We start from the raw sequence: 229,202 nt of genomic DNA on the forward strand, positions 1-229,202 counted from the left end.
GAGGGGCCTTCGTTGGCGACAACGACGGCTTCGCGGACTTCAGGCTGCGCCTGCAGCTGCGCCTCGATCTCCCCCAGCTCGATGCGCAAGCCCCGCACCTTCACCTGGTGGTCGATGCGCCCCAGGTACTCCAGCTGGCCCTCGTTGCTCCAGCGCACCAGGTCACCGGTGCGGTACAGCCTGCTGCCGTTGTCGGTGGCAATGAAGCGCTCGGCGGTCAGGCCGGCGCGCTTGAGGTAGCCGCGTGCGAGGTGCATGCCGCCCAGGTACAGCTCGCCGGCCACGCCCACCGGGACTTCGTTCAGGCTCCCATCCAGCACATGCGCCAGCGTGTCGCTGATCGGACGGCCGATCGGCACCTGCGTGCTGCCGTCGTCGCGGCATGTCCACTGGGTGACGTGGATGGTGGTCTCGGTCGGGCCGTACAGGTTCTGCAGCGTGGCGCCGCCCAGGCGTTGCAGCGCTTCCTTCTGCGTGGCCGCGGGCATCGCTTCGCCACCGCAGATGATGTGCTTCAACTTTGTCGTTGCCTCGATGCCTTCGTACGCCAGGAAGGCCTGCAGCATCGAGGGCACGAAGTTCAGCGTCGTGATCTGGTGCTTCCGGATCAGTTCGACCAGGCGCACCGGGTCGCGATGATCGCCGGGGTTGGCGATGACCAGCCGGGCACCGGAGGTCAGCGGCCAGAACATCTCCCACACCGACACATCGAAGCCGAACGGGGCCTTGTGCAGCACGGTGTCGGCACCTGCGAGTGTGTAGAACGCCTGCATCCAGGCCATGCAACTGAAGAGTGCCGCGTGGCGGATGGCTGCACCCTTGGGGCGGCCGGTGGAGCCAGAGGTGTAGATGACGTAGGCGAGGTGTTCGCCGTGCAGGGGGACCTGAGGATCGGCTTCGGACTCCGAAGAGGTATCGAGCGTGTCGAGTTCGAGCACCTGGAGGGCTTCGGTGCCGGGGACCAACNCGCCGTGCAGGGGGACCTGAGGATCGGCTTCGGACTCCGAAGAGGTATCGAGCGTGTCGAGTTCGAGCACCTGGAGGGCTTCGGTGCCGGGGACCAACAAACGCAGGTGGCTCTGAGTGAGCAGCAAGGAGATGCCGCTGTCTTCGACCATGTAGGCGAGGCGGTCTGCCGGGTACTCGGGGTCCAGGGGCACGTAGGCGCCACCGGCCTTGAGCACGGCAAGGATGCCCACCAGCATCTCGGTGGAGCGCTCTGCGCAGATGCCGACCAACACGTCGGGCGCCACGCCCAGCGAGATCAGGCGATGCGCCAACCGGTTCGCGCGCGCATTGAGTTCGGCATAGCTCAGCGCCTCGTCACCGAAGACCAGCGCGGGTGCCGAAGGCTTCGACTTCGCATGCGCCTCGATCTGCCGGTACACGGGCTGTGCGCCTTCGTGGCGATGCGTGTTCTCGCCCCAGGCCGCCAGCTGTGCGCGCTCCGCAGCACCCACCAGTGCCACGTCACCCACCGCCAGTTCGGGCTGCCAGGCCAGCGCCTGCAGCACCGCCACATAGTGCCCCGCCATCCGCTCGACCGTCTCACGGTCGAACAACTCCGCCGCGTAGACGAAGCCCAGTGTCAACTTGCTATCGGGCGTCTCGCGCGCTTCGAGCACCAGCTCGAATTGCGCCTCTCCATCGGGCAGCGCGTAGTGCGCCACTTCGAGCCCCGGCAATTGCGCCAGCGCCCGGTAGTCTTCCACCAGGTGATTGAACATCACCTGGAACAGCGGACTCTGGCCCAGGCTGCGCTGCGGTTGCAGCGCCTCGACCAGCTGCTCGAACGGCAGGTCCTGGTGCGTCTGCGCGCCCAGCACCGCCTCCCGGGCCTGCGCGACGACCTGCGACAGGCGCATGCGCGCGCCGACCGGGTTGCGCAGCACCAGCGTGTTGACGAAAAAGCCGATGACGCTATCGGCCTCGACCCGGCTGCGGTTGGCCACCGGCGCGCCGACGCGGATGTCTTCCAGTCCGGTATAGCGATGCAGCAGCGCCTGGAACCCGGCCAGCAGCACCATGAAGAGCGTCGCACCTTCGGACGCCGCGGATTGGCGCAGGCCGGCCAGCAGCGCGGCGGGCACATCGACGCTGTGCCGCGCCGCGCTGTAGCCGATCTGCGCGGTGCGAGGACGGTCGGTCGGCACTGCAAGCACAGGGGGCTCGTCGCCGAGCTGCTCGCGCCACCAAGCCAACTGCCGTTCGGCTTCACCAGCGGCCAGCCAGCCGCGCTGCCACACGGCATGGTCCACGTACTGGACGCGCGCGCCGGCACGGCGCTGCGTGTCGCCCTGCAGCCGCGCGGCATAGCCGGCCGCGAATTCGTCGAGCAGCACCTGCATCGACGCGCTGTCCGAAATGATGTGGTGCATCACCACCACGAGCAGGTGCGACGTGTCCGACAGGCGCACCAGCGCCACGCGCAGCAGCGGCCCTTTCATCAGGTCGAAGGGCGTGGCGTGAAGGCGCCGCGCTTCCTCGGCCGCGCGTGCTTCGCGTTCGCCGGGCGGGAGGTGGCTCAAGTCGACGAGGTTCAGCAATGGCGTCCACGTCGGGCTGATCAGCTGTTCGGCTGTGCCGTCCGCACCGCCGAGGAACACCGTGCGCAGCGACTCGTGGCGCGCAGCAATGTCTTCGAATGCGGCGTGCATCGCAGCGGTGTCCAGCACGCCCGACAGGCGAAGCGCACCGCTCATGTGATACGCGGTGCTTTGCGGCGAGAGCCTCCACAGGAACCACTGGCGTTCCTGCGCATGCGACAGCGGCAACGGCTGCAGCCGGCGCTCGGCGGACAGCGGCTCGATGGCCGCGCTGGACGCAGCAGAGACCGGGTTCGCATTGCGGCTGCGCACTGCATCCGCGCAGGCGTTCAGCCGGGGCTGTTCGAACAGGTCGCGGATGCCGAACTCGATATTCCAGCGCCGCGCGATGCGTGCAGCTGCCTGCACCGCCGCGAGCGAATTGCCGCCCGAGGTGAAGAAGTGAGCGTCGTGCGCCGGCGTGCGCCCTTCGGGCCACCTGAGCACTTCGCGCCAGATGCCCGCCACCGCCTGCGCGACATCGTCGAGCACCGGCGCGTCGGCCGGGAGCGGCGCACCACCGCCGAGCGTGAAGGCCCCGTGCTCGTGAATCGCGTAGGCATCGAGGCTGCGCGCCGCGAGCCCCACGCGGCACGCCTGGCGCTGGAGCTTGCCGCTGGAGGTCTTGGGCAGCGCGCCGGGGTTCAGCAGCGCCACAACGGCCGGCGCTTCGCCGAACACCTCGCTCACGGCAGCGCCGAGCACCTCGACGAGCACGTGCGGCGCCACCAGCTTCTGCATGCTGCGCGACACCTCGGCCGCCACGCCGATGCCCTCGCCTTGCGGCCCCGCCACCGCGAACGCGGCGACGCGGCCCTTGCGCACGGCCTCGACCTCGGCTTCGATGGTGCGCTCGATGTCCTGCGGATAGATGTTGTGGCCGCGGACGATGATCAAGTCCTTGATGCGGCCCGTGACGTAGAGCTGCCCGTCGTGCTGGAAGCCGAGATCGCCGGTGCGCAGCCAGCGCCGGCCTTCATGCTCGGCAAAGGTCTCGCGGGTTTCGGCGGGCTTGTTCCAGTAGCCGGCGCAGATGCTCGGGCCGCTGGCCCAGATCTCGCCGACGCGGCCCGTGCCGAGCGCGGCCAGCGAGGCAGTGTCGGCGATGCGCACTTCGTGGCCCTCGGGCACGGCGCCGCAGCCTACCAGCATGGTGCCGCCCGCGCCTTCAACACCCTCGCCTCTTGCGAGCGCTTCGGTCGAGAAGCTGCGCGCGACCAACCCGCCGCCGCGTTGTCCACCGGTGACGAACAGGGTCGCCTCGGCCAGGCCGTAGCAGGGGTACGCCGCGCGGGGGTCGAAGCCCACGGGCGCGAACCGCTCGATAAATTCGGTTTCGGTGTCGGCGCGCACGGGCTCGGCGCCGGTGTAGGCCACGCGCCAGCTCGACAAGTCGAGCCCCGCGAGCCGCGATCCCTTCACGCGGTCGAGGCACAGGCGGTAGGCGAAGTCGGGGCCGCCGCTCAGCGTGGCGCGGTGGCGCGAGATGAGTTCGAGCCAGCGCACCGGGCTTTCGAGGAAGTAGCGCGGCGAAGTCAGCACCAGCGGAATGCCGCTGTAGAGCGGCTGCATGAGGCCGCCGATCAGGCCCATGTCGTGATACAGCGGCGCCCACGACACGAACTTGTCATCCGGCCCGATGCCCATGCCCTCGCGGATGGCACGCTCGTTGGCCATGAGGTTGCCGTGCGTCACGATCACGCCCTTGGGCGCGGAGGTCGAGCCTGAGGTGTATTGCAGGAATGCGGGGTCGTCCTGCGCGGGCGAGAACGGGGTCCATGCGTCGGCGAGAGCGTTGTCCACCGCATCCACGGCGATCGTCGACGCCTGCGCGAACGACTCTGCGGCACTCTTCATTGCAGCCTGCATCGCCGATGAGGTGAGGATGCAGCGGGCCTGCGAGTCGCCTGCGATGCCCGTCAGGCGCGCGAGATGCTGGGGCCGCATGGATTCAGGCGGAAACACGGGCACGGCGATCACGCCGGCATAGAAGCACGCCAGCATGCTCACGGCGTAGTGGTCGTCGTTGTCCAGCATGACGAGGGCGCGGTCGCCTTTCGCAAACTGCTGTTGCAGGCGCGCCGCCAGCGCACGTACGCGCGACTCGAAGGCGGCGTAGCTGACGGGCTTCTCGAAGTGGGCGCCGTTCGCTTCGCCGACCACCGTGAGCCAGACATCGTCGGGCCGCGCCTGCGCCAATGCCCGCAGGTGTTCCACGAAGTTCGCGGATTCGGGGTGTCCCTGGTTCAGCGCCGCCATTGCGGTTTTCGTTGTGCGTGCCATCTCGCTCACTTCAGATAGGTGGAAAGGGCGCAGCCGGCGTCGGGCCGGCCGCGTTCGGGCAAGGCGTCATGCAACCGCATGGGGTGCATGCCGTCCCCCGGCCACGGCCTGGCCCACGCGCCGCGTCAATGCATCGAGGAACGCGGCTTCGCGCTGGCGGATGAAGAAGTGGCCACCATCGAACCAGTCGAGCGTGAACGCGTCGCCGGCATGCGCCGACCAGGCGTCGATGCGCTGCGCGTCGATGTCGTCCTGACGGCCCGCGAAGACGTGCAGGGGCATGGGCAATGGCGCATCCACCGCATAGGTGAAGCTTTTGCAAACGCGGTAGTCGGCACCCAGCGTGTCGAGGGTGATGCGCATCAGCTCGGCGCTGGCGAACACCTCTTCGGGAGTGCCGCCCTGCTTGCGCAGCTCGGCGGTCAGCGCGGCGTCGTCATGCGTGCCAGGCAAGCGGCCGGGATCGCGCTGCGATGGCGCCGAACTGCCCGATGCGAGCAAGCCCCGCGGCAACGGGCGGCCCAGCGCGCGAAGCCGCCGCGCAACGCCATAGGCCAGCAATGCACCCATGCTGTGGCCGAAGAGCATGAAGCTGCCCTGCATCGCATCGGCCTGTTCGGCGCAGATGCGCGCGACCTGGGCGTCGAAGCTTTCGACGAAGCGCTCGCCCATGCGCATGCCGCGGCCCGGCAGCTCGACGGGCACGATCTCGATCCAGCGCGGCAGCAGGGGCCGCCAGCGCAGGTACATCGTTGCGCTGGCGCCCGCGCACGGCAGGCACAGCAGCGACACCCTCGCCGGCACGGCCATCAGAGCGCGGCAGCCTGCGCGGAAGGCACACCTTCCTGCGCCGCCATCCAGTCGCGCAGCGACTTCGGACGCATGTCGGTCCAGTTCTTCTCGACGTAGTCGAGCGCAGTCTTCTTGTCGCCCTTGACGCCGTCGACGGCCACCCAGCCGCTGGGCACAGCCTTCCAATGCGGCCAGATGGAGTATTGGTCTTCGTGGTTGACCAGGACGATGAAGGTTTCGTCTTCGCGGTCGAAGCAGCTGGTAGACATGGTGCGTCCTTGTGCGGTTATCGGGGAAGCGGCAGGAAAGCGGGCGGGCAACCGGACCGGCGGGCGGTCGATTGCTGCGCTTCTGATCAACATGACGGTTCGGGAGCGAATCTGTTCACTCCCCCGGGGCGTCGCGCGCGTCAATCGTTGATCAGGTAGCGCATGGCGCCGACGGCTTCGTCAGCCTCGGCGATGAGGCGGTTCACGAGCCCGAGCGCGCAGCCCAGCTGCGCCGCGATGCCGCGCTGCGTGAGGCCTTCGAGGCGGTAGAGCTGGAACGCCGCGCGCGTTCTCGCGGGAAGCCGCGACAGCGCCTGCTCGATCAGGCCGACGGCCTGGCGGTCGCGCATCAGGCAATCCGGCGAAGGTGGCCCGGGCACGTCCAGTGTCTCGACGTCGATGTCGAAGGTGCGGTAGGTGGCCTCGAGCGACTGGCGGCGGCAATGGTCGAGCGCCAGGTTGCGCACCACCTGGCAGCAGTAGCCCATGGGCTTGTCGATCTTGCGGCAGACGCCGTCGGCGATACGGAGGTAGGCATCCTGCACCACGTCGTCCGCGAGGTCGGTGGTGCGCACGATCCTGCGGGCAACGTGCCAGAGCTGGGCCCGGTTGGCGACGAAAACATCTCCCAGCGATGACTCGGGCGAAGACATGGGCTGCATATTTAAATAAGAATCATTACTGTTTACGAAAGGATGACACCCCAGATTTGCGATGTGCCCTCACTTCCATAGACGTTTGGGCGCACCAAACAGAGACATCGGAAATGCCTCGACGACGTTCCGACGGGTATCCCGAGGCACCCCGGCCCGGGCATCTAAAATCTCGCCCCTTTTCCCCGTCCTACCCGCCCTTCCCGCCGCGCCCTCTGCCTCATGAATATCGTCGTCAACGAAGACCTCAAAGCCTATATCGACCCCCTGACGCCGGAGGAATACGAAGCACTCGAACGCAGCATCCTCGCCGAGGGCTGCCGCGACGCGCTGGTGCTGTGGGGCGATGTGCTGGTGGATGGCCACAACCGCTACGGCATCTGCCAGAAGCACGATCTCCCGTTCCAGACGGTGCAGAACACGCGCTTCAAGACCATCGACGACGTGCACCTCTGGATGATCGACCAGCACCTGGGCCGGCGCAGCATCTCCGACTTCCTGCGCGGCGTGCTCGCGCTGCGCAAGAAGGACATCGTCGATCAGCAGCGCACCCGCGCGGTGGCGCAGCCGGCGTCGTCGCCGGACGCCGCGCACGATGCGTCCGACCCGCCGTTCGACGTCGATCCGCCCGCCGATGGCACCGCCATGCCACCGCCCGCCCCGCTGAACAGCCGCGAAGCCATCGCCCGCGCCGCGCGGCTGAGCAGCAGCCAGGTGGGCATGATCGAAAAGATCCAGAAGCAGGCCGCGCCGGAATTGGTGGCTGCCGTGAAGTCGGGCGTGATCTCGATCAACACCGCGGCCGCGGTCGCCACGCTGCCGGCCGAGGAGCAGGTCTCGGCCGCGAACGCCGGCAAGGACGAACTCAAGCAGGCCGCCAAGCGCGTGCGCGAGTCGAAGAAGAAGCCGCGCGAAGAGTCCGCCGAAGCGGATGCGCATGACGCGCCAGACACGATGCAGGCGCTGGAACAGCGCGTGGCCGAACTCACGGCCGAGAACGAAACCCTGCGCCGGCAAGTGGCCGAACTGCGGGCGCAACTCGGCCATTGAGCGCATCGGCCTGCACAGGCAGGCCGATGCGTTTTCCTACAGCTGGATTTCGCTGATCTTCGCGCCCGACAGCGAGACGCCGGCCTCCAGCCCCACGTTCGTCATCACGAAGCCCACCACCGGCTGGCGCAGCGTGTTCGTGTCGATGCTGCCATTGGCCCCGATGGTCGCGAGCGCGACCGTGGCGTCGGCACCTGCCGTCCAGCCCTTGCTGCTGCGGAACTTGTCCAGCGCCGCCTGCGTGGTGAACACGTAGATCACGGCCTTCGACTGCGCACCTGCCTGGAAGCCCACCGACCCTGCGGTGGTGCTGTAGTAGGACTGCGTGCGACCGTTCACGCGCAACGCGCCGCGGCCATACTCGGCGCCCACGCCCATGCTGGCACCCACCACGGCGGGAAACACCAGCACCCCGCTCGACCTGGCGACCAGATCGCGCGACCCCTTCACGGAGTCGTACAGCTTCGACAACGAAGCATCGACCTGGGCGTCGATGGAAGTGCGCGAAGACGCGCCGCTGGCTTGATCCTGCGGCCGCGTGGTGGTGCACCCGACAAAAGCCAGGCTGCACGCCGCCACGGCGGACGAAAGCGCCAGCGTGCGGAGATTCATGGTTTTCATGACGGATTCCTTTGCAAAAAACATGGATCGGCAAACAAAGCTCTGCCGTCGGCGGCAGACGAGTTCGATGCTAAATCCGCCGAAGAGGGGCAAATCCGGCTTGCGACATCGGCCTACGCGAAGTCACGGCGTCGGCGAACGCTGGATGGAGCCTCTGACGGCCGTCCCACCTACACGGGTCGCCGCGCCGCGATGACCCCGAACAGCGCCAGATTCGATACGCTCGAGTTCCGCCTTCCATATTCCCCAATACCCCGAGGAACGAACCCATGCCAGCTAACGCGAAAGTCACAGGAAATGTCGAATACCGGGCCGGCGACGGTCCCTTGATCCTCATTCCCCAAGGACCGATCGAGGTCGAGCTGGCACCCGACAGCGCCGTGCTCAGTTGGGGCGATGCCGGCAACATGCAGACGACGGCCATTCCGCTTGACGAGTACCAGCGCTATCTGAGCGAGGGCGTGATCCAGACCGACTGAAGCGCTGTGCATCTGCACCGCCCATGAAAAAACGGCCCCGAGGGGCCGTTCTTCATTGTTCTGCGTCCGCAGCACGAGGCCGTGGTGCATCACTGCCGGTTCTTACTTCTTCTTTGCAGCCACGGCCTTCTTGGCGGCTGCGGCAGCCTTCTTTGCGGGTGCAGCCTTCTTGGCGGCGGGCTTTGCAACCACGGCCTTGTCGGCCTTGCGCTTCGCGGCCTTCGGATCAACGGCAGCCTTGAAGGCGGCGCCCGGCACGAACTTCGGCACCTTCTGTGCGGCGATCTTGATCTTGGTGCCGGCGCTGGGGTTGAAGCCCGAGCGTGCGGCGCGCGCCACTTGCTTGAAAGTGCCGAAGCCGACGATCTGGACGGGGTCACCCTTCTTCACTGCGGCGACGATCGAGCCCGTGACGGTCTCGAGGATACGCGCGGCTTCTGCCTTGCTGACGTTGTGGGCGGTGACGATTTTTTCGACGAGTTCGATGCGGTTCAACTGAGTTCCTAGTAGGTTTGATTTCGCCATGTTGCCTATGGCGGCGCAGCACGAATACAAGCTGCAAGCGGGCCGGAGTTTATTCGACTGCGAGAGGCCGGATGTAACGCGGTCGCTTCAGGCCTTCTCGCCGGCCTGAGCCCGGCAGTACCGGCACGAAGTTGCGCCCTCTACCGATGAAATATCCGCGCTCACCACCAGCAGTGCGCTATGGACGATACGGCGCGTCCTGTCCCACGCGCAGCATGCCAGCCAGCACGCGATGCTTGGACTGCTCGATGTGCGACATCATGTGTGCGAGCGCCGCGTCGGCGTCTCGCGCTGCAAGCGCGTGGAGAAACTCCAGGTGCTCGCGCATCGCCGGCACCACCTGCACCGGGCGCATCGAATCGGCGTCGTAGCGGATCAGGCGCACGTGCAGGCTGTTGACACGGTAGATTTCCGACAGGATCTCGTTGCCGATGGCGTCCACCATCTGGTCGTGCAGGCCCCAGTCGACTGCTTGCGCGTCGCGCTCCAACGCCTCGTCGGGCCGAGGCTTGATCGCCCGTTCCAGAATGGCCTCGTGGCTCTCAATCAATCGCTCGATGGTTTCGGCACTGGCTACGCGCGCGAAGTTCACAACGGCCTCTCGCTCGACCATCGCACGCACCTGCCAGGCATTGCGGATCAGCTTCATGTCGACCGAGGCGATCTGAAGGCCCCGTTTGGGCACCGTCTTGATCAGGCCAGCCGCCTCCAGCCGCGGCACCAGTTCCCGCACCGCAGCCAACGGCATCTCCAGCAGTTCCATCAGTTCGCGCTGGGACACGAACTGCCCCGGCCGGATCCTGGCATCGATGATTTGCTGGCGAAAGCCCTGGTAGGCGCGGCTGCGCTGGTTCACCGGCTCCCCTTCCACGGGGGGTTTGGATGACTCGGTCGAAGCGGCGACGGGGAAATTCATGGCAATCGTGGGTAGTGGCGCAATGCCCTGGAAAGGCATTGTCCCCGATCTAGGGTTAATACTGACATTCATCTAACATGTTAGTTGGAGTATAGTTTGATCTCAGCGCGACACTGTCGCGTGCCAGTCCTTCCTCATCGTTCAACGGAGCAGTTCTCATGGGTCTTGATCTCACCGGCGTCATCCCGCCTCTCGTCACGCCTTTCACCGCCGATGGCAGCATCGATGAAGCGGCTTTCCGCAAGGTGATCCGGTTCAACCTGGACAAGAAGGTGCACGGCGTGTGCCCCGGCGGCAGCACCGGCGAAGGCCACACTTTCACCGTCGAGGAATTCAAGCGGGTGATGGAGATCACGGCCGCCGAAGTGGCCGGCCAGGTGCCGATCGTCGCGGGCATCATCTCGAACAGCACCCGTGACGCGATCAACCGCGCCAAGGCGGTCTCGCACCTGCCCATCGCGGCCCTCCAGGTGACTCCGGTGCACTACCTCTTCAAACCGGACGAGGAAGCCACCCACAACCACTTCAAGGCGCTGACCGAAGCGGTGGACATTCCCGTGGTGATCTACAACGTGGTGCCATGGAACTACCTGAACCCTGCACAGATGATCCGCCTGATGAAGGACCTGCCCGGCGTGCAGGGCATCAAGCAGAGCCAGGGCGACCTGAAGCTCATGGCCGATCTGCTGCTGGGCGTGCCCGAGGGCTGCAAGGTGTTCTCCGCCGTCGATGCGCTGCTGTACTCGTCGTTCGCGCTCGGCGCGCACGGCACGATCGCGGCAACGCCGGCCGCGCTGCCCGGCGTATGCGTCAATCTCTGGAACACCGTGCAGGCCGGCGATCACGTGAAAGCTCTCGAGATGCACAAGTCGATGCTCGCCTTCTGGAACGCGTTGATCGGCGACAACCTGCCGGCGAACATCAAGACCTCGATCGCACTTCAGGGCTGCGACGCCGGCCTGCCGCGCGCGCCGATGCCCGCCACCACCGCGGCGCAGCGCAAGAAGATCGAGGCGGCCATGGAAGACGTCCTGCGTTTCAACGTGTGAGCTGAGCCCCATTTCCAATAATGACAGGAGACATGACCATGCAGATCCAGCGTCGACAGATTCTCGGCATGGGCGCGGCCGCGGCCCTGAGCGCCCCGTTCGCCCGCCAGGCCTGGGCCCAAGGTTTTCCGAACAAGCCCCTCACCCTCGTGGTGCCCTTCTCGCCCGGCGGCAACACTGACATCGTGGCCCGCACCGTGGCAGTGGCCCTGGGCAAGGTCTTGGGTCAATCGGTGATCGTGGACAACCGTGCCGGTGCCGGCGGCTCGATCGGCGCGATGCAGGTCGCGCGTGCCGCGCCCGACGGCTACACCCTGCTGTTGTGCGGTGCGGGTGTCGTGGTCACGGTCCCGGAGATGGTCAAGACCAGCTACAGCCGCACGAGCTTCGCACCCCTCGGGTTGGTGAACAAGAGTTCGATGGTGCTGCTCGCGCGCAAGAACGAAACGCGGTTCAAGAACTTCAAGGAGCTGGCTGCTTACGCACGTTCCGGCGAAGGCAAGCTGATCGCGGCGCATTCCGGACCTGGCACGCCCAACCACCTGGCGCTGCTGCAACTCGAGAGCCTGCTCAAGGCCAAGTTCACGACCGTCAGCTACAAGGGATCCGGCCCTGCACTGATCGACCTCATCGGCGGCCAGGTTGACGTGCACTTCGACCAGGTGACCAGTTCGCAGCAACACATCAAGGGCGGGGCGCTGCAGGCGCTGGCCGTGCTGGGCCCGGCGCGCGATCCTTTGCTGCCCGGCGTGCAGACCGTCGCGGAACTCGGCTTCGGAGAGATCGACGGTACCACCTACGTCGGCGTACTCGCGCCCAGTGGTACGCCCAAGGACGTGCAGGACAAGCTCGCCGCCGCCCTCGCGCAAGCCGTGAAGGACCCGCAGACGGTCAACAGCGCTCGCGAACTTGGCAGCGTTGCGCTGTCCAGCACGCCGCAGGAGTTCGCGCGCATCCTCGACGCCGAGTACGCGCTGGCTACCCAGGCCACCAAGGACGGCCGGCTCAAGGCCGACTGAGTCTCCTTTGCCGGGTGAGCCGCGCCGCTAGCGCGCGGCGCCGCAAAGGCCCATCGAGTCATCGCAAGGCACCGTGGCACCGCCATCGGCGGCGCCGCGTGGCCGCGCGCATTCCGTTTTCATTGAGCAGGCAGAAACCACCGTGAAGAAGATCCTCAACGACCCCCATGCCTACGTCGACCAGATGCTGGACGGGCTTTGCCTGGCGCATCCCGAGCTGCAGCGCCGCGGTGAAGGTGGACGCGTCGTCGTCCGCAGCGGCGGCGCGGTGCCGGGCAAGGTCGGCATCGCGACCGGCGGCGGCTCGGGCCACCTGCCCGTGTTCCTCGGCTATGTCGGCGAAGGCCTTCTCGACAGCTGCGCCGTGGGCAACGTGTTCGCCGGGCCGCGCATGGACGACTGCATCGAGGCCATGCGTGCGGCCGATGGTGGAGCCGGGGTATTGCAGCTGTACGGCAACTACGGCGGCGACCGCATGAACTTCGAGATGGCGGCAGAGATGCTGGAGCTCGAAGGCATGGCCACGGCTTCGGTGCGGGTCGCGGACGACGTGGCGAGCGCGCCAGCCGAGCAGCGCGACAAGCGCCGGGGCGTCGCGGGCCTGGTGTTGGTCTACAAGGCAGCGGGCGCGAAGGCCGCCGCGGGCGCGACGCTCGATGAAGTCGCCGCACTGGCGCGCAAGGCGAATGACGCCTGCCGCTCGATCGGCGTGGCACTCACGCCGTGCGTGGTGCCGGAATCCGGCCAGGCGTCGTTCACGATCGGCGAGAACGAAGTGGAGTTCGGCATGGGCATCCATGGCGAGCCCGGCATCTGGCGCGGGCCGCTCAAGACGGCGGACGCGCTGGCCGACGAGATGCTTGCGCACGTGTTGCCGGAACTCGCCCTGGCACGCGGTGATCGCGTGGCTGTGCTCGTCAACAGCCTCGGCGCCACGCCGGCCGAGGAGCTCTACATCCTGTACCGTCGCATCGCGCAGATCCTCTCGGAACGCGGCATCGCGATCGTCCGTCCGCTCGTGGGCCGGTATGCCACGTCGATGGAAATGGCCGGCGCCTCGCTGAGCGTGATGAAGCTCGATGCCGAACTCGAGGCACTGCTGGCCGCGCCGGCCGATTGCCCCTTCTGGAGCGTGCGCTGATGCTCGACGCCGCCATCCTCGCCGCTGCCGTGCCGCGCTGGTGTGCCGCCATGCACGCCGCGGCCCCCGAACTCAACGCGCTCGATGGCCGCCTGGGCGATGCCGACCTGGGCGCGACGCTGGACAAATGCGCCACGTTGATGGCGCAGGCCGTCCCGGAACGCCCCGATGCGCTCGAGGGCATCTTCAAGCGCTGCGCCCAGGCGTCGGCCAAGGCGTCCGGATCGAGCTTCGGCACGCTGCTGACGGTCGCGCTCATGACCGCGGCGAAGCGCAGCGCCGGCGTGCACTCGCTGGGCCGCGTGGAGATGGCCGCACTGCTGTCGGAAGTGGTCAGTGTGCTGTCGGCGCGGGGCGGTGCGAGCCTTGGCGACAAGACCGTGCTCGACAGCCTGCACGCGATCCATCTCGCGCTGGAGTCGGCGCCCGAGGGCTCCGATACACGCCAGCTCGCTCGCCAGGCCGTGCGCGACGCGCTGGAAGCCTTCCGCGACAAGCCCAACCGTATCGGCCGCGCCCGCATGTTCGCCGACAAGACCATCGGCATGGACGACCCCGGCATGGTGGCCCTGCAACGCATGGTCGACGCACTCTGACGCCGGCTCGCGCCGCCCGCATCCATTTCCCCGGAGACAACGACATGCTCGGACAAGTGATCGTCAGCGGCCTCGCCATGGGCTGCATCTATGCCCTGATCGCCCTCGGCTACGCCTACGTTTGGAACACGATGGCGATCGTCAATTTCGCCGCTGGCGAGTTCCTGACCTTCTCCGCCTTCGTCTTCGTTGCCACCTTCACGACCAGCATGCACCTGCCCTTCTGGCTGGCCGCTTTGCTGACCGCGGCGGTGATGGCCCTGCTTGGCGCGGTGTTCTCGCGGCTGGTGTTTGCGCGCCTGCAGCGGCAGAAGGCACTGGTCGCGATCATCGCCACCGTGGGCTTCGGCATCTTCCTCAAGGAGATGGCCCGCATCATCTACGGCCCCGAGCCGCTGCTCTACGCCAGCCCGTTCGGCGACGGCGTGGTCGACGTGGGCGGCCTGCGCATTCCGGTGCAGCAACTGGTGATCATGGTCATCGTGGTGCTGGTGATGGTGCTGCAGTACCTCGTGCTGCGCTACACCACCATCGGCAAAGTCATGCGCGCCACGGCGCTGGACCGCGAGACCGCCCAGCTCATGGGCATCCCGGTCAACCGCGTGCTGGCGGGCACCTTCGCGTTCTCGTCGGTGCTGGCCGCACTCGCGGGCATCCTGCTGGCGCCGCTGTTCTACGTGACGACGGAGATGGGCACGCTGGTGGGCCTGAAGGGTTTCGTCGCGATGATCATCGGCGGCTTCGGCAGCGTGCCGGGCGCCATCCTCGGGGGGGTGCTGCTGGGCGTGATCGAGAACGTGGGCGCCTTCACGATCTCCTCGACCTACAAGGACGCCATCGCGTTCGGCGTCCTGCTGATCTTCCTGCTCGTGCGGCCACAGGGGCTGCTGCCCGAACGCAACGCGGACCGCGCCTGAGGAGCCACGCACCATGACCAAGACCTGGATGCGCCCCCTGGCGTGGATCGCCGTGCTGGCCGCCCTTGCGCTGCCGATCGCGCTGGACCTCAACATCTACTACCTGCACGTGCTCAACCTGGCGTGGATCTTCGCGATCGCGGCGCTGGGCCTGCAGGTCGCGACCGGCATCACCGGCCAGATCGTGCTCGGGCAGGCCGCGCTCGTGGGCTTCGGCGCGTATGCGACCGCGCTGTTCATGATGCGCCTGGCGCTGCCGTGGTTCGTGGCGCTGCCGGCCGCGATGCTGCTGACGGGGGCGGTGGGCGTGCTGCTGGGCGCGGTGAGCACGCGCATCAAGGGCCACTACCTGGCCATCGTCACGCTCGCTCTCAACGAGATCTTCCGGATGGTGGCGCTCAACGAGGAGTCCCTCACCGGCGGACCGATGGGCATGCGCGACATTCCGACGCTGAACATCCCCGCGCTGGGCGACCATATCGACAAGCAGATGTACTTTCCACTGCTGGCGGTGTGCCTGCTGGTCTACGGCATCACCATCTTCTTCTATCGCACGCGCATCGGCCGGAACATGCGCGCGGTGCGCGACGACGAGATCGCCGCGGAGGCCATGGGCGTGGACTCGCGCCGCGTGAAGACCATCGCCTTCGTGGTGTGCAGCGTGTGGGCCGCGCTGGCCGGCGGCCTCTACGTGCTGCTCGTCGGATTCGCCGCGCCGACCAACTTCACCGTCTTCGAGAGCATCAAGATGATGCTGATGGTGGTGCTCGGCGGCCTCGGCTCGATCGCCGGCACCTTCCTCGGCGCGCTGGTGATCACCGTGCTGCCTGAGGCCCTGCGCGGCTTGCAGACCTATTACCTGGCCGCCTTCGGCATCGGCGTGGTCGTCATCCTGCTGCTGGCGCCGCGCGGCCTCGGCGTGGTGGGCGACTGGCTGCTCGGCGCGTTCCTGGCAGGCAAGCGAGAACCCGTGGGCGATGCGCCCGCCACGCCGCTGAACCTGACGGCCGCTGCAACAGCCGCGGCATCGGCCCTGGCCGGCCGTGCGCCTTCGGCAGCGACCGGCGAAGCGCTTCTCAAGGTGCAAGGCGTCACCCGCAGCTTCGGCGGCGTCAAAGCCCTGAACCACGTCAGCTTCGAGGTGCGGCGTGGCGAGATCCTCGGACTCATCGGCCCGAACGGCTCGGGCAAATCGACCATGATCAACGCCTGCTCGGGCACCGTGGGCGTCGAGGGCCGCATCGAACTGGGCAGTGACCGGATCGACAACCAGGCGCCGTGGACGATCCACGGCCAGGGCGTGGCCCGCATCTTCCAGAACGTGCGGCTCTGGGAGTCGATGACCGTGCTCGAGAACGTGATGGTGGCCTGGCGTGCGCCGCTCGGGCAGATCGGCGCCCGTGAAGCGCTGAGCCGCGCTGCAGCGCTCGAGGCGCTGACGAGCATGGGCGTGGCGCACCTCGCGTACCGCCGCGGCGGCGACCTGTCCTTCGGCCAGAGCCGGCTGGTCGAGATGGCCCGCGCCATCGTCAACAAGCCGCGCCTGCTGCTGCTCGACGAACCGGCCGCCGGCCTGCGCGGCGGCCTGATCCTGGAGCTCGCGCAGATCCTGCAGCACCTGCGTGCGCAGGGCATGTCGATCCTCGTCGTCGAGCACCGCATCAAGCTGGTCATGAACATGTGCGACCGCGTGGTTGTGCTCAACCTGGGCGACAAGATCGCGGACGGCACGCCCGCCGAGGTCATGAACCTGCCCGCGGTCATCGAAGCCTACCTGGGCGAACGCGTTCCGGAGGAGGCAGCGCCGCAATTGGTGAACCAACCCACCACCGCCTGACATCGAAACGCCTCGCGCATTTTCACTTTCCATTCGTTCGACAAGAAGCGCTCTGCGCACTCACCCGGAGACAACACCATGAAGAAGATCGCCACCCCCTGCGCCCGTTCCGGCTGGCTGGCCGCCGCCGCGCTGGCACTGTCCATGCCGGCGATGGCCGATGCGCTGATCGGCGTGTCGCTGCCGCAGACCGGTCCGAAGGCGCTGGTCGGGCGCAATTTCAAGCAGGGCGTCGAGCTCGCCGTGAGCGAGATCAATGCGGCGGGCGGCGTGCTGGGCAAGCCGCTCGAGGTGGTGTTCGAGGACGACCAGGGCGACAACCCGAACGGCGCCATCAATGCCGTCAACAAGCTGATGCAGGTCAGCAAGGTGCCGGTGATGATCGGGCCGCACTACTCGGTCACGCAGATGGCCACGCAGAAGACCTACTGCAACGGCAAGGTGGTGTCGATCACCGGCGGCACCTCGGTGGCCATCACGCGCAGCGGCTGCAACTACGTGATCCGCACGCGCTCCGACGACGACGTGCAGGCCAAGGCGCTGATCGCCTATGCCCAGAAGGAGCTCAAGGCCGGCGAGAAGACGGCCATCTTCTACGCCAACGACGATTTCGGAAAGTCCGGGCAGGCGCGCGTGGTGGCACAGATGGCCACACTGGGCCTGAAGCCGGTGGCGGTGGAGAGCCACAACCCGAGCGACAAGGACTATTCGGCCCAACTCGCCAAGCTGCAGAAGTCCGGCGCCGAACTGGTCATCCTGTGGGCCCACGACACCGATGCCGCGCTGATCCTTCGCCAGGCCAAGCAGTTCGGCCTGCCCTTCAAGTTCGCCGGCGCGGTGCTGTCGGAAGAGGCGTTCCTCAAGCTGGCCGGCAACGCCGCCGAGGGCTCGATGAGCGCTTCGTACTTCGTGCCCACCGATCCGAATCCGGCCGTCCAGGCCTTCGTGAAGAAGTACGAGACACGATTCAAGATGGCACCGGACGTCTGGTCGGCCACCTACTACGACGCCACGATCCTGGCAGCACGCGCGATCAACGAAGCCAAGTCGGCCGATGTGGAGAAGGTGCGCGCCGCCTTCTCCACCGTGGGCTACAACGGCCTGCTGGCGGACTACAAGTGCGACAAGGCCGGCGACTGCAACAGGCAGGTCAACATCGTGGAGATCAAGGCCGGCCAGCCCGTCGTGCGTTCGGCCGTGAAGTTCTGACGCCGCGACGCGCCGGAGGATGTAAACGATGCAAGCGGACCTTCCCTCTTCGGTGATCGCCGAGCAGCCCGAGCTGGAGCTCTCGCACGTCGACGTGTTCTACGGCAAGGTGCAGATCCTGTTCGACCTCTCGATCCGTGCCTACCCGGGACAGATCGTCGCGGTGATCGGCGCCAACGGCGCCGGCAAGTCGACCACGCTGAACCTGATCGTCGGACGCCTGAAACCGAGCGCCGGCCGCGTCGACTTCCGCGGTGAGAGCATCGGTGAGCGCTCCATCGAACAGATCGTCGCCTCGGGCATCGCCTGCGTACCGCAGCGCCGCCGCATCTTCTCGACCCTGAGCGTCAAGGAGAACCTGGAGGTCGGCGCCTATGTGCGCAGGCACGACAAGGGCGCGGTGAGCGCCACGCTGGACGAGGTCTACGAGCTGTTCCCGGTGCTCAAGCGCAAGACCGGCGAGATGGGCGGCGTGCTGTCCGGCGGGGAGCAGCAGATGCTCGCGATCGCGCGCGGCCTGATGGCCGGTCCCCGCATCCTGCTGCTCGACGAACCATCGATGGGCCTGTCGCCCAAGCTGACCACGGAAATGTTCGTGGACATCCGGCGCATCGCGCGCGGCGGCCGCACGGTGGTCATCGTCGAGCAGAACGCCTTTGCCGCGCTCAGCGTCGCCGACTACGGCTACGTGCTGGAGGGCGGGCGCATCGCGCTCGAAGGCTCAGCCGCCCGGCTGCTGCACAACGACCACGTGCGCGATGCCTACCTGGGCGCCTGATTCAACAACAACTCACGCTTGCGCCATGGCCTTCCACCAGACCCTCGAGCAGACCGCGGCCGCGGTCGAGCTGCTGCTGCCCGAATTCCGGGCGATCTTCGGCGATCGCGCCGTCACCTCGGCCGCGGTGCGCGCGCATCACAGCCACGGCGAAGGCCTGCCCGACCCGGGCCAGCCCGACGTGGTGCTGTTTGCGCTGACCAACGAAGAGGTGGCCGCGGCTGTGCGGCTGTGCCATCGCGCCGCAGTGCCGATCATCGCGTTCGGAAGCGGCACGTCGATGGAGGGACACGTCGCCGCAATCCATGGCGGCGTGTGCATCGACCTCTCGCGCATGGACCATGTGCTGGAAGTCTCGAGCGACTCGATGGACTGCCGCGTGCAGGCCGGCGTGACGCGCGAACAGCTCAACGAGCACCTCCGTGCCAGCGGGCTATTCTTTGCCGTGGACCCTGGTGCGAACGCTTCGCTCGGCGGCATGGCAGCCACGCGCGCCTCCGGCACCGCGGCTGTGCGCTACGGGACCATGCGCGAAACCGTGATGGGTCTGACCGTCGTCACGCCCGATGGGCGGATCGTGCGTACCGGCACGCGTGCGCGCAAGTCGGCCTCGGGCTTCGACCTCACGCGGCTCTACGTCGGCAGCGAGGGCTTGCTGGGGATCATCACAGAAGTGCAACTGCGCTTGTTCGGCCTGCCCGAGCACGTGGTAGCGGCCGTGTGTCAGTTCGACAACCTCCGTGCCGCCATGGACACGGTGATCGCCACCTTGCAACTCGGCATTCCGGTCGCGCGGATCGAACTGCTCAACGACGTTCAGATGGATGCTTGCATCCGTTACTCCAAGTTGGACGAATTTGAGGCACGGCCCACCCTTTTCATCGAATTCCATGGCAGTGAGACCGGCGTGGCAGAGCAGGTGTCGATGGTGGAATCACTGGCCCTCGATAACGCAGGCAGCGGCTTTCGCTACGCGCACCGGCCCGAGGAACGCTCGCGCCTGTGGAAGGCGCGGCATTCCTGCTATCACGCGAATCTTGCGATGCGACCCGGTTGGAGTTCGATGGGCACCGATGCCTGTGTGCCGATTTCCGCATTGGTGGAGTGCATTACCGAGACCGAGGAAGCGATCCGCGAGAGCGGCCTCTACGCGCCCATCGTCGGCCACGTGGGCGATGGCAACTTCCATCTGGGCATCATCTACGACAACGCGGATCCGGTTGCGCGCCGAAAGGCGGAGGCGCTGGCCGAGGACGTGGCCTTGCGCGCGATCCGGCTCGGTGGGACCTGCACCGGCGAGCACGGCGTCGGTCTGCACCGCATCGCCCAGATCGAGGTGGAGCACGGCGAAGCGATCAACCTGATGCGCGACATCAAGCGCGCGCTAGACCCTCTGGGCATCATGAACCCGGGGAAGATGCTTCGGATGTAGTTCTTCGAGCGGCCAACGCCCCGAGAGGCCGATGCCCAAGAAGGTGCGGCTGCGCGCAAAGGCTTGCCGCTGCGCCGGCGGACCGCTCGCCTCTTGCGCTCAGATCGGACCCCACGTGAAGATGTCCGCCGAACGCTCCATCGGTACAAAGGCCAGGCAAAAGGCGCGATGCAGCTGGAGCGCACGTTGAACTTCTGCATGTCCAGCGCAATGCTCTTGGAGAGCGCGGCAATGCCCATCTTTGCGGCGTCGGAGTCGGCTTGGCCCAGGTTGCCGATGAGGTCCGAGGTCGAGGTCATGTGAACGAAGGCGCCGCCGCCTGTTCCTTGAAGTGGGTGCCGAGACATGACCGACTCAATCGGTAACGTCTCAATCTGAGCGCAGGTCAATCGCCGGCGTTCCTCAGGGCACGGCGGTCGAGCTTGCCAGTGAGCCCGGTGGGCAAAGCGTCGAGGATGTGAATGGCTTTCGGAACCTTGTAGCTGCTCATCTGGCAGTGCTCCTTCAAATGCACTTTGAGATCGTCCGGAGTCACCCCAGCGGCCTTCAAGACGACATACGCGACAACCCGCTGCCCGAAATGCACATCGCGGTGCCCGACGACCGCGCACGCGGAAACTCCCGGATGGGTCAAGACTTGAGCTTCAATCTCTTCTGCGTGAACCTTGATGCCACCCGTATTGATGACGTTGTCTACTCGTCCATTGATCCACAAGTAGCCGTCCTCATCGAGGTGACCCAGATCGCCGCTGCGCCACCAGCCGTCGACAAACTTCTTTGCCGTCAGCTCCGGCTCTCTCCAGTAGCCCAATCCGACAGATGAGCCGGTGACGACGATTTCTCCTGTTTGCCCTGACTGCAGGAGATCGTCGATCGACCCTTCAGGGTCCACGATGCGCACGTCGGCCCCTGCAACCGGCTGGCCGGTGCAACCAATTTTCTTGGCGTCTGCCAAGTCTTCGGCGTAAACCATGACCGCACAGCCATTGGCCGACTCACTGGCCATGTAGCCCCCGGCGAGACGCTTGCAAAATTGCGTTGTCATTCGTGTCACGTCGTCAGCGGTGAGAGTTTCGCCCCCGACCCCAATAAGTCGCAGGCTCGTCAAATCGCGATCCTTGGTGTCAACGGCGAATGCCATGCGCCACATCGTCGGGACCGATGGAAAAACTGTGACGCGCTCGCGTTCGATCAGCTCAATCACCGTGGCGGGCTCGTATCGGCGGACGAAGAAAAGGCGTGACCTGCCGGCAGTCGCGGCCAACACGAACATCAGCCAGGCAGCGAAGGATGGATTCATGGCCAGCATTACCGTGTCCTTCTTGTGCAGGCCCTCCAGCATGCCTTGGCCCGACAAAGCCGCGGCCAACAGTGTCGCCTGGCTGTGCATCACCCCCTTGGGCTGGCCCGTGCTGCCGGAGGACAAGACGATGGATGCCAGGGACGAAGGCTCGGGCCGCTCGCCTCGATAGTCCAAAGGCTCCGCGGTGTTGACGAACGCCGCCCAGCCATCCACTCCATCGTCGAGCGGCAGGGTCCGGATGCCAAGCCCCGACTTCTGGACGGCAGCTTGAATGAGCTCTGCAAACGCGACATCGTGCACAACGAATTTTGCGTCCAGCCATTCAAGCGTCTGCGCCACTTGATCTACGGAGTCGATCCTGACATGCAAGTTCGAGGTCACGTAGCCACCCATGATGGCGCCAAACCAGGCAACTGCATGCGGCGCCGAGCCCAGGCACAGGAATGCGACCACGTCGCCCCGCTCTGCTCCGGCGGCCCGCAATGCTGATGCGAAGCGAGAAGCTCGATCCAGCGCGACATCGCCGCTGAACTGCCGATCCTGGTCGTCGGCAAAGATCGTGTGGCGCCCCTTCCAGCCGCAGGTGCGCACGAACAGATCAGCAAGAGAGCCGCATTTTCCGAAGCGGTTTGTCATGGGAATCCTTTTGCACCGCGGGTGCTCACAATAGAAACGCGTATAGAGCTTCTTGCACGCGAACTCCGCGCCAAGGGCGCCTGAATCATTCGGCCGAGATGACCGGCACGAGCAGATGCGAGTCGTACTTGCCGCCTGTGTGTATGAGGTGCATGCCCCGATTCACGGACCGAACGGCATTGTGCTTCCAGGCTTCATGGGCGTGCAGGTCGCTTCCAAGCACCGTCACGCGCAGCGTCTCGCCCGGTTCGAACTGAACACTGAAAGGCCAGATCTCGATCTCCACCGGAACGATCTCGCCCGCTTGCAGCTTCAGTTCTCGCTGATGCCTGAGTACCGGCTGGTGCGGGGTTGACCGCTCGTTGTCGAGTTCGCGATGGGACACCCGCAGCCAGCCATAGGCAACCGGGCCATGGTCAAAGCCGCTTTGGGATGGGAATGGAACTCGATCGCCCGTCCGGTCGAATTTGTCCAGTACCACATAGAGGTCCATGTCGTCACTGCCCACGGCTGCGACCCACAGCTTTAGCTTGCTGTAGCCCGTAAGTTCCGTGCGCTCCTTGAAGTTGATCTCGAAGATCGCGTTCTGGCCCTTGTCTTTCAGATCGTCAACGCTGTAGCCAGCTTGCTCCGCCTCTTTCACTGGCGTGGTACTGAGCTCGCTCCTGGAAGCTCCGAGATACAGCTTGGTGTAGTTCGTTCGCGAAAGCGGCCACTCATTCTCTGCGCGGTAATTGCCGACGTGTGACCTCTCCCGGATTTCAAGGTTGACCTTGGGCCAATGGCTCACTTCGTTGTCAATGCCTTTGAGGTACCGATCGAAGAACTGCCGTTGCATTTCCACGTAGGTGTAGTAGTCCATCCACTTCTTGCGGCCGTGCACCCTGAGCCATTTCTCCTTGGACGCAATCTTCTTGAAGCCCTCGAACGACCCGCGTGAATGCAGTGCATGGTCGGACCAGCTTGCAACCACGAATGCCGGCACGGTGATCTTTGACAGATCCGCGTTCTTGCTGGCCCAGTAATCATCGAACAGCGGGTGCTCCTTGGCCATTGCCAGAAGATCTTCCGCCCGCGTTGAGGCGCGGCACATCGTGCCAGGGAACATCGCCGTGAAATTGCTGCGGATCCCGCCGTGGAAGCAAAGCTCTCGGTAGAAATCGCTCACGCCCTCCCACGGATTGATGGCGGCAAGATGCGGCGGGTTCGTGGCGGCGATCTTCCATTGGCTCCAGCCAAGGTAGGAAACGCCGTTCATGCCTACCTTGCCGCTGCTCCAGGCCTGGGTGCCCGCCCATTCCACCACGTCATAACCGTCCTGCGTCTCTTGCGGGCTCATGAAGGTCAGGTCGCCCTCCGAGCCCCAGGCTCCCCGCGGATCGACGTACACGATGGCGTAGCCGTGCGGAACCCAATCGGCAGGATCAGGCCCTTCGAACCGCGCATATTCCGAGTGCAGGTCCATGGATTGGCCACAGCCCGGGAGCTTGGCGTAGTAGTCTTCTTTGCCGTCATGCTTGCCGTAGGGCGCCCAGGCCAGCACGACGGGGTGTTTGCCTTCAGCCGTCGGACGAAAGACATTCACATAGATCTTGGTCCCGTCACGCAAAACGACCGGCACGTCGTATTCGCAGACCATGCCCAAGGCTTGATCGATGCGCGATCCGGGCCTGAGTCCCGGATAGCCGTTACCCACAGGCAGCTTGCCGCGGGTGAAACGCAATTCATAAGTCTCTGTATTCATTTTTTTCTCCATGGTGGAAATTTGACAGCTGAGTTGTGAACCTCACGCAGCCCACTCAGCCTCTGAGTCCAATGGCCCGGGAAATCACCTCTTTCATGATTTCGTTGGTGCCGCCGTAGATGCGCTGCACGCGCGCATCGGCGTAGGCGCGGGTGACCGGACAATCCCACATGTAGCCGTACCCGCCGTGCAGCTGAAGGCATTCGTCCATCACCTTGCACTGAAGGTCGGTGGTCCAGTACTTCGCCATGCTGGCGGTCGCCGTGTCCAGCTTGTTCTGAAGCACCAGCTCCAGGCACTTGTCCACGAAGACCCGCGCGATCTGCACTTCCGTCTGCAGCTCGGCCAGCTTGTAGCGCGTGTTCTGAAAGTCGGCGACGGTCCGGCCGAAAACCTTTCGATCCTTGACGTACTGCAGCGTTTCGTCGATCGCGGCTTGCGCGGCCGCCACTGCTGTCACCGCGATCTGAGTCCGCTCCCAGGGCAGTTGCTCCATCAGACAGCCGAAGCCTTTGTTCTCGAAGGCTTCGCCACCCAGCAGATTGCCCGCTGGAACAGGAACATTGTCGAAGAACAGTTCGCCGGTGTCCTGCGCTTTCAGGCCGAGCGTTCTGAGCCGCTGGCCGTACTGCAGACCCTTCATCCCACGCTCGATCAATAGCAGGCTGGTGCCCTTGGCGCCGGCGCCCGGCGTGGTCATGGCGACGACGATCACCACGTCCGCGTGCCAGCCATTCGTGATGTACGTCTTGCTGCCGTTCAACAGGTAGCTGCCGTCTGCCTGCTTGATGGCGGTGCTCTTGATGCCCTGCAAGTCGCTGCCGGCATCTGGCTCGCTCATCGCAATGGCGCCTACCAGCTCTCCGCTGGCGAGCTTGGGCAGCAGCCTTTTCTTCTGCGCCTCGGTGCCGTAGCGCAGGATGTACGGGGCCACGATTTCGCTGTGCAGATTGAAGCCGATGCCGGTGAAGCCGCCACGCGCCAGTTCTTCCATCTGCACCACCGCATGGAGCTTGTCGGCACCCGAGCCGCCGTACTCTGGGGGCAGCGAAGCGCAAAGGAAGGCGTTGGCTCCGGCTTTCTTCCACACGTCGCGGTCCACATACCCTTGCTCTTCCCAGGCAGCGTGATAAGGCGCGACCTCCTTGGAAAGGAAACGCCGATAACTTTCTCGAAAGGCCTCATGGTCTGGGCCAAAGAGAGTACGTTCGATCATGAGAGCTCCATAGATAAAGTATTACGCGCGGCCACTGGCCCTGCACGAGAAAAAATCCGGCCCGTGCTGCTCAGGCGGGCAGGCTGAACGTCGCGACTGCGGACGCCAGTTCTTTGCCCGACTCGGCAAGGACCATCGACACTTTGCAGAACGACAAGGAGCGGCCCGACTTCACAATCTCGGCATGGGCCAGCAAGTCCTCGGCGCCGCCTCCGCGCAGGAACGTCACGTGCAGATCCACCGTGGCCACGGGCCGGTAGCCACGCCCATCGGTCCAGATGGCGAAGCACATGGCCGTATCGGCCAACCCCGCGATCGCCTGGCCGGCGAAGATGCCGCCTTCGCGGCAGCTCATGCGCGTGGCCGACATGCGAAGCGTGGCGGTACCGTCTCCCAGGCTCTCCACGGTCACGCCGAGCTCGCTTACGCAACCAGGCATGGCCTCGACGAGCACCTGCGCGGCCTCCTCGATGGTGAACTTCTCGCTCATGGCCGTACCTTCGCCTCAGTGGGCGTGAAACGTCTCGCCCGTCTCCGCACGACGGCGCAACGATGCGGGGCTGAGAAAGCGGCGACCGTGCCGCTCCGCCAGCGCGTCGCATTGGCGAACGAATTCCTGAAGGCCCGTGTCGTCCACATGCGCGAGCACGCCACCGCGCCAAGCCGGAAAGCTCCAACCCAGCACCGAGGCCAAGTCGATTTCCAACGCGTCCTCGGCAATGCCTTCGTCGATTGCATGGATCGTTTCAAGCGACTGGACGTGCAGCAAGCGCTGCACCACTTCCTGGACATCCGGCTGCTGCGCCAGCGGGGGGAATACCTCGCTCAGCCCCGCCCACAGCACCTTGGCGCCGTCTTGATAGTCGTAGACGCCGCCCTTCCCCTTGCGTCCCACGCGTTCAAACTCGACGAGTCTCTTTGCCGCCGACAACGCCATGCCGGACTCGCACGCAGTGCCGCGAGCCGCGGTTGCCAGGCTGCTCAAGATGTCGGTCAACAAATCGTAGGACGTCAGGTCGGCCATGGCCAGCGGGCCGATCGGCATTCCCGCGATGAAGGCAGCGTTGTCGATGAGCGCCGGCGACACCCCTTCGCCAAGCATCGCGAGCGCTTCGCGCGTGTAGGCGGCAACCACGCGAGAGGTGTAGAAGCCAGGCCCGTCATTGACGACGACGGCGGTCTTTCCGAGCAGCTTGACGAAGTCCAAGGCATGCGCATGGGTGGTGGCGGATGTGCGGCTTCCCAGGATCACCTCGACCAGTTGCATCCGATCGACTGGCGCGAAGAAATGCAGGCCAATGAAATTGGCCGGCTGATCCACTCGCTCGGCCAGCTCGGTGATGGAAAGGGACGAGGTGTTGGATGCGATGAGCACCTGCTGCCCCGCCGCCTGGGCGATCTTGCGAAAGACCTGAGACTTCACTTCAGGGGACTCGACCACCGCCTCCACCACAAGATCGCAACCCGCGAGGGCGTCCATGTCGCTGCCGGCCTCGATACGAGCGATTGCGGCATCACGCGCCTCGGGCGTCATCAGCTTCCGCTCGACTGCACCGTCGAAGGTCTTGGCGATGCGAGACCTGCCGCGTTGTGCAGCCTCGTCCGTCACGTCGACGAGCACCGTCTGCAAACCGGCGCGGGCGCAAGCGAGCGCGACGCCCGCCCCCATGAGCCCCGCGCCGACAACGCCGACGCGACGGGGCGCGAAGGTGGTCTCGTCCGACGGACGGCGTGCGAGCTTGCGCGCCGCAGCCGCGGCCTTGAAGCTCGTGCGGATCCGGTTCTTCGCCGATGGCGAAGCCGCCACCATGCCGAAGTAGCGCGCTTCGATTTCAAGGCCTGCGTCGATGCCGCGCTCCAGGCCTTGCGCCAGTACATGCATCAGGGCGCCGGGCGCAAGATCTCCTTCCGGCGACTTGCCTCGCAGCTTGGGCCACGCGTAGAAGAAGAACCAGCGACCTTCACGGGACTGGGGCTCGAAGTCGCGGTAGCGGAAGTTCCTGGTGTCCCACGGCTGCACGGCCTGCGGGTTCGCCAACACCCAGTCGCGCGCATTTTCCAGGAGCTGATCGGCAGGGACGACCGCATCGACGATGCCAAGGGCCTTCGCCTCCTTCACGCCCACCGCCTTGCCATCCAGGAGCAACTTCGATGCGGGCGCAATCCCGATCAGGCGCGGCAAGCGCTGGGTGCCGCCCGCACCGGGGATGAGACCCAGGGTGGCTTCGGGCAAGCCGATACGCAGACGCGAGTCGTCGGCCGCGACACGGTAGTGACAAGCGAGCGCCAGCTCGAGCCCACCGCCAAGCGCCGAACCGTTCAGGGCTGCAGCCACGGGCTTTCCAGAGCGCTCCATGCGCCGCAGGCAGGCTCCGATGTCGCGGACATTGCCAATGATTGCCTCTGGCGTCCGCGCCTCGTAGATCTCGTCGATGTCGCCACCTGCGAGGAAGTCCCGCTTGGCCGAGCCGATGACGATGCCCACGACGGCTGTGTCCGCCAACGCAGCATCGACGGCCCGCACGAAAGCGGCCCTTGCCTCCGCGTTCTTGACGTTCACGGGGCCGTTGGGGTTGTTCCAAATGATCTGGGCGACGCCGTCGCCATTCACCGAATAGTCAATCACCTGTTGTTTCCTCTGTTGGGTTGTTCAGACGCGCTCGACAATGGTCGCGACGGCCATGCCCAGCCCCGTGCACATCACCACCAGCGCACGCTTGGCATTGCGACGCTCCAGTTCATCCACCACGGTTCCCACCAGCATCCCGCCCGTGGCGCCCACCGGATGGCCGAGCGCGATGGCACCGCCCACCACGTTGACCTTGTCGTGAGGCAAGTTCATGTGGCGCATGAAATGAAGCACGACGGATGCGAAGGCCTCGTTCACTTCGAAGATGTCGATGTCGTCGACCGTCAACTGCGCACGCTCGAGGCATTTGCGTGCGGCCGGTACGGGGGCGGTGAGCATGATGCAGGGGTCGCTCGCAGCGCTCGCGGTGGCCACGATCCGCGCGCGCGGTGAGAGCCCCAACTTGCGTCCGACCCGTTCGTTGCCAATGAGCACGGCGGACGCACCATCGGCAATGCCGGACGAATTGCCCGCATGGTGCACATGATCGATGCGGTCCACTTGCGGATAGCGGTAGCGGACCGTTGCATCGAAGCCCAATTTTTGCCCGCTCTCTGCGAAGGATGCCTTGAGCTTCCCGAGGCTTTCGAGAGTCACGTCGTTTCGCACGAGCTCGTCTTCGGTCAGCAGCACGCGGCCCAGCCGGTCGTGCACCGGTACCAGCGCGCGCTGGAAGGCGCCGCTGCGCCGGGCTTCGAACGCACGCTGGTGCGAGGCAGCCGAGAACGCGTCGACATCGGTGCGCGAGAAGCCCTCGAGCGTGGCGATCAGGTCGGCGGCCACGCCCTGGGGTGTCTGCATGACGCGGTCGTTGAAGAAAACGTCGCTGACCGAAGGACCGCCGGTTCCCACCAGCATGGGCACCAGCGAGTTCATCTCGACGCCGCCGGCAACAATGCAGTCGGCCTGGCCTGACATCACCTTTGCCGCCCCGCTGTTCACGGCATCCAGTGCCGAACCGCAGAATCTTGCGACCATGAATCCCGGAACCGTGTCGCCCCAGCCGGCTTCAAGTACCGCCGACCGTGCCAGATTGGCACCTTGGTCGTCCACCGCTTCCACGCAGCCGAAGATAACCTCGTCCACCACGTCCGGTGAAAACGCTCCGCGATGCTCGAGCCCCTTCAGAACGGTGGCACCGAGTTCCAGCGGTGAGACCGTGTGCAATGCGCCGGTTGCCTTGCCGCGGCCGCGCGGAGTCCGCACGGCGTCATAGATGAATGCTTCCAAGGTACTTCCTTCTTTCAATCGACAGTGGACTGCTTTTGGCACCGCTGCTACTGCGAGCGCGCGGCGATTTCTTTCATGATTTCGGGCAACGCAATCTCGTGATCCACGTTTCGCCCCCGGGCCTGGGCGCCCGCGAGCATCTGCTCGATTTCGGAGGCCGTGAATCCGAGGCTTTGCAGGACTTCCCTTCCGTCCGCTCCTGGCTTCGGAGGGGTCGAACGCAGCCTTCCGGGCGTGCGTGAGAAACGGGGTGCGACCGCGGGCTGCGCCACTCCGTCCAGCTGTGTGAAGGTGCCGCGCGCAACGTTGTGGGGATGCTGCGGCGCCTCGCTCAAGGACAGCACAGGAGTGACGCAAGCGTCGCCCTCCGAGAACACCAGTTCCCATTCGGCGCGGGTCTTCTGGCGAAAAGCCACCCTGACCAAGTGGCCTTGCTTTGCCCAGTTCACCCGATTCATGCGGTCGGCGAACTCGGACGCGGGAAGATCGAGGCGCCGAAGGAACTCGGCGAAGAACGCCGGCTCGATGGGACCGACGGCCATGAACTTTCCATCGCGTGTTTCGTGCACGCCGTAGAACGACGCACCTCCGTCCAGCAGATTCGAGCCGCGCTGGTCCTCCCACAGCTGCGCGTTGTGCAGGCCGTGTATGGCGGTCATCAAGCTCGCTACCGCATCGGTCATTGCAACGTCGATGACCTGTCCCTGGCCCGATGCCTTTGCCTCCAGCAAACCGCACACAAGCCCATATGCGAGGAACATGGCACCGCCGCCGTAATCGGCCACGAGATTCAAGGGCGGGACCGGAGCGCCATCGCGCGGGCCGATGGCATGCAACGCTCCGGTAAGGCCAAGGAAGTTGATGTCATGACCTGCCCGAAGAGCAAGCGGACCCGTCTGGCCCCAGCCTGTAACGCGTCCGTACACCAGGCGGCGATTGGCACGGAGGCAGTCGGCAGGACCGAGCGCAAGCCGTTCCATCACCCCGGGCCGGAATCCCTCGATCAACGCGTCACTCGTCGCGACCATTCGCAGCATGGCGGAACGCGCGAGTGGCTGTTTGAGGTCGAGGGTCACCGAACGTCGATTCCGGTTGATGACGCTGGATGCCTCTCGACTTGCCTTGACGTCGGCCTGGGTGCCAGGCCGCTCCACCCGGATCACCTCCGCGCCCATGTCGGCGAGCAGCATGCCGCACAAAGGTCCTGGGCCTTTGCTGGCCATCTCGATGATGCGATAGCCCTGGAGTGGACCGGAACTGTTCATGCACCGAATTACACACGCGCCAGCTTTAAAAGTAAATGATGATTTACTTATGGTAAACCCCAGGCAGAGGTGTCTCTAGATTGGGCGTCCAGAGCGAGTTCAAGCCGACCTACTCCCCGTGCACACATCTGTGTCGTGAGGGCAAGCCATCACGGCAGTCATGAAGTGAATTGATGTTTATTTAAATGATCGAGTGCGCATCACATTGCCCGGTGCGAGTGATTCAGTTGCCTCTGCGGCAGGCCGCAGAGGCTTCATCTACTTCGAACGCGACAAGACGCCACGGGACATGGCGGCTGCATCGAACAAGCCCCATGGGGGCCGTGGTGCACGGCTCTGCCATCTCAGGCTGGCCAGCATCCAAGGCAAGCCTTGGGTACGGCGAGCCTCCTGCGCTCTGCTACCTGAGAATGCTCAGGAACTCGGTTGCCGGGGCCCGGTCGCTGCGCCACAAATTGATCGGATGTTCACTGTCGGCGAAGCCCATGGACATCCCTGCGAACACCATGAGTTCTTCTGGAAGATTGGTGAACTCCCGGACTGTCTTGTGCCACAGGGCCCACGCCTCTTGCGGGCAGGTGCTCAGTCCGTGCTCTTGGGCAAGAAGCATCACGGATTGCATGTACATGCCGAGATCAGCCCACTGGCCCGGTTCCATGTTCCGATCGATCGCGAAGATGAGGCCCACCGGTGCACCAAAGAACTGGAAGTTTTTTGCGAACTGCCCCAAGCGTGAAGCCTTGTCCTCTCGACCGATGCCCAGGGAGCGATAGAGGTCCTCCCCGTTCTTGAAGCGGCGCGTTCTGTAGGGCTCGCCGAGGGTGTCGGGATAGATCTTGTACTCGGTGCCCTCTCCCATTGGTTTGTCCTTCGCTCTTTCGGCAACCACGGCTTTGAATCGATGCAGGGAATCGCCGGTGAGCGCCAACACATGCCAGGGCTGCAAGTTACCGCCCGAGGGGGCGCGAGCCGCAGTCACAAGAATTTTTTCAAGCAGTTCTGCAGGAACTGGCTTTTCCAGATACGCGCGTACGGCAGTACGCGACTCCAGCGCTTCAGAAACTTTCACATGCACTCCTTTGATAATTGAAAACGATGTGCGCAGTTAAGGGGCCGCTGCCCGCGCCGGCGAATGAACATCTCTGCTGGCTCGCATGCAACGGCAACACCCACCTGCGCGTGAATGTCGGCGCGGCGCAACTCGGAGATACGCGCTTCGGGCCGTGTTGCAGCCTCATGGTTCTTTGAACTGGCAAGTCCCGTTGTCGATCACGGTCACACCCGTCGCCAACGAGATTGCGCGAAACGCTGCCCTTCCCTCGCCCAGCCGCCACACCTCGATCCTGAGGGTGTCTCCTGGAAGGACTGGCGCGGTGAAACGTGCGTCCATGGCAAGCAAACGATCGCCGTCGTACTCGCCCAATATCGCCACCAACGCGTGTGCCGTGACGCCGAGGCTGCATCCACCTTGCAAGAGCGGTCGCTCGAAGCCGGCCTGCCTTGCGAGGGCCGGGCTCGCGTGAAGGTCGGTGCGGTCTTGCGCCGCCAGACGGTACAGCAAGGCCGACTGCGGCAGCGTTCCAAGCTCCATCCAGTGATCGCACGGGACCGTTGGGACTTCGGCGGGCGCCGTCGCCGAACTGGCCGCCGGGCCCCCCACCGAGAAGCCGCCGTTCGCACGCAGCAGGTACACGCCGGTCTCGGTCACCAGCAGCTCGCCGTCCTTTCGGTCGTGCAACGTGCGTGTGAACCGCAGCACGGCGCCCTTGCTCTTGCCGCGGTCGGTGACGCTTTCGATGGAAAATCGGCTCGTCAACTCGCCGGCGAGAGGCAAGGGCTTGTGCCAGCGAAGACCAGTCTGCCCGTGCAGCATTCGCGAGAAGTCAATTCCGATGCGTTCGTCGTGCAGGTAATCGGTGTCTTCCGTCAGCCCAAGCACGAGCGCGAGCGTTGGAAACGCCTTCAAGCCAGGCTCGGCAACGTAGCTCAGCTGACGCTCGTCATTGGGATCGCCGCCCAGACCAATGCTGAGGGCATAGAGCTTCGCACGCTCCTCGTCGTAGGCCACGTGCACGTTGCGAAATGGCCATCTGAGAAGGGCCTCAACATCAAGCGTTGTCATACCGGCTCTAGGCAGATCGCGAGGCATACTTGTTCAATTCCAGCTTCGCAACCGCGTTGCGATGCACCTCGTCGGGGCCATCTGCAATTCGCACCGAGCGTGCCGTGGCGTAGCTTTGTGCAAGCGGAAAATCCTGGCTAAGACCGGCGCTGCCGTGCAATTGAAGTGCCCAGTCGATGACCTCGCATGCCATCTGCGGTGCAACGACCTTGATCATTGCAATCTCGGCTTGCGCTGCCTTGTTGCCGGCAACATCCATCATCCATGCAGCCTTGAGCGTCAGCAGGCGCGCCATGTCGATCTTGCAGCGCGCCTCGGCGATGCGCTCCCGTGTCACGCCTTGGTCCGAGAGTGGCCGGCCAAAGGCGACCCGGGTTGTAGCGCGCCGGCACATCAGCTCGAGCGCGCGTTCCGCGAGGCCGATCAGGCGCATGCAGTGATGAATGCGCCCAGGCCCAAGGCGCCCCTGCGCAATCTCGAAGCCCCGCCCCTCGCCGAGCAACATATTCGACGCCGGAACCCGGACATTCTCGAAGACCATTTCCACGTGTCCATGCGGTGCGTCGTCGTAGCCGAATACTTCCAGCGCTCGCACCACCTTGACGCCCGGGGCATCTGCCGGAACGAAGATCATCGACTGCTGGGCATGACGCGGCGCGTCCGGGTCGGACTTGCCCATGAAGATAAAAACTGCACAGCGCGGGTCGGCCGCGCCTGAGGTGAACCACTTGCGCCCATTCAAGACGTAATGGTCGCCCTCGCGCATGATGCGCGACTCGATGTTCGTGGCGTCCGATGACGCAACGCCGGGTTCGGTCATAGCGAACGCGCTTCGGATCTCGCCCGCGAGCAGGGGCTCGAGCCACTGCTTCTTCTGCTCTGCCGTACCGTAGCGAACGATGATTTCCATGTTGCCGGTGTCGGGCGCCGAGCAATTGAAGACTTCACTCGCCCACACGACGCGGCCCATCGTTTCGGCCAGCGGCGCGTATTCCTGGTTCGTGAGTCCCGCGCCGTATTCGCTCTCGGGGAGGAACAAATTCCACAGCCCGGCCTCACGCGCCTTCGACTTGAGCGTCTCGATCACCTGCAGCGGCGTCCAACGCTTGCCGGCTACCGTGTTCGCTTTCAATTCTTCTAGCACGGCATTTTCGGCGGGATAGATGTGCTCATCCATAAAGGCGAGCAGCCGATTTTGTAGCTCGGTGGTTCGCGATGAGTAGTTGAAGTCCACGTATTTCTCCTTCAGATTCTGCAGATGGATGAGTCGCGGCCCACGTCAGCTTGCTTGGGCGAACTGCCAACCGAGTGCGGCAATCCGGCTCGCGCCTGGCCCCGACGCCTGCGCAGCGTGCGCGCTCGCCGCCGTGCCATCGAGTGATCGTTTGGTAATTCCTTGCACGATCGCGGCGATCCGAAACAGGTTGTAGGCGAGATAGAAGTTCCAATCCGCAATCACCGCGTCTACGTTGTCGCGCCGCGTGCGTTCGCAATAGCGGCGCACGTATTCGCGCTCTGACGGAATGCCAAGAGCGGCAATGTCGACGGCATCGATGCCCGGCCCCGTGCCATTCGCAATGTGCCATCCGACGCAGTGATAGCTGAAGTCGGCGAGGGGATGACCGAGCGTCGAAAGCTCCCAGTCGAGCACGGCAAGAACGCGGGGCTCGGTCGGATGGAAGATGACGTTGTCGATTCGAAAGTCGCCATGCACAACAGAGGTCTGCGATTCGTCGCGCGCGGCGGACGGAATGCGCTCGGGCAGCCACTGCATCAGTTTGTTCATCGCGTCGATCGGTTCGGTGACCGAAGCGATGTATTGCTTGCTCCAGCGCCCGATCTGGCGTTCGAAATAATTTCCGGGCTTGCCGAAGCTGGCGAGGCCGACGTCGGCGACGTTGATGCAATGCAACGCCGCCATGACGCGGTTCATTTCGTCGTAGATTGCGCTGCGTTCCGCGTTAGTCATCCCCGGGAGGGACTGATCCCAGAACACGCGGCCCTCGACGAACTCCATGACGTAAAAGGCACGGCCTACAACTGCCTCGTCTTCGCAAAGGAGATAGGTTTGCGGCACGGGCACATCGGTGCCCCAAAGTGCGCTCAGGACGCGGAACTCACGTTCAATCGCATGTGCCGAGGGAAGCAATTTTGCCGCTGCCGCCGGCTTGGCGCGCATCACATACGCCTTCCCGGGCGTTTCGAGCTTGTAGGTGGGATTCGACTGCCCGCCTCTGAACTGCGCAACGGTCAACGGGCCAGCGAAGCCCGTCAGACGCGCACTGAGATAACGCTCCAGCGCGGCGACGTCGAACGAATGCCGCTCGGAGACGGCCTTGGTGCCGGTAAAGGGACCCATGATATTTCTATTCCCCACTTGCTCACTCGTTCAAGTTGATGAACTTCGCGAACGCCGACACCGGTGCACGCTCGGTCAGGAGAGAGTTCACAGACGCAGAAGCGTCTTCATAGCCAAGAGCCATGCCGCAGATGAGCGCTTCACCAGGCGGCGCGTCGATGTGCTCGAGAACAATTCGATGAAATCGCTGGAATGCACCCTGCGGGCAGGTGTGCAGCCCGCGTGCGCGCGCTGCCACCATCACGTTCTGCAAGAACGTACCGTAATCGAGCCAACTGCTACCGTGGGACATGACGCGGTCGATCGTGAACATCAGGGCCACCGGTGCATCGAAGAACTCGTAGTTGCGCCCGCGCTGCGCGTGCATCTTTTCGTCTTCACCCTTGCCGATGCCAAGAATGCCGTACATGTCCCAACCGACCTTGCGGCGCCGGTCGATGTAGGGCGAGACCCATTCAGTCGGATGACTGTCGAACTCACCGCGGTGCTGTGCCAGCGCGGTCGGATTGTTGTAAACCTCGAGGATCTTGCGCGACAGATCGGTCTTCGCTTCACCACCCAGCACATAGACCTTCCACGGCTGAACGTTCGTGCCCGACGGCGCGCGCGACGCAACTTCCAGAATATCTTCCACCGTCTTGCGCGGTACCTGGGTCGGCAGGAACGCGCGCACTGCGCGGCGCGAGGTGATCGCCGCATCGACGGTGGCGATCGATTCGAGTGTGGACAACATGGGGGATCCTTCAGAGGGCGCCGGGACAAGGAGCACCGGCGATCGATTGCGCATGCAACAGCAATCATGGGCGGTGCCGGCGTCAGTCCAGATGCAGATTGGCAGCCTTGATCAGGTCACGGTAGTAATCAGAATCTTGCTTGACGATCAGGGCGAAATCTTCCGGCGTGCCGCCGGCCGGACTGGAGCCCCATTGCAAGAAAAAAGCCCTGAGCGCGGGCTTGGCCAGCGCAGTATTCACATCTCTGGCGATCTTCTCGACGACGGATCTGGGCGTCTTCGATGGTGCAAACAGACCCATCCATTGGCCCCGCGCAAAGCCTTGCAGCCCCTGCTCCTCCAGCGTGGGAACTTGAGGCAAAACGGTAGAGCGCGTCGGACCGGCCGCGCCGAGAAGCACAATCTTGCCGGTCTCCAATCCGATGCGGGCCGTCGCATAAGGGAACATGCCAGAGTCGAGGTTTCCGGAGATCATCGCCTGCACGACGGCAGCCGTTCCCTTGAACGGAATGTGGATGACGTCGATCTGGGCCCTGCGCTGCAAGGTGGTCAAGAGCAAATGGGCTGTGGAGGCGTTTCCCCACGATCCGAAGGAAAGCACTCCGGGCTTGCGACGCGCCAGTTCAATGAATTCCGCCGGTGTGGACACGCCCAAGCTCTTGGTGACGCCAAAGTACAAGGGCTCGGTGTTGACTCTCACGACTGGCGCCAAGTCAGCCATCGTGTCGAAAGGCATTTTCTGGCGAAGGTGAGGATTCTGGACCAGTGACAGGATGTTCAAGAGGAGCGTATAGCCGTCGGGCTTGGCACGCACGACCTCACCGGTCCCGATGATCGAGTCTGCCCCCGGCTTGTTGTCGATGATCACCGGCTGACCCCACAACTCGGAAAGTTCTCGTGCAAGAGGACGCGCAGCGGCGTCGACGCCTCCCCCCGCGTCGTAAGGCACGACGATTCGCACAGGGCGATTCGGAAACTCCGGCTCGGCCCCCATCGCATGACGAGAGAGCATGGGAACGGAAACAAGTGCGAGGCTTACCTGCCGACGATTCAATGACATTTGCTTGCTCCTAAAGTGGCGGCAGACGCCGCAAGACTGGTCGCGCTTCCGAAAACAGGCGAAGGCACCGCATCACCGGAGGGTGCTCGACCTGTTCCGAAACTTTTTTGTGCCCAGATGGTGTGACCGATCAAACTGGCTTGGGAAGAATGCTTGCCGCTCGGCGCAGCGCTGCCGTTGACATCCGAAGTTGTTCCCACACCACCAAACAAAGGGGGATGGCCCACTTGTGCCCCGAACTCCGATGAATTAAACGCTTCGGCCGGGTTAAAGTAAATGGTAATTTACTTGTGGAAAACCCTGAGGAAACGGGGCCGCTTGGCCGAGCAACTGAAGACGAGTGCCTGTGGAGCTACTGCACGATCATTGGGAACCACATCACCGCCTGGGTGGCGATCGAAGGATCGCGGGGCGATGTGACGCTATATTCACAAACATGCAAGCTGAAGATCTTCCCCCCAAACCCAAACGCGCGACTCCAAAAGGGGACGCGACCCGAGAAGCGATCAAACAGGCCGCCAAACGCGCCATTGCGGTCGACGGTTTTGTTGCGGCCACGATTGCAGACATCATGGCGCAAGCTGATCGCTCGCCGGGTGCGTTCTACAGGTACTTCGACACCAAGGAGCAGTTGCTGAGGGAACTGTTGGAAGACTTTCGGCAGCGGCTGAAGGGCGAAGTGAACAGGCCCATTAGCGATGCAGAGGGCCCCCTCGAGAATCTCACTGTCCGCCTGACCGCGTTCTGGAAAATCTATAGGGAGTACTGGCCTATTGCGACAGCCGCCTTCCAGTTGGCAATGGTCGACCAGCAGTTCTCGCGCGCTTGGCGCCGTGTCCGTCAGCAAGGCATCCGCGGGCTTTCGGTGATGATCCAAGTCGCGCAAAAGGAGGGCTACAGCCCGGGCATCGACGCCGAACTCGCAGCTTCTGCGCTCTGTTCCATGCTTGAGTACACCTGCTACAACTGGACTTCTAAGGCCGGCGACTTTCCCGATCGCTTCATTGACGACAAGACGGCCATTGACGTTCTCACGCAGCTGTTTGTGCACGCAGTTGGCTGGCGATTGCCGGACCGGACGGCTACTTCAGAAGTTTGACGAGGCGTTTCTCGCCGGTCGACCCCGGGTGTTTTCGCGGTTACCTGAGTATGGCTGGGCAGCGAGGTCGAGCCGCGCGCGCCTGGGCCGGGTCACCTCCATCGGACCGACTCCCTCTGCCAGCCAGGGATCGGCCAGTGCCCGCAGCCGCTCTTCCAAGCACTCCCTACGTCTTCCTGTGAGGCGCGGCCAACGCATGACGGGTTTGGTCTGGCCCGGTGACACGGCGGACGTTGTGGCACTTCCAAGCAAGTGGTGGCGCCACGCTGCAATCGGCAACGGCTTTGTTCCGAGAGACTGGGGGCCTCAATAGCCCACCTTCCACGGAGACACAAAATGCCCGTCATTGTTTGCGAATGCAAGGCCGGAATCCCAGCTGGCGTCAAGGCCAAGATGGCCGCCGAGTTCACGAGCGCGATCAGGGAAATCATCCTCTCGCCGCTCGACCTGATCAGCGTCGTCTTCCATGAAGCCACTCCCGAGAACACCTACCGTTCGGGAGAGGCCACTTCCGAAAGCTGTCTCTGGCCAAAAGGGTGAGCTCGATCTGGAGCGCGTGCACCGGAGCGTCAGAGGACGAAGTCGAGGTTCTCGTCGCACTTTATCCCGCCAAATATGTCGTGCGTGGCGGTGAACGCCTGCCCGAAGCCCCTCGCGTTTGAGGGTGGGGCAGCCTGCGCTGCATCCTGAACCTCGTACTGACAAATAAAAGGAGACAAGCCAATGAAGCGAACCCGCCCTCTAGATGTTCACAAGCTGGCCGACGAGGCCAGGTTCAGCAGCTTTCACTGGTTCGTGCTGCTTTGGTGTTTCGTGGTCCTGGTGCTCGACGGCTATGACCTGGCGGTCGCCGGCATCGCGCTTCCGGCGATCATGAAAGCGATGAATGTCGAAGCCGCGACCGCGGGATTCATGGCCAGTTCGGCGCTGTTCGGCATGATGTTCGGTGCGATCGCGCTCGGCGCGCTGGCCGACAGGATCGGCCGCCGCTGGGCGATCTCGATCTGTGTGTTGTTCTTCAGCGTCTTCACCGCGGCCGCCGGGTTCACCAACGACCCGATCACTTTCAGCGCGATGCGCTTCCTCGCCGGGCTCGGCATCGGCGGCGCGATCCCGAATGCGGCCGCACAGATGAGCGAATACTCACCTAAAAAGGTGCGCAGCGTGATGGTCACGCTGATGTGCTGCGGCTACGCGGTCGGCAGTATCCTCGCCGCGCTGCTCGGCAAGCAGCTCATCGAAACCTACGGCTGGCAATCGGTGTTCATCGCCGCAGGCGCCCCAGTGGTACTGATCCCGTTCATCCTGAAGTACATGCCCGAGTCGCTGCCGTTCCTGGTCAAGCAGCACGACGACACGCGTCTGCGCGAAGTGGTCCGGAAGATGCGACCCGACATGCGGCTCGAGCCGAACGAGGAGTTTCTCGTTCCGGCTGAGGACAAAGCCGAAGCTCCGGCCGTAGGCAGGTTGTTCCTGGACGGCCGCGGCCTTAGCACGTTGATGTTCTGGCTCGCTTTCATGACCTGCCTGTTCATGCTCTATGCGCTCAGTTCGTGGCTGGTCAAGCTGATGGGCATGGCCGGATACAGCCTCGGTTCCGCGCTGAACTTCCTGCTCGCCTACAACGCCGGTGCAGTCGTGGGCGCCGTCGGTGGCGGATGGCTCGCCGACAAGCTCAACATCAAGTGGGTGACGAGCGGGTTCTTCGCGGTCGCCGCCGTCTCGCTGACGCTGCTCGGCTACGGCGCTCAGCCGCTGTTCCTGATCATTGCCATCGTCGGCGCGTCGACGCTGGGCACACAGATCCTGCTGTACGCGTATGCCGGGCAGTTTTACCCGACGTCGATCCGCTCGACGGGACTCGGCTTTGCTTCGGGGGTCGGGCGCATCGGCGCAATCGCGGCGCCGATCATGATTGGACTGCTGGTCTCGATGAAGCTGCCGCTGGTGCAGAACTTCCTCGCCATTGCAATTGCCGCGGTCATCGGCGGTGTCGCGGTAGCTCTGATCAAGCAAAGGCCGTCGATCTCTTCACACAGCCACGACACGAGCGCCGTCGGCCAGCGGCCTTGATGCTCGATGAGCGATGCGGTGCCTGCGACCAAGGGCACCACACCTGCCCTGCAGTTCGTCCCTGTCGGCGCTTGGAGCGGACATAGCGTGTCGTACTGCCGGGCATCGATAAGAGGCCATGAGCCGCGGGAATGGGGCCGCGCGGCCCAAAGCAGGCGCAACACACGCTGCGCTTGCTTCTGACCCCTGATATCTGGCGGATGTTGCTATCCCTTGCCATGCGACGACGGACTGCTGGCGCCCGCGAGCCGCGCGATCTGGAAAACATTCTCTGGCGAAACCTGAACATAGTCATTCAGCCCCCCGGAACGCATGATCGGATACGCCTCTGCCGTCTGATAAACGCCGTCTTTCAGAAGTGCCATGTCTATGTAGACGCCTACCACTTCGCCCAGCACCAGCCAGCCACCTACCTTTTCGCCTGCGGTGTTTCGGAATTGCACGATATCGATCACTTTGCATTCCATGGCTGCGCGGCTTTCGCCTACCCGCGGGACGTTGACCATGCGGCCCGCCACCGCTGTGAGGCCGGCGAATGGGAATTCGTCCTCTCCATGCGGAAGCGGTGCCGATGTCTGGTTCATCTGATTGCCTAGTTCCCGCGTGACCAGGTTCCAGGTGAACTCGCCCGTTTCCGATGCGTTTTGAACGCTATCTTTCCAGGCGATCGAAGAAAATCCGATGATCGGTGGATCGTAGTTGAACGCGTTGAAGAAACTGTAGGGTGCGAGATTGACCCGCCCCTGGGCGTCGCGTGACGAGATCCAGCCGATAGGCCGCGGCGCCACCAGCGCATTGAGCGGGTTGTGGCTCAGCCCGTGACCCTTGGCGGGCTCGTAGTAGTGAAAGTCTCGAATGGTCATCTAAGGGGCCTTTTCCGTGGCAACGTTATTGCGCCACCAGATGAAGAGTCTTGGCGATGTTGATGAACTTTTCGTTCTCTGCACGCAAGAAGGTCGCTGCCTGCGGGAGTGTCATTGAGTCCAGTTTGCGCAAACCCTGCGCGGTGGCGAGCGCCAGGAATTCCGGACTGTCATTCCATTCTCGAAAAGCCGTGCTCAGGCGTGCGGCGATGGAATCGGGTGTGCGTGCGGGCGCGAACAGGCCGGTCCAGATGCCGAACTCGAAGTTCTTGAACCGAGCGTCCTCGCTCAGCGTCGCCAGGTTCGGCAGGAGCGGATGCCGCTTGGGGCTCGCGATGGCAATGGCCTTGATGCGCCCGGTCTGAATCATTCCCAGAATTGGCCCCGCAAGAGGGACAAAGGCAAGGTCCACCTCGCCGCCGCCGACGGCCGTGGCGATTGGAGCGATGCCTTTGTACGGCACCTCCAGCAACTTGGCGCCGACACGCCCCTGGAATTCAGCGGCCGCGAGATGAGCGAGCGTGCCTTGACCCCAATGCGCAACGGAAAGCTCCTTCGCGCCAGGCTTTTGCAACTGTTCGACGAGTGCGTTGAGGGTGTTGAAAGGTCGGTCGGGATGGCTGACGAGGACCATGTCCGCAATCCCGAACGAACCAATGAGCTTGAAGCTGTCGAACGTGTACTTGGCCGAAGCGACCGTGAGCGGCGCCACCACGAAGTCTGGACCGGCGGTCGCGAGCAAGGTGTATCCGTCGGGGGACGCGTTCAGCACATTCATCGCCGCGATGGAGCCGTTTGCGCCAGGCATGTTGTCAACCAGAAGAGACTGTCCAAGGGCGCGCTGCAGCACGGGTACGGAGGGCCGCACCGAGGCGTCAACGCCGAAACCGGCAGGATAGGCAACCTTGATCAGGATGGGCTTGTTTGGATAGGACTGCGCGTTGGCGGTGCCTGCGGCACCACAAAGCGCGACCGCAACAAGGGCGGAATCAAAGAGTCTGCGAATCAGTGTTTTCATGTTTGTCTCCGTGCGCCAGTCGAGAAGGCCGGCAAAGTGTTGTGACTAGCCATACCATGGATGTCAAAGAATAACGATCGTTTACCAAACGAAGGCTATGTCATCACCGAGTTTGCGTCAACAAGGATTTACTCCATGGGATCGGCGGAGCGCTGAGCGCATGCACGGGGCACTGCATCGGCGCGCACACCCGTGTCGGTGGGGTACCCGATTCGTGGCACTTCCAAGCAAGTGATGGCGCCACGCTGCAATCGGCAACGGCTTTGTTCCGAGAGACTGGGGGCCTCAATAGCCCACCTTCCACGGAGACACAAAATGCCCGTCATTGTTTGCGGTGGCGCCACGCTGCAATCGGCAACGGCTTTGTTCCGAGAGACTGGGGGCCTCAATAGCCCACCTTCCACGGAGACACAAAATGCCCGTCATTGTTTGCGAATGCAAGGCCGGAATCCCAGCTGGCGTCAAGGCCAAGATGGCCGCCGAGTTCACGAGTGCAATCAGGGAAATCATCCTCTCGCCGCTCGACCTGATCAGCGTCGTCTTCCATGAAGCCACTCCCGAGAACACCTACCGTTCGGGAGAGGCCACTTCCGAAACGCTGATCTTCTGCCACATACGTGATGGACGCAGCGATGGCGCCGTGCTGTCTCTGGCCAAAAGGGTGAGCTCGATCTGGAGCGCGTGCACCGGAGCGTCAGAGGACGAAGTCGAGGTTCTCGTCGCACTTTATCCCGCCAAATANGCTGTCTCTGGCCAAAAGGGTGAGCTCGATCTGGAGCGCGTGCACCGGAGCGTCAGAGGACGAAGTCGAGGTTCTCGTCGCACTTTATCCCGCCAAATACGTCGTGCGTGGCGGTGAACGCCTGCCCGAAGCCCCTCGCGTTTGAGGGTGCGCAGCATTCGCGCATCAGCACACAGCCGATCTTCGCAGCCTCCGGGCCAACTCCGACTCACAAACAATCAAGGAAACTTTCATGCCACGCAAACTCGACGGCAAGATCGCAGTCGTTACCGGTGGATCTACGGGAATCGGGCTTGCCACCGCCAAGCGGTTCGCCAGCGAAGGAGCGCATGTCATTGTCACCGGCCGTCGGCAGGCCGAGCTCGACGCCGCGGCGTCCGAGATCGGCAACGCTACCGGCATCCGGATCGACTCATCGAACATGGCCGAGTTGGACGCGCTCTTTGATCGGGTGAAATCGGAAAAGGGCCGGATCGACGTATTGTTCGTCAACGCGGGCGGCGGCTCGCTACTGCCGCTCGGGAATATCACCGAGGAACAGTATGACGACACCTTTGGCCGTAACGTCAAAGGCGTACTGTTTACCGTACAGAAGGCGCTGCCGTTGCTGGCGGATGGCGCATCAGTCATCTTGACTGGCTCCACCGCTGCCAGTGGTGGCGCCAAGGCATTCAGTGTCTATGCCGCCTCAAAGGCCGCCGTACGCTCATTCGCCCGCAATTGGATTCTGGATCTCAAGGGCCGCGGCATCCGGATCAACACGCTCAGCCCCGGACCCACCAAGACGCCAGGCTTGTTTAATCTAGCCGGCCCCGATGCGGAACGGCAGCAGGGAGTACTGGACGCCCTCGCCTCGCAGATCCCAATGGGCCGCGTCGGCGATCCGGACGAAATTGCCAAGGCGGCGGTCTTCCTTGCTTCCGATGATTCAAGCTTCGTCAACGGTATTGAACTATTCGTCGACGGTGGCAAGGCCCAGATCTGAAGATGGCGACGGTAGGACGAACCTGGCCATCTAACGCGGGTTTCCCTTTCGCAATATGAGCAAAGTCATCATCACATGTGCTGTCACCGGCGCGATCCACACACCCTCGATGTCAAGGCATCTACCGGTTACACCGGAAGAGATCATCGAAGCCTCGGTCGGCGCGGCCCAAGCTGGCGCCGCAATCATTCACCTGCATGCGCGTGATCCTGTCACGGGCAAGCCGGATCAAAGCCCCGATGCATTCGCCCAATTCTTGCCGCAGATCAAGGCACGCACCGATGCAGTGTTGAATGTCACCAGCGGTGGCTCGCCCTACATGACGATCGAGGAGCGCATCCAGCCGTCAATGCGCTTTGCGCCCGAGGTGGCCTCGCTCAACATGGGTTCCATGAACTTCGCGCTGTTCCCGATGCTGGCGCGTTTCAAGGAGTTCAAACATGCCTGGGAGCGCGAGGCACTCGAAGCCAGTCGTGACCTGATCTTCCGCAACACCTTCAGGGACATCGAATACGCCCTGGCGCAATGTGCTTCCAACGACACGCGCTTCGAATTCGAGTGCTACGACGTGAGCCATCTTTACAACCTGGCGCACTTCGTCGAGCGTGGTCTGGTCAAGGCGCCGTTCTTTGTTCAGACTGTATTCGGGATCCTGGGCGGTATCGGATCGCATCCTGAAGACGTGTTGCACATGAAGCGGACTGCCGATCGACTGTTCGGCGATGACTATCGCTGGTCGGTGCTGGGGACAGGCAAGGATCAGCTTCGCCTTGCAGCAATGTCTGCCAGCATGGGCGGCAATGTGCGCGTCGGATTGGAAGACAGCCTATGGCTCGGACGCGGCACTCTGGCCGAGAGCAATGCGGCGCAGGTGCTGCAGGCGCGCCAAATAATCGAAGGGCTCGGTCTCGAGATCGCCAGCCCAGACGAAGCTCGGGAAATGCTCCAATTGAAGGGAATCGGGAAAGTCAAGTTCTGAGAGGGAACAGGGCTGACGTGTTTGCCAAAGCAAACGGCGGGGCATTGCCCTGGGCTCATCGCATCGCCGTTGCTGCAGAGCAGCACAAGGAGCCAAGGTGTAGGATAGAGACGCAAGCAATACGGTTGATTTGACGTCTGTCTATCTGTCGGCGGCTCTCCCTTCAAGGGGAACTCACCAGCAACTGATTCGCTTGCGAGGTCAAGGGAGAGGACGCGCCGCACAATGACGGACGCAAGGCCAAAGCGGAGGCAAGCAATGCATGGCCACCTAGACGCACAAACTGAATATCGCGAGGTTGGGGGCGAATTCGTATCCGGCACCATTGTTGATTCGCGCACCACGCACCTTGAAGTCCTCGCACGCCGAGCGACCGGCCCAATTTCCTGGCGCTTTCGCCAACCGCGGCTCGCGCTGTTCTGGTTTCGCAACGGCCTCAAAGAGTTGAATCTGGAGCTCGACGGCCGCCGCATCCACTCCGGAATAAAACAAGGAACAAGCCTTGCGCTGTTCCCAGCCTCGACTTCGGTCGAAGGCGAGTTCGACGTCGCCCCGCACTTCGACTACACGGTGGTCTTCCTCGACCCGACCGTTGCGTCCGGCGCCGGCTGCCACTTCGATAGGCCGCTGATTGCCTTCGGCAACGAAGATCTGCAACGTGGCCTTTCGGTTCTATGCCGTGAGGCGCGCAATGCAGACAGCCTTTACGGGCTGTTCGCCGAGGGTTGGGCAATGCAGGCACTCGCCCTGCTCGGGCGCGTCAACGGCAACCCGGCAGCCACCGTTCGCCCGTCCGGGGGCCTCGCACCTGGCAGCTTGCGGCGCGTCATCGACTACATCGAGGCCGACTTGTCGAGACCGTTCACGATCGATGGCCTGGCGGAAATCGCCGGCGTCAGTCCCCGGCATTTCATGCGGGCTTTTCGGGACAGTTCCGGGCAGACGCCATTGCGCTTTGTGTACGGCCTGCGTCTCCAGCGGGCCAAGGAATTCCTTTTGGATCCCCGCCGCACCGCAACTGAAGTCGCGCTGGAATGCGGCTTCAGCCATGCTCAGCACTTCAGCACTGCATTCAAGAAGGCGACCGGCGTGACGCCGTCCGATTTCCGCAGGGCTGCAATCCGCTGATGCGTCGCACGGACTGACCAGGGCCGTTTCGGGAAACCGCGCCAGTTGGCCAGCTCGGGAGCCGGCGCGCCCGCGAACGATGCTTCGATTCTTGGCGGCGGAGGAGCGGAGAGCTCAGGCTCGAAATTCGCTGAGGTTGTCGGTCAACCACTCGGTCAACGAGCGAGGAACCTTTCCGGTCAGTTCCTCGACGGTCGACGTTGTTTCGGCGATCGTTGACTCGCGGAACATCTGGTCGAGGCCGACCAGAAGATCGGCTACCAATGGAGAAAGTCCGGCGCCGAGCAGCGCCTCTCGCTGCTCGGCAGGTGAGCGGTCGACATAGGTAACCGACTGCCCGAGCAGGCGGGCCAACTCCTCTGCCACCTGCTTCATGGTCCATGCGCGTGGACCAGATAGGTGGTACGCACGTTGCGACGTTGGCTCGATCTCCTCAAGCAATGCGATACGGGCCACCTCGGCAACATCGCGGGTATCGATGAAGTTCACCCGGCCGTTCCCTGCTGCGCCAGCCCAGGAACCGGTGGCGATGTGTGGCCCCGCACGCTTGAGCACATCGGTGAACGTCGTCGGCCGCAAGACCGTAGACGCGATCGGCTGCTGTGCCAGATGCGCCTCGATCTGCATATGCCAAGCGAGGGGAAGAAGTCGGGTCGCAGGACCGAGGGCAGACAGCTTGACGATGTGCCGAACGCCTGCTGCGACTGCTGCATCGATCAACGCGATTTCGTTGGCGACCTGTTCGAGGGAGGTGCCATGCGCGATGAAGAGCCGGTCGACGCCGCGCAGGGCCCTGTCGAGCGTCTCCGCGCGTTTGAAGTCAACCTTGAACGTGGCCACCCCTTCAGGCAGTTGCGCCGGGCCGGATTGGCGCGTTAGTACGAGGAGATCGATCGGATCGTCGGCGAGCAATGCCGTCAATCTGACGCCAACGCGTCCTGTTGCACCCGCAATGGCAATCCGGGGTCTTTTGGGATTGGAGTTCAAGTGGTCGAGCATGTCTGCGCCTGCTAGAAGTATCATGGAACGAACGGTCCACATATCTTGGAACGATTATTCCAGCTTGTCAAAGGTTTTTTCAAATGAGCGGAAAGCCACAGTACGACGAAGGTGCCGTCATCGATGCCGCCGTGGATGCCTTCTGGCGTCACGGATACGCGGCCACGACGATCAATGTGCTGACGGAAGCGACCGGACTGTCGCGTTCAAGCCTTTACCAACGTTTTCAGGACAAGGATGGCCTGTTCCAGATCGCACTTGCAACCTATACGGATCGGGTGCTGCGCAGGATGAAGTCGTACGAGAGCGGCAGTGCGCGTGCGCGGCTCGAGGCACTGCTGCGCGGGCTGCTGCCCATGGGGTCCCGTCGGCCGCCGGGTTGCCTGCTCGCAAGAAGTTGTGCCGAGCTGGTCGATCTGCCGCCGGAAGGACGGAAAGCAGCAATCTCGGGTATGAGCCAGCAGCGCAATCTGCTCGAAGGTCTGCTTCGAGAAGCAATTGCAGTTGGAGAACTGCCCCGTGGGGCAGATGTCGCCGCGCTGGCTTGGTATTTTCTCGGGGTGATGCAAGCGATCTTGGATTTACCGCAGGCGGGTGCTACCAGGAGCGAATTGGACCGGATGATCGCTGTTGCAATGTTGGCGTGGCCGGCGGCTACGCACTCGTAGAACTCGCCTTTGCCGTCGCCTTAAAGCTCAGGCAACTGACCAGCGCGCCAGGCGGCGCCCATGGCATCGCTGTAGGCAACGGTTTGCTGGCGCTGCGTGCCGAGCAGCTCACTGCCCAAGGTCATCACATCACCGGCCTTCAGGAACACAGGCGGCTTCTGGCCGAGACCGACACCCGGCGGCGTACCGGTTGGAATCACGTCGCCGGGCTGAAGCGCCATGAAGCGGCTGAGATAAGACACGATGGTTGCAACGCCGAAAATCTGCGTACGGGTGTTGCCGGTCTGCCGGCGAGTTCCGTTCACGTCGAGCCAGAGGTCGATGTTCTGCGGGTCCGGCACTTCATCGGCCGTCAGCAGCCAGGGGCCGATCGGCGCATAGCCGAGGTAGCTTTTGCCTTTGGTCCACTGGCCTTCCATTTCGATTTGCCAGGCACGTTCCGACACATCGTTGCAAAGGCAGTAGCCGGCCACATATTGCAACGCTTCTGCTTCGCTGACATGCCAGGCCGGACGACCGATCACGATAGCGAGTTCGACTTCCCAATCAAGCTTGCCTGAGCCGGGTGCGACGATGACCGGGTCGTTGGGGCCAGCCAGCGCGCTGGTGTGCTTGTTAAAGACAATCGGCTGTGTGGGAATCGGCGTGTTGGTTTCTGCCGCATGGTCGGAATAGTTGAGGCCGATGCAAACCACATTCGGAACCTGGCCCACGCAGGGGCCGAGCCGTGTATCGGAGGGCATGGCGGGCAAGCTCGACGTATCGAGGGCGCGCAGCCTTGCAAGGCTCTCGGGCGAAAGCGTTGGCCCGTGAATGTCGCTTACTACGGAAGACAAATCGCGCAAGATGCCTTGTGCATCAACGAGGCCGGGTTTTTCAGAGCCACGGGGGCCGAATCGAACGAGACGCATGGGGAATCCTTTTGGGTTTTAAGAATATGTATTCAGGTTTGAGGCCGCGTTGTCAAAGCTGCTCGAGCGTCAGCGCAAGCTCACCGAAGTTGCCATAGCGAAGCACGGCGGGACGCTTGAACGGTAGGTCAATCGCCCCCGCAAATGAGCCGGTGATGACTGCCTGCCCGACCTCCAGACCCGTGCCCTGGCTGCGCAGGAACTCGGCAAGCCAGTAAAGAGGCAAGCGCGCGTCGCCGTTGGGATGGCTGGCTGCAAATGTGATGTCGTCATGGCCCTGTACCGAGAGTGCAATCTCGAAGGGGCCAGGAAAGGGCTCCTGCGCAAAGTCCATGACGACAGTCGGCCCTAGCACCACGCTTTGGTGCCACAGGCTGTCGGCCATCAGTTCAGGGCCGCTGGCATCTGCAGCATCGTCATAGCGACAACCGAGCACCTCGACCGCCAGCCGCACGCTGCCGATGGCGGCGTTGACATCGGCAGGGGTGTAGGGGGTGGCCCGTGGCGGCAGGCTTTGCTTGAGCTCGAATGCCAGTTCGGGTTCGATGCGCGCTGCGCCTGTCGGTCCGGCAGGTGCGGCAGCCATGCCGCCCGATGGCCTTGCATCATGCAGCGCGGCGGCGACCCAGCGATCGCCCGGGGGCAACCCGCATTTCCAGCCGATGACGGGGCTGCCACGCAGTTCGCTGATTCGCCGCTGGATGCGCCAACCGTCTTCCGGCGTCGCAGGACGCAAGCCGGCTTCCAGCCTTGCACCGAGGCGACCCGACGACTGAAGTGCGTGCAGGTAGCGCGCGGCGGCCTCGATGGCGATCGGCTCCATGCTGAACTCGTCGCAAGTCGAAAAAGCGCCGGTCGCGCTTTTGGCGCTCTCGATCTGGATACCGTTCATCTGTCTGTTTCCTTGTGTCGACTGAAATTGCCTGTCGGGTCTGTAAGCCTCATGCGGCGTTTTTCCGCCGGGCTGTCACCCCTGGGGCCAGACCAAGCCCAGCGTGCCGCTCGCCTGTTGCAGCAGGGCGTGAAACTCCGCGTCGCGCTCGGCGCCCATGCGCAGCAGAGGGCCGGCGATGCTGATCGTGCCCAGCACGCGCTGGCTTTCGGGCTCGCGCACTGCTGTCGCAATCGCTTTCACGCCGGGCTCTGCCTCTTCAACTGCCAGCCCGTAACCGCGGGCGCGGGTCACGTCCAGTTCGCGCAGCAGTTCATCAATGGTGTGCATCGCACGCGGACCGGCGAGTTTGCCGGGAGCGGCCGGCTGGCCCAAGCCGTTTTGCAATGCCAGCCGGGTCGCCGCTTCGTTGCTCATCGTGGCCAGCCACGCCTTGCCATTGGCGGTGGTGTGCAGCACTGGCCGGCCATTGAGTGCCGGCTGGTACATCAGGCCGGGCGGCGCACCCTGGGCCGATGCGAACCAGTGCAGCGCGTCGCCCTGCACAACGGTCAGCCGCACCAGCTCGCCGCAGCGCCTGGCCGCCTCATCGAGCACGGGCTGCACGATGCCAGGCAAGCCAGTGCCGCGCAGATATTGCTGGCCCAGCAACGCAAGCTTCAGCGTCAGGCGATAGCGGTCGGTTTCGGCATCCTGCTCAATCCATCCGAGCGTGGCCATTTCCGCCAGCAGCCGATGCGCCGGGCCTTTTTGCAGGTCCAGTGCAGTCGCAATGTCAGACAGGCGCCGCCATTGGCCCTCTACCGCCAGCAGTTCGATGACTTCGAGGCACCTCTCCAATAAACCCTTGACAAGCCGCATTTGAAGAAACAGAATTCTTGTTGGAACAAAGTTACTTTAACGTCACGCAAGACAAGTGTCAATCCTTTCGCAAAAGACATCGGCCTGAAAACCGAAGCCAATCATCGAAGGGAACAACACCCGTGCCGATCACCCGCGCATTGCTTTTCGCGGCCCATTGAAGGTGCGGTGTACCTGGTGCATGCCGGCCAGCCCCAACTCACGAAAAAATAAGGCAGAGAGTTTCCATGTCACTCGATCTTTCCTGCACCCTGCCGGACGACGCCGCCGATGCGCTGCTGATTGGCAGACTCTGGCAGCCCGGCATCGGCCCGACGGTGGTCGCTTGCCATGACGGCATGCTGCTCGATCTGTCGGGGCTGGGCGCCACCGTCAGTCAATTGCTGGAAATGCCCCATGTGGCGGGCGCCGTGCGCGCCGCCTTGCCGACGGCAACCCCGCTGGCACCGCTCGCCAGGGTGCTGGCCAACTCCGACGAGGCCCTGCGGGACGAATCGCATCCGTGGCTGCTGGCTCCGTGCGACCTGCAAGTCGTCAAGGCCAGCGGCGTGACCTTTGTCGCCAGCCTGCTGGAACGCGTGATCGAAGAGCAGGCGCGCGGCGATGCTTCGCGTGCCCAGGCGATCCGCACGGCGCTGTCGAGCATCCTGGGCGACAACCTGACCGGCATCGTGCCCGGCTCGGACGAGGCTGCGCGTGTCAAACAGGTCTTGATCGAGCAGGGTGTCTGGTCGCAATACCTCGAAGTCGGCATCGGCCCGGATGCCGAAATCTTCACCAAAGCGCCGGTGCTGTCGGCGGTGGGCACCGGCGCGCAGGTCGGCATTCATGCGGAGTCGAAGTGGAATAACCCCGAGCCCGAGGTGGTGCTTGCAATCAACAGCAGCGGCGCGGCCGTCGGCGCGGCGCTGGGCAACGATGTGAATCTGCGCGATTTTGAAGGGCGCAGCGCCCTGCTGCTCGGCAAGGCCAAGGACAACAACGCGTCGTGCGCGATCGGCCCCTTCATCCGGTTGTTCGATGCGGGGTTCACGATCGACGATGTGCGCCGCGCCGATCTCGCGATGCGGGTCGACGGCCCCGAAGGCTTCACCATGCACGGTGCCAGTTCGCTGGCCAAGATCAGCCGCGATCCGCTCGACATCGTGGCGCAGGTGATCGGCCCGAATCACCAGTACCCCGACGGCTTCATGCTGTTTCTGGGCACGATGTTTGCGCCGACGCAAGACCGCCACGGGCCCGGCCTTGGCTTTACCCATGAAGTGGGCGACGTGGTGCGCGTGGCCACACCCCGGCTCGGCACGCTGGTCAACCGCGTCAACCACTGCAGCAGCATCGCGCCCTGGAGCTTCGGCATCACTGCGCTGATGGGCAATCTGGCGCAGCGCGGGCTGCTCTGATCAACACCAAGGCGATACCAAGGTTCCATGAAACAACCAACTGTTGTATCCAAAGCTGCGAATGAGGTGGCACCGCTGATCAGGCTGGCTGCGCGAGACGACGTCGGTATTGCCAGGCGCGACCTGGCTGCTGGTGAATCGCTCGCGCTTGGGCCAGCATGTGCCGGCCCCGTCCCCGCCGGCCACAAGGTTGCCCTGCATGACATCGCAAAAGGTGCGGCTGTGCGCCGTTATGGCCAGGTCATCGGCATGGCGACGCAGCCCATCAGCGCCGGCGAGCATGTGCATGTGCACAACCTCGGCATGGGCGAGTTCACGCGCAGCTCCAGCGTGGGCGAGGCCTATCGGCCAACAAGTTTCATCGATCCCGCCGCAACCTTCATGGGCATAGTCCGTGCCGACGGCCGAATCGCAACGCGCAACTACATCGGGATTCTGTCAACGGTCAATTGCTCCGCCAATGTGTCGCACGCGATTGCCGAGCGCTTCAAGGGGGCGGCCCTCGACGCCTATCCGAATGTCGATGGCGTTGTACCGCTCACACACGGCAGCGGCTGTGCGATGGACCCCGATGGCGAAGGACTGGCCTTGCTGCGCCGCACGCTGGCAGGCTATGCACGGCACGCCAACTTTGCTGGAGTGCTGATCGTTGGATTGGGCTGCGAGTCCAACCAGCTTGATGCTTTGAAAGTGGCCGGTGAACTTTCTGAAGGCCCGATGCTGCGCACCCTGGGCATTCAGTCCACCGGTGGCACGCGCGCGGCGATCGATGCCGGAGTGGCGGCCATCGAGTCGATGTTGCCTGAGGCGAACAAAGTGCAGCGGCAGCCGGTGGCTGCCAAACATCTGGTTGTCGGCCTGCAATGCGGCGGCTCTGACGGCTATTCGGGCATCTCGGCCAATCCGGTGCTGGGCGCCGCGGTGGACTTGCTGGTGCGTCATGGCGGAACCGCGATCCTGTCGGAAACACCAGAGATCTATGGTGCGGAACATTTGCTGACGGCCCGCGCCGCCCTGCCGGCAGTGGCCGAAAAGCTTGAAGAGCGCCTGCGCTGGTGGGAGGACTACACCTCGCGCAACCACGGCGAGATGAACAACAACCCATCGCCGGGCAACAAGGCGGGCGGCTTGACGACCATTCTTGAAAAGTCTCTCGGTGCGGTGGCCAAGGGTGGCAGCAGCGGCTTGATGGCGGTTGTCGAATATGCCAGGCCTGTTCAAGCCCATGGGCTGGTGTTCATGGACACGCCCGGCTATGACCCGGTCTCTGCAACCGGCCAGGTTGCCGGCGGCGCCACCCTGCTCTGCTTTACCACCGGACGAGGCTCGGTCTATGGCTGCAAGCCTTCGCCTTCGCTGAAGATCGCCACCCATTCAGGCCTCTACCGGCGCATGAATGAAGACATGGATTTCAACGCTGGCGAAGTGCTCGACGGTACGGCCAGCGTTGAGGATGCCGGTGCGCGGCTGTTCGCGCTGATGCTGGAGACGGCCTCCGGCGGCAAGACCAAAAGCGAAGCACTCGGCATAGGCACCGATGAATTCGTGCCGTGGCAACTTGGTGCGGTGATGTAGTCTTTGCCTTGGCCGCGCATTGCCTCAAGTGCGCCGCCGCTGCGATGCCGTATTCGGCACGCTTGCCCCGTTTCCGGTCACCGAATGATCCCCGAACCCTAGGATCACCAACTTTTTCGGCACTGCAAGCCACCTACGTCAGCACACAGAGAGACGCGCTGCGGCACGAGACACGACCACGAGAAGATCTGCGGACGCAACCGGGACCTCAGTCAACGTACGTGCCAACCTGCAACCCGCTTTTTCAGCACCCGACCCCAGTAGCTGGTCAGGCTGGCTTAGTCCTTCGGGCTAGGTAGCGATGCGGCGGGCATCGATTCCGCATCGACCAACGCCTGTGCGTTGGGCTTGGTGCACGGGCCCGCGCATTGCGGCCCTCGCCCTTGTTCAACCTTCGTGTCGGCCCGGAACTCGCCCAATACTGAGCGCGCCGGACGCGGTGCACCGAGGTGCAAATAACGTAGTTCATCCATCAAGGCATTCCAAAGTGAAGGGCCGCCCTTTTCCAGCAGTTCCGAGCGCAAAGACGCCTCCGGATGCGTATGCCGAAGGCCCCAGGCAGCCATATATGCGAGCAGAGGTACAAGCTGTATGGCCGCTTCCGTGAGGCTGTAGATGCCTTTCTGCTGATGATTCGGATCCGGAGATCGTGTCAGCAGGCCAGACGCGGTCAAGTGCTTCAGCCGGCTTGCGAGGATGTTCGAGGCGATGCCTTCCTTGTTTTGCTCCAGCAGAGCGCCATAGCTGCGCCTGTTCTCGAACATGACATCGCGGATAACGATCAGGCTCCAGCGGTCGCCGATCTGCTCAAGCGTCAGGTTGATCGGGCAGCCCGATCGTCTTATTTGCGACAAAGTTCTCTCCTAAATTTCCACTTGCATTATGCAAGTTGTAGGCATATCATTCAACCACTTGCACAATGCAAGTGCCGTAGAGATCTTGGCAGATCGTTAGGAAACACTATGAAATTCTCCACCATCACTTCGCGTGCCGTGCTCGCGGTATCGCTGGCATTCGCTGGCACCTTCGTTGCGGTAGCACCGGCCCAAGCTGCAGCGCCGATGCAGCACAAGCAGGTTCCGGGCTTCTATCGCGCGATGATTGGCGACTATGAAGTCACCGCGCTCCATGACGGCAGCGCCGGCATTGACTCCAGCCTCCTGCATGGCGATCCGGCGCTCATCCAGTCTCTCCTGGCGCGCTCCTTCCAAAACGATCCCAAGAATGTCTCGGCCACCGTCCAAGGCTTCCTCGTCAACACCGGCTCCAAGCTCGTTCTCATCGATACGGGTGCAGGCGGCCACTGGGGCCCACCCGCGCTGGGCAAGCTCGTGCAGAACTTGAAAGCCTCCGGCTACAAGCCGGAGCAGGTTGACCTGGTGCTGCTGACCCATCTTCACGCCGACCATGCTGGCGGAATCTACAAAAACGGGAAACGCGTCTTCCCGAATGCGACCGTGATGATGAAGAAGGCCGACGCCGACTTCTGGCTGTCGAAGGAAATCATGGCCAAGGCCCCGGAAGACGCAAAAATCTTCTTCAAGGTGGCACAGGATGCCGCCGCGCCTTACATCGCTGCCGGCAAGTGGAAGCCGTACGAAGGCATGGACGAAATCGTCCCCGGCATCGCACCGTATGCCATTCCCGGCCATACGCCCGGTCACACCGGCTACATGATTTCCTCAAAGGGTCAGTCGCTGCTGGTCTGGGGTGACACCGCTCACGTCCTCGCCGTCCAGATGCCGCACCCGGAAATCGGCATCGCCTTCGACTCAGACGGCCCGACGGCCATCAAAACGCGTGAAGACCTTCTTGTGAAACTCGCCGCGGACAAGACGATGATTGCCGCCGCCCACATGCCGTTCCCGGGCTTGGGCCGTCTTCGCAAAGCCGACGCCGGCGCTGGCTACGACTGGGTACCGGCGACCTTCCTCGACGTGAAGTGAGCTGACCCATGACCTACGATTCATCTTCCATCCGCAAGCTCCGGGATGCGATGTTCGCCTTCGCCGTTGCGACTCCCGTAGGCACCATCGAAGCGCTCCGCGCTGGCATGGAGGCAATTTCACAAGCAAACCCGCCGGCGGCTGACCTAGCCGTCGAGCCGATCGAACTCGGTGGCGTAGCCGCGGTGGCGATTACGGCCCCCGGAGCATCCAAAGACCGAGTCATCTACCATTTCCACGGTGGTGGCTGGGTGGCTGGCTCTCCTGCCTCGCATCTGGGCATGCTCGGAGAGTTGTCTCGAGCGGCAAAGTCCCAGGTCATCGTCCTGGACCACTCCAAGGCACCTGAGCACCCATTTCCGGCGTCCTACGACGAGTCCATCCGCGGCTACGAAGCAGTGCGTGCGCTTGGCAAGCCGTTCGCCGTGGCAGGAGACTCCAGTGGCGGTGGCATGGTTCTCAACGTTCTTGCCTATGCATCCTCGAAGGGCCACAAGGACGCGCGAGCAGCGCTACTGATCAGCCCATGGGCAGACTTAACGCTGACGCTGCCCTCGTTGACGCAGTTGGCCGACCGCGACCCAATGGTCAACGCGAGTGCGATGCGGGAGATGGTCGGGGCTTACGCTGGCAACCACGATTTGAAGAATCCGCGCATCTCACCCGTGTTCGCCGACATGCACGGTTTTCCTCCACTGCTCATCCATGTCGGAAGCGACGAAGTACTTCTCGACGACGCCATTGAAATTGACCGAAAGGTGCGCGCGGCCGGCGGCGAGTCGCACCTTGAGGTCTGGCCGGAGATGCTGCACGTTTGGCACATTCAGACAGGCTCTTTGCCTCAGGCCCACGACGCGCTGCAGCGAGCCGGCGAGTTTCTCGTCGGGCACCTCGAGAAATAGAGGTCGTAGACATGCGATGGGAATATCGCAACGACTACCGAGATCAACCTAGGAGATGGCAATGACTACTGACACCAACGCGCCGGGAACGGCATGGATGCAAATCGTCAAGAAGAAAGGAACGAGCGACTTCGCGGCGTCGTTCACCGCTGACGCCAGCCTTCAGACCTCAGCCCTCAGCAAGGCCGTGGTCGGCCCGGCACTCATCGGGGCGTTCTTTACCGCGACGAGCACGATGTACGAAGACTTCGTGTTCACTGCGGAGACGGTCGACGGTGCGAAGACTTACCTTGAGTGGGATGCCACCCACGGTGGTAAGCCGGTCGCCGGCACCACCATCATCACTCGGAATGAGTCTGGCCTCATCAACAACATCAAGCTCTTTCAGAGCCCGTTTCCCGTCGTTCGTGAATTCTCATCTGGCCTCGAGGAGCGGCTCGCAGGAACACTCGGTCAGGACTTCTTTAGCTAAGCCGGGAAAACATCCAACTTCATCGCCTCATTTAACCTGAACAACACAACCGAGGAAACACTCGTGCCAACATTTCACGCCCACATTCCGGCTCAAAAGTTCTCCAGCGAAGAGAAGCGGTCCCTGGCGGATGCCTTGAATCTCGCTCTTCATGAAGCCTTGGATACGCCTATGGATGACCGTTTCGTCATCATCAGTGAGCACAAGGACGATGAATTCTTCATCCATCCGACCTTTCCTGCCATGGAGAGATCCGACAAGCGCATGGTCATAACGGTGACGTTCGGTACGAGCAGGACGGTAGAGCAGAAACGCAAGCTCGCGGAGTTGGTTACCCGATACGCAGTAGAAAAGGTTGGCGTCAGCAAAGACGATATCAGCCTGATGATGTATGCCATTCCGTTGGAGAACATGAGCTTCGGCGGTGGAAAGCTGGTCTCTGACATCGACCTCTCTATGCCTTGGGTAAACAAGTAAGAAGGACGAAGCTGCCCTGTTCCTTGGAAACGGGACAGCGAAATTGACTTGAAACGGATGTCTCGTTCGTTTCTCAGGCGTGGGCCTTATCTGGCTTTGATCCGACACCATTCTCTGGACGGGTATCGAAATGAATACAGCCACCACCCCCGCCCTGGTGCCGCGGACGCGCACCGAGCCCGAAGCGTTGGAGGCTGCATTCCTTGCTCCCGCCCCAAAAGAAGTAAAGCTATGACCGACTGGCATTTCTACGAACCGGCGCAAGGGCATTCCCTGCGTCACGATCCGCTCAACGCCATCGTCGCTCCGCGACCGATTGGCTGGATCAGCACAGTCTCTAACGACGGCGTGCGCAACCTTGCGCCCTACAGCTTCTTCAACCTGTTCAGCTACAAGCCGCCGATCGTCGGCTTTTGCTCGCTTGGTGCGAAGGACTCGCTCGCCAACGCGCGTGACACCGGCGAGTTCGTATGGAATCTGGCGACGCGAGAGCTCGCCGAGGCGATGAACGCCTCCGCGGTAATGGCGCCCGCGCACGTCGATGAGTTCGAGTTGGCCAAGCTGGAGACGCTGCCCTCCGCCAAGGTGCGGCCAGCGCGCGTTGCGGCTAGCCCGGTGCAGTTCGAGTGCGTGGTCACCCAGATCGTGCAGCTTGAGGCGCAGGGCGGCGCGGCGCTCCCGGCGTGGCTGGTGTTAGGCGAAGCAGTAGCGATCCACATTGACCGGCAGCTGATCACGAACGGCGTTTACCAGACTGCGCAGGCGCGCCCGATCCTGCGCGGCGGTGGGCCGGCCGACTACTTCGAAATCTGCGCGGGACAGCTCTTCACGCTTGAGCGACCGGGTGATTGACTTGGCGTCGAGCGAGATCGTGCACGCAGCGATTCATCGCCGGCCGCTTGATGGCGGCCGGAAATTTTCCGCGGAACTCGGTCGCCGCCTGCAAGGCAAGGTCGATGCGAGTCACTTTTACGGCGTCGCCTGACATCTTTCTACAAGGAGAACTCCCATGTTTCAACGTACCGATATCGCATTCGAAGCCGAGGGCGGCGTCACGCTGCGCGGCTGGCTCTATGTGCCCACCGGCGGCACCGGGCCCCATCCCACCATCACCATGGCGCATGGCTACGCAGGCGTGAAGGAGCACGGCTTGGAGCGATTCGCCGAGAAATTCGCCTCCAACGGCTTTGTCGTCCTCCTGCACGATCACCGCAACTTCGGCGCCAGCGACGGCACGCCGCGCCAGGATATCGACCCATGGCGTCAGATCGCCGATTGGCGGCGCGCGATCAGCTTCCTCGAACACCAGGACGTCGTCGATGCGAAGCGCATCGGCTTGTGGGGCACGAGCTATTCCGGCGGCCACGCACTCGTGCTTGGCGCAACCGAACGCCGCTTGCGCGCGGTCGTCACGCAGGTGCCGACGATCAGCGGCTTCGAGCAAGGACTGCGCCGCATTCCGCCCGACGCCGTCGCCGCCATCGAGGAGGCCTTCTCGGCGGACGAACGCGCGCAGGCGCGCGGCGAGCCGCCGCGCCGGCAGACGATCGTCAGCGCCGATCCGGCCGTCCCTGCTTCGTACCGCGCCAAGGACGCCATCGAGTTCTATCTGCAGCCCGTGCCCGACGGCGCCTGGGAGAACAGCGTCACGGTGCGCTCGACGCGCGCCGCGCGCATGTACGAACCGGGCGCGTGGATTGCACGCGTGTCTCCCACGCCGTTGCTGATGATCGTCGCGCTGCAGGACACGATCACGCTGACCGATCTCGAGCTGGCCGCCTACGAGCGCGCCCTTCAGCCGAAGCGCCTTGTGACGATCCCCGGCGGCCACTTCGATCCGTACATCACCAGATTCGATCAATCCAGTGCTGCCGCGCTGGACTGGTTCAAGGAACACCTCGCGTAACCCCAACTTGCGACAACGCAGGAGCCCGACATGTCTCATCTCACCCATACCATCGAGCACGGCATTGCCACGATCATTCTCGATCGCCCACCGCAAAATCGCATCGGCGACCAGATGGTTGACGAACTGGCCACGGCGATCAACGCGATTGAACGCAGTGACGCGCGCGTCGTGCTGGTGCGCGCCGAAGGCGAGAACTTCAGCTTTGGCGGCGACATCATGCCGTGGCCCGACGCTCCCCCCCGCCAGCTGCGTGCGCGCTTCGAGGGTTACATGGACGTCTTCAATCGCTTCGAACGCCTGCCCTTGCCTGTCATCGCGGTGGTGCACGGCTTGTGCGCCGGCGGTGGTTTCGAGCTGGCGTTGCGCGCCGATGTCATCTTTGCCGCCGAAAGCGCAACGTTCTGCCATCCGGAACAGTCGCTTGCTTTGGTGACCCTGCTGGGCGGCATCTACCGCGTCGCCGAACGCGCAGGACGCGCACGTGCCATGGAATGGGCACTGACTTCCGAGCGCGTCCCCGCCGCGACGATGGAGCGCTTCGGCGTGATCAACCGCACCGTCGCCGATGCCGGGCTGCTTGCAGAGGCGCACGCGTTCGCCGCGAAGTTCGTGCACGGCCCTACACGCGCCCACGCCGTCCACAAGGCCTTGCTGCGCGCCTGGGCCAACGGCGGTGTCCAGGCGGCCGACGACGTGATGTTCAACGTTGCCATGCCCTTGTTCGAGACAGAAGACGTGAAGGACGGGCTTGCTTCGGCCATCAAGGCCCTGAAGGCCGGCACACCGCGCCCGCCGCTCGAATTCAAGGGCCGTTGATCCGCCACGCAAGCCCTGCAAGGAGCGGCACATGCACGAGTTGCTGGAGCGGGTGGTCGAGGCGCACGGGGGATTGGCGCGCTAGAAGCGGGATGAAGCGCTCAGCGCCACGAGCGTGACGGGTTGACCTGCCCCAGTACCTCACTTGATTAACAGAAGGAATTCACATGCCTCATCCATTCCCCGATTTTCGCCTTACTGGCCAGGTCACCGTCGTTACTGGTGGCGGTAGCGGTATTGGCAGGGCCCTGGCACACACGTTTGCTGGCGCGGGTGCCCGGGTCGTTGTACTAGATACAAACGGCGCGGCGGCAGAACAGGTGGCCAACGAGATAGGCTCGATGGCACAACATGCGGTTGCGGACGTGTCCAATGAAGACGCGATCGAAAGCGTCATGGAGGACGTCGCCCGCCAACACGGTCGAATCGACGTGCTATTCAACAACGCAGGTATCAATCGGCGCAACACCTCGTTTGATTTGACGATCGCGGATTGGAATGCGGTTGTAGCAGTAAACATGACCGGCATGTTTCTTTGCGCCAGGGCCGCAGCGCGGCACATGCGCGATGGCGGGGGCGGGCGAATCGTCAACACCGCATCGATACTTGGTATTTCCGGCGGTTGGTATCCGAATATTGTCTACCAGGCTACTAAAGGCGCGGTGGTCAATATGACCCGTTCGTGGGCTGTCGAATGGGCGCCCTATAACATCCGCGTCAACGCTGTAGCGCCGAGCATTATTCGCACTCCAATGACCGAAGCGCTCACAAGTCAACCGGATGCGGTTGCGAAATTCGAAGCGCTGACACCGCTAGGACGACTGTGCGAACCTGCGGACATGACCGGGCCAGTATTGTTTCTTGCTACTGCCGCATCGAGCATGGTTACTGGCCATATCCTTCCCGTCGATGGCGGCGTGTTGGCGCAATAACAGTTGAACCCAACCGGCCCCAACAGATCGTCGATCCAGATTTGGGCCACGGGCTTCCTGTTCAGTACGCCACACATTTGCCGGCCCTGCCCTGCAATTTCTGAATTAATTAAACTGAAACATGGAGAAAACACTATGAATTACAAGGGGTTTGACCTTGCCGGAAGAGTCGCAATAGTAACCGGCTCAACTTCCGGAATTGGGCTGGCCATTGCTCGTGGCTTCGCCCAATGCGGGGCGCAAGTCATTGTATCAAGCCACCTCCAGTCGGACACCGATGCGGCAGCGTCGTTATTGGCAAGCGAGGGCTTCGACGTCAAAGGTATCCGCTGCGACATCACCGATCTTGACGACGTCAAAAGCTTTGCCGAAGAATCCAAACGCGCTTTCGGCCGCGTCGATATTGTCGTTTGCCACGCGGCCGGCCCGGTCCCGGTCGGGCCGATTGCCGACACCGACATTGATCTGCTGGACGCTTTGCTCCTCACAACGGTGCGAAATAACCTGGTGTTGATCCGTCAGTTCTTGGCGGAGATGGTCGAACGCCGCTACGGGAGCATTCTCATGACGTCCAGTATCGCATCGGAACGCGCCAGTCCGGCTCTCGGCGCCTATGGTGCCGCCAAGGCTGCGCTGAACGGCGTGGTACGCAGCATCGCGGCCGAATGGGGGCAATGGAACATTCGCGCCAACGCCTTGGCCCCGTCGATGGTGCGCACGGCGTTCTCGCAAATCATGTTGAACACCCCAGACGCTGTAAAAGCGATGGCCGCAAAATCGCCCTCTAATCGCATCGCCGAACCAGACGATATCGTCGGCGCCGCGATTTTGCTGGCGTCGCCAGCCGGATCGTACATATCTGGCCAAACCCTGCTCATCGACGGCGGTCGTTCAATTATTTAGCCTGTACTACAGCGCGATTCGCGCTGCACTCACACAAAAAAATACGGAGACAACCATGCCGGAGAATCAAAAAATTAATGTCCGTTCGTTTATCGATGAGCGGCCGGTCGGGCGCTATCAAATCTTTATTATTATCTTGGTTTTTCTGGTCGTTGCATTTGATGGCATGGATGTCGCGATCATGGGTTTCGCTGCGCCGGAAATCATTCGGACCTGGGGCATTACAAAGTCGCAAATGGGCTCGATCTTGGGTGCAGTTTTCTTCGGCGTAGCAGTCGGCGCCCTCATTGCAGGCCCCATCGGCGACCGCTACGGTCGCAAGCTTATTCTGACCGCGAGCGTGTTCTGGTTCGGCGTGCTGACCTTGATTTCCTCTCAGGCGGCAGACGTCAATACGTTGATCACGCTGCGGATCTTGACAGGCCTCGGCCTCGGCGCGGCATTGCCGAACGCTGTTACGCTGATTTCCGAGTATGCACCAATGAGAAAACGCTCGCTAATCGTCACGATCGTCTACAGCGGCTTTACTGGCGGGGCTGCCATTGCCGGTCTGGTTGCGGCATGGCTACTTCCAGCATTTGGATGGCGAGTCATGATCGCAATCGGGGGGCTGCTCCCGATCGCATTGGCCCTCGTCCTAGCCATGTGGCTACCTGAATCGGTCGCATTTCTCACGCTGAAAGGAAAACGACTTGCGGCCATCCCTAAAATTCTCCGCAAAATCGACAAAGGCTCCGGCGTCCCCTCGGATGCCACGTTTTGGATTCCGACGCCCGTTGATCAATCAAAGGGAGCTGTCGCCATCCTGTTCACTAAAGCCTATGCCATGGGGACTTTTTTGTTGTGCTTGGCGTATTTCATGGGCGTGTGCGCCACGTACGTCATGGTCAACTGGCTGCCAGTCATTGCCAAGGACGCCGGTTTCACCCTCGGGCAGGGCGTCGTCATTACGTCCCTGATCACGCTCGGCGGTCCGATCGGATCGATCTGTATCGGTGCGATCATGGATCGCGTACGTCCGCACTGGGTACTGGTACCGACGTTTCTGATCGCTGGCGCATTCCTCGCCTCCCTCAGCGTCGCACCAAGAAATTTTGGTGCCTTGTGCGTATTGATGTTTGCCTTGGGGTGCTTCTTCCACGGATCAATGACTGGCTTGCAGGCGCTCTCGGCCATGTCATTCCCAACTGCGGCTCGCTCGACAGGAATCAGCTGGATGCATGGCTTCGGCCGCTTGGGCGCTATTGCCAGCGGCTTTATCGGCGCAACCATGATGGGCTGGGGATGGGGACTCGGACAGATTTTCCTGGCGCTGGCGGTGCCGATGGTCGTCGCAGCCTGCGCCGTCGCCCTTTTGGGCATGCGCAATGAGCGTACGCGTATTGAGCATAGTGAAATAGGTAGCTCACAGGCATTCAGTTTGCAAACCTGACCCTCGAATGGTCCTTCTGGTCGTTCGGTATGGTTGGGGAGTCTTATTACGACCAGCGGCTCGTGCAGCATTGCGATGCGGCCGTACGGGCCGTACGACGTCAGCATCGGATGACGGCCAGCGCCGTTTGGTCGAAAAGCATCGGCTCTGACGCGTTGAGGTCGACAGGGGAAGCGTTGCCAGTCGACGTAGCACGGCCGCGCGGGCCGAGGGGCGGTGTCGCCTTCGCGATCATTCCGTCGTCCGTGGGGATCTCGACATCCCAATCGTGGCAGCATTGATCTCGCGCACGCCCCCTTGAACGCCGGTCATCCGAAGTTTCTCGCTGCCGCGAGCACTGAATCGGACGAGCGGCATTCCTCTTGTGATCCTTGCAGGGATCAGTGCAACGGCTCGAGCCGTTCGCCGGAGTCCGCGCGGAAAAGATGAACATGCGCGCTGTCCGCCCCCAGGCGCACCTGGTCGCCGGGGCGCACACTGACCCGTTCGCGCAGCACGCAGGTGAGCTTGGTGCCGCCCGCATCGACGATGAGGTGCGTCTCCGAGCCGGTGGACTCCACCACCAGCACACGCGCCTCCACGCCCTCGGCGTCCAGCCGCAGGTGCTCGGGCCGCACGCCCAGCGTGAGGGCCTGCCCGCTTGTGGCCGGCACGCCGGGCACGGTCCAGTGGTTGCCCGCGTTGTCCACAACGCCCTTGCCGTTCACCTTCACAGGCAGCAGGTTCATCGACGGCGAGCCGATGAAGGCCGCGACGAAGACGTTTCGCGGCCGGTCGAACAAGTCGAGCGGCGTGCCTACCTGCTCCACGATGCCATCGTGCATGGCCACGATCTTGTCTGCCATCGTCATGGCCTCGATCTGGTCGTGCGTGACATAGACGGTGGTGGCCTTCAGGCGCTGGTGCAGCTCGCGAATCTCGGCGCGCATTGCCACACGCAGCTTGGCGTCCAGGTTGGACAGCGGCTCGTCGAACAGGAAGACCTGCGGGTCGCGCACGATGGCCCGGCCCATTGCGACGCGCTGGCGCTGGCCGCCGGAGAGCTGCTTGGGCAACCGCGTGAGCAGTGGCTCCAGCCCCAGGATCTTGGCGGCCCGGGCCACGCGCTCTTCGGTCTCCTGCTGCGGCGCATGGCGCAGCTTCAGCGAGAACGCGAGGTTGTCCGCCACCGTGAGATGCGGGTACAGCGCATAGTTCTGAAACACCATGGCGATGTCGCGATCCTTGGGCAGCAGGCCGTTCACACGGCGCCCGCCGATGCGGATCTCGCCGCCGTCGATGCCTTCCAGGCCTGCGACCATGCGCAATAGCGTGGACTTGCCGCAGCCCGACGGGCCGACCAGCACGACGAATTCACCGTCGCGGATGTCGATGCTCACGCCGCGGATGATCTGCGTGCTGCCGAAGGACTTGGCTACGTCCTGGATCTCAACTGTTGCCATGATAAGAAACTCCTCGTTCAAAAGGGATGGTGTCGTCGCGCGAAGTCGGCCGCCCGCTGCAATGCCGCCGCAGCCGCACGCACACGGCTTTGCATCTTCATGAAGCCGTGCGGCACGCCCGGCACCTCTAGGTATTCGCTGGGCACGCGCGCATCGGCCAGACGCTCCGCCAGAGCGCGGCTGTCGTCGCGCAGGCAGTCGAGTGCCGCGCCCAGAACGAAGGTGGGCGGCAGCCCCCGCAGGTCCGCCCGCAATGGGCAGACCAGCGGATCGTTGCGCGATGCTCCAGGCGCGTAAGCGTCCCAGTAACCGCGCATCTCCTCAGTGGTGAGGCCCCAGCTGCCGTCGCCGTTCTCCCGGTGCGAAGCGGTAGCCAAGCTTGCATCGAATGCGCCGTAGAACAGCAACAGGAGTTCTGGCTGGGCCACCGCCTGGCCGCGGAGGCTCAACGCCGCTGCCAGCGCCAGGGTGGCGCCGGCCGAGTCGCCCGCAAGCCACAGCGGCCCGGGGAAAGCGAGGCTCTTGCAGGCGGCAACGATCTCGTTCAGTGCGCGCGGAAAGGGATGCTCCGGCGCAAGAGCGTAGTCGATGGTCAGCACTTCTCGCTTGCAGGCCAACGCCAGCGCCCCTGCAAGGCCTTCATTGGTCTCGTGATCGCCTATGCACCATCCGCCGCCGTGGCAATACAGCACGGTGCCGGGCTGCGCGGCGGCGGGCACAAAACGCCGCATGCTCACCATGCGCCCGAGCAGCTGCTTCGATTGCAGTTCGCTCGGGACGCCGAGCGTGCCGGGCTGGCTCCAGAAACGGTTTTCGGCCGCGAAGTGCTCGCGCAGCTGCGCAAGGTTCAGGCGGCTGCGCTCTGGAAGGCCCAGTCGAGCCAGCTCGGACCAAGCCGCACGCACCTCTGGGTCCAAAGGGGAGTTGAGCTCGCTCATCCCGCTTGCCAAGCGGTCTTCAGCCGCGTGTGTTCGTGCAGGTAGCGGCCCACTGACGCGTCTCGCAGTTCGGTCGACTGTTGCAACAGCGCAAGGGCCGCGTCAAAGGCGCCGGGATCACAGGCTTCCAGCAACAGCACCCAGCGAGCCGGGGCCTGCAAATCCTTGCGGTCCTTGCTTTCGGCGGTGCGCTGGCCCGACATGCCGACGTCCGAGCCCAGCAGGTGCGCACCGCTGATGCGCGGCAGCCGCGCAACGGCTTCCAGCGCCGAGCTCAGACGCGGCACAACGTCGCGCACCGTGTCGTCCGCGATGTCGAAGCGCACGGTCAGCATCGCGCCACCCGAGCCCACGCCGTGGCTGGCCACCACGCGCGTGAGTGATCGCGTGGTCGTCTGGAAATGTGCGGTGGTCGCACGCGTCCACTCCGTAGGCTCGTTCAAGCGCGACAGATAGTCGCTGCCCTGGATGACCTGGAAGCTCGCGGTTTCATACAGGGTGAAGAACTCCGGCTGCGTCGCTGCATCGGCAGCGCGATAGCGGCGCCCCCGCACAAAGCCGGGAATGCCCACGCGCTCGGGCATGTGCTCGTGCAGATGCCAAGCGTAAAACTCCGCACGCCCGGCCTCGGCGATGTCGTTCCAGATAGCCACTGCACCTTCACCTGCCAGCATGGTTTTGCTCCTTGAATGTGGTGGGCACGGCCTCGCGCAGGCTGAGCGCGACTTGGCCGACCCTTCGGAAACACAGCGCGGCCGCTCGTTCGGCCGCGCACGATGGACGCCTGTGAATGAAAACGACGCCTGGAGCGGCGGACGCGCAGGACGCCTCGGCTCCGGCGAGCTTCCGATGGGGAAGGCCTTTATCCATTGGAGACTTTCAGCGGCGTAATCCCCATCATGGCTTCCATCACCTTGCGGCTGGGCCACAGGTCGGCGATCTCAGCCGCGGTGGCCTGCACGTCGGGTGCGATGGCGGCGATGCGCTCCGGTGGGAGTCGCGCCACCGGGCCGGCCACGCTGACGGTGCCGATGGCGCGGCGGCTTTGCGGATCCACGATGGCGCAGCCCACCGCGCACGTGCCTGGCTCCCCCTCCTCGATGGACGTGCCGTAGCCGCGCTCGCGCGTCAGCGCAAGTTCGGCAAGCAGGCTGGCCTCGTCGCGCACGACTGGCCGGCCGAACCGGGAAGGCACGACGAAGCCGCGCGCCTTCACCAGGGCCACGGCCTGCGCGTCGTCCAGGGTTGCGAGCCAGGCCTTGCCGGTCGACGTGGCGTGCAGCACCACGGGCTGGCCCATGTCGGGGTCGTAACGCAGGCCGGAGAGCGAACCCTGGGCCTTGGCGATCCAGATCAGCGCATCGTCTTCCACCAACGCGAGGCGCACCAGTTCGCCGGTGCGCGCGGCCAGCCGGTCCAGGGAGGGCTGGCAAATGTCCGTGATTCCGGAGGCCGCGAGGAAGCGAAAGCCGATGGCTGCCAGTTTCACCGTCATGCGATAGCGCTGGCTGTACTCATCCTGCACCGCCAGCCCCCGCCTCACCAAGATGGAAAGCAGCCGGTGCACGGCGCTCTTTGGCAGGTCCAGTCGCCGCGCGACCTCGCTGATCGGCAGCCCTTGGGGGTAGTCGGCCAGCAGCGTGAGGATGTCCAGCACGCGCTCGATCATGTCGCCAGTGGCCACGAAAATCTCCATGTATTTAGAACAGGGTTCCAATGTAGCACCAGCACCAGGCCCATTATCGAGGGATATCCCGCATGACGAAGCATATTCAAGCAACTACATTGGAACAATGTTCTATGAGAGGTAGTTTTTATGAATGCCGTTCCCTACGCGGAGGCCGCGACTGTGGCGCAGGCGGATCCCCGACCGCCGGGCTTCTGGGCGCGTTTCGCCTGGTTTGCGCCAGCTGTCGCCGTGCTGCTCGCCGTCACGCTCTATCCCACGGCCGTGGTGCTGTGGCTGAGCGTCCACCGCACGCGCCTCTATGAAGTGGTGGAAGGCGTGGGCTTGGCGAACTATGTCTCGGTGATCACTTCTCCGGCCTTCCTCGAACTCAGCCTCAACTCCCTGCTGTACGTGTTCGGCGCGCTGGCAGTGGTGCTGCCTCTGGGGCTGGCCAGCGCCCTTGCACTGCAGAACATTGCGCGCGGCGCTGCGTATGTGCGCACCCTGCTGTTGCTGCCCTGGACGCTGTCCATGGGCGTGGTGGGCTGCTTCTGGCTGTGGCTGCTCAATCCCTCGTACGGGCCCATGAGCTATCTGATGCGGTCCCTGGGCATGGAGCCCGGCCTGATGCTGGGCGAACCATCGCTGGCGCTGGTTCTCGTCATCCTGGTCACCGCGTGGTGGTCCTTCCCCTACGTGATGGTGATGATGAGCGCCTCGCTGCAAAGCATCCCGGCGGAGCTGTATGAGGCGATCGACATTGATGGGGGCGGCCTGCGCGCGCGCCTGCGCCACGCGGTGTGGCCGCACATCGCGCCGACGCTGGGCAGCACCGCGCTGGCGCTGGGCATCCTCTATCTCACGCTCATCACGCTGATCCTCGTGCTCACCGGCGGCGGGCCGCTGGGCTCGACCGCCACCTGGAGCTTCGAGGTGTTCTCCAGCGCCTTCCGCTCGGTGGACCTCTCACCCTCGTCGGTCATCTCCGTCGTGGTGCTAGGGGTCAACCTTTTCCTTGGCTATCTTTATACGCGGCTCACCGGCCGCGTCTCGGGCTGAACATCATGCATATCCGCCGTTCCGAAAAAATGCTGTCCTGGGCCGTGCTGGCGGCCCTGGTACTGGTCGTGCTGATCCCGCTGTCCTGGGCGGTGTTCACCTCGCTCAAGAGCGAGGCCAACGTCATGGCCTACCCGCCTACCTTCTTGCCTACCGAGCCGAGCCTCTCGGCGTACAAGGCGGTGTTCCGGAACGAGACCTTCGGTTCCGACCTGTTCAACTCGGTGCTGTACGCGGTCGGCGCGGTTGCGCTCGCAGTACTGCTGTCCGCGCCCGCCGGCTACGCCGCTTCACGCTTCGAGTTCCGCGGCAAGCGCACCGTGATGCTGCTGATCCTGTCCACGTCCATGATCCCCGGCGTTGCCCTGCTGGTGCCAACCTACTTCCTGCTGGACGCGCTGGGCCTCTTGAACAATGCTGCAGTCATCATCGTGGTGCAGGCCGCGCGCCTGGTGCCACAGACGGTGTGGTTCATGCAGAACTTCGTGGATGCCGTGCCGCGCGAACTGGACGAGGCGACCCAGGTGGACGGCGCCAATCACTGGCAAACCTTCACGAAGGTCATCTTGCCGCTGGTGCGACCCGGTATCGCCGCAAGCGCCGTCATCGGCATGGTCACGACCTGGAACGACTACATCACCGTGGCCGCGTTCGCGCCCGAGGTAGCGCACCGCACGCTGCAAGTGGCCCTGGTCAATCAGGTGTTCGACAGCATCGGCATCACCTGGTCGTACGTCATGGCCTACGCCGTGGTGTCCTCCCTTCCCATCGTCGCCATCTTCGTGCTCGCACAGCGATGGTTCATCAGCGGCCTGACCGCCGGCGCCGTCAAAGGCTAGTCCACAACATGCGCACTTAAACCAGGAGACAAACATGAACGAGCAAAAACCAGCAAGCACGAACGAACAGAATCCAGCGCCGCGTACGAGCCGGCGCATCTTCCTGGGTGGCATGGCTGCCATGCTGGGCGCACCCGCGGGCCGGGCCTTTGCGCAGACCACGGAGACCATCGCCTACAACACCTTTCTCGACCCGGCCAACACCAAAGACCCGCGCGCGTCGGCTCAGACGCAGATGATCGCGGCCTTCGAGGCCAGCCAGCCGCGTGTGAAGGTGCGCGTGGTGGTGGACCCCGCAGGGCAAAACGGCGTACGCGCCGCACGCGCCAAGTCGGACAGCCCTGACGTCATCCGCGTGTCCACTCTCCAGATGCCCGAGTTCGTGTCCACCGGCTCGGTGCTGGCCATCGACGAGCTGATCGCGCGCGACAAGGTGGACACCACGGACTGGCTGATCGGCCTGGACCAGACCCGCGTCGCCGGCAAGATCTGGGGCTTGCAGCAGGACTATCGCATCCCGATCTACGTCTACCGCAAGAGCAAGTTCGACGAGGGGAAAATTGCCACGCCGCCGCGCACGTACGCAGAAGTGAGCGCGCTCGGCCCGCTGCTGACCAGGCAGAACCAGATGGCCTACGGCGTGCCCATTGGCCTGAGCGGCGGGATCGGCGGCGCGCAGGCCTTCGTGGAGTTCATCGTGAGCTCCATCGTTGCGGGCAACAGCGACCCGTTCTTCGCGCCCAACGGCCGGGAGATCGGCTTCAGCGACAAGCGGCTGCTGCTGGCAGCCAGCATCGTCAAGGACCTGTTCCAGAAGAAGGCTGCGACTCCCGTCAGCCTGCAGTTCGCCTATAACGAATTGCAGGATGGGATGCGTGCCGGCACGGTCGCATCCGCCACCTTCGGGTTGTACCGCTACCGTGGCCTGAAGGCCGCCGTGGCCGACGACCTGGCCTGGGCGCCGGCCCCTTCGGTGGAGCCCGACGACAAGCACGCGGTGTACGGCTTCCAGATGTGCATCAACCGCAATTCGCCACGCCAGGGCGGCGCGTGGGAGTTCGTCAAGTTCATGGCCAGCCCGGCAGCCCAGGCGATCGCCGCGCGAGGCGGCGAAGTGGTGGCGCGCGCCAGCGCTTACAAGGACCCCTACTTCAAGACGCCGGAAGCCGAAGACCAGTTGGGCTGGAAAGCGCTGGTGGAAAAACGCGGCCGCATGGTGAACTACTCCATCATCCAGTCAACCTTCAACCAGATCTGCGGCGAAGCCTTCCAGCGCATGATCCTCAAGGACCTCGCGCCTGCAGCCGTGGCGCTCGAGGTGCGCACCCGCTACACCGAAGCGCTGGCCAAAGCATGATGCCGCATGTCACAGGAACAACCCGACTCTATGGGTTGGTGGGCGATCCGCTGACGACAGCCAAGTCGCCCGAACTATTGAACCGGCTCTTTTTCGAACAGCGCGCAGACGCGGTGTGCATCCCATTTGTGGTCAAGGACGATGACCTCCCCGCATTCGTCACCGGTGCACGGGCCTTGGGGAATCTCTCCGGCGTGCTGGTCACGATGCCCCATAAGCAACGGATGCTGGCCTTTGTCGACGAACTGGATCCGACGGCCCGGCAGGTCGGCGCACTCAACGTCATCCGTTGCGATAAGGATGGGCGCTGGGTCGGTGCCATCTTCGATGGGCTCGGTTGTGTGCTTGGCATGCAGTGGGAAGGCAATGACCCGGCGAACAAGTCCGTTCTTCTCGTCGGCGCCGGAGGTGCGGGAAGAGCCATCGCATTTGCAGTCGCTTCCGCGGGCGCCCGGACGTTGACCATCTTCGATGTCGACGAGCGCCGCGCCGCCGACCTCGCCGCCTCCGTCGCCGCCGCAACCGGTTGCATCACACGTGCGGGCTCATCCGATCCGCACGGGTTCGAGATCGTCATCAATGCCACGCCGCTGGGTATGCGCGCGAACGATCCCATGCCGGTGGATCCCGAGCGGCTGGATCCCGGCAGTATCGTCGTAGACATCATCAATGCGCCCGAGCCGACGCCGCTTTGCCGCGCCGCCGATGCACGCGGTTGCCGTACCCAAGGCGGACGCCCGATGCATGAAGGGCAGGCACTGCATGCCCTTCGTTTTCTTGGATTCGATTACCGCCCCGATGGGAAGTCAATGCCAGGCGATGGCTTGCAATTTGCGAGAGGAGAACACCCATGAAAGTTGCATTGCTGGAGGCCAGTCATTGGCATGTCCCACTCTATCTCGATGCGCTCGAGGCGCCTGGGATCGAGGTGGTTGCCGTTTCTGATTCGGAGCAAGTGAAAGGGCAAGCGATCGCAACGCGATTCGGGAGTACGCTGTACTCGTCGCCCTATGAGCTGCTCGAGCGCGAGGAAGTCGATTTCGCGTTTGTGTTCGGTCGGCATTCCGAAATGCCGAAGCTCGCGGAAGCGGTGATCGCGCGGCGAATTCCATTTGCGCTGGAGAAGCCCTGCGGCGTCAACATGTCGCAGGTTACCCGGCTGCGGAAACTGACCGAGGAAGCCGATCTCTATTGCGCGGTACCGCTCATCTTTCGCATGAGCGATCTGCTGAACGCACTCCACGGTGCCGAGGGCTGTGTCCCGTCGGACTTCAACTACATGTCCTTCCGGTTCATCGTAGGTCCGCCCGGTCGTTATGAAGCAGCGGGCGCGGGCTGGGCGCTCGATCCCGCGTTTTCAGGTGGCGGGTCCACGATCAATGTCGCGACGCACTTCATAGACTTCTTCAGATTGCTGACCGGCAAGGAGATCACGCGCGTCTCTGCCACCATGAACTCCCGGACGCACCGGGGGGCGGTTGAGGACTACTCGTTGCTGACGATGCAAACCGAGGATGGCGTGATCGGACTCGTGGAGACCGGATACAGCTTTCCCAGCACTTCAGATGAACAGCGCGAATTCTCGTTCACCCTTTCGTCCGATCGCATGTACGCGAAATCGGGCCCCGATCGGATCGAGATCCGCGACCGAACCAATCTTGCCGCCGGCACCCGAAGCTTACGTCTCGGGCTGGAAACCGACGCCTACTACCCGCTGTTCGTCAAGCGGGTGCTTTCTGAATGCCGCACGGGTGCAAAACCGATCGCGTCATTGCGCGATGCCGAGGCAATGATGCAGGTCATGGACGCGGCCTACGCTTCGGCTCGGCAAGGGGGTGCGCTCCAGACTCTTGCGCCGATTGCTGTGTGATCCGACCAACCGCCCATCGCCACCTACGCCAGCGCCGCGCATCTCGATAGCACTCGCTGACCAATCAACTGAAAGAATCCGATGAACAAGACTGCGCGATACCAAGGCCCATTGCCGCTTGACCAGGCGAAATCCAAATTTTCTCTCACCCCTCTCGAAGACAACCGCTTTCATCGGGATGGTCCCCGCGCCAATGTTGAGTACCGGGATCTCGGAATGGCGGATGCTTCGGGGGGCCGCATCAGCGCCAAGCACATCCGCGCTGTCCAGCCGTTCGGCAAGGAGACCGGTTGGCATTGGCACGACATGACGGCGCACTTCGTGTACGTGCTGAAAGGCTGGGTCGAATTCAGGTTCGACGGCATGCCGGAACCGGTGACCGTCGTTGCCGGCTCCTGCCTCAGTCAGCCCGCCGGAGTGGCGCACAACGTCATTCGCCAGTCTGACGACCTCGAGCTGATAGAGATCAACACGCCGGCGGACTATGTGACGGTCGAATGTTCTCCCTGAGCGGCCGCGGCGCGTCCTCGCCTCCACTCTCGGAGTTCGGAAAGATCAGCTGCGTCGCAAGTCTTCGTGGCGCTCGAAGAGCGTCACCGCCCAGTCGATGAAGACACGCACCTTCGCACTGAGGTAGCGGTTTGGCGCGTAGATGACCGAGCCGGGGCAACACGAGTGCTCACGCACTCAGCGCAAGGTTGCTCCAACCATGCCGGACGACTATGGAGCCGTGCACGTGAAACTTGATTCGGCGTCCGGATCGCCGCTTCCGTTGTACTTTGCGTATTGCGGGTACTTGCAAAGCGGGCGTTGCATGGCTTTGGTCCCCGGGGCTGCCAAGCTATTGGTCGCCACGATTTTCTTGCTCGAAGGCTTAACGTCCTTTTCGATCCAGTCGAACATGGGCCCGACCAGGTCGACCTTGTCAGCGCCTTGTCCAACACCGAGCCCGTTGGCGCAGTGATCCACGCCAGGCGCCTGGTAGTACTCGACAAACTGGTCCGCCGTGGCTTGGCCGCCGGCTGACGCGATCACCTTGTTGTAGTAGTCCGTGGTGTTATGCGGCGTGATCAACCAATCCGTCAGGCCATGCCAAAGCAGGAGCTTGCCCCCGTGCGCCCTGAACTGCGAGAGGTCCGGGTTCACCGCATCGATCAAGCCGACGAGATAGTCGAGACGCGATGTGTACTGCGCCGGGTCGATCTGCAGGGGATCCGCGGTCGCGCTCTGCGCAACGAAGTACTTCATGAAGTCGCCGCCAAGCAGCGTCGGACCGAGTCCACCCCAGGCTTGCAGAAGCGCCGGGTCGGCCGTTTCTCCTCCAAAGGGAAATCCCGGCCATGTGTAGCGGCCCCCTGCCACGCTGGTGGGCTCGTACATCGTCCTGGCCGATTCCAGCTGGGCATCCGTCAGGCACGAATCCGACTCGGCGCCAGTGCACTTGAGCGCGGACAGGTTGAACGTGCAAAGGTCGGGCCGACCGATGACCTTGTCTTTGAGCCCGTCGAGTCCGTCGCACTGGTCCATCACGGCATTGGCAATGGTCTGAACCTTCGCCTTGCTCAAGGCTGCGCCGGGCTTGGCCAATTGCTTCAGCTGCTTCTGGTAGTAGAGGAACTGCGGCGTGTAGGCATTCGCAGGTGCGCGCGAAATGACACCGTCGAATGCGTCTGGATATCGCTGCGCCTGGATCAGGCCTTGGCGTCCACCGCCGGAGCAACCTTCGTACACCATCTTCGCGCTGGCGACTTCTGCGCTGCCCAGCCGGGCCTTCATGATCGCCTTTGCCGGAGGAAGCACCCGTGCCACCGCCATGTACGCGTAGTCGTTGAGCATGTCGGCATCCAGGGCGAAACTTCCCCCAAGGCTCGACCCGGTGTGCCCGTGGTTCGTCGCGATCGTGGCATAACCCCCTTCGGCCACGCCCGGGCTCAACGCGCTGGCGGTTATCACGCCATCGAATCCGCCGCCACCCATGAAGACGGTTCGATGGTTCCACACCGTTGGCATCCTGACTTCGAAGGCCAGATCCTTGGGCATCTCGCCGCGTACGAGGCAGTTCTCGGGAACTGCTCCCGCGGTCGGAAAAAATTGCGCCTTGGCAACGACAGCGCCTTCGAAAGTCTGGCCCTGCAATTCCATGCATGCAGCTTCGGCCGACTTGGCCGCCACTGGCGCTGCGAACACCGCGGGCGCTGCTCCCGAAGAACCGCCGCCGCAACCAACCAACAAAAGGGATGCCGCCAGCAAGAGCGCGGCTGCCTTCTTCAGAGGGCGTCCAGGGTCCGATTTGCTTGCACGACTTGCTGCTGCGGCGGCGGTCCCTGGCCAACCGCGAGAGGGCCTATCTAGATTGATCATTTCTGTCTCCAATAGCTCGTTTTAGGAATGGGCAGGCGCCTGCTTGCCCGAGCGAAACGGGTCACCCCTCGGGGCGTGACCTCGACTTAGAGTTCCGGACCGAACAAGACCCTGCCGTACGCGAGGACGCTGACCCGCCCATTCGCGTCCTTCATCGAACCCTCCAGTTCGAGAACGCTTCCGTTCTTCCGGCGGGCAGCGGCCGATGTGGATGTCACGACCCACGCCAGGGTCACCGTCTCGGTCGCCAATACGGGATACAGCAGATCGACCGAAAAGCTCGTGCCCAGGACGTGGCCCCGCTTGGCGAAGTGCGACCCGACCAGGCCCATCAGAAGTGACGTCGTGTGCGCCCCGCTCGCAATCAGCCCGCCGAATCGCGTGCTGCGTGCGAACTCCGCATCGTGATGCAGCGGGTTCTCGTCCCCTGCGACCCGTGCGAACGTGCGAACCTGCTCGTCATCGAAGCGATGGACGCGCGAGAAGCAGTACCCAGCCTGGATCGCGGGGCCCACCGCCGGCATGCACTCAACCATGAGTTGCCAACCTGGTGATGGCTTCCGTGCTTCCCGCTTCCTGGCGCAACCGGAACTTCTGGATTTTTCCGGTGGCGGTCTTGGGAAGGCTTGTGAACACCACACGGCGCGGACATTTGAAATGGGCCAGGCGTTCCCGGCAGAACTTCAATATCTCCCCTTCGGTCGGTGCTGCAACGCCAGCTCGCAGTTCAATGAAGACGCAAGGGACTTCGCCCCACTTCGGGTCTGGCTGAGCGACCACGGCGGCGTGCAGCACCGCCGGATGTCCGTGAATCACGTCCTCGACTTCGACGGACGAGATGTTCTCTCCGCCCGAAATGATCACGTCCTTTGAACGGTCGGTGATCTGGGCATAGCCGTTCTCATGAAGCACGGCGACATCGCCGGTACGGAACCAGCCGCCCGCGAGTGCCTTGCGCGTGGCCGCTTCGTTCTTGAAGTAGCCCATCATCACCGTGTTTCCGCGCAACATCAGTTCACCGACGGTCTTGCCGTCCCGAGGAACAGGATCGAGCGTGTCCGCGTCGCCGACCATGAGGCCTTCGAACATGGCGGCCCTCGCGCCCTGCCTCACCCTGAGCTTGCCTTGATCGGTCGGCGAGAGGTCGTCCCACCCGTCCTGCCAGACGCAGCTCACCGGCGTGCCGGACACCTCGGTGATGCCGAAGACATGCTCCACGTCGAAGCCCATGGCCAACACCGCGTCCAGCACGGCGATCGGCGGAGGCGATCCGGCGGTCAGTACGCGCACCGGCCGGCTCAACCTGGTGTGCCGCGCAGAGTCCGCCAGCATGGCCATGACGATCGGCGCAGCACAGAGATGATCGACCTGGTGCACGTCGATCGCCTGCAGCACCGCTTCGGCGGACACCCGGCGCAGGCAGACATGCGTACCGGCTGCTGCCGTGATCGCCCATGTGAAGCACCACCCGTTCGCATGGAACATGGGCAGCGTCCACAGATATCGCGGCGCCCGCGGAACGGCCCAGTTCGTGTTCTGGAGCAGGCTCATCAGGTAAGTGCCACGGTGGCTGACGACCACACCCTTGGGATCGCCCGTCGTGCCCGAGGTGTAGTTCAGGGCGATGGGCTGCCACTCGTCAGACGGCCAGCGGCCCGCGAAATCCGGATCGCCACTTGCGAGCAGCGATTCGTAGTCGGCCTCGCCGATGCGCTCGCCTGGCGGCGCCAGATGATCTTCGATATCGATCACCGAAGGCGGATGGTCGAGCTTCTTCAGCGCCGCGGCCACGACTGCGGAGAACTCGCGATCGACCAGCAGCAGCCTGCACTCGCCGTGCCGCAGGATGAACGCGATTCCCTCCGCGTCCAATCGGTGATTGATGGCGTTGAGAACTGCACCTGCCAGCGGCACGCCGAAATGCGCTTCCAGCATGGCCGGTGTATTGGGCGCGAGGACGGAGACGGTGTCGCCCGGCTCGATGCCTCGCGCGACGAGTGCCGACGCAAGGCGATAGCAGCGCTCGCGTGTCTGCTCCCACGTTCGCGTCAGATCGCCATGCACTACCGCCACGCGCTTCGGATGCACGAGGGCGGCCCGATCCAGGAAGCCAAGCGGCGTCAGTGGCACATGGTTCGCTTCGCAGCGGTCAAGGCCCGTTCCGTAGGATTTCGCGCTCATGGTCTTGTCTCCTTGGCAGTGTGGTGAAACGTCGTGAAGGTCGACACGGGCTCGCGCTCGGTGACGAGCGAGTTCTCGATGGAAGCAGGGTCGGCATAGCCAAGGCTCATGCCGCACACGAGCATCTGCCCCACGGGAATCTCCAGGAAGTCGGCGATCTGGCGGTGAAACTTGAGGAAGGCTGCCTGGGGGCAGGTGTGAAAATTCCGCGCCCTCGCAGCGATCATCACGCTCTGCAGGAACATGCCGTAGTCCAGCAGGCTTCCTTCCGCGAGTTCACGATTCACGGTGAAGAAGAGCCCGACGGGAGCGTCAAAGAAACGATAGTTGCGTCCATGCTGCTTGTGCATGCGCTCCTTGTCGCCCTTGCCTATCCCCAACAGGCCATACAGGTCCCACCCAACTTTTCGGCGCCGTTCGAGATACGGGGAAAACCATTCGCGCGGGTAGTAGTCGTAGGGCTCCTGAAGGTCCTGCGAACCTTCCGGGTCGTCATCGAGCTCGGCCAGTGCCGCGGACAGCTTCGCCTTCGCCTCGCCGGTCAACACATGCACGCGCCACGGCTGCATGTTCATGCCGGAGGCGCTGTAGCGCGCCGTCGAAAGAATGGCTTCGACTTCCTCGGAAGGCACGGGCGTGGGCAAGAAAGCTCGCACGCTGCGTCGGCTGGAGATGGCCCAATCCACGGCTTCTCGCAGGACTTCTGCGCTCAATGCGGGCGCGGTCACTCGGTTCATTCGAAAAATCCTTCTCTTCTCATATCTTCTATGCCGCGCGTCAGGGGCAAGGCGTACTCGGTGATTACTTGGGAGCCATCCGGATCGCACCGTCAAGTCGAATCACTTCGCCGTTGAGGTACTGGTTTTCAATGATGTGCAGCACCAGGCTCGCGAACTCGTCCGGACGACCCAATCGCGGAGGAAAAGGCACCATCTGTCCCAGCGCTTGCTGCACCTCGGCCGGCATGGCCGAAAGCATCGGCGTTTCCATGATTCCCGGTGCCACGGCCACGACCCGAATGCCCACGCGCGAGAGTTCTCTTGCAACAGGCAAGGTCATGGCGGCGATGCCTCCTTTGGAGGCGGCGTATCCCGCCTGGCCAATCTGGCCATCGAAGGCGGCAACCGACGCCGTGTTGACGATCACACCGCGCTCGCCGTCTTCTGCGGCGCGGTTTTTCGCGATCTCCGCGGCCGCCAGCCGCAGAACATTGAAGGTGCCGACAAGATTGATCTGGATCGTGCGCGCGAAGGCATCCAGATCATGCGGACGTTCGCGCCCCAACACCTTCTCTGCGGGCGCAACCCCGGCACAGTTGACGGCGCCGTGGAGGTCGCCGAAGGCTTCGCGGAAAAGCCGCAGCGCATTCTCGACATCGGCCGCGGACGTGACGTCGGCCCGGACTGCAATGGACCGGTCTCCCAGCTCATCGCAAAGGGCTTGCGCTGCGGCAATGTCCCGGTCCAAAAGAAGGACGGAAGCTCCCGCCCTCACCAGGCGCCGAGCCGTCGCGGCGCCCAGGCCGGAACCTGCACCCGTGATGACGAAACCACGATCTCTTGCTTGCATTCTTGTCTCCTTCGCGCTCGCCCACCTGGAACGCGCCATGTTGCTTCACTCTATCCACCGTGCGCCTTCGCGGCCATGTCCGATCACGTCAGTACCGTGGGGCGTACGGACACCCGTCGGGGCCAGGCGATACCGCCCTCCTTCGATGCGGGCTTTTGCCTGCTAGCTGGCCAGCGCGTTCACGGCTCTGGTGCGCGTCGAATCGGCTCGCGATTGGTTCACGAACGTGACGGCGACAGCCCCGAGAAGCCCGGCAACCGCGATCGCCATGAAGTTCTGCTCCATGGGAAGCTTCAAGGAGACAAGCCAACCGATCAGAACCGGCGCGACGATTGCGCCGATTCGGCCAACACCAGATGCGAAGCCGACACCCGTTGACCGTGTCGCAGGTGAATAGAAATCGCCAGCGTATGCATAGGCCAGGAGTTGCGTGCCCAACGTGGAAGCACCAACGATGAACACGGCCAGGAACAGCAGTTCAGTCGACTTCGTATACGCGAGTGCTGTCAGGGATATCGCACCTGCTGCATAGAAACCGATCAGAACGTGTTTGATGTTGAACTTGTCGCTCAGCAAGCCTCCGCCGATCGCACCAACAATGGCACCGACGTTGAAGACGATCACGAAGTTCAGGGCGGACCCGAGGCTGTACCCCGCCATGGCCATCAGTTTGGTGAGCCACGAGTTCAGCGCGTAGACCATGAAAAGGCCCGTCATGAATGCGACCCAGATCATCACGGTGCTGAACCCGCGGCCTTCCTCGAACAGGCTGCGTATGGGGGCTGCGCGCACCTTGTCGGTGGGCGATCCTCCGTAGACGGCGTCCATTGCATGCACCTGCTCGGGCGCAATCCTTGCCGCCATCGCCCGGAGCTGCCGTTGGTCACCCTTCTTGACGAGGAACGACAGCGACTCCGGCATCGTCTTGAGGATGAGCGGAATCAGAAGCACGGGAAGTCCCGCCACGTAGAACACCCACTGCCACCCATAGCCTTCGATCAGTTGCTTGGCGGTCAGGGCAACGAGAATGCCTCCCACTGAATAGCCGGCAAACACCAGGGTCACCAAGCGTGTGCGCAGATTCGATGGAGCGAACTCGCCCATCTGCGCTGTCACGATGGGCAGCACACCTCCGATGCCCAGGCCGGCGATGAAGCGGGCGACGCTGAAGCTGATCGGGTCATGGGTCAAACCGGCCGCAGCGGTGAAAAGGCTGAAGAACGCAACGCACACCGCGATCATGCGCGGACGACCGATTCGATCCGCCAAGGTGCCAAGAAAGATGGCCCCCAGCATCGTGCCGAGCAGCGCGGACCCGGCCATGACGCCGGCGCTTGTCGCATCAACCCCCATGTCTTTCATGATCGACGGGAGCGCTGCCCCGACGACGGCCAGGTCGTAGCCGTCGATGACGAGGATCAGCACGCACCAGAAAAGGACGAGGCCGTGGAATCCGTTGAAACGCGATTGGCCCGCCAAGGCGTGCACATCGACTTGTTGCATGTTGTCTCCTGTCGTTGATGTTCGCCGCTTTGTGCGGCGTCGACCGGAGGTTATTTCTGCAACTGTTCGGTGCCCATGCCCGAAGGCCTCGATATGGGCGGGGCGTCAGGACACGGGAGCTACGGGCGCGATGAGCGCTCCTGCGTCGGGTTGCTGGAGGAGCGATAGGTGCCGGGGCTGACGCCGGTCCACTTCTTGAAGGCGCGATGGAACGCACTCGTTTCCTGGAATCCAGTCTGAGCGGCAACCTCCGCCACGGTCAGCGACGCGCTCGAGAGCAGGTCAATGGCGATGTCCCGGCGCAGGTCGTCCTTCAACCGTTGATAGCTCAACCCTTCTTGCTGCAACCTGCGCTGGAGCGTGGTGCTGGAAAGGCGTAACTCCCGAGCGATTTTTTCCAGCTCCGGCCACTCGTCCGGCATCTGGCTGCGCAAACTCTTTCGAATCTGAGCGCTTGTACTGGCGTCGTTGTGATACTTGACAAGCAAGTTCGCGGGAGCCGCGCGGAGAAAGCTGTCGACCGTTTCGGGCGTTTCAGCGATCTTGAGATCAAGCAGTTCACTCGCAAACACAATATGCGTGGTCTTGGCATTGAAGGTCACGTTGTCGCAGAACCGTGTGCGGTAGTGACTGTCGTCGACGGGCGGCGCACACCGAAACTGCATCTCGCTCAAGGGAATGCGCCGATGCACCAGCCAGCATGCCAGGCCATGCACGAGGATGAACCAGGTGCCGTAACCGAATAGCCGGCGCAGCACGCCGCCGTCGTGCAGGATCACGCGAGCTTCGCTTTCCGTACGGATCAACTCGCCACGAAAATCGTCCAGCGTCGATCGAAGGAACCTGAGAATGCGGCGCAGGGCATGCTCGAGGTTGTCCGAGCTGACAGCGGCACGGGTCATGAGCGCATAGCTTCCGCGCCGAAGCCCATGGCTGTCCAGACCGAAGAACTCGTCGTCCATCAGATCCGCAAGCGCGACCCACATGCGCGAATACGCCGCTGCGGAGATGCGCGCGCGAGGAGAGTTCAGCAACTCACGATCGAGCTTGGCGAGCTCAAGGACATGGGTGATGTCCATGTTGCGAAGCTGCGCGGCATGAAGCGCTTCATGCACGAGTTCGATCGCGATGGTTCCCTTCAGTCCAGCGGACTTCATGCTCGTCTCCGGCGGTTGTCGCAACTCCGCCTTGCGAAGCATGAGGCGTGCAACTCGGTTGCTCTCGTGGTCCCCATCCTGTCTCTACGCCTCGAGCCGCACATCGAAGGCTTTCCGTGCCTCCTCGACCTGCGTGATATTGGCCAGCGTCCAGCCGTGCAGCGCCTTGAACGGCTGCTCGAGCGTGCGGCCGAGCGGCGTGACTGCGTACTCCACGGCTATTGGCGACACCGGAATCACGCGACGCGAGATGAGCCCGTTGCGTTCGAGCCGCCGCAGGCACTGGGTGAGCGCTTTCTGCGTGATGCCTTCCAGCTGCCGCTTGATCACGTTGAAGCGCAGCGGGCCGTCTGCGAGCACGTGCAGCACCATCATCGACCACTTGTCCGCAATCTGATCGAACAACGCACGGCTGGGGCAATCGGCGGCGAAGCATTGAAGTGGGCGATCGATCATGGTCGGTTTCCTCGGATATACCTGGGCACTTTAAAGTGCCTAATTGACACTAGGTTTACGTTGTATACCATTCGCCGGGTCTTTACAACTGAGAATTTACCCATGTCATCCATCGACACCAGCGCGCTGTTCCAGCCACTCACCATCAAGAACCTCCAGCTCAAGAATCGGCTTGTCATGGCGCCGATGACCCGCACCTTCTCGCCCAACGGTGTCCCCGTCGAGGCCAATGCGGCCTACTACCGGCGCCGTGCAGAAGGCCAGGTCGGGCTGATTCTTTCGGAGGGTACGGTCGTCAATCGCCCCGCCTCGCGCAACGATCCCAACATCCCGTTCTTCCACGGCGAACCTGCGCTGGCCGGCTGGAAAGGGGTGATCGATGCGGTGCACGCAGCCGGCGGCCGCATGGGCCCGCAGCTCTGGCATACCGGTTCGGCGCGCTACACCGAATGGGAACCCGATTCGCCGGTGGAAAGCCCGTCGGGCCTGGACGCACCGGACAAGCCGCGCGGTGAGGCCATGACCGAGGAAGCGATCGCGGACACCGTGGCGGCGTTCGCCGCAGCCGCGGCAGATGCCAAGCGCCTGGGCTTCGATACCGTGGAGATTCATGGTGCACACGGCTATCTCATCGATCAGTTCTTCTGGTCGGGCACCAACAAGCGCACCGATCGGTATGGCGGCGCCACGCTCAAGGAGCGCTCGCGGTTCGCCAGCGAGATCGTGGCGGCCACACGCAAGGCGGTGGGTCCCGACTTTCCGATCATCATGCGCGTCAGCCAATGGAAGCAGCAGGACCTGACCGTGCGTCTCGCACCCACGCTCAAGGAAATGACGGATTGGCTGCTGCCGCTCGTGGAAGCTGGCGTGGACGTGCTGCATTGTTCGCAACGGCGTTTCTGGGAACCGGAATTTCCGGAGCTCGACGGCGAGAACGGCCTGAACTGCGCGGGCTGGGCCAAGAAGCTGACCGGCGCGACCACGATCAGCGTGGGCTCCGTGGGCCTGGACGGCGACGTCCTGAACGCCTTTGCCGGCAAGGGATCGAAGGCGGCGAGCGTGCAGCGATTGGTCGAGCGCATGGAACGCAACGAGTTCGACCTGATTGCCGTCGGCCGTGCATTGCTCGGCGACCCGCACTGGGTTTCGAAAATTCAATCGGGGGATCACGAAAACCTGAAGGGCTTTGATGCCGCCGCACTGGGTGCGCTCGTCTGATGCCACTGCGACGCTGATCACAGATCGCTAGTGTCGTGAGTTAGAAGTTCGCAGACAAAGCCTCTCGACACTGGCAAGGATGTCTTCGGCAGTTTTCGACCATACGAAAGGCTTCGGCTTGGCAAGGTCGGGATTCCATGGAAATCAACACCCGGCAGTCGGCGCGAACGCTGCCGGCTTGGCGCAGCGCATCCGTGCCAAGGTTGCAGGTCGTCCATCATCGGTCGGTCGTGCATCTACGCGCAACGCCCCGTCTAGACTGGTTGGGGTCCTGCGACACCTTCAGTCCTCAGGACGCATCGCGCTGGATTCGGATGAAACGTTCGCCTTTTGGTTCGCCGGACCACAACAGTCATGCCCTCGATTCGCGAAACTCAGCCTCCAGCCAATCGGCGAAGGCGCGAATATCCGCGCGTGTGCGAACGTTCGGCGCAAGCCAGAGCACCACCTGCCGCAGGCCCTCAACGAATCCGAAGGGGGCGATGAGACGCCCGCTCTGAAGGTCGTCCTCCACTAGGAAACGCGGAGCGATCGCGACACCCAAGCCGCATGCGGCGGCGTGCAGCACCAAGTAGAAATGCTCGAAGGATTCGGAGGGCACCACCGCTTGCTGAGTGCTGCCCACAGCTTCGCGCCAGTCGTTCCAGGCCTGCGGCCGCGAGCCCGTGCCCAACAGGTTGGCGCGCGACAGGTCCTGGGGCGTGGCCAGGCCGATCTTCTGCGCATATTCGGGCGAACATACCGGTCCAAACCATTCGCGCATCATCGGCCGCACGATCACGTCCTGGGGGGGCTTGACCACGTCGTTGCGGATCGCCACGCCGATTCCGTCGCGCAGCAGGTCAAGCGGACCATGGTCGGCCGAGATGGTGAGTTCCACCGTGGGATGCCGTGCCTTGAACTGCGCCAGCCGGGGAATGAGCCAGCGCATCATGATGCTGGCCGAGCACGATACGGCGAGCGGCCCGGGCCGGATCTGCTCGATGCCCGCGGAGATGAGGCCAAAGGCCGCGCTGAGTGTCGCGGCCAGCCGTGCGCCCTCGGGCGTGGGCTCAACCGAGCGCGCGAGGCGTCGCAGAAGCGGCTGGCCGAACTCTTCCTCCAGCAATTGCACCTGCTTGCTGATCGCGCTGTGGGTAACGCACAGCTCTTCCGCCGCCCGCGTCATGCTGCCAAAACGCACCACAGCCTCGTAGGCGCGCAGCGCGGTCAGAGACGGGATGCGCGTGCTTGGGGACATGACGGGATCGTTGAGCGAAGACGCATAGAGCCTGGAATTTTATTCACAACCCTGCGGCCCGCCGCATGTGAGCCCAGGGCACACAAGAACGCGCACAACTCGTTTGTGGCCTGCAAGACGCTTGCGCAGAATCACATGGTGCCAAATCTGGCGCATTTCCCGTGCAATCCTTTTCTCCCGATCCCACGTCATGACGCAACGCTTCTCGGCCACTTACTTGATCGAAACCACTTCCGAGCCGATGCGCGCGGCCCTGGAGATGGCCGGCGAGCAATCGACCGCCACCACCATGCGCATCGCCGGCGAATCGGATGCCGTGGTGGAGCGGCACGGTGCGCACATCGAATCCCTGGACGAACTGGAATCCGTGTCGACCCTGTCGCTGCCCGACGGCCGCGCAAGCGCCGAGCCTGTGCGGCGTGCGCGCGTGACGCTCTCCTGGCCGACCCACAACGTGGGCGCGTCGCTGCCCATCCTGTCGACCACGCTGCTGGGCAACCAGACCGGCATGCGCCGGCTGAGTGGCATCCGGCTGGAACATCTGGAACTGCCGGCAGCGTTTGCGGGGCAGTTTCCGAGGCCGCACTTCGGCGTGGCCGGTACGCGCGAACTGGTCGGCGTGCATGGCCGGCCGCTCATCGGATCGATCGTCAAGCCCAACATTGGCCTGTCGCCCGGCGAAACCGCGCAGGTGGCACGCTCGCTGATCGAAGGCGGCGTCGATTTCATCAAGGATGACGAGCTGATGGCCAATCCGCCCTACTGCCCGCTCTCAGAGCGCGTGCCGGCCGTCATGCGCGTGATCCGCGATTACACCGAGCGCACGGGTCGCAAGGTGATTTACGCCTTCAACATCAGCGACGAAACCGACGAGATGAAGAGGCATCACGACCTGGTGCTCGCCGAGGGGGGCAACTGCATCATGGTCAACCTCAACAGCGTGGGGCTCGCGGCCGTGCAGAGCTTGCGGCGACACAGCCAGTTGCCGATCCACGGCCATCGCGCGGGCTGGGCCATGCTCACGCGGCATGCGCTGCTGGGCATGAATTTCCAGCCCTATCAGGCACTGTTCCGGCTTGCGGGCGTGGACCAGCTGCATGTGTCTGGCCTGGGCGGAAAATTCTGGGAGAGCGCGGACGACATCCTGCAGTCGGCGCGCGATTGCCTGACGCCGCTGGTGCGGAGTCTGCAGGGCACGCCGGAACCGCGGGACGCGCAAAACGACGACCGCACCATGCCGGTCTTCTCTGGTGGCTCGACCATCCACGAGGCCGCACCGACCTTCGTTGGCGCGGGCACCACCGACCTCATCTACGCCTGCGGCGGCGCGATCTTCGGCCATCCGGACGGGATCGCGGCCGGTTGCCGGAGCATCCGTGAAGCCTGGGAGGCCGCTATCGCAGGCGTGGCGCTCCCGGACTACGCCGCCCAGGAAGGCCATGGCGCGCTGGCCGCGGCGCTTGCGCACCGACCGGTGCGCAAGGTCGCGGCCTGAGAGTCACAAAAACTACGGCCGCCAGGCGCTGGCTGATGCCGCCGTTACCAGCGCATCCGGCCCGCCCACCTGCCCGCCCTTGAGCATCACTTCGACCCCGTCGATGGCAGGATTGCGCGAGCGCAGCCGGCACAGCCGTCCGCCGCCGACGCCCTTGGCTGCGATCTCCAACGCGTAGGCGTCGAAGTTGCGCATGGCGTGGCTGGAGGTGTCGCCGCCAGCAAGCACCAGCCGCCGCAAGCCGTGCACCCGCAACGCCTCGCTCGCCAGGCGCGCAAAGAGAATGCCGATCGACTCCGACATGTCCTCGGCGCTCACCCCGAGCGCTTCGCGGCTGACAGTGGCTTGACCAATGGCCGCGTCGTCCGGTCCCTCGGCCGTGAATACAAGCACTTGGCCGTTGGTGCGCAGCGCGTCGTCGACCGCAGCCTGCATCGGCGCGAGCAGCGCGTCGATGCCATGTTCCAGCAGGCGCGGCACATCCACCCGCAGGCAGGTCCAGCCCGCGGCACGTGCCCGGCGCACCTGCTCGGCATTCTGGGCCGCGGCGCTGCCGGACAGCACGAGCATGCGGTCGACATCGCCGGGCACCTGTCGCGTCGCAGCCAGCCCCGACGCTTCGCCATCGCGGCGAGCGGCCATCCATCGCCCAGTCGATTCCGCGAGACCCTGCGCGGCGATGCTGTAGACCGGCTTGCCGGCTGTCTCGGCATGGGTGCAGAGAAAGGCGGCGATGCGGTCGAGGTCGCTGTCTTCCAGCGTATCGAACACCACGCCCGCGCACCCCGCCCGTGCAAGCCGGTCCCAGGCGGCGGCCAGCGACGAATCGCCGGCTCGCAACGCAAAAATGTCGATCAGCTCCAGCGGCGACGCGGTCTGTGCAGCCAGATGGCGGCGCAGATCGGCTTCGCGCATTGGAGTGGACGGATGACGCGCCATGGGGTGGCGGTCCAGCCGCACCACCTCGGCCCCGGCGCGTGCGAAGTGATTGCCGAACATCGTGTAGCGCCCAAAGCCCGGGCAGCCCACGACGATCGGTACCGGCCCGCATGCATAGATCTCGCGGCCGAATTCGAGCGCCAGGCCGATGCTGCCGACGTCAGGTGCGGAATCGAAGGTAGAGCACACTTTGTAGTGCACCTGCCGTGCACCCAGTTCGGCAAAGAGCTCGAGCGCCGGGCGCACTTCGCGCGCCTGCGCGTCCGGAGCCAATGCCCGCGCAATGCCAGCCACGCCGAGCACGTCGATGCAGCCCAGATGCGGCGCGAGGTCGTCGGGCCTGGGCGTGTCCAGGAACATCAGCGTGCGCAGGCCCGCATCGTGGAAACCTGCGAGGTGCGCAGTGGCGCCGGTGAAATCGTCGCCGTAGAAGCAAAGCGGCGCGTGGGACTGCGATGCGACAACCATCGCGTCAGGCCTTGTTGCCGTCGACGCCAGCCATCTGACGCCATTGGCGCGCACCCATCGCCGCGAAGTCGTTGAGGTGCGTGTACAGCATGGTCACCCCCTTGGTACGCCAGGCGGCGATGTCATGTTCCTTGACCATGATGCCGACACTGCGCTTGCGCGCGCGGATTCGCTGGATGGTTCGATCCAGCGCATCGAGCACGGCCGGATCCGCATAGTTGCCGGCGAAACCCATGCTCTTGGCCAGGTCGATCACGCCGATGAAGAAGCAATCGATCTCGGGGATGTCGAGGAAGGCGTCGAGGTCGGCCACGGCTGCGGCCGATTCGATCTGCACGATCACCGCTTTCTGGTCGAAGTCCTTGGGCACGCAGTAGCGCATGTCGTCGACTACGCGGCGTGCCTGCGCGCCGCTGTCCAGACGAGGCACCACCAGGCCGTCGATGCCGCGCATCATGTAGCGCTCGATGGTCCAGGGCTCGGGCGAAGGAATACGCACCGTGGCGCTCACGCCGCACAGCCGTGCCGCGCGGGCCATGTCTTCGACATTCTCGAAGCTGGGACTGCCTTGCTCGCAGTCGAGCATGAATGCATCGATGCCCAGTGTGCCCATGAAGTGCACGAGGCTGGATGACGGGTGGTCGGGATTGACGAGCGAGCAGGTCTCGAGATTGCGGAGCTTGGCTTTGAAGGCAGCGGTCATGGTGAGGACGTGAACGGTAAGGCGGATGAAGGGCGCGCACGGATGGCGTCGGAATCGAGGCCAGCGTGCGAACAGGAAAAGGAATGGCTCAGTCCAGCATTGCCCAACGCGTGAGCAGTTCGTTGGCGCGCTGGCCGGCCTGCGCTCCGAGTCGCAGTGCGGTCTCGTTGGCGGCCGAGACCACGCCGTCGTGGAAGATCGAACCGGCCTCGCCGATGCGTGCGGACGATGCGGCCACGGTGATGGCCGCGATGCCGCGCATGTCGAGTGCCGGCAGGCGCGTAAATCCCGCGCCTTCGGCACCGCCGCCTGCGTCGTTGAAGACGCCGGCGAAACCATCGACCTGCAGCGCCATGGCCGGATTGCCGCCGACCAGGGCGCCGTGCGAGCCCGTGACCACGATCTGGCCCACGTCCTGCGGGCGCACGAGCGCGGCCGAATCGAGCAGCATGATGCGGCGCTTGCCGTCAGGCACCACGACCTCGGTGCGCGACTCGCCGAGCGTGGGCGGCTGTGCGACAACACAGGGCGCGTCGCGAAGCAGTTCGGCCGCGTGTGCGCAGGCCATGCCGGGCAAGACGCCGGCCGCGCGCGCGATGGCATTGGCATGGCTGATGTGGCCGCGCGCCATCATGTCGGCCGCGTCGCCGATACGGCAGGACGCATGGGACACGGTCGCGGCGGCGATGCCCAGCGCCTCGAGGTAAGGAAGCGAGCCGATGCCCGCCTCGTCCTTCCCCACGCCCGCGTCGTTGAGGACCACGGCGCGCACACGCGCCTTCGCCGCCGCATAGCCCGGGTAGCGACCGCCATGCGAACCAGAGACAATCACCGCGCCTTCGGCCTGCGCGTTGAGTTTCGTGGTGGTGGGCTCGAGAAGGATAGGGACGGGCATCAGGAAACTTTCGCATGCGCGGCAGCAACGGCGGCGACGTCGACAGCGCCCATCCGTTCGTACACACGCAGCACGTTGGTGTCGCTCTGCCGCGCGAAGCCGGCGCCCGCGGCCATGGTAAAGACCTGGTGTGCGGCGGAAGCGAGCGGTACGGGGAACTGCAACGACCGGGCGGCGTCGAGGGCGATACCCAGGTCCTTGAGGAAGATGTTCACGGTCGATTGAGGCTCATGATCGCCGCCCGCCATGCGAGGCGCGCGCTTCTGGAACTGCACCGAATTGCCCGCGCTGGCGGTGATGACCTCGATCAACATCGCCGGATCGACATCGGCGCGTGCGCCCAGCGCGAGCGCCTCGGCCGTGAGCGCGATGTGGGAGGCCACGAGCAACTGGTTCACCAGCTTCACGGTGGAGCCTGCACCCACTGGGCCGACCGGGAACACGCGCGTCGCGCAGGCAGCGAAGACAGGCGCGAGCGTGTCGATCGCGCGAGCGCTGCCGCCGGCCATCACCGTGAGCGAGCCGCCCTGCGCGCCCGTGACGCCGCCGCTCACCGGGCCATCGACCAGATCCAGATCCAGATCCAGGCCCTGCGCTGCGAGCTCGTTGCCGATGGCGCGCGCGTCGTCGGGCGCCACGGTGCAGGCGAGCCACACCACTGCGCCCCTGCGCAGCGCCGATGCCGCGCCCTGCGCGCCGAAAAGCACCTCGCGCGCCTGCCGCGCGTCGTGCACCATCACGACCAATGCGGCTGCGTCAGCTGCGGCATCCGCCGGGCTTTCGGCCGCCATGCCGCCCGCAGCGACCAGGCGATCGCGCGCGGCGGGCGCGATGTCGAAGCCCCGCACACGGTGGCCGGCCTCTGCCAGTCTGGCCGCCATGGCCCCGCCCATGGCACCGAGGCCGACGCAGGCGATGAGGAGTGAAGTGGAAGGTTCGCCGGAAGTAGCCATCGGATGGATTTCGGAAGCAGAAAGGGTTGTCAGAGCGGTGTGAGCCTACGCGCCTCACGGCACGGCTGGCAAACGACCTTTGCGCCGGGATTTGTGAGTTTTATTCCGACGGTTCACCCCGACATGACCTGGCACCACAGCGACGCCGGACCACAAAGCCCGCACGCGGCGCGGTCCGCGAGGTGTGAGCCATTTTCAAGAGTGCCTGCCAAGAAGTCGTTTGTCCGGGCCCCGTGGCTGCTGCACGATCCAGACTGGAAACGTCGGCAGACAGTCGAAACGTCGGCAGACAGTCGGCAGGCGCATGCGCACATCTTCGCCTGCTGCGCCCTTTTTATAAGCATCGGAGACACACTTTGAGCCCTAAGCCTCTCTTCACCCTCGCCGCGATCGCGGTCGCCGCGGCCCTCCTGGCGCCGGCGGCAGCAAACGCCCAGTCCTCGACCTGGCCGGCACGCCCGGTTACCGTCGTGGTGCCATTTCCGCCCGGCGGCGTGACCGACATCACGGCGCGCGTAATCGCGCACCAGCTTGAGAAGAAATTTGGCGTGGCCTTCGTCATTGACAACCGTGGCGGCGCGGGGGGCAACATCGGCGCCGCCGCGGTGGCGCGCGCCCCAGCGGACGGGTACACGGTGCTCTACGCCACGCAGGGCGTGCTCACGGCCAACCCCTTTCTCTACAAGAAACCGGGCTTCGACGTGAAGGCGGATTTCGTACCAGTTGGCCTGACCTACGAAAACGCGCACGTCCTCACCGTCAATCCCGAAGTGCCGGCCAAGACGGCGCCCGAGTTGGTGGGGTTGGCCAAATCCAAACCCGGCAAGCTCAACTACGGGTCCTCTGGCGTGGGCGGCGGCAGCCATCTTTTCATGGCCTATTTTCAGTACGTGACAGGAACGGAAATGCTGCACGTGCCCTACAAGGGCGGTGGCGCGGCCATGACCGACTTGATGGCGGGCCGCGTCGATGCGATGCTCGATTCCATTCCGTCGGCCGCCGGCCAGATCAAGGCCGGCTCGCTGCGTGCCTTGGGAGTGTCGGGGAGCAAGCGCGATCCGCAATTGCCCGATGTGCCGACATTGGCCGAGGCCGGCATCAAGGGCTTCGAGGCCGTGTCCTGGGGCGCGATCATGGTGCCGGCCAAGACGCCTCCGGACATCTTGGTGAAGTTTTCGCAGGGCCTGAAGGAAGTCATGGCCAGCGCCGAGACGCAGAAGATGCTAGCCGATAAGGGCGCTACCGGCGTGCCGAGCACGGCGGCGCAGGCGCAGGCGAGGATCGATTCGGAAACCGCGCGCTGGTCGGCGGTGATCAAGTCGGCGAACATCACCGCGGATTGAACCGACGAGGTGGCCCCAAGGCCGCCTCCTCGGAACGTGGCGGGCATTGCCCGCTACATCTCATTGGGGCTGCAACCCGATCTTCTTCGCGACGCCACCCCACAGTTGCGTATCGCGCACGATCATCGCGGCGTAGTCGGCGCTTTCGATACCACCTGGCTGGGCGCCGAGTTCGTCAATGCGCCGACGCACGTCGGGCTCGGCGAGCGCGGCCTGGATGGCCTTGCGCAGCTTGGCGACGATTTCGGGCGAGGTGCCCTGCGGCGCCGACATACCGAACCAGCTGGTCACCTTGTAGTCGGGCATGCCACTTTGCGCGAAGGTGGGGACATCGGGCAAGAGCGGCAGTCGCTGCGTGCTCGAGATCGCAAGTGCCCGTACCTTGCCGCCGGCAATTTGTCCCACTGCCGTGGCGGGCACCTCCATCAGCATGTCGATCTGGCCGGAGACTAGTGCGGCCATCGCGTCGCCACCGCCCTTGTAGGGCACGTGTGTCATGCTCACTTTGGCTTGGCTATTCATGAGTTCGGCAGCGAGGTGGATAGAGCTTCCGCTGCCCCCTGATCCAAAATTAAGTTTGCCTGGATTCGCGCGCGCATAGTCGAGCAGGTCCGCCAGGGTCTTGAAGCGCGAGTTGGCCGGTACCAGCGCCAACATGGGCGTGGTCATGAGCGTGGTGATAGGCACCAAGCCCTTGGCATGGTCCCAAGGCAGCTGCGTAAAAAGGCTCGGCAGCATGGCATACGTGGTGTCGTTGGCCAGCAGCGTGTAGCCATCGGGTTCCGAACGCACAACCATGTTGGTACCGATGGTGCCCGTGGCACCGGCGCGGTTGTCCACCACGAAGGATTGGCCGAGGATGCCGTTGAGCTTGTTGCTGACCAACCGTGCAGCCACGTCGGTTGCACCACCCGGCGAATAGGGCACCACCACGCGCACGGGACGCGTCGGATAGTCGGCGCTGTGTGCAGCCAGTGGCACGCACAGTGCCGCGGTGATGGCGGCGATGCGGGTGGCCGCGCGACGGCGGGAAAACGAGGAAGGCTGGCTCATGCGGTTGATCTCCTTTGTTTGTAAGGGCTCGACAAGCGATGCGGGCCACGTCCGGCACCGGCCCATGAGAAGGCCAGGCCGGGGTCATGGTCGAGCGCAAGGATGGCGGCGCACCGCGCAAAGAACAAAGGAGTTCTTTGCGCTCAGGTGTGCGGCCGGCTCACAGCGTATGAGCCGTGCAGGCCGCTATGCTCCCTTTGTATGTTCCTGCCCGACACACAGCCAATCATCCGCCAGGCCGACGTCTTCACGCGTCTCCCCGACCGCTTTCGCCGCGACCGGCCTAGCACCTGGTCCGAGGCCAACCGCCACGGCGTGCCGGCCCACTCCTTTCTGGAGGGACCGGTGTTCGACGCGCAGGGAATGCTCTATGTAACCGACATCCCGTGGGGCCGCATCTTTCGCGTCGACCCTCGCGGCGAGTGGGAGCTGGTCGTGGAATACGACGGTGAACCCAACGGCATGAAGTTCCAGGACGAGACCACCCTCGTCATCGCCGACTACAAGAACGGGCTGATGGCGCTGGATGTCCGAAGCCGCGAGGTGAGCCCCTTCCTCGAACGGCGCAACACCGAGCGCTTTCTCGGCGTGAACGATCTCGTTTTCGACAGCCGCGGCAACCTCTACTTCACAGACCAAGGGCAGACGGGCCTGCACGATCCAACGGGTCGCGTATTCCGCCTTGGCACCGATGGCCGGCTCGACCTGCTGCTGCGCAACGTGCCCAGCCCCAATGGTCTCGTGCTCTCCCCCGACGAGCAGGTGCTTTATGTCGCGGCCACGCGCGGCAACTGCGTGTGGCGCGCACCGCTCATGCGCGACGGCTCGGCGTCGAAGGTGGGGCTCTTCTTCACGTCGAACGGACCTTCGGGGCCGGACGGTTTGGCAATGAGCGAGCAAGGCGAGTTGCTTGTGGCAAATCCGGGCTTGGGACTGGTCTGGGTTCTGGACCGTCTGGCCCAGCCGATCGAAGTTCTTCGCAGTCCCGTCGGCAGCACACTCACGAACATTGCGTTCGGCGGCCCCGCGCGCCGCACGCTCTATTGCACCGAGTCGGACACGGGCAGCATCCTGCGGGTCGAGACGGGCGTGACCGGTGCAGTGCTGCATCCGGGACGACGCTAACGGACTTCGCGACCGCGCGCTGCCTGCAGATCGCGCGGCATCGGCATGGCTTTAGTCAGTCCGGCATGAATTAACCTAATCAGGCGGCATACCGGACCGGTTCGTGTCTGCTGAAATGCGCATCAAGCACTCCCCGATGAGCGCATGCAATGCGCTGACATTTCGGCTCCCGATCAATTGGTGCACTTTGGCTTGGGCCTCGCTCCAGTAAGGCGTGCCCTCGGCACACTTGCCGCGGCCCGCAGCGGTGATACGCACGCTCCGAGTGCGCCCGTCAGTACCCGGTCCAAGATCCACCCAACCTGTCGAGATGAGGGGCTTGAGAGTGCGTGTCAGCGTTGATGGAGAGAGCGACATCGTCTCGGCCAGATCGCAGGGGCGCACCGGCCCGTGTGCCAGGACTTCCATCAACAGCCGGTACTGCGTGATTCTGAGACCGACCTTGCTGAGTTCCGCGTCATAGTGCTGCCTGATCCGGCGGGCGAACTGATGCGCCTTGGTATCGGTACAGGCTGACCGCTGAAGGCCCGCGGCAGCGATCGCGTGCGTCTGCGGCGCAGAGAGCGTTTGCATTGGCGCACGTGCGGGAGTGGCGCGCCTGGACAACATCGGGTTCGGCTGTCAGGACGCCTTGGACGGCTTTGCGGGAGCCTCATCCAGCGCATGCGTCTGGTCGATGAAGCGGCGGCTGGAAGCCAGGATTTCCTTGCGGGTGCGCTCCGACTCGACCGCACGGGACAGAACCAGTGCGCCGACGCACTGGGCAATCAGCGCCCATGCCGCATCCGGGTCGCCGATGCGCGAACTCCAGCTCTTCTGCAGGCGCTTGAGGCCGTCCTCGACGGCCGCACGCACTTCGGGTCCGGCCCGGGCGATCTCGGGCCCGAGGGCCGGCAGGACGCAGCCGGTTTCGGGATGCAGCGCGTGGTACGAACTCAGGTAACTGCGCAACCGCTTGGCGACGTGGTCGGGCGGCGAATCGCGGTCCCCGGCCAGCATGTCGGTGCTGTTTGAGATCTCGTGCTCGAGGAGTTCGGCGAACAGCGCCTCCTTGGACGGGAAATGGCCATAGAACGCCCCCCCGCTCAAGCCGATGCTCGCCATCAGTTCATCGACGCCGGTTGTACCGAAGCCGCCCTTCTTCGCGATGGCACGGGCATTCGCGAGCAGTTTCTTGCGGGTTTCCTCTTTGTGGTTTGCCGGATAGCGCATGAATGAGCCTCTACAGATCGTGGAGTAACCATCATAACATGCCGATCGTTTGTTAAACGTTCGTAGCTCCATCACTTCATCGATCTTCCGGGCGAGGGTTTCTCCCTGCTGCAAACCCACTCCAGCGTGTTGACGCTGCAGTGATTGCAAATCTATAGTTCACCACCGTTTACCAAACGATCGTTATTCAAATCCAAGCGGATGATCCGATGACTCAATTGACCCAGCTGATCGTGCAAGGCATCTCCAGCGGTGCCATCTACGGACTCGTCGCGCTCGGCCTCGTTCTGCGCCTGAACCGCAGCGTCGTGGCCAGCCGCTACGCCAACTTTTTCACCGAACCCCTTGGAGTCTGATTCATGAGAGAAGCCGTCATTGTTTCCACCGCGCGCACCGGCATCGGCCGCGCGTTCCGCGGCGCATTGAACAACATCAAGTCGCCCACGCTGATGGGCCACGCGATCCAGCATGCCGTGCAGCGCGCGGGCATCAACCCCGGGGAAGTGGAGGACGTGGTCATCGGCAGCGCAATGGCCGCCGGCACCGCGGGCATGAACATCGGACGCCTCGCAGCGCTCGCGGCGGGACTGCCGCAGTCGGTGCCGGGACAGACGATGGACCGGCAATGCGCCTCGGGGCTGATGGCCATCGCGACGGCGGCCAAGCAGATCATCGTCGACGGCATGGACGTGACCGTGGGCGGGGGCCAGGAGAACATCTCCGCCGTGCAGAATCCGTTCGTCAAGTGGGTGGGCGAAGAGGCCGACCCGCTGCTCGTTGCGCGCGTGCAGCACGCCTACATCCCGATGCTGAACACGGCCGAGATCGTGGCGAAGAAGTACGGCATCTCACGCCAGGCGCAGGACGAATATTCCGCGGAGGCCCAACGCCGCACCGCGCTGGCGCAGGAGCGCCACCTGTTCGACGACGAGATCGTGCCGATCACCGCGCGCATGGCCGTGGCCGACAAGGAAACAGGCGCAGTCAGCTTGCGCGACGTGACCCTGGACCGCGACGAAGGCAACCGCCCCGATACGACGCTCGAAGGCCTCTCCAAGCTCAAGCCGGTCATCGAAGGCGGTGTCATCACGGCCGGCAACTCGAGCCAGCTGTCGGATGGCGCATCGGCCTGCGTGCTGGTGGAGCGCGCGGTGGCCGAGCGCCGCGGGCTCAAGCCGCTGGGCATCTACCGCGGCATCGCGGTCGCCGGCCTCGCGCCCGAGGAAATGGGCATCGGCCCCGTTCTGGCGGTGCCCAAGCTGCTGAAGACCCATGGGCTCAAGGTGAGCGACATCGGGCTGTGGGAACTGAACGAGGCCTTTGCCTGCCAGGTGCTGTACTCGCGCGACCGGCTGGGCATTGATCCGGAAAAGCTGAACGTCAACGGCGGCGGCATCACGATCGGCCACCCCTACGGCATGACCGGCTCGCGGCTGGTGGGGCATGCGCTGATCGAAGGCAAGCGGCGCGGCGCGCGCTTCGTCGTGGTGACGATGTGCGTCGGCGGCGGCATGGGCGCCGCGGGCCTGTTCGAAGTGGCTTGAGTCAAGGAACATCACCATGGCCTACCAGATCCCGCTGCGTGACATTCAATTCGTCTTGCACGAGCTGCTCCAGGTGCCGGCCATGCTGGAAGCCTGCGGCCAGCCGGAGCTGGATGGCGAGACCATCGACCAGGTGCTCACCGCGGCCGGCCAGTTCGCGTCCGAGGTGATCGCGCCACTCAACGCGCCGGGCGACGCGCACGGTTGCAGCATGCCCTCGCCCGGCGTGGTGCAGACGCCGCCGGGCTTCAAGAAGGCCTATGACGAGTTCACGAAGAACGGCTGGGCCGGACTGGCGTGCAGCCCCGAGTTCGGCGGCCAGGGCTTTCCTTCGGTCGTGGCCAACGCGGTCTACGAAGTCTTCGGCGGCGCGAACATGGCGTGGGCCTCCTACCCCGGTATGTCGCATGCCACCTATGTGAACGTGTCGGCCAACGGATCGGAGGAACAGAAGGCGCTCTACCTGCCGAAGATCGCCTCGGGCGAGTGGGCCGGCACCATGTGCCTCACCGAGCCCAATGCGGGCACCGACCTGGGCCTGATGCGCACCCGCGCCGTGGCGCAGCCCGACGGCAGCTACAGCGTCACCGGCAGCAAGATCTTCATCTCGGGCGGCGAGCAGGACCTGACCGGCAACATCATGCACCTGGTGCTCGCGCGCATCGCTGATGCGCCGCCCGGCGTGAAGGGCATCTCTCTTTTCATCGTGCCGAAATTCATTCCCGATGCGAACGGCGCGGCCGGCGCACGCAACGGAGTGGTCTGCGGCTCCATCGAGCACAAGCTGGGCATCCACGGAAACTCGACCTGCACTATCAACTTCGACGGCGCGGCCGGCTGGCTGCTGGGCGCGCCCAACAAGGGGCTGGCGGGCATGTTCGTGCAGATGAACCACATGCGCGTGCTCGTCGGCATGATCGCCATCGGCCTGATGGAAGCGGCCTACCAGAAGGCCCTGGCCTATGCGAAGGATCGCCTGCAGGGCCGCACCAGCGGCGCAAGAACGTCCGGCGAAACGGCCGACCCGATCATCGGACACGCCGACGTGCGCCGCATGCTGCTCACGCAGAAGGCGAACATCGAGGGCGCGCGCGCACTGGCGCTGTGGACCGCGCAGCTGAGCGATCTTCAGCGTCTTCATCCTGACCCCGCCAGGCGCAACGAGACCGCCGAACTGCTCGGCCTTCTGACCCCGCTCGTGAAGGCGCTGTCGAGCGATCTCGCGGTGGAAGGCACGCTGCTCGCCATGCAGGTGTTCGGCGGGCACGGCTACATCCGCGAGAACGGCGTCGAGCAGCACCTCAGGGACGTCCGCATCGTCGGGCTCTACGAGGGCACCAACGGCGTGCAGGCCATGGACCTGCTCGGGCGCAAGGTGCTCGCCGACCAGGGCCGGCAGATGGGCGTCTTCCTGGACATGGCCGGCGCATTCGCCGAGACCTGCGGCCCGCGCGAGGCGATGCGCGAATTTTCGGAGCCGCTCGCCGCACTGGCTGCCGACATCAGGCAGCTCACCGGCGAGCTCGTGGCCACGTCGGCGGACGACCCGCATGCGGCAGGCGCCGCGGCCGCGCCTTACCTGCGGCTGGTCGGGCACCTGGCCCTCGCTTGGACCTGGGCGCGGATGGCCGAGGTCGCATTGAGGAATGCGCAATCCACCGACCCGATCTATGCATCGAAGATTGCCACGGCCCGCTTCTACTTCCAGCGGCTGCTGCCGCAGACGGCCGCGCTGTGCGGCGAGATCCGGGCAGGGTCGTCGGCGTTGATGGAGCCGGCCGTCGAGCTGTTCTGATCGGGGCGGCATGTACCCGAGGAGGTGCTGCTGCAGGACCCCCGTGTCGCGGATGCCGCGGTTTTCGGCGTGCCGAACGACGAGTACGGCGAAGAGATCAAGGCGGTCATCCAGCCGGCGCATCCGGATTTCACAGGCCCGGCGGTCGCCGAGGCGCTGAAGGCACGCTGCCGCGAGCTGCTCGGTCCGCTCAAGGTGCCCAGGAGCATCGATTTCGAGTCCGACTTTCCCCGGCACGCGACTGGCAAGCTCCACAAGAAAGTGCTGCGCGATCGCTACCTGGCCTGAAGGGTTCGATTCGCCGGCCCGCTTCGCAGCGAGCCGGCGGATGTCCAAGGCTAGGCCAGCGCAGGCTCCATGAACCCGGCGAGCCGCTGCACGATCAGTTGCTCGGCCTCGTCCATGATGCGATCGATCAGCTCCTGCACCGTCGGAATGTCGTTGATCAGCCCAACCACCATGCCGCAGCTCCAGGCGCCCGCATCCATTTCGCCTTCCAGCATCACGCGCGGGTAGACGCCGGCCACCTGGTCGATGATGTCTTCGAACTTGAGGTCGGCGCCCTTTTCCTTCTCGATCCTGATCAGCTGCTCTACGGATGAATTGGTCAGCACGCGCTCGGTGTTGCGCAGCCCTCGCATCACGAGCCGCGTGTCGAGCTCGGTGGCGGCCACGATCGCGTCCTTCACGTTCTGGTGGATCGGCGCTTCCTGCGTCGCCACGAAGCGCGTGCCCATGTTCATGCCTTCGGCGCCCAACGCCAGCGCCGCCACCAGGCTGCGCGCGTCGGCCATGCCGCCGGACGCCACGAACGGAATCTTCAGCTCCTCGGCGGCGCGGGGCAGCAGGATCATGTTCGGCAGGTCGTCCTCGCCGGGGTGGCCGCCGCACTCGAAGCCGTCCACGCTCACGGCGTCGCAGCCGATCGCTTCGGCCTTGAGCGCGTGTCGCACGGAGGTGCACTTGTGGATGACCTTGATGCCGGCCTTCTTGAGCGCGGGCATGTAGGCCTCGGGACTGCGCCCCGCTGTCTCGACGATGCGAACGCCGCCTTCGGCGATGGCCGCGATGTACTCGGGGTATGGCGGCGAAGACAGGGTCGGCAGGAACGTGAGGTTCACGCCGAAGGGCTGGTCCGTCATCTCGCGGCAGCGGGCGATTTCCTTGGCCAGCAGCTCGGGCGTTTTCTGCGTCAGCCCGGTGATGAGTCCGAGCCCGCCGGCATTGGAGACGGCGGCGGCCAGTTCCGCGAAGCCGACATAGTGCATGCCGCCCTGGATGATCGGGTGGCGGATGCCGAAGAGTTCAGTAATGCGTGTCTTCATGTGTCTTTCACCAGGTTTCCATGTAGGGACGAAGGTCCATTTCGAAGGTCCATGCGTCTCGAGGCTGGGAGTGCAGGTACCAGTAGTTCTCCGCGATGTGCTCGGGGTTCAGGATGCCGTCCTGCTCCTTGAGCGCATAGCGTTCGGGAAAGTTGCTGCGGATGAACTCCGTGTCGATCGCGCCGTCGACCACGATGTGGGCCACGTGAATGCCGCGCGGACCGAGTTCGCGCGCCATGCTCTGGGCCAGTGCGCGCAGCGCGTGCTTGGCGCCCGCAAAAGCCGCGAAATTCGCGGAGCCCCGGATGCCGGCCGTCGCGCCAGTGAAGAGAATCGTGCCGCGCCCTCTCGCGACCATTTTTCGGGCGACCTCGCGCGCATTCAGGAACGCGCTGAAGGTGGCCATCTCCCAAATCTTCATGTACTTTCGCCCTGTCTCCTCCAGGATGCTGCTGGGCACGTTGGCGCCGATGTTGAACACCATCACCTCGATGGGCCCGTGCTCCTTCTCGATCTGGTCGATGAGGGCCACGACATCCTCCTCCTTGCGCGCATCGCTGCCGTAGCCGAACGCCTGGCCGCCGGCCGCGCGGATGCGCTCGACCACCGGTTCGAGCTTGTCGGCGGAGCGCCGCGTCAGGCACGCGGCGTAGCCCTCGCGGGCAAAGCGTGCACCAATGGCGCCGCCTGTGGCGTCACCGGCGCCGACGACGAGAGCCACACCGCGGTGGTTGGCTGGATTGTCCATGCGTTCTCCTTTAAAAAACGACCGTTAAGTCATCTAACGTTAATCAATGAACGTACGTTTGTCAATCAAGAAAGAAATCCAGTGAAACCCCGTTGACGAGGCTGCATTATTCACATAGCTTCCGTTCATCAAACGTTCGTTTACTTAAAGGAGCCATGAATGCGCAAGTCGGTTGATTTTTTCTTCGATGTCGGCAGCCCGTCTTCCTACCTCGCGTGGACGCAGCTGCCGGCGCTGTGCGCCAGCCACGGCGCCGACCTTGTGTACCGGCCGATGCTGCTCGGCGGCGTCTACCAGGCCACCGGCAACGCCTCGCCGGCCCAGATACCCGCCAAGGGACGCTATACGCAGATGGACTACGAGCGCCACGCGCGCCGCTATGGCGTTCCCTTCCAGGGCAATCCGCACTTTCCGGTCATCACGCTGTTCCTCATGCGCGCGGTCACCGGGATCCAGCTGCGCCGTCCGGAACAGCTGCAGCAGCTGCTGGGCTGCGTGTTCAAGGCGCTGTGGATCGACGCGCTGAACCTGAACGATGCGCAGCTCACGGCCCGCATCCTGGCCGAGGGCGGATTCGATTCCGCCGACATCGAGCGCCTGGCGCAGGACGCCGAGACCAAGGCCGCGCTGAAGGCCACGACGCAGGAAGCGATCGAGCGCGGCGTGTTCGGCGCGCCCACGCTCTTCGTCGGCGACCAGATGTTCTTCGGACAGGACCGCATGGACTTCGTTCGCGAAGCCCTGTCCTGAGCCGCCGCCAACCGCACGAAGGAAAAACACATGGAACACCGACCCTGGCATGCCTCCTACCCCGCAGGGCTTCCCCGCGAGATCGTCCTGGACGACAGTGAAACCCTCGTCACCTTGCTCGAACGCGCGTTCTCGAGGCACAGTTCCAGGACGGCCGTCACCTGCGCCGGAGAATCTCTGACCTTCGCGCAGGTCGAGCATGCGTCGGCGCTGCTCGCGCGGTCCCTGCAAGCGGCCGGGCTCGAGCGCGGTGACAGGGTCGCCCTTCTGCTGCACAACAACCTCGTTTACCCCGTGGCTTTGGCCGCCATCCTGCGCGCGGGCATGGTGGGAGTGACCATGAACCCGCTCTACACGGCACGCGAGCTGGCGTACCAACTGGCCGATTCGGGCGCGTCCGCACTGGTGGCTGCCGAGCCGTTCATGGGGGTGGTCGCCGAGGTCCTCGGCCAGACACAGCTTCGGTATGTCATGACCGTGCCGATGCGACAGGTGAAGCAAGCATTGTTCGCGACGGGCGGGGATGCAGGTGCGCCAGCTGCGAACGATGGGCCTCGCATCGTCGGTTTGCGCGACGCGACCGCCGCGCTACCGGACGCCGAATTCACCAGCGAGCACGTGCGCCCCTCCGACCTGGCTTTTCTGCAGTACACCGGCGGCACGACAGGTGTTTCCAAGGGTGCTTGCCTGACGCACCGTAGCGTGCTTGCCAGCTCGCTGCAGATGCGGTCATGGCTGGAATTGGCGCTTGACATCGACAACTTCGAGATCGTGACGCCGTTGCCGCTGTATCACATCTTTCCGCTCGGGGTGGCTTTGACGGCCCTTGCCAGCGGCGCTCACAACCGCCTGGTCGTCAATCCGCGCGACGCCCAGGCGCTTTGCACCGAACTCGAGCGGGCGCCCTTCGACATGCTGATCGGCGTCAACACGATGTTCAATGCCTTGGTGACGTTGCCCGAGCTGTCCGGCATCGACTTCTCCCGCTGCAACGTGGTCATCGGCGCCGGCGCCTCCATCCAGGCGGCCGTTGCAGCCAAGTGGGTTGCGGCCGGCGGCCCACCCATCACCGAGGCCTATGGGCTTACTGAAACGTCGCCCAGCGTTACCTTCAATGCGCCGGGGCGCAACGGCACCATCGGCGCGCCAGTGCCGTCGACCGACGTTCTCATCGTCGACGAGGCGGGCGAGCCGGTGCCGCTCGGCACGCCCGGCGAGTTGCTGATCAAGGGCCCACAGGTCTTCGCGGGTTACTGGAACCGCGCAGACGAGACGCGCAGGTCTTTCACGCAGGACGGCTGGTTCCGCACCGGGGACATCGTCACCATGGATGCACAAGGTTTGATGTACATCGTCGACCGGAAGAAGGACATGATCCTGGTCTCCGGCTTCAACGTCTACCCGAACGAAATCGAAGGCGTGGTCGCCATGCACCCGGACGTGCTCGAATGCGCATGCGTCGGGGTGCCCGACGAGCGTTCGGCGGAGGCCCCTCATCTCTTCGTCGTCCGCCGCGTACCTGGGCTGAGGGCGGAAGAGCTGGAAGCGCATTGCCGCAAGCTCCTTGCCGCATACAAGGTGCCTCGCTACATCACGTTCCTCGAGTCGCTGCCCAAATCAGCAGTGGGAAAAATTCTGCGCAAAGAATTGAGGCCAATTTCCAGCGGTGCCACGGATGCGGTACCCAAGGTTGAAGTCACCGGATGAGTAGCTGAAGAGCCTTGCCATATGAGCAAATCAGTCCGCGTCGGTGCGCGACTTCTCAAGGGTGGATCAGCCTTCTGGAGCAATCAACGCTCGTCAGTCCAGCGTGATCTTCGCCGTGCGGATGTACGCGCCCCAACGGTCGTACTCCTTGAGAAAGAAGTTCTGATAGGCAGGCTGGCTCATGTGATCGGTGACCATCATCAGCTTCTTCGTCTGCTCGACGGTCTGAGGCTCGCGCAACGCCGCGTCGATCGCGTCATGCAGGCGGTTGACTATGTCGGCGGGCAGGGCGGCAGGGCCGAAGATACCGATCCAGGGGCCCATGTTTATGTCGATGCCCAACTCGCGCATGGTCGGTACGTTAGGGAACTGTGCGATCCGTTCCGTCGCCGTGATCGCCAGCAGCCGCAGGGTGCCTGCGCGCAAGTGCGGTTCCAGCGTCGTCAGGCCGTTGATCGAGCAATCGATTTCGCCTGACCGCTGCGCCTGTATCAGTGGCGCCGTGCCGGAGTAGGGTACATGCAGCATGTTGATCTTGGTCGCCTGCATGAACGCTGCCATGGTGATGTGGCCGGTGCTTCCCTGCCCCCAGGATCCAAAGGTCAGAGGCTGTTTAGCGTCCTTTGCCATTGTCAGGAACTGCTCCAGTGTCTGTGCCGCGTTTGTGGCCAGGACTGCCAAGCCCAGAGGAAAGTAGCCTAGCGGGGCCACGGCCACAAAGTCTTTCCTGGTGTCGTAGGGAGCCTTCTTGAGCACCTGCGCTGCGACCGAATGGGAGTCGGCGCCGGCATAGACCAGCGTGTAGCCATCGGCGGGACTGCGCGCGGCGGCCAGGCTGCCGATGGTTCCAAGCGCGCCTGGGCGGTTGTCAACCACGATAGGCTGGCCCAGGGCGTTGCTGCAGACTCGGCGCGATGAGGCGCACGATCACATCGCCTGCGCCGCCGGCCGACCAAGGCACGATGATCTTGATAGGGCGGTCAGGATAGTGTCCCGTTTGAGCGGTAGCGCTCCCGAACATTGGGCCAAGCAGGCCCGCGCCGATGGCGGTCAGGACTTTGCGGCGCTTGGTTAGGCAATGGTTCATTTCGTCTCCTTGCTTTGATGGGGGCGGTCGCGCAACTCTTCGAGCAAAGCCAGAGCGCGATCACTGCGCACGTCACGTTCACCGGCCATTTGTTTGGCAATCTGATCGACTTCGTCGCCCGTGGCGCCAACGCCGAGCGCAATGTTGCGGGCATGCAAAGCCATATGTCCGCGCTGCGCGCCCTCGGTGGCCAGTACGCGCAAGGCGGCCATGTTCTGTGCCAGTCCCACAGCGGCGACGATTTCGCCAAGCTCTCGGGCGGAAGTGACGCCCATGATCTTGAGGGCCAGACGGGCGAGAGGATGCGACCTGGTGGCACCGCCCACGATGCCCACCGGCATGGGGAGTTCGATCGTCGTGCCGACCAGGCTCCCTGCAGCGTCCTTTTCCCAAGCCCACTTCGGCAAGCGTAGGCATGCACACCGGCTTCCAATGCCCGATCGCCATCGCCCGTTGGGCGGACGTTCATGGACCTCCTGCACGGCCGTGAATCGGTGGGGCTGAGACGTAGGCGCGACCGGAACGTCCAGCGATTGAAAGTGCACGCGGGGCTCCAGTCGCCGCCCGTGAGAGCTGCCGCTGGGCGGCACTCGTTCGGAGCCACGGCGGCCATCTGCTCGATCCAAGTGGCAGGCCGGGTCTTTGGTAAAGCAGTCAGCTGACCTGGAGAAGGATGAACGTCGGTTCTCGGAACCCGCACGATGACATCCGGCAACACTTCTTCCCGCACTCAGTGACACCCTGCGTGAAGCTGGCCTTACCCGCGTAGTCGTCGCACACCAGCTTGCCGATCCATCTCGTTGCCCTTCTACAGGAAGGCGCGAGGGTGATCGTCGGCGCGGCTCTCCGCAAAGTCATAGACGACGGCCTGATCCCGAAGACACCGGGACAGTACGCCCAGAGATGCCTTGTGCGTCTTCTTCTTGCCCAGCGCAAGCATCGCCACCGGCGTCTCATCGGCGTGCAGTCCGTGGTGGCACAGGATCACCTAAGTTCAAGTGTTCCCACGGAGCGGACAAAGAAAAACGGGTTGCAGCATTTCTGCTGCAACCCGTTGATTTTATTGGCGGAGTGGACGGGACTCGAACCCGCGACCCCCGGCGTGACAGGCCGGTATTCTAACCAACTGAACTACCACTCCTGGTAGACAACGTTCACTCCTTGCGGAGCCAAGTGCTGACGACTTGTGCCTGCTTCACTTGCGTGAAACTGGCGACCCTACGGGGATTCGAACCCCGGTAGCCACCGTGAAAGGGTGGTGTCCTAGGCCTCTAGACGATAGGGTCAAAACCTTGGACGTGCTGCGATCAGCATCTCTAACCTTCTCGACACTTTGATGGTGGAGGTAAACGGGATCGAACCGATGACCTCTTGCATGCCATGCAAGCGCTCTCCCAGCTGAGCTATACCCCCGTGTGGGTGTCGAGCCTCGAATTATAGCCCGATTTTTCAGGCCTTTTTCAATCGCTCGATAACTTTTTCGCGGGAAAAAATTTCGAGTACTGAATCGAGGGACGGTGTCTGCGATGTTCCCATCACAAGCACTCGTACTGGCATCGCCAACACCGGCATTTTCAATGCATGTGCGGCGAGAACTTCCTTGATGGTAACTGCGATTGAGGCCTTGTCCCAGGTCACGCTCATCAATTTTTCAACGAGCGTTGCAAGCGCGGGCTTCACTGCATCGGTGATGTGCTGCGCGCGATCGGCTTCGGTCACGTCGATGTCCGCATAGAACGCGGCGGCCCACCCCGCCAGCGCCACCGTGGTGTCGCAACGGTCCTTGAACAACGCGCAGATCGCGGGCAAGCGCTCATCGGCGACGATGCCGCGCTTTTGCAACTGTGCTGCAACAAGCGGGGCGAGCTCGTCGCCGCTCTTCGCCTTGATGTACTGCGCATTCACCCATGCAAGCTTTGCCGCGTCCCACTGCGCAGGGCTCTTCGAGAGGTGCGAACCGTCGAACCAGCTCACCATCTGTTCGCGCGTGAAGAGTTCGTCGTCGCCGTGGCTCCAGCCGAGGCGCGCGAGGTAGTTGAGCATCGCCTCGGGCAGGTAGCCGTTCTCTTCGTAGGCCGTGACGCTCACGGCACCGCGGCGCTTCGAGAGCTTCTGTCCGTCGTCGCCCAGGATCACCGGCACATGGCCGAACTGGGGCAGCGGCGCTCCGAGCGCGCGGAAGATGTTGATCTGCCACGGCGTGTTGTTGATGTGCTCGTCGCCGCGGAACACGTGCGTGATGGCCATGTCCCAGTCGTCGACCACCACCGCGAAGTTGTAGGTGGGCACACCGTCGGGCCGCAGGATGATGAGGTCGTCGATCTCGCGGTTGTTGATGGTGATCTCGCCCTTGACGAGGTCGTTCCACGTCACGTCGCCTTCGGGCGGGTTGCAGAAGCGCACCACCGGCGGCACGCCTTCGGGCACGGGCGGCAGCACCTTGCCCGGCTCGAGACGCCAGCGGCGGTCGTACAGAGTCTTCTCGCCGCGTGCGCGCTGCGCCTCGCGCATCTCGTCGAGCTCAGCGGGCGTGCAGTAGCAGTGGTAGGCCGTACCGGCCGCGAGCATCTGCGCGATCACTTCGCGATAGCGCTCCAGGCGCTGCATCTGGTAGATCGGGCCTTCGTCGTAGTCGAGGCCGAGCCAATGCATCGACGCGAGGATCTGGTCGGTCGAGTCCTGCGTGGAACGGGCCACGTCGGTGTCCTCGATGCGCAGCACGAACTCGCCGCCGTGGTGGCGCGCATAGGCCCACGAATAGAGCGCGGTACGTGCCGTGCCCAGGTGAAGAAAGCCGGTGGGAGACGGTGCGATGCGGGTGCGAACTTTGCCGGTCATGAATCAATCAGGTTGTCAGGGTGCCCAGGCCGCGCTGCAGGTCGGCCGTGATGTCGTCGATGTACTCCAGGCCGACTGCGAGGCGGATCAGCCCCTGGCCGATGCCGGCGGCCTGGCGCTGCGCTTCTGTTAGGCGCCCGTGCGAGGTCGTGCCGGGGTGCGTGATGATGGTCTTGGTGTCGCCGAGGTTGGTCGCAATGCTGACCACGCGCGTGCTGTTGATGACGTGGAAGGCGTTGGCGCGCGCGGTCTCCGGGTCGTTGCCGACCACGTCGAAGGACACGACCGCGCCGCCCTGCCCCGACTGCTGGCGCATGGCCAGTTCGTGCTGAGCGTGCGAGGCCAGGCCGGGGTAGTAGACGCGCGCAATGCCGGGCTGCGCTTCGAGCCACTTGGCCACGGCCAGCGCGTTCGCGCATTGCGCCTGCATGCGGATGCCCAGCGTCTCCATGCCCTTGAGCACCACCCACGCATTGAATGGCGACAGCGCCATGCCGGCGGTGCGAACCACCGGGCCGAACACATCGACGATGAGCTTCGACGGGCCGCAGATTGCGCCAGCCATCACGCGGCCCTGGCCGTCGAGGTACTTGGTGCCCGAATGGATGACGAGGTCGGCGCCCAGTTCGGTGGGGCGCTGCAGCGCGGGTGTGCAGAAACAGTTGTCGACCGCCAGCAGCGCGCCCGCGTCATGCGCGAGATCGGCCAGCGCCCGGATGTCGCAGACCTCGGTCAGCGGATTCGTCGGCGTTTCGGCAAACAGCAGCCTGGTGTTGGGCTTCAACGCCGCGCGCCATTCGGCCACGTCGGTCTGCGAGACGAAGGTGGTCTCGACGCCGAACTTGGCGAACTCCTTGCCGAACAGGTTCAACGTGGAGCCGAACACCGAGCGCGAGCAGATCACGTGGTCGCCAGCTTTCAGCAGGCCCATGCACATCATGAGGATCGCGCCCATGCCGGTCGAGGCGCCAATGGCGGCCTCGGTGCCTTCGAGCGCGGCAAGGCGCTGCTCGAAGCTCGCGACCGTCGGGTTCGACGTGCGCGAGTAGGTGAAGCCTGCTTCGGTGCCGGCAAAGCGGCGCGCCGAGGTCTCGGCATCGGGCTGCACGAAGCCGCTCGTCAGGAACAGCGCTTCGGAGTGCTCGCCGTGCTGGCTCGGCGCCAGGCCCGTGCGCACCGCGAGCGTGTCGCGGTGCAGTCCGGGTGGGAGGGTTCGTTCGTCGGTCACTTCTTCAGCTCTCACTCGCTGTGGTTGGGAAGCGCGAGGCGCGAAGAATCTTCTTCGGTCTCTTCGATGCGGGGACGGTTGCCGTTCATGCGCGAGATGGCTTCGGTGTCGATGTCGCCGGTCACGTAAACGCCGTCGAAGCACGAGGCGTCGAAACCGTCGAGCTTGGTGTTGAGCGAGCCGATCGCGCGCTTCATGGCATCGACGTCCTGGTAGATCAGCGCGTCGCAGCCGATCAGCTCGCGGATCTGCTCGACCGTGCGGTCGTGCGCGACCAGTTCGTCCTTGGTCGGCATGTCAATGCCGTAGACGTTGGGGTAGCGCACCGGCGGCGCGGCGCTGGCGAGGTAGACCTTGCGGGCGCCGGCATCGCGCGCCATCTGCACGATTTCGCGGCTGGTGGTGCCGCGCACGATCGAGTCGTCGACCAGCAGCACGTTGCGGCCCTTGAATTCGCTGGCGATCACGTTGAGCTTCTGGCGCACCGACTTCTTGCGCACACCCTGCCCCGGCATGATGAAGGTGCGGCCCACGTAGCGGTTCTTCACGAAGCCTTCGCGGTACGGCACGCCCAGCAGGTGCGCGAGCTGCGTGGCACTCGGGCGGCTCGACTCGGGGATCGGGATGATCACGTCGATCTGGTTCGGCGGCACGGTCGAGACCACGCGCTTGGCCAGCGTTTCGCCAAGGTTCAGGCGCGCCTGGTAGACCGAGATCCCGTCGAGCACGGAGTCCGGGCGCGCAAGGTACACGAATTCGAAGATGCAGGGGTTCAGCGTCGGCGACTCGGCGCACTGCATCGAGTGCACCTTGCCTTCGAGGTCGATGAACACGGCTTCGCCCGGGGCGATGTCACGCTCGAACACATGGCCCGAGCCTTCGAGCGCGACCGATTCGCTGGCCACCATCACGGCGCCGTCGGCGCTGCGGCCCATGCACAACGGGCGGATGCCGTAGGGGTCGCGGAAGGCGAGCAGGCCGTGGCCGGCAATGAGCGACACCACGGCGTACGAGCCGCGCAGGCGCTTGTGCATGTTCTTGACCGCGGCGAACACTTCGGCCGGGTGCAGCGGCACGCCGCGCGACGAGCGTTCGAGTTCGTGCGCCAGCACGTTGAGCAGCACTTCGGAATCGCTCTCGGTGTTGGTGTGGCGGTGGTCGGTGGAAAACAGCTCCGCGCGCAGCGCATGCGCGTTGGTCAGGTTGCCGTTGTGCACCAGCACGATGCCGAAGGGCGCGTTCACGTAGAAGGGCTGCGCCTCTTCCTCGCTGTAGGCATTGCCGGCGGTCGGGTAGCGCACCTGGCCAAGGCCCACGCTGCCCGGCAGCGCGCGCATGTTGCGCGTGCGGAACACGTCGCGGACCATGCCCTTGGCCTTGTGCATGAAGAACTTGCGTTCCAGCAGGGTCACGATGCCGGCCGCATCCTGGCCACGGTGCTGCAGCAGCAGCATCGCGTCATAGAGCAGCTGATTGACGGGTGCGTTGCTGACAACGCCGACGATTCCACACATGAACGATTCCTCTCAGGGCAGGTAGCTTGCCAACTTTTCAGGCAGCGCGGGTTTCAGGCCCTGCAATGCCGCATCGAGAACAATGGCGCTGCGCGATTCGTGCCACCAGGCACTGTCGCTCAACACCAGCAAATGAACAACGACGGCCAGCACGAGCAGGGCCACTGCGCCCCGCGCCGCACCGAACGCTGCTCCCAGAATCCGGTCCACCGGCCGCAGACCCACGACCGTGATCAGCTTGCGCGTGAGCGCCGCCACCAGGCCCACGCCGAACGCCACCGCCACGAAGACCAGCACGAAGGCCAGCGGATAACGCCACGCCCCCTGCGGATCGCCGAACGGCAGCCATGCCGCCACGCCGGAAGCCAGCCACTGGGCGGCAATGAAAGCCGCCACCCAGCCGATCAGCGAAATCACTTCGAACACCAGCCCGCGCATCAGGCCGAACAGCATCGACACCCCGATGAGCGCGACGGCGATCCAGTCGAGCAAGGCCACGGCAACAGCAGGCGACGGCTCTTACAACGTGAGGATCGCAGCCGCCAAAGACAAGCCCTTGACCTTTTCCGCCGCGCGGTCGGCCTCGGCACGCGAACCGAAGGGGCCCACACGCACACGCGTGCGCTGCTCGCCGTCGGCCGTCTTGGCCACGTTCACGTAGGTCTTGAGGCCGGCCTTCTCGAGCTTCTGGCGCACTTCGCGCGCCTTGTCGGCATCGGCGAAAGCGCCGACCTGCACCACGAAGCGGCCGCCTTCATCGGCGGCGGGCTTCGGCGCGGCAGCCGTCGCGACGGGCTTGCCTTCGAGTAGCGCGCGGGCACGGGCAGCATCGCTCGAGTCGGCCGGCTTGGGCTTCGCTTCGGGCTTGGGTTCGGGCTTCGGCTTGGGCTCGGGCTTGGGTTCCGGCTTGTGTTCGGGTTTGGCCTCGGGCTTGGGCTTCGGTTCGGGCTTGGGCTCCGGCTTCGGCTCGACCGCCGCAACGGGCGGCGTGCCGGGCACGGGCCTGCCGGATTCGATCACCGTTCCGTCGGCAGTCTCGGTGATCATGCCGCCGGACGACGCCGAGGCCACGCGCGAACTGCTGCCGCTGTCGGGTGATGCCGGCGCGGTGCTCGTGGTGGGCGCCGGCGTGGCGGGCACGGGCAGCGGCTTGACCTTGTTGCGGTCGGGAATCTCGATGGGAATGTCGACCGACACGGGGCGCGGCTGCGTATCGAACAGCAACGGAAAGCCGATCACGCCGAGCAGCACCAGCACCGCTGCGCCGAGCAGCCGGTGGCGTGCACGCCGACGCATGGTTTCGACACTTTCCGCGGGGACGGCGGCCGGGGCGCTGCGTCCTTCGTTGCCTTGCGGGCCGCGCGTGCGGAACTTGAAAAACGCCATGAAGTTCGATCCCTGAAGGAATGCAGCGAGGTGGTGCCAGATGGTGTGGACAGCCCGACGATCAGCCGCCTGGCAGCAGGTGTTTGGCTTGCAGCCGGGGGGTGCCGTTTTCGAGCACGCCACCCACGGTGAAGAACGATCCGAAGACCACGATTCTATCAGCGGGCCCCGCTTGCTCGATGGCCGCGCGCAACGCTTCCATCGGGCCCGCGTGCACGCTGCCCGAGGCGTCGGTGCGCGAGTTCTGCGCCTGCCAGCTGGCCAGCAGGTCGGCGGCCTTGGCGGCGCGCGGCGTGGGCAGGTCGGTGAAGTACCAGCGGTCGATCAGCGGCCCGATGCGCGCGAGGATCGGCGCGAGGTCCTTGTCGGCCATCACGCCGAATACGCCGTGCGTGGTGGGGTAGAAGCCCATCGCGTCGAGGTTCTCGGCCAGCGCGGCCACGGCATGGGCGTTGTGCGCCACGTCGAGCACCAGCGCGGGCTCGCCCGGCACGATCTGGAAACGGCCCGGCAACTCGACCATCGCGAGCCCGTTGCGCACAGCCTGCGCGGTGATCGGCAACTGCGGGCGCAGGGCTTCGAGCGCCGCGAGCACGCCGGCCGCATTGATGAGCTGGTTGGCCCCGCGCAGCGCCGGGTAGGCCAGCCCGCTGTAGCGCCGGCCCCGGCCCGACCAGCCCCACTGCTGCTTGTCGCCCGACACGTTGAAGTCCGTCCCGAAGCGCCAGAGGTCGGCGCCAATGGCGTTCGCATGGTCGATCACGCTCTGCGGCGGCATCGGGTCGCTCACGATGGCGGGCTTGCCCGCGCGCATGATGCCGGCCTTCTCGAAGCCGATGCTTTCGCGGTCGGGCCCGAGGTATTCCATGTGGTCGAGGTCGATGCTGGTGATGACCGCGCAGTCGGCGTCGATGATGTTGACCGCGTCGAGCCGCCCGCCCAGGCCGACCTCGAGGATCGCCACGTCGGGCTTTTCCTCGGTCATGCAGTGCAGGATGCCGAGCGTCGTGAACTCGAAGTAGGTCAGGCTCATGTCGCCGCGGGCCTTCTCCACCACTTCGAAGCTTGCTATCAGTTTGGAAGCATCGACCGCCTCGCCCTTGAGCCGCAGGCGCTCTTCGAAACGCACCAGGTGCGGCGAGGTGAACACCGCCGTGCGGTAGCCCGCGTGCGTCAGGATCGATTCGAGCATGGCGCAGGTCGAGCCCTTGCCGTTGGTGCCCGCCACCGTGATGACGGGGCAGCCGAAGCGCAGGCCCAGGCGCTGCGCCATTTCTTTGGCGCGCTCGAGTCCGAGCTCGATGTTCTTGGGATGGAGGTGCTCGGCGCGCGCGAGCCAGTCGTTAAGGGTTTCCATGGAGGCCGGCATTGTCGCCGACCGGCCGCCCGGGGCATCATCGCGGGCATGACAACCCTATACGGCATTCCGAACTGCGACACCGTCAAGCGCGCCCGCGCCTGGCTCGATGAACATGGCGTGGCCTACACCTTCCACGATTTCAAGAAACAGGGCGTGCCCGAGGCCGAACTCGACCAGTGGCTGAAGAAGCCCGGCTGGGAGGCCCTGGTCAACCGCAAGGGCACCACCTGGCGCAAGCTGGACGACGCCACCCGCGAGGGCGTGGTCGATGCCGGCTCGGCCCGCGCCGTGCTGCTGGCCAACCCCAGCCTGATCAAGCGGCCGGTGGTCAACTGGGGGGCGAAAAAACCCGTTACGACAGGGTTCGACGCCGACGCCTGGGCTGTCAACGCCGTGTAAACGCCGGAACCCGGCCTGCTGCCCGGCCTCCAATCCCTGAATCCGCAGGAGAAACACACCATGAACACGCACGTTTTTCGCACCCTCGCCGGCATTTCCGTGGCCGCAGCACTGGCCGCCGGCACCGGGCTCGTGCACGCCCAGCAGCAGAACCAGGTGGTCCAGGCCCGCGTGATTTCCGCCACGCCGATCCGCGAAACGACCGGCAGCGACGTCTACTACAACGTCACCTACGAATACAACGGCCGCCAGTACACCACCCGCATGAACAGCCAGCCCGGCGCGACCATTTCGATCCAGGCCAGCGCCTACGGCGTGACGACCTCACCGGTGGCGCCGCAGCCGCAGTTGCAGCCCTACCCGGTCGAAGCCGATAGCGGCAACGGCTATCCGCAGTACGGCGGCTCGCCATGGGACAACGTGGTGCCGGAGCCAGGCGTGGTGGTCTCCAACGCCCCCGCGCCGGTCTACCAGCCGGCGCCGGCGTATGCCGCTCCCGTCTACGTGCAGCCGGCCTACCCGTACCCCTATGCCTATCCCTACGCCTATCCGCCGGTCGGCATCTCGCTGAACCTCGGCTATTCGCGCGGATGGGGCGGTGGCTACTACCGCGGCTGGGGTGGCGGATACCGCGGCTGGCACCGCTGAGCCGCTGGCCGGCGGCCTGTGCTGCCCGAGCCCCTAAAATCGAGGACTTTTCCAACCCTTGACGGGTGCGCCGCTGGTGCGGTGCGTCCTCGATTTGCCGGCCGCCCCCCGCGCCGGCGCCATCCAATGACGACGACTACCGACACAATCAACAGCGCCGCAGTGGCCACCAAGGCCAATGTGTACTTCGACGGCAAATGCGTGAGCCACAGCCTCACGCTGGCGGACGGCACGAAGAAATCGGTCGGGGTGATCCTGCCGTCCACCCTCACCTTCAACACCGGCGCCCCTGAAATCATGGAAGGCACCGGCGGCGCTTGCGAATACCAGCTTGCGGGCACCAGCGAGTGGATCGCCTCGGGCGCGGGGCAGAAGTTCAACGTTCCCGGCAACTCGAGCTTCCAGATCCGCGTGAGCGGCGAGCCCTACAGCTACATCTGCCACTTCGGCTGAACCGGACCTCCTGACATGTCGACCATCCTCCAAAACGTACCCGCCGGCCAGAAGGTCGGCATCGCCTTCTCGGGCGGCCTGGACACCAGCGCGGCGCTCCACTGGATGCGCAACAAGGGCGCGATCCCCTACGCCTACACCGCCAACCTCGGCCAGCCCGACGAACCCGACTACGACGAGATCCCGCGCAAGGCGATGCTCTACGGCGCCGAGAACGCCCGCCTGATCGACTGCCGCGTGCAGCTGGCCAACGAAGGCATCGCCGCCCTGCAGGCCGGCGCCTTCCACGTGACCACCGCCGGCGTCACCTACTTCAACACCACGCCGCTGGGCCGTGCCGTCACCGGCACGATGCTGGTGTCGGCCATGAAGGAAGACGACGTCCACATCTGGGGCGACGGCAGCACCTACAAGGGCAACGACATCGAGCGCTTCTACCGCTACGGCCTGCTGACCAACCCCAACCTGAAGATCTACAAGCCCTGGCTCGACCAGGTCTTCATCGACGAGCTGGGCGGCCGCGCCGAGATGTCGGCGTTCATGCAGAAGGCCGGCTTCGCCTACAAGATGTCGGCCGAGAAGGCCTACTCGACCGACTCGAACATGCTCGGCGCCACGCACGAGGCCAAAGACCTCGAGCACCTGAACAGCGGCATCCAGATCGTGCAGCCCATCATGGGCGTGGCCTTCTGGAAGGACGAAGTCGAAGTGAAGCGCGAGACCGTCTCGGTGCGCTTCGAAGAAGGCGTGCCCGTTGCGCTGAACGGCGTGCGCTATTCGAACCTGGTCGACCTGATCCTCGAAGCCAATCGCATCGGGGGCCGCCATGGCCTGGGCATGAGCGACCAGATCGAGAACCGCATCATCGAGGCCAAGAGCCGCGGCATCTACGAGGCGCCCGGCCTCGCGCTGCTGTTCATCGCCTACGAGCGCCTCGTCACCGGCATCCACAACGAAGACACCATCGAGCAGTACCGCGACAACGGCCGCAAGCTCGGCCGCCTGCTCTACCAGGGCCGCTGGTTCGACCCGCAAGCCATCATGCTGCGCGAGACGGCGCAGCGCTGGGTGGCACGCGCCATCACCGGCGAAGTGACGGTCGAGCTGCGCCGCGGCAACGACTACTCGATCATGAACACCGAGTCGGCCAACCTCACGTACAAGCCCGAGCGCCTGAGCATGGAAAAGGTCGAGGGCGCGTTCACGCCGCTGGACCGCATCGGCCAGCTCACGATGCGCAACCTCGACATCGTCGACACGCGCGAGAAGTTGGCGATCTACACGCAGGTCGGCCTGCTGTCGTCGAGCGAAGGCGCTGCGCTGCCGAAGCTGGCCAACGACGGCGACGCGAGCTGATCGGCGATCTCTGCCTTCCCCTGGAGGCAGAAACGACAACGGGCCCTTTCGGGCCCGTTTTTCTTTGGTGCGCAGACAGGGTATCAGTCCCCGCCGCCTCCACCACAGCCGCCGCCACACCCACCGCCGCCGTCGGACGAGCCGCCGCCATCGCTGGAGCCGCCATCGCCACTGCTGCTCGATTCGCTGCCGCCGAACCCGTCCGCATCGCCCGCGCTGCCGCCGTCCGATGACGACGAATCGCCGAAACTGGTGCCGCACTGCGCATCCGAGCCGATGTGCCGCTCGACCGCACGGCAGTCGGGCACGTAGTGGAAGCCGCCCGCAATGGCGAACTTGATGTCCAGCGCAAACAGCAGCGGCAGCCGCGCCGGCTTGCGCGGGTCGATGCTTTCCTCCTTGCAGGCCCAGTACCAGGTGCGGCGCAGGCCGTCGTTGCGCCGGGCGTCCTTGCCCAGCACCTCGGCCGGACTGTGGTGCAGCATGGCGCCGAAGGCCGCCTTGCACCAGTTCTGGTAGCCCTGCGTGTGCAGGATGAACTCGTGCCAGGCCGTGTCGACCACCTTCGAGGGCATGGCGACGAACTTGCGGTCGCTGCGCAGGTGCGACATGAAGAACTGGCGCAGGCCGCGCAGCACCAGTTCGGCATCGCGCCGGCTGAGTTGCGGATGCGCCTCGCGCAGCTTGCCGATGAGGAACGGCGGCAGCCGGGCCTCGCGGATGAACTGGCGGCGCAGGCTGGTTTCGAGGAACTTGAGCACCGCCGAGAACAGCAGCGCCACCACGATCACCGCCACCACCGAGCCCCAGCGGCGCGAGCCCAGGAACACGGCGGACAGCGCAACGAGCGGCACCGCCCGCCGAGCCCACATCAAGGCGCCGATGCGGCGGCGGAAATTCAGCTGCAGGAAGTCGAGATCCATGCCCTCAGACCACCACCGGTTCCGGCTCCAGCCGGATGCCGAAGCGCTCGTACACGCTGGTCTGGATGGCCTTGGCGAGGGTCATTACCTCGCCGCCCGTCACCGGGTTTTCGCGGCCGCCGCGGTTGACCAGCACCAGCGCCTGCCGCTCGTACACGCCGGCGTTGCCCACCGACTTGCCTTTCCATCCGCAGGCGTCGATGAGCCAGCCGGCCGCGAGCTTGATGCTGCCGTCGTCCATCGGGTAGTGAACGATCTTCGGGTCGCGCGCGATGATGTCGGCGCACTGCTCGGGCGTGACCGTCGGGTTCTTGAAGAAGCTGCCGGCGTTGCCCAGCACGCGCCAGTCGGGCAGCTTGGCGCGGCGGATGGCGCAGATCCAGTCGAAGATGTCTTGCGCGTCCGGCGTGAAGTTGCGGGTTTCTTCCATCTTGCGCTCCAGGTCGAGGTAGCCGACCACGGCCTTCCACGGCTTGGGCAAACGGAATCGCACCCGGGTGATCACCGCCCGGCCCGCCAGCCCGAAGTCGTTCGGGCCGCTGCGCACGTGCTTGAACACCGAATCGCGGTAGCCGAAGGCGCACTGCGCGGCGTCGAGCATGAAGCTTCGGCCGGTTTCCAGGTCAAAGGCGTCGAGCGATTCGAAGCGGTCCTGCAGTTCGACCCCGTAGGCGCCGATGTTCTGCACCGGCGAGCCGCCCACGGTGCCCGGAATCAGGGCCAGGTTTTCGAGCCCCGGGTAGCCGCTGCGCACCATCCATTCGACGGCGTCGTGCCAGACTTCTCCGGCACCGGCCTCGACGATCCAGGCGCGCGGGGTTTCTTCCACCAGCCGCAAGCCCTTGATCTCGATCTTCAGCACCAGCGGCTTGACGTCGCCCGTGAGCACGATGTTGCTGCCGCCGCCCAGCACGAAACGGGGCGCATCGCGCCATGCCGCGTCGGCATGCAGCGCGACCAGGTCGGCCTCGCTGGCGATGCGCACCAGATGCTGCGCACGCGCGACGATGCCGAAGCTGTTGTAGGGCTGCAGCGGGACGTTGGACTCCACGATCATGGGAGAATTGTCGCATCCAGCCCAAGTGAATTCAGGAGAGAGTCATGCCGTCCTTCGATACCGTCTGCGAGCCCAACCTGCCCGAAGTGAAGAACGCGGTCGAGAACACCGCCAAGGAAATCGCAACGCGCTTCGATTTCAAGGGCACGGCCGCCGCCGTCGAGCTCAAGGACAAGGAGGTCACCATGATCGGCGACGCCGAGTTCCAGCTCGTGCAGGTCGAAGACATCCTGCGCAGCAAGCTCACCAAGCGCAGCGTCGATGTGCGCTTCCTCGACAAGGGCGACGTCCAGAAGATGGGCGGCGACAAGGTCAAGCAGGTCATCAAGATCAAGAGCGGCATCGAGAGCGAGCAGGCCAAGAAGATCACCCGCATCGTCAAGGACAGCAAGCTCAAGGTGCAGGCCGCGATCCAGGGCGACGCGGTGCGCATCACCGGCGCCAAGCGCGACGATCTCCAGGCCGCCATGGCGCTCATCAAGAAAGACGTGCCGGACATGCCGCTCACGTTCAACAACTTCCGCGACTGAGCCCGGCCGCATGAAAGCGCTCGTCGTCGCAGCGCAGCTGCTGGCTGCCGCTGCCGTGGCGCACGCTGCCGGCTCGGTCACCCTGACCGGCAGCATCGGCAGCCGCGCCATCCTGATCGTGAACGGCAACCCGCCCAAAACCGTAGCGGTTGGCGAGAGCTACCAGGGCGTCAAGCTGGTGTCGCTGCAGGCCGAACAGGCCGTGGTCGAACTCGATGGCAAGCGCGTCAATCTGCGCATGGACACGCCGGTCAGCATCGGTGGCGGGGGCAGCATGGGTGGCGGGGGCAGCCGCGTCGTGCTGTCGGCGGACAGCCGCGGGCATTTCATGACACAGGGCGCCATCAACGGCCGGCCCGTCACCTTCATGCTCGACACGGGCGCCACGTCGATCGCACTGTCGGCCGACGATGCCCTGCGCATCGGGCTCGACTACAGCAAGGGCCAGCGCGTCGTGATGAACACCGCCAATGGGCAGGCGCAAGGCTACCGGCTACGCCTGCAATCGGTGCGTGTGGGCGACGTCGAGGTCTACGACATCGACGCCATCGTCTCGCCGCAGGCCATGCCCTTCGTGCTGCTGGGCAACAGCTTCATCAATCGCTTCTCGATGCGGCGCGACGCGGACCAGATGGTCCTCGAAAAACGCTATTGAAGCCCCGGTGTCAGGCCTGCGCGGCCGTCACCACGATCTCGATCTTGTAGGCCGCATTGGCCATCTGGGCCTGCACGGTCGCGCGCGGCGGCGTATTGCCGGCCGGAATCCACACGTCCCACACCTCGTTCATGGCAGCGATGTCGGTGATGTCCGCCAGGAAAATCTGCGTCATGAGGATGCGCGACTTGTCGCTGCCGGCCTCGGCCAGCAGGCGTTCGACCATGCCCAGCACCTGCTCGGTCTGGCCACGGATGTCCTGCGTGGTGTCGTCGGGCACCTGGCCCGCGAGGTAGACGGTGCCGTTGTGCACGGCCGTCTCGGAGAGGCGGGGGCCGACGTGGAAGCGGGTGATGGAAGCCATGGTGTTTTCAAGCCTTTTTCTTCGAGCCGAGTTTCGACTCCGTGCCGGCCGCGAGCCGGCGGATGTTTTCGCGGTGCCGCCAGATCAGCAGCAGACTCATGACGATGATCGCGACCAGCACCGTGCGGTCGAGCGGCCACGCAATGCCGCCGCCGATCAGATAGTAGGCCGGCGCAAAGAAGGCGGCCGCCAGCGACGACAGCGACGAGTAACGAAAGAAGACCGCGACGATCAGCCACGTGGCGCCGGTCGCCAGCCCCAGCCAGGGCGCGATGCCCACCAGCACGCCCGCCGCGGTGGCCACGCCCTTGCCGCCCTGGAAGCCGAAGAACACCGGGTAAAGGTGGCCGAGGAACGCAGCCAGGCCGGCCAGTGCGGCAACCCCCTCCCCCAACCCCCATTGCGCGCCAAACCGGTGGATGAAGAACACCGGCACCCAGCCCTTGAGCGCATCGAGCAGCAGCGTGGCCAGCGCAGCGCCCTTGTTGCCCGAGCGCAGCACGTTGGTGGCGCCGGGGTTCTTGCTGCCGTAGCTGCGCGGATCGGCCATGCCGAGCGCCTTGCTCACGATGACTGCGAAGGACAGCGAGCCGATCAGGTACGACGCCACGATGGCAATGAGGGAAGGCAAGTTGAAACTCAAGGCGGCGCTCCGCGGGGATGGTTGTTGTTCTGTCCGGCGACGACCGCCGCCGGCTATTCTGCCAGCGCACACTGCACGGGCTTCGCGCCCAGCAGCGCCACGCACACCTGCGGATCGATGCCGATCAGGTAGCCCCGGCGCCCGCCATTGAGCACGATCTTCGGCAGTTCGAGAACGGTGGCCTCCACATACACCGGCATCTCGCGCCGCGTGCCGAACGGCGACGTGCCGCCCACCATGTAGCCGCTGTGCCGCTGCGCCACCTCGGGCTTGCAGGGCTCGACCGACTTGGCGCCGATCTGCCGCGCGAGGTTCTTGGTAGACACCGTGCGGTTGCCATGCATCAGCACGATCAATGGCTTGGCGTCCTGGTCCTGCATCACCAGCGTCTTGATGACGGTGAACGGGTCGAGCCCGAGCATTTCGGCACCGCGTTGCGCGCCGCCATGTTCGACGTACTCGTAGGGATGCTCGGTGAACGCGACCTTGTTCGCCCGCAACAGCTGCGTTGCGGGCGTTTCAGACACGTGGCCCTTTTTGCTCACGCTGCCGGGTCGCGGATTTCCCAGCGGATCTTGTCGATCTCCGCCAGGATCTCCGGCGACAGCGTGGTGCCGTATGCGTCCAGGTCTTCTTCCAACTGCGCCAGCGAGGTCACGCCGATGATCGTGCTCGCCACCTGCCACTTCGTGTAGCAGAAGGCCAGCGCCAGTCGGGTCGGCGTCAGGCCGTTGTCGCGGGCCAGCTGGTTGTAGCGCCTGGCCGCGCGCAGCGCATCGGGACGGCCCCAGCGCTGCTTGCGCACCGATTCATAGCTCGAAATCCGCGCGCCCTTCGGCGCATCGGGCCCCTCGATGCCGCTCTGGTCGTACTTGCCCGTCAACAGGCCGAAAGCCAGCGGCGAATAGGCCAGCAGCGACACGCCGAGCCGGTGCATCGTCTCGTCCAGCGCGTTCTCGTGGCCGCGGCTGATGAGGCTGTACACGTTCTGCACCGTCGCCACGCGCGGCAGCCCGTGCTGCTCGGCCAGCCGCACGAACTCGTGCACGCCGTACGGCGTTTCGTTCGACAAGCCGATGGCGCGCACCTTGCCCGCCTTCACCAGCCTGCCCAGCGCTTCGAGCTGCTCGTGGATCGGGGTCTGCGATGTTTCCTTCGCCGGGTCGTAGTAGACGTTGCCGAACATCGGCACATGACGTTCCGGCCAATGGATCTGGTAGAGGTCGATCACGTCCGTCTGCAGCCGCTTCAGGCTGGCGTTGCACGAGGCCTCGATGTCGGCCGCCGTCATGCCGCTGCCTTCGCGCACCCAGGGCATGCCGCGCGACGGGCCGGCCACCTTGGTCGCCAGCACCAGCTTCTGGCGCGCGCCGGGGTTGGCGGCGAACCAGTTGCCGATGATGGTTTCGGTGACGCTGTAGGTTTCCTTGCGCGTGGGCACCGAGTACATCTCGGCGGTGTCGATGAAGTCGACGCCGCGCTCGAGCGAGCGGCTCAGGATGGCGTGGGAAGTGGGCTCGTCGACCTGCTCGCCGAAGGTCATCGTGCCGAGGCAGATCGGGGTAACGTGCAGGTCGCTTTGACCGAGTTGGATCTTTTTCATGCGCGGGATGCTACCGCCCCGACCCGCAAACCGCTGGCCGCTGCGCCAAAACCCGAGCAATCCGTGACGCCCGGCTGTCGTGTGCCGGACTGCGTCAGCACAAAGGCCTCTTTATCATCGGCGCCCATGTACCAAGCCCTCCGCCCCTCCCGCAGCGAATTCGTGCCCGTGCGCAACCTCAGCTACCACGTGCGCCTGTGGGGCCAGCCCTCCGACGAGCAATCGCCGCTGGTGCTGATGCACGGCTGGATGGACGTGGCGGCGTCATGGCAGTTCGTGGTCGACGCGATGGAGGAAGACCGCTTCATCATCGCCCCCGACTGGCGCGGCTTCGGCCTGACCGATGGCGGCGGCGTCGACAACTACTGGCTCGCCGACTACCTGGCCGACCTCGAATGGCTGCTCGACCACTACGCTGGCGAGGGCGACAACGCACGGCAGGTCGACCTTGTCGGCCACAGCATGGGCGGTAACGTCGCCATGCACTACGCCGGCGTGCGGCCCCAGCGCATCCGCCGCCTCGTCAACCTCGAAGGCTTCGGCATGCCCGCGCGCCAGCCCGAAGAAGCGCCCGCGCGCTACGGCCAATGGATCGACGAACTCAAGCGCCTGCACCGCGGCGAGATGGCGCTGGCCGGCTACTCGGCCGTGGACGGCGTGGCGCGCCGCCTCATGAAGACCAACCCGCGCCTTACGCCCGACAAGGCCCAATGGCTCGCCAGCCACTGGTCGGCCAACCACGCGCAGCCCGACGGCAGCGAGCGCTGGCAGATCCTCGGCGAAGCGGCGCACAAGATCGTCAACGCCCACATCTTCCGGGTCGACGAAACGCTGGCGCTGTATGCGCGCATCACCGCGCCGCTGCTGATGGTCGAGGCGGCGGACGACAGCCTGCACGGCTGGTGGAAGAACCGCTACACGCTCGACGAATTCCATGAGCGGCTGAAGTCGGTCGGCAACAGCCGCATCGAGCGCCTCGAAGACGCGGGCCACATGCTGCACCACGACCAGCCCCGGCGCGTGGCGCAGATGATCGAGGCGTTCATCGGGGACACCCCCGGCCACGCCCCCGCGGGCTGAGCCGCTTCGCGCCATGCCCGGCCTCGAGGTGCGCGCCGCCGAATCGGGCAAGCTCGTGCCCGTGCTCGAAGAGTGGTGGCAGAGCTTTTCGGGCCCGTTCCTGTACTACCGAGCCGCGCGCCCATGCCGGCGCCGCTGCGTGCGTTTGTCGATTTCCTGAAGCGCGATGGGTGAGCCGCCAACCGCGCGCCGCCACCCCGCCAGGACGTCGGCCGGAATCTCTCGCAATGTTGTTTGTGGCTGGCCTTGCCGGCCCCGACTTGCTAGCATCGACCCACTTGGTTACAACAGATTACGATGTCCTCACACTTGATCGCCCATTGCCTGCGCTGCCGCAGCGCAAGCCCGACACACCCTGCCGCATGACGACCCCAGCCCGAGCCGCGTGGCGAGAAATACGGCGTGACGCGCCCGCATTCGAGGCCTGCCAGTTCTATCACTCGGTTGGGCTGTCGCCGCAAGGCCTCGTGCGCGGCTTCTGGGATCTGCGCCCCACCGTCGAGGCCTACCTCGGCGGCTTCGACTTTGCGGGCAAATCGGTGCTCGAAGTGGGCCCCGCCAGCGGTTTTCTTTCGTTCCACATGGAGCGCGCGGGCGCCTCGGTGACGGCCGTCGAGCCGGCCATGGAGCGCCTGTGGGATGCCGTGCCCGTGCCCGGCTTCGACTACGCGGCCTGGCGCGAGGAGTTCGGCGCCGCCATCCAGGGCGTGCGCAACTCGTTCTGGTACCTGCACCACCATTACCGCTCGTCGGTGCGGCTGCTGGAGGCCGACCCCGAGTACCTCCCCGCCGACGCCGGCGACTTCGATGTCGGCCTGTTCGCCGCCGTGCTGCTGCACTGCCGCTCGCCCCTGTCCATCCTCGAGGGCTGCGCGCGGCGCGTGCGGCAGACCATCATCGTCACCGAGCTCTACGACGCCACGCTCGGCCAACTGCCCGTGTGCCACCTGCTGCCGCGCCCCAACGTCGCGCAAGTCGATACCTGGTGGGCGCTGAGCCCGGCCTTCGTGGTGAACGCGCTGGCGCTGCTGGACTTTCCGCATGCGCGCGTGACCACTCACCACCACAAGCGCGAAGCCGACGGCATGCAGGTCCCGATGTTCTCCGTGGTCGCCAGCCGTTAAACCCAACGCAGTGCGTGCGCGCACCCCCAAAAAACGCCAAGGAGCGCGCATGACACAACCTCAATTCCAATCGCTCGACAGGCTGCGAAACGCCGTCGAAGAGCACCGACCGCATACGCACGCGCCCACGCATACCCCGGCACCGGCGTCCGCATCCGCAGCGCTCGGCGAACTCGCATCGCCCGCGCTATCGCCCCTCTTCCGCAGGCCGCACCGCATCGGCAAGCCCAGCGGCTGGTGGGGCCACGTGCCCTTCGCCGCCTGGGTGGTCGAAGCCTGCGAGCCGCGCGTGCTGGTGGAGCTGGGCACGCACCATGGCGTGTCGTATGCGGCCTTCTGCGAGGCCGTGCTGCGCGCCGGCCTGCCCACGCGCTGCTACGCCGTCGACCACTGGCAAGGCGACGCGCACGCGGGCAACTTCGGCGACGAGGTGTACGAAGACGTGCGCGAATTCAATGCGCAGCACTTCTCGGCCTTCTCGGAGCTGGTGCGCATGGACTTCGACGCCGCCGCCGGCACCTTCGCGGACGGCTCGATCGACCTGCTGCACATCGACGGTTTCCATACCTACGAGGCGGTGCGGCACGACTACGACACCTGGGCGCCCAAGCTCTCGCCGCGCGCGGTGGTGCTGTTCCACGACACCAACGTGCGCCAGGGCGATTTCGGCGTGTATCGCCTGTTTTCCGAGCTGGCCGCGACGCTGCCGCACTTCGAGTTCCTGCACGGCCATGGGCTGGGCGTGATCGCCCGTGGCGCGCAGGCACCCACGGCGATCCGCGAGCTGTGCGCCGCCTCGCAAGGCCATGCCACGCTCGCCATTCGCGACCGCTTCGCCTCCGTCGGCGCGGTGTGGTCGGGGCTGGCGCGCGAGCAGGAGGCGCTGCGCAGCTTCCGGCTGCAGGTCGAGGCCCTCGAACAGCACCGCCGCGCGGCGGAAGAGGCCCGTGCCGCCGTGCAAGGCCGGCTGGAACTGGCCGAGCGCGAGCGCGACCAGGCCGCGATCCAGGCACGCAACGCCGTGTTGGCGGAACGCGACCGCGACGCGGCGCTGGGCAAGGTCCGCCTGCTCCAGGCGCGGCTGGAAGAAGCGCAAGCCCAGGCGCGCGCCGAACTGGCGGAGGCCTTGATACGCCAGGCGCCGCCCACACCGGCTGCACCCGACCGCAGCGAAGAAATCGCGCAACTGGCCTCGCGCCTCGCCGTCCAAGGCGCGCGCCTGGCCGATGCGGAACGCGCGCGCCAGGCCCTCGCCAACGAACTGGAGCAGTCCACCCAGCACCATGCGGCGGCCGTGCGCTGGTTCGAGGATGTGCAGAGCGAGCGCGCCGCGCTGATCGCCGCGACCACGGGCATGCAGGACCACCTGGCCCTGCACGCCGACGCCGTCGCCCGGCTGGTGTCCGACTTGCTGCGGCGCCACGGCGAGGTGGTCGGCTTCGCGGCGGTCGACGGCGCAGCGCCAGCCCGCCCGACGCTGCGGCGGCAACTGCTGAGTTACCTGCGCGGCTTGCGTGCCTTGCGCGCCCTGCATCCGAAGTCCATGCCCGCCCCGCTGCGCTGGCTCGCGCCGACCCTGCATCGCTATCGCGCGGCCTACCACCCCGCGACCCAGGCTGTGCGCCGTTCGATGCTGTTCGATGCCCGCTGGTACACCGACACCTACCTGGACGTGAAGGCCTCCAGGGTCGATCCCGCCTACCACTACGCCGTGTTCGGCAACCGCGAGGCGCGCGACCCGAGCCCCTGGTTCTCCACCGCCACCTACCTCCGGCAGAACCCCGACGTGGCGCAATCGGGCGCCAACGCGCTCTACCACTTCGAGACCCATGGCCGCCGGGAAGAGCGGCCGCTGCCGCCCGCCGTGGCGGCGCTGCAGCCGCTCGCGGCGCCGGCGCGGCCGGAACGCGGGAACGATGCGGCGACCCCGGCCCGATCCGCCACCCCCGCCACATCCACCGCGGCCGCCGCCGATCACGCACCCTCCGAAGCACAGGCGCACGCGCGGGCCGACCAGCTCAAGCAAGCCTTTCGCGCCGACAGCGAGGCCATGCTCCAGGCCTTCCTGCAGCAGCTCGGCGCGCGCATTGCGCTGCCCGTCTCCGCGCAGCCGGCCGTGTCGATCGTGCTGGTGCTGCACAACCAGGCCGGGCTCACGCTGCGGTGCCTGCAGGCACTGGCGCAGGCTATCGACGTGGCCGCGGAAGTGATCCTCGTGGACAACGCCTCCAGCGACGGCACGGCCGCGCTGCTCGCGCGGGTGCAGGGCGTGCGCCTGCTCACGCAGGCCGAGAACCTGCACTTCCTGCGCGGCGCCAATGCCGGCGCGCGCGAGGCGCGAGGCCGCCATGTGCTCTTTCTCAACAACGACACGCAACTGGTGCGCGGCTCGCTCGAAGCCGCCTGCCGCCTGCTCGACACGCAGGCCGACGCCGGCGCGGTGGGCGGCAAGATCGTGCTGCTCGACGGCACACTGCAGGAAGCGGGCTCCATCGTCTGGCGCGACGGCAGCTGCAGCGGCTACGGCCGCGGCAAGGACCCGGCCGACGCGGCGTTCCAGTTCCGCCGCGACGTCGACTACTGCTCTGGCGCGTTCCTCATGGTGCGGCGCAGCCTGTTCGAATCGCTCTCGGGCTTCGACCCGCTGTTCGCGCCCGCGTACTACGAGGACACCGACCTGTGCATGCGCGTGCGAGACGCGGGCTTTCGCGTGGTGTACGAGCCCGCGGTGCAGCTCACGCATTTCGAGTTCGGCAGCGCGGCCTCGCGCGACAGCGCCGCACACCTCATGCAGCGCCACCGCGCGCTGTTCGCCCAGCGGCACGCGCGCGTGCTGAGCGACGCGCACCGCCCCCACGGCGACGGCGAGCTGGCGGCGCGCATGCGCAAGAACGGCCGCACGGGGGTGCTGGTCATCGACGACCAGGTGCCCGTTCCGCACCTGGGCGCCGGCAACCCGCGCGCCTGTGACCTGGTCAACGCACTGCACGACGCGGGCGCCGTGCTGACCCACTACCCCACGGCGCTCCCGACCTTCGACGCCGCCACCGCCGCGCGCTTCCTGCCCGCCGAGCTGGAGTACGCCGCCGGCGCGCGCCGCCCGCCGCTGGCCGACTTCCTGCGCGCCCGCAAGGGGCAGTTCGACATGATCGTGGTCAGCCGCCCGCACAACATGCAAGCCTTCCTGCATTGCTGCGACGAAGAGCCCGGCCTCGCGGGCAGCGCGCGCGTGGTGTACGACGCGGAGGCGCTCTTTTCGGACCGCGAAGCGCTGCGCCGCGAGGTGCTCGGCCTCGGGCCCGACATGTCGCCCGACGCCATGACACGCGACACCGAGTTCCGCCTCGCCCGCGCTGCCACCGTGGTGCTGGCTGTGAGCGAAGCCGAGGCCCGCAGCTTCCGCGAGGCGGGCTGCACGGACGTGCGCGTGCTGGGGCTGAGCATCGACGCAGCGGGCACGAGGGCGACGGCGAGTGCAAGCCCGAGCCCGAGCGCCAACACCGCATTCGACGCGCGCCGCGACTTCCTCTTCGTCGGCCGCCTGGAGGAAGAAGAGTCGCCCAACGCCGATTCGGTCCGCTGGTTCGTCGAACAGGTCATGCCTCATCTGGACGCCAGGCTGGGCACGGGCTACGGCGTGGACATCGTCGGCGGCTGTGCACCGGCGCTGCGCGAGCGGCTCGGTGGCCCGCGCGTGCGCTTTCACGGCCGCGTCGACAGCCTGCGCGACCACTACGCGCAGGCCCGAGTGTTCCTCGCGCCCACGCGCTTTGCCGCGGGCACGCCCCAAAAGGTGCACGAGGCGTCCGCCAACGGGCTGCCGGGCGTGGTCTCAACGCTGATCGCGGGCCAGCTCGGCTGGCCGGCGGGCGAGGCCGTGTTGAGCGGCGGCAGCCCGGCGGAATTTGCCGCGGCCTGCGCCCGCCTGTACCAGGACAGCGCCCTGTGGCAGCGCCTGCGCGACGGCGGGCTCGCGCATGTCGCGCGCGACTGCGACCCCGCGCACTTTCGCCGCACCGTGCAAGCGGTGCTCGCCGAGGCCTCGCATCGCAGCGGCGCGCCGACGAACGCCGAACACGCCTTGCAGGCCCAAAAAACTGAAAGCGCCGGAAGAGCCGAAAGAGCCGCGCGCACCTCCAGGGAATGGAGCACCCCGCCGGCCGAGCGCGCCGAGACCCAGGGCATGTTCTGGATGGCGCACCCGCAGGTGGTGCCGCGGCTGAATCGCCTGGCGAGCGGAGACCCGCACGTGAACGCGTACGACCACCTCGTGAACCGCTTGCGCGCGTCGAGCACGGCATTGCCGGTCGTGCGTGTCGCCAGCCTCGGCTGCGGCTTCGGCGCGCTCGAGCGCGGGCTGGCGGGCCTTGGAATCGCCGAGCGCATCGACGGCTACGACCTGGCCGCGCCGGCCATCGACGAAGCGCGCCGCCTCGCCGCCGAAGCCGGTCTGCAGCATGTGCACTACCACGTGGCCGACCTCGACCGCGAAGCCCTGCCCGAAGGCGCCTTCGATATCGTGTTCGCGAGCCATTCCGTGCACCACATCGACAACCTCGACGGCCTGTTCGCGGTCGTGCGGCGTGCGTTGCGCCCGGGCGGCATCTTTCACCTGCAGGAATACATCGGCCCCGACCGCTTCCAGTGGACCGATGCGCAGCTGCAAGGCATCAACGAATTCATGGCGACGCTGCCGCTCAAGTACCGGCGCTTTCCCGGCGGCATGGAGCGCGGCCCGGTGGACCGCCCGAGCGTGGCCGACGTCATCGCCGTCGATCCGTCGGAGGCCGTGCGTTCGTCGCAGATCGTGGCGGCGCTTGCGCGCCACTTCGCGAGGCTGGAGTGCCGCCCGCTCGGCGGCGCGCTGCTGCAGACCGGGCTCAGCGGCATCGCACAGAACTTCGACCCAGGCAACGCCGAAGACACCGCGCACCTGCAACGCTTCTTCGACTGGGAGGACCGCTGGATGGCCGAGGGCCGCATCGACTCCGACTTCGCGGTGATCACCGCCTGGCGCGACTGACGGAGGGCGCGCGTTGATCCTGCACGGCAACACCGACCCCGACGCCGAGCTCGTCATCCTCTACGGCAACTGCCAGGTGCCGTGGCTCGCGCAGCTGCTCCTGGCGGCGGACGGCCATGGCGGCGAGCGCGGCTACCTGAGCGTGCTCAACCACGCCCCCGCGGGCCAGCCCCTGCAGGTGCCGTCGCGGCGCGACCTCGCGCGCTGCAAGCTGTACCTGGAGCAGCACGACAGCGAAATCTTCCTGCGCCAGCGCGAAGAGTTGCGCGATGGCCTCCCCGCGGCCTGCCCGAAGGTGGTGTTTCCGACCTACATGGTGCGGTTCCTGTGGCCCTTCAGGGTGGTGGAGCCCACGCCGCTCGCGGACCCGACCTATGTGTTCGGGCGCTACAGCGAGGGCGACCGCGTGGCCCTGAAGGTGCGCGCGCAGGGCCTGCGCGGCGATGCCGCGGTGGACGCCTACCTCGCGCGGTCCACCGAGAGCATGCCCAACCTCGAGCGCCGGTTCGACGTCGACATGAACGACATGGACGCGCGCGACCGCGTCTGCGACGTGGCCATCGGCGACTACGTGCGCGACAACTTTCGCAAGCAGCACCTGTTCTGGAACTTCGGCCACATCTCCGCCGCGGGCATGGCGGAGCTGGCCTGCCGCCTGTGGCGGGTGGCCGCGCCGGACGTGGGCGGCCACCCGGCCATCGCACCCGCGCAGATCCGCGAGGCGGCGCGGGCGCTGGGCGGCATGGGGCCGATCCAGCAGCCGATCCACCCGCGCGTGGCCGAGCACTTCGATCTGCACTTCCATACGCCCGACATGCGCTACCGCTGGTTCGACCAGCAGTGGAGCTTTCGCGAATACATGGCCCGCTACATCGGGCTGGACGCCAGCTGGTAGCACGCCGCATGCACGACACCGCCAACGCGCACGGGCGCGACTTCTTCGCGCTGTACTGGCAGCCGCATTTCCGCGACGTGGTGGAGCTCGGCAGCCAGGACGTCAACGGCAGCCTGCGCGCGCATGCGCCGGCCACGGCGAGCTACATCGGGCTCGATGCGGTGGCCGGGCCGGGCGTGGACCGCGTGGTGGCTCAGGGCGAGCCGCTGCCGCTGGCGGACGCGTGCGCCGACGTGGTCGTGACCAGCTCCGCGCTGGAGCACGACCCCTGCTTCTGGGAAACCTTCCTGGAGCTGGTGCGCCTGCTGCGGCCCGGCGGGCTGCTGTACATCAACGCGCCGAGCAACCACGCGTTCCATCGCTACCCGGTGGACTGCTGGCGCTTCTACCCCGACGCCGGCATGGCGCTGGCCACGTGGGCGAGGCGCCGTGGCATGGCGGTGGAGCTAGTGGAGTCGTTCAACGCCATGCCGGGTGTGCAGGGCTGGTCCGACTTCGTGGCCATCTTCCGCGTGCCCGGGCCGCCGCTGATGCGCCGCGGGCGGCTGGCGCAATCCGGCGCCGCGGGCGACACGCAGAACGGCTTCGACATCGAATCGCCCGGGCTGCTGGACGAGCGCGCCGACACCTTCGACATGCGTGCGCTGGCGCAGTTGCGAGACCAGTTGCTGGCATGCGAACGCGAGCGCGAGGCGTTGCGCGCGCGCCTCGCGCGCACCGAAAGCGAACTGGCGCGGGCCTACGACGCGATCCTTGCGTTAAAGCCGGCGCCCTGAACAAGAGCACCCACTCTTTATTCTTCGTCGGCGTCGTTGCCCGTCAGCGAGAGAACTTCTTCGACGAAAGCCTCGAAGAGCGGCAACGAAGCAGGCAAGGCGTCGAAAGACTCAACCTCGCCCGCATCGAAGAAATGCGGCTTGCCGTCCGGCACCGACACCCATTCGCCGGCCTCGACAAGCAGCCCCAGGTAACCGTCGGCGGTCGGCACATAGAACAGCCCGGCGCTCTCCAGCATGCGCTGCCCCTTCTTCTTGCCACGCCCCCAACTCACGCCCTGCCCGGCCAGGTGCTCGGTGATCCAGCCGTCGCACACATGCGTGTCGCGCCAGCTTCCTTGGGCATCGAATACGGCGAGCACGGGCACGGGGCGTCCTTTGTTGTCTGCGAAGCTACTGCAGGAAGCTGGGCTTGGCATAGCCCTGGAACTTGCTGTCGACCACCGCCTTGAACTCCTTCGACCGGTAGGCCTCGGCGATGTCCTTGGCCCATTGCGTGTTCTTGTCGGCAGTTTTCACGGCCACCACATTCAGATAGTAGTCCGGTGTTTTCTCCAGCACCACGGCCTCGGTGAGCTTCAGGCCCGACGAGATCGCGAAATTGCCGTTGACGATGGCGTACTCGGTGTCGCCTAGCGAACGCGGCAGCTGCGCGGCTTCGAGCGGAATGAACTTCAGCTTCTTCGGGTTCTCGGCCACGTCCTTTTCCGTCGAACGCAACACGTCGATGCCGGGCTTGAGCGTGATCAGCTTGTTCTGCTCCAGCAGCACCAGCGCTCGGGCCAGGTTGCTCGGGTCGTTCGGCAGCGTCACGCGGTCGCCTTCCTTCACGTCGGCCAGCGTCTTGCGCTTGGTCGAGTACACGCCCATCGGCGCGATCGGGCCCTGCACCAGTTCAGCGAGGTCGAGCTTCTGGTCGGCCGCGAACTTCTTCAGGTAGACCTGATGCTGGAAGAAATTGGCGTCGAGCGAGCCCTGGGCCAGCGCGAGGTTGGGCTGCACGTAGTCGTTGAACTCGACCAGCTTGACCTTGTAGCCCTTCTTTTCGAGGATGGGCACGATGCCGGCCTTGAGCTGGTCGGCGTTGGAGCCGGCGGTGCCGCCGATCACGAGGTTCTTCTTGGCGGGGTCTTGCGCGTGAGCCTGCAGCGAGAAACCGCCGAGCGAGACGGCGACCAAGGATAGGGCGAGAACGGAGCGGCGCAGGAATGCGGTTTTCATGAGATAGGTGAAGCTGAGAAAAGAAGGAATCAACGCTTGTCCAGCCTGCTCGCCGTGGTGTTGCCCACGAACTGCAGGATCTGTACGAGCACCACGAGCAGCGCCACGGTGAGCACCATCACGTCGGTCTGGAAACGGTAGTAGCCGTAGCGGATAGCCAGGTCGCCGATGCCGCCGCCGCCCACCACGCCGGCCACCGCCGAGTACGAGAGGAAGCTCACGGCCAGCACGGTCAGCGCCAGCACCAGGCCCGAACGCGCTTCGACCAACAGCACGCGCCAGACGATCTGCAGCTCGGTCGCGCCCATGGCATGCGCCGCCTCGATCACGCCGCGCGGCACTTCGCGCAGGCACTGGTCGACCAGCCGCGCCAGGTACGGAATGGCCGCGAACGACAGCGGCACCGCGGCCGCCAGCGGCCCGATCGATGTGCCCGCAATCACCCGCGTGAACGGCACCAAGGCCACGAGCAGGATGATGAAGGGGAACGAGCGCACGGTGTTCACCAGCCAGTTGAGCACCAGGAACGCAGGCTTGTTCTCCAGCGACTGGCCGGGGCCCAGCAGGAACAGCAGGATGCCGAGCGGCCCACCGATGAGCACCGCGGCCGAGAGGCCGATGGCCAGCATCATGAAAGTCTGGCCGGTGGCGACCCACAGCTCGGGGAGGATGGGGGCGATGTTCTCAAACATAGGCCGCCTCCAGCGCGTTGCGCTGTACCGAAGCCGGACGCGGCACGACCGGCAGGCGCGCCTCGCGTTCGCGGCGACGCACCAATTCGTCGATCTCGCGACCCAGTGCGGTCTTGCGCTCTTCGCTCGGCGCATCGACCGCGAACTGCTCCACGAGCCGGCCCTTCTCGAGAATGGCCACGTTGCGGCACAGCACCTCGACCACCGACAGCTCGTGCGTGACGATCACGATGGTCACGCCGATCTTCTGGTTGATCTCGCGCAGCGTTTCGAGCAGCGAGCGCGTGGTTTCGGAGTCGAGCGCGGAGGTGGGCTCGTCGCACAGCAGCACCTGCGGGCGCGGCGCCAGCGCGCGGGCGATGGCCACGCGCTGCTTCTGGCCGCCCGAGAGCTGGGCCGGGTAGGTGTCGATCTTCTCGGCCAGGCCCACGAGCGCCAGGCACTCGCGCACACGGGCATCGATCTCTGCCTTCGAGTGGCGGCCGTGGATCTTCAACGGGAAGGCCACGTTGTCGAACACCGTGGCGTTCTGCAGCAGGTTGAACTGCTGGAAGATCATGCCGATGTTCTGGCGCGTGTCGCGCAGTTCGCGGCGCGAGAGCGTGGTGAGGTCGCGCCCGCCGACGAGCACCTTGCCCGCATCGGGCCGCTCCAGCAGGTTGATGAGGCGCAGCAGCGTCGATTTGCCGGCGCCGCTCTTGCCGATCAGGCCGAACACGTCGCCCTGCTGGATGTCGAGCGAGAGCGATTGCACGGCGTCGAACACCTCACCGTTGGGCAAGGCGAAGGACTTCTGCACCGATTGAAGACGGATGACTGGCGCCGCGTGGCCGCGGCCCGCGTCAGTCGTAGGTTGGGTCATGGAAAAGAGTGCGGCCCGCGCGGCGCGCAGGTCGCGGAGGTTCGCGAAAAGGGTGCCGAGTATGAAAAGAAAGGCAACGAAAGGGAACGAACAAATCGGCGCTTGCTTATGCTTCTGGACACATAAGGGCGCGAACGTGTGACTCGATGGGCGCCATATGGATATGCGCATTGGTTCGTTTCCAAACGGCGTCCGCGATGCCACATTCGCGCCTTCATTTTTTTGATTTCGCGCCACGACATGCACACATCTTTCCGCCGCCGCACCCTCGCCCTGGCCGCGCTCGCCGCCACCCTCCTTGCCGGCAACACCGCCTTCGCACAGGACAAGAACACGCTCAAGGTCGGCGTCTCCGTCGGCAACGGCGAGCAGATCTTCGAGGTGGTCAAGAAGGTCGCCGCCAAGGACGGCCTGAGCATCCAGGTGGTGGTGTTCAACGACTACCAGTTGCCCAATGCGGCGCTGGCCTCGGGCGACCTCGACGCCAACGCCTTCCAGCACCAGCCCTTCCTCGACAACCAGAACAAGGCGCGCGGCTTCGACATCGTGCCGGTGGGCCTGACCATCACCGCGCCGCTGGGCTTCTACTCGCGCAAGATCAAGTCGATCGACCAGCTGCCCGACGGCGCCTCGGTCGGCTTCCAGAACGACCCGTCGAATGGCAACCGCGCCCTGCTGCTGCTGCAGTCGGCCGGCCTCATCACGCTGAAACCCGAGGCCGTGAAGAACAACACCGCCACGCCGCTCGACGTGGTGACCAACCCGAAAAAGCTGAAGCTGGTGGCGCTCGACGCAGCCCAGCTGCCGCGCTCGCTTGACGACCTGACCATCGCCGCCATCAACAACGACTACGCCGAGAAGGCCGGCCTGTCGCTGAACAAGGACGCGGTCATCAAGGAGGCCGCCAAGAGCCCGTACGCCAACCTGATTGCCGTGCGCCGCGCCGACAAGGACAAGCCCTGGGCCAGGCGCCTCGTGGCGGCTTACCAGTCGCCGGAGGTGAAGAGCTTCATCGAGACGCAGTTCAAGGGTTCGCTGATCCCCGCGTTCTGACTTTCTCCCTCCCCTCCCGGGGGAGGGCCGGGGTGGGGGCAAGCGGCGCTCGAACCTGAGCCGCGCCGAATGCGGGAGCCGTCCCCATCCCAGCCTTCCCCCAGAGGGGGAAGGAGCAATACAGGGCCTCGGCAAGGCGGGTTTTCGGAGCGTGAGAAAATGTCGGGTTCCCCCGAACACCAACCCTCACAGTCAGGACACCCCATGGACGCAGAACAGATCAACCAAATCGGCGCAATGCTCGCGGACCTGAGCGTCCGTACGGTCGATTTACGGAGGTATCTTTGACTACGATGCCAAAGCTGAACGACTGAGGACAGTCAACGCATCGCTCGAAGACCCGAACGTCTGGAACGACCCCAAGAAGGCCCAGGAACTGGGCAAGGAAAAGAAGTCGCTCGATGACGTGGTCGTCACGCTCGACCGGCTCACCAACGGGCTCTCGGACAACACCGAACTCTTCGAGATGTCGAAGGAAGACGGCGACATGGACGGCCTGCAGGCCATTGCCGATGACGCCGCCACGCTCGAAGCCGACATCAAGCAGCTCGAATTCCGCCGGATGTTCAACAACCCGGCCGACCCGCTCAACGCCTTCGTCGACATCCAGGCCGGCGCCGGCGGCACCGAGGCCTGCGACTGGGCCAGCATGCTGCTGCGCCAGTACCTGAAGTACGCCGAGCGCAAGGGCTTCAAGACGCAGATCGAAGACGAAACGCCCGGCGACACCGCCGGCATCAAGGGCGCGACCATCAAGGTCGAGGGCGACTACGCCTTCGGCCTGCTGCGCACCGAGACCGGCGTGCACCGCCTGGTGCGCAAGTCGCCGTTCGACTCGTCGGGCGGGCGCCATACGAGCTTTGCATCGATCTTCGTGTACCCGGAAATCGACGACTCCATCGAGATCGAGATCAATCCATCCGACGTGCGCACCGACACCTTCCGCGCCAGCGGCGCCGGCGGCCAGCACATCAACAAGACCGACTCGGCCGTGCGCCTCACGCACATCCCGACCGGCATCGTCGTGCAGTGCCAGGATGGCCGCAGCCAGCACAGCAACCGCGACGTGGCGTGGAAGCGCCTGCGCTCGCGCCTGTACGACCACGAGATGCGCAAGCGCCAGGAAGAGCAGCAAAAGCTCGAGGACAGCAAGACCGACGTGGGCTGGGGCCACCAGATCCGCAGCTACGTGCTGGACAACAGCCGCATCAAGGACCTGCGCACCAACGTCGAAGTCTCGGCCACGCAGAAGGTGCTGGACGGCGACCTGGACGTGTTCATCGAAGCCTCTCTGAAGCAAGGCGTTTGATGAAGGTCGAAGCGCTGATCTTCGACATGGACGGCACCATGATCGACTCCATGCCCTGGCATGCGCGATCGTGGGTGGAGTTCGTGGCACGCCACGGGCTGAAGCTCGACGTGAGTGACATCCTCGCGCGCACCACGGGCCGCACCGGCACCGAGTGCATGCGCGAGCTGTTCGAGCGCGACCTCTCCGACGCCGAGTGCCAGGTGCTGGTGCACGAGAAGGAAGAAATCTACCGCGCCATGTTCAGCGACAACTTCACCGAAGTGGCGGGCTTCTCCGCCTTCGCCAAGGCGGCCGTCGCGCGCGGGCTGAAGGTGGCGGTCGGCACGGCCGGCGACAGGCACAACATCGAGTTCGCCATGTCGCGCCTGAAGATGGACCCGCTGCCGCTCGCCATAGTGGGCGGCGACGAAGGCTTCAGCGGCAAGCCCACGCCCGCCATCTTTCTCGAAGCTGCACGCCGCATCGGCGTTGCGCCCGAGCGCTGCATCGTTTTTGAAGACGCGCCCTTCGGCATCGAAGCCGCCCGCCGCGGCGGCATGCGTGCCGTGGCCGTGTGCAGCACCCATACCGCCGCCGAGCTTGCCGGCCCCCATGTGATTGCCGCGGTTCGTGACTACGACGAACTCGCCCATTCGAATTTTCTGGAGACACTCGATGATGTTGCGTGACGCTCAAGGGCAACCGATTGCCATTCGCCGCGAAGACTATGCCGCTCCGGCCTACTGGATCGACACCGTCGACCTCACCTTCGACCTCGACCCCGCCAAGACCCGCGTGCTCAACCGCATGCAGATGCGCCGCAACCCCGAAGTGCCGGTGGAGCCGCTGCGCCTGCACGGCGACGAACTGAACCTGGCGCGTGTGCTCGTCAACGGCCAGGGCGCGTCGTTCCGCATGGAGGGCGACCAGCTCGTCATCGACGGACTGCCCGACGCGTTCGAGCTCGAGATCTTCACCACCTGCTGCCCCATCAAGAACACCAAGCTGATGGGCCTGTTCGTGAGCGAAGACACCTTCTTCACGCAGTGCGAGGCCGAGGGCTTCCGCCGCATCACCTACTTCCTCGACCGTCCGGACGTGATGGCGATGTACACCGTGACGCTGCGCGCCGCCAAGGCCGCCTACCCGGTGCTGCTGTCGAACGGCAACCTCGTCGAGCAGGGCGAACTGCCCGAAGGTCGCCACTTCGCGAAGTGGGTCGACCCCTTCAAGAAGCCCAGCTACCTGTTCGCTCTGGTGGCCGGCAAGCTGGTGGCACGCGAGCAGCGCATCAAGGCGCGCAGCGGCAAGGAACACCTGTTGCAGGTGTACGTGCGCGCCGGCGACCTCGACAAGACCGAGCACGCGATGAACTCGCTCATCAACTCGGTGCTGTGGGACGAAGCCCGCTTCGGCCTGCCGCTGGACCTCGACCGCTTCATGATCGTCGCCACCAGCGACTTCAACATGGGCGCCATGGAGAACAAGGGCCTGAACATCTTCAACACGAAGTACGTTCTGGCCAACCAGGCCACCGCCACCGACGCCGACTACAGCAACATCGAAAGCGTGGTCGGCCACGAGTACTTCCACAACTGGACCGGCGACCGCGTCACCTGCCGCGACTGGTTCCAGCTCTCGCTGAAAGAAGGCCTCACCGTCTTCCGCGACCAGGAATTCAGCCAGGACCTGTGCGCCGACGCGTCGGCGCGCGCCGTCAAGCGCATCGAAGACGTTCGCGTGCTGCGCACCGCCCAGTTCCCCGAAGACGCCGGCCCCATGGCCCACCCGGTGCGGCCCGACAGCTACATCGAGATCAGCAACTTCTACACCGTCACCATCTACGAAAAGGGTGCCGAGGTCGTCCGCATGATGCAGACGCTGGTCGGCCGCAAGGGCTTCGAAAAGGGCATCACGCTGTACTTCGAACGCCACGACGGCCACGCCGTGACCTGCGACGACTTCGCGCAGGCCATTGCCGACGCCAACCCCGATTCGGAACTGGCCCGCCTGCTGCCCCCGTTCAAGCGCTGGTACAGCCAGGCCGGCACGCCGCGCCTTGCGGCCCACGGCGTGTACGACGCGCAGAACCGCAGCTACACCCTGAGCGTGGTGCAGAGCTGCCCGCCCACGCCGGGCCAGCCGACGAAGGAGCCCTTCGTCATTCCGCTGAACATCGGCCTGCTCGACGCCAACGGCCGCGAACTGCCGCTGCAGCTCGACGGCGAAAGCGAAGCGACCCGCGGCACCCGCACGCTGGTGCTGTCGCGCGCCGGCGAGCAGATCACCTTCACGGGGCTGGACGCCGAACCGGTGCCGTCGATCCTGCGCGGCTTCAGCGCACCGGTGATCCTCGACTTCGAGTACACCGACGCCCAGCTGCTCACCCTGCTGGCCAACGACCCCGACCCGTTCAACCGCTGGGAAGCCGGCCAGCGCCTGGGCCTGCGCGCCGCGCTGCAGGGCATTGCCGCGCTGGCCACAGACACCACGCCGGTGCTGAACGACGCGTACATCGACGCCATGCGCAGCGTGCTGCGCAACCCGCAGCTCGACGCCGCCTTCAAGGAGCTGGTGCTCACGCTGCCGTCGGAAACCTACATCGCCGAGCAGCTCGACGTGGTCGACCCGCAGCGCGTGCACCTCGTGCGCGAAGCCATGCGCGCCCAGCTCGCCACCGCCCTCCTCGCCGATTGGCAGTGGGCCTATGAAGAGAACCACGACACCGGCGCCTACAGCCCCGACCCGACCTCGTCGGGCCGCCGCGCGCTGGCCGGCATGGCGCTCAACTTTTTGTGCCTGGCGGCGCGCTCCTCGGGCGACGTCGTGTGGCCGGGCAAGACGCTGCAGCGCTTCAAGGACGCGGGCAACATGACCGACCGCTTCAACGCGCTCAACGCGCTGGTGTCGTCGGGCCACACGCTGGCGGCGCAGGCGCTCGCGCGCTTCCACGCCATCTTCAAGGACGAGGCGCTGGTCATCGACAAGTGGTTCTCGCTGCAGGCCGGCGCCAGCGACCGCGGCGGCGACATCCTGCCGCTGGTGAAGCAGCTGATGAAGCACCCCGACTTCTCGCTGAAAAACCCGAACCGCGCGCGCAGCGTGATCTTTGCGTATTGCAGCGCCAACCCCGGCGCCTTCCACCGCCCCGACGCTGCCGGCTACGTGTTCTGGAGCGAACGCGTGATCGAACTCGACGCCATCAACCCCCAGGTGGCCGCACGCCTTGCGCGCGCGCTCGACCGCTGGAGCAAGCTGGCCGAGCCGTACCGCAGCGCCGCGCGCGAGGCGATCGCTCGCGTGGCGGCCAAGCCCGACCTGAGCAAGGACACGCACGAAGTCGTCACTCGCGCCCTGGCCGGCAACTGAAGCAACCGAACCCCACAAGACACATGGCTCAACAAAAGATTTCCCTCACCCGCTACCTCGTCGAACAACAACGCGCCGACGGCCTCATTCCGGGCCAGCTGCGCCTGCTGCTCGAAGTGGTCGCACGCGCCTGCAAAAGCATCAGCCAGGCCGTCAACAAGGGCGCGCTGGGCGGCGTGCTCGGCACCGCCGAGAGCGAGAACGTGCAGGGCGAGATCCAGAAGAAGCTGGACATCATCGCCAACGAAGTGCTCATCGAGGCCAACGAATGGGGCGGCCACCTCGCGGCCATGGCCAGCGAGGAAATGGAATCCATCCACGTGGTGCCCAACCGCTACCCGCAGGGCGAATACCTGCTCATGTTCGACCCGCTCGACGGCAGCAGCAACATCGACGTGAACGTCAGCATCGGCACCATCTTCAGCGTGCTGAAGAAGCCCGACGATCACCCCGGCGTGCAGGAAAGCGACTTTCTGCAGGCAGGCACCCAGCAGGTGGCCGCCGGCTACTGCATCTACGGCCCGCAGACCACCCTGGTGCTGACCGTGGGCAACGGCGTGGCCATGTTCACGCTCGACCGCGAGCAAGGCAGCTTCGTGCTGACGCAGGAAGACATCCAGATTCCGGCCGACACCAAGGAATTCGCGATCAACATGAGCAACATGCGCCACTGGGACGAGCCCATGAAGCGCTACATCGACGAATGCCTGGCCGGCAAGGAAGGCCCGCGCGGCAAGGACTTCAACATGCGCTGGATCGCCAGCATGGTGGCCGACGTGCACCGCATCCTGATGCGCGGCGGCGTCTTCATGTACCCGTGGGACAAGCGGGAGCCCGAGAAGGCCGGCAAGCTGCGCCTGATGTACGAGGCCAACCCAATGAGCTGGCTGGTCGAACAGGCCGGCGGCGCCGCGACCAACGGCAAGCAGCGCATCCTGGACCTGCAGCCCACCAAACTGCACGAGCGGGTGAGCGTGATGTTGGGTTCACGTAACGAAGTTGAGCGCTTGACCCAGTACCACGCCGAGAAGCCTTGATTTCTTGGCTATAATCTGAGGCTTCGCCGGTGTAGCTCAGTCGGTAGAGCAGCTCATTCGTAATGAGAAGGTCGGGTGTTCGATTCATCTCTCCGGCACCAAAACTAAAAGCCCGCTATCCAAAAGGTAGCGGGCTTTTTCGTTATGCGGAATTTGGCCCGCCATCGAACGATGGCGGGCCTTTTGGTTTGCCGCGTCGAGTTCAGCTACGAAGCCGCCGACACCTCGCTCAACCATTGCAGGGCCAGCGCAGGCACGACCTCCGTCGCCCTGCCCTGCAGGAAGGTGAAGCCATGCGGCACCTCTTCCATGTCGAGCGCAACCAGCACCTTCTGCGCGGTGCGGTCCGCGTATCGAACAAGAGATGCAGCCGGATGGACCGTGAGCGACGTGCCCACCACCAGCACGCGCGCTGCGGTGGCCACATGCTCTTCGGCTTCCTCGAAGTGCTGCACGGCTTCGCCGAACCACACGATGTCGGGCCGCAGTTGCGTGCCGTCTTCGCACAGTTGACCCATTGCGATGGGATCGCTGTCGATGCGATAGCGCTTCGGGTCGGGCTCGGACGTTCCGCGCGCATACGCGAGTTGCCCGTGCAGATGCAGCACGTTGCGCGAGCCCGCGCGCTCGTGCAAGGCGTCGACGTTCTGCGTGACGATCACCACCTCGTAGGCTGACTCGAGCGATGCGATGGCAATGTGCGCGGTGTTCGGCTGCGCCTGCCATGCTTTCTCCCGGCGCTCGTTGTAGAAGGCAAGCACCGCCTCCGGGTGCCGCTGCCAGCCGTCCGGGCTTGCGAGTTCCTGCCACGAGTAGCTGTTCCACAGGCCCTCGGCATCGCGGAACGTGGGCAGGCCGCTCTCGGCGCTCACGCCGGAGCCCGAGAGCACGACGATCTTGTTCGGCAGGACCCGGGATTTCATGCTTCGGCACTCCTTTGGCTTTGTTGTTGAATTATTGGCTCCCCGAACACGGATCGAACGTGTGACCTGCGCATTAACAGTGCGCCGCATCTACCAGCTGAGCTACCGGGGAAAAATGGATTGAAGAATGTGATGTGAATGGAGGCGCGGACCGGAGTCGAACCGGTCTGGACGGATTTGCAATCCGCTGCACAGCCGCTTTGCTACCGCGCCGAAAACTGCTGCTGATTTGTGGAGGGAAGAAGATGGTGGATCGTCTTCGAGTCGAACGAAGTATTCCAAAGGAGGCGGGGTTACAGCCCGCTGCAATCGCCAGTGCTGCTCACGATCCAAGAAGAGACGAATTGATGAATGGCGCCCCGCAGGGGAGTCGAACCCCTGGCTTCCTCCTGGACAGGGAGGCACTCTGGCCACTGAGTTAGCGGAGCAAAAAGAAAAGAGTTGGCAGGCCCTCAAGGATTCGAACCTTGGATGCCGGGATCAAAACCCGGTGCCTTGGACCACTAGGCGAAGGGCCAGTAAAGGAATGGCGCGCGCGGAAGGAGTCGAACCTTCAACCGTTGGGTTTGGAGTCCAGTGCTCTGCCAATTGAGCTACACACGCGTGAAATAAAGACGGAAAAAAGAAGATGGTCTGGGTGGCAGGATTTGAACCTGCAGCCTCCTGCTTCCAAGGCAGGCCGTCTACCAGATTGACACTACACCCAGAGAAGAATCAGAAGAAAAATTGGTGCCCCGGGGGAGACTCGAACTCCCAGAATTCCGCTTCTAAGGCGGACACGTTTGCCAGTTTCGTCACCAGGGCTGAATAGGTGATGTGAGGCGACGATCCGTTCCAGTGGCCGGTCTCGCCTCGTTGCTTGCGAATTTTTAAAGAGCATTCACGGGGCTGGAGCCCGATGTCATGCAGCACGATCGCTGCCTGAAAGGAATGAGTGAGGCAAAAACAAAGAGGCCCGGAACCTTGCGGTGTCCGGGCCTCTGCTTGAGAGAGCTTGGGAGGTCTGCGCCTACGCGCTTCCTCCACCCGGTTGCACCTGATCCTTGCAATCGTTCGACCACAGATTGGCCTGCGGCTCTTGCATGGGGTACGGGTATTGATTGAGTTGCTGCAACGACAGCAGCAGACCAAAGCCAAGGCCGTCATGCGATGCGACACGCACGAACACATCGCCCGATGCGGGGCAGGTGCTGTAGATGCGGATCTGTGCGGCTTTCACGATGTGTCCTGTTGGCGTTGAGTGGATTGGACTGTAAATAGTTTTTACACAATCGTCAACAACTTTGATCGACTTTTTTTGAAGTCCCGCGGTGGCCACACAGCCCGCGCGACAAGCTCATCAAGGCGGCCGCTATCGCGCACCAGCCACGATCGCAATCCCCCGAATCTGCCCCGCCCCCGGCGCACGCTCCGGCTTCGCATAGTGCGTCGGTGCAAACCGGTGCAGCAGCTCCGCCTCCTGCACCTTCGCGGCTTCGAGGTTCGCGAGCTTGACGTGGCCGAAGCCGCGAATCGACAGCGGCAGTGCCGCGATGCGCGCGGCCGTTGCCTGGTTGCCAGCCGAGAGTTCGCCGGCCATCGCATCGAACAGCCCGTCGAAATGCGCGATCAGCTCACGCTCCGTGCGCCGCTCGCCGGTGCGCCCGAACGGATCGAACGCCGTGCCCCGCAACCGCTTGCCATGCGCCAGCCAGCGCATGGCGGGCAGCATCCAGCCGCCGATGCGGATCTTGGTGGGCGCATGCCCGTTCGCGGCGCGCGAGACCAGCGGGGGCGCCATGTGGAATTCGAGCTTCAGCTCGCCTTCGAACTGCTCCGACAGCTTCTTCACGAACTCGCCGTCCGTGTAGAGCCGCGCCACCTCGTACTCGTCCTTGTAGCTCATGAGCTTGAGCAGGCTGCGCGCCGCGTTGCGCGTGAAGGGCAGGCTCGCATCGCCGCCCGCCAGTGCAGCTTCGCGCGCACGCAGGCTGCGGATGCGCGCTTCGAAGCGGTCTGCCCACGCGGCGTTCTGGTAGCCCGTCAGGTGGCGGCGTGCATCGGCGATCAGCACGTCGAGCGGGCGTTCGTCGACCTGTGACGCGTGTGCGTCCGTGGGCGCTGCGCGCAACTGGTCGAGCGCCGCAGGGTCGCCCGCCGCGAGCCGCCCCAGCGAGAACGCCGATTGATTGGCCGCCACGGCCACGCCGTTCAGTTCGATCGCATGCATCAGCGCCTCGAGGCTCAGCGGCACCAAGCCGCGCTGCCATGCATAGCCCGCCGCCACGATGTTCGCCGCCAGCGTGTCGCCGAGGAATTCTTCCGCGAGGCTTTGCGCGTCGAAGGTCTCGACCTGCTCTTCGCCGGCAACGAAGCGCATCTTCTCCAGCAGCAGGTCCACGTGCAGATCGGCATCGGGGTTGCGCAGTGACTCGGCCACCGGAATCTCGTGGATGTTCGCGAGCACGCGCGTGCGTCCGTGCCGCACGGTCTGCAGCGCATCGGCCGACGCGCCCACGACCACATCGCAGGCGAGGATCGCGTCGGCCTGCTGTGTGTCGATGCGCACCTGGTGCAGCCGCTCGCGCGAATCGGCCAGCCGCACGAAGCTCAGCACCGAGCCGCCTTTCTGCGCGAAGCCCATGAAGTCGAGCACGCTCGCGGCCTTGCCTTCGAGGTGCGCGGCCATCGCGATCACCGAGCCGACGGTCACCACGCCGGTGCCGCCCACGCCGGTCACGAGCAGGTCGTACGGCGCGGTCCACACGTGCGCATCAGGGTGCGGCAGCGCGGCCACGCGGTGCAGGAAGGCATCGCGCCCTGCGGCCAGCGCGCCGCTCTTGCGGCGCAGCTTGCCGCCGGTCACGCCCACGAAGCTGGGGCAGAAGCCTTTGGCGCAGGAGTAGTCCTTGTTGCAGCTGGTCTGGTCGATCTTGCGCTTGCGGCCCATCGGCGTTTCGTGCGGCAGCACTGCCACGCAGTTGCTCTGCACGGCGCAGTCGCCGCAGCCTTCGCACACGGCTTCGTTGATGAACAGGCGCTTGGGCGGATCGGCCAGTTCGCCTTTCTTGCGGCGGCGGCGCTTCTCGGCCGCACAGGTCTGTTCGTAGATGAGCACGGTCACGCCAGCCATTTCGCGCAGGCGGCGCTGCACGTCGTCGAGCGCGGCGCGGTCGTGGAACTCGGTGCCTTTCGGAAAGCGGTCCTTGATGTCGTCGTACTTGCCGATTTCATCGCTGACGACGACGACCTTGCTCACGCCTTCGGACTCGACCTGGCGCGCAATGGCGTCCACGCTGATCGCGCCGTCGACAGGCTGGCCACCGGTCATCGCCACCGCGTCGTTGAACAGGATCTTGTAGGTGAGCGTCGCCTTGGCCGCCACGGCCTGCCGGATCGCGAGGTAGCCCGAGTGGTAGTACGTGCCGTCGCCCAAGTTCTGGAACACATGCGGCGTCTTCGTGAACATCGCGTGCGAGATCCAGTCGACGCCCTCCCCGCCCATCTGGATCAGCCCCGCCGTGCTGCGGTCCATCCAGTTGGCCATGAAGTGGCAGCCGATGCCGGCGCGCGCGGTCGAGCCCTCGGGCACCTTGGTGCTGGTGTTGTGCGGGCAGCCGGCGCAGAAGTACGGCACGCGCTTGACGGCATCGCTCGCGTTGCCGAGCAGCTCGGGCGGCGTGAAGTCGCGCACATGTTGCAGGTGGTCGCCCAGGTCGTGGTTGTCGGGGAAGTGCACGGCCAGCCAGTGCGCGACCAGCTCGATGAGCCGCGAGGGGCGCAGCTCGCCGAGCGCCGACACCAGCGGCTGGCCCTCGCGGTCGTGCTTGCCCACGAGCACGGGCCGCGCATCGGCCGGTGCGTTGTAGAAGATGTCGCGCAGCTGCGTCTCGACGACCGCGCCCTTCTCCTCGACGATGAGGATTTCTTCGAGTCCCTGCGCAAAGGCCTTGATACGCGTCTGCTCGACGGGAAAGCTCAGGCCGATCTTGTAGAGCCGCACACCGGCGCGGGCCAGTTGCTCCGGCGAAAGTTCGAGCCGGCGCAGCACCTCCATCAGGTCGTGGTGCGCCTTGCCGCAGGTGGCGATGCCCACCTTCGCGTGCTCGCTCACGATGACGTGGCGGTCGATGCTGTTGCGCTTGGTGAAGGCGGCCACGGCCGCGAGCTTGTCTTCGAGCCGCGATTCGATGCGCAGCGAAGGCAGGTCGGGCCAGCGGTAGTGCAGGCCGTCCGCCGGCGCGCGATGGCCGGTGGCGGCGCGCACGGTGTCGGCGTCTTCCCAGGCCTCGACGCGCGCGTTGACCACGTCCAGGTCCACGGTGCCCGCGCTTTCGACCACCTCCGACAACGCAGCCATGCCGACCCAGGCGCCCGAGTAGCGCGACAGCTCGTAGCCGTACAGCCCGAACTCCAGGTACTCGGCAATGCACGAGGGCTGCATCACCGGCATGCGCCAGGCCATGAAGGCGTGGTCGCTCTGGTGCGGCATCGACGACGACACGCAGCCGTGGTCGTCGCCCGCCACCACCAGCACGCCGCCGTGCGGCGACGAGCCATACGCATTGCCGTGCTTGAGCGCGTCGCCCGCGCGGTCGACGCCCGGCCCCTTGCCGTACCACATCGCGAACACGCCTTCGACGGTGCGCTCGGGGTCGGACTCGACACGCTGCGTGCCCAGCACCTGCGTGGCCGCCAGTTCTTCATTGACGGCCGGCACGAAGCGGATGCCCGTTTCCTTGAACCGTTCGCCGGCCTTCCAGATTGCCAGGTCGACCATGCCCAGCGGCGAGCCGCGGTAGCCGCTGACGAAGCCCTGCGTGTGCAGGCCGCGCTGCGCATCGCGCCGGCCCTGCATCACCAGCACGCGGATCAGTGCCTGCGTGCCGGTGAGGAAGACCGAGCCCGACGGGGCCCAGAGGTTGTCGGAGAGCTGGTAGCCGGGCCGCTTGAGCGCGGTCGCGTTGTGTGGGGCGTTCATGCCCGGAATTGTTCTGCGATGCACCGCGGAAGTGCTTCTTCAATACACTGGCGCCAACCCTTGTTTGAAGAATAATCTTCTCGGAGCGCGCCATGAACGTCGATTCTCTTTCTCTTGACGAGCATTGCCTCAAGATTCTTTCTGCACTGCAGCATGACGGCCGCCAGACGGTGCAGCAGATTTCCGAGACCGTGGGCCTGTCGCCCACGCCCTGCTGGAAGCGCATCAAGGACATGGAGGCGGCCGGCGTCATCCGCGGCTACACGGCGCTGGTCGATCCTGAACTGGTGGGCCTGCACGTGTCGGCCGTGGCCGAGGTGAACCTCGATCGCCACAGCGAGGCGATGGTGCAGCGCTTCGAGGAGGCCGTGGCCGCGAGCCCGCAGATCATCCGCTGCGTGTCGGCCACGGGGCCCGCGGACTACATCCTGAACGTGACCGTGCCGGACATGAAGCACTACGAGCGCTTCCTGCACGAGGTGCTGTTCAGCCTGCCCGGCGTGACGCACGTGCGCTCGAGCATCGTGCTGCGCGAGATCAAGTCGGAAACGGCGCTGCCGCTCGACCACCTGCTGCCTGGCAAGGCACGCGCCGCTGGGTCGCGGCGAAGCTAGGGCCGCAGGCCGCGCAGCAGGCACTTTTCAGCGCATGTCGGGCCCGCCCATGCCGAGCGAGCGCAGCACGGCCGCCGTGCGCGTCTCGACGCCCAGCTTCACGTAGACGTGCTCCAGGTGCTTGTGCACGGTACGCGGGCTGATCGCCAGCAGGGCGGCGATCTCGGCATCGGTCTTGCCGCGCGAGAGCCAGTGCATGACATCGCCTTCGCGGGGCGTGAGGCCGGGGGGCAGTGAACTCGCGGCCGGCGCATCGGGCAACGGCGCATCGGCACGGCAGGCCAGCCGGTAAAGCAAGGCCACCGCCACCGCATGCTCCAACCCCGCGCGCCGGTAGTAGTCGGCCTGCAGTTCGGCTTGGCGAAGTTCGCGCCGACCCGGTGCCTTGGCGAAGTGCAGGGTCGTGCGCAAGCCATTGCTGCCGACGTCGCGATGCCGCACGGGCGAATGCCCGGACTCCAGTTGCTCCAGCAGGCGAAGTGCGCTTGCGCAGTCGTTGCGCGTCAGGTGCGTCATGGCATGCCCCTTTCACGGCACATACGCATTGCTGCGTATGGCGCCTGCATGCATCGAGACGCAGGATGCTCGCAGGCCCTTTGCCGCCGGTCCAGTATAGGCAGGCAAGCGCCGCGTATGCCGCCGGCCGGCGAAGGGGATACACATGGCTATCGACGAAACACGGCTTAACGCGTTCATGGGTAACTTCGTCCACGACATCGGTGCCGTGATGCACGCGGCCACCATCGTCGTAGGCGACCAGTTGGGCCTGTACAAGGCGCTGGCCGAAGGCCCCGCCACCGCCGAGGCACTGGCCCGCCGCACCGAGACCGACCCGCGCTACCTGCGCGAATGGCTCTCGGCCCAGGCTGCCAGCGGCTACGTGCAGTACGAGCCGAAGGGCGAGCTCTTCTCGCTGTCCGAGGAGCAGGCCTTCGCGCTCGCGGAGGAAGGCAGCCCCGCCTTCGTGCCCGGCGCCTTCCAGATCGCCGTGGCGCAGTTCAAGGCCATTCCCAAGATGGTGCAGGCCATGCGCACGGGCTTGGGCATCGGCTGGCACGAACACGACCCCGCCCTCTTCCATGGCACCGAGCGTTTCTTCCGGCCCGGCTATGCGGCCAACCTCGTGAGCCAGTGGATTCCGGCGCTCGAAGGTGTCGGTCCGCTGCTGGAGCGCGGCGCGCGCGTGGCCGACGTGGGCTGCGGGCACGGCGCATCGACGCTGCTGATGGCGCAGGCCTATCCGGAGTCCAGCTTCGTCGGCTTCGACTATCACGCGCCCTCGATCGAACGCGCGCGCGAAACGGCGCGCAAGGCCGGCATCGACGACGCGAAGCGGCTGCGCTTCGAGGTCGCGAGCGCGAAGGACTTTCCCGGCGAAGACTACGACCTGGTTGCGTTCTTCGACTGCCTGCACGACATGGGCGACCCTGTCGGCGCGGCGGCGCACGTGCGGCGAAGCCTCAAGCCGCAGGGCACGTGGATGCTCGTGGAGCCGTTCGCCAACGACCGGCTGGAGGACAACATCAACCCCGTGGGGCGCGTGTTCTATTCGGCGTCGAACTTCATCTGCACGCCGGCCTCGCGCTCGCAGGAGGTGGGCCTTTGCCTCGGTGCGCAGGCGGGCGAGGCGCGCCTGCGCGACGTCGTCACGCAGGGCGGATTCACGCATTTCCGCCGCGCCAGCGAGACGCCCTTCAACCTGATTTTCGAAGCACGTCCGTGAGGACATTCCAGGAGCTGCCATGTCACGCCAATACATCGACTGCCGCGAGTTTCCAAGCACGATGAACTGCAGCGTCGCGCTGTCCGCCGACAGCGAGAGCGAACTGCTCGATGCCGCCGTCCAGCACGCCGTGGCCGTCCACGGCCACACCGACACGCCCGAATTTCGCAAGCAGCTGGCGGGCATGTTCAAGACCGGCACGCCGCCGCTGCAGGCGCCCGCACAGCAGAAGGCTCCTGCCTGACGATCCTGCGCGGACCCGACCGCCGTTTCGCACGGCGATGAATACCTTCGGGTGCTTGCAATGAGCACGCTTCGATGAAGCCCGAGCAGCCCGCTTGAGTGCTGCGTTGCCCGCCGAGCGCGCTTTGCGAAGTCGCGCTATGGTTCGCTGCCACCCACGGCGAACCAGAAAAAAGGCGGGCCCATGATCGATCTTCAAATCAACGGCCAGTCCGTTGCCCTCAACGCTCCCGACGACATGCCGCTGCTCTGGGCATTGCGCGACGTCGTAGGCCTCACCGGCACCAAGTTCGGTTGCGGCATCGCGCAGTGCGGCGCCTGCACCGTGCACCTCGACGGCCAGCCCGTGCGTTCGTGCGTGCTGCCGATCGGCACCATCGGCAAGAAGGCCGTCACCACCATCGAAGCCGTTTCGCAGACACCGGCCGGCAAGAGCATCCAGAAGGCGTGGCTCGACGTCGACGTGGTGCAGTGCGGCTACTGCCAGTCGGGGCAGATCATGTCCGCGGCCGCGCTGATCCAGCGCACGCCGAACCCGAGCGACGCCGACATCGACATGGCCATGTCGGGCAACATCTGCCGATGCTGCACCTACTCGCGCATTCGCGCGGCCATCAAGCAGGCCGCCACCGGCAAGGCCGAGGTGCTCCAGTCGGTCGTCGCGATGCCTGTCAGGAGCGCATCGTGAAGCCGGCCGCCGTGGGTACCGCGGGTATCAGCCGGCGCGGCGCACTGCAGGCCGGCGGCCTTGCGCTGGCCTTCACATGGGTCGGTGGCAGCAAGGCCCTTGCCGCCATCAGCCCGCGGCAGCAGCCCGCCGACGCGGCCGCTGCGCTGGCGGATGGCAACCCCGCATTCGCGCCGAATGCCTTCGTTCGCATCGATGCTGATGGCGGCGTGCGCCTCGTGATGCCGATGGCCGAGATGGGCCAGGCCATCTACACCGGCTCGGCGATGCTGCTGGCCGAGGAGCTCGGCGTCGAGCTCGACCAAGTGCGCGTGGAGCATTCGCCGCCGAACGAGGCGCTGTACGGCATGCCGCTGCTCGGCGGCCAGATCACCGGCGGCTCGACCAGCACGCGCGGCACCTACGGCGTGCTGCGCGAGGCCGGCGCGGTGGCGCGCACGCTGCTGGTGAGCGCTGCCGCCGCGCAGTGGAAGGTCGATGCTGCGAGCTGCACGGTCGCGCGCGGCGTGGTGAGCCACGCGCCGTCGAACCGGCAACTCGGCTTCGGCGCGCTCGCCGGTGCGGCCGCCAAGCTGCCGATGCCCACCAAGGTGACGCTGAAGGAGCCGAAGGATTTCAAGCTCATCGGCCAGCCGCTGCGGCGCGTCGATTCGGCCGGCAAGGTCAACGGCAGCACGCAGTTCGGCATCGACGTGCGCCTGCCGGGTATGAAGGTGGCGACGGTCAAGGCCTGCCCCACGCTCGGCGGCGTACTGGCCTCGGTAGACGACAAGGCGGCGCGTGCGATTCCCGGCGTGATCGACGTGCTCCGCATCAAGGACGCGGTCGCGGTGGTGGGCGAGCATTTCTGGGCTGCGAAGCGGGGTCTCGATGCGTTGAACGTGCAGTGGACGCCCGGGCAGAACGCCGCGCTCACCACGCAGCAGCTGCGCGCGGCACTGGCCGGTGCGCTGGCGAAGGACAAGGCGATCATCGGCAAGGAAACCGGCAAGCGGCCCGAGGGCACGCTGGTACAGGCAACGTACGACTTGCCGATGCTGGCCCACGCGACGATGGAGCCGCTCAACACCACGGTGCACGTACGGCCCGGCGAGTGCGAGATCTGGGTCGGCACGCAGGTGCCAACGCGCTGCGTGAGCGCGGCGGCCAAGGTCGCCGGCCTGGCGGAAGACAAGGTCGTGCTGCACAACCAGTACCTGGGCGGCGGCTTCGGACGCCGGCTCGAGACCGATTCGGTCGAGCAGGCGGTGGCCTTCGCCAAGCAGGTGCCCTACCCGCTCAAGGTGGTGTGGACGCGCGAGGAAGACATCCGCCACGACATCGTGCGCCCGATGTACCACGACGACATCTCGGCCGTGGTCGACGGCGACGGCCAGATCCTCTGGTTCGGCGACCGCATCGCGGGCGGTACGGTGCTGGGCCGCTGGGCCCCGGCCTTCATGGGCAAGGACGGCATGGACAGCGACCTGATCGAATGCGTGGCCGAGCCCTGCTACGACCTGCCTAACCTCAAGGTCGAGTGGGTGCGGCACGACATGCCGCCCGGTTTGAACGTCGGCTGGTGGCGCGGCGTGGGGCCGACGCACAACCTCTTCGTGATGGAGAGCTTCATCGACGAGCTGGCGCAGCGCGCGAAGAAAGACCCGGTGGCTTACCGGCGCGCGATGCTGAAGAAGAACCCGCGCACCCTCGCGGTGCTCGACCTGGCCGCCGACAAGATCGGCTGGGGCAAGGGCACGCTGCCGGCCCGCGTCGGGCGCGGCGTGGCCGTGGGCGATGCCTTCGGCAGCCGCGTGTGCGCCATCGTCGAGGTCGAGGTCACGCCGCAAGGCGAGGTGCGCATGCGGCGCGCGGTGGTCGGGCTCGACTGCGGCATTGCGGTGAACGCGGGCTCGATCGAGGCGCAGATCCAGGGCGGCCTGCTGTTCGGCCTGAGCGCCGCGCTTTTCAGCGAAATCACAGTGCGCGAAGGCGCCATCGAGCAGAGCAACTTCCACGACTACCGGATGCTGCGCATCAACGAGGCGCCGCCGGTCGAGGTGCACACAGTCAAGAGCGGCGAGGCGCCCGGCGGGCTCGGCGAGGTCGGCACCGCCATTGCGGCGCCCGCACTCGCCAACGCGATCTTCGCGGCCACGGGCGTGCGGCTGCGCGCGCTGCCGGTGAACCGTGCGCTGCTGGCGCAGGACAAGGAAGCGCTGAAGAAAAAGATCGCCGATGCCGGGCACGGCGCAAGGAGCGCGGCATGAAGCGGCTCTTCAAGGTGCTGGTGGTGCTGCTCGTCGTTGGCGCGGCGCTGTATTTCTTTCTGAACCGCACCGACGGCTCCGAGGGCGAGGCGCCGGTGCTGGCCGGTGCGCCGGCCGATGCGGCACTGCTGGTGCGCGGCGAATACCTCACCAAGGCCGCCGATTGCATCGCCTGCCACACGGTGCCCGGCAAGGGGCAGCCCTTTGCGGGCGGCCTGCCCTTCGTGCTGCCCTTCGGCACGATCTACTCGTCGAACATCACGGCCGATGCGGCCACGGGCATCGGCAACTGGAGCGACGACCAGTTCGTGCGCGCGCTGCACGACGGCGTGGGCGCGGGCGGCAAGCGCCTGTACCCGGCGTTCCCGTACACCTCGTACACCGCGCTGAGCCGCAAGGACATCCTCGCGATCAAGGCCTACATCTTCAGCCTGCCCAAGGTGAACCAGCCGAACAGGGAGGCCGACCTGGGCTTTCCGTTCAACCAGCGCTGGGCCATGGGCTTCTGGAATGCGGCCTTCTTCAAGAGCACCCGATTCGAGGCCGATGCGTCCAAGCCGCTGGCGTGGAACCAGGGCAAGTACCTCGCAACAGCGCTCGGCCACTGCGCGGAATGCCATACGCCGCGCAACTTTGCCTTCGCGATGGAAAGGGGCAACGACCTCGCAGGCGAGTCGGTCCAGGGCTGGCGCGCCTACAACATCACGTCAGATGCGAAGAACGGCATCGGCGCATGGAGCGATGCCGAGCTTGCCTCATACCTCACGACCGGGCATGCCGCGGGCCGAGGCTCGGCTTCGGGGCCGATGGGCGAGGCGGTGGAACACAGCCTGCAATACCTGAAGCCGGAGGACGCCTCGGCGCTCGTGAGCTATCTGCGCACGGTGCCGGCAAAGCCCGGCAAAGCGCCGATCGAGGTCGATGCAAAGGCACCGTGGGCCGTTGCGGCGAGCGCGGCGGCACCGGCCGCCAACACGGCCGAGGGCCACGAGCAAGGGCTCAGGCTCTTCGCTGCGGCATGCGCGAGCTGCCACCAGTGGAACGGGCAAGGCCAGCAGACAGCCAACGCATCGCTGCTGGGAACACGCGGCGTGAACGACCCCGATGGCTCCAACGTCACGCAGATGATCCTGCAGGGCGTGAGGATGCACGTGCACGACAAGGAGGTCTACATGCCGGCCTTCGGCAAGGCCTACACAGACACCGAAGTCGCGGCGCTCGCCAACTACGTGATCGCGCAATTCGGCAACAAGCAGGGCACGGTGACGCCGGAGTTCGTCGCGAAGCAGCGCACGCAATGACGCCCCCTCTCCCGGGTGCAGCACCAGCGAGGCCGCACCTCGGTCGCAACGGTCCGAACAGTGTTGTATCAAGCACGAAACATCGGTTACCTTCAGATACCGTTCAGGGGAGTTCCGCGGCAAGCGGCGCTCCGCCCTGAAGCTTGCGGCCCTCGAGGCAAGCCCGAAGAGGCCTACGCCGCCGCTTCGCGAGCTATGCCGAGAGGTCACGGCAAAGGCTGGCGCTCCCTAGGCACTCCCCATCGGCCTCCTCAGGGGTACCCGGTTCCGGGCATATCGCGGCACCATACGCGTACTTACATTTTGTCTTGCAAACAGAAAACAAAGAAAACAAGACATCTGCAAGCGCAAGAGAGAGTGCTCCGGCGCACGGGAGCCTGCCCGCCAGGTAACGAACGGACCATTGAAGCCATGAACAAGATTTTTCGAACCCTGTGGAATCCAACGCTCGGCACTTGGGTCGCCGCCCCCGAAACCTCGCGCGGCCATGCGCGGTCGGCGCGGCTGGGCGAACTGGGGGCCGTCGCCGTCGCGGTGCTGCTACTGGGCACCGGGCCGGCGCTGGCGGCTGGCGGCGCTGGTGGCCAGCCGGTTGGCGACACGTCGCTGAACGCCGGCGCGGGTGGCAGCAACGGCAGCGGTGGCAGCGGCGGGTTCAACGACATCACGGTGGGCGCCAGCGGAGGAGCCGGTGGGTCATCGACCGATGCCGGTGTCACGGCCGGCTCCAACGCGAACATTGGCTCCTTCGGCGGCGCGACCGCGGGCACGGGCGGCGCGGCAGGAACCAGCAGCAACGTCGTCAGCCCCGGCGTGATGCAGGGCGACAACGGCGGCGCGGGCCAGTCCCAGACCGGCGACTTCAGCAACGGCAACGGATACGGCGGCGGCGGTGGGGGTGGGTACCAAGGCTTTTCGATAGGTAACAGCGTCACCTCCTCCCCCGACAGCTACACCGGCGGCACCGGGGGCGCGGGCGGCAACGGCTATTGGGCGGCCGGCGGCGGCGGCGCGGGCGGCTATGGCTCCATCCTCAACGGCCCGCTCGGCAACTACACGGCCTCGGGCAGTTCGACTGGCGGCGCGGGGGGCCAGGGTGGCGGCGCCTTCTCGCAAAGCGGTGGCGGCGGCAGCGGCGGCGTCGGGTTCTTCCTGAACGCCACGACGCCGGGCCTCACGTTCACCAACAGCGGCACCATCGCGGGCGGGGCCGGCGGCGCAGGCGGGTCCGAATTGCTGCCGGCGCGCAGCAACGCCTCGGGCGGCGGCGGCGGCGCCGGCGGCAACGGCATCACGCTGACCGGCAGCACCGTGACCGTGGTCAACACAGGCGCAGTCACGGCTGGCGCCGGGGGCGCTGGCGGAGCCGCCGGCGGCGGCGCGGGAGGCACCGGCTCGCCGGGCGGCGGCGGCGACGGCGGCATCGGCCTGGGGGCCACGGGCGCTGGGGCAACGATCACCAACAGCGGCTCCATCGCAGGCGGGGCGGGCGGCGTCGGCGGCGCCAACAGCAACGGGGGCCCGAGCGGCGCGAACGGTGCAGGCGGCGTGGGCGTGATGGGCGCCAACCTCGCCATCAGCAGCAGCGGCGCCATCTCCGGCGGACTGGGCGGCGATGGCATCACCCGGGCCTCGGCCGTGCAGTTCACGGGGGGCGGCAACAGCCTCACCTTGAACGCCGGCGCGTCGCTGTCGGGCGCCGTTGCCATCGACAGCGGTGCCACGGCCAGCATCATCGCCGGCGCGGGCGGCCTGAGCCTGGGCAATGCCCTGCTGCTGGGCGGCACGGGCACCTTCAACACCAACGGCCACGACATGGGCTGGACGGGCCCGATCTCGGGCGCCGGCAGCCTCGTGAAGGATGGTGCGGGCACCCTCACCCTGGGCGGCGCGAACATCTACACCGGCGCCACCAGCGTCGCCGCCGGCACCTTGCGCGCCGGTGCGACCAACACCTTCAGCAGCACCAGCGCCTTCACGGTCGCCTCGGGCGCCACGCTGGACCTGGCCGGCCAGAGCCAGACCATTGCGTCGATGGCCAACGGCGGCACCGTCTCGCTGCTGGGCAGCGCACCCGGCACCACCCTCACGGTCACTGGCCCGTGGGTGGGCAACGGCGGCACGCTGCGCCTGGGCACGGCGCTGGGCGACAGCACCAGCGCGAGCGACCGGCTGGTCCTCAGCGGCAGCACCGCCATTGCCAGCGGCACGACCAACGTGCAGATCACAAACCTGGGAGGCCTGGGTGCGCTGACCGCCGGCAACGGCATCGAAGTCGTCAGCGCGCTGAACGGCGCCACGACCACCGCGCAGACCACGAAGAGCGCCTTCGCCTTGGCGGGCGGCCACGTCGATGCCGGCGCCTTCGAGTACCGGCTGTACGCCGCCGACGCGACCGGTGCGGGCGAGAACTGGTACCTGCGCTCCAGCGCCGTCGTCGTCCCGCCGACCGGTGGCGGGAACGGTGGAGGTGGCGGCACTGGTGGCAATGGTGGTGGTGGCGGCGGCGGCGTGATCGTGCCCACCTACCGCGCCGAAGTGCCGCTGTACGCGGCGCTGCCCGAGCAGTTGCGCCAATCCAACCTGGCGATGCTGGGCAACATGCATCAGCGCGTGGGTGACGACGGCCCGGCCGGTGCCAACACGGCCACGCCGGACCAGGGCTACCGCCAGACCTGGGCCCGCCTGATCAGCACGAACCGCACCATCGGCCAGAGCGGCACCGTCAGCCCCACGAGCAAGGGGCGCCTCACGGGCTTCCAGGCCGGCACCGACCTGTGGGCCGACGCCAACTGGCGTGCCGGCATCTACATCGGCGAACTCGACGGCGACATGCGCGTGACCGGCTTCGCCCGCGGCCTTGCGAATTACGCGGCCGGTTCCAGCGACCTGCAGAACCAGTACCTGGGCGCCTACGCCACCTGGAAGAACAACAGCGGCCTGTACGTGGACGGCGTGCTGCAGGCCGGCCGCCACCGCTACACGGCGGCACCCACGCTGGGCTTCGGCGGTTCCGGCAGCGGCAACAGCCTGCTGGCCTCCATCGAGGTGGGCCAGGCCTTCTCCATCGCGCCGAACTGGACCGTCGAGCCCCAGCTGCAACTGGTGCACCAGCGCGTGAGCCTGCACGACACGGGCATCCCGGGCGCCCTGGTGCAGCAGGACAGCCACAGCGGCTGGCTGGCGCGCGCCGGCGTGCGGGTCAAGGGCGAGATCAGCACCCCCGCCGGCCTGCTGCAGCCCTACGTGCGGGTCAACGTCTACCGCAGCAGCAGCGGCGCCGACGTCACCCGCTTCATCGGCCCCGCGGCGTACACCGACATTGCCACGCGCACCGGCGGCACCAGCACCGAGCTGGCGGCAGGCGCCACGCTGCAGCTGACGCCGAACATGAGCCTGTACGCGGAGCTGGGCAAGCTGTGGGCCTCGGGTGGCGCCACACGCACGAAGAGCGGCATCGACGGCAGCGTGGGCGTGAAGGTCCGCTGGTAAGGCGCTGGCGCTGCTGCTGCCGCCGCTGCGTCAGTGCGGCCCGGCGCCGAGATCCGCGCGAACCGCCGCGACGACGGACAGCACCGCGTCGATCACCGCATCCGGGTCGTCGAACTGGATGTCGTGACCGGCGTTCGGCAACAGCACCTGCCTGCCTCGCGAGGACCATGTCGCCTCGTCCTCGTGCAGTTGCTTCCAGATGGCCTGCACCTGCGTGCCCTGCCCGGGCGTGATCTTCATCCCGCGGAGTTCCGCCTCGGTGTACGGCGCCATCGCGGTGAGCACCACCAGCGGGCGGTTGCCCAGGTCGCGGAAGGCGCCGGCCTCGGCGAGCGTGGCGTCGGTCGCATCGCTCTCCACCAGCTGCGTGCTCAACGACTTGGGCGCGAAGGCGCGGATCGCCTGCGCATCGCGCGCCGTCTGGTTCCGCGCCTGCGGCAGCAGCGAGGGGGCCGCCGCGCGCAGCAGGCCGGACCATGCAAGCGAAATGGCGATGCGCGAGCGCAACGACCGCGTCTCGGTCATGAAGTCCGCGACGCGCGCGACCTGGTCCGGATGCGAGGGGTCGACGAGAACCAGCCCCGCCACCTCGGCGCCGAAGTGCCTCGTGAAGCTCGTCGCGAAGAGCCCACCCAGCGACTGGCCGACCAGCACGTAGGGCCCCCGTTCGCCCGCACGGGCGAGTGCCGCGTGAAGATCGTGCGCCACCTGACTTGCGCTGTGAGGCGCATCCGAAGGATCGCTCCACATCAGCCCTGCGCGGCTGTATGAGCACGCGCGCGTGCGTGCTGCGATCTTCGGCTGGACGGCCGACCAGCTCAACGAACCGTCGGCGCTCAGGCCTGCTTCGAACACGACGGTCGGCGAGCCGGAGCCCCGGCAATCCAGCTGGATTCTTCGCCCGCCGATGTCGATCATCTTCCCGGGCGCGGGGAAGTCACGCGCCGCGCGGTAGCGGCCAGCCTGCTCGTACACGACGCCCATGAGGATGGCCAGTGCGACGAGTGCGGCACTCCAAAGAACGATGCGCATCACCAGAAGTTTCGACGAGTGCTTCACTGATCCGGGTAGTGCCACCACCGGCGTCCTCCCATGGCGGCTTTCCACGGGCGTCCTTCGGCAACAGAGATTTGCGTACTTTTCGCTTCAGCTTATCGACCGAATCCTTTGTGCAATCGATCTGCCGTGCGGGCGCGCAGCCTTTCGGCTATCTTGAAAAAAACTGCATGGAGTGCGCTACTCCATGCGCGCCCAAGGGAATGAAACTTTCGCCGGCGCGATGCGAGGCCGGGGCAGGTGTGACGGGAAACACAGTTGGGAAGCGAAAGCGCTGTCAACGACCATTGCAATCCGTAGCATCCGGAAGGTTCATAAAACGAGATTCGAAGGAGGATCAGATGGCCGCTCTCTCACCACAGACTCCGTGGTCCGTCGCATGGGCTCCACGCACAGCGGGAAGCCGCGCGCATGGGGAGCATGTCGAGCGAAGCGCGTGGGCCGCGCCGTTTGATGCCGCCGACACCGCACCCGCCCTGCAAACTGCGCCGCGCAGGGCCTGCGCCTATGTGTTCATCGCGAACCTGCCGCACCTCATCGAAGCCTACGGGCAGGATTTCGCAGCCGCAGCCAGCCTGGAAATACAGCGCCGTCTGGGCGCCCACTTCCTCACCTCGGCCGCCACCGACATGGCCCGGCTGCGCGACGACTGCTTCCTGCTGTGGGCCAACGACGCGTTCGTCTGCGGCGCGCGCGACATCCGCGAACTGCCGCATGACGTGCGCCACCGGAGCCGCCCCATCGAGACGCTGCTTGCCGTGCTTGGCGCCGAACCCGTGCGTGCGAAGGGCATCGCCGCGATGGTGCAGTTGCATGCCGACTGGATCGAGGTGCGCCCGCCCGAGCAGCTCGGCACGTCGGAGATCGAGTTCGCCCTGTGGACTGCGCAACCGTTTCCGGATTTGCGCGAGAACAGGGCCGACGAATGGTGCCAGCGCTACCGCTCCGACATGGACGTCGCCGTGCGCGTCAGCGAAGCGCTGCGCACCGAGGCGCTCTCCTTCGAATGGCAGCCGGTGGTGCACGCTGGCGGCAATACCAGTACTTTCTACCTCGCAGGGCGCGTGCGTCTGCCGCCGAGCCGCAGCGAGCCGGCGCTTCTTGCGCAGGAGGTGTTCCTGCCGTGCCTGCAGCGACTGGGGCTGGCTCGCGCGTTCGATCGCATCGTGATGCGCCAGGCCCTGGCGGAACTGCGGTCGCAGACCAGCGCGCACATCGGCGTGGGCATCTGCGCGCAGAGCACCAAGCTCGACCACTGGTGGGCGTCGCTGTGCTCGGCACTCGACGAAGAGCCCGCGCTGGCCTCCCGCCTCGTGATCGAGATCGTGGGCAGCGCCACGCTCGCCGATCTCGAGGCCGCCCACGACTTCTGCGTGCAGATGCAATTGCGCGGTTGCCGCATCGCCATGCGGGACATCGGCGGCGGCAACGACAACCTCGTCGCGCTGCAGTCCTGCGGGCCCGATATCGTGAAGCTCGACGCGTCGCTGCTGCGCCGTGCGCGCGACGACACCTTCGGCATCGAGTGCCTGCAGGGCATGATTTCTCTTTGCACGCACTTCGCGGCCCAGGTCGTGGTCGACGGCATCGAGCGCGAAGACGACATGCACATCGCCTCGCGCGTGGGCGCGCGGTGGCTGCAGGGCTACGGCGTGCGTGGCACCGAGCCGGCCGCGAGATCCGCGGCGGCCGCTCCGGCGCATCCTTCGCAGGGGTGCCTGTGAAACTTCCGCCCGACTTCGAGCTGCGCCTTGCGCGGCTGAGCAAAGACCTTGGCCAGCTGCAGCGCACGGTCCAATCGCTCCTGGCCGTTTTCGATCGCCCGCACGTCGCCAGACGCGCGCGGATTTCCATGGAGTCTGCGCAGTACGCAGTGCTCGAAGCGGCGCTGCGCACGTCGGAGGCGGCGCTGTCGAAGTTGCATGAGGAAGGCGAAGGCGTGCGAGAACGTCCCGCGCTCACTTCATCCAAGCCGCCGGTCGGGTGACTCGACCCACGGCACCGATTCTTCTCCAGCCATGTACCTGAACCCTCTCTTCGCCAACGTGTCGCAGGCGGAACGCATTGCGCTGGTCCAGAGCAGCCAGCTGCGCTCCTACCGGCGCAACGAAGTGGTGCTCGCGGCCGGCAGCTCCAGCGATTGCGTCTATTGCGTGGCCAGCGGACTGCTGCGCGTGGTGGAGCAGGCGAAGGGCCGCGCCCATGCCTCCAATATCACGACCGACTTCATCCGCCGGAACGAGTTCTTCATCGGCCCCTCTCTTTCCGAGGACACCTACCAGGCCAAGCACACGCTGGTCGCCGCGTTGCCCGCGGCAGTGCACCTCATTCCCGTCGTCGCGTTGCGCAAGATCTGCGGTTCGTACCCGGAGGTGGCCATCGGGCTGCTGGAACTCGCGATCGAACGGATGGCCGTCATGCGCAACCAGCTGCGTCGCATGTCGGCGCTGTCCACCGAAGACGTCGTGAGCCGCGTGCTGCACCAGCTGACCGTGCTGGCCCCCTCGAGCACGGGGGCGTTCGACAAGCGCATCTCCCAATCGGTGATCGCCTCCTACTCGGGCCTGTCGCGCGAAGTCGTCAACAAGACCATGCGCGACATGGAACAACGCGGCCTTGTGCGGCGCGACGATCAAGGCGTGCACGTGCCCGCCAATTTCGCTTCCACCGACTTCGGCAGCCTCGTGCCCGCCGAGGACAACCTGGTGCGTGCCGAGCAGAACCAGGTCGAGCCGATCTTCTTCGAGAACTTCCCGGACCCGGCGGGTGACCCACATGGGCGCAAACCCGGGGACGATTGAACGCGCGCCGTTACTTGAAGGCATCGATGTCCAAAGAAAAGAGCAAGCGGATTGCCGCGCGGCCCGAACGAAGTTCGATGGAAGCATCGTCCGTGCGTGCGGCCAACGGCGGCGAGCCGCGCGTCGGCGGTAACGGCGATGGCGTGCCACGAATCGATTCGTCGACCGCCGCAACCGCCGCAGCCTTGCTGTTCGTCAAAGCGGCCCAGCGTGAACTCGTCCTTCTGATGCGTCTGATTGCCGAGGGCGATTCGGCCATGGCGATGCGACTCGCGTGGTGCATCGTGGAACGGGGGCGCGCGGTCCTGGGGCCTGAACCGCCGTCTTCGGCCTCGTTGCCGGCACAAGTTGGGGGTTCTTCGCAGGCGGAGGAAACGCGCCTCGCGCCATCGGCGAGTTCAGGCGCTGGAGGCCGCGCACTCTCGCGTCGCGAACTCGACGTGCTTCGAATGATTTCGCAAGGCCTGAGCAACCGCCAGATTGCCGAACTGAGCCATCGCTCGCTGCACACCGTGGATGCGCATGCGAAGAGCATCTATCGCAAGCTGGCCGTGAAGTCGCGTGCCCAGGCGGTGCGAGATGCCATGCAGAAAGGCTTGATCGATCTGGAGGCCTGCGAATAGAAATGGCTGCAGCTGCTGCGCGCGAAGGGATGCTGTAGGAAGGAATCCCTAATTCAGGTGATTGCGTTTCGACCTGTCGCCTTTCATCATCGCAGCGTGTATCTGCATCCATTGCTTGCCCGCTTGCCGCTGGTGGAACGTTCGGCCATCGGGCAGCTTTGCGAGCTGCGTTCATACGCTCGCAACGAGACGATCCTTGCATCGAACGAATGGACCAGTTCGTTCTACTGCGTGGAAAGCGGGCTGGTGCGTGTGGTTGCCCAGGGCCGTGACGGTGCGCAGGAAGATGCGGAAGTGACCACGGATTTCATTCGCCGGCACGACTTCTATCTTGGCGGCTCCCTGAGCGAACCAAAGTACCTGGCTGCCCACAGATTGATCGCGGTGCTTCCTTGCACGATCTACCTCGTTCCCGTGTTGGCGATAAAAGCGCTTTGCGAGCGGCATCACGGCATCGCATTGGAACTGCTTGGTGCAGAGGCTGCCCGCATGAACGTCCTGCGCCGCCAGATCCGGCGCATATCTTCGCTTTCTTCAGAAGAGATGGTCGGCCGTGTACTCCACAAGATGACCCAGATAGCCCCCGCCGGCCACGAGGCCTACGACAAGCGCGTCACACAGGGGGTCATCGCCTCCTACGCCGGCGTTTCCCGCGAAGTCGTCAACAGGACGATGCGGGAGATGGAAAGGCGCGGTGTGTTGCTGCGCGATTCACAGAGCGTGCACGTGCCGCAGGACTTCGCGGGGACAGACTTCGGCTTGCCGCCTTCCACGCCATAGTCGGGCACAAGGGCGAAAAATAGCTGAGATCGGTGAGTTGCATTCGACAGGGTGTAACGAAAGAATCGAACAAGAAATTCCTCCCGTTGTTTCTACACAGACCTTCCATGTCCCATCTGTTCGTCGCTTGTCCGTGCAGCATCACGCACCTTGCGCGCATTCATCGCAGTGGGTGGATGCACCTGCTGCCCTGGCTGCGTCTTTATCGGTGTGCGAATTGTGAAAGACGTCAGCTTCGTTCCGAGCGAGCGGTGGATGATGCGCGTGCGCGCTCGACTCAGGTCTAGAACATCACCGCGCGCTTGCCGCGCTCGATGACTGGCTGCACTCGATGGTCGCCGCCGCACTGCTGCCAGCGATGCTGAACGGATGCGCAAGCAATTCACCGCCTTCGCCTCCCGTGATCGGGACCAAGCCGCAAGCGACCCGCTGCCTGCCAGCGTGTCGCGGATCGAGCCGCGATCCTCGGAGATCTGGCTGCGCGAGGTGCAGCGCTACTTCGAAGCGGTCGAATCATCGTTGAGCAGCGAGACGCCGAGGTAGAGCTATTGCTGGGCTCTCTGAAGAATGACCGGGCGCTGATGGCGCCGTAGCAGCAGTTGCCGCGGCACTTTGGTGCGAGCGCGGGCAATGATGGGTTCGGGCTGCGCGACCGTGCGCCGCTCGACAGTCGTTCACCGACAACAGCAATTTCTGGGGATTGAGCGCTTTCGTGTTCATCTTGTCGGAAACCCTTCCAGGGCCATCGATTTGTCGTTGTCGGGGTTTGGCCTTTCGGCTAATCTGAAACAACTTGTACGGAGTGCGCTGCGTGGCGGTGCGCGTCACCTGAGGAGGTAACGGTCCGACCGAGAAATGCTGATCGTCGCGGTTCGTGAAGAGTGGACTGCAGATGCTCAGACGCGTAAATGAGAAGGCATGGGGGAGAGTGATGATGAATGCGGCGGCGTCGCGACAGACGCGCGAGTTTGTTTCGTTTCCGCAATGGGCGACTGGTTGTCATAGTCTCGGTGAATGGTTGGTGCGCGTCCTCCGTTGGTCGGCAGTGCTTTTCTTTACCTGTTTTGGTGCTGCGTCCTCGCAGGTTCCGAAACTGTCGAAGGGGTTGAAGGCCGCAGCGCGCAGCCTGTTGCTGGTGCTGATTGCCCTCCCGTGCTTCCATGCTGCGGCAGGTGTGGCCAAGCGGATTCAATACACTAACAACCCGCCGTATTGGTACGACTCACCAGCGGCGTTCTGCGATTCATACAGGGACTATTGGGTCAAGAATTACAACCAGCCGTTGGCTCAATATGTTCTTGATACATGTGTCCCACCGACACCGAATCCCGGTAACAACGGAAGTGTGTCGGGGCTTATGTACCCGGCGAGCAATCCCCAGGCAGGCTTTCGGTTTGGAGGACCATTTTGGTCTGCGTACCGTTGCCCGCTCAACAGCACCGGCGCAACGGACGTGTGCGATTGCGACAGAGGATTTTTGGAGGCCCCTGACGGGGGATTCTGCGTGGCATCGCCTGTGGAGCCACCATCGGACGGAACGGTCGACGGCATGTGCACTCGCAACCCGCTGTATCTTCCAGATGCTGACAAGATTCGATCGGAAGTCGATTGGTCAGACGGCGGCTCGGAACCGCTGTCCATAGTCAGAACGTTCAGAGGCAATTGGGGGCGAGAGTTCATCAATCCGAACCTCAACTTCGGGCGTGCCTGGAGGCACAACCACGAGTTCAATCTTCAGTTCAGTCCGCTCGACAATCCAATCTCCGCGACTGTCACACTGCCCCAAGGCTATCGGAGGACTTTCTCGCGGCCTGGATCAACATCCGCTTGGGTGGCTGTGAATAGCGCGGATGCGCTCACCCAACTTGGGAACGGGACGTGGCTGTATGTCAATGCCGAAGACGACTCGAGCTTGGCGTTCGATCCGAATGGAAGGTTGACGGTCAGGCGTTCTCGCAACGGCTGGTTGTGGCTCTATACCTATGACGCGCTGGGCCGCCTCGGTCAAGTTGCCAATCCCTTTGGTCGCAGCATCCAGTTCACCTACAACGGCGATGGTCAAATCACTGGTGTTTTACTGCCGGATGGCCGGGCACTGACTTACGCGTATGACGCAGGAAAAAGGCTTGGGCGGGTGACCTACCCGGACGGAAAAGGGCGCTCATTTGTCTATGAGGCCGGCGTCTTTGATCATGCATTGACGGGAATCGTGGACGAAGCGGGTACGCGGTGGGCGACCTTTGCCTACGACGGGACTGGAAAGGCAACCACCTCCTGGCTTGTCGGCAATGTCGAACGGTATGTCGCGAGCTATTCCGCCGCTTCCTCTGCAACGGTTACGGATCCGCTGGGTACTGTCAGGACGTACTCGTACGGGAAGACGCTGGGCAAGCTCGCCGTTACTGCAGGTTCGCTGCCCTCAGGCGAAGGCGGGAGCGATGCCGCGGGCCGTGTGCAAGATGCCAACGGCCTCATCATCAGCGAGACCGACTTCAAGGGCGCAATCACAACGACGACGTGGGATGTCGCCCGTCGGTTGCCGACTACCGTGGTCTACGCTTCTGGCACCCCCGATGCGAAGACCGTGACGACCCAATGGCACACGACCTTCTCGTTGCCCGTGCTCGTCACGGAGCCCGGCCGCACCACAGCCTACACCTACGACGCTGGTGGCAATGTCTTGTCGAAGACCATCACTGACACCGTCACCAACAAGGCCCAGCTCTGGCAGTGGACCTACAACACTTCGCAGCTGGTCGATACGGCGACGGAGCCTAACGGCGCAGTCACCAGCTACACCTACGACACCCGGGGCAACGCCCTTACCTCGACGAATGCCCTAGGCCACGTCACCGGCTACACCTACGACAACGCCAACCGCGTCACTGGTTCGACAGCCCCCAACGGCCTCGTCACCACCTACACCTACGACCAGCGCGACCGCCTGCTGACCCAGACCGTGGGCGGCCAGACCACCGTCCTGACCTACAAGCCCTTCGGCGCGGTCGAGACGGTGTCCTTGCCCACTGGCCTCGTCTTAACGTATCCCTACGACACCGCCCACCGCCTGACAGGCTGGAGCAACAACCGAGGCGAATCCGGCACCTACACCCTCGACGCCATGGGCAACCGCACCGCCGAGCAGATCAAGGACAGCGCCGGCAACGTCGCCTGGAGCGTGGCGCGCACCGTCAACAACATCAACCGCCTGTCCGCCAAGACCGAAGGCCCGAACCAGACCATGGGCTTCGGCTACGACGCCAACGGCGAACTGACCCGTTCAACCAACGGCCTGAACCAGAGCACGAACTACGGCCTGGACGGCCTGCGCCGCGTCAAGACCGTGACCGACGCGGCCAACGCCAGCGCCACCCTCAAGTACAACGCCCTGGACGCCGTCACCGAAGCCAAGGACTTCAAGGGCGTGGCCACCGCCTACACCCGCGACGCCCAGGGCAACGCCACCACCGAGGCCAGCGCCGACACGGGCGGCGCCAGCACCCAGTACGACGCCCTGGGCCTGCCCAGCCAGATCACCGACGCCCTCGGCCAGGCCACCACCATCGCGCGCGACCTGCTCGGGCGGCCCACGAGCCTGGTCTTCGCCGACGGCAAGACCACCACGCTGCGCTACGACCTCACGGCCAACAGCAAGGGGTACCTGTCGGAGATCGTCGACCGCAGCGGCACCACCGAGTACACCCGCGATGCCTTCGGCCGCGTGACGCTCAAGAAGCAGACGCTGATCAACGGCAGCGTTCAGCAGGTCAGCTACGCCTACAACCCCAACGGCACGCTGGCGAGCATCGGCTACCCCAACGGCGGAGGCACGCTCACCCACGCCTACGACAGCAGCGGGCGCCTGACGGGCCTGAGCCTGAACGGCAACCCCCTCGTCAGCGGCATCGCCTGGAACCCTCTGGGCCAGCCCACGGCTTGGACCTGGGCCTTTGCAAGCCCGAGCCTCGCCGCCAGCCGCAGCTACGACACCGCGGGCCGCCTCACCGCCACCGAGTTCAGCAGCTACGTCTACGACGCAGCCGGGCGCATCACGAGCCTGACGCAGAACCTCTACCAGCCCGGCGACACCGATCCGACGCACAGCACGCTCGCCAATGCCAACGTGACCTGGAGCGTGGACTACAGCGCCGTGGGGCGCATCACCGGCTTCAACGCCACGGGCAACACGACCGGCTTCGGCTACGACGCCAACGGCAACCGGGCCAGCAGCACGCGACTGCTGAACGGCCAGACCACCAGCCGCACCTACACGGTGGGCTCGACCAGCAACCAGCTCACGGGCTTCAGCCAGACCCTCAACGGTGCGAGCAGCACGAGCGTGGCCTACGGCTACAACGCCAACGGCGGCATGCTCACCGATGGGCTGCGCAGCTACACCTACGACGCCGAGGGGCGCCTGGCGGCGGCGACGACAGGCGCAACCGACACGAGCCCGACCACGCGCTATGCGCACAACGCGCTGGGGCAGCGGGTGTTCAAGACCGAGCCGCTGTATCCGCCGAGCCAGGGGGATGAGGCCGATCCGGGGTTCATGCAGAGCTTGATCGCGTTCTTCACGAAGCTGTGGAACCCGAGCACCACGCAGGCCGAGCAGCTGGGCTACGCCTACACCTACGACGAGCAGGGCAGCTTGATCGCGGAGGTGGGCAGCGGGGGGACGAAAAGTGCGGGGCAGGCCAGCTACATCTACCTGCCGACGGGCAATGGGGCGATGCCGATTGCGGCCATCATCAACGGCAGCACGTATGCCGTTCACAGCGATCACCTGAACACGCCGCGCAAGCTCACGAATTCGGACGGCAATGCGGTGTGGCAATGGGGCTACAGCGCCTTCGGAGAAGACAAGCCGACCACGGCGAAGAACCGCTTCGCCAACCTCGACGCAACGCCGAATCCGGGCACGACCAGCATCTCCGAGGTGAAGTTCAACCTGCGGTATCCGGGCCAATACTCAGACGACGAATCTGGGCTGTTCTACAACTACTTCCGCTCATACGACGCGAGGACGGGGCGGTACAGCCAGCCTGACCCCATTGGGCTGGGTGGCGGATGGAATCGGTTTGGTTATGTCTCAGCGAACCCCTTGAAGTTCACTGACCCGTTGGGGCTGGCCGAATATCTCGGACTGCCGGTGATTGAAGGCCACTTGCGATGGCTCTCCGGAATTCAAGGAGCAGACTTCGATAAAGACCCATTTGATGCGCCAAATCGAGAGATGCTGGATCGTCTGCGCCGGGGTGAAGAAAGTCCATGGGATGTTGCGTTCTATCGGCATGAAATGGCAGAGGCTGATCTGTGCAGACCAGCTCGCAAACTCCCCCTTGAAGATGCATTGAAGGTGCAAAAACAGAGCCACGAGCAAGTGCTTCGCAATCAGCAAAATCGAGAAAAGGACCTGTATCACCCGGATGTTGTTTTCAGGAATCGTGGTGTCTTCGGAAAAGATTGGTAGAGTGACATATGGCTTTTAGCACCCACATGCTTCTGAAGAAGGACGCCGAGGATGATGCGGCTGTCATCTATCTAGTGGTTTCATTGGATTTCAATCCAGAAGGTGAATGGCAACCGATCGGCAAACTCACGCTCCAGAAAGCGGGGAAGACGTTCGCCTTTGAGCCGCTGAACGAATGGGCGATTCAGGGAATCACCGTATCGCCGCAGGATCCATCCACCTCGGAGGAGCTTAGAAATAGTGGGGAGTACTGGATGGCGTGGAGAGGCCGAATTCGGCTTTGGGCCATGCGCTTGATTGAGCAGGGTCGCTATCCAGAGGTGTACCCGAGCTAACGATTCCCGTTAGATGCAACTCTCAACGAAGCTGGTATCCAACGCAGGCCGAGCAGTTTGGGCTAGGTCAGTTCGAACCCGGATACGTCTTTCGGAATGTGTTTGTCGATGCGAACGGCAACGTGATCTTGCGCACGTATGGTGAAGGAACAGGCGGCTGGCGGGGATTCAATAACTGGCTCGGAAAGCATGGCTGGCCTCTGGTCGACCAGCGAATTCCGAAGGCCATAGGACGATAAGGAGCGGGACTATATGGGTGGCGAAAATCTATTCACTATTGCAGCGGTACTTGGTGGGGCAATGTTCCTGTACTTAGCATTTCGGAGCGTGCAGTCCTTCACTCGCGCCTATGCGCTACCAACACTGGCGTTCTCAATCGGCGTTGGGGTTTGGTCTGCTTACGATATGCCGCGCCATAGCTATCACATCTACTTTTTTGTAGGATTCCTGCTCGGTTCGATAGTGTTCCATTTGCATGCTGCAGCTATCAAATCGCTTCTCGGCCGGCAAAAGAGATGATCACTTGACTGGAGCAACCCCATCGCTCTCGGCGGAGGATGGAGCCGGTTTGGATATGTAGGTGCCCCCTGGGGCAACAGACCCGAGAGGTCTGCAGACCGTTTACGGTCCACGAGGCATTCCAATTCCGGTTGGCTCGAGTCCTGTGTCGCAGAGCGGTTCTTATGACCCAGACGGGATTCCCATCGAGCCAACTGGTATCCCATGGCCCAAGCTGCTGCCTCAGCCGTGGGTGGATGGGATCAAGGATGCTTGCAAGAGGCTCGGGGATCGGATGTTCTCTGGTGATGGCAGCGGAGACAAGCACCCGAGCACGCCAACGGGTCAACGAGGCAGCCCGATTGAGGTGGAGCCTGGTGCAAATGAGCCGACAAGTATCGATGGCCGAGACTACACAGGGCATGCCTTAGACAGAATGCAGGGTCGCGGTCTTCCACCTTCGGTGATCGAGGATGCAATCCAGAACGGCACGTCTGTTCCGGGCAATCAACCGGACACGACCGTTCATGTGAGTCCTGATGGTCGTGTGACTGTCGTCACAGGCGGTCGCGGTCAAGTGGTCACAGTCATACCCAAATGAGAGCGAGGAAAGTGATGGATGAATTTCTGGCTAGACAGTTTTCAGTGCTGCAAAAACTGATCAACGACTATCGTCAAAAGGCAGTCAGTCTGAATGCTCTCATTCAACGCATTGAGGGAGTCACCGGGGTGCTTGGTAACCACACGTGGAGCGATGCCGTCTTCCCCATCGTTCTATCCTTAGAGCAAGTGAATGCCGCAACCCTGGAAGCAAGGAGAGAGTTGACTGCAGTTGAAGCCGCCGCGGTTGAAAGCTCGTTGCTTGAACTCAAAGCACTCATCAAAAGCTTCGAGGCCGGTTGAGGACGCGCGGCGTCCAAGGCATGACCCATCCGTCGGACTTTCTTCATCACCGACGGAAAATTTTCCGAACAATCAACAGTCCGAATAGTCGCGCGAGAACAGATGGCGTTCAACGAATCAATGACACCAGCAGATTGCCTGCCGATGATTCGTGACTGCGTGCCTACCCGAGCATCGTTAACCTTGAAGACATTCATCGCGCACCGCCTTCAATCAAGGCAACCCGCAACAACTGCATCGTGGCGTCGGCCGTCTCAATCCTCCGCTGCATCTCCTCATTGACTACCCGCACCAGCGCACCGAGCTCGGTGCGGGTCGGATAAACCTCTTCCGTATCGTTCACGCCCTGCGGAACGATGAGTTTTTCGAGGCACGCATACGCACGCTGTACCTCGTGAAGGCCGTCGATGTCATCGCAAGCCTGCAGCGCAAGCGCTTCAACGCTGTTGGCTCCAGAAGATTCGGTAGATGAAGAGACGTGCGCGGACGCGCGGGTGAATCCAGCCATGAATGGCCTCCCAAGGGTTTCGTTTTGCTGAAACCGACGCACTCAACGCCAATTGAGGGCGGCAGCTCGACGGGTTGGCGTACCGGGAAACCACTTGCGTGAAACCGGCCGGGCTCGCGCCCGCCCATCGAGCCGCCAAAACTGGAGGCAAGAACGACAAAGCCGCAGACCCTGCGGGGGTGACTGCGGCTTGCGTCGCAGTGATTTCAACGGGACGCCAATCCCGATCACGCCTGTTTTTGACATGACCGGCGCAGTATAGCCACGCAGGTATCGGCGATTGAAGGGGCAACGGTATGCCCCTACGCCCCGCGGCCCCACCCCCAATGCTGGAACAATGCGCCCACCCATGGACGGCCTCGATCTCATCAAAACATTCCGCGAAGTCGCGTTCCGGCGCAGCTTCTCCCGCGCAGCGATCTCGCTGGGCATGTCCAAAGCCACGGTCAGCCGCTACGTGGCGGAGCTCGAAACCCGCAGCGGCGTGCGTCTGCTGAACCGCTCCACCCGCTCCCTGAGCCTGACTGACGCCGGCCAGGTGCTGCTCGACCGCAGCATCGAGCTGGTGACCATGGCCGAGAACACCCTGAACGACCTGCAGGCCCACGGCTCACACCCACGCGGGCGGCTGCGCATGAGCGCGCCGCACGGGCTGATCGCCGGCTGGCTCTCGGACGTGATCGCCGAGTTCATCAAGCGCTACCCCGACGTGTACGTGAGCCTGGTGTTCACCAACGACGACCTCGACCTGATCGAGGAAGGCATCGACGTGCACCTGACCGGCGGGCGCATCGACGACATGAACCTGATCGTGCGCCGGCTGGTGCAGTTCGACATGGTGGTCTGCGCCACGCCGGCCTACTGGGCGCAGCGCGGCATGCCGCAGACGCCCGAGGACCTGGGCCGCCATGAGGTGCTGAGTTTCTCGGCGAAGCCGACCACCCACCTGCCCTTCGAGACCGATGGCAGGCCCTACGACGTGCCCGTGCACAGCCGCATGGAAGCCAACGACGCGGTCGCGCTGATCGAGCTGGCGCTGCGCAGCGTGGGCGTTGCCTACGTGCCCGAGCCGCTGGCGCAGTCGCACCTGGAGCGCGGAGCGCTGGTGCCGGTGCTGCGCGAGCACATGCCGCGCGACCATTGGCTGTATGCGGCCTATTCGCAGCGCCGCCACAACAGCGCCGCGATGCGCGCGATGCTCGACTTTCTGGAGCAATCGATGGGCGCCCTGACCGAGGGGCTGGCGCTGCCACCCACGCAGCCGGTGGCGGTGGTGCCGCCTGGATGCGCCCGTTCGAAGGCGCAGGAGCAGGTCGGCAGCAGCCAATAGCGCCGAGCTGACCGAAGGTTGGGAGCGGCATGCGTTGTGTTGCAATCGCATTTTTTCAAGATGCAGGCAACAGACGCGATGAGTACGCCCCTCCAGATCCGCCCTCCGGCGCCCGACGACTACGCGGCATGGAAGCCGCTATGGGACGGTTACAACGCCTTCTACGGGCGCGAGGGTGCGACAGCCCTTGCCGACGAGATCACGCAGGCCACCTGGCAGCGCTTCTTCGATGCCTACGAGCCGGTGCATGCGCTGGTCGCCGAGCGCGACGGGCACCTGGTCGGGCTCACCCATTACCTGTTCCACCGCAGCACCACGCGGCTCGAGCCGACCTGCTATCTGCAGGACCTGTTCACGCTGCCTTCGGAGCGCGGCCGCGGCGTGGGCCGCCAGCTGATCCAGGGCGTGTACGAGCGCGCGAAGCTTGCGGGCGTCCATCGCGTCTACTGGCAGACCCATGTGACCAACACGGCCGGCCGCACGCTGTACGACAAGGTCGCGACGCACGACGGCTTCATCGTCTACGGCACGCTGGTCTGAGCCTGCGAAAAGAAAAATAGGTGATTTATCTTTTTCCTGCAGCGCCGTAGAGTCAGCGCCTGGGCACCAACGACAGGAGAAACACATGAACCCCGATGAAGTGATCAAGGCAGGCCAGCTCGAAATTCGCTATCTGGTCGATGGCACCGCGACGGGGAGCATGGGGGTGTTCGAACTCACCCTGCCGCCGGGCGCCAACGTGCCGCCACCGCACAGCCATCGGGACAACGAGGAATTCTTCTATGTCGTGGAAGGCGCGGTCACCTATTCGGTCGATGCCGAAACGCGCGATCTGACACCCGGCGAATGGATGTCGACGCCGCGCGGCTCAGTGCACGGCTTTCGCAATGTCGGATCGCAGACGGCGCGCGCGATCGTCGTGCTCACGCCGGACATAGGCGCGCAGTACTTTCGCGAGGTCGCGGCCGTGGTCAATGCGGGCGGACCGCTCGACAAGGCGAAGCTGGTCGCGGTGATGTCGCGCTACGGGCTGACGCCGGCGCTGCCCGCGCAGCCTGCTGCGTAGGTCCGACAAAACCTTCTGACGCGCGCGCGGCCTCCTGTCAGTACCTGAAGGTAATGCCGGCCTTTACGCCGTTGTTGGCCTTGCCGTCCGACTGAACACCGCCCGAGAGCGACAGATTGCCGCCGGTGCTCGCACCCAGCGAGTAGGTGGGCCGTGGCGTGGAGGTGTCGGTGCCGATGTAGGTGCCGCTGCCGTCCGGCCGCAGCACGCCGAAGCTCGCCCCCTTGACGGTGGCCGAGGTTTCGGTCGGGTTCACGTTGGGGGCCACGTAGACGGTGCCCTTCTCGTCGCTGTCGACGGGCACCTTGACGGGCTCGGCCTGCACCGTTGCGGCGGCAGCGACCAGCACCAGGGTTGTCGCAAGAATCAATTGACGCATCGCCGACATGCTAGGCAGCTGGCGGGCGGCCCGCGTAGGACAAGAGGAGATTCAGGGCCCGGGTCCTGCAAGCAGCTGGCGTCGTTCCGATGTGAGAACTTGCGTACTCACAAGTTGAAGCGATGGCAAGCACATGAATCCCGCTCTACGATGCTGTGTCCGAAACCAGACAGGAAATCGCCCATGCCCCCCACTGAAGTCGTCATGCCCGAGCAGCTCCTGAGCGCACTCGAAGCCCAGAGCCGCACGCCGATCGCACGGATCGGCGACGCGCTGATTTCGCTGGGCATGATCACCGACGATCAGCTTCGCTCCGGGCTTGCGCGGCAACAGCTCGATCCCACGGTGCCGCTGGGCCAGACGCTGGTGCGCATGGGCATCGTCAGCAAGGGCCAACTCCAGACCGCGCTGGTGCGCAAGATGGGCTATCCCCTCGTCAACCTGCACCTGTTCCCCGCGGCGGCCGACGCACTGCGCAAGCTGCCGTACGCCGTGGCCCAGCGCCTGCAGGTCATGCCGCTCCGGCTGCACGAGGGGCGCCTCGTGGTTGCGATCGACGACCCCACCAGCCGGCATTCGGCCCTGGACGAGGTGGAGTTCATCGCGCAGATGAAGGTCACCCCGGTCGTCGGGCAATGCATCGACCTCGACAACGTGCTGCACGCTGCCTACGAAAAAATCGGCGAGTCGACGACCTCCGCTCCCGGCGTCTTTTCGTCGAACCTCGATCCCAGCCGGCCCCTCGAATTCGACATGGCCGCCACCAGCGAACTGCTGCAGACGCTCGAGAAGGAAGGCCCAGCCGCGCCCGCCCCCGAGGCGCCCATCGAGCAGTCGGACAACTCCCTGGTGCGGATGATCAACAGCATGATCCTGGAGGCGCATCGCGAGGGCGCGTCGGACATCCACATCGAAAGCTATCCCGGCCAGGAAAAGACCCGCATCCGCTTTCGCCGCGACGGCCTGCTCTACACCTACCTGGAACTGCCGCCCAGCTACCGCAACGCCATCGTCGCGCGCGTGAAGATCATGTGCGACCTGGATATCAGCGAAAAGCGCAACCCGCAGGACGGCAAGATCAACTTCGCCAAGTACTCGCCGCAACACCGCATCGAACTGCGCGTGGCGACCATCCCCACCAACAACGGCCTCGAAGACGTGGTGATGCGCATCCTGGCGACGGCCAAGCCCATTCCCATGGACAAGCTGGGCCTCTCGCCGAACAACCTCGCGGAGTTGACCAAGGCCGTCGAGCGTCCCTACGGCATGGTGCTGTGCGTGGGCCCCACGGGCTCGGGCAAGACCACCACGCTGCACTCGGCGCTGATGCACATCAACACGCCGGAGCGAAAGATCTGGACCGCCGAAGACCCGATCGAAATCACGCAGACCGGACTGCGGCAGGTGCAGATCAACCCGCGCATCGAGTGGACCTTTGCAAAGGCGCTGCGGGCCTTCGTGCGCGCCGACCCGGACGTGATCATGGTCGGCGAGATCCGCGACGAGGAAACCGCGAAGACCGCCATCGAGGCCTCGCTGACCGGCCACCTCGTGCTGTCGACGCTGCACACCAACAGCGCACCCGAAACCGTGACCCGCCTGCTCGACATGGGCATGGACCCGTTCAACTTCGCGGACTCGCTGCTGGCCGTGCTGGCGCAGCGGCTGGTGCGCCGCCTTTGCACCCGCTGCACCAGCAGCACGCCCGCGAGCCCGGAGACGGTCGACGAACTGCTGAACGACTACATGCACGCATTCGGCACGCAGCAAAACGACGTGGCGCAGCGCAAGGCGGTGCGCGACGACTGGATGCAGCGCTACGGCCGCGACGGGCACCTGCACAGCTACACCAGCACGGGGTGCAAACATTGCGGCGACACCGGCTTCAAGGGGCGCGTGGGCATCCATGAGCTGATGGCGATGTCCAGAACGCTGCGCCGACTGGTGCAGACCGGTGCGCGTGCGGAAGAACTTCAGCAGGCGGCGCTGCAGGAAGGCATGCGCACGCTGCGGCAGGACGGCATCGAGAAGGTGCTGGCCGGGCACACCACCATCGAGGAAGTGCGCGCGACCAGCAACGTGTGAGCGAGGCACGACGGCCCGGTGGCCTGAGCCTACGCATGCCCACCCCATGACCACGCCTCCGGCCCCGAACCTCGATGCTCCCGCGCAGGCGCTGATCGACGCCTGCGCACGGGCCTCCCTCGAACTGCTGGAAGGCAACCTCACGCCGCACGGCATCCTGGCCGCCAGCCGCACCGAGGCCGCCGTGGCGCGGCGCTACACGCGCATCTTCGGCCGCGACGCCGCCATCTGCGTCATGGCCATGTGCGGCAGCGGCGTGCCCGCGCTGGAGCAAGGCGCCGTGGCCAGCCTCGACGCGCTCGCGTCGCAGCAGGCGGCCAACGGACAGATCCCGAAGTACGTCGATCCCGAGGGACAGGACGCAGACTTCTGGTACCTGGGCTGCATCGACGCCACCCTGTGGTGGCTCATCGCGGTGGACCACATGCGCAGGCATGGCGGCGTGGGCGCCACGCACTGGCGCGCCGAAGTCGAACGCGCGATCCACTGGCTGCTCGCGCAGGAGCACCAGCACTTTCGCCTGCTGCAGCAGAACGAGGCCAGCGACTGGGCCGACATCATGCTGCGCTCGGGCTACGTGCTGTACACCAACGCGCTGTGGTTCGACGTGAAGCGCCGTTTCGCACTTGAGCACGCCGAAGAAACGCGGCACCACTTCAACCACCTGTTCAATCCGTTCCAGCGCGACCTGCCCGAGTACCACCGCGCAAGACTGCTGCGGCACTACGCGCGGCGCGGCCGGCGCGACCCGGGGCTGTATCTGAGCTTCGTCAATCTCGCGGTGGTCGGCGACGAAGGCGATGTGTTCGGCAACGTGCTGGCGATACAGAGCGGGCTGGCCGATGCGGCGATGGCGCAGCGCATCGTGCGGACCATCGACGCGGCGCATGCATCGCAGCCGTACCCGTTGCGCGTGGTGCTGCATCCGCTGTCGCAGCAGCACGAGCTGTGGCGGGCCTACATGGGGCGGCATCGACAGAACATCGTGCACCAGTACCACAACGGGGGAATCTGGCCGTTCGTCGGCGGGTTCTGGGTGATGGCGCTGGCGCGGCTGGGGCTGAAGCAGCAGGCGTGGACCGAGCTTGCGCGGCTGGCACAAGCGAACGCGCAGGACGACTGGCGGTTCACGGAGTGGTTCCACGGGCGGACGCTGGCGCCGATGGGGATGGCGGGGCAGAGCTGGAATGCCGCTGCGTTCCTGCTGGCGCGGCGGGAGTTGCTGGGGGATGGGGCGGCTTGGTGAACGGGGCCGCCGAAGATGCTAGATGCCTGGGTCGCGCACGGTCTCGCGCGTCGGGCCGAAAGCACCGAGGCGCACGGGCAGGCCGCTCAATGCCTCGGCGTGCGCTATCCATGCATGCGGTGTGGCGATGGGATGTGGTTCGTAGATGGGCTCGGCGCCCTGCAGCAGCCGCGTCAATGCGTGCTGATAATTGAGGTCCCGCGCACGGCCTGACGGCAGCGATGCGAGGCGGCCCGCATCGGCGGTGCGATAGCCGGCGCACCAGCGCAGGCCGGCGCCTTCGACGGCATCGAGGTGGCTGACCACCAATCCATCTAGCTTGCCGCCCGCATCGAGCGCATAGCGCAGCAGCACCGCATCAGGATGCCCTCTGCGGAATACCCCCTGCCAGCCTTCATCGGCGTTGTGCGGCTCAGCCAGCCTCGCATCGAGCGCCCGGTCGTGCGTGGGCAGCGGTCCCGGGCCATGGCGCGTGAGATAGCTGCGCAGCACGCCGAAATGCTGCACGGCCGCGCCGATGCCCACGTCGCGCAGCACGGCCTCGACCGCCGCCGTGGAGATGGTGCTCCACGTGGTGTGCGGATGGAACCCGCGCCACTCGTCCAGCAGCACGCCCTGCGCGCCCTCGAAGACCACGGCGCCGGGCCGCGCAAGACGCTCGGCGATGCGGTCCGCGCCCGCGGGCGGCGACTGCGCCAGGCACGGCGCGGCGGCATCGAGCCAGCGCTGTGCGAGCGAGTCGTCCTGGAGCACCGACAGTTCCCGCGCGCCATCGACATGCAAGGGCGCCGCGTGCGGGAACTCGCGAAGCAGCGCAGCGCGGGAGGCTTCCAGTTTTTCCAGGGCAATGGCGGGCTGCGACAGGTCGCCGTAGTGCAGCGCTTCGTCGGGTGCGGCGAGCGCATGCCGCACTGTTTCGCCGACACCCACGCCGCAGCTGCCGTGCGCCCCCTCCCCCCGCGCCCATTCGCGCAAACGGCCTGCCGCCTGATGAAAGGGCGTGGTCACGCGGCAGCGCGCATCGATCAGCAGGCGCGAGAACGCGTCCTCCACGCCCCCCCGCCGCAGTGCCGCTTCCTCGACGCGCAGCGCCGTCGGATGCACCACCACCGGACTCGCAAGCACGGTGCCCACGCTCGCATGAAAACTGCCGGCGCCGAACTGAGAAAAGGTGTGATGTCGCCCATCCGCCAGCACCACGTTGTGCCCCGCCTGCGCGCCACCGTTGAAGCGCACGACAGTGTGGGCCTGCAGCGCGCCGCACAGGTGGTCGGTGAAGAGCCCCTTGCCGCAATCCCCGAAGCCGAGGCCCAGCAGCGAGACGTAGCGCGTGGCCGCTGCCGCGATGTCGTTGGTCACCCGGCCATCAGCCGAAGAGCCGCTTCCACCACGAGGAGCGCGGGCCTGCCGCGCCCATGGCCACGGCCGGCGGCGCGCGGCGCGGCGCATTCGGGTCAAGCAACGCTGCATACCCGTCGAGCGCATGCAGCACGCCGCCGACGCGTTCCCTGGCCATGCCGGTGCCGCTCATCACGCCGGCCAGCGCTTCGAGGCTGGGCACGGCTTTTTCGGTGAGGGCGACGATGCCGGCGGCCACGGCGCAGGCGTCGTCGGGCGAATCCATGCAGATGACGTGATCGCCCAGCAGCTCGCGCCAGCGCGGCTCGCAGCGGCGGCGGCGCTGGGCGTCGGGAATCAGGAAGAACAGGTTCGTCGTTTCGGCCGCGGCGGCGATGACTTCCTCGATGGGAATGTCCTCGTCGAGCTTCTCGCCGATGAGGCCTTCGATCTGGTGCCGCGAGACGGCCGGGTACGGCAGTTCGTCGCCGGTGACGAACAGGTAGCCGCGCTTCTTGCGCTTGACCCAGCAGTCCATGTCGGTGTGCTGGGCCATGACGTAGAAGGCGAGTTCGTAGCTCTCTTCGCCCGAGCCGCCGCCACCGCCTTCGAGATAGCTCCAGGTGAGCCACTGGTCCATGAGGTTGGCGGTCGATTCGAACTGGCCGACCTGCAGCGGTGCGTGGTCGGAGGTGGCATCGCCGATGGCCATGAACATGAGCTGCGGGTCTGCCACGCCGCAGTCGGTCAGCAGCTTCATGAAGGTCGGCAACTCCTTGCGCGCCAGAGTCTGCGGAATATCGCCCATGGAGCCCGTGACGTCGAGCGCGAAAACGATGCCCAGCGAGTTCGGATGGTCGGCGTTGTCGCGCGACTCGCGCACCTTCAGCCCTTGCGGGTTCATCAGCGGATGGGTGGAGCGCTGGGTGAAGACTTCGGCGCCCGGCTTGGCGGCACGGTCGGCGATGAGTGCCGTGTGGGCGGCATGCGAGTAGTTTCCGTAGCCCATGAAGTGACTCCTAGCTTGGTGCGTATGTGCGGTTCACGCGCCGGTGCGGTGCGGCGGCGCGGGATCGAAATGAACGAACTGCGGCGCGCCGAAGGCTTCGCGCGACGCGGTGGAGAGCGCTTGCTCGATGCCTTGTGCGCCAAGGCGCTGGCAGGCGGCGGCGTCTTCGCTGCACTGGCGCAGCAAGGCCACGAGCGACGCAGGTGTGTGAGCGCCGAAACCTGGATCGCCGGCCGCACCGCCGTGCAGCACGGCGCGCACGGTCCAGGCGGCTTGCATCAGGTCGCGTGCGGCGGCGGCGTTGTGGGCCGTGCCAGTGGCATGTTGCGCGCGCGACCATCCGACAAGAAGCACGCCATGGTCGCGCGGGTGCACGAGCGCGTGCGCGGGCGACAGGTCGCGGTGCGTCCACCCAGCACCGTGCACGAAGGCCAGCACCTCGAGCATGCGGCGCCAGATCCACACGGCGTGGCGCGGATCGATGCCTTGGGCGTTGGCCTGCTGCACGTCTTGCAGGCTGCCCCAGAAGCCTGCCGGGTGGCGCAGCACCAGCACCTGGCGGGCGCCGTCGCCCAGGCCTTCGGCAATGCCCACGCCCAGCGGCTGCGGCAGGCGGCGGGTGAAATAGGCAGCGCCCGGCACCGAGAGCTCTTGCAGCGACTGGAGCACCGCGCCTTCGCGCAGCAGCACGCTGTTGGCGGCGCTGTCTCGCGCGAGCTTGAACGTGACGCGTTCGGGCAGTGCACCGAGGCGTTCCGCGAACAGCACTTCGCTGTGCTCCCCGGTGGCCAGCGGTGCCAGCACGCGGTAGCGCGCACCGCGCCATGTGAGGATGCGGCCGCCGGGCACGTCGGCATTGGCCCGGCGCAGCGCGGCGCGGAAACTCTCTCGTTCGACGGTTTCTGCGCCCCGGGTAACGGTGGCGCCGCAGTAGCTGCAGTTGACGGTACGCCAACGGGCAGCGCGCGGCAACGGCGCGGAGCATTGGGGGCAGCTGAGAGCGAGCAGCGACAGCATGGCCCGCGCCCTACTCTTCCTTCGGGGGCGCCGCCGGGTCGGGCGATGCCAGGATGCGATCGATGCGGCGGCCTTCGAGTTCGACGATCTCGAAGCACCAGCCGGCGCAGTCGATGCGCTCGCCCACCTCGGGCAGGTGGCCGGAGACGGACATCAGCAGGCCGGCCACCGTGTTGTAGCGGCCGCGTTCTTCATCGGGCAATTCGCGGATGCCCAGGCGCGCGCGCAGCTCCGACACGGGCATGAGGCCGTCGAGCTCCCACACGCCGTCGGGCCGCTCGCGTGCCCACGGGTCGGCCTGCATGCCCGGCTGCAGTTCGCCGGTGATGGCTTCGAGCAGGTCGCGCGGGGTCATGAGGCCCTGCACCACGCCGTACTCGTCGACCACGAACACGAGGCGGCCGGCGCGCGTGCGGAACTGTTCCAGCAGTTCCATGCCGGTGAGGGTCTCGGGCACGAACACGGCGGGCGTCGCCTCCTGGCCCAGCACGCCGGGGTACGCGGAGCCCAGGCGCAGCAGTTGCGCCACGCTGACGACGCCGACCACGTCGTCGAGCGAGTTGCGGCACACGGGGTACCAGGAATGCACGAGGTTGAGCTCGGCCGCGTCGGCAACCTGCTGCAGCGCCCGCTCCACGGTGAACGAGGCGTCGAGCCATTCGATGTCGGCGCGCGGGATCATCAGCGACGACAGGCGCCTGTCGTCGAGGTGGAACACATTGCGCACCATCTGGTGCTCGTGCTGCTCGATGACGCCGGCGTCCACGCCTTCTTCGAGGCTGGCCGAGATTTCTTCCTCGGTGACCGAACGGGCCGCGTTGGCATCGATGCGCAGCAGCTTCAGCATGGTGGCCGTGACGCCTGCCAGCAGCCACACGAAAGGCTTGGCGCCCTTGGCCAGCCCGCGCATGGGGCGCGACACCCAGACTGCCACTGGCTCGGGGTAGAGCTGGCCGATGCGCTTGGGCACCAGCTCGCCGAAGATGATGGTGAAGAAAGTGATGCAGGTGACGACCACCGCGGTGGACGCGACGCTGGCGGTGCCGCGCCCCATGCCGACGCCTTCCATCCAGACCGCGAGCGGCTCGGCAAAGGCGGCCTCGCCGACGATGCCGCTGAGCATGCCGATGGAGGTGATGCCGATCTGCACCGTCGAGAGGAATTGCGTGGGCGACTCCATCAGCTTCAGCGCGGCCACCGCGCCGGTGTCTCCCGTTTCGGCCAGTGCCGCGAGACGTGCGCGCCGGCTGGTGGAAAGGGCCATTTCGGACATTGCGAACAACGCGTTGAGCGTGGTCAGCAAGGCCAGGAGGAAGACATCCATGAACTGAGGGAGAGAATGAGGGAATGTCACTTTACTTGATTGGCGACCTCCAGGGCTGCGACGCCCCCCTCGTGCGGCTGCTGCAGAAGATCGATTTCTCCCCCAGCCGCGACACCATCGTGCTGCTGGGCGACCTGGTCAACCGGGGCCCCGATTCACTCGCGGTGCTGCGCCGCGTGCAGGGCTACGGCGCCTCGGCGCTGAGCCTGCTCGGCAACCACGACCTGCACCTGCTGGGCGTGGCGCACGGCGCGCGCAAGGCCGGCCGCAAGGACACCCTGGCCGAGGTGCTGGCCGCGCCCGACAGCGAGGCGCTGCTCGAATGGGTGCGCCGCCAGCCCATGGCGCTGCACATGCACATCGGCAACGGCGATCTGCTGATGGTGCATGCCGGCGTGCTGCCGCAGTGGACGGTGAGCGATACGCTGGCGCTGGCGTCCGAGGTCGAGTCGGTGCTGCGCGGGCCGGCGCTGGGCGAGTTCCTGATGTCGATGTATGGCAACGAGCCGGCGCAATGGCACGACACGCTCACGGGCAGCGCGCGGCTGCGCGCCATCGTCAATGCGCTGACGCGGCTGCGCTTCTGCACACCTGAAGGCGTGATGGAATTCGAGGCCAAAGACAGCGCGGCCCCCGCGCCCGAAGGCTACATGCCGTGGTTCGACGTGCCCGGGCGCAAGACGGCCAAGGCCACGGTCGCCTGCGGCCACTGGTCGACGCTGGGCTGGCTGTCGCGCCCCGACCTGCTCTCCATCGACACCGGCTGCGTGTGGGGCGGCTGCCTGAGCGCGGTGCGCATCGGCGCGACGCTGGACGAGCGCGAACTGATCCAGGTCGAGTGCGAGCAGGCGCAGAAGCCGGGCAAATAGATTCCGGCCCGGCGCGCCTCGCTCAAGAAGAAGCCAGCCGGAACTTGTCGAGCGACATGCGCTGGCGCCCCTGCGCATCGAAGTTGCCGGGCGCCAGCCAGCGCTCGAACGCGGTGCGCAGCGCGGGCCAATCGCTGTCGATGATCGAGAACCATGCGGTGTCGCGGCTGCGGCCCTTGTAGACCACGGCCTGGCGAAAGACGCCTTCGAACTGGAAACCCAGCCGCGTCGCAGCGCGCTTCGAAGGTTCGTTGAAGTTGTCGCACTTCCACTCGTAGCGGCGGTAGCCCAGTTCGTCGAAGGCGAGCTTCATCAACAGGTACTGCGCCTCGGTGGACATGGGCGTCTGCTTGAGCAGCGGCGAGAACGTGACGCTGCCCACCTCGATGGACCCGTGCGCGGGGTCGATGCGCATCAGCGCGAGCGTGCCGACCGCACGGCCGCTTTGCCGGTCGATGACGGCGAAGTGCATCGGGTCGGTGCTCTTCGCGGCGCGTTCGGCGTGGGCACGGATGCTTTCGAGGTCGGCGGACCGCTCGGAGAATAGGTAGGTCCAGTCGCGTGCATCGGGCGCTTGCGCATAGGCGGCGTACAGGTCGTCGGCGTGCCTGGCGACATCGAGCGGCTCGAGCGTGCAGAAGCGGCCCTCGATGGGCTGGCGCGGCGGCAGCGCGCGTGGGGACCAATCGGGCACGTCGGGGCCGATGGATTGGCCGAAGTCGTTCTGGCGGGCTGGCATGAAGGCTCTTTCGAAAAACAGGAATGGCAGGGCGAGAGCACGTAAAGTACGCGCAACGTGGCTCCAACGGAAGTACCACGACGGATTCATTTCATGGTGCCACGACCTATCCTCTCCCCCACAGACCTGCTCGAATCCTCCCTCGTGAAGGACCGCGACGCGGGCTCGATGCAGCGCCAGCTGTACGACCGGCTGAAGCGCGCCATCCTCGACGGCAGCCTGGCGCCGGGCAGCCGCCTGCCGGGCTCGCGCGCGCTGGCCGAGGCGCTCGCCATCTCGCGCAACACCGTCACCGCGACCTACGAGCATCTGGCGGCCGAAGGCTATGTGCAGCCCGACCGGCAGGGCACGCGCGTGACCGAACTCTCGTCGCCCGCCCTGCCGAAGCGCACGGGCAAGCCAGCCGGCGCACCGGCCACCGCGCTGCGCCTCGCGAAGATCAAGCCGAGCGCGTCGCGCGCCGAGATGGACGCGGCGCTGCGCCCCGGCGTGCCCGCGCTGTCGCACTTTCCTTCGGCCGCATGGCGGCGCGCGCTCGACCGGGCGATCCGCGGCGCCGGATCGGCCGCGCTGGGCTACGGCGACCCGCTGGGCGAGCCACCGCTGCGCGCAGCCACCGCGCGGTACCTGTCGGTGGCACGCGGCGTGCGCTGCGAGCCGCAACAGATCGTGATCGCCGAAGGCGCGCAGGAGGCCATCTCGCTGTGCGTGCGGCTGCTGGCCAACCCGGGCGAGACCGGCTGGGTCGAAGACCCGGGCTACCGCGGCGTGAAAGCCGCCATGCATGCGGGCGACATGCGCATCGTGCCCGTGCGGGTCGATGCCGAAGGCCTGTGCGTGACCGACCGCGACTGGCAAAAGCACCCACCCCGGCTGATCTACACCACGCCCTCGCACCAGTACCCGGGCGGCTCGGTGCTGAGCATCGCGCGCAGGCTCGCGCTGATCGCGCAGGCCCGCCAGCACGGCGCGTGGATCATCGAGGACGACTACGACAGCGAGTTCCGCCACACGGGCGAGCCCATCGGCGCGATGCAGGGGCTGGTGGACGACGCGCCCGTGCTCTACGTCGGCACCTTCAGCAAGACAATGTTTCCATCGCTGCGGCTGGGCTTTCTCGTGGTGCCCGCGCAGCTGCTGCCGGCCGTGCAGGCACCGCTGGAAGAAATGCTGCGCGGCGGTCACCGCTACGAGCAGCTGGCCATGGCCGATTTCATCGAGAGCGGGCAGTTCAGCCGGCACCTTGGCCGCATGCGGCGGCTGTACCGCGACCGGCAGCATGCGCTGCGGCTGGCGCTGCAGAAGTATTTCAAGGTGCCGCACGAGATCGACGGCGGCTACTGCGGGCTGCACCTGACGGTGCGGTTGCCCGCGCGCTTCGATGACCGCCGGATCGCGGCCGAGGCGCTGCGACATGGCATCGCGCCGTTTCCGCTGTCGGGGTTTGCGATGCGGCCGACGCCATCGGACAACGGGTTGGTACTGGGCTACGGGAACACGCCCATGGAACTGTTCGAGCCGCTGGTCAAACGCTTGTCACAGTTCGCGCGCGCAGCCGCATCGCAGGATTAGCCGGCATTACACGGCTCAAGAGTTCTTTCGTTTGAATAAAAAGAGACGCGAAGTCCATTGACTACATCCGTCGTAAGCAAGCGTTGATCTGGCATGTCAACTTGTTGGCATACCTGCAACAAGAATCCCTACGCCAAAAGGCAAGACCTGCGCGTTGCCGAACATTGGAATCACATAATTGCAATCGCTTGAAGCGTCCTGTCGCAGTGCACGATGACGCATCGAGAGCTGGCCATTCGCTCTCACAGGCAAGCATCAATCAATAACGACAGCAGGGAGAGTGCGTGACTCACGCCATTGCGACAACATTCGTCGCGTCCCCGGTGATCTTGCCGATCCCGTGGGGACGCCATCCGTGAAGCGCCGCGTCACGATCCAGACGCCCTTGGGCACAGCGCTGCAATTCCACCGCCTGGTCGGGCGTGAGGCGCTCAGCCAGGCCTATGCCTTCGATATCGACCTGCTGGGCAACAGCAACGCCATCGACCCCAAGGCCCTGCTGGGCAAGGCGGCCACCGTTGCCGTGCAGACCGAGAGCGGCGGCGTGCGCTACCTCGCGGGCCTGGTCACCCGCTTCGGCCTTTCGCACGAAGACGCCCGGCAGTCGTTCTACAGGATGCGGCTGCGTCCATGGATGTGGCTCGCCACGCGCCGAAGCGACTTCCGCATCTTCGAGGATCAGACCGTTCCGGACATCCTTGCCGCGGTGCTCGGGCGCTACGGCCATCCGCTCGAGCAGAAGCTCAGCCGCAGCTACCGCACCTGGAACTACTGCGTGCAGTACCACGAGAGCGACTTCGACTTTGTCTCGCGCCTGTGCGAGCACGAAGGCATCTACTACTACTTCCGGCACGAGGCCGAGCAGCACATCCTGGTCTTTGCCGACGACATCGCCTGCTCACACGGCCCCTTGCCTGGCGGCGAGACGGTGCGCTACCACCCCCACGAAAACTCGGGCATGACGGGAGGCCTGGAGCCCAGCGAGCGCATTCATGCATGGGAGCAGGCCGAAGAGATTCGCTCCGGCCACCACTACACCGACGACTACGACTTCGAAAAGCCGAGAGCCGAGCTGGCGAGCCAACGGCAAACGCCGCCCGGCCATGACCACGACCATTACGAGCAGTACGAGTGGCCCGGTGGTTTCATTCAGCACGGCGACGGCGAGGACTACGCGCGCATCCGCAACGAAGAACAGCTGAGCGAACGCAGCCGGGCCAGGGGCCGTTCCAACCGGCGCGACCTGGCCCCGGGCCACACCTTCACGCTCACGCACCATCCGCGGGAGGATCAGAACAGGGAGCACCTGCTGATCAGCGTGGCCTACGAACTGCAGGAAAACCTGCAAGCCAGCGAAGGCGCGAATGCGTCGGAAGGCTCCATCCAGCGCTTCGCCTTCGAGGCCCAGCCCACCAGCCATGCCTGGCGGCCGCGACGCAGCACGCCCAAGCCACGCACGCAAGGCCCGCAGACCGCCGTCGTGGTGGGGCCGGCCGGCGAAGAAATCTGGACCGACCGATACGGCCGCATCAAGGTGCAGTTCCACTGGGACCGCCTGGGCCAGCACAACGAGCATTCCAGCTGCTGGGTGCGCGTGTCCACAGCCTGGGCCGGTTCGGACTTCGGCATGGCCGCGCTGCCGCGCATCGGGCAGGAGGTGATCGTCGACTTCCTCAATGGCGATCCGGACTGCCCGATCGTCACCGGCCGTGTGCACAACGCCGACGAGATGCCGGCCTGGCAGCTGCCCGACCAGAAGCACCTTTCGGGCATCCGCAGCCGGGAACTGGGCGGCGGCCGCAGCAACCATCTCGCACTCGATGATTCGAGCGGCAAGGTCCAGGCCCAGCTCAAGAGCGACCATCAAAGCTCGAGCCTGGGTCTCGGCCATATCGCGCGCATCGAGGACGTGGCAGGCCGCAAGGACGACCGGGGCCAGGGTTTCGAGCTGCGCACCGACGGGCACGGCGCGGTGCGCGCCGCGAAAGGCCTGCTGCTGAGCACCGAGGTGCGGCCCAACGCCCAGGCCCACATCACGGACATGCGCGAAACCACCGCAAGGCTCACCCAGGCGCGCGATCTGCACGAGGGCCTGAGCGAGGCGGCGCAGGAAGCCAAGGCGCACGACAGCGGCGACCAGGATGCGGTGACCAAGGCGCTCAAGGAACAGAACGACGACATCAGGGGCCAGGGCGGAGACCCGGCCCACGGCATGTTCCCGGAGTTCCAGGCGCCGCACCTGACGCTGGCCAGCCCCGCGGGCATCCAGGCCACGGCCGCCGGCAGCACGCACATCGTGAGCGGCGAGCACACAGCCCTCACCAGCGGCGCGCACGCCAGCATCAGCGCCGGCAAGAGCCTGCTGGTCAGTGCGAAGGAGGCCGTGCGCCTGTTCGCCCACAAGGCGGGCATGAAACTCACGGCCGGCAGTTCCGACATCGACATCACGGCGCTGAAGGCCAGCATCAACGTGCTGGCCAAGATGAACATCAAGCTGGAGGCCAACCGCGTCACGATCACCGCCAGGGACGAAGTGCTGATCAACGGCGGCTCGAGCTATACGCGCTGGAACGCGTCGGGCATCGAGCACGGCACCAACGGCCAGTGGCGCGAGCATGCGGCAACGCACAGCCTGGTCGGGCCGAAGAGCCTGCCGGTCAAGCCGCACAGCGAATCGGACTGCAAGCTCAGGGAAAACGGCGCGGCCAACGAAGGCGCGGGCTCCTTGGCACGTTGACCCGATGACGCTTCCCGACAACACACCTTCGGACCCACGCTGCGTTGCGCTGGTCCGGCAACTGCGATCGGCCTTCAACGCAGCGGCTCGAGTGCTCGACGCTGCCGGAGGGCGCCCCTTGCGCGCCTATCTCGTGCTCGAGAACTGGCACGCCGGGGCATTGACCGGCGCCCTCGAAGAACACTACCCCGCCATGGCCGAGGAACGTGTGGCCGTGCCCGACCGCCACTTCAAGCACCGCGAAGAGGATGCGCCCTGCCTGCTGCAGTTGCCGGAGCATTGGGCCGATTCGTCCCCGCACCCTGCGCTCGCACGCCTGGTCGCCAACGATCTGCCCGGATGGCTCGCGCAAGCCTGGGTGCAGTCCGAACAGCGCCAGATGCGGCAACCCCTGTGCGGCGTCCTCTTCAGCGAATTTATCGCCGTGGCCATTGCCGATCATTGGGCGGTGCTGGGCGATCAGCTGTCGCCCGCCGATGGCAGCGCGCGCCTCTTGCGCTATCAGGACCCGCGCGTGCTGCAGCGTGCATGGCCCGTGCTGTCCGAAGCGCAGCGGCAACAATGGCTCGGCCCCGTGCGGCGCTGGTGGACGCTGGAGCAGCCGTGGGGGCCGTGGTCCTCGACCGACTTGGTGCAGCAGGACGTCCTGGCCACCTCTCGCGAGCCCGAGTGGTTCCAGGCATCCGCCAGGCCCGACGGCGACGCCGAAACGCTGTCGTCGCCATCAGTCGGCCGCCTGGGTTTCGACCTGCCCCAATGGCAGGCTGCGCATTCCGCGCCGGCGGGCCATCGCGTCTGGGCGCGCCTTGCCGGCAACGATGTGCCCGTCGACCGGCAACCCGACGGCGCCGCAATGAGCCGCCTGCTGGCCCAAGGCCAGAGCCTCGGCCTGAGCGACGACAACCTGGAAGATTTCGTCGACCTCACCTGGCGTGCACATCCGACCCAAGGGGCGAACCGCGAGGCCTTCTGGCAGTCGCCAAGCGAAGCCGCCCTGCTCGCCCGGATCCTGGACGCGTTGCGCCGCCAGCCGGACCTGCGTTTTGGCACCGCATACGCCGACGTCGTTTCTGCGAGATAAGAAAAGAAAGAAAGCCCCGATGCCCTGCGCCACACCTTGCAAGAACTGCGACCGCAAAGGCCTGCCCATACTCTTTGTCCGCTACGCGGCGGCCTACAGCGCGCAAACCAAAGGCATGAACGCCCTCAAGCCGCTGCAACCCATGGGCCAGTTGCAAGCCAGACCCGGAGGCGTCTCGATGCAGACGGCGCTGTACACCGTGCGCATGCTGCGCGCGGGCTATCTTTACGTGCGCATCGAGCGCAAGGGCGTCCCCCCCGAATGGCAGGGCTACATCGTGCATCCGCACGGCTACCTGGGCGAGTTTCCGGTGACGTTGCCGCAGGCGGCCGAGTCTCACCCGGCGTGCGAAATGGAGTTTCGCGGGGCCAACAGCTCAATGGTGTGGGTGCCCGATGCAAAGAACGTCACCAAGCTCGACTACATGTTCCACCCGGACCCGATCGACTACGAACACTTGAAGAAAGAGATCGAGCCGAACCTGGGCACGTACATGCAAGGCTTCGACGTGGCGGGCTGGGCGGGTGGGGGCACGAGCCAGAAGGACACGCTGCAGCCCGGGCAGCTCAATGGGCAGGTGGTGGAGTTCAGCGCGTTGAGTAGCGAGGCGGTTCGTGATGCCTGCGAGCCGCAGATGTACGGACTGATGGGCAGCAATGCGCAAGAGCGGGGCTGGGGCGACTATGAAGAGCAGGTGGAAGTCCGAACACCGGGGGTGACGGCCATGGGCGACTTCACCGGAACCGACGACGTGTCCTATGACACCCGAAAACGCACCGGCCCGACCTATGACAACGCCCATGGCAAGCGGCTGAGGAAGATGGCCGAGTTTCTGCAAGTTCACAAGGGAGCGGTGGTGGCGTGCGAGGATGCCGTAGGCATTGCACAGGAGCTTGGACACTTGCAATCGGAGGCCCATGCCCCATACAGCCATTGGCAGATCGAACAAGCCAGCGGATTTGCCAAGGGCGTGACCAATGAGTGGGTTCTTCAAACGGCGGTGAGCGCCAAGAGCCTCCGAGGCCTTGCCAGGAAAGGCGCTTTCCAGACGATCAGCGCCGGCTATGAGGAATCCAAGGGCTTCCATGCACCGTTGCCAAATGATCCGCAGGCGCGCGCCGTAGAACTGGCTGCACGCAATGCCAACAGGGAGCGCAACAGAGCGCAGCAGGAGGCGGTCGTCACTCAAAAGATAGACGCGCATTTCACGCGGCTGTTCGATGAAGCGACAGCCACGAGCTTTGTCGATACCGTTCACAAGACTGTGCGTGACAAGGCCCAGGCCTTGCGCTCCAAGCTCGGAGAGGATCAGGGCCGCTGGCTGACTAGCTCATGCCTCTTCAAGGTCATGGGGCGCTACAGCGACAAGGAAGCGCGCGTCGATCGACCTGGTGGTGGAGCGAACCTGAGCCTTCAGCTTGCCCAGTGTCTGGCGGGCACTGAAAGCAATGACTGGGGCCGCAAGTGGCTGGAGCAACTGGACCTCTGGAGTGACAACACCTTGTCACGCACGCTGTGCTTCAACAATCTGGCGCACCTGGCGTCGCTTCGGCAAACAGTGGAAGCAGAAGGACAGGCCGGGCAAGCGGCAGCACTGCCGGCACCCGATCCCAGCGTTCAACTTCTGGATAATCTGGCAGTCAAGCTCAAACTGCTCGCGGGGCGCGTCGGCCTTGGCGACAAGGCTCTTGCATTCATGGAAACGTTTCCCGCCATCGGCGAAAGCGGCAAGCTGCGCAAGCTGGCCTGGCCCGCGCATGTGATGACGCTGATGAGCATCAAAATGGTCGCGGGCCTCGCCGCATTGCCTGTGTCCCGCAAGGAAGCGCAGTTGGTCCGCTACATGGCATTGACCGGCATCAGCACACTGGGGCGCACGGTAGAGAAAGAAGCCGAGCGCTTGCAATTGCGCGCGAATGACGTGAGGCGGGCGCAGATGCTCGGGCGGGCGGAGAAGCTGACCAAGCTATCCACGGCTCAGAAGGGCAAGGCCGGTGAAGCGGCGATGGCTCGAGTGATAGGAGCGGCGCCTCGCTCACGGGCCGCGATGCTGGGCGGTGTTTTTGACTTCGGCACCAGCTTGTTGAAGGGCGGGCAACTCATCGTCAACCCTGACGGACGCACCGCGGTGGAAATGGCAGGCAATGTCTTGCAAAGCATCGGCTCAATCGCAGACTGGCGTGCCAAGGCGTATGAAGAGACGATCTTCAAGGGCATCAGAGGGATCAACGTGTACAAGGAAAAGGTGCTGGAGATCGGGCTGGACACGTTGAATCGCACGCAACTCAGGAATCTGCAGAAAACGGCGTTCAAGTTCTTGCTGCCTGCGGCGCTGATTTCTGTTTGGTTTGACGGCGTTGATGCACGGATTTCTGACCAACGGGGACAGGGAGGACTAAGAAATGCGCAGATTGCGAGTGTCATGGGCACCGCATTCACTATTGCAAGCACCGCCGTTGTTGCCTTTGATATCTCAATCATGGGGCTTACGGCAGCGAGTCTTGGCGCAATGCTTGGTCTGATTGGTGCCGTGTTGGTCGTCGCTTCTGTCATTGCAATTTCCCTTCTCAAGGAAGACGAGTGGATCAACTGGCTGACAGATTGCCCACTGAACAAGAAGAAAATGCCGATTCACACCAATCTGCAAGAAACGCTGCAAAAGTTCGCCAACGTGCAAGCTGAATTGCAGCCAGCGCACTAGGAAATTCAGAATGTTCCCAAACGAACATGTCTATCAGCGAGCGCGCAAGCGCTCTGTCGCGGAAGGTCGTAGGTGTGTGCAAGCCGACGGCAGCAAGAGACTATTGAAGCCCGTCGAACGTATCAAGTTCAGTGAAGCAGTGCTGCCGGAACGATGCCTCTACGCGCAGAACGAAACCTACTTGGAGTTGTGCAACTCAGGGTGGGAGCGGCAGTGGAAAGCAGGCATCGGAACAGTCTTCGTTCTGTTTCCGTGCCTATTGATTTTCTGGGGGTTTTACGGGTTCGCACTCCACCCAGTTGTTTTTGACCATGTACTACTTTTTTGGGGAGCGAGCGAAAACGCAGCTACATCAGCCGACCTGTGGTTCGGCTGGCTGCTGCTTTTCCCTTTATCCCTCGGCTGCAGCGTCCTGCTCTGGCTGTGGTTCGACATCATGGGAGTAGGCACCTGCTTCTTCACCTACGCGCGAGGCCGCATTCGCTTCAACCGGGTGACGCGCAAGGTCTACCTTCTTCGACCACGAGGCTGCGGTGGCAATGCCGTATTCGACTGGGATCGCCTGCGTGCCATCGTCGACATGGACGGCTATGACCTGCTCGCCAGAAAGAATGGAGCGCCTGGCAAGGCCGCGTACTACTCGCTCATCCTCTATCACCCGCCGCTCGATGCTGACGACCCACATGCCAAGGGCGAAGACGCCATCTTCGTTGGCCCCACACTGCCCATGCAACAGGAGGCGGTTCCGCTGTGGGAGTACATCCGTCGGTTTATGGAATACGGTCCTGGCCAGGAGGGCATTCCTGAGCGGATAGGGCAAGAGCACACGACCTACTGCGGCAAGCCCAGTTCCAGTCAGTACAAGCTGGAGCAACGCCCGGGGGTGATGGAAACCGCTTATCACATGCTCAGCCAGGTCACCTGTTCCTGGCCGGCATTTCCAAAGGAATGGCAAAGCGACTCGGGCATTGGCGAGCCGGAAGACAAGCCGGTGCAAACGGGTGCGGTGATGACGGCGCTCGTCTATCGGGCGCAAGGCAAGCTGAGCGAGGCCGACGAGATCGAGTTCTTGCGGCACTGGGGAACAGCAGAGGCGGCACGAGAAGCTATGGCACGAAAAGCTTGAGTCCGACGACCAGTAGCCGAGCGTCCTCGGATGTACGCAAGGCTTCGGTTTTGCAGGCAAAACCACAACCGACCTAATAGTTCATGTTCGTTCGAGAAAATGGCTACCGGCTGACGTGGCGTCGCTCCCCTGAAAAAAGCCGCACCCACATCAATCTGGAAGGCCAGAAGCACTGGTCGATCAACCGCTCCGGGGCACGAGGCGTCGAGATGCCGAGTCGGACTGCCTATGCCCAGAACGACACGTACCTGGAACTGTGCAATCCCGGGTGGGATCTGCAATGGCGTGCCGGCATCGGCAATCTCTTTGTTATCTTGCCAGCGCTTTTAGTTATCTGGTGCTGGTATGGTTTCGCGGTTCACCCGGTGCTGTTTGGAAAGATCATTTTCTTCTTTCCTGTAGTCGACTATCAGCCAAGAGATTGGCCGTTCTTGCTAATGGGTTGGATAGTGCTTTTTCCGCTGGCGATAGGCAGCTCCTTTTTGATCTACATGTGGCTCTATCGAATGGGAATGCGATCATGCTTTTTCTCTTATGCAAGGGGCCGCATCCGCTTCAACCGACTGACTCGCAAAGTGTATGTACTGCGCCCCGACTATTGCGGCGGCAATGTTGTACTGGAATGGGGGCGACTCATCGCCCTCCTTGATCCGCAAAGCACCAATCGTTGGGACAAACAAAGCATTGCCATGCTCGCGCTCTACCACCCGCCCGTCGACCCGGCCGATCCGACCGCAAAAGGAGAAGACTGCATCTTCGTCGGCCCGGGCCTTTCGGGCACGCAAGAAGCAGCGTATCTATGGGAGTACATCCGCCAGTACATGGAGGTCGGCCCCACGGTCGATCACCTTCCCGCCGACGCATCTTCCACCTACAAGGGCATCGCCCGCTACCTGCACCCGGACTACACCACCTATTGCGGCCAGCCCGATGCTCGCCAGTACAGGCTGGAGCAAAAGCCGGGCTTCATGGAGACCAGCTTTCACATGATGAGCCAGATCACCTGCTCATGGCCGGCATTCCCGAAGGAATGGCAAAGCGACTCGGGCATTGGCGAACCGGAAGACAAGCCGGTTCAAACAGGCGCGGTGATGACAGCGCTCGTCTATCGGTCGCAAGGCAAGCTGAGCAAGGCCGACGAGATCGAGTTCCTGCGGCACTGGGGAACGGCAGAGGCGCTGCAGGAAGCAATGTCGCGCAAGGCATGAGTGCGACTCCATGCGTGGCCGCCGGCGCCCGCAATCCATCCGGCACGAATCACCCCCGCGTACTCACCACATGCTCACGCCGAAAGTTCCTCGGCGTGTTCCCCACCCACTGCCGGAACCGCCGGTTGAAATAGGCCTCGTCCGCAAACCCGCACTGGTGCGCAATCTCCCGCACTAGCAGAGAGGTGGAGGACAGCAATTCTTTCGCCCGCTCGATGCGCCGCTCGGTCACGAGATCGGTGAATGTGCGATCGGTTTCCTTGCGCAGCAGGTTGGCAAGGTAGTTGGGCGAGAGAAACGCGGCGGCCGCGGCATCGGTCAGCGACAGTGGCTTGTCGAGGTTGTCGCGCACGTAGCGCACGACGCGCTGCAGCGCGTCCCGCTGCGAGGTCTTGCCGTTGTGCTGCAGCGAAAGGCGCATCAGCGCCTGCTCCTGCCGCATGCAGGCCAGGGCAATGATCTGCTGCACGATGCCGCGCATCGCGATCTTGGCACCGAAGCTGCGGCCCGCGTTCAGCGCGTGCAACTCGTCGAGCCAGCCGCGCACGCGGGCGAAGTCGGCCTCGTCGAAAGCGAAGTCGACGTACTCCTGGAACAGGAAGGGCGCGAGGTCGGGGTAGCGCGCGAGCGACACGTCGTCGAGGTCGAGCGCGTCGACCTCGAGCTCGGGCCACAGGAAGCGCTGGTCGAAATTGACGATGCAGTACAGCGCGTCGGGCGGATGCGGAATCACGTGCACCCGGTACGGCAGCACAAAGCTCAGGTGGCGCGGGCCGAAGGGGCGCACCTCGCCGCCGATGGCCTGCTGCGAGCTGCCTTCGATGCCGATCTGGATCTGGAAGTACGCGTGCCGGTGCGGCAGCGTGAGCTCGTTGCGCGCACCCTGGAAGCGGATGTCGAAGTCGAGGTGGTCGGCACGCTCGTGCATGCCGTAGGTGCGGACGGACGTGGAGGGAGAGGTGCGCATCGGAAAACAGGCGGGTCGGCAGGCGTCTGCCCGCGAGGGTACGCCAACTCGCGGCCCGGGAGGCCGGCCCGGCTCGATGCGCAGGCCGTCGTCAAGCTCAGACGACCGCGACTTCCAGCGCGCCCACGCCCGCTACCGTGCCGCGCATGCGGTCGCCCCGCTGCACGGCCGCGACACCGGCCGGGGTGCCCGTGAAGATCAGGTCGCCGGGCTGCAGCGTGAACAGTGTCGACAGGTAGGCGATGGTGTCGGCCACGTTCCAGATCATGTCGGCAAGGTCGCCGACCTGGCGCTGCGTGCCGTTGACTTCGAGGCGGATCTCGCCCGTCGCGGGGTGGCCGGCCTTGGCCACGGGCACCAGTTCGCCGCAGGGCGCCGAGCCGTCGAAGGCCTTGCCGGTGTCCCAGGGGCGGCCCATTTTCTTGGCCTCGCCCTGCAGGTCGCGGCGGGTCATGTCAAGGCCGACGGCGTAGCCATACACATGGCTCAGCGCGTCCGCAGCGGCGATGTTCGACCCACCGGTCTTGAGCGCGACCACGAGTTCGATCTCGTGGTGCACGTCGTTCGACAGCGTCGGGTATGCAAACTCGCCGCCGTCGGCCACGATGGCGCTGGCCGGCTTCATGAAGAAGAACGGCGGTTCGCGGTCGGGGTTGTGGCCCATCTCGCGGGCATGCTCGGAGTAGTTGCGGCCCACGCAGAAGATGCGGTTGACCGGGAAGCGCGCGCGTTCGCCCTGGATGGGCAGCGAATGAACGGGCGCGGGGGGAATGGCGTAGAGGGTGTCGGTAGTCATTCGACGACTCTAGCCACCATCATCCCGCGCCCTGGGGACGTATCTATGCGAGTCTTGGACTCAGCTACGTTTTCATCTTGGTTTTTCGGGGTGCGTGCACAGGCCACCGGGTACTCCCCTGCGCGAATGTCCCCCGCTTCGCTCCTCCTTTATTTCGCTGCGGGGAGCACCCGGTGCCCTGTGCACAACGAGCGCTGCCGTTGTTTCGCTCGATCAACCAGTGCTCTGAACGATCACGCCGATGCGGGGGCCTTTTTCGCGAAATAAAGGAGGAGCGAAGCTCGCGCCCTGAAAAGAGATCAACCGGCCACACCAAAGCCCGTGTCAAAAGTACCCTTCACATCGAGCGGCTGCTTGATAAGCCCGACCTGCCGGTAAAAGTCCGCCGTGCCCTGCTGGTCGGCAATGACCTGCGCGTCGATGGCCACCCACTTCTGCTGGCGGCGTTCGAACTGCAGCTTCGCCGCCTCGGACGGAATGCCGATGATGCCCGCCAGCGCTGCCGAGTACGCGTCGACGTTGCGGTACGACCAGAGCTGCGCCTTCACCACGCGCTGCATAAAGTCCTGCAGCACGGGCCGCTTGGCCGCGATGGCGCTGTCGGTGGCCGCAAGATAGCTGAGCCCCGGCAGCAACCCGCGCCCGCTGACGAGCACGCGCGCGTGGTGGCTCACCTCGGCCAACGCCGTGTACGGCTCCCAGGTGGCCCAGGCGTCGACCGAGCCCTGCGTGAGCGCAAGCTTGGCGTCGGCGGGCGCGAGGAACCGGATGTTCACGTCCTCGGGCTTGAGGCCGGCCGAGGTGATGGCCTTGAGCGTGACGTAGTGGCCGATGGAGCCGCGGTTCGTCGCAATGCTCCGGCCCTTGAGGTCGGCGGCGGTCTTCAGCGGCGAGTCGGGCCGCACCAGCACGGCCGTGCCGTAGGAGTCGGAGCGGTTCGCGCCGATGGCCTTCACACGCGTGCCCGCCGCCAGCGCGAAGATCAGCGGCGCATCGCCAATGGGGCCCGAATCGACCGCGGCAGCATTGAGCGCTTCGGCCAGCGGCGCGGCGGCCGGGAACTCCGACCACTGGATGTCGTAACCGAGGCCTTCGAGCCCGCCCGCCGCTTCGAGCAGCGCGCGCAGGCCGCCCTTCTGGTCGCCCGCCTTGAGCACCGGACGGCCCTGTGCGGCAACCGCTCCCGGCAGAGCGACAGCGGCGGCAACCGATGCGCCCTGGACGAGAAACCGGCGGCGGGAACCGTGGGCAATGGATGTGCTGAAGTTCATGGCATTGCCCATCGTCACAGCAGGAGTTCGGGCTCGGCTTCGAGCAGGCCTTCGTAGAGGCTGTCGAAGGAATGGATCGCACCTTCGGATCCGCCGATCTGGCTGTGCGTGTGGCGCGCGGTTTTTTCGTCGATGGGCTGCGGCTTGCCGGCGGCTTCGGCCAGCAGTTGCGTGTGGCAGGCGTTGTCGAGCGCGATGTACCACCACGCCGCGGCTTCCACCGTGGGGCCGGCCGTCAGGATGCCGTGGTTCTTCAGGATCGCGCCCTTCCTGTCGCCCAGTGCCCAGGCGATGCGCTCGCCCTCGCTGGTGTCGACCACCATGCCGGTGAAGTCGTCGAACAGCGCCACGTCATCATGAAACACGCAGCTGTCCTGCGTCAGGGTGTCGAGCTTGCGGCCCAGCGTGGACCAGGCCTTGCCGTAGGTCGAATGCGTGTGGGCAGCCGCAATGATCTTCGGGTTGTGCTCGTGGATCGCAGCGTGGATGGCGAAGGCGGCCTTGTTGAGCGGCCTGTCGCCGATGACGGTCTCACCCTTCGAATTGACGAGCAGCAGGTCGGACACCTTGATGCGCGAGAAATGAACGCCGAGCGGGTTGACCCAGAAGTGGTCGCTCAGCTCGGGGTCGCGCGCGGTGATGTGGCCGGCCAGGCCCTGCGCAAAGCCGAAGCGTGCGAACAGGCGGAAGGCGCCGGCCAGGCGCTCCTGCCGATGGCGGCGCTCGGCCTGGACGGTGGGGCGCGCAGGGATGGGGTCGAACCAGTATTTCTGCTGCGGGTTCGGGTTGAGCTTCAGCGACGCGTGGCGGTCGATGGAAAGAACGGCACTCATGGGCACTCCAGGTATTCGGTTTTTGCTCCTTCCCCTCCGGGGGAAGGTTGGGATGGGGGCTCGACGGCTTCGAAGCCGCGACAGTGTTCGAGGCTTGCCCCCACCCCTGCCCTCCCCCGGAAGGGGAGGGAGAAAGACGGGGTCAGGCGGCCTTGCGGGCGGAAGCCGCCCGTTGCGCCACCAACTCCCGCGTGCGCGGAATCAGCTCGCGCCCATAGTCCAGCGCATCCTCCAGCGGATCGAAGCCGCGGATCAAAAAGGTCGTCACGCCCAGGTCGTAGTAGTCGAGCAGCGCATCAGCCACCTGCTCGGGCGTACCGACCAGCGCGGTGCTGTTCGAGCGGCCGCCGATCTCCTGTGCCACCGCGGTCCATAGCCGCTTGTCGAGCCGCGAGCCTTTCTCGGCCGCGGCCAGCAAACGCTTCGCGCCTTCGCTCTGCTGCGGACCGCCGCGGTTGTAGCCCTGCACCACGCGCAGGCGCTTGGTCTCCGCCAGGATGTTCTCGGCGCGCGCCCACGCGGCCTCTTCGGTCTCCGCCAGGATCGGACGGAACGACACCGAAAAGCGCACGCCGCGCCCATGCTTCGCCGCCTCGGCGCGCACGCGCGTGGTGAGCTCGCGCGCCTGGTCGAGCGACTCGCCCCACAGCGCGTACACGTCGGCGTACTTGCCCGCGACCGGAATCGCGGCCTCGGAAGCCCCGCCGAAATACACCGGCACATGCGGCTTGCCGCTGCGCGTCTGCACCGGTTTGACTTCGGAGAAGGCGTTCTGGAAGCGGTAGTGCACGCCCTCGTGATCGAAGGGCTTCTCGGCCGTCCATACCTTGTGCAGCACATCGAGGTATTCGTCGGTGCGGGCGTAGCGCTGGTCGTGATCGAGCCAGTCGCCGTCGCGGCGCTGTTCCTCGTCGGAGCCGCCCGAGATGTAGTGCACGCCGAGCCGGCCGCCGCTGAACTGGTCGAGCGAGGCGAACTGCCGCGCGGCCAGCGTGGGCGCGACGAAGCCGGGGCGGTGCGCGAGCATGAAGTGGATGCGCTCGGTGACCGAGGCGGCGTACGCCACGGTGAGCGTGGCGTCGGGGCTGGTCGAGTGGTGCGGCACCAGCACGCGGTCGAAGCCGGCCTTCTCGTGGGCCTGCGCGAAGGCGCGCACGTAGTCGCGGTCGATCGACGGTCCCTTGGCTGCGTGGATCTCCGAGACCTTCTGGCCCTGGATCATGCCGATGAATTCGACGCCGTCTTGATGTTGCTGGCTCATGGTTCTTGTCCTCGTGAATAGAAAGTGGATGTCAGGCGGCGGGCAGGCGCAGCACGCTCTCGAAGCTGCGGTCCCACAGCGGTTTGACGTCGGCGGGGCCGTCGAGCACGCCGATCTTCAGGAAGGTGTCGGCCACGTCCTGGTGGCTGCGCACGACCGCATCGCTGACGGGGCCGAGGCTGTACTCACCGCTGCGGCGGTTGAAGAGCTCGACGATGTCGCCCACGGGCACGCGCGTTTCGGCCGACTGCGCGCGGGCGTAGGCCAGGAAGTTGCCGTTGATCCACGCGAACGAGCGTTGCAGTCGCTGCAGCAGGTCGCCCAGCGCGGCACGGCGCAATGCATCGTCGAGCGCGCGCGGATTGGCGTAGATGGGGAAGTTGCCCGAGAGATACCCCACGCCGGTCTTGATGACCCGCGCGCCGTACTGCGTGCGCGCCAACTGGCCGTTGTAGCCATAGATGGCCCAGGCATCGAGATCGCCGCGCGCGAAGGCCGAGAGGCCGTCCGACGGCGTGAGGCTCACGGCCTGGATATCGCTGAACGACAGGCCCGCTTCGGCCAGTTGCCTGGCGAGGTAGTAGTGCGAAGTGGTGGCGCGCACGTAGCCCACGCGCTTACCCTTGAAGTCGGCAATGCTTCGGATGGGTGCATCCTTGCGCGCCAGCGTGGCCTGGTTGTTCAGGTCTTCGTGCGTCACGGCCACCAGCTTCACGCTGGACTTCTGCCGCGCCGCGAACACCGGTGGAATCTCGCTGCCCGAGCCCAGGTCGAGTGCGTCGCCGTTGATGGCCTCGATGTGCAGCACGCCGTTGTTGAGCTCGCGCCAGTCGATCTTGTAGGGCGTGTCGGCCTGGCCCGAAGCGGTGAGCAGCGGCCGCCAGAGGCCCTTGTAGGTGCCTACGCGCAGCGTGACGCCCGACAGGTCGCGCGACGGCGACGCAGCCTGCGCCAGGCCCGCTGCTCCGGTGGTTGCAGCCGTGCCCCACGCGGCGGCGGCTTGCAGCAGGCGGCGCCGGTCAAAAAGGAAATCTGTTTTCATCCACCGAACCGTAACCAGACGGGCAGCGGAAGCGAACGCAGAAAAACGAGTTTGCATATGCGGGATGCGTCGTTTTCCGGCGGCGGGCAGCCCGCTAACGTCTGGGCACCATGAGTGCACTCCCCTTGCGCCGCGCGCCGGCCACGCCTGAAGAACCATCACCTCCCCCGCCCGCCACCGTTGAGGCTGCGGTGCTGGCGCGGCTGTCGGCGCAGTTCGCGACCACTGCGGCCGACCATGACCGCAGCGGCGCCTTTCCGCGCGAGAACGTCGCGGCGCTGCAGGCGCACGGGCTCATCGGGCTCGTCGCTCCCGCCGAACATGGCGGCGGCGGTGCCACGCTGGCAACGGCACGGCGCGTGATCGCGGCCGTGGCGCGCGGCGAGCCAGCCACGGCGCTGATCCTCACGATGACCTATCTGCAACACCACGCACTGACGCGCACCGACAGCCGCTGGCCGCCGCAGCTGCGCGAACGCGTGGCGCGCGATGCGGTGGCGCACGGCGCGCTGATCAATGCGCTGCGGGTTGAGCCCGTATTAGGTTCGCCCGCCCGCGGCGGCTTGCCCGGCACGGTCGCGCGGCGCGAAGGCAGCGGCTGGAAGATCGATGGCCACAAGCTCTACACGACCGGCATCGACGGCCTGAGCTGGCTCGCGGTGTGGGCCCGCACCGACGAGGCCACGCCGCGCACCGGCGTGTTCCTGGTGCCGCGCGAAGCACCCGGCGTGCGCGTGATTCCCAGCTGGGATCACCTGGGCCTGCGCGCCTCGGGCAGCCACGAGGTGGTGTTCGAGAACGTGGCCATCGGCCTCGACCATGCAGCAGACCTGCGCGCGCCGGCCGACTGGGCGCCCGACGCGGGCAGCCAGACCGACATCGATGCGCACGCCACGCAGCAGGCATGGATGACGGTGCTGCTCGGCAGCCTCTACGACGCGGTAGCGAGGGCCGCGCGCGACTGGCTGGTGGGCTTCCTGAACCAACGCGCCCCCGGCAGCCTCGGCGCGCCACTGGCGAGCCTGCCGCGCGTGCAGGAGCATGTGGGCGAGATAGAGGCACTGCTGCGAACCAACCGCGTGCTGCTCGACGACGCGGCCGCTGCTGTCGACCACGGCCATGCGCAGCCCGCCGCCGACAGCGGCCTGCTCAAGTACACGGTGACGGGCAACGCAATCCGTGTCGTCGAACTGGCGCTGCAGCTCAGCGGCAACCACGGCCTCGCGCGGCAGAACCCGCTGGAGCGGCACTACCGCGACGTGTTGTGCAGCCGCATCCACACGCCGCAGAACGACGCGATCCTGGTCACGGCGGGCAAGCGTGCGCTGCTGTCGCCGGGAGTCGCTGCATGACATTCCTTCTCCTCCCGAAAACTTCGCGCCGCGATTGGTTCAAGCAAGGCGCCGCACTCTCATTGGTTGCAGCCGGTTCACTGCGCGCCTTTGCACAACCACAGACCACGCTGGTGCTCGGCGACCAGGCCGGCGGCCTGCGCTCGCTGTTCGAGGCCTCGCGCACGCTCGAAGGCGCACCCTTCGCCTATCGCTGGGCCAACTTCCAGGGTGCGGCGCCGCTGTTCGAGGCGCAGCGCAGCGCGGCGGTCGACACGGCCATGGCCGGCGACCTGCCGGTGCTGGCCGCGGCCGTCGGCAAAACGCCGCTGAAGATCGTCGCCACGCGCGTCGGCAAGGCCGATTCGCTGGGCATCGTGGTGCAGCCCGATTCGCCGCTGCGCAGCGTGGCTGACTTGCGCGGCAAGACGGTGATCGTGTCGTCGGCGCGCGGCAGCATCTCGCAGTACCAGCTGTACGGTGCGCTAGAAGAAGCCGGCGTGCCGCGCAGCGAGGTGACGGTGAAGTTCGTGCTGCCGACCGATGCGGCCGCCGCCTTCGCGTCGAAGCAGATCGATGCGTGGGCCATCTTCGATCCGTACTACACGATTGCCTTGCAGCAGGGCGGGCGCATCCTGCGCGACGGGCGCGGCATCAACACCGCCCTGGGCTTCATCACCGCGAGCGAGCATTCGCTGGCGGACCCGGCAAAGCGCGCGGCCATCGTGCATTTTCTCGACCGGCTCGGCCGTGCGGGCGACTGGGCGCTGGCCAACCCCGAAGCCTATGCACAGGCCTACAGCCAGCTCACGCGGCTGCCGATCGAGTCCTCGCGCATCATCACGGCGCGGGCGTCGGTGGCGGGCCGGCCGGTGAGCGAGGCGGACATCGTCGCGCTGCAGGCCGTGGCCGACCGCTCGGCGCGCGACGGCATCCTGCCGGTGCGCATCGATGTTCGCGCGATCACGGACACCAGCGTCTGGAAGCGCGCGGCATGATCGCGCCGCTGCGCGAATTCGTCGAGACTTTCGGCCGGCTGATCGACAGCGCGCCCGACGAGCCGCGCATTCTTTCGGAAGGCGGCGCGCTGCTGCGTACGTTGGTGGCACGCGACGACTGGCTGCCAGAGGCCTTCGCACAACCCGACCCGACGCGCTACCAGCAATTCCTGCTGCACGCGGACAGCACCGAGCGCTTCTCGGTGGTGAGCTTCGTGTGGGGCCCAGGGCAGGCCACGCCGGTGCACGACCACACGGTGTGGGGGCTGATCGGCATGCTGCGCGGCGCGGAGTACAGCCAGGGCTACGCGCTCGATGCGCAAGGCCGCGCGCAGCCGCAAGGCGAAGCGGTGCGGCTCGATGCCGGCGACGTGGAAGCCGTGTCGCCCACCGTCGGCGACCTGCACCGCGTTCACAACGCGCATGCGGACCGCGTATCGATCAGCATTCACGTCTACGGCGCGAACATCGGCGCCGTGCGGCGGCATACTTACCCGGCGCAGGGCGGCCGCAAGCCCTTCGTCTCCGGATACTCCAATGCGCTGTTGCCCAACCTGTGGGACTGCTCCGCCGAACTCAGAGCTTCGACACCTGTATGACGACTGCCTCCTTTCCCACCCTGCCCTTCGCCGCCGTGCGCGGGCGACTCATCGCACGCGAAGAAACCGCGCTGCTCGACGTGCGCGAGGAAGATCCGTTCGCGCAGGAACACCCGCTGTGGGCCGCGAACCTGCCGCTCTCGCGCATCGAGATCGAGGCCTGGCGGCGCATTCCGAGGCGCGACACGCTGATCGTGCTGTACGGCGAGCACGGCGGCGCCGACCTTGCCCCGCTGGCCGCGAACACGCTGGCCGCGCTGGGCTACACGAACGTGCACATGCTCGAAGGCGGCCTCGAAGGCTGGCGCAAGGCGGGCGGCGAGCTGTTCCGCGACGTGAACGTGCCGAGCAAGTCGTTCGGCGAGCTGGTCGAGCACGAGCGGCACACGCCCTCGCTCTCTGCGCCCGAGGTGAAAGCGCTGGTCGATGCGAAGGCCAACGTGGTGGTGCTCGACGCGCGCCGCTTCGACGAATACCGGACGATGAGCATTCCCTCGGCCACCAGCGTGCCGGGCGCGGAGCTGGTGCTGCGCGTGCGCGAGCTGGCGCCCGATCCGGCCACGCAGGTGATCGTGAATTGCGCGGGGCGCACGCGCAGCATCATCGGCACGCAGTCGCTGGTGAATGCGGGCATTCCGAACCCGGTGGCGGCGCTGCGCAATGGCACGATCGGATGGAAGCTCGCGGGGCAGGTGCTGGACCATGGCGCGGACCGGCAGGCGCCCGTTGCGGTGTCGCCGGCGCATCGCGCGCAAGCGCAGGCCGATGCAAGGCGCGTGGCCGATCTGGCTGGCGTGCGGCGCATTGCACTCGACGCACTGCAAACGCTCGAAGCACCGGGACGCACGGTGTATCGCTTCGACGTGCGCACACCTGAGGAATATGCGTCGGGCCACCTGTCCGGCTTCACCAGCGCACCCGGCGGACAACTGGTGCAGGAAACGGATCACCAGGTGCCGGTGCGCGGCGCGCGCATCGTGCTGGCGGACGACGATGGCGTGCGCGCTTCGATGAGCGCCTCATGGCTCGCGCAGATGGGGTGGGAGGCCTACGTGCCGGAAGTGGTGCCAACGGCTGCGGCGTTCACCGAAACAGCGGCACCGGCGAGCGCCTATCCCCCTGTCGCCGCTGCCGTGGGGGAGATCGCACCGAAGGAACTCGCGGTGCTGCTGCAGCAGCAAACCGGCACGGCGGTGATCGACGTGACCACCAGCGCGAACTACGTGAAGCGCCACATTCCGGGCGCCTGGTACGCAATCCGCGCACAACTCGCGCAGGCACTCGATACCGTCATTCCACCCGCGCAACGCTACGTGCTGACCTGCGGCAGCAGCCTGCTCGCACGCTATGCCGCGGCCGACCTGCGCGCCCTGCTCGACGCGCGCGGCAAGGGCGACGTCGAGGTGCGGGTGCTGGCGGGTGGCAACGCGGCGTGGTTCGCAGCGGGCCTCGAAGCGGAGACCGGCGAGACGCGTCTCGCAACCGCATGCACCGACCGCTATCGCCGCCCCTATGAAGGCACTGATGCCCCCACCGAAGCAATGCAGGCCTACCTCGACTGGGAGTACGGCCTGGTCGCGCAACTGGGGCGCGACGGCACCCATCACTTCAACGTGATCTGAGCCGCGAGAGAAAGCATTTTGAAAGGATTTCGACACGCTGGTGACACTGTGTCGCCAGGGTAAAGGCCGTCATCCGGCGAAGCGGCAAGGCGTTGGAGATTCATATCGACAACAACTCGTCCCAGGAGCTTTGCCATGAGATTCCCTGTTCTTGCCCTGTCCGCTGCCGCGCTGGCAGCCACCCTCACCGGCTGCGTGGTAGCGCCGGCTCAACCCGTCTACGCGGCGCCTCCGGGCGTGGCTTACGTGGCACCGACGTATGTGTCGCCTGGCGTCGGTTTTGCGTGGTCCTACCACCCGCGCTACGGCTGGGGTTGGCACCACCCGCAGTACGGCTGGCACCGCGGCTGGAGGTAGCCAGCCTCAGCTCGGTTCGGCGCTCTTGAACAGCGCCGCGACCTTGCGCTTGGACTTGATGTTGCTGGAGATGCCGCGTGTGGGCGTGGCAGCCTTGGCGGCAGCTTCCCATGCAGGCGTGGCGTCCGGCACGCCGGGCTCGTAGGGCTTGTCGAAGAACGGATCGCGCGGCGCCGAGGGCGCGCGGTGCGGGCGTCCACCGCCGCGGCGGGCTTCGGCGTCGCGGCGTTCGCGCGGCTGGTCGAGCACATCGCGTGCGTCGCCGGCTTCGCCTTCTTCGCGCCAGTGGCGGCGTCCGTCGTTGATGCGGCCGCGCGGGTTGTCTTCCTCGAACTCGACGGGTTCGAGTTCGATCTTCTTCTTGATCAGCTTCTCGATGTCGGCCACCAGGCGCGCGTCGTTGCCACCGCTGGCAAAGCTCACGGCGAGGCCCGAAGCACCGGCGCGGCCGGTGCGGCCGATGCGGTGCACGTAGTCTTCGGCGTTGAACGGCACGTCGAAGTTGAAGACCGCCGGCACGTCCTTGATGTCGAGGCCGCGCGCCGCGACGTCGGTGCACACCAGCAGATCGACCTCGCCGGCCTTGAACGAGGCAAGCGCCTTCAGGCGTTCGTCCTGGCTCTTGTCGCCGTGCAATGCGGTGGTACGCAGGCCATCGCGCTCCAGCGAGCGTGCGAGGCGCGCGCAGCCGAGCTTGCTGTTGACGAACACGAAGGCCTGCGTGATGCCGCGCTGCTTCACGATCTGCTTGAGCGCACGGCGCTTGTCGTCGTCGCTCACGCTATAGAAATGCTGCTCGACGGTGGAAGCCGTTTCGTTCGGCCGCGCCACTTCGATGGTGACGGGGTTCTGCAGGTAGCTGCCGGCGAGGCGCTTGATTTCAGGCGAGAACGTGGCCGAGAACAACAGCGTGGTGCGCTGCTTGGGCAGGTAGCTCAGGATGCGCTGCAGGTCGGGCAGAAAGCCGATGTCGAGCATGCGGTCGGCTTCGTCGAGCACGACGTATTCGACCTGGTTGAGCACCGCGTTCTTGGCTTCGATGTGATCGAGCAGCCGGCCCGGCGTGGCCACCAGCACTTCGACGCCCTTCTTCAGTTCCAGCGTCTGCGGCTTCATGTCGATGCCGCCGAACACGACCGTGCTGCGAAGGTTGGTGTACTTGGCGTACAGCTTGACCTGTTGTGCGACCTGGTCGGCCAGTTCGCGCGTGGGCAGCAGCACGAGGGCCCGGACCGGGTGCCGCGCAGGCGAGGTCGAGGCGTTTTCATGCTTGAGCATGCGCTGCAGCAACGGGAGCGAAAACGCCGCCGTCTTGCCGGTGCCGGTCTGGGCGGCGCCCATCACATCCTGGCCCGCGAGCACGACCGGAATGGCCTGCTCCTGGATCGGTGTCATGGTCTCGTAGCCCATTTCGGCCACGGCGCGCGCCAGCGGTTCCGCCAGCATCAGATTGGAGAAGGAGCTTGTCATTGAGCCCGCTATTGTCGCATTGCCGCAAAAAACGGCAGTGACTTCGGCATGACAACGCCCGCGTCCATTGAGTTGCTATTTATTCAATAGCAATCCAGCCAGCACCGACGGGGCATTCGGGGGCATGCAGCTCAAAGGCTGCGTGCATTGAATGTGTCGCAGGCCTTGATCTCGCCGCTTTGATAGCCCGCGCCGAACCACCGTTGGCGCTGCGCGCTCGACCCGTGGGTGAAGCTGTCGGGCACCACCGCACGGCCCGCGGAACGCTGCAAAGCGTCGTCGCCGATCTTCTGCGCGGCATTCATCGCGGCCTCGATGTCGCCCGGGTCGAGCCACTTCTTCGACTCCTGCGAATGGTGGGCCCACACGCCCGCGAAGCAGTCGGCCTGCAGCTCGACGCGCACGCTCATCGCGTTGTTCTGCGTCTGGCTCAGTCGGCCGCGCATGCCGTCGACCTTGGCGGTGATGCCGAGCTCGTCCTGCACGTGATGGCCGACCTCGTGCGCAATGACGTACGCCTGCGCGAACTCGCCCGGCGCGCCGAGCTGGTTCTTGAGCGTGTCGTAGAAGCCGAGGTCGATGTAGACCTTCTTGTCGCCCGGGCAGTAGAACGGGCCCATGGCCGATTGCCCGGTGCCGCAGGCCGTGGGCGTGGCACCGCGGAACAGCACGAGGCGGGGCGCCTGGTAGGTGCCGCCGTTCTGCCGGAAGACAGCGGTCCACACGACTTCGGTGTTCTTGAGCACCGTGGAGACGAAGGCCGCCTCGCGGTCGCCGGAAGGCGGCTTGGGCGCGGGTCCCTGCTGTTGTTGCTGCACCTGAGCCGGACCGCCACCGCCGCTGAGCAGGCTCAGTACCGTGAGGGGGTTGATGCCGAAGACCCAGCCCGCGATCAGCGCGACCGCGATGGTCCCGATGCCGATGCTGCGCCCGCCGATGAAGCCGCCCCCACCACCGCCGCCACCTTCACCGCGGCGGTCTTCGACGTTGTCGGATTGTTCGTTGCCTTCCCATCTCATCGCAGTCTCCTTGCCGGCCATTGCAGGAGGATTTGCCGGCGTTCGCAGGATGGTACTTGCCCCGGCGCCGACCGGGGTAACGGGCCGTCAGCGAAAAGCGCGACAGCGGGTCAGGTTTTCGGCAGGGTCACGCCGCGCTGGCCCTGGTACTTGCCGCCGCGGTCCTTGTAGCTGGTTTCGCAGACCTCGTCGCTCTCGAAGAACAGCACCTGCGCGCAGCCCTCGCCCGCGTAGATCTTGGCGGGCAGCGGCGTGGTGTTGCTGAATTCGAGCGTCACGTAGCCCTCCCATTCGGGCTCGAACGGCGTGACGTTGACGATGATGCCGCAGCGCGCGTACGTGCTCTTGCCCAGGCAGATGGTCAGCACGTTGCGCGGGATGCGGAAGTACTCGACGGTGCGCGCCAGCGCGAAGCTGTTGGGCGGGATGATGCAGTAGTCGCCGTGCATGTCGACGAAGCTCTTCTCGTCGAAGTTCTTCGGGTCGACGACCGTGCTGTGGATGTTGGTGAAGACCTTGAATTCAGGCGCGCACCGGATGTCGTAGCCATAGCTCGAGGTGCCGTAGCTGATGATCTTGTGGCCCGAGGATTCGCGCACCTGGCCTGGCTCGAAGGGCTCGATCATTCCTTCGTTTTCGGCCATGCGCCGGATCCATTTGTCGCTCTTGATGCTCATATGCGCTCGCTGCTGCTGCGGGGGGAATCGGGGGCGAATTGTGGCATGGGCGCCCCTGCCCCCTCCTCTGGCGCGGTTCAGCCAGCCTGCGAAATCACCGTGCGCTCGACCAACCGGTCGTCGCCCAGCACGATCATCGCGAAGAGCATTTCTTCCAGCGTGTTCGCCAGCTTCGTCTTGCGCGCCAGCAGCGGCGTGGCCGCCGGGTTGAGCACCAGGAAGTCGGCCTCGCAGCCCGGCTGCAGGTTGCCGACCACGCCGTCGAGCCCCAACGCACGCGCCGCGCCGCCGGTGTGGCGCCACCAGAGTTCCGAGGGCGCGATGCTCAGGCCGGCCTTGGTCTGGCCTTCACGGCCGACGTAGTAAGCCGCCATCATGGTGTGGAAGGGGCTGAAGCTGGTGCCGCCGCCCACGTCGCTGGCCAGCCCGTACGGGTAGCCCACGCGATCAGCCGCGCCGAAATCGAAGAAACCGCTGCCGAGGAACAGGTTGCTGGTCGGGCTCACGGCCGCCGCCGTCTTCGTCTCGCGCAGCAGCGCGCGGTCGGCCTCGTCGAGGTAGATGCAGTGCGCGTACACGGCGCGCTCGCGCATCAGGCCGAAGCCGGCGTACACGTCGAGGTAGGAGCGCGCCTTCGGATACAGCTCGCGCACCCAGTTCACTTCGTCGCGGTTCTCCGCCACGTGCGACTGGATCCAGGTGTCGGCGTACTTCGCGGCCAGTTCGCCCGCGCCGCGCAACTGGGCTTCGGTGCTCGCGGGCGCGAAACGCGGCGTGATGGCATAGCCCAGGCGGTCGACGTTGTGCCACTTGCGGATCAGCGCCTCGGTATCGATCAGGCTCTGCTCGGTTTCGTCGCGCACGCCGTCGGGCGAATTGCGGTCCTGCAGCACCTTGCCGGTGATCATGCGCAGGCCGCGGCGCTGGGCGCCTTCGAAGAAGGCGTCGACCGAGGCCACGTGCGAGGTTGCGAAGGTCAGCGAAGTGGTGACGCCGTTGCGCAGCAGTTCGTCGAAGAACACGTCGGCCACTTCGTTCGAATGCGCAGGGTCGGCGAATTTGCTTTCGGCCGGGAAGGTGTAGTTCTCGAGCCAGGGCAGCAACCCCGGCGAGGGCGAACCGATGATGTCGGTCTGCGGAAAGTGGATGTGCATGTCCACGAAGCCCGGTGCGAGGATGCGCCCGGGCAGGTGGGTCGTGGGCGCATCGGGGTGGCGCGGCGCAACGGCGGCATGGCTGCCGGCGTCGAGCACGCGCTGGCGGCCGGTGCCGTCGGGGGCGACGACCAGCAGGCCGTCTTCATCGAAAACGGGCCGGCCGGCGGCATCGAATCGCAGGAGGGAGGCGCGGTAGGCTTTTTTCATCGTGGGTAGGGAGGGTAATCCAGCCCCGCCGGCCTGCAATTTCCACGCGCGTATGAGTGCTATATGCGGAATGCACTCAGCGTGCCGGCAGTGCGCGCGACTGGATATCGAAGGGCACGCCGGTCGGCACAGGCCCATCGCCGTCCTTGCGCTTGGTCAGCAGCGAATACTTCGACTCGATGAAATAGACGCGGTCGCCCCACACCGCGCCGGACGACGGGTCGTTGAGCCCCGCCACCACCGTCTGCAGGCCGAGCTTGGTGCCGTCGATGCGCGCCACGGTGACCTGGCCGCCATAGGGGCCCTCGCCGAAGGCATTGCTTTCGAACAGCACGAGCCGGCCCGGCTTCCAGGCGCGGATCGCGTCGACGTTCTTCAGCACGCGCGGAGCTTCGATGCGCGTGACCTCGCCAGCATTGCCGTCGGCGCCCAGGCCGATGTGCAGCACGTAGGACGCCGCCGCCACGAGGCTCACGTAGACATCGCGCCCGCCGTCGACGGCGATGCCGTTCAGCCCCTTGTAAGGGCCCGGACCGGCCAGCGCCGGGTCTTCCTTCCAGACCGCGAGCGCGGCGGCACCCGGTGCGAGCTTCAGCACGCGCGGGTGGAAGGAGTCGGTCACGTAGAGATTGCCGCGCGCGTCCTGCGCAAGGTCGTTGCAGTAGCCGTTGTCGGGCATCGCATAGCTGGCGCGCGCAGCGCCCGTGACAAGGTCGTAGCGCTTGAGCGCGCTCGGCGTCTGCGGCACGGTGGTGAAGCCGCTGTTGCCCGAACAGATCCACAGCGCCCGGTGCTTCGCATCGACCAGCACGCCCTGCCCGTTCGCAAGCCCGTTGGCGCCGGGCTTCACCAACACTTCGGCCTTCGGGGCGACGCCCGGCTTCAGCCGCGCGACTGCGCCCTCGCGCCAGCTGCCGACGTAGAACGTGCCGTCGGGGCCGATGGCGACGCTTTCCGGGTACCAGTCGTCGGGCAGGGCCTGTACCGAAGGCGGCGCCGCGATGGCCGCCGTAGAGGCGAGCACGAGCAGGGCGCCGGCCAGCCGTGTACGCCCGTTCCTCATTGCCACACGCGAAAAACGCGCCCCGTCAGCGGACCTTCGACGCTGCGCACGTAGGCCAGCGCCACGCGCGCGGCCGGTACCGTTTCAACGCCCGGGAAGAGCGCGCCGTACGCCGCCACCGATTCGGTCAGCAGCGTCGGGCTCACCGCGTTGATGCGCAGGCCGCGCGACAGCTCGATCGCCGCGCCCTTCACGAAACCCTCGACCGCCGCATTCACGGCAGCCGCGTTGCCTCCGCCGCGAACCGGATCCTCGGCCGCGACGCCCGTGGTCAGGGTGATCGACCCGCCTTCGCGCAGCACATGCTGGCCCAGCAGCGCGAGCCGCACCTGGCCAAGCAGCTTGTCCTGCAGGCCGACATTGAAGTCGGCCGGCCGCATCTCGTTCAGTGGCCCGAAGAACAGCCCGCCCGCAGCCGACACGATGGCATCGACCCGACCGACCGCCGCATACAGCGCCTCGACGCTCGCGTCGCTCGTGATGTCGACCTGGTGATCGCCGCGCGTGCGGCCTGCGCGAATCACCTCGTGGTGGCGCTCGGCCAGTGCCTGCGCCACCGCACTGCCGATGGCGCCTGTCGCGCCCACAACCAGAACTCTCATGAAAACCTCGCCGGATTGAATAAACAGGTGGCCATTGTTTTGCGAACCATCAATTTGATAAATTGCCATCCGGTTCGATCATTCGAAACTTTGGGTTTTCAATATGGACAAGCTGCGCGCCATGGAAGTCTTCGTTGCCACGGTGGATGCGGGCAGCTTCGCGGCCGCCGCGGAGGCGCTCGACCTGTCGGCCGTGATGGTCGGCAAGCACATCCGCGCGCTCGAAGAACAGCTCGGCGCGCGCCTGCTGGAGCGCACCACGCGCCGCCATTCGCTCACGGAGATCGGCGCCGCCTATCTCGAGCGCTGCCGCGACGTGCTCTCCAGCGTGCACACCGCCGACGGCGTTGCCGAGTCGCTGCGCGCCATGCCGCAGGGCGTGCTGCGCGTGACCGCGCCGGTGGCGTATGGCGCGCACAGGCTCACGCCCGTGATCGGCGAGTACATCGCCGCCTATCCGCAGGTGAAGGTGGAGCTGAGCCTCAACGACCGCGTGGTCGACCTCGCGGACGAAGGCTTCGACTGCGGCATCCGCTCGGGCGCCGCGGTCGACGAGCGGCTCATTGCAAGGCCGTTGGCGCTGTCGCGCATGTACGCGGTGGCCAGCCCCGAATGGGTCGCGCGCCACGGGCAACCCAAGCACCCGTCCGAACTGGAAGCCTTTCCGCTGCTGGGTTTCGCGACCTGGGGGCCGGACCATGCATGGCGCTTCACGCGCAAGGGCCAGACGGTGCATGTGCCGGTGCGCGGCCCGCTCACCACCAACAACGGCCAGGCACTGCTGGCCGCAGCCATGGCCGGCGTAGGCGTGATCGTGCAGGCCGACGCGCTGCTGGGGCCCGCCATCGCCTCGGGCCAGGTGGTGCGGCTGTTGCCCGGATGGGAACTGCCCACGCGGCAGGTGCACATCATGCGGCTGCCCGAGGCGCGGCCGAGTGCCAAGCTGCGGACCTTCGTGGACTTTGTGGTCGAGCGGCTGGGCTAACGCCCCACCCGCCCCTGCACCCCCTCGACCAGCCAGTTCATCTTCAGTATCTGCTCGTCATTCAGCTGCGCACCCTTGGCGATCACGACGTGGCCTTCGTTGTCGCGCACATCGGCCGCCACCGCACGAAACGGCTGCAGCTTGCCGGCCGCGATGTCCTTCTGCCGCGCCATCACCTCGTCCTGCACGGACTTGGGCACCTTGGTGCCGAAGTCGCCGACGCGGATCATTCCTTCCTTCACGCCGCCCCAGAGATTGCCGCTCTTCCAGTTGCCGTCGAGCACGGCCTTCGCGCGCTGCGTGTAGTAGCCGCCCCACTGGTGCGTGACCGCGACGATCTGCGCGTCGGGCGCGATCTTGCGCATGTCGGAGTGATAGGCGACGGCCATCCTGCCGCGCTCCTGAGCCGCGGCCATCACCGCGGTGGAGCCGGTGTGGAAGGCCACCACGTCGGCATTCCGGTCGAACAGCGCCATCGCGGCATCGCGCTCCTTCGGCGGATCGAACCACTCGTTGAGCCACACCACGTGGACCTTCGCAGCCGGATTCACCGAGCGCATGCCGAGCGTGAAGGCGTTGATGCCCTGCAGCACCTCGGGAATCGGAAAGCCCGCGACATAGCCGGCGATGTTGGTCTTCGTCATGCGGCCGGCCGCGATGCCTGCGAGATAGCGCCCCTCGTAGTAGCGCGCATTGGCGGTCGCGACGTTGGGCGCGGTCTTGTAGCCGGTGATCGACTCGAACTTCACCTCGGGGAAGTCCCTCGCCACCTTCAGCGTCGGCTCCATGTAGCCGAAGCTCGGCGTGAAGATGAGCGTGTTGCCCTGCTGCGCGAGGTCGCGGATCACGCGCTCGGCGTCGGCGCCTTCGGCCACGTTCTCGACGTAGGTGGTCTGGACCTTGCCGCCCAGTGCCGCGTCGACGGCCTTGCGGCCTTCCTCATGCTGGCGCACCCAGCCGGCATCGGTGACGGGCGTGACGTAGACGAAGCCGATCTTCAACGGCGCTTTGGGCGGCTTCGTCTGCGAGAAGGCGGGAGAAAAGAAAAAACAAGCGGCTACGCACGCCAGAACGGCGCGGCCCGCGAGGTTTTTGTACATGGTGTTCCTCTACATGGCCCCGGAAAAGCACAACCCGCAGCCGGCCGGGACGCCCGCTGCGGGGTTCGGATTTTAGTGCGGCCTTCCCGCGCCGCGATGGGTGCCGCCATCCATCGGCAGCGCGCAAACCGCCCTACTCGAGTTGCACACGCTGGCGCACAGCCTCCAGCAACAGCGTGGCCAGCCGGCTCGCCGGGGCCTCGGAGTGGGCCTGCGCGCGATAGAGCACGAGCGATATCTGCGGCAGCGCCGGCAGGGACAGCGTCGCGCGATCGATGGCGCGCACGTGCGAGGGCAGCCCGAAAGGCGTGCGCACCGTGAGGCCCAACCCGGCCGATGCGGCGGCCCACAGCGCCGCCAGGCTGGCGCTGCCGAAAGCCCGGCGCCACGGCATGCCGGCGCGGTCGAGCGCGGTGATCACGATCTCGCGCAACGGGCACGGGGCGTCGAGCATGATCAGCGGCAGTGGCTCCTTGCTCCTGGCTTGGCGCGTGCCGGAGCCGCGGTTCTCGCGCTCCGTCCACCAGGGTGCTTCGACCCGGTCGGGCGCCTTCGGGCCGATCCACAACAGCGGCAGGCGCGCGATGCGTTCGGCGTAGGGCGACAGGGGCTGGTCGCCCGCGTCCCACGCCAGTGCCAGGTCGAGCTGGCCGAGTTCGAGCCGCTCGCGCAGTTCGCCGCTGCGCGCCACGCAGGCCTCGATGCGCACCTTCGGGTGCGCGCGCGCGAAGCGGCCGAGCACGGCGGGCAGCAGTGTCTCGCCAAAGTCTTCCTGCAGGCCCAGGCGTACCCAGCCCTGCAGGTCGGTACCGCGCATGGCGGCGCCGGCTTCTTCATTCAGTTCGAGCATGCGGTGGGCATAGGTCAGCAGCGTCTCGCCTGCATCGGTGAGCTCCAGCCCGCGGCCGGCCTTGCGGAACAGCACGGTGCCGGCCTGCGACTCCAGCTTCTTCAATTGCGCGCTCACCGCAGAGGTGGAACGGCCCAGCCGGTCGGCCGCGCGCGCATAGCTGCCGAGCGCGATGCCGGTGGAGAAGGTGCGCAGCACGTCAAGATCGAACATCACCTGGCTCATGTCGGGTCCTTTTCTTATCGTCCTGCTTTTTGGGATGATTGGCTCATTATTTTCTGATTTTCAAAACCTTTGCAGCGGCCGACACTGCCCTGCAACATGAGATCTTCACCCCACTCCTCTTCGTTTTCGCCGCGCCACCGCTGGAAGGTGCTGGCTGCAGGCGTGGCCGCCAACGCGGCCTTTTCCGTGGCCTTCAGCGGCATTCCCATGACCGCCGTGCTGATGCGCACCGGCTACCAGCTCGACAACGCCACGCTCGGGCTGGTGCTGGGCCTCATGGGGTTGGGCATTGCCGTGAGCGAGCTGCCGTGGGGCCTGTTGACCGACCGCTGGGGCGACCGGCCCGTGCTGCTGACGGGCCTGGGCAGCACGGCCATCGCGCTGGTGGCGATGGCGCTGTGGGCCGCGCCGGGCACGGGGCACATTCCCGGACTCGGCTGGCTCGGCGCCGGGCTGCTGCTGGTCGGCCTGCTGGGCGGCAGCGTCAACGGTGCCAGCGGCCGCGCGGTGATGACATGGTTCGACGCCAGCGAGCGCGGCCTTGCGATGAGCATCCGGCAGACGGCCGTGCCGCTGGGCGGCGGCATCGGCGCGCTGGTGCTGCCTTTCGTCGCACTGCACTTCGGCTTTGCGGCGCTGTACGGCCTGCTAGCACTGCTGTGCGCGCTGAGTGCGGCGCTGAGCTGGGCCTGGGTGCACGAGCCGCCCCTCGCGCCGCGCAACAACAAGACGGCGGAAACAGTCGCGCCGAAGAGCGGCCCGCTGCGCGACGCCCGCGTGTGGCGCATCGTGGCCGGCATCGGCATCCTCTGCGCGCCGCAGTTCTCGGTGCTCTCCTTCGGCACCGTGTTCCTGCACGACTTCGGCCACGCGGGCCTTGCGGCCATCACCGCGACGATGGTGTTCGTGCAGGTCGGTGCGATGGCGATGCGCGTGTGGAGCGGCCGCTGGACCGACCGGCGGCGCAACCGGCCGGCCTACCTGCGTGCCTGCAGCGCGCTCAGCGTGCTGTTGTTCGCGGGCCTCGCCGTGCTGGTAATGGCGGCGGGCACGCATGCCGCCGATTCACTGGCGCTGCGCATCGCGCTGCTCGCGCTGCTGGGCGCGAGCGGCATTTGCGTGTCGGCCTGGCACGGCGTGGCCTACACCGAGCTGGCCACGCTGGCCGGCGCGGCGCGCGCGGGCACGGCACTCGGCATGGCGAACACCAGCGTGTTCCTGGTGTGCTTCGTCACGCCGTTTTCGATTCCGCATCTGCTGGTGCTGCAGGGCTGGCCGCTGGTGTGGCTGGCGGCCAGCGCCTGCGCGCTGGTGGCGATGCCGCTGCTGGCACCGCCGCCCGCCGCTGCGGATCAGAAGGTCGCGAAGACCGCGTTGAGCCGGTCGACGTAGGCGCGCTTGGCGGCCGCGTCGATGAAGCTGCCCTCGAAGCTGTTCGCCGCGAGTTGCCAGCCCTGCTGCGCGCTGAGCCCGGTTGCCGCGAAGGTCTGCGTGAAGTTCTGGTTCATGTAGCCGCCGAAGTAGGCCGGGTCGTCCGAGTTGACTGTGGCGACCAGGCCCGCGTCGAGCAATGCGCCCAGGTTGTGCTGCGACAGGTCGGGGAACACGCAAAGCTTGAGGTTCGACAGCGGGCACACGGTGAGCGGGATGCGGTCTTGTGCGAGGCGCTTCATCAGCGCCGGGTCTTTGGTGCTTTGCACGCCGTGGTCGACGCGCTCGACCTTGAGCACGTCGAGCGCGCTCCACACGTACTCAGGTGGGCCTTCTTCGCCCGCGTGCGCGACGAGGTGAAAGCCCAGCTCGCGGCAGCGCGCGAACACGCGCGCGAACTTTTCCGGCGGATGGCCCACTTCGCTCGAGTCGAGCCCCACGCCGATGAACTTGTCCCGAAACGGCAGCGCCTGCTCCAGCGTCTCGAAGGCCTCTTCCTCGCTCAGGTGGCGCAGGAAGCACAGGATGAGCGCGGCGCTCACGCCGAGCAACGGCCGCGCATCGACGCACGCGCGGTGCAGGCCGTTGACGACGGTTTCCATCGCCACGCCGCGCGCGGTGTGCGTCTGCGGGTCGAAGAACATCTCGGTGTGCACCACGTTGTCGGCCGCGGCGCGCTCCAGGTAGGCCCAGGCCATGTCGTAGAAATCTTGTTCCTTCAGCAGCACGCTGGCACCGGCGTAGTAGATGTCGAGAAAGGTCTGCAGGTTGGTGAAGGCGTAGGCCTTGCGCAGTTCCTCTACGCTGGCATACGGAATGGCCACGCCGTTGCGCTGCGCGAGCGCGAAGATGAGTTCGGGTTCGAGCGAGCCCTCGATGTGCATGTGCAGCTCGGCCTTGGGCATGGCGCGCAGCAACTCGGGCAGGCGCTCGGCGGCGATGCGGTCGAAGCTCTTGTCGAAAGAGGGGCGGAAATCGGTCATGGTGGGGACTGCTGCTGCGTTGTGATCCCTCGCAGCATAAAGCCAGCCACCGCCGGCGCGATGCCCGAAACCGTATAGGCGTCAGTCGATGCTGCGTGCCGAACTGGTCAGCGAGCGCGCGCACAGCAGCAGCGTGGGCGCCAGCTTGCGCACGGCTTCGTCCATGGTCCAGCGGCTCGTCGGCGCCACGATGTGCACCGACGCGACCGGGCGGCCCTGGCTGCCCAGCACGGGCGCCGCGATGGTCATGTCGCCGAGGAACAGCTCCTCGGCATTGGTGGCAAAGCCCTGCTGCCGCGCCTGGCGCAGCGTTGCGAGGATCTCGTCCACATCGGTGCACGTGTGCATGGTGTGGGCGACGCGATCGGAGGCTTCAATGAGCGCGCGCGCCTCGTCTTCGGGCAGCGCGCTCAGAAAGGCGCGCCCCGAGCCTGTGCAGTACATCGGAATGCGGCTGCCGATGGGCATGTGCACCGGCACGAACTGCGCACTGACGAAACGCGCCACGTAGACCATGTCGAGCCCGTCGGGTTCGGTGAGGCAGGAGGTTTCCGTCGTCACCTTGGTCAGCTCCGACAGGAACGGGTTGGCCACGTCGACCAGCGAATGGGCCGCCAGGTAGTTGAAGCCGATTTCCATCACGCGCGGCGTGAGCTGGTAGCGCCGCGTCTTCGGGTGCTTGCGCACGTAGCCCAGCTTTTCGAGTGTGAAGACCATGCGCTGGGCCGAGCTCTTGGTGATGTCGGTGGCCTCCGCCACGTCGGCCAGCGTCATGGTGCGCCGCCGGGCGCTGAAGGCGCGCAGCACGGCCAGGCCCTTCTCCAGCGACTGGTTAAAAAGCAGGCTCTGGCTGTCTTCGGGGGCTGTGTCGGGTGTGGCGTCCATGACCTGGAAGTATAGCGACAGTACTTATAAATATCGAATATCGATACTCATAATTCAACTAGTGGTTTGTATTTATTGATCAAAGATTCAAAAGAATCGATTATTGGCACGCATGTTGCATCGCGGGAAGCACCCGCCCCTTTGCTCACTTTCACTTTTCAACTTCCTTTCTTTTCCTCGAGGAGTGCTTCCATGAATCGCATCGTTCGCCACCTTCACCGCCTGGCCCTGGGTCTTTGCATCGCCGGCAGCGCCGCGCTGGCCATGGCGCAGGGCACCGCCTCGGCCCCCCCGACCTACAACGTGGGCGCCACCGCTACCGGCGTGCCCTTCACCTTCCTCGACGTGAAGACCAACACCATTCAGGGAATGATGGTCGACACCGTCACGGCCGTGGGCAAGGCGGGCGGCTTCAACGTCAACGTGCAGCAGACGGTGTTCTCGGCGCTGATCCCCTCGCTCACGGCCCGCAAGATCGACATCGTCTCGGCCGCCATGCTCAAGACGGCGGCACGCCAGGAAGTGGTCGACTTCAGCGACCCGGTGTACTCGTACGGCGAGGGCCTGATCGTCAAGGCCGACGACACACGCGCGTACGTCTCGCTCGACGAGCTCAAGGGCGAAGTGGTGGGCGCGCAGGTCGGCACGGTGTTCCTCGACATGCTGAACAAGAAGGGCATCTTCAAGGAGGTGCGCAGCTACGACTCGGTAGCCGACATGACGCGCGACCTCTCGCTCGGGCGCATCAAGGCGGGGCTGGGCGACCAACCCATCATGGCCTACCAGCTGCGCCAGAACACCTTCCCCGGCGTAAAGCTGGTCGACAGCTACAAGCCCGTGAACGTGGGCGACGTGTGCCTCGTGGTGCGCAAGGGCGACACCGAAACCATGGCCCGCATCAACAAGGCGATTGCCACCGTCAAGGCCGACGGCACGCTCGCGAAGATCGTCCAGAAGTGGGGGATCTGATGCACACCCCCAGGGCTTCGCGCACTTCGTGTCGCTGCGCCAACCCCCTTGCAGGGGGCAACACCTGCGGCCCGGCAAAGCCGGTTCCGCGGTGTTCCCCGAATGGGCCTGGCTACGTCGGCCGGTCAATTCGGCGTGCTGCGCATCGAACGACAGGATTGATGTAGATGGCTGCTCCCTCCTTCCTCCAGCACGCGCAGGACTTCCTGCCGATCCTCCTGCAGGGCGCGGTGGTCACCGTGCAGGTCACGGTGCTCGCGTTCCTGCTGAGCAGCGCGCTCGGCCTTGCGCTTGCGCTGATGAAGCTGTCGCCCGTGCGCGCCCTTTCCTGGGCGGCCACGGTGGCCATCAACGTGATCCGAGGGCTGCCGATCATCGTGCAGCTGTTCTACATCTACTTCGTGCTGCCCGAGTTCGGCGTGCAGCTCACGGCCTTCCAGGCCGGCGTGATCGGCCTGGGCATTGCGTACTCGGCCTACCAGGCCGAGAACTTCCGCGCCGGCATCGAAGCCGTCGACCCGGGCCAGCGCGAGGCCGCGCAGGCCATGGGCATGCGCTCGGCGCTGATCATGCGCCGCGTGATCCTGCCGCAGGCCTTTCGCATCGCGCTGCCGCCATACGGCAACACGCTGGTGATGATGCTGAAAGACTCCTCGCTGGTCTCGACCATCACTGTGGCCGAGATGACGCGCGCCGGCCAGCTCATCGCCTCGTCGACCTTCCAGAACATGACGGTCTACACGCTGGTCGCGCTGCTCTACCTGCTCATGAGCCTGCCGCTGGTCTGGTGCCTGCGCCGGCTCGAGAAGCGCTTTGCCGCCGGGAGAAAACAACCATGACCATGATCCAGGTCGAAGGACTGGAAAAACGCTTCGGCACGCACCGCGTGCTGCAGGGCGTGAGCCTCCATGTGAACAAGGGCGAAGTGGTGTGCCTCATCGGCCCTTCGGGCTCGGGCAAGTCGACGGTGCTTCGCTGCATCAACGGGCTCGAGTCGTACGAGGGCGGCGAGGTGCGGGCCTTCGGCGAGCGGGTGGACCGCAACGCGCCCACCATCCACCGGCTTCGCAGCCGGATGGGCATGGTGTTCCAGCGTTTCAATCTGTTCCCGCACCGCACCGTGCTGGAGAACGTGATGGAAGGCCCGGTCTACGTGCTGCGCCAGAACGCGGCGCAGGCGCGCGAAGAGGCGCTGGCGCTGCTGGCCAAGGTGGGACTGGCCGAGAAGGCGCAGGCCTGGCCGGCGCAGCTCTCGGGCGGACAGCAGCAGCGCGTGGCCATCGCGCGCGCGCTGGCGATGAAACCCGAGGCCATGCTGTTCGACGAGCCTACCTCGGCGCTCGACCCCGAACTGGTCGGCGACGTGCTCGGCGTGATGCGCGCACTGGCGGACGAAGGCATGACGATGATCGTGGTCACGCACGAGATGGGCTTCGCGCGGGAGGTGGCCGACCGCGTGTGCTTCCTGCACAGCGGCAGCATCGTCGAGGAAGGCCCGTCCGCGCAGGTGCTCGGTGCGCCACGCCAGGCACGCACGCAAGACTTCCTGCGGCGCGTGCTGCATCCCTCTGGCGCCGCCGGCAGTGCCCCGGAGGCGCGCGCATGAGCGGTCGTGCCACGCCGATGCCGCCATCGCTCTGGGCCGCCACCGCACCACCCGCGCCGCCGACGCCGCCGCTGACCGAATCGCGCAATGTCGACGTGCTGATCGTGGGCGGCGGCTTCACCGGCCTGTCGGCCGCGCTGCATCTGGCCGAGGCGGGCGTGCAGGTCTGCGTGCTCGAAGCGCACGAGCCCGGCTGGGGCGCGTCGGGGCGCAACGGCGGGCAGGTGAACCCCACGCTCAAGTACGACCCCGACGAACTCGTCCGGCTCTACGGCTGCGCGCATGCCGAACCCTTGATCGATGCGGTCTCGCACTCGGCCGACCTGGTGTTCGAGCTGATCGCGCGCCACGGCATCGATTGCCAGCCGGTGCGCAACGGCTGGCTCCAGGTGGCCTACGCACCGAAGGCCGTGGCGGGCCTGCATGCCCGCGCCGAGCAATGGGCCAGGCGCGGCGTGAAGACGCAGATGCTCGACCGCGCAGCCGTTGGCGCGCGGCTCGGTACCGACGCCTTTGCCGGTGGCTGGCTCGACGGCCGCGCCGGCGGCATCCAGCCACTGGCCTACACGCGCGGACTGGTGCACGCCGCGCAGGGTTTCGGTGCGGCGGTGCACGGCGGCACCGAGGTCACGGCGCTGGAGCGCCGCGGCACGCACTGGCACGCGAGCACATCGACCGGCGCCACGGTCATCGCGGAGCAGGTCGTCATCGCGACCAACGGCTACACGGGGGCGCTGTGGCCCAAGCTGCAGCGCACGGTGCTGGCCGCGAACAGCTTCATCGTCGCAACGGAACCGCTCAAGGGCGCGGCGGCCGATGCCATCCTGCCGCACGGCGAAACGGCTTCGACCTCGCAGCGCCTGCTGCTCTACTTCCGCAAGGACGCGCAGGGCCGCCTGCTGATGGGCGGGCGCGGGCACTTCGCCGACCCCACGGGCCCCACGGATTTCGCGCACCTGGAGCGCTCGCTCGAACTGCTGTTCCCCCAGCTAGGGCCGCTGCGCTACGAGTACCGCTGGGCCGGCCGCATCGCGGTCACGCGCGACTTCATGCCGCACGTGCACACGCCGGCGCCGGGCGTGACGATCGCGCTGGGCTACAACGGACGGGGCATCGCGCTGGCCACGAGCATGGGCAAGCACCTGGCTGCGCGGCTCGTGGATGCGGGCGCGAATTTTCCATACCCGGTGACGCCGATCCAGCCGATCCCGCTGCATGGCCTGCAGCGCTTCTACGTGGCCGGAGGCGTGGCCTGGTACAGCCTGCTCGACCGGCTGGCCTGACGAGTCGCCCAGGTGCCCGGGATGTCTTGCCATGTCGCACGCCTGTGCGTCAAATGCCGGGCATCCCTACTCACCTCTTCAGGAGACACATGCCCATCGACACCCTCGCCACCTGGCACCGGCTCGTCAAGGAACGCGATGTAGCGGGGCTCGATGCCCTGCTCGACGACGACGCTGTCTTCCATTCGCCGGTGGTGCACAAGCCCCAGGTCGGGAAGGCGATCACGCAGAAGTACCTGGCAGCGGCGTTCCAGGTCTTCTTCAACGAGAGCTTCCGCTATGTGCGCGAACTCAGGTCAGAGCACGATGCGGTGCTCGAATTCGCGCTCGAGCTGGATGGCATCCAGATCAACGGCGTCGACATGATGAAGTGGAACGACGCAGGCAGGATCACCGAGTTCAAGGTGATGCTGCGCCCGCTGAAGGCCGTGAACCTGATCCACCAGAAGATGGCGGCGCAGCTGCAGCCCCCGCAATCCTGACAGCGCCAATGCGCCCGGCACGCCCCGGGCGTTCGAACCAGCGCGGCCCCTTCGCGAGACACCGCGGAACCGGCTCTGCCGGGCCGCAGGTGTCGCCCCCGGCGAGGGGGTTGGCGCAGCGACACGAAGTGCGCGTAGCCTGGGGGAGTGTTTATTCAGCTACGACCTGCAGGCTGCCCTGCACGCTGTACGCCCGCACGCACATCCGGGTCAGCTGCACGAGAAACCGGAACACGGCCGGCTCGCTCAGGCAATCCGGGGTGATCGCCATGATGTCCTTGCGGAACTCCATCAGCCCGTTGCCGGACATCGCCATTTCGGCGGAGGTGCCGTAGTAGTGCTTCCAGAAGTCCTGCAGCGGGCCGCGCTTCACCTCGTCGATCACCAGCGAATAGCCACGCTCCCAGACCTCCTCGTCCATGGCCAGGCAATCGACGTTGGGGTCGTGCAGACGGGCGCCTGGGGGCACCAGGAACACGCGCCGCGTCGCTACCCGCTCAACGGCGGCTTGCTGCGGGCGCATTGCCTGACTCCGCAAGCTCGATGGAAGCGGCTGGCGAGGTGCAAGAAACGGTGAAAGGATGTTTTGCAGCATGGCGTGTGCTTCTCATGAGTGGCGTCCTCAACGGAACCGGGAGGTGTGACAGCTGAAAATTCAAGCCGCGAGCAGCCGCAGGCGGCTCGCGTTGGAATGGGCCAGGCTCTTCGGCTGGTCCCAGGTTCCGTTGGCATTCAATGTGGTGGTCAGTGCGTAGACGCCGGCTGGATACGGCAACTCGAGCGGGTTGTTGATCGCGCTGACGTCGATCACATCGCCTTCCTCGTAGTCGCCATAGGCGATGAAGTAGCGGGGGCGCGGCGAAAAGGCCAGGTTCTGGTTGGGGCGTGCCTGCGCCGCGTACACCGTGCTGCCTCCCATGGTCACGCCCACGGCAGCCGCGGACCTGCTCGGGACGCTGGCCGACTCGGCGAGGTAGAACCGCGACTGATCGGGTCCCGGGATCGGGTTGACGAACCGGTAGGCACGGTCGTAGTCGAGCGTGATCTTGTTGTTCAGGCCGGTCGCGTCGTAGGTTTCCGTGGCGGTGAACTGGGTGCCGGGCTGCAGTGCACCAGTTTCGGCCCAGGAGAAGCCGGTGTCGACGCTCCACTGGAACTTGACGCGCGAACTCGGGCCGGGGTTCGAGAACTCGGCGAACCAGGCCAGAGACAGCGCGTTCGGCGCCCATTGCGTCGGGTCGTTCTGGAACACCATGAAATAAGCCGAATGACTCGCATGGTTGTTGACCGTGACTGAATAGATCATCCCCATGGCAACTCTCTTCCGGAAGTGATGGATCAGGCGGTTGGTGCCGCAACGGCACCGAACTGGACCTCACTCTAGGGATCGCCGGGGAAGAATGAAATTACAGGCGATTACACGCGCTGTGCGCCGCCCTGGATCTCGAAGGGATAGTTGCCAAGGCGCACGTTTCCGCGACGCCGCTCGACCAGCGGCGGCTCGGCCAGCCGGGGCGGCAACGCATTGAGGATCTGGTGCTTCGCCCGAAAGATCTGGATGTTCACGTACGAGGGCTCCACGCCCAGCATGCGCGAGAGTTCGTCCAGCCCGATCCAGCCCTGGCTCTGCGGCGCAACGCCTCTTTGCGCGTCCTGCTGTCGCACGCGGGCGAGCGTGACGAGGGTGTAGTGATGGATGCGCTCGCCGAGCGACACCGATTTGCCGTCCGCCACCAGGCTCAGGCTCGTGTGCTCCTCGTTCTGGCTGACGTTGAAGTGCAGCGAAACCTCCGCCGAGGCCGGCGCCGAGGCTGCGATCGGATTCTCGGAAGTGGACGCCAGGTCGTCGCCCAGCACGAACTCCCACGTGCTGCCCGAGGTGCGGACCACGGCGCCATCGCTCAGGTACTCGATGCCGCCGATGTGCTCGAGCATCCATTTGCCTTCGTGGAAATACACGTTCACTTCCGGCTGCTGCTCGTCCGGCAGCAGGTTTTCACGGAGGTTCAGCACCACGGCGGCGCCGCGCCCCTCGCTCGGAAAAAGGCAGGTGGCCGGCGGCGCGAGGTCGTCCGCGATCCAGACCGTTTCATCGCCCACGCCCATGCGGACTTCGGCGCCCGCAGGCAAGACGGTCCAGCGGCCGCCCGGCAAACGCTCGCCGTTCAACGTGGTGCCGTTGCGGCTCTGGTCGACGATCTCCCATGCGCGGCCGTTCCACCGGACAAGCGCGTGGACCTGCGACACGTCCGCCGCCTTGAGCACCGTCTGGCACGCCGAGGCGCGGCGCCCGAAGGCATGCACGGGCCGCAGCATGGTGGCGCGCCCGTCGAGCTTGTTCCTGAAAATGGCCATCGGTACATTCTCTCTCGCGAGCTCAGACGTAGAGCGCCTGCGGGTTGAGGTCGCCCTCGCTCACCGAAGTGTCGCGCCATCCCATGGCGACGGGCACGCCGTACAGGCGCGGGTTGCCCAGCTCCGGCCAGATGTGGCACAGGCCAGGCACGACCACCTTCACCGTGCACAGCGGGATGTCGGGACGCGTGTGGTCGAGGACGATGGTCTCCAGGCCAAGGACAGCGGCAATGCCGACGCAGCGCTTGATTTCTTCGGCGATATCCGTCTGCGCGGCTGGCACCGGCACGGCGTCGCTCATCTTCGCCGGCATGAGAAAGCCGGCGTGCTGCATTGCGAAGGTCTTGCCGGCCACGATCAGCTGGCTCATTTCCGTGAGCGCACGTTCGCAGGCCAGCGCGCGGTCGGTGCTGCAGCCGAAGCCGATGGCCCATTCGCCCGTTTGCCCGTGCCGGCCGACGGCAACTGCCACGGGGATGCCGAAGTCATGGGTGATGTCGAGCACCCAGCGCTCCCACTCCGGGCCGCAGGTGCGCTCGATGCGCTGGCGGATTTCGGCGCCCAGGCCGCCGAGGTCGATGGCCGGCCTGCGGATTTCGCCATACCACCAGATGGCGGCGGCATCGCGCTCCACCAGTTCGAGAAAGCCCTGCAGGATGGCTTCCTCGCGTGTGTTCCCGGCGGCGCATCCGTTCGATGTCCAGTTGACGTGGCACTGGCTCGGCACCGGCGCATTCGCGAAGCAGAAGGCCAGCGGGAGGTAGCAGCGGGCATCGGAAGTCAGCGACCAGGCGGGCGTCCACCATGCGGGCTGACCCGGCGCCGCGTATGAGTTCGCCACGGCGTGCGGTGGTTTTTCGATGTCGAACCGCGCGCGCTGCCGGTCGCTGAAGAGCGCCAGCGCCTGCGGTTGGACGCAGCGCGCGTCGAGGTCGGCCGCGAGCGCGACGACCGAGGCCTCGTCGCCCTGGTAGAAGGCGGCGTGGCGTTCGACCGCCTCGCACAAAGCGCTGGCGCGGGACTGCGCCATCGACATGCCTTTGCCGAGGCAGACCTGGGTCAGCGGGCCGGGTAGCGCATCGCCGCCGGCCGGTGCTGTCCTGAAGATCTCGCTGCGATAGACCGTCAGCGCATCATCGGATTCCGCATTGAGCGGCCGCACCTGCGCGATCACGCCGCACAGCGGACTGACGTGGCGCGCCAGCCGCTCCACCGTGGCCGAGGCAGGCACCGTGCGCCAACCGCCATCGCGCCGGGCGGTGGGCAGGCCCGGCGCCAGCGCGATGCGTTCGCGTTGCCGCTGCGCCATGAGTCCCGACGTTCCGCACTGCGGGCACTGGGGGCGGCCGAAGACGAAATGCGGCTGCGATGAATCCAGCGTGCGCACCTGTGCGTCGGCGTGCGCGACGAGTTGTTTGGCGACGGAAAGCAGTCGATCGAGGCGCTCGCCGACAAGCCCCTCGCCGGCACGCACGGGCGGGCCGATGGCCATGCCGCCGTGCCGGTCCTGCCACCAGGCGCGCGCCGGCCGGTTCCCGAGCCAGCGGTGCGCGAGGCAATGCCAGCAGGGGCCGGCCGCCGCCGCGCTCGGCCTGAAGACCGGGCCGGCCATGGCCTGTTCGCCGGTTGGCTTGAGCAGCAGCCATGGACGCCCCGAAGCGCGCTGCTGCGCATCGATCACGCCGAGCCGCGGGTCCAGGTAGTCGTCGCAGAACACGAGGGTGAGGCCGGCGTCGCCCGCCTCGGCGATCCCCTGCCCCCAGCGCCGTGCCGCACTGTCGTTCACGGCCTGCGACAGCACGAGGAAATCGACGTGATCGGAGAGGGCCGCGCGCACAGGTTCCACCGAAAAATCGGGCACGAGGTACGGCTCGCCGCAATCCAGCGCGGCCGGTTGCACGAGGCCCTGGCGCGCCAAAGCTTCGAGCGCATGCAGCATTTCCGCGAGCGGGGCGGCCGCGCCTTCGCTGCGGCAATGCGTCGCGAGGCTCACGCGCTCGCGCAGCACGCGCTCGAGGGCCATGACGCCGGGCGAGCCGAGCACGAGCAGTTCGTTTTCGCTCAGCAGCAGCAGGCGGTCTTGCAGCAAGACTGGCGGCAGGTGCTTCTCGTGCCAGCGGAAAACGTCGCCGAAGAAATCCGGTGCCACGGCGCTACGCATCGTCTTGCTGGCCCAGTGCAAGGCGCACGACGGCATAGGGCCAGGCGCCCGTCGCGGCCTGGAACGCCGCCTCGAACAGCCGATGCTGTTCGGAGAATTGCGCATAGATGTGGTCTTCAGACAGCACCCGCATCGACCGATGCAGACGCGCGATCTGCCGGGCATCTTCGAAGCCCGACACCACCGGCAGCCGCATGCCTCCCACCGCCATCGGCTGGCGCGCGAGCACCGGATGCACATGGTCGAGCACGACGATGCACGGCGTCGCGCCGTGCTCGAAGCGCCCGGCCAACCGGCGCAGCAGGGCCTCCAGCGGCGCCTGCGGAAGGTAGGGGCAGACGCCCTCCAGCATCGTGAGCACGGGCCGCTCGCCGGGCAGGCCGGCGGCGTCGAGCCACGCGTCGTCGAGGATCGAGCATGCGAGATCGGTCTCGCCTTCGCCGCACGCCATGTGCCGCGCCCGCAGGCTGATGGCCTCTGGCAGATCGATGTTCAGCCAGCGGGAGCCTGCCGCCACGGCGGCCCCGAGCCGGCCGCGCCGCGTGCACAGCCCCGCGCCCAGCGTGATGCACAGGCCGTCCGGATGGGTTGCGAGGAACTCGGCCGCGAAACGGTCGAACAGTGCAGCCCGCAAAACCACGCTCCTGACGAATGCCGCGTCCATCGCATAGGCCGAGAGGTCGAAGGGAAGCGAGGCCGCGATGCGCTGCGCCTCGGGATCGGAGAACGCCTGCGCATTGCCGCGCAGGCGGCTGGCCTCGGCGCGCGCGGCCAGCGTGAGCAGGAGCGTGGCCGTGGCGCCTTGCAGCGCGCCCGCGGCCAGCCCCCGGTTGACCGCGGACTCAGCAGGTGAAGGGATAGGGGTCGCCCGTGTTGTTGTACGAGGTGAGCGCGATCGCCCGCATGCCCTCTTCCACCGGCGCGTTCGGGTAGTTGAGGAGGAGGCCGTTCTTGATCGGCGAGCCGTCGGCATTCTCCAGGTTCCATTCGCCGCGCGCCGTGTCCCACGTGAAGGCCGAATTGGTCGTGAACAGGATGTTGAAATTGAACGGATTGTTGTAGCCCAGCCATTGGCTCAGCACGGGCGCCTTGTCGGTGTCGGGGTCGCGCGTCAGGTCGAAAAGGAACTCCGGCGATTGCCATGCGAGCGCGATTGCGCGCAGCACCAGCCCGCCGAACGCCAGCAGCGAACCTTCGCCGCCGCCGGGGATGCCAAGGCCCGTGGGCAGCGCAGCCTTCAGGCCGATGGTGGACGCTTCGGGCGCCTCGAAGGCAACGGTGCCGCCCATGAAGTCCGGGAACACCTGGTAGTAGGCGGCCAGGGCCTCCGCGGCATGCGAGGAAGGCGCCTGCGGCAGCACGATGATGAAGGAATCGTCGGGGCCGACCCAGCCGGACGTGAGCATCGGCTTCCATTCGGCCCGCATGTCCGGATCCGGATTCTGGAAGAGCCTGATGTCGACTTGGGGCCACAGCGTCCGCAGGCCGAAGTCGCGGCGCAGCATGGGCTGGATGTCCTGCTGGTCGAGCAGTTCGCGGCGGTAGGCATCGTCCTGCCACGATCGGGCGACCCCCCGAAGGTAGGCAAGGCGGAATTCGAGCAGCGGATCGGCACTTTGGCGTTGAGAGGTCATGGTCACTTCATCCTTGGTTCAAGAAACAGATATCTGCAGGGGCATGCGTGCGGGCAACTCCGACCGCAGGCCGGCCAGTTCCATCAAGCGCGCGGCCACGTCGCGGCCTTCGGGTGCCAGTGCCTGCAACGCCGCCAGGGCCTCGTACTCGGTCCTGTGCTTGGCCCCCTCGCGCGCCACGTCGGCAGCCTGCGCGAAGCACGCGGCCACCGCCGCGCGCTCACCGCCAGCGGCCTGCAGGTAGCGGGCCTTCTGCAGATGGAGCTCGGACCTGTAGAGCCCTTCCTTGAGCTCGTCCGCCATGCGCAGGCACTCGTCGATGCGCTCGAGCGCTTCGCTCCAGCGCTGGTTGGCGGCCAGCGTGTCGGCGGCGAAGGCGCGGTAGTAGGTCTGGCAATAGCGGCAGCCCATGCCCCACAGCGCCTGCACCCAGGCGTCGGCTTGCGCGATGCTGTCGACGTCGCCGGTGGCCCAGCAGCGGATGATTTCCGCATATCCCTGGAACGCCGGCAGGCCATAGCGCGCGGTGATGCCGAGCAGTTCGCCCGTGCTGACCAGCGCCCGCGCCTTGTCGTTGCGGGCCTGGTGGCCCAGGCTCTGGTACAGCAGGGCCATGCTCAGCGACGGAATGTGCGACATCTCGCGCGCCCACCGCACGGCGTTCGCGGCGTCGGTGCGCGCGGCCGCGTCGTGGCCCGCAAACCAGCGCACCAGCGCGCGTCCCGTGGTGGCCCATACGCGGGTGTCGAAGCCGAAGTCGGCGGCATGGTGCGCGTGCGCCTCGGGGCTGTAGCGCTCGATGGCGTCGCTCAACGACTGCTCGCCGAGTTCGAACTGGCCGTCGGAATAGTGCGCGAGCCCAAGATAGGTCTGTGCCGCCACGAACACGCCCTGGTCCTGCTGCTGCACGGCATGGTCGAGCAGCCGCTGGCTCAGCCGCTGCACCTCGGCGCGGTTGCTCGCGACGTGGTGGAAGGTGATCAGCGTCCACAGGTGCTGCACCTGCTTCTCGCGGGGCACGCTGTCGTCGAGCAGTTCCTGCGACAGGGCGATGCGGTCCACCACCTGCGCATGCGCCCAGCCGTACTTGTTCATCATCGCCTGCGTGACGTAGCTGTTCACGTCAAGCCGCGCCTCGCGCTGCGCGGCGCCATCCAGGTGCGCCATCCAGCCGTCGATGTGCTGGGCGTAGGAAATGGTTTCGTCGTTCAGCGAGCGGTGCTGTGTGATGCGCAGCTGCTGCACCGCCAGCGCAATGGCCTGCGCGTGCTCGCCCGCATCCGCCCAGTGCTGGGCCACGCTGCCCGGCTCGTCCGCCACGCGCTGCGGCTGGCTGTCCAGCAGCGTCTGCGCCACGTTGCGGTGCTGCTGCTGGCGCTGCGCGACGAGCATGCACTCGTAGGCGGTGTCGCGGATCAGCGCGTGGCGGAAGATGAAGGCGCCCGGCGGCCCGGCCGGCGCCACGAGCCCCGCGTCGAGCAGCACGGCCATGTCCTTGTCCATGGCTTCGGGAGGCTTGCCCGAACAGGCGCACAGCAGCTCGGCATCGAACTGCCGCCCGATGGTGGCGGCCAGCTGCAGCAGGCCCTTGACGGGGCCCAGCCGGTCGAAGCGGCTGACCAGAGAGTCGCGCAGCGTGACCGGAATGGCCGCCGGCTGCGCGGTGTCCTTGAAGACCCACACGCCGTCCTTCTCCACCAGGTAGGCGTCCAGCAGCATGCGCGCCATTTCCTGGATGAACAGCGGCACGCCGTCGGTGCGCGCGACCACGTTGTCGATCACCTGCGGCGCGGCGACCCTCGGCGCCAGCGCCTGCCGGGCCAGTTCGGCCGCCTGCGCGTCTTCCAGACGCCGCACCTCGATGCACGCCGCCTGCAGTTCCGTCGGCTTCTCCCATTCGGGCCGCGCGGTCAGCACCAGCAGCACGCGCCGCTGCGGCAGCTGCGCGACCAGCTGCTCGAGAAACTCGATGCTCGTGGGGTCGGCCCAATGCACGTCCTCGAGCAAGAGCAGCAGCGGCGCCGTTTCGGCCATGTACAGCAGCCACTGCGCGATCGACTGCAGCAGCAGCGCCTTCTGCATCGGGGGAGACATCTGGCTGGGCGCGCTGTCGCCCAGCGGCAGGGAAAGCCATGCGCAGAAGATCGGCAGCACCACCTCGCCGTCGCAGCCGGCCGCATGCAGGGCCTCGCGAAGCCGCTCGCGCCGGTCGTCCGGCGTGGCGGCGTCGGGTGCGGCCTCGAGCCGCTGGCGCAGCAGCGCCAGGAACGGCGTCAGCGCGTTGTTCTGGCTTTCGGGCTGGCACTGCGCGCTGACGGTCTGCCAGCCTTCCTGCGCCACCTGCTCGCGCAGCATGTCGGCGAGACACGACTTGCCGATGCCGGGCTCGCCGCGAACCCACACCGCGCCCCCGTGGCCCTGCCGGGCCTGGGCCCACGCTTCGCGCAGCTGCTGCAGTTCGGGCTCGCGGCCAATGCACGCGTCATGCAGTGCCTGTTCCGCCGACTCGTGCAGCATGGACGCCTGCCGCTTGCTGCTGAGGCAATAGGTCTGGATGCCGCCGGACTGCCCCGGCAGGGTCACGCTGCCGGCCTTGTCGAAGCGCGCATGGCGCCCCAGCAGCCGGTAACTGCTTTCGCTCGCCAGCAGCGTGCCGGTTTCGGCAACGCCCTCGAGCCGCACCGCGACGTTGACTGCATGGCCCGACGGGATTTCTCCGGCGGCCACTACCGCCATGCCGGTGTGCATGCCCATGCGGATGCCGAGATGCACGCCGTGCGCCTGCTCGATGGCGGCCGAGCGCTGGCGGCTCAATGCAATCAGCTCCAGCGCCGTCATGCCGGCCTGCCGCGCGTCGGTGTCGCTGGCGTGCGGATAGCCGAACAGCACGATCATCCGGTCGCCCAGCGTGCCCGCCAGCCATCCGCCGCGCCGCGTGGCGGACTCGGCGAACAGCGAGAGTTCGTTGCGCTGCAGCAGCTCCAGTTTTTCGATGTCAGAGGGCAAGGCATCGTCGGGGCCCTCGGCGTCGGCGTCCGGCCAGACGGAGACGCTGCAGCACAGCACCGTGAGCTGCCGCTTTTCGGAGAAGCCGCGCGTCGTCACCACGGTATGGGCCAGCGCCTCGTCCTGCGCCTGCTTGGCCGAGCGCAGCACGCCCACGAGGTCGTCCAGCCGCAGGCGCCCGAGTTCGGCCAGCAGCGTGGCTGCGGAATCGCAGCGGTCGGCGGCCTTCTTCCTCAGTGCCTGCCGCAGCACGGAGGCCACCGGGTGGCTGGCGATCTCCGAGGGCAGCGGCACTTCCTGCGGGCTCAGTTGCTGATGAAGAATCTCCGCCGCCGACGCGCCGCGGATGGCGGGCACGCCGGTCAGGCATTCGATGAACATCAGGCCCCAGGCATACAGATCGGACTTGACACCGGGCGGCTCGCCGCGCAGCTGCTCGGGTGCGCTGTAGGCCGGCGTGCCCAGGGCCTCTTCCGTCATCGTGAGCGTCAGGAATTCGGCGCCCCTGTTCATGGGAATGACGGTGCTGATGCCGAAGTCCAGCACCTTCGCATGCGGGACGGCGCCGGTGAACGTGACCATCACGTTGTCGGGCTTCAGGTCGCGATGCACGATGCCCGCGGCATGCGCGCAGTCCAGCGCATCCAGCACCTCCGCCATGAGGTGGGCGGTTTCGGGGGCCGTCAGCGCGCCCTTGCGCCGGATCAGGCTGGTGAGCGTTTCTCCCGGCACGTACTCGAAGACGCCATAGACGCAGGCGCCCTGCTCGCCCTTGTCGAGCAGCTGCACGATGTGCGGATGGTGCAGCGCGGCGCAGAGCATGGTCTCGCGGTGGAAACGTGCAACGCGCGGGCTGCCGACCTGCAGCTTGACCACCTTGATCGCGACCACGGTGCCGGTGCGCTGCTGCAGCGCGCGATAGACGGTGCCGTAGCCGCCTGCGCCCAGCTCCTCCAGCAGGTCGTAGCCTGGAATCTCCAGCGGTTCAGACAATTGCGGTTGCAACGCTGCGTGCGTGGGGTTGGTGGCGGCATCCTGCATTTCAGCCTCGTCGTGATGGAGCGTTGATGGTCCTCCGGGACTTGCCTCGGCCGCGTTCCGCGCTGCGACGGTACGCACTAGTGACACTAATTGTTACTGTAGCGGACACAAGGACATTCAGGCAGGTAACACTCCAAAAAAGAAAACCCGCAACAAGTGCGGGTCGTTAGAACTTTTCGGTGTATATGAAGTGCCCGGCGCAGCCCGGGCTCCTTCGCGAACACCGCGGAACCGGCTTTGCCGGCCCGCAGGTGTTGCCCTCGGTAGGGGGAAGGCGTGCGCGACACGAAGTGCGCGCAGCCTGGGGGCGAGCTTATTTCTTGTCGCCGCCCGGCACCTTGCCTTCGACACCCTTCACGTAGAAGTTCACGCCCGACAGGAACTTGTCGTCGGCCACCGCGTCCTTGGCGACCAGTTCCTTGCCGTCCTGGCCGAGGATCGGGCCCTTCCAGATCACGAAGCTGCCGTCCTTCAGGCCCTTCTTCACCGCCTCGACCTTGGCCTTGGTTTCGGCCGGCACGTCATCGGCGATCGACACGAGGTCGATGGCGCCTTCCTTCACGCCCCACCAGCTCTGGCCGGTGGTCCACTTGCCGTCCAGGGCTTCCTGGGTGGCCTTGATGTAGTACGGGGCCCAGTTGATGGTGGCCGAGGCCAGGTGGGCCTTGGGGCCGTAGGCGGTCATGTCGGAGTCCCAGCCGAAGGCGCGCTTGCCCTTCTCTTGCGCGGTCTTGAGCACGGCCGGCGAATCGGTGTTCTGGAACAGCACGTCGGCGCCGCCGTTGATGAGGGCGGTGGCGGCTTCGGTTTCCTTGGGCGGGCTGAACCACTCGTTGACCCACACCACCTTGGTCGTGATCTTCGGGTTGACCGACTGCGCGCCCAGCGTGAAGCTGTTGATGTTGCGCAGCACTTCGGGGATCGGCACCGAGCCGACCACGCCCAGCGTGTTGCTCTTGGTCATGGCGCCGGCGATCACGCCGGCCATGTACGCGCCCTCGTACGTGCGGCTGTCGTAGGTGCGCATGTTGTCGGAGGTCTTGTAGCCGGTGGCGTGTTCGAACTTCACGTCCTTGCTGTCGGCCGCGACCTTGAGCATCGGCTCCATGTAGCCGAAGGTGGTGCC

At 65.5% G+C, this 229,202-nt stretch carries 206 protein-coding genes, 10 tRNA genes and 5 pseudogenes (1 of these 221 running past the window's edge); 105 read left to right on the plus strand and 116 right to left on the minus strand.

The window, feature by feature from the left end; translation table 11 throughout:
- From ASC92_RS29380 to ASC92_RS20520, 5 genes and pseudogenes are all read right to left on the minus strand, one after another.
- Positions 1-966: amino acid adenylation domain-containing protein (locus ASC92_RS29380; protein ID WP_235505942.1), on the minus strand; the 966-nt coding region annotated here is incomplete at both ends.
- A 1-nt stretch (position 967) separates the two neighbouring features.
- Positions 968-4,868: pseudogene (locus ASC92_RS20505) on the minus strand (condensation domain-containing protein); the annotation flags it as partial.
- Positions 4,869-4,934: 66 nt separating this feature from the next.
- Complete coding sequence (locus ASC92_RS20510; protein ID WP_235505917.1) at positions 4,935-5,678, minus strand: thioesterase II family protein; 744 nt, start codon at positions 5,676-5,678, stop codon at positions 4,935-4,937.
- The gene (locus tag ASC92_RS20515) at positions 5,678-5,929 is read right to left on the minus strand and encodes an MbtH family protein (protein WP_056519179.1); all 252 of its coding nucleotides are present in this window, start codon (positions 5,927-5,929) and stop codon (positions 5,678-5,680) included. Before ASC92_RS20515 ends, ASC92_RS20510 begins: the two co-directional genes overlap by 1 nt.
- A 140-nt stretch (positions 5,930-6,069) precedes the next feature.
- The gene (locus ASC92_RS20520; RefSeq protein ID WP_157609088.1) at positions 6,070-6,582 is read right to left on the minus strand and encodes a sigma-70 family RNA polymerase sigma factor; all 513 of its coding nucleotides are present in this window, start codon (positions 6,580-6,582) and stop codon (positions 6,070-6,072) included.
- A gap of 222 nt (positions 6,583-6,804) precedes the next feature.
- On the opposite strand from ASC92_RS20520, the gene ASC92_RS20525 reads away from it, so the two are divergent.
- Positions 6,805-7,632, plus strand: coding sequence for a hypothetical protein (locus ASC92_RS20525; protein ID WP_056519185.1), 828 nt, complete (start codon positions 6,805-6,807; stop codon positions 7,630-7,632).
- 36 nt (positions 7,633-7,668) lie between these two features.
- Here the strand turns inward: ASC92_RS20525 and ASC92_RS20530 are convergent, their stop codons facing one another.
- Positions 7,669-8,253 (minus strand): YSC84-related protein, encoded by a 585-nt coding sequence (locus ASC92_RS20530; RefSeq protein WP_056519187.1) that lies wholly within the window; start codon positions 8,251-8,253, stop codon positions 7,669-7,671.
- A gap of 269 nt (positions 8,254-8,522) precedes the next feature.
- Between ASC92_RS20530 and ASC92_RS20535 the strand changes: the two genes are divergently transcribed.
- The gene (locus ASC92_RS20535) at positions 8,523-8,732 is read left to right on the plus strand and encodes a hypothetical protein (protein ID WP_056519190.1); all 210 of its coding nucleotides are present in this window, start codon (positions 8,523-8,525) and stop codon (positions 8,730-8,732) included.
- Between the two features lie 102 nt (positions 8,733-8,834).
- On the opposite strand, the gene ASC92_RS20540 is transcribed toward ASC92_RS20535, so the two are convergent.
- Positions 8,835-9,227, minus strand: coding sequence for an HU family DNA-binding protein (locus ASC92_RS20540; protein WP_056519193.1), 393 nt, complete (start codon positions 9,225-9,227; stop codon positions 8,835-8,837).
- A gap of 208 nt (positions 9,228-9,435) precedes the next feature.
- Positions 9,436-10,113, minus strand: a complete 678-nt coding sequence (locus ASC92_RS20545) for a GntR family transcriptional regulator (protein ID WP_235505919.1) — start codon at positions 10,111-10,113, stop codon at positions 9,436-9,438.
- Positions 10,114-10,331: 218 nt separating this feature from the next.
- On the opposite strand from ASC92_RS20545, the gene ASC92_RS20550 reads away from it, so the two are divergent.
- From ASC92_RS20550 to ASC92_RS20590, 9 genes are all read left to right on the plus strand, one after another.
- The gene (locus ASC92_RS20550; protein WP_056519196.1) at positions 10,332-11,222 is read left to right on the plus strand and encodes a dihydrodipicolinate synthase family protein; all 891 of its coding nucleotides are present in this window, start codon (positions 10,332-10,334) and stop codon (positions 11,220-11,222) included.
- A gap of 32 nt (positions 11,223-11,254) precedes the next feature.
- On the plus strand, positions 11,255-12,241 hold the full coding sequence (locus ASC92_RS20555) for a Bug family tripartite tricarboxylate transporter substrate binding protein (RefSeq protein WP_056519199.1): 987 nt from the start codon (positions 11,255-11,257) through the stop codon (positions 12,239-12,241).
- A 142-nt stretch (positions 12,242-12,383) separates the two neighbouring features.
- A complete protein-coding gene (locus ASC92_RS20560) occupies positions 12,384-13,382 on the plus strand; it encodes a dihydroxyacetone kinase subunit DhaK (RefSeq protein WP_056519901.1) in 999 nt (332 codons plus the stop codon).
- Positions 13,382-13,978 (plus strand): DAK2 domain-containing protein, encoded by a 597-nt coding sequence (locus tag ASC92_RS20565; protein ID WP_056519202.1) that lies wholly within the window; start codon positions 13,382-13,384, stop codon positions 13,976-13,978. Before ASC92_RS20560 ends, ASC92_RS20565 begins: the two co-directional genes overlap by 1 nt.
- A 44-nt stretch (positions 13,979-14,022) precedes the next feature.
- Positions 14,023-14,895 (plus strand): branched-chain amino acid ABC transporter permease, encoded by an 873-nt coding sequence (locus ASC92_RS20570; protein ID WP_056519206.1) that lies wholly within the window; start codon positions 14,023-14,025, stop codon positions 14,893-14,895.
- 13 nt (positions 14,896-14,908) lie between these two features.
- Positions 14,909-16,732 (plus strand): ABC transporter permease subunit, encoded by a 1,824-nt coding sequence (locus ASC92_RS20575; RefSeq protein ID WP_056519209.1) that lies wholly within the window; start codon positions 14,909-14,911, stop codon positions 16,730-16,732.
- A gap of 78 nt (positions 16,733-16,810) precedes the next feature.
- Positions 16,811-17,941: an ABC transporter substrate-binding protein gene (locus ASC92_RS20580; protein ID WP_056519214.1), complete on the plus strand. Its 1,131-nt coding sequence runs from the start codon at positions 16,811-16,813 to the stop codon at positions 17,939-17,941.
- A gap of 28 nt (positions 17,942-17,969) precedes the next feature.
- Complete coding sequence (locus tag ASC92_RS20585; RefSeq protein WP_056519217.1) at positions 17,970-18,719, plus strand: ABC transporter ATP-binding protein; 750 nt, start codon at positions 17,970-17,972, stop codon at positions 18,717-18,719.
- Between the two features lie 25 nt (positions 18,720-18,744).
- A complete protein-coding gene (locus ASC92_RS20590) occupies positions 18,745-20,151 on the plus strand; it encodes an FAD-binding oxidoreductase (RefSeq protein WP_056519220.1) in 1,407 nt (468 codons plus the stop codon).
- Between the two features lie 152 nt (positions 20,152-20,303).
- On the opposite strand, the pseudogene ASC92_RS29385 reads toward ASC92_RS20590, so the two are convergent.
- The 14 genes and pseudogenes from ASC92_RS29385 to ASC92_RS20655 form a co-directional block, all read right to left on the minus strand.
- A pseudogene (locus ASC92_RS29385) lies at positions 20,304-20,465 on the minus strand (3-hydroxyacyl-CoA dehydrogenase); the annotation flags it as partial.
- A gap of 71 nt (positions 20,466-20,536) precedes the next feature.
- Complete coding sequence (locus ASC92_RS20595) at positions 20,537-22,090, minus strand: class I adenylate-forming enzyme family protein (RefSeq protein ID WP_056519223.1); 1,554 nt, start codon at positions 22,088-22,090, stop codon at positions 20,537-20,539.
- Between the two features lie 85 nt (positions 22,091-22,175).
- A complete protein-coding gene (locus ASC92_RS20600) occupies positions 22,176-23,846 on the minus strand; it encodes a CocE/NonD family hydrolase (RefSeq protein ID WP_082519657.1) in 1,671 nt (556 codons plus the stop codon).
- A gap of 43 nt (positions 23,847-23,889) precedes the next feature.
- Positions 23,890-25,050 carry an acyl-CoA dehydrogenase family protein gene (locus ASC92_RS20605; RefSeq protein WP_056519227.1) on the minus strand — a complete coding sequence of 387 codons (1,161 nt, stop codon included), beginning with the start codon at positions 25,048-25,050 and terminating at the stop codon, positions 23,890-23,892.
- Between the two features lie 70 nt (positions 25,051-25,120).
- Positions 25,121-25,540 carry a PaaI family thioesterase gene (locus ASC92_RS20610; RefSeq protein WP_056519230.1) on the minus strand — a complete coding sequence of 140 codons (420 nt, stop codon included), beginning with the start codon at positions 25,538-25,540 and terminating at the stop codon, positions 25,121-25,123.
- Between the two features lie 15 nt (positions 25,541-25,555).
- Positions 25,556-27,676 (minus strand): 3-hydroxyacyl-CoA dehydrogenase NAD-binding domain-containing protein, encoded by a 2,121-nt coding sequence (locus ASC92_RS20615; RefSeq protein WP_056519233.1) that lies wholly within the window; start codon positions 27,674-27,676, stop codon positions 25,556-25,558.
- A gap of 24 nt (positions 27,677-27,700) precedes the next feature.
- Positions 27,701-28,909 (minus strand): acetyl-CoA C-acetyltransferase, encoded by a 1,209-nt coding sequence (locus ASC92_RS20620; RefSeq protein WP_056519236.1) that lies wholly within the window; start codon positions 28,907-28,909, stop codon positions 27,701-27,703.
- 47 nt (positions 28,910-28,956) lie between these two features.
- Positions 28,957-30,174 carry a CaiB/BaiF CoA transferase family protein gene (locus tag ASC92_RS20625; RefSeq protein WP_056519239.1) on the minus strand — a complete coding sequence of 406 codons (1,218 nt, stop codon included), beginning with the start codon at positions 30,172-30,174 and terminating at the stop codon, positions 28,957-28,959.
- Between the two features lie 400 nt (positions 30,175-30,574).
- Positions 30,575-31,243, minus strand: a complete 669-nt coding sequence (locus ASC92_RS20630) for a nitroreductase (protein WP_056519242.1) — start codon at positions 31,241-31,243, stop codon at positions 30,575-30,577.
- 165 nt (positions 31,244-31,408) lie between these two features.
- Positions 31,409-32,296, minus strand: a complete 888-nt coding sequence (locus tag ASC92_RS20635) for a MaoC/PaaZ C-terminal domain-containing protein (RefSeq protein ID WP_056519244.1) — start codon at positions 32,294-32,296, stop codon at positions 31,409-31,411.
- Positions 32,297-32,303: 7 nt separating this feature from the next.
- A complete protein-coding gene (locus ASC92_RS20640) occupies positions 32,304-33,530 on the minus strand; it encodes an acyl-CoA dehydrogenase family protein (RefSeq protein ID WP_056519247.1) in 1,227 nt (408 codons plus the stop codon).
- Positions 33,531-33,575: 45 nt separating this feature from the next.
- On the minus strand, positions 33,576-34,655 hold the full coding sequence (locus ASC92_RS20645) for a phosphotransferase (protein ID WP_056519250.1): 1,080 nt from the start codon (positions 34,653-34,655) through the stop codon (positions 33,576-33,578).
- Positions 34,656-34,677: 22 nt separating this feature from the next.
- A complete protein-coding gene (locus tag ASC92_RS20650) occupies positions 34,678-35,388 on the minus strand; it encodes a nitroreductase (protein ID WP_056519253.1) in 711 nt (236 codons plus the stop codon).
- 82 nt (positions 35,389-35,470) lie between these two features.
- Entirely contained in the window at positions 35,471-36,448 is a 978-nt protein-coding gene (locus ASC92_RS20655; protein WP_082519660.1) for a Bug family tripartite tricarboxylate transporter substrate binding protein, read from the minus strand.
- Between the two features lie 436 nt (positions 36,449-36,884).
- Between ASC92_RS20655 and ASC92_RS20660 the strand changes: the two genes are divergently transcribed.
- From ASC92_RS20660 to ASC92_RS20670, 3 genes are all read left to right on the plus strand, one after another.
- Positions 36,885-37,547: a TetR/AcrR family transcriptional regulator gene (locus ASC92_RS20660; RefSeq protein ID WP_056519259.1), complete on the plus strand. Its 663-nt coding sequence runs from the start codon at positions 36,885-36,887 to the stop codon at positions 37,545-37,547.
- Between the two features lie 336 nt (positions 37,548-37,883).
- Positions 37,884-38,087: a tautomerase family protein gene (locus ASC92_RS29390; RefSeq protein ID WP_235505920.1), complete on the plus strand. Its 204-nt coding sequence runs from the start codon at positions 37,884-37,886 to the stop codon at positions 38,085-38,087.
- Positions 38,088-38,270: 183 nt separating this feature from the next.
- Positions 38,271-39,620 (plus strand): MFS transporter, encoded by a 1,350-nt coding sequence (locus tag ASC92_RS20670; protein ID WP_056519262.1) that lies wholly within the window; start codon positions 38,271-38,273, stop codon positions 39,618-39,620.
- A 206-nt stretch (positions 39,621-39,826) separates the two neighbouring features.
- Here the strand turns inward: ASC92_RS20670 and ASC92_RS20675 are convergent, their stop codons facing one another.
- The gene (locus ASC92_RS20675; RefSeq protein ID WP_200936012.1) at positions 39,827-40,483 is read right to left on the minus strand and encodes a flavin reductase family protein; all 657 of its coding nucleotides are present in this window, start codon (positions 40,481-40,483) and stop codon (positions 39,827-39,829) included.
- Between the two features lie 25 nt (positions 40,484-40,508).
- Positions 40,509-41,501 carry a tripartite tricarboxylate transporter substrate binding protein gene (locus tag ASC92_RS20680; protein WP_056519265.1) on the minus strand — a complete coding sequence of 331 codons (993 nt, stop codon included), beginning with the start codon at positions 41,499-41,501 and terminating at the stop codon, positions 40,509-40,511.
- A 974-nt stretch (positions 41,502-42,475) separates the two neighbouring features.
- On the opposite strand from ASC92_RS20680, the gene ASC92_RS20685 reads away from it, so the two are divergent.
- The 3 genes from ASC92_RS20685 (at position 42,476) to ASC92_RS20695 (ending at position 45,335) form a co-directional block, all read left to right on the plus strand.
- A complete protein-coding gene (locus tag ASC92_RS20685; RefSeq protein WP_056519267.1) occupies positions 42,476-43,228 on the plus strand; it encodes an SDR family oxidoreductase in 753 nt (250 codons plus the stop codon).
- 55 nt (positions 43,229-43,283) lie between these two features.
- The gene (locus ASC92_RS20690) at positions 43,284-44,207 is read left to right on the plus strand and encodes a 3-keto-5-aminohexanoate cleavage protein (RefSeq protein ID WP_056519271.1); all 924 of its coding nucleotides are present in this window, start codon (positions 43,284-43,286) and stop codon (positions 44,205-44,207) included.
- 258 nt (positions 44,208-44,465) lie between these two features.
- Positions 44,466-45,335, plus strand: coding sequence for an AraC family transcriptional regulator (locus ASC92_RS20695; RefSeq protein WP_056519276.1), 870 nt, complete (start codon positions 44,466-44,468; stop codon positions 45,333-45,335).
- Positions 45,336-45,449: 114 nt separating this feature from the next.
- Here the strand turns inward: ASC92_RS20695 and ASC92_RS20700 are convergent, their stop codons facing one another.
- On the minus strand, positions 45,450-46,334 hold the full coding sequence (locus ASC92_RS20700) for an SDR family oxidoreductase (RefSeq protein WP_056519906.1): 885 nt from the start codon (positions 46,332-46,334) through the stop codon (positions 45,450-45,452).
- 83 nt (positions 46,335-46,417) lie between these two features.
- Here ASC92_RS20700 and ASC92_RS20705 point away from each other — a divergent pair, with 83 nt between their 5' ends.
- On the plus strand, positions 46,418-47,002 hold the full coding sequence (locus ASC92_RS20705) for a TetR/AcrR family transcriptional regulator (RefSeq protein ID WP_056519279.1): 585 nt from the start codon (positions 46,418-46,420) through the stop codon (positions 47,000-47,002).
- A 20-nt stretch (positions 47,003-47,022) separates the two neighbouring features.
- Here the strand turns inward: ASC92_RS20705 and ASC92_RS20710 are convergent, their stop codons facing one another.
- The 3 genes from ASC92_RS20710 to ASC92_RS20720 form a co-directional block, all read right to left on the minus strand.
- Complete coding sequence (locus tag ASC92_RS20710; protein ID WP_056519283.1) at positions 47,023-47,913, minus strand: fumarylacetoacetate hydrolase family protein; 891 nt, start codon at positions 47,911-47,913, stop codon at positions 47,023-47,025.
- A gap of 52 nt (positions 47,914-47,965) precedes the next feature.
- On the minus strand, positions 47,966-48,805 hold the full coding sequence (locus tag ASC92_RS20715; RefSeq protein ID WP_056519285.1) for a hypothetical protein: 840 nt from the start codon (positions 48,803-48,805) through the stop codon (positions 47,966-47,968).
- A 75-nt stretch (positions 48,806-48,880) separates the two neighbouring features.
- On the minus strand, positions 48,881-49,666 hold the full coding sequence (locus ASC92_RS20720; protein ID WP_056519288.1) for an IclR family transcriptional regulator: 786 nt from the start codon (positions 49,664-49,666) through the stop codon (positions 48,881-48,883).
- Between the two features lie 227 nt (positions 49,667-49,893).
- On the opposite strand from ASC92_RS20720, the gene ASC92_RS20725 reads away from it, so the two are divergent.
- Positions 49,894-51,066, plus strand: coding sequence for a fumarylacetoacetate hydrolase family protein (locus ASC92_RS20725; protein ID WP_056519290.1), 1,173 nt, complete (start codon positions 49,894-49,896; stop codon positions 51,064-51,066).
- Positions 51,067-51,093: 27 nt separating this feature from the next.
- Complete coding sequence (locus ASC92_RS20730; RefSeq protein WP_235505921.1) at positions 51,094-52,641, plus strand: UxaA family hydrolase; 1,548 nt, start codon at positions 51,094-51,096, stop codon at positions 52,639-52,641.
- Positions 52,642-52,919: 278 nt separating this feature from the next.
- Here the strand turns inward: ASC92_RS20730 and ASC92_RS20735 are convergent, their stop codons facing one another.
- Positions 52,920-53,495 carry a winged helix-turn-helix transcriptional regulator gene (locus ASC92_RS20735; protein ID WP_235505922.1) on the minus strand — a complete coding sequence of 192 codons (576 nt, stop codon included), beginning with the start codon at positions 53,493-53,495 and terminating at the stop codon, positions 52,920-52,922.
- Positions 53,496-53,603: 108 nt separating this feature from the next.
- Here ASC92_RS20735 and ASC92_RS20740 point away from each other — a divergent pair, with 108 nt between their 5' ends.
- The 10 genes from ASC92_RS20740 to ASC92_RS20780 all read left to right on the plus strand — a co-directional run bounded on the left by ASC92_RS20740 (position 53,604) and on the right by ASC92_RS20780 (position 62,430).
- Positions 53,604-54,587, plus strand: a complete 984-nt coding sequence (locus ASC92_RS20740; RefSeq protein WP_056519297.1) for an MBL fold metallo-hydrolase — start codon at positions 53,604-53,606, stop codon at positions 54,585-54,587.
- 8 nt (positions 54,588-54,595) lie between these two features.
- Positions 54,596-55,489, plus strand: a complete 894-nt coding sequence (locus tag ASC92_RS20745; RefSeq protein ID WP_056519300.1) for an alpha/beta hydrolase — start codon at positions 54,596-54,598, stop codon at positions 55,487-55,489.
- 61 nt (positions 55,490-55,550) lie between these two features.
- Positions 55,551-55,961 (plus strand): hypothetical protein, encoded by a 411-nt coding sequence (locus ASC92_RS20750; RefSeq protein ID WP_056519302.1) that lies wholly within the window; start codon positions 55,551-55,553, stop codon positions 55,959-55,961.
- A 63-nt stretch (positions 55,962-56,024) separates the two neighbouring features.
- Positions 56,025-56,438 (plus strand): tautomerase family protein, encoded by a 414-nt coding sequence (locus ASC92_RS20755; RefSeq protein WP_056519306.1) that lies wholly within the window; start codon positions 56,025-56,027, stop codon positions 56,436-56,438.
- A 231-nt stretch (positions 56,439-56,669) separates the two neighbouring features.
- The gene (locus ASC92_RS20760) at positions 56,670-57,290 is read left to right on the plus strand and encodes a flavin reductase family protein (RefSeq protein WP_056519309.1); all 621 of its coding nucleotides are present in this window, start codon (positions 56,670-56,672) and stop codon (positions 57,288-57,290) included.
- Positions 57,291-57,447: 157 nt separating this feature from the next.
- Positions 57,448-58,344 carry an alpha/beta hydrolase gene (locus ASC92_RS20765; RefSeq protein WP_056519311.1) on the plus strand — a complete coding sequence of 299 codons (897 nt, stop codon included), beginning with the start codon at positions 57,448-57,450 and terminating at the stop codon, positions 58,342-58,344.
- A 30-nt stretch (positions 58,345-58,374) separates the two neighbouring features.
- Positions 58,375-59,163 carry an enoyl-CoA hydratase/isomerase family protein gene (locus ASC92_RS20770; protein ID WP_056519315.1) on the plus strand — a complete coding sequence of 263 codons (789 nt, stop codon included), beginning with the start codon at positions 58,375-58,377 and terminating at the stop codon, positions 59,161-59,163.
- A 167-nt stretch (positions 59,164-59,330) separates the two neighbouring features.
- A complete protein-coding gene (locus ASC92_RS28180; RefSeq protein ID WP_082519661.1) occupies positions 59,331-60,095 on the plus strand; it encodes an SDR family NAD(P)-dependent oxidoreductase in 765 nt (254 codons plus the stop codon).
- Positions 60,096-60,230: 135 nt separating this feature from the next.
- Positions 60,231-60,998: an SDR family NAD(P)-dependent oxidoreductase gene (locus ASC92_RS20775; RefSeq protein WP_056519318.1), complete on the plus strand. Its 768-nt coding sequence runs from the start codon at positions 60,231-60,233 to the stop codon at positions 60,996-60,998.
- A 55-nt stretch (positions 60,999-61,053) separates the two neighbouring features.
- Entirely contained in the window at positions 61,054-62,430 is a 1,377-nt protein-coding gene (locus tag ASC92_RS20780; protein ID WP_056519321.1) for an MFS transporter, read from the plus strand.
- Between the two features lie 380 nt (positions 62,431-62,810).
- Here ASC92_RS20780 and ASC92_RS20785 read toward each other — a convergent pair whose 3' ends face one another.
- The 4 genes from ASC92_RS20785 to ASC92_RS20800 all read right to left on the minus strand — a co-directional run bounded on the left by ASC92_RS20785 (position 62,811) and on the right by ASC92_RS20800 (position 66,506).
- Complete coding sequence (locus ASC92_RS20785) at positions 62,811-63,872, minus strand: ABC transporter ATP-binding protein (RefSeq protein ID WP_056519324.1); 1,062 nt, start codon at positions 63,870-63,872, stop codon at positions 62,811-62,813.
- Between the two features lie 17 nt (positions 63,873-63,889).
- Positions 63,890-64,810 (minus strand): alpha/beta hydrolase, encoded by a 921-nt coding sequence (locus ASC92_RS20790; RefSeq protein ID WP_056519326.1) that lies wholly within the window; start codon positions 64,808-64,810, stop codon positions 63,890-63,892.
- Positions 64,807-65,484 carry a hypothetical protein gene (locus tag ASC92_RS20795; protein WP_056519330.1) on the minus strand — a complete coding sequence of 226 codons (678 nt, stop codon included), beginning with the start codon at positions 65,482-65,484 and terminating at the stop codon, positions 64,807-64,809. Before ASC92_RS20795 ends, ASC92_RS20790 begins: the two co-directional genes overlap by 4 nt.
- 188 nt (positions 65,485-65,672) lie before the next feature.
- Positions 65,673-66,506, minus strand: coding sequence for an IclR family transcriptional regulator (locus ASC92_RS20800; protein ID WP_200936013.1), 834 nt, complete (start codon positions 66,504-66,506; stop codon positions 65,673-65,675).
- A 120-nt stretch (positions 66,507-66,626) separates the two neighbouring features.
- Here ASC92_RS20800 and ASC92_RS20805 point away from each other — a divergent pair, with 120 nt between their 5' ends.
- The 6 genes from ASC92_RS20805 to ASC92_RS20830 all read left to right on the plus strand — a co-directional run bounded on the left by ASC92_RS20805 (position 66,627) and on the right by ASC92_RS20830 (position 72,114).
- Entirely contained in the window at positions 66,627-67,538 is a 912-nt protein-coding gene (locus ASC92_RS20805) for a carbohydrate ABC transporter permease (RefSeq protein ID WP_056519333.1), read from the plus strand.
- Positions 67,539-67,567: 29 nt separating this feature from the next.
- The gene (locus ASC92_RS20810; protein ID WP_056519336.1) at positions 67,568-68,377 is read left to right on the plus strand and encodes a carbohydrate ABC transporter permease; all 810 of its coding nucleotides are present in this window, start codon (positions 67,568-67,570) and stop codon (positions 68,375-68,377) included.
- 34 nt (positions 68,378-68,411) lie between these two features.
- Entirely contained in the window at positions 68,412-69,734 is a 1,323-nt protein-coding gene (locus tag ASC92_RS20815; protein WP_056519339.1) for an extracellular solute-binding protein, read from the plus strand.
- On the plus strand, positions 69,731-70,588 hold the full coding sequence (locus ASC92_RS20820) for a shikimate dehydrogenase family protein (RefSeq protein ID WP_056519342.1): 858 nt from the start codon (positions 69,731-69,733) through the stop codon (positions 70,586-70,588). Before ASC92_RS20815 ends, ASC92_RS20820 begins: the two co-directional genes overlap by 4 nt.
- Entirely contained in the window at positions 70,585-71,604 is a 1,020-nt protein-coding gene (locus tag ASC92_RS20825; RefSeq protein ID WP_056519345.1) for a Gfo/Idh/MocA family protein, read from the plus strand. Before ASC92_RS20820 ends, ASC92_RS20825 begins: the two co-directional genes overlap by 4 nt.
- A gap of 81 nt (positions 71,605-71,685) precedes the next feature.
- A complete protein-coding gene (locus ASC92_RS20830; RefSeq protein ID WP_056519348.1) occupies positions 71,686-72,114 on the plus strand; it encodes a cupin domain-containing protein in 429 nt (142 codons plus the stop codon).
- A 210-nt stretch (positions 72,115-72,324) separates the two neighbouring features.
- Here ASC92_RS20830 and ASC92_RS20835 read toward each other — a convergent pair whose 3' ends face one another.
- The 8 genes from ASC92_RS20835 to ASC92_RS20870 all read right to left on the minus strand — a co-directional run bounded on the left by ASC92_RS20835 (position 72,325) and on the right by ASC92_RS20870 (position 80,831).
- The gene (locus ASC92_RS20835; protein WP_235505923.1) at positions 72,325-73,854 is read right to left on the minus strand and encodes a tannase/feruloyl esterase family alpha/beta hydrolase; all 1,530 of its coding nucleotides are present in this window, start codon (positions 73,852-73,854) and stop codon (positions 72,325-72,327) included.
- Between the two features lie 197 nt (positions 73,855-74,051).
- Positions 74,052-74,501: a MaoC family dehydratase gene (locus ASC92_RS20840; RefSeq protein WP_056519353.1), complete on the minus strand. Its 450-nt coding sequence runs from the start codon at positions 74,499-74,501 to the stop codon at positions 74,052-74,054.
- Entirely contained in the window at positions 74,494-76,146 is a 1,653-nt protein-coding gene (locus ASC92_RS20845) for an AMP-binding protein (protein WP_056519356.1), read from the minus strand. The genes ASC92_RS20840 and ASC92_RS20845 overlap by 8 nt, the downstream gene beginning before the upstream one ends.
- Positions 76,143-76,883, minus strand: a complete 741-nt coding sequence (locus ASC92_RS20850) for a nitroreductase (protein ID WP_056519359.1) — start codon at positions 76,881-76,883, stop codon at positions 76,143-76,145. Before ASC92_RS20850 ends, ASC92_RS20845 begins: the two co-directional genes overlap by 4 nt.
- A 64-nt stretch (positions 76,884-76,947) precedes the next feature.
- The gene (locus tag ASC92_RS20855) at positions 76,948-77,715 is read right to left on the minus strand and encodes an SDR family NAD(P)-dependent oxidoreductase (RefSeq protein WP_056519363.1); all 768 of its coding nucleotides are present in this window, start codon (positions 77,713-77,715) and stop codon (positions 76,948-76,950) included.
- A gap of 162 nt (positions 77,716-77,877) precedes the next feature.
- Entirely contained in the window at positions 77,878-79,218 is a 1,341-nt protein-coding gene (locus tag ASC92_RS20860; protein ID WP_056519366.1) for an MFS transporter, read from the minus strand.
- Positions 79,219-79,337: 119 nt separating this feature from the next.
- Positions 79,338-80,375, minus strand: coding sequence for an AraC family transcriptional regulator (locus ASC92_RS20865; RefSeq protein ID WP_056519909.1), 1,038 nt, complete (start codon positions 80,373-80,375; stop codon positions 79,338-79,340).
- A gap of 84 nt (positions 80,376-80,459) precedes the next feature.
- Positions 80,460-80,831, minus strand: coding sequence for a winged helix-turn-helix transcriptional regulator (locus ASC92_RS20870; protein ID WP_056519369.1), 372 nt, complete (start codon positions 80,829-80,831; stop codon positions 80,460-80,462).
- Positions 80,832-80,891: 60 nt separating this feature from the next.
- Between ASC92_RS20870 and ASC92_RS20875 the strand changes: the two genes are divergently transcribed.
- On the plus strand, positions 80,892-82,049 hold the full coding sequence (locus ASC92_RS20875; protein WP_235505924.1) for an NADH:flavin oxidoreductase: 1,158 nt from the start codon (positions 80,892-80,894) through the stop codon (positions 82,047-82,049).
- 352 nt (positions 82,050-82,401) lie between these two features.
- On the opposite strand, the gene ASC92_RS20880 is transcribed toward ASC92_RS20875, so the two are convergent.
- Positions 82,402-83,289 carry a LysR substrate-binding domain-containing protein gene (locus ASC92_RS20880; RefSeq protein WP_056519375.1) on the minus strand — a complete coding sequence of 296 codons (888 nt, stop codon included), beginning with the start codon at positions 83,287-83,289 and terminating at the stop codon, positions 82,402-82,404.
- 190 nt (positions 83,290-83,479) lie between these two features.
- Between ASC92_RS20880 and ASC92_RS20885 the strand changes: the two genes are divergently transcribed.
- Positions 83,480-84,784 (plus strand): ribulose-bisphosphate carboxylase large subunit family protein, encoded by a 1,305-nt coding sequence (locus ASC92_RS20885; protein ID WP_056519378.1) that lies wholly within the window; start codon positions 83,480-83,482, stop codon positions 84,782-84,784.
- Positions 84,785-84,796: 12 nt separating this feature from the next.
- Here ASC92_RS20885 and ASC92_RS20890 read toward each other — a convergent pair whose 3' ends face one another.
- The 4 genes from ASC92_RS20890 to ASC92_RS20905 form a co-directional block, all read right to left on the minus strand.
- Complete coding sequence (locus tag ASC92_RS20890; RefSeq protein WP_056519381.1) at positions 84,797-86,191, minus strand: four-carbon acid sugar kinase family protein; 1,395 nt, start codon at positions 86,189-86,191, stop codon at positions 84,797-84,799.
- Positions 86,192-86,195: 4 nt separating this feature from the next.
- Positions 86,196-86,894 (minus strand): HpcH/HpaI aldolase family protein, encoded by a 699-nt coding sequence (locus ASC92_RS20895; protein WP_056519382.1) that lies wholly within the window; start codon positions 86,892-86,894, stop codon positions 86,196-86,198.
- Positions 86,895-86,982: 88 nt separating this feature from the next.
- Positions 86,983-87,789, minus strand: coding sequence for a hypothetical protein (locus ASC92_RS20900; protein WP_056519385.1), 807 nt, complete (start codon positions 87,787-87,789; stop codon positions 86,983-86,985).
- A complete protein-coding gene (locus tag ASC92_RS20905) occupies positions 87,789-88,742 on the minus strand; it encodes an NAD(P)-dependent oxidoreductase (RefSeq protein ID WP_056519388.1) in 954 nt (317 codons plus the stop codon). The genes ASC92_RS20900 and ASC92_RS20905 overlap by 1 nt, the downstream gene beginning before the upstream one ends.
- 494 nt (positions 88,743-89,236) lie before the next feature.
- On the opposite strand from ASC92_RS20905, the gene ASC92_RS20910 reads away from it, so the two are divergent.
- On the plus strand, positions 89,237-90,085 hold the full coding sequence (locus tag ASC92_RS20910) for a Bug family tripartite tricarboxylate transporter substrate binding protein (RefSeq protein WP_235505925.1): 849 nt from the start codon (positions 89,237-89,239) through the stop codon (positions 90,083-90,085).
- Positions 90,086-90,145: 60 nt separating this feature from the next.
- On the opposite strand, the gene ASC92_RS20915 is transcribed toward ASC92_RS20910, so the two are convergent.
- Positions 90,146-91,138, minus strand: coding sequence for a Bug family tripartite tricarboxylate transporter substrate binding protein (locus tag ASC92_RS20915; protein WP_056519391.1), 993 nt, complete (start codon positions 91,136-91,138; stop codon positions 90,146-90,148).
- A 201-nt stretch (positions 91,139-91,339) separates the two neighbouring features.
- Here ASC92_RS20915 and ASC92_RS20920 point away from each other — a divergent pair, with 201 nt between their 5' ends.
- Positions 91,340-92,263, plus strand: a complete 924-nt coding sequence (locus ASC92_RS20920; protein ID WP_056519393.1) for an SMP-30/gluconolactonase/LRE family protein — start codon at positions 91,340-91,342, stop codon at positions 92,261-92,263.
- Between the two features lie 75 nt (positions 92,264-92,338).
- On the opposite strand, the gene ASC92_RS20925 is transcribed toward ASC92_RS20920, so the two are convergent.
- A complete protein-coding gene (locus tag ASC92_RS20925; RefSeq protein ID WP_056519396.1) occupies positions 92,339-92,836 on the minus strand; it encodes a MarR family winged helix-turn-helix transcriptional regulator in 498 nt (165 codons plus the stop codon).
- 48 nt (positions 92,837-92,884) lie between these two features.
- Positions 92,885-93,475, minus strand: a complete 591-nt coding sequence (locus ASC92_RS20930; RefSeq protein WP_056519399.1) for a TetR/AcrR family transcriptional regulator — start codon at positions 93,473-93,475, stop codon at positions 92,885-92,887.
- 209 nt (positions 93,476-93,684) lie between these two features.
- On the opposite strand from ASC92_RS20930, the gene ASC92_RS28675 reads away from it, so the two are divergent.
- The 4 genes from ASC92_RS28675 to ASC92_RS20945 are packed head-to-tail and all read left to right on the plus strand — an operon-like array spanning position 93,685 to position 97,102.
- Positions 93,685-93,831 (plus strand): hypothetical protein, encoded by a 147-nt coding sequence (locus ASC92_RS28675; protein ID WP_157609089.1) that lies wholly within the window; start codon positions 93,685-93,687, stop codon positions 93,829-93,831.
- 3 nt (positions 93,832-93,834) lie between these two features.
- On the plus strand, positions 93,835-95,019 hold the full coding sequence (locus tag ASC92_RS20935; RefSeq protein WP_056519402.1) for an acetyl-CoA C-acyltransferase: 1,185 nt from the start codon (positions 93,835-93,837) through the stop codon (positions 95,017-95,019).
- A gap of 16 nt (positions 95,020-95,035) precedes the next feature.
- Positions 95,036-96,814, plus strand: a complete 1,779-nt coding sequence (locus ASC92_RS20940) for an acyl-CoA dehydrogenase C-terminal domain-containing protein (RefSeq protein WP_056519405.1) — start codon at positions 95,036-95,038, stop codon at positions 96,812-96,814.
- A 24-nt stretch (positions 96,815-96,838) separates the two neighbouring features.
- The gene (locus tag ASC92_RS20945) at positions 96,839-97,102 is read left to right on the plus strand and encodes an AMP-binding enzyme (RefSeq protein ID WP_056519408.1); all 264 of its coding nucleotides are present in this window, start codon (positions 96,839-96,841) and stop codon (positions 97,100-97,102) included.
- Positions 97,103-97,152: 50 nt separating this feature from the next.
- Here the strand turns inward: ASC92_RS20945 and ASC92_RS20950 are convergent, their stop codons facing one another.
- Both ASC92_RS20950 and ASC92_RS20955 read right to left on the minus strand, forming a co-directional pair.
- Positions 97,153-98,139 carry an NAD(P)H-dependent flavin oxidoreductase gene (locus tag ASC92_RS20950; protein WP_056519411.1) on the minus strand — a complete coding sequence of 329 codons (987 nt, stop codon included), beginning with the start codon at positions 98,137-98,139 and terminating at the stop codon, positions 97,153-97,155.
- 7 nt (positions 98,140-98,146) lie between these two features.
- Entirely contained in the window at positions 98,147-98,887 is a 741-nt protein-coding gene (locus ASC92_RS20955; protein WP_056519413.1) for an SDR family oxidoreductase, read from the minus strand.
- Positions 98,888-99,046: 159 nt separating this feature from the next.
- On the opposite strand from ASC92_RS20955, the gene ASC92_RS20960 reads away from it, so the two are divergent.
- Positions 99,047-99,637: a 2-hydroxychromene-2-carboxylate isomerase gene (locus ASC92_RS20960; RefSeq protein ID WP_056519416.1), complete on the plus strand. Its 591-nt coding sequence runs from the start codon at positions 99,047-99,049 to the stop codon at positions 99,635-99,637.
- A gap of 30 nt (positions 99,638-99,667) precedes the next feature.
- Complete coding sequence (locus ASC92_RS20965; protein ID WP_056519419.1) at positions 99,668-101,344, plus strand: AMP-binding protein; 1,677 nt, start codon at positions 99,668-99,670, stop codon at positions 101,342-101,344.
- A gap of 93 nt (positions 101,345-101,437) precedes the next feature.
- Here ASC92_RS20965 and ASC92_RS20970 read toward each other — a convergent pair whose 3' ends face one another.
- From ASC92_RS20970 to folC, 13 genes and pseudogenes are all read right to left on the minus strand, one after another.
- The gene (locus ASC92_RS20970) at positions 101,438-102,220 is read right to left on the minus strand and encodes a Bug family tripartite tricarboxylate transporter substrate binding protein (protein ID WP_235505928.1); all 783 of its coding nucleotides are present in this window, start codon (positions 102,218-102,220) and stop codon (positions 101,438-101,440) included.
- Positions 102,213-102,431 carry a hypothetical protein gene (locus tag ASC92_RS29395; RefSeq protein ID WP_235505929.1) on the minus strand — a complete coding sequence of 73 codons (219 nt, stop codon included), beginning with the start codon at positions 102,429-102,431 and terminating at the stop codon, positions 102,213-102,215. Before ASC92_RS29395 ends, ASC92_RS20970 begins: the two co-directional genes overlap by 8 nt.
- Positions 102,428-102,885 (minus strand): annotated as a pseudogene (locus tag ASC92_RS28190) (3-hydroxy-3-methylglutaryl-CoA reductase); the annotation flags it as partial. The gene ASC92_RS29395 and the pseudogene ASC92_RS28190, both read right to left, overlap by 4 nt.
- 269 nt (positions 102,886-103,154) lie before the next feature.
- Positions 103,155-103,398 (minus strand): annotated as a pseudogene (locus ASC92_RS20980) (IS66 family transposase); the annotation flags it as partial.
- Positions 103,399-103,495: 97 nt separating this feature from the next.
- A tRNA-Asp gene (locus ASC92_RS20985) sits at positions 103,496-103,572 on the minus strand.
- A 69-nt stretch (positions 103,573-103,641) separates the two neighbouring features.
- Positions 103,642-103,717, minus strand: a tRNA-Glu gene (locus ASC92_RS20990).
- Positions 103,718-103,768: 51 nt separating this feature from the next.
- A tRNA-Ala gene (locus tag ASC92_RS20995) sits at positions 103,769-103,844 on the minus strand.
- A gap of 36 nt (positions 103,845-103,880) precedes the next feature.
- Positions 103,881-105,269, minus strand: coding sequence for a glutamate--tRNA ligase (gene gltX / locus ASC92_RS21000; RefSeq protein ID WP_056519427.1), 1,389 nt, complete (start codon positions 105,267-105,269; stop codon positions 103,881-103,883).
- Positions 105,270-105,276: 7 nt separating this feature from the next.
- Positions 105,277-106,497 (minus strand): O-succinylhomoserine sulfhydrylase, encoded by a 1,221-nt coding sequence (locus ASC92_RS21005; RefSeq protein ID WP_056519430.1) that lies wholly within the window; start codon positions 106,495-106,497, stop codon positions 105,277-105,279.
- A gap of 11 nt (positions 106,498-106,508) precedes the next feature.
- Positions 106,509-108,011: an amidophosphoribosyltransferase gene (purF, locus tag ASC92_RS21010; protein WP_056519433.1), complete on the minus strand. Its 1,503-nt coding sequence runs from the start codon at positions 108,009-108,011 to the stop codon at positions 106,509-106,511.
- A 12-nt stretch (positions 108,012-108,023) separates the two neighbouring features.
- A complete protein-coding gene (locus ASC92_RS21015; protein WP_056519437.1) occupies positions 108,024-108,509 on the minus strand; it encodes a CvpA family protein in 486 nt (161 codons plus the stop codon).
- Between the two features lie 21 nt (positions 108,510-108,530).
- Positions 108,531-109,397 carry an SPOR domain-containing protein gene (locus ASC92_RS21020; RefSeq protein ID WP_056519440.1) on the minus strand — a complete coding sequence of 289 codons (867 nt, stop codon included), beginning with the start codon at positions 109,395-109,397 and terminating at the stop codon, positions 108,531-108,533.
- A 61-nt stretch (positions 109,398-109,458) separates the two neighbouring features.
- The gene (gene folC, locus ASC92_RS21025; RefSeq protein WP_056519444.1) at positions 109,459-110,766 is read right to left on the minus strand and encodes a bifunctional tetrahydrofolate synthase/dihydrofolate synthase; all 1,308 of its coding nucleotides are present in this window, start codon (positions 110,764-110,766) and stop codon (positions 109,459-109,461) included.
- A gap of 36 nt (positions 110,767-110,802) precedes the next feature.
- Here folC and ASC92_RS21030 point away from each other — a divergent pair, with 36 nt between their 5' ends.
- The 4 genes from ASC92_RS21030 to argG all read left to right on the plus strand — a co-directional run bounded on the left by ASC92_RS21030 (position 110,803) and on the right by argG (position 113,613).
- Positions 110,803-111,156 carry an ArsC family reductase gene (locus ASC92_RS21030; RefSeq protein ID WP_056519447.1) on the plus strand — a complete coding sequence of 118 codons (354 nt, stop codon included), beginning with the start codon at positions 110,803-110,805 and terminating at the stop codon, positions 111,154-111,156.
- 60 nt (positions 111,157-111,216) lie between these two features.
- Complete coding sequence (locus ASC92_RS21035; protein WP_056519450.1) at positions 111,217-111,804, plus strand: hypothetical protein; 588 nt, start codon at positions 111,217-111,219, stop codon at positions 111,802-111,804.
- 126 nt (positions 111,805-111,930) lie between these two features.
- The gene (locus ASC92_RS21040) at positions 111,931-112,257 is read left to right on the plus strand and encodes a pyrimidine/purine nucleoside phosphorylase (protein WP_056519453.1); all 327 of its coding nucleotides are present in this window, start codon (positions 111,931-111,933) and stop codon (positions 112,255-112,257) included.
- Between the two features lie 15 nt (positions 112,258-112,272).
- Entirely contained in the window at positions 112,273-113,613 is a 1,341-nt protein-coding gene (argG, locus tag ASC92_RS21045; protein ID WP_056519456.1) for an argininosuccinate synthase, read from the plus strand.
- 83 nt (positions 113,614-113,696) lie between these two features.
- Here argG and ASC92_RS21050 read toward each other — a convergent pair whose 3' ends face one another.
- Positions 113,697-114,536 (minus strand): glycine-rich domain-containing protein, encoded by an 840-nt coding sequence (locus ASC92_RS21050; RefSeq protein WP_056519458.1) that lies wholly within the window; start codon positions 114,534-114,536, stop codon positions 113,697-113,699.
- A 4-nt stretch (positions 114,537-114,540) separates the two neighbouring features.
- Complete coding sequence (gene murB, locus ASC92_RS21055; protein ID WP_056519461.1) at positions 114,541-115,593, minus strand: UDP-N-acetylmuramate dehydrogenase; 1,053 nt, start codon at positions 115,591-115,593, stop codon at positions 114,541-114,543.
- 44 nt (positions 115,594-115,637) lie between these two features.
- On the opposite strand from murB, the gene ASC92_RS21060 reads away from it, so the two are divergent.
- Together ASC92_RS21060 and ASC92_RS21065 are read left to right on the plus strand one after the other, a co-directional pair.
- On the plus strand, positions 115,638-116,123 hold the full coding sequence (locus tag ASC92_RS21060; protein WP_056519464.1) for a YajQ family cyclic di-GMP-binding protein: 486 nt from the start codon (positions 115,638-115,640) through the stop codon (positions 116,121-116,123).
- 10 nt (positions 116,124-116,133) lie between these two features.
- On the plus strand, positions 116,134-116,778 hold the full coding sequence (locus ASC92_RS21065) for a TIGR02281 family clan AA aspartic protease (RefSeq protein WP_056519467.1): 645 nt from the start codon (positions 116,134-116,136) through the stop codon (positions 116,776-116,778).
- 10 nt (positions 116,779-116,788) lie between these two features.
- Here ASC92_RS21065 and ASC92_RS21070 read toward each other — a convergent pair whose 3' ends face one another.
- From ASC92_RS21070 to ASC92_RS21085, 4 genes are read right to left on the minus strand one after another with little or no spacing between them, the layout of a single operon-like run.
- Positions 116,789-117,142 carry a RidA family protein gene (locus ASC92_RS21070; protein ID WP_056519470.1) on the minus strand — a complete coding sequence of 118 codons (354 nt, stop codon included), beginning with the start codon at positions 117,140-117,142 and terminating at the stop codon, positions 116,789-116,791.
- A 7-nt stretch (positions 117,143-117,149) separates the two neighbouring features.
- Positions 117,150-117,785 carry a glycerol-3-phosphate 1-O-acyltransferase PlsY gene (gene plsY / locus ASC92_RS21075; RefSeq protein WP_056519473.1) on the minus strand — a complete coding sequence of 212 codons (636 nt, stop codon included), beginning with the start codon at positions 117,783-117,785 and terminating at the stop codon, positions 117,150-117,152.
- Between the two features lie 53 nt (positions 117,786-117,838).
- A complete protein-coding gene (locus ASC92_RS21080) occupies positions 117,839-118,330 on the minus strand; it encodes an aminoacyl-tRNA deacylase (protein ID WP_056519476.1) in 492 nt (163 codons plus the stop codon).
- Entirely contained in the window at positions 118,327-119,388 is a 1,062-nt protein-coding gene (locus ASC92_RS21085) for an aldo/keto reductase (RefSeq protein WP_056519478.1), read from the minus strand. Before ASC92_RS21085 ends, ASC92_RS21080 begins: the two co-directional genes overlap by 4 nt.
- Positions 119,389-119,514: 126 nt before the next feature.
- Between ASC92_RS21085 and ASC92_RS21090 the strand changes: the two genes are divergently transcribed.
- The 6 genes and pseudogenes from ASC92_RS21090 (at position 119,515) to ASC92_RS21110 (ending at position 128,286) form a co-directional block, all read left to right on the plus strand.
- The gene (locus ASC92_RS21090) at positions 119,515-120,468 is read left to right on the plus strand and encodes an alpha/beta fold hydrolase (protein WP_056519481.1); all 954 of its coding nucleotides are present in this window, start codon (positions 119,515-119,517) and stop codon (positions 120,466-120,468) included.
- A 40-nt stretch (positions 120,469-120,508) separates the two neighbouring features.
- Positions 120,509-120,642, plus strand: a pseudogene (locus ASC92_RS28680) (LysR family transcriptional regulator); the annotation flags it as partial.
- Positions 120,643-120,830: 188 nt separating this feature from the next.
- Positions 120,831-121,592 (plus strand): class I SAM-dependent methyltransferase, encoded by a 762-nt coding sequence (locus ASC92_RS21095; RefSeq protein ID WP_157609090.1) that lies wholly within the window; start codon positions 120,831-120,833, stop codon positions 121,590-121,592.
- Positions 121,593-121,641: 49 nt separating this feature from the next.
- On the plus strand, positions 121,642-126,615 hold the full coding sequence (locus tag ASC92_RS21100) for a class I SAM-dependent methyltransferase (RefSeq protein ID WP_056519485.1): 4,974 nt from the start codon (positions 121,642-121,644) through the stop codon (positions 126,613-126,615).
- 13 nt (positions 126,616-126,628) lie between these two features.
- Complete coding sequence (locus ASC92_RS28930) at positions 126,629-127,510, plus strand: WcbI family polysaccharide biosynthesis putative acetyltransferase (protein ID WP_056519489.1); 882 nt, start codon at positions 126,629-126,631, stop codon at positions 127,508-127,510.
- Positions 127,511-127,518: 8 nt separating this feature from the next.
- Complete coding sequence (locus ASC92_RS21110; protein WP_056519492.1) at positions 127,519-128,286, plus strand: methyltransferase domain-containing protein; 768 nt, start codon at positions 127,519-127,521, stop codon at positions 128,284-128,286.
- Between the two features lie 17 nt (positions 128,287-128,303).
- On the opposite strand, the gene ASC92_RS21115 is transcribed toward ASC92_RS21110, so the two are convergent.
- From ASC92_RS21115 to ASC92_RS21130, 4 genes are read right to left on the minus strand one after another with little or no spacing between them, the layout of a single operon-like run.
- Positions 128,304-128,654 (minus strand): hypothetical protein, encoded by a 351-nt coding sequence (locus tag ASC92_RS21115; RefSeq protein ID WP_056519495.1) that lies wholly within the window; start codon positions 128,652-128,654, stop codon positions 128,304-128,306.
- A 25-nt stretch (positions 128,655-128,679) separates the two neighbouring features.
- Positions 128,680-129,507, minus strand: coding sequence for a MetQ/NlpA family ABC transporter substrate-binding protein (locus ASC92_RS21120; RefSeq protein ID WP_056519913.1), 828 nt, complete (start codon positions 129,505-129,507; stop codon positions 128,680-128,682).
- Positions 129,508-129,536: 29 nt separating this feature from the next.
- Positions 129,537-130,199 (minus strand): methionine ABC transporter permease, encoded by a 663-nt coding sequence (locus tag ASC92_RS21125; protein ID WP_007835547.1) that lies wholly within the window; start codon positions 130,197-130,199, stop codon positions 129,537-129,539.
- Entirely contained in the window at positions 130,192-131,061 is an 870-nt protein-coding gene (locus tag ASC92_RS21130) for a methionine ABC transporter ATP-binding protein (protein ID WP_056519499.1), read from the minus strand. The genes ASC92_RS21125 and ASC92_RS21130 overlap by 8 nt, the downstream gene beginning before the upstream one ends.
- A 240-nt stretch (positions 131,062-131,301) precedes the next feature.
- Here ASC92_RS21130 and ASC92_RS21135 point away from each other — a divergent pair, with 240 nt between their 5' ends.
- The 6 genes from ASC92_RS21135 to ASC92_RS21160 all read left to right on the plus strand — a co-directional run bounded on the left by ASC92_RS21135 (position 131,302) and on the right by ASC92_RS21160 (position 137,912).
- A complete protein-coding gene (locus tag ASC92_RS21135; RefSeq protein WP_056519917.1) occupies positions 131,302-132,114 on the plus strand; it encodes a MetQ/NlpA family ABC transporter substrate-binding protein in 813 nt (270 codons plus the stop codon).
- Positions 132,115-132,318: 204 nt separating this feature from the next.
- Positions 132,319-133,423, plus strand: a protein-coding gene (gene prfB / locus ASC92_RS21140) for a peptide chain release factor 2 (RefSeq protein ID WP_108137465.1) whose coding sequence is annotated in 2 segments (ribosomal slippage) — positions 132,319-132,399 and positions 132,401-133,423 — 1,104 coding nt in all. Because the reading frame shifts where the segments join, the coding sequence is not laid out codon by codon here.
- Positions 133,423-134,094 carry an HAD family hydrolase gene (locus tag ASC92_RS21145; protein ID WP_007835554.1) on the plus strand — a complete coding sequence of 224 codons (672 nt, stop codon included), beginning with the start codon at positions 133,423-133,425 and terminating at the stop codon, positions 134,092-134,094. The genes prfB and ASC92_RS21145 overlap by 1 nt, the downstream gene beginning before the upstream one ends.
- The gene (pepN, locus tag ASC92_RS21150; RefSeq protein ID WP_056519504.1) at positions 134,081-136,774 is read left to right on the plus strand and encodes an aminopeptidase N; all 2,694 of its coding nucleotides are present in this window, start codon (positions 134,081-134,083) and stop codon (positions 136,772-136,774) included. Before ASC92_RS21145 ends, pepN begins: the two co-directional genes overlap by 14 nt.
- A 23-nt stretch (positions 136,775-136,797) precedes the next feature.
- Complete coding sequence (locus tag ASC92_RS21155; RefSeq protein ID WP_056519506.1) at positions 136,798-137,811, plus strand: class 1 fructose-bisphosphatase; 1,014 nt, start codon at positions 136,798-136,800, stop codon at positions 137,809-137,811.
- Between the two features lie 25 nt (positions 137,812-137,836).
- Positions 137,837-137,912: transfer RNA gene (locus tag ASC92_RS21160), tRNA-Thr, on the plus strand.
- A 105-nt stretch (positions 137,913-138,017) separates the two neighbouring features.
- On the opposite strand, the gene ASC92_RS21165 is transcribed toward ASC92_RS21160, so the two are convergent.
- The 9 genes from ASC92_RS21165 to ASC92_RS21210 all read right to left on the minus strand — a co-directional run bounded on the left by ASC92_RS21165 (position 138,018) and on the right by ASC92_RS21210 (position 143,694).
- Positions 138,018-138,734, minus strand: a complete 717-nt coding sequence (locus ASC92_RS21165) for an SIR2 family NAD-dependent protein deacylase (RefSeq protein WP_056519508.1) — start codon at positions 138,732-138,734, stop codon at positions 138,018-138,020.
- A 35-nt stretch (positions 138,735-138,769) separates the two neighbouring features.
- Positions 138,770-138,846, minus strand: a tRNA-Asn gene (locus ASC92_RS21170).
- Between the two features lie 27 nt (positions 138,847-138,873).
- Positions 138,874-138,947: transfer RNA gene (locus ASC92_RS21175), tRNA-Cys, on the minus strand.
- Between the two features lie 139 nt (positions 138,948-139,086).
- A tRNA-Asp gene (locus ASC92_RS21180) sits at positions 139,087-139,162 on the minus strand.
- Between the two features lie 99 nt (positions 139,163-139,261).
- Positions 139,262-139,337: transfer RNA gene (locus tag ASC92_RS21190), tRNA-Trp, on the minus strand.
- A gap of 26 nt (positions 139,338-139,363) precedes the next feature.
- A tRNA-Pro gene (locus ASC92_RS21195) sits at positions 139,364-139,441 on the minus strand.
- Between the two features lie 20 nt (positions 139,442-139,461).
- Positions 139,462-139,538: transfer RNA gene (locus tag ASC92_RS21200), tRNA-Leu, on the minus strand.
- A gap of 205 nt (positions 139,539-139,743) precedes the next feature.
- A complete protein-coding gene (locus ASC92_RS21205) occupies positions 139,744-139,953 on the minus strand; it encodes a hypothetical protein (protein ID WP_056519511.1) in 210 nt (69 codons plus the stop codon).
- A gap of 132 nt (positions 139,954-140,085) precedes the next feature.
- Positions 140,086-143,694, minus strand: a complete 3,609-nt coding sequence (locus ASC92_RS21210) for an indolepyruvate ferredoxin oxidoreductase family protein (RefSeq protein ID WP_056519514.1) — start codon at positions 143,692-143,694, stop codon at positions 140,086-140,088.
- Positions 143,695-143,786: 92 nt separating this feature from the next.
- Here ASC92_RS21210 and ASC92_RS21215 point away from each other — a divergent pair, with 92 nt between their 5' ends.
- The gene (locus ASC92_RS21215; protein WP_056519517.1) at positions 143,787-144,308 is read left to right on the plus strand and encodes an Lrp/AsnC family transcriptional regulator; all 522 of its coding nucleotides are present in this window, start codon (positions 143,787-143,789) and stop codon (positions 144,306-144,308) included.
- Between the two features lie 27 nt (positions 144,309-144,335).
- Here the strand turns inward: ASC92_RS21215 and ASC92_RS29660 are convergent, their stop codons facing one another.
- The gene (locus ASC92_RS29660; protein ID WP_056519521.1) at positions 144,336-144,824 is read right to left on the minus strand and encodes a response regulator transcription factor; all 489 of its coding nucleotides are present in this window, start codon (positions 144,822-144,824) and stop codon (positions 144,336-144,338) included.
- A 145-nt stretch (positions 144,825-144,969) separates the two neighbouring features.
- Here ASC92_RS29660 and ASC92_RS21225 point away from each other — a divergent pair, with 145 nt between their 5' ends.
- The 6 genes from ASC92_RS21225 to ASC92_RS21250 all read left to right on the plus strand — a co-directional run bounded on the left by ASC92_RS21225 (position 144,970) and on the right by ASC92_RS21250 (position 154,004).
- Complete coding sequence (locus tag ASC92_RS21225; protein ID WP_056519525.1) at positions 144,970-146,031, plus strand: class I SAM-dependent methyltransferase; 1,062 nt, start codon at positions 144,970-144,972, stop codon at positions 146,029-146,031.
- A 19-nt stretch (positions 146,032-146,050) separates the two neighbouring features.
- Positions 146,051-146,275 (plus strand): DUF1059 domain-containing protein, encoded by a 225-nt coding sequence (locus ASC92_RS21230; RefSeq protein ID WP_056519528.1) that lies wholly within the window; start codon positions 146,051-146,053, stop codon positions 146,273-146,275.
- Positions 146,276-146,458: 183 nt separating this feature from the next.
- Positions 146,459-146,962, plus strand: a complete 504-nt coding sequence (locus tag ASC92_RS21235) for a (2Fe-2S)-binding protein (RefSeq protein ID WP_056519531.1) — start codon at positions 146,459-146,461, stop codon at positions 146,960-146,962.
- The gene (locus ASC92_RS21240) at positions 146,959-149,211 is read left to right on the plus strand and encodes a xanthine dehydrogenase family protein molybdopterin-binding subunit (RefSeq protein WP_056519534.1); all 2,253 of its coding nucleotides are present in this window, start codon (positions 146,959-146,961) and stop codon (positions 149,209-149,211) included. The genes ASC92_RS21235 and ASC92_RS21240 overlap by 4 nt, the downstream gene beginning before the upstream one ends.
- The gene (locus tag ASC92_RS21245; protein WP_056519536.1) at positions 149,208-150,512 is read left to right on the plus strand and encodes a c-type cytochrome; all 1,305 of its coding nucleotides are present in this window, start codon (positions 149,208-149,210) and stop codon (positions 150,510-150,512) included. Before ASC92_RS21240 ends, ASC92_RS21245 begins: the two co-directional genes overlap by 4 nt.
- 411 nt (positions 150,513-150,923) lie before the next feature.
- Positions 150,924-154,004 carry an autotransporter outer membrane beta-barrel domain-containing protein gene (locus ASC92_RS21250; RefSeq protein WP_056519537.1) on the plus strand — a complete coding sequence of 1,027 codons (3,081 nt, stop codon included), beginning with the start codon at positions 150,924-150,926 and terminating at the stop codon, positions 154,002-154,004.
- Positions 154,005-154,034: 30 nt separating this feature from the next.
- On the opposite strand, the gene ASC92_RS21255 is transcribed toward ASC92_RS21250, so the two are convergent.
- The gene (locus ASC92_RS21255) at positions 154,035-155,036 is read right to left on the minus strand and encodes an alpha/beta hydrolase (protein ID WP_056519540.1); all 1,002 of its coding nucleotides are present in this window, start codon (positions 155,034-155,036) and stop codon (positions 154,035-154,037) included.
- A 365-nt stretch (positions 155,037-155,401) separates the two neighbouring features.
- On the opposite strand from ASC92_RS21255, the gene ASC92_RS21260 reads away from it, so the two are divergent.
- The 10 genes from ASC92_RS21260 to ASC92_RS21295 all read left to right on the plus strand — a co-directional run bounded on the left by ASC92_RS21260 (position 155,402) and on the right by ASC92_RS21295 (position 166,473).
- Positions 155,402-156,784 carry an EAL domain-containing protein gene (locus tag ASC92_RS21260; RefSeq protein ID WP_056519543.1) on the plus strand — a complete coding sequence of 461 codons (1,383 nt, stop codon included), beginning with the start codon at positions 155,402-155,404 and terminating at the stop codon, positions 156,782-156,784.
- Positions 156,781-157,047: a hypothetical protein gene (locus ASC92_RS21265; protein WP_056519545.1), complete on the plus strand. Its 267-nt coding sequence runs from the start codon at positions 156,781-156,783 to the stop codon at positions 157,045-157,047. The genes ASC92_RS21260 and ASC92_RS21265 overlap by 4 nt, the downstream gene beginning before the upstream one ends.
- Positions 157,048-157,078: 31 nt before the next feature.
- Positions 157,079-157,861, plus strand: a complete 783-nt coding sequence (locus ASC92_RS21270; protein ID WP_056519547.1) for a Crp/Fnr family transcriptional regulator — start codon at positions 157,079-157,081, stop codon at positions 157,859-157,861.
- A 14-nt stretch (positions 157,862-157,875) separates the two neighbouring features.
- Positions 157,876-158,484: a helix-turn-helix transcriptional regulator gene (locus tag ASC92_RS21275; RefSeq protein WP_235505930.1), complete on the plus strand. Its 609-nt coding sequence runs from the start codon at positions 157,876-157,878 to the stop codon at positions 158,482-158,484.
- Between the two features lie 57 nt (positions 158,485-158,541).
- Entirely contained in the window at positions 158,542-159,264 is a 723-nt protein-coding gene (locus ASC92_RS21280) for a Crp/Fnr family transcriptional regulator (protein WP_235505931.1), read from the plus strand.
- Between the two features lie 369 nt (positions 159,265-159,633).
- Complete coding sequence (locus tag ASC92_RS28695) at positions 159,634-159,807, plus strand: hypothetical protein (protein ID WP_157609092.1); 174 nt, start codon at positions 159,634-159,636, stop codon at positions 159,805-159,807.
- A 1,909-nt stretch (positions 159,808-161,716) separates the two neighbouring features.
- Positions 161,717-164,737 carry an RHS repeat-associated core domain-containing protein gene (locus tag ASC92_RS21285; RefSeq protein WP_056519555.1) on the plus strand — a complete coding sequence of 1,007 codons (3,021 nt, stop codon included), beginning with the start codon at positions 161,717-161,719 and terminating at the stop codon, positions 164,735-164,737.
- Positions 164,738-164,763: 26 nt separating this feature from the next.
- Positions 164,764-165,072, plus strand: a complete 309-nt coding sequence (locus ASC92_RS21290) for a hypothetical protein (protein ID WP_157609093.1) — start codon at positions 164,764-164,766, stop codon at positions 165,070-165,072.
- Between the two features lie 252 nt (positions 165,073-165,324).
- The gene (locus tag ASC92_RS28700; protein ID WP_157609094.1) at positions 165,325-165,591 is read left to right on the plus strand and encodes a hypothetical protein; all 267 of its coding nucleotides are present in this window, start codon (positions 165,325-165,327) and stop codon (positions 165,589-165,591) included.
- A 594-nt stretch (positions 165,592-166,185) separates the two neighbouring features.
- The gene (locus ASC92_RS21295) at positions 166,186-166,473 is read left to right on the plus strand and encodes a hypothetical protein (protein ID WP_056519562.1); all 288 of its coding nucleotides are present in this window, start codon (positions 166,186-166,188) and stop codon (positions 166,471-166,473) included.
- A gap of 193 nt (positions 166,474-166,666) precedes the next feature.
- Here ASC92_RS21295 and ASC92_RS21300 read toward each other — a convergent pair whose 3' ends face one another.
- Positions 166,667-166,981: a hypothetical protein gene (locus ASC92_RS21300; protein ID WP_056519565.1), complete on the minus strand. Its 315-nt coding sequence runs from the start codon at positions 166,979-166,981 to the stop codon at positions 166,667-166,669.
- A 349-nt stretch (positions 166,982-167,330) separates the two neighbouring features.
- Between ASC92_RS21300 and ASC92_RS21305 the strand changes: the two genes are divergently transcribed.
- From ASC92_RS21305 to ASC92_RS21315, 3 genes are all read left to right on the plus strand, one after another.
- Complete coding sequence (locus ASC92_RS21305; RefSeq protein ID WP_056519566.1) at positions 167,331-168,311, plus strand: LysR family transcriptional regulator; 981 nt, start codon at positions 167,331-167,333, stop codon at positions 168,309-168,311.
- A 78-nt stretch (positions 168,312-168,389) separates the two neighbouring features.
- Positions 168,390-168,851, plus strand: a complete 462-nt coding sequence (locus ASC92_RS21310; RefSeq protein WP_056519920.1) for a GNAT family N-acetyltransferase — start codon at positions 168,390-168,392, stop codon at positions 168,849-168,851.
- Between the two features lie 85 nt (positions 168,852-168,936).
- The gene (locus ASC92_RS21315) at positions 168,937-169,377 is read left to right on the plus strand and encodes a cupin domain-containing protein (RefSeq protein WP_056519568.1); all 441 of its coding nucleotides are present in this window, start codon (positions 168,937-168,939) and stop codon (positions 169,375-169,377) included.
- A gap of 37 nt (positions 169,378-169,414) precedes the next feature.
- Here the strand turns inward: ASC92_RS21315 and ASC92_RS21320 are convergent, their stop codons facing one another.
- Complete coding sequence (locus ASC92_RS21320; protein ID WP_007835607.1) at positions 169,415-169,756, minus strand: hypothetical protein; 342 nt, start codon at positions 169,754-169,756, stop codon at positions 169,415-169,417.
- 183 nt (positions 169,757-169,939) lie between these two features.
- Between ASC92_RS21320 and ASC92_RS21325 the strand changes: the two genes are divergently transcribed.
- Together ASC92_RS21325 and ASC92_RS21330 are read left to right on the plus strand one after the other, a co-directional pair.
- Positions 169,940-171,841, plus strand: a complete 1,902-nt coding sequence (locus ASC92_RS21325; RefSeq protein ID WP_056519571.1) for a GspE/PulE family protein — start codon at positions 169,940-169,942, stop codon at positions 171,839-171,841.
- A 46-nt stretch (positions 171,842-171,887) separates the two neighbouring features.
- The gene (locus ASC92_RS21330) at positions 171,888-173,087 is read left to right on the plus strand and encodes an amylo-alpha-1,6-glucosidase (protein WP_056519574.1); all 1,200 of its coding nucleotides are present in this window, start codon (positions 171,888-171,890) and stop codon (positions 173,085-173,087) included.
- A gap of 18 nt (positions 173,088-173,105) precedes the next feature.
- Here ASC92_RS21330 and ASC92_RS21335 read toward each other — a convergent pair whose 3' ends face one another.
- The 4 genes from ASC92_RS21335 to ASC92_RS21350 are packed head-to-tail and all read right to left on the minus strand — an operon-like array spanning position 173,106 to position 177,775.
- Positions 173,106-174,446 (minus strand): adenylosuccinate synthetase, encoded by a 1,341-nt coding sequence (locus ASC92_RS21335; RefSeq protein WP_056519578.1) that lies wholly within the window; start codon positions 174,444-174,446, stop codon positions 173,106-173,108.
- 7 nt (positions 174,447-174,453) lie between these two features.
- Positions 174,454-175,434, minus strand: a complete 981-nt coding sequence (locus tag ASC92_RS21340; RefSeq protein WP_056519581.1) for a hypothetical protein — start codon at positions 175,432-175,434, stop codon at positions 174,454-174,456.
- Positions 175,435-175,467: 33 nt separating this feature from the next.
- Entirely contained in the window at positions 175,468-176,451 is a 984-nt protein-coding gene (locus tag ASC92_RS21345; RefSeq protein ID WP_056519584.1) for a lipopolysaccharide kinase InaA family protein, read from the minus strand.
- 10 nt (positions 176,452-176,461) lie between these two features.
- Complete coding sequence (locus ASC92_RS21350) at positions 176,462-177,775, minus strand: hemolysin family protein (protein ID WP_056519587.1); 1,314 nt, start codon at positions 177,773-177,775, stop codon at positions 176,462-176,464.
- 23 nt (positions 177,776-177,798) lie between these two features.
- On the opposite strand from ASC92_RS21350, the gene ASC92_RS21355 reads away from it, so the two are divergent.
- The gene (locus tag ASC92_RS21355; protein ID WP_056519590.1) at positions 177,799-178,644 is read left to right on the plus strand and encodes a symmetrical bis(5'-nucleosyl)-tetraphosphatase; all 846 of its coding nucleotides are present in this window, start codon (positions 177,799-177,801) and stop codon (positions 178,642-178,644) included.
- Between the two features lie 22 nt (positions 178,645-178,666).
- Here the strand turns inward: ASC92_RS21355 and ASC92_RS21360 are convergent, their stop codons facing one another.
- A complete protein-coding gene (locus ASC92_RS21360) occupies positions 178,667-179,383 on the minus strand; it encodes a GNAT family N-acetyltransferase (protein ID WP_056519593.1) in 717 nt (238 codons plus the stop codon).
- Positions 179,384-179,476: 93 nt separating this feature from the next.
- On the opposite strand from ASC92_RS21360, the gene ASC92_RS21365 reads away from it, so the two are divergent.
- The 6 genes from ASC92_RS21365 to ASC92_RS21390 all read left to right on the plus strand — a co-directional run bounded on the left by ASC92_RS21365 (position 179,477) and on the right by ASC92_RS21390 (position 189,808).
- Complete coding sequence (locus ASC92_RS21365) at positions 179,477-180,955, plus strand: PLP-dependent aminotransferase family protein (RefSeq protein WP_056519596.1); 1,479 nt, start codon at positions 179,477-179,479, stop codon at positions 180,953-180,955.
- Positions 180,956-181,310: 355 nt separating this feature from the next.
- Positions 181,311-183,692: a type VI secretion system Vgr family protein gene (locus ASC92_RS21370; protein WP_056519599.1), complete on the plus strand. Its 2,382-nt coding sequence runs from the start codon at positions 181,311-181,313 to the stop codon at positions 183,690-183,692.
- A gap of 118 nt (positions 183,693-183,810) precedes the next feature.
- Positions 183,811-184,773 carry a DUF4123 domain-containing protein gene (locus tag ASC92_RS21375; protein WP_056519602.1) on the plus strand — a complete coding sequence of 321 codons (963 nt, stop codon included), beginning with the start codon at positions 183,811-183,813 and terminating at the stop codon, positions 184,771-184,773.
- A gap of 19 nt (positions 184,774-184,792) precedes the next feature.
- A complete protein-coding gene (locus ASC92_RS21380; RefSeq protein ID WP_056519605.1) occupies positions 184,793-187,474 on the plus strand; it encodes a T6SS effector BTH_I2691 family protein in 2,682 nt (893 codons plus the stop codon).
- 10 nt (positions 187,475-187,484) lie between these two features.
- Positions 187,485-188,600 (plus strand): DUF6708 domain-containing protein, encoded by a 1,116-nt coding sequence (locus tag ASC92_RS21385; protein WP_056519608.1) that lies wholly within the window; start codon positions 187,485-187,487, stop codon positions 188,598-188,600.
- Between the two features lie 83 nt (positions 188,601-188,683).
- Complete coding sequence (locus ASC92_RS21390) at positions 188,684-189,808, plus strand: hypothetical protein (protein WP_056519611.1); 1,125 nt, start codon at positions 188,684-188,686, stop codon at positions 189,806-189,808.
- A gap of 49 nt (positions 189,809-189,857) precedes the next feature.
- Here the strand turns inward: ASC92_RS21390 and ASC92_RS21395 are convergent, their stop codons facing one another.
- The 6 genes from ASC92_RS21395 to ASC92_RS21420 all read right to left on the minus strand — a co-directional run bounded on the left by ASC92_RS21395 (position 189,858) and on the right by ASC92_RS21420 (position 195,978).
- Positions 189,858-190,775 carry a helix-turn-helix transcriptional regulator gene (locus ASC92_RS21395; protein ID WP_082519666.1) on the minus strand — a complete coding sequence of 306 codons (918 nt, stop codon included), beginning with the start codon at positions 190,773-190,775 and terminating at the stop codon, positions 189,858-189,860.
- Between the two features lie 97 nt (positions 190,776-190,872).
- The gene (locus ASC92_RS21400; RefSeq protein ID WP_056519613.1) at positions 190,873-191,571 is read right to left on the minus strand and encodes a fumarylacetoacetate hydrolase family protein; all 699 of its coding nucleotides are present in this window, start codon (positions 191,569-191,571) and stop codon (positions 190,873-190,875) included.
- Between the two features lie 299 nt (positions 191,572-191,870).
- Positions 191,871-192,842: an ABC transporter substrate-binding protein gene (locus tag ASC92_RS21405; RefSeq protein ID WP_056519925.1), complete on the minus strand. Its 972-nt coding sequence runs from the start codon at positions 192,840-192,842 to the stop codon at positions 191,871-191,873.
- A 14-nt stretch (positions 192,843-192,856) separates the two neighbouring features.
- Positions 192,857-193,675 carry a class II aldolase/adducin family protein gene (locus ASC92_RS21410; RefSeq protein WP_056519616.1) on the minus strand — a complete coding sequence of 273 codons (819 nt, stop codon included), beginning with the start codon at positions 193,673-193,675 and terminating at the stop codon, positions 192,857-192,859.
- Between the two features lie 142 nt (positions 193,676-193,817).
- Positions 193,818-194,936, minus strand: coding sequence for an LLM class flavin-dependent oxidoreductase (locus ASC92_RS21415; protein ID WP_056519620.1), 1,119 nt, complete (start codon positions 194,934-194,936; stop codon positions 193,818-193,820).
- A gap of 31 nt (positions 194,937-194,967) precedes the next feature.
- Positions 194,968-195,978, minus strand: coding sequence for an ABC transporter substrate-binding protein (locus ASC92_RS21420; protein WP_056519623.1), 1,011 nt, complete (start codon positions 195,976-195,978; stop codon positions 194,968-194,970).
- A gap of 110 nt (positions 195,979-196,088) precedes the next feature.
- Here ASC92_RS21420 and ASC92_RS21425 point away from each other — a divergent pair, with 110 nt between their 5' ends.
- The 5 genes from ASC92_RS21425 (at position 196,089) to ASC92_RS28195 (ending at position 200,885) form a co-directional block, all read left to right on the plus strand.
- A complete protein-coding gene (locus ASC92_RS21425) occupies positions 196,089-197,330 on the plus strand; it encodes an acyl-CoA dehydrogenase family protein (protein ID WP_056519626.1) in 1,242 nt (413 codons plus the stop codon).
- On the plus strand, positions 197,327-198,307 hold the full coding sequence (locus ASC92_RS21430) for an ABC transporter substrate-binding protein (protein WP_056519629.1): 981 nt from the start codon (positions 197,327-197,329) through the stop codon (positions 198,305-198,307). The genes ASC92_RS21425 and ASC92_RS21430 overlap by 4 nt, the downstream gene beginning before the upstream one ends.
- A complete protein-coding gene (locus ASC92_RS21435; protein WP_056519632.1) occupies positions 198,304-198,906 on the plus strand; it encodes a cysteine dioxygenase in 603 nt (200 codons plus the stop codon). Before ASC92_RS21430 ends, ASC92_RS21435 begins: the two co-directional genes overlap by 4 nt.
- Positions 198,903-200,528, plus strand: a complete 1,626-nt coding sequence (locus tag ASC92_RS21440; RefSeq protein ID WP_056519635.1) for a rhodanese-related sulfurtransferase — start codon at positions 198,903-198,905, stop codon at positions 200,526-200,528. Before ASC92_RS21435 ends, ASC92_RS21440 begins: the two co-directional genes overlap by 4 nt.
- Before the next feature lie 135 nt (positions 200,529-200,663).
- Positions 200,664-200,885: a hypothetical protein gene (locus tag ASC92_RS28195; protein WP_082519667.1), complete on the plus strand. Its 222-nt coding sequence runs from the start codon at positions 200,664-200,666 to the stop codon at positions 200,883-200,885.
- A gap of 6 nt (positions 200,886-200,891) precedes the next feature.
- Here ASC92_RS28195 and ASC92_RS21445 read toward each other — a convergent pair whose 3' ends face one another.
- From ASC92_RS21445 to ASC92_RS21470, 6 genes are all read right to left on the minus strand, one after another.
- Positions 200,892-202,355: a DEAD/DEAH box helicase gene (locus ASC92_RS21445; protein ID WP_056519638.1), complete on the minus strand. Its 1,464-nt coding sequence runs from the start codon at positions 202,353-202,355 to the stop codon at positions 200,892-200,894.
- A gap of 131 nt (positions 202,356-202,486) precedes the next feature.
- Entirely contained in the window at positions 202,487-203,374 is an 888-nt protein-coding gene (locus ASC92_RS21450) for a neutral zinc metallopeptidase (RefSeq protein ID WP_056519641.1), read from the minus strand.
- 110 nt (positions 203,375-203,484) lie between these two features.
- Positions 203,485-204,051: a dCTP deaminase gene (dcd, locus tag ASC92_RS21455; protein WP_056519644.1), complete on the minus strand. Its 567-nt coding sequence runs from the start codon at positions 204,049-204,051 to the stop codon at positions 203,485-203,487.
- A 77-nt stretch (positions 204,052-204,128) separates the two neighbouring features.
- The gene (gene guaD, locus ASC92_RS21460; RefSeq protein ID WP_056519647.1) at positions 204,129-205,415 is read right to left on the minus strand and encodes a guanine deaminase; all 1,287 of its coding nucleotides are present in this window, start codon (positions 205,413-205,415) and stop codon (positions 204,129-204,131) included.
- A gap of 76 nt (positions 205,416-205,491) precedes the next feature.
- Entirely contained in the window at positions 205,492-206,478 is a 987-nt protein-coding gene (locus tag ASC92_RS21465) for a hypothetical protein (RefSeq protein ID WP_056519650.1), read from the minus strand.
- Positions 206,475-207,080: a short chain dehydrogenase gene (locus ASC92_RS21470; RefSeq protein WP_056519654.1), complete on the minus strand. Its 606-nt coding sequence runs from the start codon at positions 207,078-207,080 to the stop codon at positions 206,475-206,477. Before ASC92_RS21470 ends, ASC92_RS21465 begins: the two co-directional genes overlap by 4 nt.
- Before the next feature lie 103 nt (positions 207,081-207,183).
- Here ASC92_RS21470 and ASC92_RS21475 point away from each other — a divergent pair, with 103 nt between their 5' ends.
- Positions 207,184-208,065, plus strand: coding sequence for a LysR family transcriptional regulator (locus ASC92_RS21475; RefSeq protein WP_056519657.1), 882 nt, complete (start codon positions 207,184-207,186; stop codon positions 208,063-208,065).
- Here the strand turns inward: ASC92_RS21475 and ASC92_RS21480 are convergent.
- Both ASC92_RS21480 and ASC92_RS21485 read right to left on the minus strand, forming a co-directional pair.
- Positions 208,062-209,165, minus strand: coding sequence for a BMP family ABC transporter substrate-binding protein (locus tag ASC92_RS21480; protein ID WP_056519660.1), 1,104 nt, complete (start codon positions 209,163-209,165; stop codon positions 208,062-208,064). The genes ASC92_RS21475 and ASC92_RS21480 overlap by 4 nt on opposite strands.
- A 133-nt stretch (positions 209,166-209,298) precedes the next feature.
- Entirely contained in the window at positions 209,299-210,240 is a 942-nt protein-coding gene (locus tag ASC92_RS21485) for a LysR substrate-binding domain-containing protein (RefSeq protein WP_056519663.1), read from the minus strand.
- A gap of 96 nt (positions 210,241-210,336) precedes the next feature.
- Here ASC92_RS21485 and ASC92_RS21490 point away from each other — a divergent pair, with 96 nt between their 5' ends.
- The gene (locus ASC92_RS21490; RefSeq protein WP_056519666.1) at positions 210,337-211,632 is read left to right on the plus strand and encodes an MFS transporter; all 1,296 of its coding nucleotides are present in this window, start codon (positions 210,337-210,339) and stop codon (positions 211,630-211,632) included.
- Here the strand turns inward: ASC92_RS21490 and ASC92_RS21495 are convergent.
- Both ASC92_RS21495 and ASC92_RS21500 read right to left on the minus strand, forming a co-directional pair.
- On the minus strand, positions 211,593-212,654 hold the full coding sequence (locus ASC92_RS21495; protein ID WP_056519669.1) for an adenosine deaminase: 1,062 nt from the start codon (positions 212,652-212,654) through the stop codon (positions 211,593-211,595). The two genes, ASC92_RS21490 and ASC92_RS21495, sit on opposite strands and share 40 nt — an antisense overlap.
- A gap of 81 nt (positions 212,655-212,735) precedes the next feature.
- Complete coding sequence (locus ASC92_RS21500) at positions 212,736-213,539, minus strand: IclR family transcriptional regulator (protein ID WP_056519671.1); 804 nt, start codon at positions 213,537-213,539, stop codon at positions 212,736-212,738.
- A 192-nt stretch (positions 213,540-213,731) separates the two neighbouring features.
- Here ASC92_RS21500 and ASC92_RS21505 point away from each other — a divergent pair, with 192 nt between their 5' ends.
- The 5 genes from ASC92_RS21505 to ASC92_RS21525 all read left to right on the plus strand — a co-directional run bounded on the left by ASC92_RS21505 (position 213,732) and on the right by ASC92_RS21525 (position 217,879).
- Positions 213,732-214,508 (plus strand): ABC transporter substrate-binding protein, encoded by a 777-nt coding sequence (locus tag ASC92_RS21505; protein WP_056519676.1) that lies wholly within the window; start codon positions 213,732-213,734, stop codon positions 214,506-214,508.
- Positions 214,509-214,675: 167 nt separating this feature from the next.
- Positions 214,676-215,347 carry an ectoine/hydroxyectoine ABC transporter permease subunit EhuD gene (gene ehuD, locus ASC92_RS21510; protein ID WP_056519679.1) on the plus strand — a complete coding sequence of 224 codons (672 nt, stop codon included), beginning with the start codon at positions 214,676-214,678 and terminating at the stop codon, positions 215,345-215,347.
- Between the two features lie 2 nt (positions 215,348-215,349).
- Positions 215,350-216,114 (plus strand): amino acid ABC transporter ATP-binding protein, encoded by a 765-nt coding sequence (locus tag ASC92_RS21515; protein WP_056519928.1) that lies wholly within the window; start codon positions 215,350-215,352, stop codon positions 216,112-216,114.
- Positions 216,111-217,397 (plus strand): NAD(P)/FAD-dependent oxidoreductase, encoded by a 1,287-nt coding sequence (locus ASC92_RS21520; RefSeq protein WP_056519682.1) that lies wholly within the window; start codon positions 216,111-216,113, stop codon positions 217,395-217,397. The genes ASC92_RS21515 and ASC92_RS21520 overlap by 4 nt, the downstream gene beginning before the upstream one ends.
- A gap of 89 nt (positions 217,398-217,486) precedes the next feature.
- Complete coding sequence (locus ASC92_RS21525) at positions 217,487-217,879, plus strand: nuclear transport factor 2 family protein (protein WP_056519685.1); 393 nt, start codon at positions 217,487-217,489, stop codon at positions 217,877-217,879.
- Between the two features lie 151 nt (positions 217,880-218,030).
- Here the strand turns inward: ASC92_RS21525 and ASC92_RS21530 are convergent, their stop codons facing one another.
- The 8 genes from ASC92_RS21530 to ASC92_RS21565 all read right to left on the minus strand — a co-directional run.
- A complete protein-coding gene (locus tag ASC92_RS21530; RefSeq protein ID WP_235505934.1) occupies positions 218,031-218,474 on the minus strand; it encodes a hypothetical protein in 444 nt (147 codons plus the stop codon).
- A 60-nt stretch (positions 218,475-218,534) separates the two neighbouring features.
- Complete coding sequence (locus ASC92_RS21535; protein WP_235505935.1) at positions 218,535-219,185, minus strand: hypothetical protein; 651 nt, start codon at positions 219,183-219,185, stop codon at positions 218,535-218,537.
- 110 nt (positions 219,186-219,295) lie between these two features.
- On the minus strand, positions 219,296-220,234 hold the full coding sequence (locus ASC92_RS21540) for an FHA domain-containing protein (RefSeq protein WP_056519696.1): 939 nt from the start codon (positions 220,232-220,234) through the stop codon (positions 219,296-219,298).
- Between the two features lie 22 nt (positions 220,235-220,256).
- Complete coding sequence (locus ASC92_RS21545) at positions 220,257-222,383, minus strand: TOMM precursor leader peptide-binding protein (RefSeq protein ID WP_235505936.1); 2,127 nt, start codon at positions 222,381-222,383, stop codon at positions 220,257-220,259.
- A 4-nt stretch (positions 222,384-222,387) separates the two neighbouring features.
- A complete protein-coding gene (locus tag ASC92_RS21550; protein ID WP_414820419.1) occupies positions 222,388-223,218 on the minus strand; it encodes a class I SAM-dependent methyltransferase in 831 nt (276 codons plus the stop codon).
- A gap of 19 nt (positions 223,219-223,237) precedes the next feature.
- On the minus strand, positions 223,238-224,029 hold the full coding sequence (locus tag ASC92_RS21555; protein ID WP_056519703.1) for a BMA_0021/BMA_0022 family TOMM bacteriocin: 792 nt from the start codon (positions 224,027-224,029) through the stop codon (positions 223,238-223,240).
- An 18-nt stretch (positions 224,030-224,047) separates the two neighbouring features.
- The gene (locus tag ASC92_RS21560; protein ID WP_235505937.1) at positions 224,048-228,028 is read right to left on the minus strand and encodes a TOMM system kinase/cyclase fusion protein; all 3,981 of its coding nucleotides are present in this window, start codon (positions 228,026-228,028) and stop codon (positions 224,048-224,050) included.
- Between the two features lie 361 nt (positions 228,029-228,389).
- Positions 228,390-229,202 carry the 3' portion of a BMP family ABC transporter substrate-binding protein gene (locus tag ASC92_RS21565; protein WP_056519709.1) on the minus strand. Its footprint extends 360 nt past the window's final position, so the window shows 813 of its 1,173 coding nt (coding positions 361-1,173); the start codon falls outside the window, past its right edge; the stop codon is at positions 228,390-228,392.

The organism is Variovorax sp. Root411 (assembly GCF_001425205.1).
Lineage (GTDB): Bacteria > Pseudomonadota > Gammaproteobacteria > Burkholderiales > Burkholderiaceae_C > Variovorax.

Coding starts and splice junctions, on each gene's coding strand:
- ASC92_RS20510 (WP_235505917.1), bottom strand. CDS start 5,678: ATGGCCGTGCCGGCGAGGGTGTCGCTGCTGTGCCTGCCGTGCGCGGGC.
- ASC92_RS20515 (WP_056519179.1), bottom strand. CDS start 5,929: ATGTCTACCAGCTGCTTCGACCGCGAAGACGAAACCTTCATCGTCCTG.
- ASC92_RS20520 (WP_157609088.1), bottom strand. CDS start 6,582: ATGTCTTCGCCCGAGTCATCGCTGGGAGATGTTTTCGTCGCCAACCGG.
- ASC92_RS20525 (WP_056519185.1), top strand. CDS start 6,805: ATGAATATCGTCGTCAACGAAGACCTCAAAGCCTATATCGACCCCCTG.
- ASC92_RS20530 (WP_056519187.1), bottom strand. CDS start 8,253: ATGAAAACCATGAATCTCCGCACGCTGGCGCTTTCGTCCGCCGTGGCG.
- ASC92_RS20535 (WP_056519190.1), top strand. CDS start 8,523: ATGCCAGCTAACGCGAAAGTCACAGGAAATGTCGAATACCGGGCCGGC.
- ASC92_RS20550 (WP_056519196.1), top strand. CDS start 10,332: ATGGGTCTTGATCTCACCGGCGTCATCCCGCCTCTCGTCACGCCTTTC.
- ASC92_RS20555 (WP_056519199.1), top strand. CDS start 11,255: ATGACCATGCAGATCCAGCGTCGACAGATTCTCGGCATGGGCGCGGCC.
- ASC92_RS20565 (WP_056519202.1), top strand. CDS start 13,382: ATGCTCGACGCCGCCATCCTCGCCGCTGCCGTGCCGCGCTGGTGTGCC.
- ASC92_RS20570 (WP_056519206.1), top strand. CDS start 14,023: ATGCTCGGACAAGTGATCGTCAGCGGCCTCGCCATGGGCTGCATCTAT.
- ASC92_RS20575 (WP_056519209.1), top strand. CDS start 14,909: ATGACCAAGACCTGGATGCGCCCCCTGGCGTGGATCGCCGTGCTGGCC.
- ASC92_RS20580 (WP_056519214.1), top strand. CDS start 16,811: ATGAAGAAGATCGCCACCCCCTGCGCCCGTTCCGGCTGGCTGGCCGCC.
- ASC92_RS20585 (WP_056519217.1), top strand. CDS start 17,970: ATGCAAGCGGACCTTCCCTCTTCGGTGATCGCCGAGCAGCCCGAGCTG.
- ASC92_RS20590 (WP_056519220.1), top strand. CDS start 18,745: ATGGCCTTCCACCAGACCCTCGAGCAGACCGCGGCCGCGGTCGAGCTG.
- ASC92_RS20595 (WP_056519223.1), bottom strand. CDS start 22,090: ATGACAAACCGCTTCGGAAAATGCGGCTCTCTTGCTGATCTGTTCGTG.
- ASC92_RS20600 (WP_082519657.1), bottom strand. CDS start 23,846: ATGGAGAAAAAAATGAATACAGAGACTTATGAATTGCGTTTCACCCGC.
- ASC92_RS20605 (WP_056519227.1), bottom strand. CDS start 25,050: ATGATCGAACGTACTCTCTTTGGCCCAGACCATGAGGCCTTTCGAGAA.
- ASC92_RS20610 (WP_056519230.1), bottom strand. CDS start 25,540: ATGAGCGAGAAGTTCACCATCGAGGAGGCCGCGCAGGTGCTCGTCGAG.
- ASC92_RS20625 (WP_056519239.1), bottom strand. CDS start 30,174: ATGAACAGTTCCGGTCCACTCCAGGGCTATCGCATCATCGAGATGGCC.
- ASC92_RS20635 (WP_056519244.1), bottom strand. CDS start 32,296: ATGACAACGCTTGATGTTGAGGCCCTTCTCAGATGGCCATTTCGCAAC.
- ASC92_RS20645 (WP_056519250.1), bottom strand. CDS start 34,655: ATGGGTCCCTTTACCGGCACCAAGGCCGTCTCCGAGCGGCATTCGTTC.
- ASC92_RS20650 (WP_056519253.1), bottom strand. CDS start 35,388: ATGTTGTCCACACTCGAATCGATCGCCACCGTCGATGCGGCGATCACC.
- ASC92_RS20655 (WP_082519660.1), bottom strand. CDS start 36,448: ATGTCATTGAATCGTCGGCAGGTAAGCCTCGCACTTGTTTCCGTTCCC.
- ASC92_RS20660 (WP_056519259.1), top strand. CDS start 36,885: ATGCAAGCTGAAGATCTTCCCCCCAAACCCAAACGCGCGACTCCAAAA.
- ASC92_RS29390 (WP_235505920.1), top strand. CDS start 37,884: ATGCCCGTCATTGTTTGCGAATGCAAGGCCGGAATCCCAGCTGGCGTC.
- ASC92_RS20670 (WP_056519262.1), top strand. CDS start 38,271: ATGAAGCGAACCCGCCCTCTAGATGTTCACAAGCTGGCCGACGAGGCC.
- ASC92_RS20675 (WP_200936012.1), bottom strand. CDS start 40,483: ATGACCATTCGAGACTTTCACTACTACGAGCCCGCCAAGGGTCACGGG.
- ASC92_RS20680 (WP_056519265.1), bottom strand. CDS start 41,501: ATGAAAACACTGATTCGCAGACTCTTTGATTCCGCCCTTGTTGCGGTC.
- ASC92_RS20685 (WP_056519267.1), top strand. CDS start 42,476: ATGCCACGCAAACTCGACGGCAAGATCGCAGTCGTTACCGGTGGATCT.
- ASC92_RS20690 (WP_056519271.1), top strand. CDS start 43,284: ATGAGCAAAGTCATCATCACATGTGCTGTCACCGGCGCGATCCACACA.
- ASC92_RS20695 (WP_056519276.1), top strand. CDS start 44,466: ATGCATGGCCACCTAGACGCACAAACTGAATATCGCGAGGTTGGGGGC.
- ASC92_RS20700 (WP_056519906.1), bottom strand. CDS start 46,334: ATGCTCGACCACTTGAACTCCAATCCCAAAAGACCCCGGATTGCCATT.
- ASC92_RS20705 (WP_056519279.1), top strand. CDS start 46,418: ATGAGCGGAAAGCCACAGTACGACGAAGGTGCCGTCATCGATGCCGCC.
- ASC92_RS20710 (WP_056519283.1), bottom strand. CDS start 47,913: ATGCGTCTCGTTCGATTCGGCCCCCGTGGCTCTGAAAAACCCGGCCTC.
- ASC92_RS20715 (WP_056519285.1), bottom strand. CDS start 48,805: ATGAACGGTATCCAGATCGAGAGCGCCAAAAGCGCGACCGGCGCTTTT.
- ASC92_RS20720 (WP_056519288.1), bottom strand. CDS start 49,666: ATGCGGCTTGTCAAGGGTTTATTGGAGAGGTGCCTCGAAGTCATCGAA.
- ASC92_RS20725 (WP_056519290.1), top strand. CDS start 49,894: ATGTCACTCGATCTTTCCTGCACCCTGCCGGACGACGCCGCCGATGCG.
- ASC92_RS20730 (WP_235505921.1), top strand. CDS start 51,094: ATGAAACAACCAACTGTTGTATCCAAAGCTGCGAATGAGGTGGCACCG.
- ASC92_RS20740 (WP_056519297.1), top strand. CDS start 53,604: ATGAAATTCTCCACCATCACTTCGCGTGCCGTGCTCGCGGTATCGCTG.
- ASC92_RS20745 (WP_056519300.1), top strand. CDS start 54,596: ATGACCTACGATTCATCTTCCATCCGCAAGCTCCGGGATGCGATGTTC.
- ASC92_RS20750 (WP_056519302.1), top strand. CDS start 55,551: ATGACTACTGACACCAACGCGCCGGGAACGGCATGGATGCAAATCGTC.
- ASC92_RS20760 (WP_056519309.1), top strand. CDS start 56,670: ATGACCGACTGGCATTTCTACGAACCGGCGCAAGGGCATTCCCTGCGT.
- ASC92_RS20765 (WP_056519311.1), top strand. CDS start 57,448: ATGTTTCAACGTACCGATATCGCATTCGAAGCCGAGGGCGGCGTCACG.
- ASC92_RS20770 (WP_056519315.1), top strand. CDS start 58,375: ATGTCTCATCTCACCCATACCATCGAGCACGGCATTGCCACGATCATT.
- ASC92_RS28180 (WP_082519661.1), top strand. CDS start 59,331: ATGCCTCATCCATTCCCCGATTTTCGCCTTACTGGCCAGGTCACCGTC.
- ASC92_RS20775 (WP_056519318.1), top strand. CDS start 60,231: ATGAATTACAAGGGGTTTGACCTTGCCGGAAGAGTCGCAATAGTAACC.
- ASC92_RS20780 (WP_056519321.1), top strand. CDS start 61,054: ATGCCGGAGAATCAAAAAATTAATGTCCGTTCGTTTATCGATGAGCGG.
- ASC92_RS20785 (WP_056519324.1), bottom strand. CDS start 63,872: ATGGCAACAGTTGAGATCCAGGACGTAGCCAAGTCCTTCGGCAGCACG.
- ASC92_RS20790 (WP_056519326.1), bottom strand. CDS start 64,810: ATGAGCGAGCTCAACTCCCCTTTGGACCCAGAGGTGCGTGCGGCTTGG.
- ASC92_RS20795 (WP_056519330.1), bottom strand. CDS start 65,484: ATGCTGGCAGGTGAAGGTGCAGTGGCTATCTGGAACGACATCGCCGAG.
- ASC92_RS20800 (WP_200936013.1), bottom strand. CDS start 66,506: ATGGAGATTTTCGTGGCCACTGGCGACATGATCGAGCGCGTGCTGGAC.
- ASC92_RS20805 (WP_056519333.1), top strand. CDS start 66,627: ATGAATGCCGTTCCCTACGCGGAGGCCGCGACTGTGGCGCAGGCGGAT.
- ASC92_RS20810 (WP_056519336.1), top strand. CDS start 67,568: ATGCTGTCCTGGGCCGTGCTGGCGGCCCTGGTACTGGTCGTGCTGATC.
- ASC92_RS20815 (WP_056519339.1), top strand. CDS start 68,412: ATGAACGAGCAAAAACCAGCAAGCACGAACGAACAGAATCCAGCGCCG.
- ASC92_RS20820 (WP_056519342.1), top strand. CDS start 69,731: ATGATGCCGCATGTCACAGGAACAACCCGACTCTATGGGTTGGTGGGC.
- ASC92_RS20825 (WP_056519345.1), top strand. CDS start 70,585: ATGAAAGTTGCATTGCTGGAGGCCAGTCATTGGCATGTCCCACTCTAT.
- ASC92_RS20830 (WP_056519348.1), top strand. CDS start 71,686: ATGAACAAGACTGCGCGATACCAAGGCCCATTGCCGCTTGACCAGGCG.
- ASC92_RS20840 (WP_056519353.1), bottom strand. CDS start 74,501: ATGGTTGAGTGCATGCCGGCGGTGGGCCCCGCGATCCAGGCTGGGTAC.
- ASC92_RS20845 (WP_056519356.1), bottom strand. CDS start 76,146: ATGAGCGCGAAATCCTACGGAACGGGCCTTGACCGCTGCGAAGCGAAC.
- ASC92_RS20850 (WP_056519359.1), bottom strand. CDS start 76,883: ATGAACCGAGTGACCGCGCCCGCATTGAGCGCAGAAGTCCTGCGAGAA.
- ASC92_RS20855 (WP_056519363.1), bottom strand. CDS start 77,715: ATGCAAGCAAGAGATCGTGGTTTCGTCATCACGGGTGCAGGTTCCGGC.
- ASC92_RS20860 (WP_056519366.1), bottom strand. CDS start 79,218: ATGCAACAAGTCGATGTGCACGCCTTGGCGGGCCAATCGCGTTTCAAC.
- ASC92_RS20865 (WP_056519909.1), bottom strand. CDS start 80,375: ATGAAGTCCGCTGGACTGAAGGGAACCATCGCGATCGAACTCGTGCAT.
- ASC92_RS20870 (WP_056519369.1), bottom strand. CDS start 80,831: ATGATCGATCGCCCACTTCAATGCTTCGCCGCCGATTGCCCCAGCCGT.
- ASC92_RS20880 (WP_056519375.1), bottom strand. CDS start 83,289: ATGTCCCCAAGCACGCGCATCCCGTCTCTGACCGCGCTGCGCGCCTAC.
- ASC92_RS20885 (WP_056519378.1), top strand. CDS start 83,480: ATGACGCAACGCTTCTCGGCCACTTACTTGATCGAAACCACTTCCGAG.
- ASC92_RS20890 (WP_056519381.1), bottom strand. CDS start 86,191: ATGGTTGTCGCATCGCAGTCCCACGCGCCGCTTTGCTTCTACGGCGAC.
- ASC92_RS20895 (WP_056519382.1), bottom strand. CDS start 86,894: ATGACCGCTGCCTTCAAAGCCAAGCTCCGCAATCTCGAGACCTGCTCG.
- ASC92_RS20900 (WP_056519385.1), bottom strand. CDS start 87,789: ATGCCCGTCCCTATCCTTCTCGAGCCCACCACCACGAAACTCAACGCG.
- ASC92_RS20905 (WP_056519388.1), bottom strand. CDS start 88,742: ATGGCTACTTCCGGCGAACCTTCCACTTCACTCCTCATCGCCTGCGTC.
- ASC92_RS20915 (WP_056519391.1), bottom strand. CDS start 91,138: ATGAGCCAGCCTTCCTCGTTTTCCCGCCGTCGCGCGGCCACCCGCATC.
- ASC92_RS20920 (WP_056519393.1), top strand. CDS start 91,340: ATGTTCCTGCCCGACACACAGCCAATCATCCGCCAGGCCGACGTCTTC.
- ASC92_RS20925 (WP_056519396.1), bottom strand. CDS start 92,836: ATGCAAACGCTCTCTGCGCCGCAGACGCACGCGATCGCTGCCGCGGGC.
- ASC92_RS20930 (WP_056519399.1), bottom strand. CDS start 93,475: ATGCGCTATCCGGCAAACCACAAAGAGGAAACCCGCAAGAAACTGCTC.
- ASC92_RS28675 (WP_157609089.1), top strand. CDS start 93,685: ATGACTCAATTGACCCAGCTGATCGTGCAAGGCATCTCCAGCGGTGCC.
- ASC92_RS20935 (WP_056519402.1), top strand. CDS start 93,835: ATGAGAGAAGCCGTCATTGTTTCCACCGCGCGCACCGGCATCGGCCGC.
- ASC92_RS20940 (WP_056519405.1), top strand. CDS start 95,036: ATGGCCTACCAGATCCCGCTGCGTGACATTCAATTCGTCTTGCACGAG.
- ASC92_RS20950 (WP_056519411.1), bottom strand. CDS start 98,139: ATGAAGACACGCATTACTGAACTCTTCGGCATCCGCCACCCGATCATC.
- ASC92_RS20955 (WP_056519413.1), bottom strand. CDS start 98,887: ATGGACAATCCAGCCAACCACCGCGGTGTGGCTCTCGTCGTCGGCGCC.
- ASC92_RS20960 (WP_056519416.1), top strand. CDS start 99,047: ATGCGCAAGTCGGTTGATTTTTTCTTCGATGTCGGCAGCCCGTCTTCC.
- ASC92_RS20965 (WP_056519419.1), top strand. CDS start 99,668: ATGGAACACCGACCCTGGCATGCCTCCTACCCCGCAGGGCTTCCCCGC.
- ASC92_RS29395 (WP_235505929.1), bottom strand. CDS start 102,431: ATGAACCATTGCCTAACCAAGCGCCGCAAAGTCCTGACCGCCATCGGC.
- gltX (WP_056519427.1), bottom strand. CDS start 105,269: ATGACCGGCAAAGTTCGCACCCGCATCGCACCGTCTCCCACCGGCTTT.
- purF (WP_056519433.1), bottom strand. CDS start 108,011: ATGTGTGGAATCGTCGGCGTTGTCAGCAACGCACCCGTCAATCAGCTG.
- ASC92_RS21020 (WP_056519440.1), bottom strand. CDS start 109,397: ATGGCGTTTTTCAAGTTCCGCACGCGCGGCCCGCAAGGCAACGAAGGA.
- folC (WP_056519444.1), bottom strand. CDS start 110,766: ATGCCGGCCTCCATGGAAACCCTTAACGACTGGCTCGCGCGCGCCGAG.
- ASC92_RS21030 (WP_056519447.1), top strand. CDS start 110,803: ATGACAACCCTATACGGCATTCCGAACTGCGACACCGTCAAGCGCGCC.
- ASC92_RS21035 (WP_056519450.1), top strand. CDS start 111,217: ATGAACACGCACGTTTTTCGCACCCTCGCCGGCATTTCCGTGGCCGCA.
- ASC92_RS21040 (WP_056519453.1), top strand. CDS start 111,931: ATGACGACGACTACCGACACAATCAACAGCGCCGCAGTGGCCACCAAG.
- argG (WP_056519456.1), top strand. CDS start 112,273: ATGTCGACCATCCTCCAAAACGTACCCGCCGGCCAGAAGGTCGGCATC.
- ASC92_RS21050 (WP_056519458.1), bottom strand. CDS start 114,536: ATGGATCTCGACTTCCTGCAGCTGAATTTCCGCCGCCGCATCGGCGCC.
- murB (WP_056519461.1), bottom strand. CDS start 115,593: ATGATCGTGGAGTCCAACGTCCCGCTGCAGCCCTACAACAGCTTCGGC.
- ASC92_RS21060 (WP_056519464.1), top strand. CDS start 115,638: ATGCCGTCCTTCGATACCGTCTGCGAGCCCAACCTGCCCGAAGTGAAG.
- ASC92_RS21065 (WP_056519467.1), top strand. CDS start 116,134: ATGAAAGCGCTCGTCGTCGCAGCGCAGCTGCTGGCTGCCGCTGCCGTG.
- ASC92_RS21070 (WP_056519470.1), bottom strand. CDS start 117,142: ATGGCTTCCATCACCCGCTTCCACGTCGGCCCCCGCCTCTCCGAGACG.
- ASC92_RS21085 (WP_056519478.1), bottom strand. CDS start 119,388: ATGAAAAAGATCCAACTCGGTCAAAGCGACCTGCACGTTACCCCGATC.
- ASC92_RS21090 (WP_056519481.1), top strand. CDS start 119,515: ATGTACCAAGCCCTCCGCCCCTCCCGCAGCGAATTCGTGCCCGTGCGC.
- ASC92_RS21095 (WP_157609090.1), top strand. CDS start 120,831: ATGACGACCCCAGCCCGAGCCGCGTGGCGAGAAATACGGCGTGACGCG.
- ASC92_RS21100 (WP_056519485.1), top strand. CDS start 121,642: ATGACACAACCTCAATTCCAATCGCTCGACAGGCTGCGAAACGCCGTC.
- ASC92_RS21110 (WP_056519492.1), top strand. CDS start 127,519: ATGCACGACACCGCCAACGCGCACGGGCGCGACTTCTTCGCGCTGTAC.
- ASC92_RS21120 (WP_056519913.1), bottom strand. CDS start 129,507: ATGAAAACCGCATTCCTGCGCCGCTCCGTTCTCGCCCTATCCTTGGTC.
- ASC92_RS21125 (WP_007835547.1), bottom strand. CDS start 130,199: ATGTTTGAGAACATCGCCCCCATCCTCCCCGAGCTGTGGGTCGCCACC.
- ASC92_RS21130 (WP_056519499.1), bottom strand. CDS start 131,061: ATGACCCAACCTACGACTGACGCGGGCCGCGGCCACGCGGCGCCAGTC.
- ASC92_RS21135 (WP_056519917.1), top strand. CDS start 131,302: ATGCACACATCTTTCCGCCGCCGCACCCTCGCCCTGGCCGCGCTCGCC.
- ASC92_RS21145 (WP_007835554.1), top strand. CDS start 133,423: ATGAAGGTCGAAGCGCTGATCTTCGACATGGACGGCACCATGATCGAC.
- pepN (WP_056519504.1), top strand. CDS start 134,081: ATGATGTTGCGTGACGCTCAAGGGCAACCGATTGCCATTCGCCGCGAA.
- ASC92_RS21155 (WP_056519506.1), top strand. CDS start 136,798: ATGGCTCAACAAAAGATTTCCCTCACCCGCTACCTCGTCGAACAACAA.
- ASC92_RS21165 (WP_056519508.1), bottom strand. CDS start 138,734: ATGAAATCCCGGGTCCTGCCGAACAAGATCGTCGTGCTCTCGGGCTCC.
- ASC92_RS21210 (WP_056519514.1), bottom strand. CDS start 143,694: ATGAACGCCCCACACAACGCGACCGCGCTCAAGCGGCCCGGCTACCAG.
- ASC92_RS21215 (WP_056519517.1), top strand. CDS start 143,787: ATGAACGTCGATTCTCTTTCTCTTGACGAGCATTGCCTCAAGATTCTT.
- ASC92_RS29660 (WP_056519521.1), bottom strand. CDS start 144,824: ATGACGCACCTGACGCGCAACGACTGCGCAAGCGCACTTCGCCTGCTG.
- ASC92_RS21225 (WP_056519525.1), top strand. CDS start 144,970: ATGGCTATCGACGAAACACGGCTTAACGCGTTCATGGGTAACTTCGTC.
- ASC92_RS21230 (WP_056519528.1), top strand. CDS start 146,051: ATGTCACGCCAATACATCGACTGCCGCGAGTTTCCAAGCACGATGAAC.
- ASC92_RS21235 (WP_056519531.1), top strand. CDS start 146,459: ATGATCGATCTTCAAATCAACGGCCAGTCCGTTGCCCTCAACGCTCCC.
- ASC92_RS21245 (WP_056519536.1), top strand. CDS start 149,208: ATGAAGCGGCTCTTCAAGGTGCTGGTGGTGCTGCTCGTCGTTGGCGCG.
- ASC92_RS21250 (WP_056519537.1), top strand. CDS start 150,924: ATGAACAAGATTTTTCGAACCCTGTGGAATCCAACGCTCGGCACTTGG.
- ASC92_RS21255 (WP_056519540.1), bottom strand. CDS start 155,036: ATGCGCATCGTTCTTTGGAGTGCCGCACTCGTCGCACTGGCCATCCTC.
- ASC92_RS21260 (WP_056519543.1), top strand. CDS start 155,402: ATGGCCGCTCTCTCACCACAGACTCCGTGGTCCGTCGCATGGGCTCCA.
- ASC92_RS21270 (WP_056519547.1), top strand. CDS start 157,079: ATGTACCTGAACCCTCTCTTCGCCAACGTGTCGCAGGCGGAACGCATT.
- ASC92_RS28695 (WP_157609092.1), top strand. CDS start 159,634: ATGCGCAAGCAATTCACCGCCTTCGCCTCCCGTGATCGGGACCAAGCC.
- ASC92_RS21290 (WP_157609093.1), top strand. CDS start 164,764: ATGCTTCTGAAGAAGGACGCCGAGGATGATGCGGCTGTCATCTATCTA.
- ASC92_RS28700 (WP_157609094.1), top strand. CDS start 165,325: ATGGGTGGCGAAAATCTATTCACTATTGCAGCGGTACTTGGTGGGGCA.
- ASC92_RS21295 (WP_056519562.1), top strand. CDS start 166,186: ATGGATGAATTTCTGGCTAGACAGTTTTCAGTGCTGCAAAAACTGATC.
- ASC92_RS21300 (WP_056519565.1), bottom strand. CDS start 166,981: ATGGCTGGATTCACCCGCGCGTCCGCGCACGTCTCTTCATCTACCGAA.
- ASC92_RS21305 (WP_056519566.1), top strand. CDS start 167,331: ATGGACGGCCTCGATCTCATCAAAACATTCCGCGAAGTCGCGTTCCGG.
- ASC92_RS21310 (WP_056519920.1), top strand. CDS start 168,390: ATGAGTACGCCCCTCCAGATCCGCCCTCCGGCGCCCGACGACTACGCG.
- ASC92_RS21315 (WP_056519568.1), top strand. CDS start 168,937: ATGAACCCCGATGAAGTGATCAAGGCAGGCCAGCTCGAAATTCGCTAT.
- ASC92_RS21320 (WP_007835607.1), bottom strand. CDS start 169,756: ATGCGTCAATTGATTCTTGCGACAACCCTGGTGCTGGTCGCTGCCGCC.
- ASC92_RS21325 (WP_056519571.1), top strand. CDS start 169,940: ATGCCCCCCACTGAAGTCGTCATGCCCGAGCAGCTCCTGAGCGCACTC.
- ASC92_RS21330 (WP_056519574.1), top strand. CDS start 171,888: ATGACCACGCCTCCGGCCCCGAACCTCGATGCTCCCGCGCAGGCGCTG.
- ASC92_RS21340 (WP_056519581.1), bottom strand. CDS start 175,434: ATGGGCTACGGAAACTACTCGCATGCCGCCCACACGGCACTCATCGCC.
- ASC92_RS21345 (WP_056519584.1), bottom strand. CDS start 176,451: ATGCTGTCGCTGCTCGCTCTCAGCTGCCCCCAATGCTCCGCGCCGTTG.
- ASC92_RS21350 (WP_056519587.1), bottom strand. CDS start 177,775: ATGGATGTCTTCCTCCTGGCCTTGCTGACCACGCTCAACGCGTTGTTC.
- ASC92_RS21355 (WP_056519590.1), top strand. CDS start 177,799: ATGTCACTTTACTTGATTGGCGACCTCCAGGGCTGCGACGCCCCCCTC.
- ASC92_RS21360 (WP_056519593.1), bottom strand. CDS start 179,383: ATGCCAGCCCGCCAGAACGACTTCGGCCAATCCATCGGCCCCGACGTG.
- ASC92_RS21365 (WP_056519596.1), top strand. CDS start 179,477: ATGGTGCCACGACCTATCCTCTCCCCCACAGACCTGCTCGAATCCTCC.
- ASC92_RS21380 (WP_056519605.1), top strand. CDS start 184,793: ATGCCCTGCGCCACACCTTGCAAGAACTGCGACCGCAAAGGCCTGCCC.
- ASC92_RS21385 (WP_056519608.1), top strand. CDS start 187,485: ATGTTCCCAAACGAACATGTCTATCAGCGAGCGCGCAAGCGCTCTGTC.
- ASC92_RS21390 (WP_056519611.1), top strand. CDS start 188,684: ATGTTCGTTCGAGAAAATGGCTACCGGCTGACGTGGCGTCGCTCCCCT.
- ASC92_RS21395 (WP_082519666.1), bottom strand. CDS start 190,775: ATGCGCACCTCTCCCTCCACGTCCGTCCGCACCTACGGCATGCACGAG.
- ASC92_RS21400 (WP_056519613.1), bottom strand. CDS start 191,571: ATGACTACCGACACCCTCTACGCCATTCCCCCCGCGCCCGTTCATTCG.
- ASC92_RS21405 (WP_056519925.1), bottom strand. CDS start 192,842: ATGAACTTCAGCACATCCATTGCCCACGGTTCCCGCCGCCGGTTTCTC.
- ASC92_RS21410 (WP_056519616.1), bottom strand. CDS start 193,675: ATGAGTGCCGTTCTTTCCATCGACCGCCACGCGTCGCTGAAGCTCAAC.
- ASC92_RS21415 (WP_056519620.1), bottom strand. CDS start 194,936: ATGAGCCAGCAACATCAAGACGGCGTCGAATTCATCGGCATGATCCAG.
- ASC92_RS21420 (WP_056519623.1), bottom strand. CDS start 195,978: ATGAAAACAGATTTCCTTTTTGACCGGCGCCGCCTGCTGCAAGCCGCC.
- ASC92_RS21425 (WP_056519626.1), top strand. CDS start 196,089: ATGAGTGCACTCCCCTTGCGCCGCGCGCCGGCCACGCCTGAAGAACCA.
- ASC92_RS21430 (WP_056519629.1), top strand. CDS start 197,327: ATGACATTCCTTCTCCTCCCGAAAACTTCGCGCCGCGATTGGTTCAAG.
- ASC92_RS21435 (WP_056519632.1), top strand. CDS start 198,304: ATGATCGCGCCGCTGCGCGAATTCGTCGAGACTTTCGGCCGGCTGATC.
- ASC92_RS21440 (WP_056519635.1), top strand. CDS start 198,903: ATGACGACTGCCTCCTTTCCCACCCTGCCCTTCGCCGCCGTGCGCGGG.
- ASC92_RS28195 (WP_082519667.1), top strand. CDS start 200,664: ATGAGATTCCCTGTTCTTGCCCTGTCCGCTGCCGCGCTGGCAGCCACC.
- ASC92_RS21445 (WP_056519638.1), bottom strand. CDS start 202,355: ATGACAAGCTCCTTCTCCAATCTGATGCTGGCGGAACCGCTGGCGCGC.
- ASC92_RS21450 (WP_056519641.1), bottom strand. CDS start 203,374: ATGAGATGGGAAGGCAACGAACAATCCGACAACGTCGAAGACCGCCGC.
- dcd (WP_056519644.1), bottom strand. CDS start 204,051: ATGAGCATCAAGAGCGACAAATGGATCCGGCGCATGGCCGAAAACGAA.
- guaD (WP_056519647.1), bottom strand. CDS start 205,415: ATGAAAAAAGCCTACCGCGCCTCCCTCCTGCGATTCGATGCCGCCGGC.
- ASC92_RS21465 (WP_056519650.1), bottom strand. CDS start 206,478: ATGAGGAACGGGCGTACACGGCTGGCCGGCGCCCTGCTCGTGCTCGCC.
- ASC92_RS21470 (WP_056519654.1), bottom strand. CDS start 207,080: ATGAGAGTTCTGGTTGTGGGCGCGACAGGCGCCATCGGCAGTGCGGTG.
- ASC92_RS21475 (WP_056519657.1), top strand. CDS start 207,184: ATGGACAAGCTGCGCGCCATGGAAGTCTTCGTTGCCACGGTGGATGCG.
- ASC92_RS21480 (WP_056519660.1), bottom strand. CDS start 209,165: ATGTACAAAAACCTCGCGGGCCGCGCCGTTCTGGCGTGCGTAGCCGCT.
- ASC92_RS21485 (WP_056519663.1), bottom strand. CDS start 210,240: ATGAGCCAGGTGATGTTCGATCTTGACGTGCTGCGCACCTTCTCCACC.
- ASC92_RS21490 (WP_056519666.1), top strand. CDS start 210,337: ATGAGATCTTCACCCCACTCCTCTTCGTTTTCGCCGCGCCACCGCTGG.
- ASC92_RS21495 (WP_056519669.1), bottom strand. CDS start 212,654: ATGACCGATTTCCGCCCCTCTTTCGACAAGAGCTTCGACCGCATCGCC.
- ASC92_RS21500 (WP_056519671.1), bottom strand. CDS start 213,539: ATGGACGCCACACCCGACACAGCCCCCGAAGACAGCCAGAGCCTGCTT.
- ASC92_RS21505 (WP_056519676.1), top strand. CDS start 213,732: ATGAATCGCATCGTTCGCCACCTTCACCGCCTGGCCCTGGGTCTTTGC.
- ehuD (WP_056519679.1), top strand. CDS start 214,676: ATGGCTGCTCCCTCCTTCCTCCAGCACGCGCAGGACTTCCTGCCGATC.
- ASC92_RS21515 (WP_056519928.1), top strand. CDS start 215,350: ATGATCCAGGTCGAAGGACTGGAAAAACGCTTCGGCACGCACCGCGTG.
- ASC92_RS21520 (WP_056519682.1), top strand. CDS start 216,111: ATGAGCGGTCGTGCCACGCCGATGCCGCCATCGCTCTGGGCCGCCACC.
- ASC92_RS21525 (WP_056519685.1), top strand. CDS start 217,487: ATGCCCATCGACACCCTCGCCACCTGGCACCGGCTCGTCAAGGAACGC.
- ASC92_RS21530 (WP_235505934.1), bottom strand. CDS start 218,474: ATGCTGCAAAACATCCTTTCACCGTTTCTTGCACCTCGCCAGCCGCTT.
- ASC92_RS21535 (WP_235505935.1), bottom strand. CDS start 219,185: ATGATCTATTCAGTCACGGTCAACAACCATGCGAGTCATTCGGCTTAT.
- ASC92_RS21540 (WP_056519696.1), bottom strand. CDS start 220,234: ATGGCCATTTTCAGGAACAAGCTCGACGGGCGCGCCACCATGCTGCGG.
- ASC92_RS21555 (WP_056519703.1), bottom strand. CDS start 224,029: ATGACCTCTCAACGCCAAAGTGCCGATCCGCTGCTCGAATTCCGCCTT.